Annotated in this window: 212 protein-coding genes, 2 pseudogenes and 1 other annotated feature (2 of these 215 only partly in view); of the genes and pseudogenes, 25 read left to right on the forward strand and 189 right to left on the reverse strand. The window is 44.5% G+C overall.

All coding sequences use genetic code 11. The annotated features are described in order from the left end of the window. Window positions 1–63, reverse strand: the 5' end (the start) of a protein-coding gene (glgD, locus tag ACFQ3J_RS09110; protein WP_251583424.1) for a glucose-1-phosphate adenylyltransferase subunit GlgD. Its footprint begins 1,038 nt before the window's first position; only the first 63 of its 1,101 coding nucleotides appear in the window; it begins with the start codon at window positions 61–63; its stop codon lies off the left edge, out of view. Between the two features lie 20 nt (window positions 64–83). Then, window positions 84–1,226, reverse strand: a complete 1,143-nt coding sequence (locus ACFQ3J_RS09115; RefSeq protein WP_251583423.1) for a glucose-1-phosphate adenylyltransferase — start codon at window positions 1,224–1,226, stop codon at window positions 84–86. Between the two features lie 472 nt (window positions 1,227–1,698). Here ACFQ3J_RS09115 and ACFQ3J_RS09120 point away from each other — a divergent pair, with 472 nt between their 5' ends. Beyond that, the gene (locus tag ACFQ3J_RS09120; protein WP_251583422.1) at window positions 1,699–1,917 is read left to right on the forward strand and encodes a hypothetical protein; all 219 of its coding nucleotides are present in this window, start codon (window positions 1,699–1,701) and stop codon (window positions 1,915–1,917) included. A gap of 84 nt (window positions 1,918–2,001) precedes the next feature. Here the strand turns inward: ACFQ3J_RS09120 and ACFQ3J_RS09125 are convergent, their stop codons facing one another. Continuing rightward, entirely contained in the window at window positions 2,002–2,736 is a 735-nt protein-coding gene (locus ACFQ3J_RS09125; RefSeq protein ID WP_251583420.1) for a DUF1836 domain-containing protein, read from the reverse strand. Between the two features lie 258 nt (window positions 2,737–2,994). Between ACFQ3J_RS09125 and ACFQ3J_RS09130 the strand changes: the two genes are divergently transcribed. Then, on the forward strand, window positions 2,995–4,323 hold the full coding sequence (locus ACFQ3J_RS09130) for a hemolysin family protein (protein WP_170862381.1): 1,329 nt from the start codon (window positions 2,995–2,997) through the stop codon (window positions 4,321–4,323). Between the two features lie 73 nt (window positions 4,324–4,396). Here the strand turns inward: ACFQ3J_RS09130 and ACFQ3J_RS09135 are convergent, their stop codons facing one another. Further along, the gene (locus ACFQ3J_RS09135; RefSeq protein WP_244533258.1) at window positions 4,397–5,245 is read right to left on the reverse strand and encodes a formylglycine-generating enzyme family protein; all 849 of its coding nucleotides are present in this window, start codon (window positions 5,243–5,245) and stop codon (window positions 4,397–4,399) included. Between the two features lie 319 nt (window positions 5,246–5,564). Here ACFQ3J_RS09135 and ACFQ3J_RS09140 point away from each other — a divergent pair, with 319 nt between their 5' ends. Further along, window positions 5,565–6,764, forward strand: coding sequence for an ROK family transcriptional regulator (locus tag ACFQ3J_RS09140; RefSeq protein WP_251583419.1), 1,200 nt, complete (start codon window positions 5,565–5,567; stop codon window positions 6,762–6,764). 95 nt (window positions 6,765–6,859) lie between these two features. On the opposite strand, the gene ACFQ3J_RS09145 is transcribed toward ACFQ3J_RS09140, so the two are convergent. From ACFQ3J_RS09145 to ACFQ3J_RS09235, 19 genes are all read right to left on the reverse strand, one after another. After that, entirely contained in the window at window positions 6,860–7,786 is a 927-nt protein-coding gene (locus ACFQ3J_RS09145) for a manganese-dependent inorganic pyrophosphatase (protein ID WP_251583418.1), read from the reverse strand. Between the two features lie 130 nt (window positions 7,787–7,916). Then, window positions 7,917–8,387, reverse strand: coding sequence for a translation initiation factor IF-3 (infC, locus tag ACFQ3J_RS09150; RefSeq protein WP_091155635.1), 471 nt, complete (start codon window positions 8,385–8,387; stop codon window positions 7,917–7,919). Between the two features lies 1 nt (window position 8,388). Continuing rightward, window positions 8,389–9,399, reverse strand: a complete 1,011-nt coding sequence (locus tag ACFQ3J_RS09155; protein ID WP_251583417.1) for an LLM class flavin-dependent oxidoreductase — start codon at window positions 9,397–9,399, stop codon at window positions 8,389–8,391. A gap of 90 nt (window positions 9,400–9,489) precedes the next feature. Continuing rightward, window positions 9,490–11,379 (reverse strand): LTA synthase family protein, encoded by a 1,890-nt coding sequence (locus ACFQ3J_RS09160; protein WP_311287080.1) that lies wholly within the window; start codon window positions 11,377–11,379, stop codon window positions 9,490–9,492. A gap of 261 nt (window positions 11,380–11,640) precedes the next feature. Beyond that, window positions 11,641–12,453 carry a DUF3891 family protein gene (locus ACFQ3J_RS09165; protein ID WP_251583415.1) on the reverse strand — a complete coding sequence of 271 codons (813 nt, stop codon included), beginning with the start codon at window positions 12,451–12,453 and terminating at the stop codon, window positions 11,641–11,643. Between the two features lie 151 nt (window positions 12,454–12,604). Continuing rightward, window positions 12,605–13,393 (reverse strand): pyruvate, water dikinase regulatory protein, encoded by a 789-nt coding sequence (locus ACFQ3J_RS09170; protein ID WP_091155624.1) that lies wholly within the window; start codon window positions 13,391–13,393, stop codon window positions 12,605–12,607. Window positions 13,394–13,656: 263 nt separating this feature from the next. Beyond that, window positions 13,657–14,292, reverse strand: coding sequence for a helix-turn-helix transcriptional regulator (locus ACFQ3J_RS09175; RefSeq protein WP_091155622.1), 636 nt, complete (start codon window positions 14,290–14,292; stop codon window positions 13,657–13,659). A 70-nt stretch (window positions 14,293–14,362) separates the two neighbouring features. Further along, on the reverse strand, window positions 14,363–17,056 hold the full coding sequence (gene ppdK / locus ACFQ3J_RS09180) for a pyruvate, phosphate dikinase (RefSeq protein WP_251583413.1): 2,694 nt from the start codon (window positions 17,054–17,056) through the stop codon (window positions 14,363–14,365). Between the two features lie 230 nt (window positions 17,057–17,286). Beyond that, the gene (locus ACFQ3J_RS09185) at window positions 17,287–17,736 is read right to left on the reverse strand and encodes a hypothetical protein (RefSeq protein WP_091155616.1); all 450 of its coding nucleotides are present in this window, start codon (window positions 17,734–17,736) and stop codon (window positions 17,287–17,289) included. Window positions 17,737–17,835: 99 nt separating this feature from the next. Next, window positions 17,836–18,813 (reverse strand): aldo/keto reductase, encoded by a 978-nt coding sequence (locus ACFQ3J_RS09190; protein WP_091155615.1) that lies wholly within the window; start codon window positions 18,811–18,813, stop codon window positions 17,836–17,838. An 81-nt stretch (window positions 18,814–18,894) separates the two neighbouring features. Further along, complete coding sequence (locus tag ACFQ3J_RS09195) at window positions 18,895–19,404, reverse strand: hypothetical protein (RefSeq protein WP_251583404.1); 510 nt, start codon at window positions 19,402–19,404, stop codon at window positions 18,895–18,897. Window positions 19,405–19,540: 136 nt separating this feature from the next. Next, complete coding sequence (locus ACFQ3J_RS09200) at window positions 19,541–22,756, reverse strand: bifunctional cytochrome P450/NADPH--P450 reductase (protein ID WP_285850181.1); 3,216 nt, start codon at window positions 22,754–22,756, stop codon at window positions 19,541–19,543. 464 nt (window positions 22,757–23,220) lie between these two features. Beyond that, window positions 23,221–23,946, reverse strand: a complete 726-nt coding sequence (locus ACFQ3J_RS09205; RefSeq protein WP_251583400.1) for a LutC/YkgG family protein — start codon at window positions 23,944–23,946, stop codon at window positions 23,221–23,223. Next, complete coding sequence (locus ACFQ3J_RS09210) at window positions 23,943–25,463, reverse strand: LutB/LldF family L-lactate oxidation iron-sulfur protein (protein WP_251583398.1); 1,521 nt, start codon at window positions 25,461–25,463, stop codon at window positions 23,943–23,945. Before ACFQ3J_RS09210 ends, ACFQ3J_RS09205 begins: the two co-directional genes overlap by 4 nt. After that, window positions 25,460–26,188: a (Fe-S)-binding protein gene (locus tag ACFQ3J_RS09215; RefSeq protein ID WP_251583395.1), complete on the reverse strand. Its 729-nt coding sequence runs from the start codon at window positions 26,186–26,188 to the stop codon at window positions 25,460–25,462. Before ACFQ3J_RS09215 ends, ACFQ3J_RS09210 begins: the two co-directional genes overlap by 4 nt. 27 nt (window positions 26,189–26,215) lie before the next feature. Beyond that, complete coding sequence (locus tag ACFQ3J_RS09220) at window positions 26,216–26,980, reverse strand: DeoR/GlpR family DNA-binding transcription regulator (protein ID WP_251583393.1); 765 nt, start codon at window positions 26,978–26,980, stop codon at window positions 26,216–26,218. A gap of 15 nt (window positions 26,981–26,995) precedes the next feature. Further along, window positions 26,996–28,474: a rhamnulokinase gene (locus ACFQ3J_RS09225; protein WP_251583391.1), complete on the reverse strand. Its 1,479-nt coding sequence runs from the start codon at window positions 28,472–28,474 to the stop codon at window positions 26,996–26,998. Beyond that, window positions 28,471–29,691, reverse strand: coding sequence for an L-rhamnose isomerase (rhaI, locus tag ACFQ3J_RS09230; RefSeq protein ID WP_251583389.1), 1,221 nt, complete (start codon window positions 29,689–29,691; stop codon window positions 28,471–28,473). Before rhaI ends, ACFQ3J_RS09225 begins: the two co-directional genes overlap by 4 nt. A gap of 130 nt (window positions 29,692–29,821) precedes the next feature. Further along, entirely contained in the window at window positions 29,822–31,891 is a 2,070-nt protein-coding gene (locus ACFQ3J_RS09235) for a bifunctional aldolase/short-chain dehydrogenase (RefSeq protein ID WP_091155593.1), read from the reverse strand. Window positions 31,892–32,223: 332 nt separating this feature from the next. On the opposite strand from ACFQ3J_RS09235, the gene ACFQ3J_RS09240 reads away from it, so the two are divergent. Both ACFQ3J_RS09240 and ACFQ3J_RS09245 read left to right on the forward strand, forming a co-directional pair. Further along, window positions 32,224–33,048 carry an alpha/beta fold hydrolase gene (locus ACFQ3J_RS09240; protein WP_091155591.1) on the forward strand — a complete coding sequence of 275 codons (825 nt, stop codon included), beginning with the start codon at window positions 32,224–32,226 and terminating at the stop codon, window positions 33,046–33,048. A gap of 86 nt (window positions 33,049–33,134) precedes the next feature. Then, a complete protein-coding gene (locus ACFQ3J_RS09245; protein WP_091155588.1) occupies window positions 33,135–33,995 on the forward strand; it encodes an alpha/beta hydrolase family protein in 861 nt (286 codons plus the stop codon). A 93-nt stretch (window positions 33,996–34,088) separates the two neighbouring features. Here the strand turns inward: ACFQ3J_RS09245 and ACFQ3J_RS09250 are convergent, their stop codons facing one another. From ACFQ3J_RS09250 to hxlA, 5 genes are all read right to left on the reverse strand, one after another. After that, complete coding sequence (locus ACFQ3J_RS09250; RefSeq protein WP_091155585.1) at window positions 34,089–34,487, reverse strand: DUF2500 domain-containing protein; 399 nt, start codon at window positions 34,485–34,487, stop codon at window positions 34,089–34,091. A 100-nt stretch (window positions 34,488–34,587) separates the two neighbouring features. Beyond that, entirely contained in the window at window positions 34,588–36,387 is a 1,800-nt protein-coding gene (gene pepF / locus ACFQ3J_RS09255; protein ID WP_251583659.1) for an oligoendopeptidase F, read from the reverse strand. A gap of 173 nt (window positions 36,388–36,560) precedes the next feature. After that, complete coding sequence (locus tag ACFQ3J_RS09260; RefSeq protein WP_091155579.1) at window positions 36,561–36,929, reverse strand: winged helix-turn-helix transcriptional regulator; 369 nt, start codon at window positions 36,927–36,929, stop codon at window positions 36,561–36,563. Window positions 36,930–36,997: 68 nt separating this feature from the next. After that, a complete protein-coding gene (hxlB, locus tag ACFQ3J_RS09265; protein ID WP_091155578.1) occupies window positions 36,998–37,552 on the reverse strand; it encodes a 6-phospho-3-hexuloisomerase in 555 nt (184 codons plus the stop codon). Window positions 37,553–37,556: 4 nt separating this feature from the next. Next, window positions 37,557–38,189 (reverse strand): 3-hexulose-6-phosphate synthase, encoded by a 633-nt coding sequence (hxlA, locus tag ACFQ3J_RS09270; protein ID WP_091155575.1) that lies wholly within the window; start codon window positions 38,187–38,189, stop codon window positions 37,557–37,559. Between the two features lie 461 nt (window positions 38,190–38,650). On the opposite strand from hxlA, the gene ACFQ3J_RS09275 reads away from it, so the two are divergent. Further along, on the forward strand, window positions 38,651–40,450 hold the full coding sequence (locus ACFQ3J_RS09275) for an LTA synthase family protein (RefSeq protein WP_251583658.1): 1,800 nt from the start codon (window positions 38,651–38,653) through the stop codon (window positions 40,448–40,450). Window positions 40,451–40,574: 124 nt separating this feature from the next. Here ACFQ3J_RS09275 and ACFQ3J_RS09280 read toward each other — a convergent pair whose 3' ends face one another. The 4 genes from ACFQ3J_RS09280 to ACFQ3J_RS09295 all read right to left on the reverse strand — a co-directional run bounded on the left by ACFQ3J_RS09280 (window position 40,575) and on the right by ACFQ3J_RS09295 (window position 44,413). Next, window positions 40,575–41,654, reverse strand: coding sequence for a lactonase family protein (locus tag ACFQ3J_RS09280; RefSeq protein ID WP_251583387.1), 1,080 nt, complete (start codon window positions 41,652–41,654; stop codon window positions 40,575–40,577). A 16-nt stretch (window positions 41,655–41,670) separates the two neighbouring features. Continuing rightward, window positions 41,671–42,120, reverse strand: coding sequence for an OsmC family protein (locus ACFQ3J_RS09285; RefSeq protein WP_091155568.1), 450 nt, complete (start codon window positions 42,118–42,120; stop codon window positions 41,671–41,673). 145 nt (window positions 42,121–42,265) lie between these two features. Then, entirely contained in the window at window positions 42,266–43,393 is a 1,128-nt protein-coding gene (locus ACFQ3J_RS09290; protein ID WP_091155566.1) for an NADH-dependent flavin oxidoreductase, read from the reverse strand. Between the two features lie 345 nt (window positions 43,394–43,738). After that, window positions 43,739–44,413 carry an SOS response-associated peptidase gene (locus ACFQ3J_RS09295; RefSeq protein WP_091155564.1) on the reverse strand — a complete coding sequence of 225 codons (675 nt, stop codon included), beginning with the start codon at window positions 44,411–44,413 and terminating at the stop codon, window positions 43,739–43,741. A gap of 228 nt (window positions 44,414–44,641) precedes the next feature. On the opposite strand from ACFQ3J_RS09295, the gene ACFQ3J_RS09300 reads away from it, so the two are divergent. Then, complete coding sequence (locus tag ACFQ3J_RS09300) at window positions 44,642–45,301, forward strand: hypothetical protein (RefSeq protein ID WP_251583385.1); 660 nt, start codon at window positions 44,642–44,644, stop codon at window positions 45,299–45,301. A 166-nt stretch (window positions 45,302–45,467) separates the two neighbouring features. Here the strand turns inward: ACFQ3J_RS09300 and ACFQ3J_RS09305 are convergent, their stop codons facing one another. The 6 genes from ACFQ3J_RS09305 to ACFQ3J_RS09330 all read right to left on the reverse strand — a co-directional run bounded on the left by ACFQ3J_RS09305 (window position 45,468) and on the right by ACFQ3J_RS09330 (window position 51,442). Beyond that, the gene (locus ACFQ3J_RS09305) at window positions 45,468–45,926 is read right to left on the reverse strand and encodes a hypothetical protein (RefSeq protein WP_251583383.1); all 459 of its coding nucleotides are present in this window, start codon (window positions 45,924–45,926) and stop codon (window positions 45,468–45,470) included. Between the two features lie 645 nt (window positions 45,927–46,571). Further along, window positions 46,572–47,009, reverse strand: coding sequence for a GNAT family N-acetyltransferase (locus ACFQ3J_RS09310; RefSeq protein WP_091155551.1), 438 nt, complete (start codon window positions 47,007–47,009; stop codon window positions 46,572–46,574). A 15-nt stretch (window positions 47,010–47,024) separates the two neighbouring features. After that, window positions 47,025–47,483 carry a GNAT family N-acetyltransferase gene (locus tag ACFQ3J_RS09315; protein WP_091155549.1) on the reverse strand — a complete coding sequence of 153 codons (459 nt, stop codon included), beginning with the start codon at window positions 47,481–47,483 and terminating at the stop codon, window positions 47,025–47,027. 237 nt (window positions 47,484–47,720) lie between these two features. Next, window positions 47,721–48,269, reverse strand: coding sequence for a GNAT family N-acetyltransferase (locus ACFQ3J_RS09320; protein WP_091155547.1), 549 nt, complete (start codon window positions 48,267–48,269; stop codon window positions 47,721–47,723). A gap of 136 nt (window positions 48,270–48,405) precedes the next feature. After that, window positions 48,406–49,974 carry an L-glutamate gamma-semialdehyde dehydrogenase gene (gene pruA, locus ACFQ3J_RS09325; RefSeq protein ID WP_251583381.1) on the reverse strand — a complete coding sequence of 523 codons (1,569 nt, stop codon included), beginning with the start codon at window positions 49,972–49,974 and terminating at the stop codon, window positions 48,406–48,408. A gap of 148 nt (window positions 49,975–50,122) precedes the next feature. Beyond that, window positions 50,123–51,442, reverse strand: a complete 1,320-nt coding sequence (locus tag ACFQ3J_RS09330) for an MFS transporter (protein ID WP_251583376.1) — start codon at window positions 51,440–51,442, stop codon at window positions 50,123–50,125. 153 nt (window positions 51,443–51,595) lie between these two features. On the opposite strand from ACFQ3J_RS09330, the gene ACFQ3J_RS09335 reads away from it, so the two are divergent. Next, window positions 51,596–53,338, forward strand: a complete 1,743-nt coding sequence (locus ACFQ3J_RS09335) for a sigma-54 interaction domain-containing protein (RefSeq protein WP_091155540.1) — start codon at window positions 51,596–51,598, stop codon at window positions 53,336–53,338. A gap of 77 nt (window positions 53,339–53,415) precedes the next feature. Here ACFQ3J_RS09335 and ACFQ3J_RS09340 read toward each other — a convergent pair whose 3' ends face one another. From ACFQ3J_RS09340 to ACFQ3J_RS09495, 32 genes are all read right to left on the reverse strand, one after another. Then, window positions 53,416–54,330, reverse strand: a complete 915-nt coding sequence (locus tag ACFQ3J_RS09340) for a proline dehydrogenase family protein (RefSeq protein WP_251583375.1) — start codon at window positions 54,328–54,330, stop codon at window positions 53,416–53,418. A 269-nt stretch (window positions 54,331–54,599) separates the two neighbouring features. Beyond that, on the reverse strand, window positions 54,600–56,525 hold the full coding sequence (locus ACFQ3J_RS09345) for a PTS fructose transporter subunit IIABC (RefSeq protein ID WP_251583370.1): 1,926 nt from the start codon (window positions 56,523–56,525) through the stop codon (window positions 54,600–54,602). Between the two features lie 66 nt (window positions 56,526–56,591). Further along, the gene (pfkB, locus tag ACFQ3J_RS09350) at window positions 56,592–57,503 is read right to left on the reverse strand and encodes a 1-phosphofructokinase (RefSeq protein ID WP_251583369.1); all 912 of its coding nucleotides are present in this window, start codon (window positions 57,501–57,503) and stop codon (window positions 56,592–56,594) included. After that, complete coding sequence (locus ACFQ3J_RS09355) at window positions 57,500–58,252, reverse strand: DeoR/GlpR family DNA-binding transcription regulator (RefSeq protein ID WP_251583368.1); 753 nt, start codon at window positions 58,250–58,252, stop codon at window positions 57,500–57,502. Before ACFQ3J_RS09355 ends, pfkB begins: the two co-directional genes overlap by 4 nt. A 222-nt stretch (window positions 58,253–58,474) precedes the next feature. Further along, the gene (locus ACFQ3J_RS09360) at window positions 58,475–58,840 is read right to left on the reverse strand and encodes an MmcQ/YjbR family DNA-binding protein (RefSeq protein ID WP_251583367.1); all 366 of its coding nucleotides are present in this window, start codon (window positions 58,838–58,840) and stop codon (window positions 58,475–58,477) included. A 79-nt stretch (window positions 58,841–58,919) separates the two neighbouring features. Then, complete coding sequence (locus ACFQ3J_RS09365) at window positions 58,920–59,528, reverse strand: histidine phosphatase family protein (protein ID WP_251583366.1); 609 nt, start codon at window positions 59,526–59,528, stop codon at window positions 58,920–58,922. Beyond that, window positions 59,529–59,771: a GNAT family N-acetyltransferase gene (locus ACFQ3J_RS09370; protein WP_251583364.1), complete on the reverse strand. Its 243-nt coding sequence runs from the start codon at window positions 59,769–59,771 to the stop codon at window positions 59,529–59,531. It lies immediately after the preceding gene. 10 nt (window positions 59,772–59,781) lie between these two features. Further along, window positions 59,782–60,537: a class I SAM-dependent methyltransferase gene (locus tag ACFQ3J_RS09375; RefSeq protein ID WP_251583362.1), complete on the reverse strand. Its 756-nt coding sequence runs from the start codon at window positions 60,535–60,537 to the stop codon at window positions 59,782–59,784. Between the two features lie 99 nt (window positions 60,538–60,636). After that, the gene (locus tag ACFQ3J_RS09380; protein WP_251583359.1) at window positions 60,637–61,137 is read right to left on the reverse strand and encodes a GNAT family N-acetyltransferase; all 501 of its coding nucleotides are present in this window, start codon (window positions 61,135–61,137) and stop codon (window positions 60,637–60,639) included. Window positions 61,138–61,238: 101 nt separating this feature from the next. Continuing rightward, window positions 61,239–61,769, reverse strand: a complete 531-nt coding sequence (locus ACFQ3J_RS09385) for a GNAT family N-acetyltransferase (RefSeq protein WP_091155516.1) — start codon at window positions 61,767–61,769, stop codon at window positions 61,239–61,241. Between the two features lie 142 nt (window positions 61,770–61,911). Further along, on the reverse strand, window positions 61,912–62,436 hold the full coding sequence (locus tag ACFQ3J_RS09390; protein WP_091155514.1) for an AAA family ATPase: 525 nt from the start codon (window positions 62,434–62,436) through the stop codon (window positions 61,912–61,914). A 194-nt stretch (window positions 62,437–62,630) separates the two neighbouring features. After that, window positions 62,631–64,058 (reverse strand): glycosyl hydrolase, encoded by a 1,428-nt coding sequence (locus ACFQ3J_RS09395; protein WP_251583357.1) that lies wholly within the window; start codon window positions 64,056–64,058, stop codon window positions 62,631–62,633. 146 nt (window positions 64,059–64,204) lie between these two features. Next, window positions 64,205–64,660, reverse strand: a complete 456-nt coding sequence (locus ACFQ3J_RS09400) for a hypothetical protein (protein ID WP_251583355.1) — start codon at window positions 64,658–64,660, stop codon at window positions 64,205–64,207. Between the two features lie 86 nt (window positions 64,661–64,746). Further along, the gene (locus ACFQ3J_RS09405) at window positions 64,747–66,375 is read right to left on the reverse strand and encodes a glycoside hydrolase family 9 protein (RefSeq protein ID WP_251583354.1); all 1,629 of its coding nucleotides are present in this window, start codon (window positions 66,373–66,375) and stop codon (window positions 64,747–64,749) included. A gap of 120 nt (window positions 66,376–66,495) precedes the next feature. Next, window positions 66,496–69,063: a beta-mannosidase gene (locus tag ACFQ3J_RS09410; RefSeq protein WP_251583353.1), complete on the reverse strand. Its 2,568-nt coding sequence runs from the start codon at window positions 69,061–69,063 to the stop codon at window positions 66,496–66,498. Window positions 69,064–69,382: 319 nt separating this feature from the next. Then, window positions 69,383–70,384 (reverse strand): carbohydrate ABC transporter permease, encoded by a 1,002-nt coding sequence (locus ACFQ3J_RS09415; RefSeq protein WP_251583352.1) that lies wholly within the window; start codon window positions 70,382–70,384, stop codon window positions 69,383–69,385. A 28-nt stretch (window positions 70,385–70,412) separates the two neighbouring features. After that, the gene (locus ACFQ3J_RS09420; RefSeq protein ID WP_091155499.1) at window positions 70,413–71,312 is read right to left on the reverse strand and encodes a carbohydrate ABC transporter permease; all 900 of its coding nucleotides are present in this window, start codon (window positions 71,310–71,312) and stop codon (window positions 70,413–70,415) included. Further along, the gene (locus tag ACFQ3J_RS09425; protein WP_251583351.1) at window positions 71,309–73,882 is read right to left on the reverse strand and encodes a DUF5696 domain-containing protein; all 2,574 of its coding nucleotides are present in this window, start codon (window positions 73,880–73,882) and stop codon (window positions 71,309–71,311) included. The genes ACFQ3J_RS09420 and ACFQ3J_RS09425 overlap by 4 nt, the downstream gene beginning before the upstream one ends. A 15-nt stretch (window positions 73,883–73,897) precedes the next feature. Next, entirely contained in the window at window positions 73,898–74,518 is a 621-nt protein-coding gene (locus tag ACFQ3J_RS09430; RefSeq protein ID WP_251583350.1) for a Yip1 family protein, read from the reverse strand. Beyond that, entirely contained in the window at window positions 74,499–75,980 is a 1,482-nt protein-coding gene (locus ACFQ3J_RS09435) for an NHL repeat-containing protein (RefSeq protein WP_251583349.1), read from the reverse strand. The genes ACFQ3J_RS09430 and ACFQ3J_RS09435 overlap by 20 nt, the downstream gene beginning before the upstream one ends. A gap of 13 nt (window positions 75,981–75,993) precedes the next feature. Then, the gene (locus tag ACFQ3J_RS09440) at window positions 75,994–76,872 is read right to left on the reverse strand and encodes a carbohydrate ABC transporter permease (protein WP_091159082.1); all 879 of its coding nucleotides are present in this window, start codon (window positions 76,870–76,872) and stop codon (window positions 75,994–75,996) included. A gap of 5 nt (window positions 76,873–76,877) precedes the next feature. Then, window positions 76,878–77,849, reverse strand: a complete 972-nt coding sequence (locus ACFQ3J_RS09445) for a carbohydrate ABC transporter permease (protein ID WP_251583348.1) — start codon at window positions 77,847–77,849, stop codon at window positions 76,878–76,880. Window positions 77,850–77,866: 17 nt separating this feature from the next. Next, entirely contained in the window at window positions 77,867–80,812 is a 2,946-nt protein-coding gene (locus ACFQ3J_RS09450; protein WP_311287047.1) for an extracellular solute-binding protein, read from the reverse strand. 227 nt (window positions 80,813–81,039) lie between these two features. After that, window positions 81,040–82,455: an ABC transporter substrate-binding protein gene (locus ACFQ3J_RS09455; RefSeq protein WP_251583347.1), complete on the reverse strand. Its 1,416-nt coding sequence runs from the start codon at window positions 82,453–82,455 to the stop codon at window positions 81,040–81,042. Between the two features lie 370 nt (window positions 82,456–82,825). Further along, window positions 82,826–83,890, reverse strand: a complete 1,065-nt coding sequence (locus ACFQ3J_RS09460; RefSeq protein WP_251583346.1) for a LacI family DNA-binding transcriptional regulator — start codon at window positions 83,888–83,890, stop codon at window positions 82,826–82,828. A gap of 183 nt (window positions 83,891–84,073) precedes the next feature. Beyond that, entirely contained in the window at window positions 84,074–85,114 is a 1,041-nt protein-coding gene (locus ACFQ3J_RS09465; protein ID WP_251583345.1) for a LacI family DNA-binding transcriptional regulator, read from the reverse strand. A gap of 67 nt (window positions 85,115–85,181) precedes the next feature. After that, the gene (locus ACFQ3J_RS09470; RefSeq protein ID WP_091155481.1) at window positions 85,182–85,898 is read right to left on the reverse strand and encodes a GntR family transcriptional regulator; all 717 of its coding nucleotides are present in this window, start codon (window positions 85,896–85,898) and stop codon (window positions 85,182–85,184) included. Window positions 85,899–85,906: 8 nt separating this feature from the next. Next, window positions 85,907–86,929, reverse strand: coding sequence for a sugar kinase (locus ACFQ3J_RS09475; protein WP_244533157.1), 1,023 nt, complete (start codon window positions 86,927–86,929; stop codon window positions 85,907–85,909). Continuing rightward, window positions 86,916–87,677, reverse strand: coding sequence for a 2-dehydro-3-deoxy-phosphogluconate aldolase (dagF, locus tag ACFQ3J_RS09480; RefSeq protein ID WP_251583344.1), 762 nt, complete (start codon window positions 87,675–87,677; stop codon window positions 86,916–86,918). The genes ACFQ3J_RS09475 and dagF overlap by 14 nt, the downstream gene beginning before the upstream one ends. A 2-nt stretch (window positions 87,678–87,679) precedes the next feature. Further along, window positions 87,680–88,789 carry a DgaE family pyridoxal phosphate-dependent ammonia lyase gene (locus ACFQ3J_RS09485; RefSeq protein ID WP_251583343.1) on the reverse strand — a complete coding sequence of 370 codons (1,110 nt, stop codon included), beginning with the start codon at window positions 88,787–88,789 and terminating at the stop codon, window positions 87,680–87,682. After that, entirely contained in the window at window positions 88,767–89,870 is a 1,104-nt protein-coding gene (locus ACFQ3J_RS09490; RefSeq protein WP_251583341.1) for an amidohydrolase/deacetylase family metallohydrolase, read from the reverse strand. Before ACFQ3J_RS09490 ends, ACFQ3J_RS09485 begins: the two co-directional genes overlap by 23 nt. Window positions 89,871–90,122: 252 nt before the next feature. After that, entirely contained in the window at window positions 90,123–90,809 is a 687-nt protein-coding gene (locus ACFQ3J_RS09495) for a hypothetical protein (RefSeq protein WP_251583340.1), read from the reverse strand. A gap of 355 nt (window positions 90,810–91,164) precedes the next feature. On the opposite strand from ACFQ3J_RS09495, the gene ACFQ3J_RS09500 reads away from it, so the two are divergent. Beyond that, a complete protein-coding gene (locus ACFQ3J_RS09500) occupies window positions 91,165–91,374 on the forward strand; it encodes a YvrJ family protein (protein WP_251583338.1) in 210 nt (69 codons plus the stop codon). Between the two features lie 297 nt (window positions 91,375–91,671). Continuing rightward, window positions 91,672–91,962 carry a hypothetical protein gene (locus ACFQ3J_RS09505; RefSeq protein WP_251583337.1) on the forward strand — a complete coding sequence of 97 codons (291 nt, stop codon included), beginning with the start codon at window positions 91,672–91,674 and terminating at the stop codon, window positions 91,960–91,962. Here ACFQ3J_RS09505 and ACFQ3J_RS09510 read toward each other — a convergent pair. The 4 genes from ACFQ3J_RS09510 to ACFQ3J_RS09525 all read right to left on the reverse strand — a co-directional run bounded on the left by ACFQ3J_RS09510 (window position 91,952) and on the right by ACFQ3J_RS09525 (window position 94,684). Then, the gene (locus ACFQ3J_RS09510) at window positions 91,952–92,116 is read right to left on the reverse strand and encodes a hypothetical protein (protein ID WP_170862377.1); all 165 of its coding nucleotides are present in this window, start codon (window positions 92,114–92,116) and stop codon (window positions 91,952–91,954) included. The two genes, ACFQ3J_RS09505 and ACFQ3J_RS09510, sit on opposite strands and share 11 nt — an antisense overlap. Further along, a complete protein-coding gene (locus ACFQ3J_RS09515; protein ID WP_091155463.1) occupies window positions 92,117–92,497 on the reverse strand; it encodes a hypothetical protein in 381 nt (126 codons plus the stop codon). It abuts the gene before it with no gap. Window positions 92,498–93,217: 720 nt separating this feature from the next. Continuing rightward, on the reverse strand, window positions 93,218–93,592 hold the full coding sequence (locus ACFQ3J_RS09520; RefSeq protein WP_251583336.1) for a hypothetical protein: 375 nt from the start codon (window positions 93,590–93,592) through the stop codon (window positions 93,218–93,220). A gap of 120 nt (window positions 93,593–93,712) precedes the next feature. Beyond that, window positions 93,713–94,684 (reverse strand): NACHT domain-containing protein, encoded by a 972-nt coding sequence (locus tag ACFQ3J_RS09525; protein WP_251583335.1) that lies wholly within the window; start codon window positions 94,682–94,684, stop codon window positions 93,713–93,715. Between the two features lie 51 nt (window positions 94,685–94,735). Between ACFQ3J_RS09525 and ACFQ3J_RS09530 the strand changes: the two are divergent. Both ACFQ3J_RS09530 and ACFQ3J_RS09535 read left to right on the forward strand, forming a co-directional pair. Continuing rightward, window positions 94,736–95,287: pseudogene (locus ACFQ3J_RS09530) on the forward strand (DNA methyltransferase); the annotation flags it as partial. A gap of 341 nt (window positions 95,288–95,628) precedes the next feature. Continuing rightward, a pseudogene (locus ACFQ3J_RS09535) lies at window positions 95,629–95,883 on the forward strand ((deoxy)nucleoside triphosphate pyrophosphohydrolase); the annotation flags it as partial. Between the two features lie 185 nt (window positions 95,884–96,068). Here the strand turns inward: ACFQ3J_RS09535 and ACFQ3J_RS09540 are convergent. Continuing rightward, on the reverse strand, window positions 96,069–96,278 hold the full coding sequence (locus ACFQ3J_RS09540) for a hypothetical protein (RefSeq protein ID WP_379292686.1): 210 nt from the start codon (window positions 96,276–96,278) through the stop codon (window positions 96,069–96,071). A gap of 633 nt (window positions 96,279–96,911) precedes the next feature. On the opposite strand from ACFQ3J_RS09540, the gene ACFQ3J_RS09545 reads away from it, so the two are divergent. Continuing rightward, window positions 96,912–97,652 (forward strand): phosphodiester glycosidase family protein, encoded by a 741-nt coding sequence (locus tag ACFQ3J_RS09545; RefSeq protein WP_251583333.1) that lies wholly within the window; start codon window positions 96,912–96,914, stop codon window positions 97,650–97,652. Between the two features lie 55 nt (window positions 97,653–97,707). Here the strand turns inward: ACFQ3J_RS09545 and ACFQ3J_RS09550 are convergent, their stop codons facing one another. Further along, on the reverse strand, window positions 97,708–98,133 hold the full coding sequence (locus tag ACFQ3J_RS09550; protein ID WP_251583332.1) for a hypothetical protein: 426 nt from the start codon (window positions 98,131–98,133) through the stop codon (window positions 97,708–97,710). A gap of 36 nt (window positions 98,134–98,169) precedes the next feature. Beyond that, window positions 98,170–98,775, reverse strand: a complete 606-nt coding sequence (locus ACFQ3J_RS09555) for a hypothetical protein (RefSeq protein ID WP_251583330.1) — start codon at window positions 98,773–98,775, stop codon at window positions 98,170–98,172. 172 nt (window positions 98,776–98,947) lie between these two features. Between ACFQ3J_RS09555 and ACFQ3J_RS09560 the strand changes: the two genes are divergently transcribed. The 3 genes from ACFQ3J_RS09560 (at window position 98,948) to ACFQ3J_RS09570 (ending at window position 102,142) form a co-directional block, all read left to right on the forward strand. Continuing rightward, entirely contained in the window at window positions 98,948–99,661 is a 714-nt protein-coding gene (locus ACFQ3J_RS09560) for a hypothetical protein (RefSeq protein ID WP_251583328.1), read from the forward strand. Between the two features lie 1,371 nt (window positions 99,662–101,032). Next, window positions 101,033–101,833, forward strand: a complete 801-nt coding sequence (locus tag ACFQ3J_RS09565; protein ID WP_311287037.1) for a LysR family transcriptional regulator — start codon at window positions 101,033–101,035, stop codon at window positions 101,831–101,833. Window positions 101,834–102,019: 186 nt separating this feature from the next. Continuing rightward, window positions 102,020–102,142 carry a hypothetical protein gene (locus ACFQ3J_RS09570; protein ID WP_280142847.1) on the forward strand — a complete coding sequence of 41 codons (123 nt, stop codon included), beginning with the start codon at window positions 102,020–102,022 and terminating at the stop codon, window positions 102,140–102,142. A gap of 108 nt (window positions 102,143–102,250) precedes the next feature. Here ACFQ3J_RS09570 and ACFQ3J_RS09575 read toward each other — a convergent pair whose 3' ends face one another. From ACFQ3J_RS09575 to ACFQ3J_RS09645, 15 genes are all read right to left on the reverse strand, one after another. Further along, complete coding sequence (locus ACFQ3J_RS09575; RefSeq protein WP_091155434.1) at window positions 102,251–103,147, reverse strand: NAD(P)/FAD-dependent oxidoreductase; 897 nt, start codon at window positions 103,145–103,147, stop codon at window positions 102,251–102,253. Window positions 103,148–103,319: 172 nt separating this feature from the next. After that, window positions 103,320–103,862, reverse strand: a complete 543-nt coding sequence (locus tag ACFQ3J_RS09580) for a hypothetical protein (RefSeq protein WP_251583326.1) — start codon at window positions 103,860–103,862, stop codon at window positions 103,320–103,322. Between the two features lie 198 nt (window positions 103,863–104,060). Beyond that, the gene (locus ACFQ3J_RS09585; protein WP_091155431.1) at window positions 104,061–104,399 is read right to left on the reverse strand and encodes a DUF3243 domain-containing protein; all 339 of its coding nucleotides are present in this window, start codon (window positions 104,397–104,399) and stop codon (window positions 104,061–104,063) included. Window positions 104,400–104,515: 116 nt separating this feature from the next. Further along, window positions 104,516–105,424, reverse strand: coding sequence for an NAD(P)/FAD-dependent oxidoreductase (locus tag ACFQ3J_RS09590; RefSeq protein ID WP_251583324.1), 909 nt, complete (start codon window positions 105,422–105,424; stop codon window positions 104,516–104,518). A gap of 128 nt (window positions 105,425–105,552) precedes the next feature. Then, on the reverse strand, window positions 105,553–107,193 hold the full coding sequence (locus ACFQ3J_RS09595) for an S-layer homology domain-containing protein (protein ID WP_251583322.1): 1,641 nt from the start codon (window positions 107,191–107,193) through the stop codon (window positions 105,553–105,555). A gap of 178 nt (window positions 107,194–107,371) precedes the next feature. Next, entirely contained in the window at window positions 107,372–107,974 is a 603-nt protein-coding gene (locus ACFQ3J_RS09600; protein WP_251583320.1) for a nitroreductase family protein, read from the reverse strand. 182 nt (window positions 107,975–108,156) lie between these two features. Continuing rightward, window positions 108,157–108,384, reverse strand: coding sequence for a hypothetical protein (locus tag ACFQ3J_RS09605; protein WP_091155423.1), 228 nt, complete (start codon window positions 108,382–108,384; stop codon window positions 108,157–108,159). A gap of 146 nt (window positions 108,385–108,530) precedes the next feature. Then, complete coding sequence (locus ACFQ3J_RS09610) at window positions 108,531–109,277, reverse strand: acyl-[acyl-carrier-protein] thioesterase (protein WP_251583318.1); 747 nt, start codon at window positions 109,275–109,277, stop codon at window positions 108,531–108,533. 93 nt (window positions 109,278–109,370) lie between these two features. Then, window positions 109,371–109,841, reverse strand: coding sequence for a DUF6376 family protein (locus tag ACFQ3J_RS09615; protein WP_091155416.1), 471 nt, complete (start codon window positions 109,839–109,841; stop codon window positions 109,371–109,373). Window positions 109,842–109,909: 68 nt separating this feature from the next. Continuing rightward, on the reverse strand, window positions 109,910–110,767 hold the full coding sequence (locus ACFQ3J_RS09620) for a helix-turn-helix transcriptional regulator (RefSeq protein ID WP_244533155.1): 858 nt from the start codon (window positions 110,765–110,767) through the stop codon (window positions 109,910–109,912). Between the two features lie 95 nt (window positions 110,768–110,862). Beyond that, a complete protein-coding gene (locus ACFQ3J_RS09625) occupies window positions 110,863–111,954 on the reverse strand; it encodes a Gfo/Idh/MocA family protein (RefSeq protein WP_091155414.1) in 1,092 nt (363 codons plus the stop codon). 42 nt (window positions 111,955–111,996) lie between these two features. Further along, entirely contained in the window at window positions 111,997–113,169 is a 1,173-nt protein-coding gene (locus tag ACFQ3J_RS09630; protein WP_091155412.1) for a Gfo/Idh/MocA family protein, read from the reverse strand. Further along, window positions 113,166–114,047 carry a sugar phosphate isomerase/epimerase family protein gene (locus tag ACFQ3J_RS09635; RefSeq protein WP_251583316.1) on the reverse strand — a complete coding sequence of 294 codons (882 nt, stop codon included), beginning with the start codon at window positions 114,045–114,047 and terminating at the stop codon, window positions 113,166–113,168. The genes ACFQ3J_RS09630 and ACFQ3J_RS09635 overlap by 4 nt, the downstream gene beginning before the upstream one ends. A gap of 217 nt (window positions 114,048–114,264) precedes the next feature. Beyond that, window positions 114,265–114,759, reverse strand: a complete 495-nt coding sequence (locus ACFQ3J_RS09640; RefSeq protein ID WP_251583656.1) for a metallophosphoesterase family protein — start codon at window positions 114,757–114,759, stop codon at window positions 114,265–114,267. Between the two features lie 35 nt (window positions 114,760–114,794). Beyond that, entirely contained in the window at window positions 114,795–115,172 is a 378-nt protein-coding gene (locus tag ACFQ3J_RS09645) for a DivIVA domain-containing protein (protein WP_091155408.1), read from the reverse strand. A 226-nt stretch (window positions 115,173–115,398) separates the two neighbouring features. Here ACFQ3J_RS09645 and ACFQ3J_RS09650 point away from each other — a divergent pair, with 226 nt between their 5' ends. After that, a complete protein-coding gene (locus ACFQ3J_RS09650) occupies window positions 115,399–115,980 on the forward strand; it encodes a TraR/DksA C4-type zinc finger protein (RefSeq protein ID WP_251583314.1) in 582 nt (193 codons plus the stop codon). A 36-nt stretch (window positions 115,981–116,016) separates the two neighbouring features. Here ACFQ3J_RS09650 and ACFQ3J_RS09655 read toward each other — a convergent pair whose 3' ends face one another. The 15 genes from ACFQ3J_RS09655 to ACFQ3J_RS09725 all read right to left on the reverse strand — a co-directional run bounded on the left by ACFQ3J_RS09655 (window position 116,017) and on the right by ACFQ3J_RS09725 (window position 133,510). Continuing rightward, window positions 116,017–116,583, reverse strand: coding sequence for an ArsR/SmtB family transcription factor (locus tag ACFQ3J_RS09655; RefSeq protein ID WP_251583312.1), 567 nt, complete (start codon window positions 116,581–116,583; stop codon window positions 116,017–116,019). 161 nt (window positions 116,584–116,744) lie between these two features. Continuing rightward, entirely contained in the window at window positions 116,745–117,749 is a 1,005-nt protein-coding gene (locus ACFQ3J_RS09660; protein ID WP_251583655.1) for a Gfo/Idh/MocA family protein, read from the reverse strand. Between the two features lie 87 nt (window positions 117,750–117,836). Further along, complete coding sequence (locus ACFQ3J_RS09665; protein ID WP_091155398.1) at window positions 117,837–118,196, reverse strand: helix-turn-helix transcriptional regulator; 360 nt, start codon at window positions 118,194–118,196, stop codon at window positions 117,837–117,839. Between the two features lie 463 nt (window positions 118,197–118,659). Next, window positions 118,660–119,253, reverse strand: a complete 594-nt coding sequence (locus ACFQ3J_RS09670) for a general stress protein (RefSeq protein ID WP_251583303.1) — start codon at window positions 119,251–119,253, stop codon at window positions 118,660–118,662. 74 nt (window positions 119,254–119,327) lie between these two features. Next, entirely contained in the window at window positions 119,328–121,838 is a 2,511-nt protein-coding gene (gene hrpB, locus ACFQ3J_RS09675) for an ATP-dependent helicase HrpB (protein WP_251583301.1), read from the reverse strand. Window positions 121,839–121,886: 48 nt separating this feature from the next. Continuing rightward, entirely contained in the window at window positions 121,887–122,264 is a 378-nt protein-coding gene (locus ACFQ3J_RS09680; RefSeq protein WP_251583300.1) for a DnaJ family domain-containing protein, read from the reverse strand. Window positions 122,265–122,422: 158 nt separating this feature from the next. Continuing rightward, entirely contained in the window at window positions 122,423–123,226 is an 804-nt protein-coding gene (locus ACFQ3J_RS09685) for an SDR family oxidoreductase (RefSeq protein WP_251583298.1), read from the reverse strand. Window positions 123,227–123,381: 155 nt separating this feature from the next. Continuing rightward, window positions 123,382–124,221 (reverse strand): hypothetical protein, encoded by an 840-nt coding sequence (locus ACFQ3J_RS09690; protein ID WP_251583296.1) that lies wholly within the window; start codon window positions 124,219–124,221, stop codon window positions 123,382–123,384. Between the two features lie 14 nt (window positions 124,222–124,235). Then, window positions 124,236–124,988: a vWA domain-containing protein gene (locus ACFQ3J_RS09695; RefSeq protein WP_251583294.1), complete on the reverse strand. Its 753-nt coding sequence runs from the start codon at window positions 124,986–124,988 to the stop codon at window positions 124,236–124,238. Between the two features lie 21 nt (window positions 124,989–125,009). Next, window positions 125,010–127,145, reverse strand: coding sequence for a hypothetical protein (locus ACFQ3J_RS09700; RefSeq protein WP_251583292.1), 2,136 nt, complete (start codon window positions 127,143–127,145; stop codon window positions 125,010–125,012). A gap of 185 nt (window positions 127,146–127,330) precedes the next feature. After that, entirely contained in the window at window positions 127,331–127,606 is a 276-nt protein-coding gene (locus tag ACFQ3J_RS09705; protein ID WP_047909612.1) for a WXG100 family type VII secretion target, read from the reverse strand. A 158-nt stretch (window positions 127,607–127,764) separates the two neighbouring features. Beyond that, complete coding sequence (locus tag ACFQ3J_RS09710) at window positions 127,765–128,283, reverse strand: WXG100 family type VII secretion target (RefSeq protein WP_251583291.1); 519 nt, start codon at window positions 128,281–128,283, stop codon at window positions 127,765–127,767. A 5-nt stretch (window positions 128,284–128,288) separates the two neighbouring features. Beyond that, a complete protein-coding gene (locus ACFQ3J_RS09715; protein ID WP_251583290.1) occupies window positions 128,289–129,122 on the reverse strand; it encodes a hypothetical protein in 834 nt (277 codons plus the stop codon). Between the two features lie 16 nt (window positions 129,123–129,138). After that, window positions 129,139–133,134, reverse strand: a complete 3,996-nt coding sequence (gene essC, locus ACFQ3J_RS09720) for a type VII secretion protein EssC (protein WP_251583289.1) — start codon at window positions 133,132–133,134, stop codon at window positions 129,139–129,141. 55 nt (window positions 133,135–133,189) lie between these two features. Further along, window positions 133,190–133,510: a hypothetical protein gene (locus tag ACFQ3J_RS09725; RefSeq protein WP_251583288.1), complete on the reverse strand. Its 321-nt coding sequence runs from the start codon at window positions 133,508–133,510 to the stop codon at window positions 133,190–133,192. A 425-nt stretch (window positions 133,511–133,935) separates the two neighbouring features. Here ACFQ3J_RS09725 and ACFQ3J_RS09730 point away from each other — a divergent pair, with 425 nt between their 5' ends. After that, entirely contained in the window at window positions 133,936–134,175 is a 240-nt protein-coding gene (locus ACFQ3J_RS09730) for a hypothetical protein (protein WP_091155370.1), read from the forward strand. 121 nt (window positions 134,176–134,296) lie between these two features. Here the strand turns inward: ACFQ3J_RS09730 and ACFQ3J_RS09735 are convergent, their stop codons facing one another. The 7 genes from ACFQ3J_RS09735 to ACFQ3J_RS09765 all read right to left on the reverse strand — a co-directional run bounded on the left by ACFQ3J_RS09735 (window position 134,297) and on the right by ACFQ3J_RS09765 (window position 142,285). After that, window positions 134,297–135,943, reverse strand: coding sequence for an extracellular solute-binding protein (locus tag ACFQ3J_RS09735; RefSeq protein WP_091155368.1), 1,647 nt, complete (start codon window positions 135,941–135,943; stop codon window positions 134,297–134,299). Window positions 135,944–136,057: 114 nt separating this feature from the next. Beyond that, window positions 136,058–137,713 (reverse strand): response regulator transcription factor, encoded by a 1,656-nt coding sequence (locus ACFQ3J_RS09740; RefSeq protein ID WP_251583287.1) that lies wholly within the window; start codon window positions 137,711–137,713, stop codon window positions 136,058–136,060. Continuing rightward, complete coding sequence (locus tag ACFQ3J_RS09745) at window positions 137,710–139,446, reverse strand: sensor histidine kinase (protein WP_251583286.1); 1,737 nt, start codon at window positions 139,444–139,446, stop codon at window positions 137,710–137,712. The genes ACFQ3J_RS09740 and ACFQ3J_RS09745 overlap by 4 nt, the downstream gene beginning before the upstream one ends. A 100-nt stretch (window positions 139,447–139,546) precedes the next feature. After that, a complete protein-coding gene (locus ACFQ3J_RS09750) occupies window positions 139,547–140,437 on the reverse strand; it encodes a carbohydrate ABC transporter permease (RefSeq protein WP_251583285.1) in 891 nt (296 codons plus the stop codon). Window positions 140,438–140,455: 18 nt separating this feature from the next. Beyond that, on the reverse strand, window positions 140,456–141,361 hold the full coding sequence (locus ACFQ3J_RS09755) for an ABC transporter permease (protein WP_251583283.1): 906 nt from the start codon (window positions 141,359–141,361) through the stop codon (window positions 140,456–140,458). 155 nt (window positions 141,362–141,516) lie between these two features. Then, window positions 141,517–141,675: a hypothetical protein gene (locus tag ACFQ3J_RS09760; RefSeq protein WP_251583281.1), complete on the reverse strand. Its 159-nt coding sequence runs from the start codon at window positions 141,673–141,675 to the stop codon at window positions 141,517–141,519. Window positions 141,676–141,796: 121 nt separating this feature from the next. Continuing rightward, window positions 141,797–142,285: a DinB family protein gene (locus ACFQ3J_RS09765; RefSeq protein WP_251583279.1), complete on the reverse strand. Its 489-nt coding sequence runs from the start codon at window positions 142,283–142,285 to the stop codon at window positions 141,797–141,799. A gap of 163 nt (window positions 142,286–142,448) precedes the next feature. Between ACFQ3J_RS09765 and ACFQ3J_RS09770 the strand changes: the two genes are divergently transcribed. Further along, window positions 142,449–143,006: a CGNR zinc finger domain-containing protein gene (locus tag ACFQ3J_RS09770; protein WP_170862374.1), complete on the forward strand. Its 558-nt coding sequence runs from the start codon at window positions 142,449–142,451 to the stop codon at window positions 143,004–143,006. 89 nt (window positions 143,007–143,095) lie between these two features. Here the strand turns inward: ACFQ3J_RS09770 and ACFQ3J_RS09775 are convergent, their stop codons facing one another. The 4 genes from ACFQ3J_RS09775 to ACFQ3J_RS09790 form a co-directional block, all read right to left on the reverse strand. Continuing rightward, window positions 143,096–143,629 (reverse strand): GNAT family N-acetyltransferase, encoded by a 534-nt coding sequence (locus ACFQ3J_RS09775; protein ID WP_251583278.1) that lies wholly within the window; start codon window positions 143,627–143,629, stop codon window positions 143,096–143,098. Between the two features lie 71 nt (window positions 143,630–143,700). Next, a complete protein-coding gene (locus ACFQ3J_RS09780; RefSeq protein ID WP_091155350.1) occupies window positions 143,701–144,039 on the reverse strand; it encodes a L,D-transpeptidase in 339 nt (112 codons plus the stop codon). A 51-nt stretch (window positions 144,040–144,090) separates the two neighbouring features. Beyond that, a complete protein-coding gene (gene rsgA, locus ACFQ3J_RS09785) occupies window positions 144,091–145,134 on the reverse strand; it encodes a ribosome small subunit-dependent GTPase A (protein WP_379293294.1) in 1,044 nt (347 codons plus the stop codon). 446 nt (window positions 145,135–145,580) lie between these two features. Then, window positions 145,581–146,174, reverse strand: coding sequence for a DUF2087 domain-containing protein (locus ACFQ3J_RS09790; RefSeq protein ID WP_091155345.1), 594 nt, complete (start codon window positions 146,172–146,174; stop codon window positions 145,581–145,583). 221 nt (window positions 146,175–146,395) lie between these two features. On the opposite strand from ACFQ3J_RS09790, the gene ACFQ3J_RS09795 reads away from it, so the two are divergent. From ACFQ3J_RS09795 to ACFQ3J_RS09805, 3 genes are all read left to right on the forward strand, one after another. Continuing rightward, window positions 146,396–147,379, forward strand: coding sequence for a YpdA family putative bacillithiol disulfide reductase (locus ACFQ3J_RS09795; RefSeq protein WP_251583654.1), 984 nt, complete (start codon window positions 146,396–146,398; stop codon window positions 147,377–147,379). A 21-nt stretch (window positions 147,380–147,400) separates the two neighbouring features. After that, entirely contained in the window at window positions 147,401–147,844 is a 444-nt protein-coding gene (locus ACFQ3J_RS09800) for a DUF441 domain-containing protein (protein WP_251583276.1), read from the forward strand. A gap of 144 nt (window positions 147,845–147,988) precedes the next feature. Next, window positions 147,989–148,507, forward strand: coding sequence for an ADP-heptose synthase (locus tag ACFQ3J_RS09805; protein ID WP_091155341.1), 519 nt, complete (start codon window positions 147,989–147,991; stop codon window positions 148,505–148,507). A 298-nt stretch (window positions 148,508–148,805) separates the two neighbouring features. On the opposite strand, the gene ACFQ3J_RS09810 is transcribed toward ACFQ3J_RS09805, so the two are convergent. After that, window positions 148,806–149,267, reverse strand: a complete 462-nt coding sequence (locus ACFQ3J_RS09810) for an NUDIX domain-containing protein (RefSeq protein WP_170862373.1) — start codon at window positions 149,265–149,267, stop codon at window positions 148,806–148,808. A gap of 65 nt (window positions 149,268–149,332) precedes the next feature. After that, window positions 149,333–149,626 carry a HesB/YadR/YfhF family protein gene (locus ACFQ3J_RS09815; protein WP_251583275.1) on the reverse strand — a complete coding sequence of 98 codons (294 nt, stop codon included), beginning with the start codon at window positions 149,624–149,626 and terminating at the stop codon, window positions 149,333–149,335. Between the two features lie 498 nt (window positions 149,627–150,124). Here ACFQ3J_RS09815 and ACFQ3J_RS09820 point away from each other — a divergent pair, with 498 nt between their 5' ends. Then, window positions 150,125–151,870 (forward strand): ABC transporter ATP-binding protein, encoded by a 1,746-nt coding sequence (locus ACFQ3J_RS09820; RefSeq protein ID WP_091155334.1) that lies wholly within the window; start codon window positions 150,125–150,127, stop codon window positions 151,868–151,870. 17 nt (window positions 151,871–151,887) lie between these two features. Continuing rightward, on the forward strand, window positions 151,888–153,954 hold the full coding sequence (locus ACFQ3J_RS09825) for an ABC transporter ATP-binding protein (protein ID WP_251583274.1): 2,067 nt from the start codon (window positions 151,888–151,890) through the stop codon (window positions 153,952–153,954). A 76-nt stretch (window positions 153,955–154,030) separates the two neighbouring features. On the opposite strand, the gene ACFQ3J_RS09830 is transcribed toward ACFQ3J_RS09825, so the two are convergent. From ACFQ3J_RS09830 to ACFQ3J_RS09885, 12 genes are all read right to left on the reverse strand, one after another. Beyond that, window positions 154,031–154,555, reverse strand: a complete 525-nt coding sequence (locus ACFQ3J_RS09830; protein WP_251583273.1) for a YdcF family protein — start codon at window positions 154,553–154,555, stop codon at window positions 154,031–154,033. 70 nt (window positions 154,556–154,625) lie between these two features. After that, complete coding sequence (locus ACFQ3J_RS09835; protein WP_091155328.1) at window positions 154,626–155,126, reverse strand: hypothetical protein; 501 nt, start codon at window positions 155,124–155,126, stop codon at window positions 154,626–154,628. 82 nt (window positions 155,127–155,208) lie between these two features. Beyond that, entirely contained in the window at window positions 155,209–156,966 is a 1,758-nt protein-coding gene (locus tag ACFQ3J_RS09840) for a sensor histidine kinase (RefSeq protein WP_251583272.1), read from the reverse strand. Window positions 156,967–156,985: 19 nt separating this feature from the next. Continuing rightward, window positions 156,986–158,149, reverse strand: a complete 1,164-nt coding sequence (locus ACFQ3J_RS09845; protein WP_244533152.1) for a response regulator transcription factor — start codon at window positions 158,147–158,149, stop codon at window positions 156,986–156,988. Window positions 158,150–158,267: 118 nt separating this feature from the next. Further along, window positions 158,268–159,941: an extracellular solute-binding protein gene (locus ACFQ3J_RS09850; protein WP_251583270.1), complete on the reverse strand. Its 1,674-nt coding sequence runs from the start codon at window positions 159,939–159,941 to the stop codon at window positions 158,268–158,270. A gap of 68 nt (window positions 159,942–160,009) precedes the next feature. Further along, window positions 160,010–160,906 (reverse strand): carbohydrate ABC transporter permease, encoded by an 897-nt coding sequence (locus ACFQ3J_RS09855; protein ID WP_047909634.1) that lies wholly within the window; start codon window positions 160,904–160,906, stop codon window positions 160,010–160,012. 54 nt (window positions 160,907–160,960) lie between these two features. Then, complete coding sequence (locus ACFQ3J_RS09860; RefSeq protein WP_379293297.1) at window positions 160,961–161,824, reverse strand: ABC transporter permease; 864 nt, start codon at window positions 161,822–161,824, stop codon at window positions 160,961–160,963. 283 nt (window positions 161,825–162,107) lie between these two features. After that, window positions 162,108–162,815, reverse strand: a complete 708-nt coding sequence (locus ACFQ3J_RS09865) for a hypothetical protein (protein WP_251583268.1) — start codon at window positions 162,813–162,815, stop codon at window positions 162,108–162,110. Window position 162,816: 1 nt separating this feature from the next. Further along, window positions 162,817–163,707 (reverse strand): ATP-binding cassette domain-containing protein, encoded by an 891-nt coding sequence (locus ACFQ3J_RS09870; RefSeq protein ID WP_251583266.1) that lies wholly within the window; start codon window positions 163,705–163,707, stop codon window positions 162,817–162,819. Between the two features lie 28 nt (window positions 163,708–163,735). Then, entirely contained in the window at window positions 163,736–165,448 is a 1,713-nt protein-coding gene (gene argS, locus ACFQ3J_RS09875) for an arginine--tRNA ligase (RefSeq protein ID WP_251583265.1), read from the reverse strand. A 52-nt stretch (window positions 165,449–165,500) separates the two neighbouring features. Further along, window positions 165,501–165,769 (reverse strand) — a binding site (T-box leader). A gap of 64 nt (window positions 165,770–165,833) precedes the next feature. After that, window positions 165,834–166,181 (reverse strand): four-helix bundle copper-binding protein, encoded by a 348-nt coding sequence (locus ACFQ3J_RS09880; protein ID WP_379292711.1) that lies wholly within the window; start codon window positions 166,179–166,181, stop codon window positions 165,834–165,836. A gap of 95 nt (window positions 166,182–166,276) precedes the next feature. Next, window positions 166,277–167,278, reverse strand: a complete 1,002-nt coding sequence (locus ACFQ3J_RS09885) for a CobW family GTP-binding protein (protein ID WP_251583261.1) — start codon at window positions 167,276–167,278, stop codon at window positions 166,277–166,279. Window positions 167,279–167,373: 95 nt separating this feature from the next. On the opposite strand from ACFQ3J_RS09885, the gene ACFQ3J_RS09890 reads away from it, so the two are divergent. After that, window positions 167,374–167,895, forward strand: coding sequence for a MogA/MoaB family molybdenum cofactor biosynthesis protein (locus tag ACFQ3J_RS09890; RefSeq protein WP_091159068.1), 522 nt, complete (start codon window positions 167,374–167,376; stop codon window positions 167,893–167,895). A 105-nt stretch (window positions 167,896–168,000) separates the two neighbouring features. On the opposite strand, the gene ACFQ3J_RS09895 is transcribed toward ACFQ3J_RS09890, so the two are convergent. The 57 genes from ACFQ3J_RS09895 to rpsB all read right to left on the reverse strand — a co-directional run. After that, window positions 168,001–169,020 carry an acrylyl-CoA reductase family protein gene (locus ACFQ3J_RS09895; RefSeq protein ID WP_251583259.1) on the reverse strand — a complete coding sequence of 340 codons (1,020 nt, stop codon included), beginning with the start codon at window positions 169,018–169,020 and terminating at the stop codon, window positions 168,001–168,003. 140 nt (window positions 169,021–169,160) lie between these two features. Beyond that, window positions 169,161–170,606, reverse strand: a complete 1,446-nt coding sequence (locus ACFQ3J_RS09900; RefSeq protein WP_091155306.1) for a nicotinate phosphoribosyltransferase — start codon at window positions 170,604–170,606, stop codon at window positions 169,161–169,163. A 51-nt stretch (window positions 170,607–170,657) separates the two neighbouring features. After that, entirely contained in the window at window positions 170,658–171,221 is a 564-nt protein-coding gene (locus ACFQ3J_RS09905; protein ID WP_091155304.1) for a cysteine hydrolase family protein, read from the reverse strand. A 19-nt stretch (window positions 171,222–171,240) separates the two neighbouring features. Beyond that, window positions 171,241–172,041, reverse strand: a complete 801-nt coding sequence (locus tag ACFQ3J_RS09910) for an NUDIX hydrolase (protein ID WP_244533150.1) — start codon at window positions 172,039–172,041, stop codon at window positions 171,241–171,243. A gap of 106 nt (window positions 172,042–172,147) precedes the next feature. After that, window positions 172,148–172,552, reverse strand: a complete 405-nt coding sequence (locus ACFQ3J_RS09915) for a PaaI family thioesterase (protein WP_251583257.1) — start codon at window positions 172,550–172,552, stop codon at window positions 172,148–172,150. Window positions 172,553–172,700: 148 nt separating this feature from the next. After that, window positions 172,701–173,150 (reverse strand): RicAFT regulatory complex protein RicA family protein, encoded by a 450-nt coding sequence (locus ACFQ3J_RS09920; RefSeq protein WP_091155299.1) that lies wholly within the window; start codon window positions 173,148–173,150, stop codon window positions 172,701–172,703. A gap of 68 nt (window positions 173,151–173,218) precedes the next feature. Then, entirely contained in the window at window positions 173,219–174,772 is a 1,554-nt protein-coding gene (gene miaB / locus ACFQ3J_RS09925) for a tRNA (N6-isopentenyl adenosine(37)-C2)-methylthiotransferase MiaB (protein WP_251583653.1), read from the reverse strand. Window positions 174,773–175,015: 243 nt separating this feature from the next. Continuing rightward, window positions 175,016–175,588 (reverse strand): phosphate propanoyltransferase, encoded by a 573-nt coding sequence (pduL, locus tag ACFQ3J_RS09930; protein WP_091155295.1) that lies wholly within the window; start codon window positions 175,586–175,588, stop codon window positions 175,016–175,018. 100 nt (window positions 175,589–175,688) lie between these two features. Further along, window positions 175,689–176,654 carry a dipeptidase gene (locus ACFQ3J_RS09935; protein ID WP_251583256.1) on the reverse strand — a complete coding sequence of 322 codons (966 nt, stop codon included), beginning with the start codon at window positions 176,652–176,654 and terminating at the stop codon, window positions 175,689–175,691. 164 nt (window positions 176,655–176,818) lie between these two features. Next, window positions 176,819–177,079 (reverse strand): stage V sporulation protein S, encoded by a 261-nt coding sequence (locus ACFQ3J_RS09940; protein WP_019005392.1) that lies wholly within the window; start codon window positions 177,077–177,079, stop codon window positions 176,819–176,821. A gap of 272 nt (window positions 177,080–177,351) precedes the next feature. Beyond that, window positions 177,352–178,149: a TIGR00282 family metallophosphoesterase gene (locus ACFQ3J_RS09945; RefSeq protein WP_091155290.1), complete on the reverse strand. Its 798-nt coding sequence runs from the start codon at window positions 178,147–178,149 to the stop codon at window positions 177,352–177,354. A gap of 124 nt (window positions 178,150–178,273) precedes the next feature. Further along, entirely contained in the window at window positions 178,274–179,824 is a 1,551-nt protein-coding gene (rny, locus tag ACFQ3J_RS09950) for a ribonuclease Y (RefSeq protein ID WP_091155288.1), read from the reverse strand. Between the two features lie 317 nt (window positions 179,825–180,141). Beyond that, the gene (locus tag ACFQ3J_RS09955) at window positions 180,142–180,879 is read right to left on the reverse strand and encodes a regulatory protein RecX (protein ID WP_251583254.1); all 738 of its coding nucleotides are present in this window, start codon (window positions 180,877–180,879) and stop codon (window positions 180,142–180,144) included. Between the two features lie 222 nt (window positions 180,880–181,101). Further along, on the reverse strand, window positions 181,102–182,163 hold the full coding sequence (gene recA, locus ACFQ3J_RS09960) for a recombinase RecA (RefSeq protein ID WP_091155284.1): 1,062 nt from the start codon (window positions 182,161–182,163) through the stop codon (window positions 181,102–181,104). 257 nt (window positions 182,164–182,420) lie between these two features. Then, a complete protein-coding gene (locus ACFQ3J_RS09965; RefSeq protein WP_091155281.1) occupies window positions 182,421–183,686 on the reverse strand; it encodes a competence/damage-inducible protein A in 1,266 nt (421 codons plus the stop codon). 128 nt (window positions 183,687–183,814) lie between these two features. Continuing rightward, window positions 183,815–184,402: a CDP-diacylglycerol--glycerol-3-phosphate 3-phosphatidyltransferase gene (pgsA, locus tag ACFQ3J_RS09970; protein ID WP_091155278.1), complete on the reverse strand. Its 588-nt coding sequence runs from the start codon at window positions 184,400–184,402 to the stop codon at window positions 183,815–183,817. Window positions 184,403–184,634: 232 nt separating this feature from the next. Continuing rightward, entirely contained in the window at window positions 184,635–185,126 is a 492-nt protein-coding gene (locus ACFQ3J_RS09975; RefSeq protein ID WP_091155276.1) for a YajQ family cyclic di-GMP-binding protein, read from the reverse strand. A 179-nt stretch (window positions 185,127–185,305) separates the two neighbouring features. Beyond that, complete coding sequence (locus ACFQ3J_RS09980) at window positions 185,306–186,286, reverse strand: helix-turn-helix domain-containing protein (RefSeq protein WP_251583252.1); 981 nt, start codon at window positions 186,284–186,286, stop codon at window positions 185,306–185,308. Between the two features lie 77 nt (window positions 186,287–186,363). Further along, window positions 186,364–187,131, reverse strand: a complete 768-nt coding sequence (locus ACFQ3J_RS09985; protein ID WP_091155272.1) for a DUF3388 domain-containing protein — start codon at window positions 187,129–187,131, stop codon at window positions 186,364–186,366. A gap of 187 nt (window positions 187,132–187,318) precedes the next feature. Then, complete coding sequence (locus ACFQ3J_RS09990; RefSeq protein ID WP_091155269.1) at window positions 187,319–187,573, reverse strand: DUF3243 domain-containing protein; 255 nt, start codon at window positions 187,571–187,573, stop codon at window positions 187,319–187,321. A gap of 104 nt (window positions 187,574–187,677) precedes the next feature. Continuing rightward, complete coding sequence (ymfI, locus tag ACFQ3J_RS09995) at window positions 187,678–188,448, reverse strand: elongation factor P 5-aminopentanone reductase (RefSeq protein WP_091155268.1); 771 nt, start codon at window positions 188,446–188,448, stop codon at window positions 187,678–187,680. Next, the gene (yfmH, locus tag ACFQ3J_RS10000; protein ID WP_251583250.1) at window positions 188,448–189,728 is read right to left on the reverse strand and encodes an EF-P 5-aminopentanol modification-associated protein YfmH; all 1,281 of its coding nucleotides are present in this window, start codon (window positions 189,726–189,728) and stop codon (window positions 188,448–188,450) included. Before yfmH ends, ymfI begins: the two co-directional genes overlap by 1 nt. A 3-nt stretch (window positions 189,729–189,731) precedes the next feature. After that, window positions 189,732–191,012, reverse strand: a complete 1,281-nt coding sequence (gene yfmF / locus ACFQ3J_RS10005; RefSeq protein ID WP_251583248.1) for an EF-P 5-aminopentanol modification-associated protein YfmF — start codon at window positions 191,010–191,012, stop codon at window positions 189,732–189,734. Window positions 191,013–191,188: 176 nt separating this feature from the next. Then, the gene (gene sleB, locus ACFQ3J_RS10010) at window positions 191,189–192,037 is read right to left on the reverse strand and encodes a spore cortex-lytic enzyme (RefSeq protein ID WP_091155261.1); all 849 of its coding nucleotides are present in this window, start codon (window positions 192,035–192,037) and stop codon (window positions 191,189–191,191) included. A gap of 268 nt (window positions 192,038–192,305) precedes the next feature. Beyond that, entirely contained in the window at window positions 192,306–194,951 is a 2,646-nt protein-coding gene (locus ACFQ3J_RS10015; RefSeq protein ID WP_251583246.1) for an FtsK/SpoIIIE family DNA translocase, read from the reverse strand. Window positions 194,952–195,040: 89 nt separating this feature from the next. Then, the gene (locus ACFQ3J_RS10020) at window positions 195,041–195,265 is read right to left on the reverse strand and encodes a YlzJ-like family protein (protein ID WP_091155255.1); all 225 of its coding nucleotides are present in this window, start codon (window positions 195,263–195,265) and stop codon (window positions 195,041–195,043) included. Beyond that, complete coding sequence (locus tag ACFQ3J_RS10025) at window positions 195,262–195,981, reverse strand: ClpP family protease (protein ID WP_091159065.1); 720 nt, start codon at window positions 195,979–195,981, stop codon at window positions 195,262–195,264. Before ACFQ3J_RS10025 ends, ACFQ3J_RS10020 begins: the two co-directional genes overlap by 4 nt. Before the next feature lie 238 nt (window positions 195,982–196,219). Continuing rightward, window positions 196,220–197,899 (reverse strand): ribonuclease J, encoded by a 1,680-nt coding sequence (locus tag ACFQ3J_RS10030; protein WP_091155254.1) that lies wholly within the window; start codon window positions 197,897–197,899, stop codon window positions 196,220–196,222. Between the two features lie 394 nt (window positions 197,900–198,293). Further along, window positions 198,294–199,175, reverse strand: coding sequence for a 4-hydroxy-tetrahydrodipicolinate synthase (gene dapA / locus ACFQ3J_RS10035; RefSeq protein WP_251583244.1), 882 nt, complete (start codon window positions 199,173–199,175; stop codon window positions 198,294–198,296). Between the two features lie 27 nt (window positions 199,176–199,202). Next, entirely contained in the window at window positions 199,203–200,420 is a 1,218-nt protein-coding gene (gene dapG, locus ACFQ3J_RS10040; RefSeq protein WP_251583242.1) for an aspartate kinase, read from the reverse strand. A gap of 74 nt (window positions 200,421–200,494) precedes the next feature. Further along, window positions 200,495–201,541, reverse strand: a complete 1,047-nt coding sequence (locus ACFQ3J_RS10045; RefSeq protein WP_091155246.1) for an aspartate-semialdehyde dehydrogenase — start codon at window positions 201,539–201,541, stop codon at window positions 200,495–200,497. A gap of 153 nt (window positions 201,542–201,694) precedes the next feature. Beyond that, window positions 201,695–202,273 (reverse strand): dipicolinate synthase subunit B, encoded by a 579-nt coding sequence (locus ACFQ3J_RS10050; RefSeq protein ID WP_091155244.1) that lies wholly within the window; start codon window positions 202,271–202,273, stop codon window positions 201,695–201,697. 19 nt (window positions 202,274–202,292) lie between these two features. After that, the gene (gene dpsA / locus ACFQ3J_RS10055; protein ID WP_091155241.1) at window positions 202,293–203,177 is read right to left on the reverse strand and encodes a dipicolinate synthase subunit DpsA; all 885 of its coding nucleotides are present in this window, start codon (window positions 203,175–203,177) and stop codon (window positions 202,293–202,295) included. A 148-nt stretch (window positions 203,178–203,325) separates the two neighbouring features. Then, window positions 203,326–203,745, reverse strand: a complete 420-nt coding sequence (gene dut / locus ACFQ3J_RS10060) for a dUTP diphosphatase (protein ID WP_379293301.1) — start codon at window positions 203,743–203,745, stop codon at window positions 203,326–203,328. A gap of 4 nt (window positions 203,746–203,749) precedes the next feature. Next, a complete protein-coding gene (locus tag ACFQ3J_RS10065; protein ID WP_285850195.1) occupies window positions 203,750–204,985 on the reverse strand; it encodes a M16 family metallopeptidase in 1,236 nt (411 codons plus the stop codon). A 115-nt stretch (window positions 204,986–205,100) separates the two neighbouring features. Continuing rightward, window positions 205,101–206,084: a polysaccharide deacetylase family protein gene (locus tag ACFQ3J_RS10070; protein ID WP_251583652.1), complete on the reverse strand. Its 984-nt coding sequence runs from the start codon at window positions 206,082–206,084 to the stop codon at window positions 205,101–205,103. A 180-nt stretch (window positions 206,085–206,264) separates the two neighbouring features. Then, window positions 206,265–208,361: a polyribonucleotide nucleotidyltransferase gene (gene pnp / locus ACFQ3J_RS10075; RefSeq protein WP_251583240.1), complete on the reverse strand. Its 2,097-nt coding sequence runs from the start codon at window positions 208,359–208,361 to the stop codon at window positions 206,265–206,267. Between the two features lie 205 nt (window positions 208,362–208,566). Then, window positions 208,567–208,836 carry a 30S ribosomal protein S15 gene (gene rpsO, locus ACFQ3J_RS10080; protein WP_091155233.1) on the reverse strand — a complete coding sequence of 90 codons (270 nt, stop codon included), beginning with the start codon at window positions 208,834–208,836 and terminating at the stop codon, window positions 208,567–208,569. Between the two features lie 152 nt (window positions 208,837–208,988). Next, the gene (locus tag ACFQ3J_RS10085) at window positions 208,989–209,942 is read right to left on the reverse strand and encodes a bifunctional riboflavin kinase/FAD synthetase (protein WP_251583239.1); all 954 of its coding nucleotides are present in this window, start codon (window positions 209,940–209,942) and stop codon (window positions 208,989–208,991) included. A 57-nt stretch (window positions 209,943–209,999) separates the two neighbouring features. Continuing rightward, a complete protein-coding gene (truB, locus tag ACFQ3J_RS10090) occupies window positions 210,000–210,923 on the reverse strand; it encodes a tRNA pseudouridine(55) synthase TruB (protein WP_091155227.1) in 924 nt (307 codons plus the stop codon). Then, the gene (locus ACFQ3J_RS10095; protein ID WP_251583238.1) at window positions 210,920–211,897 is read right to left on the reverse strand and encodes a DHH family phosphoesterase; all 978 of its coding nucleotides are present in this window, start codon (window positions 211,895–211,897) and stop codon (window positions 210,920–210,922) included. Before ACFQ3J_RS10095 ends, truB begins: the two co-directional genes overlap by 4 nt. Before the next feature lie 21 nt (window positions 211,898–211,918). Further along, window positions 211,919–212,272, reverse strand: a complete 354-nt coding sequence (gene rbfA / locus ACFQ3J_RS10100; RefSeq protein WP_091155223.1) for a 30S ribosome-binding factor RbfA — start codon at window positions 212,270–212,272, stop codon at window positions 211,919–211,921. A gap of 27 nt (window positions 212,273–212,299) precedes the next feature. Then, the gene (infB, locus tag ACFQ3J_RS10105; protein ID WP_251583236.1) at window positions 212,300–214,963 is read right to left on the reverse strand and encodes a translation initiation factor IF-2; all 2,664 of its coding nucleotides are present in this window, start codon (window positions 214,961–214,963) and stop codon (window positions 212,300–212,302) included. After that, complete coding sequence (locus tag ACFQ3J_RS10110) at window positions 214,956–215,279, reverse strand: L7Ae/L30e/S12e/Gadd45 family ribosomal protein (protein ID WP_091155217.1); 324 nt, start codon at window positions 215,277–215,279, stop codon at window positions 214,956–214,958. Before ACFQ3J_RS10110 ends, infB begins: the two co-directional genes overlap by 8 nt. Then, window positions 215,272–215,580 (reverse strand): RNase P modulator RnpM, encoded by a 309-nt coding sequence (gene rnpM, locus ACFQ3J_RS10115; RefSeq protein WP_091155215.1) that lies wholly within the window; start codon window positions 215,578–215,580, stop codon window positions 215,272–215,274. Before rnpM ends, ACFQ3J_RS10110 begins: the two co-directional genes overlap by 8 nt. 30 nt (window positions 215,581–215,610) lie before the next feature. Continuing rightward, on the reverse strand, window positions 215,611–216,708 hold the full coding sequence (gene nusA, locus ACFQ3J_RS10120) for a transcription termination factor NusA (RefSeq protein ID WP_047909682.1): 1,098 nt from the start codon (window positions 216,706–216,708) through the stop codon (window positions 215,611–215,613). Window positions 216,709–216,841: 133 nt separating this feature from the next. After that, a complete protein-coding gene (rimP, locus tag ACFQ3J_RS10125) occupies window positions 216,842–217,300 on the reverse strand; it encodes a ribosome maturation factor RimP (RefSeq protein WP_091155212.1) in 459 nt (152 codons plus the stop codon). A 202-nt stretch (window positions 217,301–217,502) separates the two neighbouring features. Continuing rightward, complete coding sequence (locus ACFQ3J_RS10130) at window positions 217,503–221,819, reverse strand: PolC-type DNA polymerase III (protein ID WP_379292731.1); 4,317 nt, start codon at window positions 221,817–221,819, stop codon at window positions 217,503–217,505. A 192-nt stretch (window positions 221,820–222,011) separates the two neighbouring features. Further along, on the reverse strand, window positions 222,012–223,460 hold the full coding sequence (gene proS / locus ACFQ3J_RS10135) for a proline--tRNA ligase (RefSeq protein WP_091155206.1): 1,449 nt from the start codon (window positions 223,458–223,460) through the stop codon (window positions 222,012–222,014). Between the two features lie 75 nt (window positions 223,461–223,535). Continuing rightward, the gene (rseP, locus tag ACFQ3J_RS10140) at window positions 223,536–224,807 is read right to left on the reverse strand and encodes an RIP metalloprotease RseP (protein ID WP_091155204.1); all 1,272 of its coding nucleotides are present in this window, start codon (window positions 224,805–224,807) and stop codon (window positions 223,536–223,538) included. Between the two features lie 141 nt (window positions 224,808–224,948). Beyond that, complete coding sequence (locus ACFQ3J_RS10145) at window positions 224,949–226,088, reverse strand: 1-deoxy-D-xylulose-5-phosphate reductoisomerase (protein ID WP_251583231.1); 1,140 nt, start codon at window positions 226,086–226,088, stop codon at window positions 224,949–224,951. Between the two features lie 56 nt (window positions 226,089–226,144). Next, a complete protein-coding gene (locus ACFQ3J_RS10150) occupies window positions 226,145–226,939 on the reverse strand; it encodes a phosphatidate cytidylyltransferase (protein ID WP_251583229.1) in 795 nt (264 codons plus the stop codon). 16 nt (window positions 226,940–226,955) lie between these two features. Further along, entirely contained in the window at window positions 226,956–227,723 is a 768-nt protein-coding gene (locus tag ACFQ3J_RS10155; RefSeq protein WP_091155197.1) for an isoprenyl transferase, read from the reverse strand. Window positions 227,724–227,816: 93 nt separating this feature from the next. After that, complete coding sequence (frr, locus tag ACFQ3J_RS10160; protein WP_091155195.1) at window positions 227,817–228,371, reverse strand: ribosome recycling factor; 555 nt, start codon at window positions 228,369–228,371, stop codon at window positions 227,817–227,819. Beyond that, window positions 228,371–229,099 (reverse strand): UMP kinase, encoded by a 729-nt coding sequence (gene pyrH / locus ACFQ3J_RS10165; protein WP_091155192.1) that lies wholly within the window; start codon window positions 229,097–229,099, stop codon window positions 228,371–228,373. The genes frr and pyrH overlap by 1 nt, the downstream gene beginning before the upstream one ends. Window positions 229,100–229,350: 251 nt before the next feature. After that, entirely contained in the window at window positions 229,351–230,001 is a 651-nt protein-coding gene (gene tsf / locus ACFQ3J_RS10170) for a translation elongation factor Ts (RefSeq protein WP_091155189.1), read from the reverse strand. 122 nt (window positions 230,002–230,123) lie between these two features. Next, window positions 230,124–230,686 carry the 3' portion of a 30S ribosomal protein S2 gene (gene rpsB / locus ACFQ3J_RS10175; RefSeq protein ID WP_091155186.1) on the reverse strand. The gene runs 136 nt beyond the window's last position, so 563 of the gene's 699 nt are visible here — the last part of the coding sequence; its start codon lies off the right edge, out of view — the gene reads right to left on this strand; it ends in the stop codon at window positions 230,124–230,126.

The raw sequence follows: 230,686 nt of genomic DNA on the forward strand, positions 1-230,686 counted from the left end.
AGTTAATTCGTTCATCAAATCGAGTTCATGATCCAAGTTCACTACACCCATGAGCTGTTGCATATATCGGCCACCGTCCCTGTTCATATTATTTCAAACGATCTGTAAGCTTCATCTACGAGCAATATTTCATCCTGATCCTCTCCACCGATCGTAGTACCATCTCCGATGATCATATTTTCACTTACGATGGCTTTATGGATCTTGACATTCTTCCCAATCTTCACCTTAGGCATGATTACCGAATCTGTAATTTCGCTTCCCTCTCCAACCTCAACGCCATAAAATAATACAGACCTGTTCACATCCCCGTGAACAACACAGCCTTCATTAACGATACTGCTGCGTACTCGTGCTTCCTTCGAAATGTAACATGCAGGTTCATTGGGATTACGGGAAAATATCCGCCACTTCGGATCATTCAAATTTAAAGGAGGATCGTCTACCAAGAGGTCCATATTGGCCTCCCATAGACTTTGAACGGTACCGACATCTTTCCAATAACCGTCAAAAGGATATGCAAACAGCCTTTTCTCATTGCGGAGCAGAAGAGGAATGATGTCTTTCCCAAAATCATACGTTGAATTCGGATCCTGCTCGCTTTCGAGCAAATGCTGACGGAGTACAGACCATTTGAACAGGTACACCCCCATGGAAGCAAGCGTACTTCGCGGCATCGCCGGCTTTTCTTCAAATTCAGATATTTCGTAATTATCATTCGTATTTAGTAATCCAAATCGACTTGCATCAGATAATGGGACGTCAATCACGGATATGGTACAATCCGAATCCCTCTCTTTATGGTACTGCAGCATCGCGTCGTAGTTCATCTTGTAGATATGATCGCCTGACAATATCAGAACATGCTCGGGATCAAACTGTTCGACAAAATGGATATTGCGATAAATCGCATCCGCCGTTCCCCGATACCAGCTGTTGCTCCCTTCACGTTCATGCGGAGGAAGGACAAAGACACCTCCTTTACGCCGGTTAAGGTCCCAATCACTGCCTATACCGACATAGGAATGGAGAATCAGCGGCTCATACTGAGTGAGTACACCGACAGTATCAATCCCGGAGTTGGCACAATTACTAAGCGGAAAATCAATAATACGATAGGTTCCTCCAAAATAAACCGCAGGCTTGGCTAAAGTTTTGGTCAGACCTTTCAAACGTTTACCTTGTCCTCCGGCCAGCAACATGGCCACCACTTCTTTTTTATTCATGGAAGAGCCTCCTCAAGATCAGTATGAGTAACTGTAGCTGCTTCTAATGAAGTGAATACGCAGGTATGAAGTTGTAATGTAATGTATGTTTGTTTGTAAAGAAGGTAAGGAACGATGTTAACTCAGAAGAAGTGGTAAATAGCGGTAAGCACTTGATGCATGAGGTTAAACTAAGAGAGTGAAGAATCTTAAGAATATTTACACATCTGATTTAATTTCATAACACATTAATAGGTATTATAAAATTAAATCATTTCTATTTTATTATAAACAATTGCAATAGCTCTTGACAAACAGAGGTTTATGACGTTTTACCCCTAATCTCCTCAGGATATGTCGACTATGGCCATTTTTGTATTTTCACAAAAAATATAATGCATTTGGCTTGCATTACATGTACACAGATAGTAAAATACGGCTTTGAGTGTATGAACTAGAATAAGAATTAAAGCTAAGAAAGGGGATTATTCCCATGGAACTTCTCAAATCTGAATTGCCTGGTGTAGGGATGAAGTATCAATTGGAGACGAAAGCAGGTTCCAATTTCATCATTGTTCATCATGAGGATGGACGACGTGAAATTTACTGTTCCGATCCAGAGGATCATGAGAGCCTCAACTTTATTGCCGAGCTGGAGGATGAGGAGTGTATGTTGCTCTCGAGTATTATTGGCGGATGGAATGAAAGGTAACTAACCAAAAATGAATTACCAAAAAATCAGACAGTCGTGTACAAAAACTAAACTTTTGTACGAGGACTGTCTTTTTTTGTATATTTATAAAAATAAGGTGGCATTCAAATAGCGTCTGGACAGAGAATACAGATAAGTGGTTTGGATCGATAATGTGGCGATGAATAAAATATTTCGCACAATTAGATGCTGCTTCTCAGACAAATGAGTAAACTGGCCCGCCATCTTATTGGCCGCTGAGCGTATTTCTTCCTCCACTGTCTTATCCGTATGGATCGTTTGATCATATTGGCCGTCAAGCTGTTCGAACAGTTCAGCATAGGTACTGTACAATTTCAGTGGACTAACCAGATCGTCATCATCGCGCTCCGGCTGGTTAAATACGCCTTCAAATAAATGACGTATAGACTCAAAATCAAGCACAGATTTAAGATCATCAATGATAAACAATAGTGAGGCTTGATTAATGGAATACTTTTTCCCGATCTTCGGAGATGACAGATATTCTTTAAAGTCCCGTTTCACCCAATTTTGCATGGATGTAATAGAAACGTTGGAATATTCAACAAGCTGACCGAGCGAAGCAATTTCCTGTAATGAGAATCCAGCTGCACGATTGCCCTTGATGAGCTTCTCTAATATAGGCGGTAAAGAAGTCGACAGAAATGCGGGGAGTGTATTGCCATTCTCCACTTCCGACGGATGATGCTTATTCCATGCTTTTTGAAGCATAGCCAGGGGTGTTTCTGTATGTTGTCCTTCGATGGACAGCAGCAATTGTGCCATTTCAGAGCGAGTAAGTGAGAATAACTCTGTCATCTAATGGACCTCCCTTGCGTGTGTTGTTAAATGATTCCGGTACGTTTAAAAATCACATGGAATTATATTACGCCGAACGTATAACCTTGTAAAGAGAGGTCTGGTTAAGGGAATTTGGCGTCTAACTTCCTTTTGGGGCCAAATTAACCTCATACGGTCTATTATAAACCCTACAGACCATTGATAATCACAGGATAAGTTCTGTATATTAGTTCATATGAACTCAAAATTTATAAAAAAGGATTGTGAAGAACTCTAATGGGTATAGGACTGAATTTATTCTTGTTTGCAATACTCATTGTACTAACCGCATTCTTCGTTGCAACCGAATTTGCGATCATTAAGCTCAGGCCGAGCCGTGTCGACCAGCTCGTGCTTGAAGGACGCAGAGGCGCCCTTGCCGTACAGAAGGTAACGACGAATCTGGATGGTTATCTATCCGCATGTCAGCTAGGCATTACCATTACAGCGTTAGGACTTGGATGGTTAGGTGAACCCACTGTCGCGATTATGATTGAACCGTTGTTTGCACGCCTGGGTGCTCCCGATGAATTAGTTCATCTCTTCTCTTTCATTATTGCATTTGCGATCGTTACATTCCTACATGTCGTTGTAGGTGAACTTGCTCCGAAGACGCTGGCTATTCAAAAAGCCGAAGCAATCACATTCCTAGTTGCAAGACCGATTATGTTGTTCTATAAAATTATGTATCCGTTTATTTGGCTGCTTAACGGCTCGGCTAACAAGCTTGTTCAAATGTTTGGCCTAAAGCCTGTGAAGGAGCACGAGGATGCACACTCGGAAGAAGAGATTCAGATTATATTATCCGAGAGCTACCAAAGCGGTAAAATCAACAATACGGAATATGGATATGTAAACCGTATATTTGCTTTTGACGAGAAGCTTGCCAAAGAGATCATGATTCCTCGTACCGATATGGTTTGCTTGTACACCAACAATACACTCGAAGAGAACATGAGCATCATCCACAGAGAACAATATACGCGCTTTCCTGTTGCTCACCAAGGCAAGGATCAGATCGTAGGGATGATTAATACGAAGCAGCTGTTCCTGAATTATAGAGAGAATGAAACGTTTGATTTGAAGCAGTTTATGCATCCTGTACTGTCTGTCTCAGAAGCAACTCCTGTGAATGAACTATTAAAAAGAATGCAAAAAGAACAGGTGCACCTGGCTGTCATTGTTGATGAATTCGGCGGTACAGCCGGGCTCATCACGATTGAGGACATTCTCGAAGAAATCGTCGGCGAAATTCGTGATGAATTTGACTCCGAGGAGCGTAAGGAAATCGAACAGATCGGAGAAATGCATTATATTGTAGATGGCAAGATTCAATTGGATCAAATTGCTGACCTCACAGGCCTGCACTTCGATCTAGAAACCGCCGATACGATTGGCGGCTGGCTGTTCACCATATTAATGAACCCCAAAGTCGGCCATACCCATTATCACGAAGGAATGGTCTTCACCGTCAAAGAAGTAGGACGCAACCGCGTCAAGAAGGTCGAATTTAAAAAAGCACCCGAGGAGATTGAGCTCGAATTGACCCCTCAGGCGGTAGGCTAGAGAACATTTAACAATATTATAATAATCGAGAATTTCGGCAGCCCTTAAGTATGCTTAGGGCCTGCCGTATTTTTTAGTTTAGGATGACGCGAAAACCCAAATTTCCTGTTGAGCTGTCTGGCGTGTTGCTGCTACGTGCTGCGACTCGGTAGCGGTTACAGTAAGACCGGTGACACAGATAGGAACCGCCGCGCATCGACCTTCTGCCTGTTTCCATTTGATACAGGGGATTGTCGGCTGACGTTTCACGATGATACTCCGGAGTGAACCAATCTGCACACCATTCCCACACATTTCCTGCGACGTTATATAACCCATATCCGTTTGGCTCATAAGAGTCCACAGGAGCAGTGCCAATATAGCCATCACTTGCATTATTTTTGACTGGGAACTTCCCCTGCCATATGTTGCACATATGCCTTCCACCCTGTTTCAGCAAATCACCCCAAGGATATGTCTTCCGCTTCAACCCGCCCCGAGCCGCATACTCCCATTCCGCCTCTGTCGGTAGTCTAGTTCCTGACCAGGCACAATAAGCCATGGCATCATTCCAAGTGATATGTACAACCGGATGATTAAGCCGGTCCACAATGTTTGAATCGGGCCCCTCTGGCCGTTTCCAGTCTGCCCCTTCTACGACATACCACCAAGGCACCTGTTGAGGCGTGCTTCGCACCTGCTGTCTGGTCTCCTCAGAGACAAACAGATGGAATACGTAAGACCAGCCATATCTCTCAGCCTCCGTTACATACCCTGTAGATTCAATAAATTGTCTGAATTGTTCATTCGTAACGGTAAAGGCTGACATACGAAAGGAATCGACGTACACCTCTCGAACAGGCCCTTCACCATCACTTGGAAAACCTTCTGACGTGTCCGATCCCATAACAAAAGAGCCTGCCGGAATATCAGTCCAATTCATATGAATTATGGCTGAAGAGGGCTTATCAGTCTTCTGTTTATATTGAACTTGAATATCTACCTCACTATGCACCGAGTGTGAAGAACTACTGGCTGAACAGCAGCCTTTATTCTGCATCGTCTCTAGTCACTTCCTTCTATTAATGTGTTAATAGCCTCATGCTTACCTCCATTTAATTATCCTATCACCTTTTTCCAATTTTGGAGTTTAATCCATTTAGACCGTATGTAAGTTACATGGTCATTGTCTCTTATCTGAGTTATAATCGTTATCATATCTAGAGTGAAAAATAACCTCATTCATTGGAGCAGCGACGTTCATGAACAAAAAAGAACCTGTATTACAATCAAATAAAAAATTGATCTATTCCTGGATTGCTGAGCATGGTCCTATTTCCAAAGCTGAACTATTAGATGCTTATTCACTAACGAGCAGTACACTTACCCGCATGCTTGAGGAGATGACAAGCGAAGGTCTTATTCAGGCGGCAAGCCTCGGCGCTTCCAGCGGCGGTCGTCGTCCCATTCTTTATCAGATCGAACCTGATTATAAATACATATTCGGACTGGAAATTTCCCGGTTCTCTTCCACACTCGGTCTGTTTGACATGGCTATGAATCCAAAATCCGTGATGCGCTGGCGGATGGATGAATCAATGACACCCGAGCGTTTTGTTGAATTTGCTGCTGGGCATATGAGGAGCTTTCTCAAGGATCATCAGCTTGAACCTTCACAAATATTAGGTATTGGTATCGGTGCCGTCGGACCGGTTGATCGGAATAAGGGGACCATTCTGGACCCATTATACTTTCCGGCATCAGGCTGGCGTAATATCCCCATATGTCAGCAACTCGAGAATGCCACAGGCTGGAAGGCTTATCTGGAGAACGGAGTTAACGCTGCACTTATCGGGGAAGCTTGGGCGATGCGTGATCAAGGTATTCAACATGCACTGTATGTTCATGCCGGAGTCAGCCTCAGATCCGCCATTATGTCTCAAGGCCAAATTGTCCATGGTACCGTTGATACTGAAGGCTCCATCGGTCAAATGATCGTGCACATGGATGGTCAGAGACTTGGTCCTATCGGCAATTATGGAGCACTAGAGGCATACGCCTCTATCCAAGCACTTGAGAGAACTGCACGATCGCAAGCCAAGGCAGGAAGAGCGCTCGGTCCCTTACTCAGCCCATTGTCTCCCGATCGAATTCAGTTCGAGCATCTTCTCAAAGCACTGGATGCAGAAGATCCATTCGCACGGGAAATATTTGAGCAGTCTGCTGTCTATTTTGGTATTGGACTCGCCAATTTAATAAATATGTTTCATCCGGAGATTGTTATATTAGGTGGAACCTTGGTGAATTACAACTCGCTCTACTTTGATACAGCAACTCATATCGCCAGGAAGAATACCTTCTATTATCCAAGGTATGAACCTGTATTCTCGAAAGGGAACCTGAAAGAAGACGCAGTCATTACAGGGTGCGCACTTAACGTGTGCCGTGCCTTCCAGCTGTAGAAATGATAGAAAGATGATCTCTCAAGAAAAATAAAGGGTTGTCCTAATGCAGTGTGACTGCGATTAGAACAACCCTATTATTTTGGAGCTTAATATTAAGACAATGCTTCTGTCAGTACAGGAACGATCTGAGATTTGCGTGATACGACGCCTTTCAGAAGTGCCTTGTTGTCCACAAGCTGAACATTGTACGCACGCTCAACTGCCTCAGACTTATGTCCAAGTGCAAGCGCAACAGAGTCATTGTTCAGGATATCTGTAATGACAAATACGAACAGATCGAGATTCTTCTCAGCAATTGTCTGATAGATAACCGCCTCGAGCTCAGCTTGCTTTACAAGCAAATCGTTGACATCCACTGTGTTGACTTGTGCTATTTCCACTTTGAAGCCGCCCATTGAGAATTCCTTCGCATCAAGCGTAAGGAGCTGAGGAACGGATTTTTTGCTAAGATCAGCACCTGCTTTGAGCATATCAAGACCGTATACGCTCGCATCGACACCTGCAATATCAGCTAATTCCTTGGCTGCAGCAATATCCTGCTCAGTGCATGTCGGTGATTTAAACAATAGAGAATCTGAAATAATAGCAGACAGCATCAGACCCGCAATCGGTTTCGTAATCTCAACATTGTTCTCTTTAAACAGCTTGTTAAGAATCGTTGCTGTGCAGCCCACTGGCTCGGCGCGATAGTAGAGGGGCTGGCTTGTCTCAAAATTAGCAATTCTGTGGTGATCAATAACTTCCGTAATTTGAACCTGATCAATATCGCTTACGCTTTGTTGACGCTCGTTATGGTCAACCAGAATAACACTGTTTGTTTCATTTGCTACAGTCTCTACAAAACGCGGTGCATCCACGTTGAAGAAATCAAGAGCATATTGTGTTTCACCATTTACTTCTCCAAGACGAACAGCTTCAACTTCAATACCCAGCTTACTCTTAAGATCAGCATAGGCAATTGCAGAACAGATGGTGTCCGTATCCGGATTTTTGTGTCCAAAAATCAATGTTTTCCCCATTTTATTGAGACCTCCGTTAATATGTTATTGTCATCATGTGTGAGCATCCGGTTAGGATGTATTTCCCTATACGATTATAGCGTTAAATGAATTGTATTCCAATGTTTATACCTTGTTTTAAAAAAATTTTTTATGGCATTAATTCAACGACTGCCTGTTTGCCGCTCAGCTGAATACCAGTCTTTGGCTCGCCGAATTCCTTCAAATCACGCACAAGGCTCTCGAGTAGTGATTTGGCCATCTCTCCTTCTTTCTTTTGAATCTTCACGACCAGCTTCACCATATCCCCGGATTTAAGTATACGTTCCATCTGTGTCTTCTTCGTATCATAATCATGCTCCTCAATATGCGGAGTCAGCCGGATTTCTTTCACTTTCGGTTCACGGTTCTTGCGCTTCTCGGCAGCCGCTTCCTGCTTGGCAACTCCCGCTCCAACAAGCCTGCATGGCGGAGGGCTGCTCAGGAGTGTTGTGCATACCAGATCTACCTTTAGCTTCTTGGCTAATGCAAGTGCTTCGCTTGTCTTCATTACACCGAGATCTTCGCCATCTATGCCGGTGACCACTACTTCTGCTGCTTTGATTTTTTCATTCTTGATCAATTTACGCTTCCCCTTCCCTCATCGCTTCCGCAATAAGCTGAAATGATCTCTTCCTTGCTTCAAAATCATGGATGGCAGATGCAATCATGATTTCGTCCACATTATAAAACTCGCTGATTCTGAGTATTCCTCTCTTCACCTGTTCAGGGTCGCCGACAATACTGAGGTGCCTTCTGCTGTTGATCTGCTCCTTCTCTATTGCTGTGTAAGGATAATTAAGCGACGTCTCCACCGATGGAAAACCGGACAGCTGTCCTCCTCTCATCAATGCAAGAAAATACAGCTGATTGCTTGAAGCAAGATTCCTCGCTTCCTCCTCCGTATCTGCACATACAACACTAATGGTAATCATAGTCCGCGGGGTTTCTCTCACGATCGAAGGCTTAAACCCGGTTTTGTAATGATGGATCGCTTCTTCTCCTCCAGGTACGCCAAAGAAATGAGCAAACGAGTAGGATACGCCATGCCTTGCCGCGATCTTTCCTCCTTCGCTGCTTGATCCGAGCACCCATAGCTCAGGGACACTGTCGATCAGCGGAATAGCCTTAAGATGGGCATATCGGTGATCTTCCGGAAGATCCTCATATAGATAACCGATCAGATCATCAATCTGTACCGGAAATTGCTGCGAATTCATCCTTTTCCCTTCGTTTAAGGCTGCTGTCGCCAGCGGCATGGCACCTGTAGCTCTACCGATTCCCAGATCGATTCTGCCCGGATACAAGGCTTCTAGCAGACGGAAATTTTCTGCCACCTTATAAGCACTATAGTGCGGCAGCATAATGCCTCCCGAACCGACACGTATGCGTGAGCTGTGAGATGCCAGATGCGAGATCATCACTTCCGGGCTGGAAAAAGAGAGCGCAGGCATGCCATGATGCTCTGAAACCCAAAACCGGTGATACCCCAGACCTTCCGTAAATTGAATCAGCTCTGTCGCTTCACTTAAAGCATCGAGGACTGTGAATCCTTCTTTTATGTAACCATGCTCTAATACACTTAGTTTGATCATTACCTTCACCTTCCTTATAGAAAAATGCCGTTCTACTGCAGCTTCAAAGTTAAAGGACACCGTTATTGTTAACGGTGCCCTTCTATAATATCAGAATCCTCGCTTAGGAAGCAGCTTCACATATTCATCCGAGAGCTTCATCAGCTTCATAATATAATCATAATCCGCGCGATACTTCTCAATATCGGCGACCGGTTCCAGCGTTGTAAGAGAAATCGCCTGTCCATCCTCAAAGCCGCTGCCCGGCACAAACATGACCTCATTATTGAAGAAAGTTCCTGTCGGCATGTAATATCTCATCCCAATTACATTCTGATCAATATTGAGCAGATCCTGACCTAATGCAGTGAATTTCGATTCCTTCAAAGAAATGCCGAGCAGATTGGAGACCGTAGGCAATATATCCATTTGTCCGCCGACCGTGTCAATCTGACGACCTTCCATTCCGGGCACATGAATGACGAGCGGCACATTAAAACGGCTGATCTGCTCATGATATGGAACGCCCAGCGCGGCCTCGACTTGCTCCGGAGAGGTACTTTGGTTCTGCAAGCCGAAATGATCACCGTAAACGACAAGAATGGTGTCCTCCCACAGCCCTTCTTCCTTCAGTCCATCAATTAATGTCCCCAGGGCGTAGTCAGCATAATTCAATGATGTGAGGTAATCCCCTAAAGCAGTTCCTGCAAGCTGTGCCGGAACCTCCATCTGCATACGATCCTGCGGTACTTTGAAAGGCGCATGACTTGAGGTTGCAATAAAATGTGCGTAAAAAGGCTTGTTCTGCGCATCAAGATCCACCAGTTTCTCAAGACCGACACGATACATTTCTTCATCAGAAGCACCAAAATCGTTAAAATGATCATTTGTAAAGTAAGGCTTATCAAAATATTGATCAAAATGAAGTGCTGGATACATCTTGTTTCGATCCCAAAAGCTCACACTATTAACATGGAAGGTCTGTGCCGTATAACCTTCATTCTGTACAAGGCGGGGCAGACTTGGCAGCACACGGTCACCAAATCCGGTAGCCATCGCCATCGTTCCAATCGGATAGATCGATGTATTCGTCATAAATTCGGCATCCGAGGTATTCCCTTGCCCTATTTGCTGGAATACATGTGGAAAGTACATACTCTCCTCTATGAGATCATTGAGCACTGGAGTGACCTCTTGTCCCTCTACCTGCTGACGAACCGGAAAATTCTGAAATGATTCAAGCTGAACGATAATCAGATTTTTCCCTTTTGCTGCACCGAATCCAACTGGCATCGTTTCCACACCATCTTCTTCAGGATGCTGCTGATATGGGTAGGTGGCTTGATGCTCATTAATTTCCTTAACGGTCTCCTCGATATCACCTGCAGCAATCATTTTATTCTGCTGATTCGCAAGAATCGCTTGAGCTACCTGATAATTCAGAAATCCGAGCTCATCAGCACGAACGGTTTCATTTTCTATCGAGCCATCTTTGGCAATGGTCATTCCAGACATTACAAGACCAATGACGGCAACCGATAAAATGCCGATCCGGGACAACTGTCTGGAATACACGCTTCGTTTACCTTGAACTCTGTATACGATCCACCATATTGACATCACCATAACATCCGCAAAAAACAAGAAATGCTCCGGCTCAATCAGCAGACCGATACTTGAGGCTACCTGTGGTACTTGATTCAGACTAAGCAATGTCGTATATGTCGGAATGGAACCGAACTGGACGTTATAAATCGTTGCCGCAAACAGAATTACCGAGAACAATGTGTTCAAGCTCCAATAAGCTGTACCCTTCCATCTCCCTGAAAAGAGAAGCTCCCATAAGCATAAAACGACCAGAACAGCAATCGCATCCACAGCAATGCGGTCCCATGATATGTCTTTAAATACAAAAAAGCGGAATAATGTCAACTTTGCCATCATGAGAACAAACACAATAACAAATAAAGACCTTCCCAGCCCTGTCTTTGTTTCTTTCAATTGAACTGACCCCATTCTAAATCAAAAATTTTATAATGTTTTTACGAAATATGTGATCCATTATAACATTTATATTGTATTTGTTCTAATACGCATTCATTTCATGATGCCCTGATTTGCTATAATCAAGAGGATGTATAGATTCATGTAGAACAAACAAAAAAAGGAACCTTTCCTAAAGGCAAGCGTTCCTGTTTCGTAACCATAAAGCGTTCCTATTAAGTTGTCGTTATGGTTGTCTGGAGCTGATGGTAACCACGCTCATTTAAAATGCAGGGTCTGCTTCGTCTCCGGCGTTTGTGTGTAGGCATCATTCAGTCCTTTTTCATCAATCCACTCTTTGGACACTTTCTTATACGATAGCTGGGCCTGAAACGGTGTGGCAAAAGGGGATGGCGTCACCTGTACTGTCTGGCTGTCCAGCCATTTTGCTTGAATGGAAGGCTCATCAGTATCTGCTGCGCTTACTTGAGATAATCCGTTCTTGAACCAAGGATGTTCATCCTGCTTGCTGACTCCTGGTTCATTCATACATACATAGAGGGAGAGATCGTCACAGAACTGAAGAAGTCGATAATGCTGGTCAACAACTTCGGCTTCCTGCGGCGCTGCTTGTTGACGCAAACGCTGCTGTCTATGCTCTTCCTCTTCGCAAAAAGATATGCTGAACTCGTCTGTCCCGTTCTGTATATCGGGAAAGTGTGTGAAATGACGACTAACCAGGTAGGCCGCATAAGAATTGTGTTCTTCTACTTCCTCAATTCCGGTCTGGTACATTCTAAGCTTCACTGGATAAGGATAATTGACAAAATAATAAGGCTTCTTCTCCTTGTCATTCCATATCGGCACCTCATCTACCCGAATCCAGGCCCGGTCATGCTCGTAAATGGCATACAAAACGTCCTTCTTATATGTATCCCTAATAAACAATTCCGGTAAGAGTCTGGAGGCAATCTCTCCCGACAGCCTGGCATGCTCATGCTGCTCAATCATAATGAAGTGCTGTGCTTGTTCTCTTATAATCATCTCGATCACATCTCCTTCTTCATCATCTGCTTCTGATATGTAACCCATGCAGGCATAATTCTAAACTATATAGCTTACAGAACAAAGAACAAAGAAGCCCGCTCAGGCTTCTTTGACTCTTATATACATCTACATCTATTCCTTTATTTACTTACACTAACTCTTAATTACGAAGACACGTATACCTTATTGGATTCTACTATAGATATCCCAAAATAATGCCTGCTGTTTCTTCAATTGCTTTATCTGTTACATCTATAACCGGACAACCTAGCCGATCAAACAGTTCATAAGCATATTCCAGCTCAGTAACGATCCGGGCGAGCGAAGCGTATTTTGATCCATTGGGAAGTCCCATGACCTTGAGCCGTTCAGAGCGTATTTTTAGGAGATGCTCTGCATCCATGGTCAGTCCGATAATTTGGCCTTTGATCGGCTCATTGAGTGGTTCGGGCGGCTTGATCTCAGGTACGATGGGATAATTGACCACTTTATAGCCTTTATGCGCGAGAAAAATACTCAGCGGTGTTTTTGAGGTCCGGGATACGCCGAGCAGAACCATATCCGCCTTTACAATTGCGCTTGTGTCCTTGCCATCATCACACTTTACTGCAAATTCGACCGCTTCAACTCGTCTGAAGTAGTCTTCATCCAAACGGTGCAGCACACCCGGACGCTGAGTAGGCGAGTCATGAAAGGTATCAATAAATGCCTGCATCATCGGTCCCATGATGTCGACGGTTCGAATGCCTAATCGAACCGATTCTTCTTTGATCGCTTCACGCAGCTCAGGTTGAACGAGTGTGTATGCGACAAAACCGGATTTGCGGTGAACCTCTTCCATCAATTCTCGAATCTCATCTTCACTGCGGATTTGGGGATACCGTCTCAGCTGAATGTTCAATGACTCAAACTGTCGCAAAGCGGCTCTTACAACTAGATCGGCTGTCTCCCCTAGAGAATCTGAACAAACGGCGACGAAATGCATCCTCTTCTCCCCCTGCTGCTTTATAAATGGAAATTAATGTACCGAAGGCTTTTTCATTCATACTCACACTTCGTGATGTATCGAATCAAACGCCCTGGCTTTTTCATTCATACTCACACTTCGTGATGTATCGAATCAAACGCCCTGGCTTTTTCATTCATACTCACACTTCGTGATGTACCGAATCAAACGCCCTGGCTTTTTCATTCATACTCACTCTTCGTGATGTACCGAATCAAACGCCCTGGCTTTTTCATTCATACTCACTCTTCGTGATGTACCGAATCAAACGCCGCATATAACACTCTAACTATCGTCGTCTTCGATATTCGGCCGACCAGCTCATTTGTCTCCCGCTTAATAACAGGCAAGCTGTCGATCTCATGAAATACCATTTTTCCAACGGCGTCAATAACGCTATCCTCCGGTGACACCGATATCATATGCGGCTCTCTTGTCATCATCAGGCTGACCGGGATCTCTCGAATATCCTGATCTCCTAAGGTCACCTTAAGCAAGTCCTTCCGTGAAATAATTCCGATCAGTGCTCCCTCTGTGCTAATAACCAGCAGTGTTCCCACATCTTCCAAGAACAAGGTCACCACTGCTTCATGGATGGTGGTATGTCCATACACCACGACCGGAACACTCTGTACATCCTTCACTTTAATATCGCTCATTTCAGTCATATACCGCTCTGATGCAGTCATCGCACGGCCCAGAAAATATCCTACCTTGGGCTTGGCAGACAAGTAACCCGTCATTACGAGTAAAGACAGATCCGCCCTGATCGTCGGTTTGGATAGTGACAAACGATCAGCAATCTGATCCCCCGTAATGGGGGCGCTCTCCTGAACAATATCCACTATACGTTGTTGTCTTCCTGTTAGTTCAATCACAATATGCCCCCATAAAAAGTTCCAGTAAAAATAGATGGTACGCTCACGCTCTTGCTATGAACATTCAAGATTATGCAGTGCTCGTTACCTCTGAGCCGACATTAGACGCCGACACATCTCGCTCCAGAATTTCTGCTTGCGCCGCAGCAATTCGGGCAAATGGCACCCGATACGGTGAACAGCTGACATAATCCAGTCCAATCTGATGACAGAAACGAATAGAGTCTCGATCACCGCCATGCTCACCACACAGCCCTGCCACAAGATGCGGCTTCCAGGTACGTCCTCTGCTGAGGGCCAGCTTCATCAGCTCACCTACACCTTCCTCATCCAACACTTCGAAAGGGTTGGCTTCAATAATCTTCTGTTCCATATATTGGCTGAGGAATCTGCGTTCCGCATCATCTCTGCTGTAGCCGAGCGTCATCTGCGTTAAATCATTTGTGCCAAAAGAGAAAAAATCAGCATGCTTCGCTATCTCTGCGGCGGTCAAGGCCGCACGTGGAACTTCTATCATCGTTCCAACCCGATACGGACAATGCCTCAGATTCTCTCTGAGCACTTGTTCCGCGACTTCATCCACAAGCTTTCTCAGCGTGGACAGCTCGTTTGCATGCCCAATCAGAGGTATCATAATCTCAGGTACAACCGATATCCCTCTGTCTATACAGTTCGCAGCTGCACGGAAGATCGCCTCTATTTGCATATCATAAATTTCGGGGAATACAATACCAAGTCTTGCCCCACGCCATCCAAGCATGGGATTCGTTTCTCTTAACTCCTGCACCTTCGAAATGACTCGTTCCACTTTGTCCAGCTCATCTGTGTCCCCATCCATCGTAATCATGCGAAGATGTTCTTTTCTGCCTTCTAGTACTTCGAGCTTCGGCAAAAACTCATGCAGAGGCGGGTCCAGCAAACGAATCGTAACAGGCAGTCCATCCATCTCCGTAAAGATCTGCTCAAAATCCGATTGCTGGATAGGCATTAGACGATACAGCGCCTCTTGACGCTCCTGGGCATTTCCGGCGACGATGACCCGCTGAATCAGCGGCAGTCTGGAAGGAGACAGAAACATATGCTCTGTGCGGCATAAGCCTATTCCTTCGGCTCCCCATTTACGTGCATATTTTACATCACCAGGCTGATCAATATTTGCATATACCTTCATATGCTTAACCTCATCCGCCCAGCTGAGAACAAGAGACAATTCCTCCGAAATTTCGGGATCCTTCAGCTTGATCTCTCCTGCATATACCTGACCCGTTGCCCCATCTAGCGAGATCAGATCTCCTTCCTGGAACGTGTATTTCCCGCAGATCAGCTCCTTCTTATCCTCACGAAGCTCCATCTCTTCACAGCCGCAAACGCAGGGTGTCCCCATCCCTCTAGCGACCACCGCTGCATGGCTCGTCATGCCTCCCCGCAGTGTTAGCAGACCTTCAGCCGCAATAACCCCATGAATATCCTGAGGCGTTGTTTCTCTGCGCACCAAAATAACTCTTTTGCCAACAGAAGTCCATGCTTCTGCCGTTTCGGAATCAAACACAAGCGCACCGCTCACGGCTCCGGGAGAAGCCGGAAGTCCCGTTGCAACGACTTTATCCACATCCTGAGCTTCAATCGATTGATGCAGCAGCTGATTCAGATGCTCAGGCTCAATTCGAAGCAAAGCCTCTTCTTTGGTAATAATGCCTTCTTTCGCATAATCGACAGCTGCTTTCATCGCCGCTTGGGCAGTCCGCCTCGCTCCGCGAGTCTGAAGTATGTACAGTTTACCTTGCTCAATTGTGAATTCTATGTCCTGAATATCTCCATACCATGCTTCCAGCTTGGATGCTGCTTCGTGAAGCTCTTCATAAACAGCCGGCATGGTTTGTGCTAGATACGATATCCCAAACGGAGTGCGGATGCCCATAACCACTTCTTCTCCTTGGGCCGAAGGCAGATACTCCCCAAGTATTTCATGAACTCCAGTGGATGGGTTTCGAGTAAAAAGCACACCTGTTCCGCTGTACTCATCCAGATTGCCAAATACCATTTCCTGAACACTGACAGCAGTACCCTGATCCTCTGAGATCTTGTGAACCTTACGATATACCTTCGCTCTCGGATTAGACCAGGAACGGAAGATGGCACGTACGGCATCTATCAGCTGCTCTCTTACATTTTGCGGCATCGGTTTCTTGGCCCGCTGCTGAATAAGTGATTTGTATTTATGGATCAGCTCCTCCAGTTCTGTTGGTTCGAGCTGTCCGATATGTTCTGTCCCTTGAGCTCCATTGATGTGACGCAATAATTTCGAGAATGCGTTGTTCTCGATTCCCATCACCACATGTCCATACATTTGTATAAAGCGGGCATAGCATTCCAGCGCATATTTGCGATTGCCAGAGATTGCCGCCAGCCCTTCTGTTGTCTCGTCATTCATGCCAAGGTTAAGGATCGTGTCCATCATTCCCGGCATAGAAGTCACTGCACCGGAACGCACGGCAACGAATAAAGGATTCTCTGTATCGCCGAATGTTTTGCCAGTCTTCTGTTCCAGACTCACAAGTGCTTGTTCAATTTCTTCAATAAGGGAGAGGGGAATATGTCCAAGATGAGTGTAATAATCCCGGCATGAAGCCGTCGTAATCGTAAAGCCGTAAGGTACGGGTAAGCCCGCTCTTGTCATTTCCGCCAAGTCCGCCCCTTTTCCACCCAGAAGCTCACGCATCGATGCATTGCCTTCACTGAACATGAATACACGTTTGTCCGTCATCCTATCTCTCCTCATCTCATCGTTTTTCAAGAACTTATTTTCCATTTTTTTCAAATCCAACTCAGCCAATATATTACGTCACAAATGGATAATGGTCAATATATAATACGTCATATAAGAATCTTTTATTTGTGTGGATTACGTATGATTCCTGATGTTATAAAAATGGTTTCAACACAAATAAGCTATCTCATAGAGACAGCTTATTTGTGTATTTTGCAGAGAAGACATCACCGTTGCTGCTCAGAAATCCCCTTCATTTCAAGCGCCGATTGAATCAAACTGCTGCGGTATTCGATTTTGGGTTTGAGATAGATCCCTTTGGATTTACCTTCAATATATAATGTCACGTCATTTGAACCGTCATATTGCCTGTATCCGGTCACCTTATGATAAGGAATAAAATAAATGCCAAACTTCACACCGTTCTCCCCGACATAAAACTGACTTACAAAATAATAGACAATAAACGAGAGCATGAAAATAACGTATTTGAGCCATCCTTCACTCGTTATCAGGTAAATACCGCCAAGTACATAGATCAGCACCATCAGCATCGTATTTTCTTTACCTAGTCCACTAAACCTTACTTTCCCCGTCTTGCGGCGCTGCTGAATGCTAATGAAAAAGACCGCTAATGAAAGGAAAAGAAAAAGAATAAGACTTATATTGGATACCAAGCCACACCACTCTCCCTTGCAGCGACAACATCTGCTTATGCCAATATGATAGCAGCGCTAAGTTAGAGTGTTCATCGCCGGCCCGATTAAGCATTAAGTTTACGGCAGTCTAGGTCCTCTTGCTGTAACATACAGCTTGTACCATTCATCCCGGGTCATGAGCTGGCCTTGGCGGACAGCGTCCCCTGTCGCCTTAATCCGCTCAGGATTGATCGTACCGATGACCGGTTGAATCATCGCAGGATGTCTCATAAGCCAGCCGAGTACGATCGCTTCACGAGTGGTTTCCTTCTCTTCGGCCATGTCCTGAACGAGCTTCGCTGCAGCCTGAATATGCTCCGGCTGATCCGAAACGTCCTTACCTGTGAAGATTCCTTGTGACAACGGACTCCAGGCTTGAAGCTGAATGTCCTGCATCTGGCTGAACTCAAGCAGTCCTGCGCCAAAGTTTACCTTCGTTCCAGCAGCTTGATTGACAAAGACCACCTCATCAACAAAATGCAAGTGAGACAAGCTCATCTGCAGCTGGTTTACAATAATCGGATACGGAAGCGAACGCTGCAAAAATTCAATTTGACCCACATTCATATTGGAAACGCCAAAATGACGAACCTTGCCTGCAGATTTCAACAAAGTTAGGGCTTCCGCAATTTCTTCCGGTTCCATAAGAGGGTCTGGACGATGCAATAGTAAAATATCGATGTATTCGGTACCCAAACGGCTTAATATCCCATCCACCGAATTCAAAATATGCTCTTTGGAGAAGTCATATCTTCCTGGAAGATCACCGTCTTGAAGTCTTATGCCGCATTTGGATTGTATAATGATTTCTTCCCTGAGGGACGGCTGTGCCTGCAGTATCTTCCCAAAGGTTTCTTCCGCTTTGCCGAAAGTGTAAATGTCCGCATGATCATACATATTAATCCCGATTTCACGTGCAGCATCTACCGCTCTCTCTGCTTCAAGCACATGTTCTTGCGTGACCGGATTGGTGTTCCATCCACCACCCAATGACATCGAACCGAACACCACTTGACTGGCATTAATGCCTTTATGACGCAATGGCATCATCTTCATATATAACTCCTCCTTCTGTGAATATGTACTTCTCAATTCTACCAACATCATATCAAAAATAAAAGGCTGCCTAAAGACGATCTAACATCTTAATTCGTATAATGTCCCTTTATAAAGCCATTGTTGATCAACCAACTCGAAATGCATATAAATTGCTACATGTCCTTCATCGTAATAATTCGCCAGGAACACTTCAACTTCATTTTCATTCGTTTGAGTATATCCTCTGTATTCCAGATTACCAATGCCAATGGAGGTCAAGAGCGAAACATTCTGTTTATCATCAATGCCTTGTAGTGTGTATGTTTCTGCCTGCTCGTCAAACTCAATGGTAGGAACAGAAAGTGATTGTAAGGTTTCATAATCTTTGTTGTTCATGGCATCAATAATTTTAAACGACGTATTCAGTGTACCTGTAATTACATTCATGTGTTCCTCTGAAGGAGAATTCTTAGAAGCCTCAAGTTCCTTCTTAAGTTGTTGATTCTCATCCTGCAGCACTTGAACTTGTTGATTAACAAGTGGTTCTTCACTATTACTACAAGCAGATAGAACTAACATAAAAAATAACATATGATATATTTTTTTCATTATATCCCTCCTTTTTCTAAGATGGTAACATATAACAAACAAAAAGGATGAAGAACTTGAAAGCTCTTCATCCCCATTTTGATTAATCGTATTAACGAGAACCGCGATACTGGAGATAAGTTCACGTCTCAGGAACCTATAGTACCTTGGCCGGGACGGTCTTCTCCTGTTCGATCTTAGATCCTGCCCATACATCCTTTACATACCTGCCGCTGGATTCCAGCGCTCGCAGCCACGATACGGCTTCCTCTTCACTGGACTGAGTATGACGCTGATAACTGGAGATGAGTGTCTTCTCCACATCAGGCGCCATCCACACACCATCACCACATATAAATGTTTTGGCGCCATTCTCGATCAACTGAAGCAGTTGATCGGCATCTTTTTGAATCAGATGCTGAACATAACATTTATCCTGTCCTTCAACGCGGGAAAAGGCCGTATGGATCGTAACAATTCCCTGCTCCTGTGCCGAAATGAGCTCTTCCTGATACAGAAAGTCATGTTCTGGAGTTCGGCAGCCAAAATATAAATGGGCCTCCCCAAGCTTCTTGCCCTGCTGCTTCATTACACTTCTTGCCTGAACAAAGCCGCGGAAAGGAGCTACCCCGGTTCCAGGTCCAATCATAATGATTGGAGTATCCGGAGCATCCGGCAGCTGAAACCCAGACTCAGGTGTCTGTACAAACATAAATATTTTCGCGCCTGGCTCAAGCTCCGCCAAATAGTTTGACGCAACCCCCCTGTATTCCCCGCTTCCGCTCCATGCCGGCCCGCGAACCACGTTGACCGTAATGCTTGCTGTATGCGGATGAAGCTTCGGAGAGCTGGAAATGGAATAATAGCGAGGTGTAAGCGCAGGCAGGAGCTCAAGGAATCTCTCAAACGGGAGCTCGCAGGCCTCGTACTTCTCTAGCAGGTCAAGCATCGTTATTCTTTTGTCTCTGATTTCACTCTTATATAGCTCTTCTTCTAGAAGTGCATGCAGCTCCTTGGCGTGAGGAGGACACACTGTATAGGAGGCAAGCTCTCTAAGCTGTGCTCTAGTTGCCGGAGCCTGAAGCTCCACACTATGTGTGAGCAGGTCATCCAGTCTTACCGTTGTTCCTACTGGAAGATGAGCGCTGCTACGCCCGTCGGCGCTCAGAACAAGATGACTTGAACCAGTTAAGCCAAATCGTTTCAGTACCCTGCTAACCAGCTTCTCCGAATTATGAGCGAGTACGCCCAGATGATCCCCTTCTTGGTAAGTCATCCCCTCCGGCAGCTCGATCTCGATATGCTGGGTTATTCTGCTGCTGTTTTGGTGCTGTAAATTTCGGCTTTCAGTGATCATTGCCGAATATGCCTTGTAAGTTTCGGCCAGCGGTACGGCAGCTACACCTTCAACGTATGAGATAGTTAAGCTGCTCCGTCGCTTCGGCACCGATTCATCGACTGTAATTTGAAGCTTCTGCATTAAATCTGGCCATAGTGACTCCGTAAAATCATCAACTTCCTGCTCAAAATCACCACTTGCATCACTCTCACCGCGTTCCAATAGGCGGATGGCTCCCTTCGTGTGCAGCGTTTCATCAATAAACCTGGGTACACGCTGATACGTACTTGCCCAGTTATGGTCTCCGCATCCGAACACAACATAACGGACTCCCTCTATTTCAGTGGCAGGAGCCTGCTCGAGCCAGTCTACAAAATTCTTTGCATTCGATGGAGGCTGACCATTATAGGATGCCGTTACAATGAACACAACACCTTCTTTAGGAAGATGGGAGGCGTAATTGTCGAGTGGAGCGACGCTTGCATCAAAGCCTTGGTATTTAGCCGTATCCGCTACCTCTCTTGCGATCCCTTCGGCTGTGCCGAGATTCGATCCGTATAATACAAGCATCGGAGTATTATGAGCCGGTACACTGCTAAGCTCTTCCGATTTGCTTGACACCTCTGTTTGATATGCCGAAGAAGAACCGGACAACATCATCATGTTATTCATGCCGCGGCTGCGTACTTTAACCCTGAAATCCTCCGGTTTCAGCGTCAACGTTTCTTTCACCTTCAATTCATAATTAGCGTAATCAATCAGATCAAAGTGCTGCAGCACCATTCCCAGCACCAATGTAGCTTCCTGCATGGCAAACTGCTGCCCTATACAAGCTCTTTGACCATTACCAAATGGCTTGTATGCATCATGCGGCACCTTGCTTGGATCCTCAAAGCGCTCTGGGATGAATTTATCAACATCCACCCCCCATACACGCTCGTCACGATGCAATTTTGGAATGAGTACCGTTACACTGTCGCCTTTTTTCATCGGATATTTCCCGCCAATTTCAGTATCTTCCTTGGCATATAATGAGAAGGCGGGAGCCGTCGGCCATAATCTTAGGGCTTCATTAAGCACCATACGAATATATTTTAAATCGCGAACCTGATTGTAGGTAGGAAGGGAACTCTTGAATATACGGTCCACTTCTTCCCTTGCCTTCGTAAGCTTATCAGGATGCTTAAGCAAATAATACATGGCGAAGGACAGCAAGCCGCTTGTTGTTTCATGTCCTGCGATCAAGAAAGTGATCATTTGATACCGGATATTTTCAAGATCCAGCGACTCACCTGTCTCCGGGTCGGTTCCCTCCAGCATATGGGACAACAAATCTCCCGGATTCCCCCCGTGCGCCTTACGTTCCCTGATCAAGTCGTCGACGAGCTCAAACATGCCCTGTATATCTTCATTAAATTGCTTCTTCTTCTGTACCATGAACAGATCCTGTATACCCAATCGGTGGAGCTGGCTCATTCCTTCATCCAGCGCTCTAACCATACGATCAATAAAGAGATGATAGTCCTCACGATAAAAGCTGTTGAATCGATAGTCAAAACCGCACAGACCGATGGTGTCCAAAGTTAACCTGGTCATGTCTCCCGGTATGTCGACCGTTTCATCGGGATTGAGTCGCGCCCATTTCTGAATCAGCTGAACGGCGATATCCAGCATTTTGGTATGGTAACCCTGCATCGCCCGCTGGCTGAAGCTGGATAGCAAAATATTGTGAGCCTTCTTCCAGTTCGGCTCATCTGTAGCACTCGTAAATAATCCATCACCGGCGAATGGACGCACATTTTGGAGCGGTGCCCAGATTCTCTTGTCAAACCGTTTCTCGTCACAAGCATCCTCTACATACTCATGTCCTGAGATATAAATTTCTTTGCGGCCCGGATATTGAATTTGAAAGATAGGACCTTGCTCATAAGCGATTTTGACGAGAGACTGCACTGGAGCATGCACATCAAGCAAAGGCAGATTCCCCAGCGGACCGTAGGTTTTGGGCTGAGGTATTTTTACAGACACAGACATCCACATTCCCTCCAATAATATGTTTTATCTTTAGACAGACTTGGCAAGATTACAGCGAATAATATGACATTCGAACTGATTGACCATTTTAGTAGAACAGTCATTTTGATGTAAAAAAAAGCGGAACCGATCCTCCTCACTTTTTCAAAAAATGATTCTAGGGTGATGATAAGCTCCAATCTATAAATACCGTATCACGCTATTATGGCAGCTTCAACAGGCACAAGGTCATATTTACCTACGACTAATTATCCATCTTATTCCAAATCTAAAAAGCTTAGTGTAAAGATAAGATGAGAACTTATGCTTTTACCACTCTACATAGCAAGCCTACTCTTACATTAAATACACCTTGGTCATTAACCAGACAAAGCGAAAAAACCTGTCAAAGACAAATGGAATCTGACAGGCTTTAAAAAGGCTTTAAAAAGGCTTTAAATTAGGCTCAAAGCTTCCTTCTGTTCTTATCCCAGCAGGAAGGCATATACGATTCCCGGTCCATGCACACCGATCGTCAGTTCATTCTCAATATCGGATGAGCGGCTCGGTCCGGATATGAAATGGACACCTGCGGGAAGCCGCTCCCGCCCCAGCTCATCCAACGGAGTTAGCAGCTCACCAAGTCTCGTCTTCAGCCTATCCACAGGGATAATAATGAACATCACTGTAGGCAGAAGAGTCACAGATCTGCCTTTTTCTCTCGCAGATTTCACGAGAATCGAGCCTGTGTAAGCTGCTGCACCATCTGCAATGACAATACCGAAATCCGCTTCTGCGGCTACGGCTTTCCAATTCACATCATCCTCTGAATTCCAGGTAGAGATATTTAAGGCAGGCTGCTTATCCTCAAGTCCCAAGCTGTTCAGCTCAGGCTGATCCTGCCTGATGATCCGCTTGGCGCCAAGCTTCTCAGCTTTGTCAGCAATGAATTGTCCGGCTTCGGTATAGCTTGTAACCTGGACCACATGACCGCCTACACTTTCAAAATGGTTTGTAAACTTCTCAATTCGTTCCCTCTCATCCCACTCCATTTCGTACCAGAAGCCCGGAGATCCCCGAAATGGCTGAGCAGGCGCGGATATCTGTCTGGGTCTCTTCAGACGGGAAGCAATGTGATTCATGAAACGCTCCTGCTTCTTCATAGACTGTTCTGTGAGCTCCTTAAGCCACGTTTCTTCCGTGCCACTCATATTTGCTTCCTCCCTCCTGCTGCCCTGGCTTCAACAATCGCTTGTAATCTTGCAACGAGATTCGGCTCCATCTCAGGCGCCTCATCCTTAATTTCAGACTTGAGCCGTTCCCAGGATTGCCTGAAGCTGGTCTTGGCTAATGATGGTGTCACACGATAGGAATTCCAGCCTTTTAAAGGCCCCGCTTTTAACGTAATTTCTCCATTCTTCACAACAAGCTTCTGCCCCAGTTGACCTGCCTTCAGAGCTGCGCCAAATCGGGAGGATTTGGATACAACAGCCGCATATGCCTTCATACCTGCCGTTTCGACCTTGTTGCCATGTCCACCTTCCACCTTGCGTCGACGTAGTGCTACAAGCATGTCATGCAGAGGAATCTTAACCGGACAAGCCTCATAACAAGCACCACATAGACTCGATGCATTGGCGATATCATCCCATTCAGCTACATTCTTGTTCAGTGCAGGGGTGAGCACAGCTCCGATCGGTCCACTGTATGTACTTCCATAAGCATGACCTCCGATGTGACGGTATACCGGACAGGCATTCAGACACGCCCCGCAGCGAATACAATTAAGCAGCTCCTGAAATTCGGGATCACCAAGCTGAAGCGAACGGCCGTTATCGACAATAATCATGTGCATTTGCTCAGGACCATCTGCATCCTCGTCACGTTTAGGTCCGGTGATACCGGACATGTACATTGTAATCCGCTGGCCCGTCGCTGATCTAGGAAGCAGCGTAGCCATAACCTCCAGATCTGTCCAGGAAGGAATAATTCTCTCCATTCCCATCAGCGTAATCTGCGTCTTCGGAAGGGTGCTGACCATCCGGGCATTGCCTTCATTCTCGAACAGCACCATGGAACCGGTCTCGGCAATGGCAAAATTACAGCCCGTCATGCCGATATCGGCATCAAGGAAGCGCTCCCGCAATATTTTTCGAACAAAGCCGGCAAGCACCGTCGTATCCGGAGGGAGTGTTTCTCCGGCAACCTCAGACAACAGCTCAGCAATTTGATATCGATTCTTATGAATGGCGGGGATAACGATATGTGAAGGCATTTCTCCGGCCAGCTGGATAATATATTCACCTAGATCCGTCTCAATCGCTTCAATTCCTGCTTCTTCCAGCGCATGATTAAGATGCAGCTCTTCGGATACCATGGACTTCGATTTGACGACAGACTTGGCTCCGCGGTGCTCTGCGATTTGGAGGGCAATACGGGCGGCTTCTTCCCCCGTATCGGCAAAATGAACATGAACCCCGTTTGCGCGGGCATTCTCCACAAAAAGATTCAAGTAATAATCCAAATGGGCAATCGTATGAAGCCGGATCTGTCTGCCCTGCTCACGCCACTCTTCCCAGCGTCCATGCTCCTCGGAGGCCAGCTTCTTCCCGCCTCTGAGACGCTCTGTCGTGAACTTAACTGCTTTTCGCAAAAATTCATCATTGAGCGCCAGGCCTGCACGCTCCTTCACCTGAACCTTTGGACCTGCTGAACCCAAACTGGTCATGAAGACTTCACCCCCTCATACAACAGCTCCGCCAGATGCATGACTCGTACCGGTTGATTTCGATACCGCAGCTGGCCCGCGATGTTCATCAGACACGCCATATCTAGACCTACAAGCACTTCAGCTTCAGTCTCAACAACATGCTCCGCCTTCTCCGTAACCATCGCTCCGGAAATGTCCGCCATCTTCACGGCAAAGGTGCCGCCAAAGCCGCAGCAGTCCTCTGCAAAAGGTAAGGGTACAAAATCTATGCCTTTTACCTCCTGAAGCAGAGCCATCGGTTCATTCTTGACGCCAAGGAGCCGGCTGCCATGACAAGAGGGGTGATAGGTCACCTTATGTGGAAACACAGCCCCAAGATCCTTAATTCCCATCACATGGACAAGGAACTGTGTGAACTCATAGGTCTTCGCTTCCAATCGTTTCGCTTTCTCCAGCATTTCCGGCTCTTCCTGGAATAAATTCGAATAATGGTGGACCATATACGTACATGAACCGGATGGAGATACGACAAAATCGCTGTCATCAAAAGCATCCAGTATCGTTCTCGCGGCCGCTCTGGCTTCATCGAAATACCCGCTGTTATAAGCTGGCTGACCACAGCAGGTCTGGACTTTGGGAAAGTCCACCTGTATGCCATATCTGGCCAGTATGCGCACCATCGCTTCTCCTACCCTCGGATAGATCGCATCACTGAGACATGTAATAAATATAGAGACCTTCATCTGAGTACACCTCTTATCTATTCAAGACTAAACAATGGTGACATGTATAGAACGTTCCTTAAGTGCTCTTACAGTTTCTTCCCTCACATCTTGACACGTAATAATGTGCTGTACCTTATCAAGCCCAGCGACATGAGTCAGCGCCTGTATGCCAAACTTGCTGGAATCTGCTAGTAAGAACACCTGATCGGACATTCCAATCATCCTCTGCTTCACTCTCGCTTGAAGCTCATTCATTTCACTGATGCCTCTATCCACATGAACACCTTGGCAGGACAAAAAGAGCTTATCCACGTGATAGGTGTCCAGAGAACGCTCGGCAAGTGGTCCAACAAAGGACATTGACTCAGGCAGGAGCTGACCCCCAGCAGCAATAACTTCGATGTGCTTCTTGCTGGATAGCTCTGTTACTACCCGAATGGAATTCGTTAGAACTGTAATCGGAATATCCGGTAAGCTTCGGGCTGTATACCAAGCGGTCGTGCTTGCATCTAGAAGGATGCGCTCATGAGGCTCTATAAACTTCACCGCTTCCAGAGCAATCCGCCGTTTCTCCTCTGTACGAGTGATTTCACGCTCACTATAAGGGGTTTCCATATGTTCATCAGAAAGCCTTATACGTACAGCACCGCCGTGTGAACGTCTCAGCTTCCCTTCTCTCTCAAGCCGATCCAAATCCCGGCGAATGGTCTCCTCGGTTACTTGGCACAAGCTGCTCAGCTCGGATACCCGAATACTTCCTCTGTCATTGACGAGCCGGGTGATCGCCGCATAACGTTCAGCAACTAGCATAGGCATCCTCCAGATTTAGGCATAGGCAGCTAGACCTGTATACTTGGTGAAACTGCCGTACGCCTCTCTCCAGGCTTCCGCCTGTTCCGGCTCATAGGTTAGAATAGGAAAAGAATCGCGTATGACGGCCCGAGCTTCCGCCGCACTCTTGAATATGCCTTGATTCATCCACTGTACGACCAGATTACCAATCGCACTTGCTTCTACGGGACCTGCATATACAGGTTTACCGATTGCACTTGCAGTCCAAGCGCATAGCAGCTTATTGTTAATGCCTCCGCCCACCATATGAAGACTGTCAAATTGCTGCCCGGATACCTGCTCTGTCATTTCCAGCACATGTCTATATTTCAGGGCAAGGCTCTCAAGTATACAGCGAACCATTTCCCCGTCGGATTGCGGCAATCCTTGACCCGTTCTGGTCAGGTAGGCCTCAATGCGTTCAGTCATACTGCCCGCCGGCAAGAAGGAAGAATCATCCGGATCTATGAAGTATTGGAAAGGCTTTGCATCTTGAGCAAGTCTTAATATTTCATCATAGCTGTACGTCTTGCCCGCACGCTCAAATTGTCGCAGCGTCTCCTGAAAGATCCAGAGTCCCATAATATTTTTGAGTAGACGATACGTATGATTAGCTCCGCCTTCATTTGTAAAATTCAGAGCCTGAGAAGTCTCATTAATAACAGGTGAATCCATCTCTGTCCCCATAAGTGACCATGTGCCACAGCTAAGATAAGCGAATGATCGTGTCGTCGCAGGTACCGCTGCCACAGCAGAACCGGTATCATGCTCAGCTACGGCAACGAAGCGAACGTTAGGAATTCCCAGCTCCTGCATCACAGAGGGTCTCAGCTCACCTGCATCCGATCCCGGAGTCAGTACCTTGCCGAACCATTCCTCCGGTATGCCAATCCGGTATAGCAGCTCCGAATCCCAGTCGCCCGTACATGGATTAAACAGCTGTGTTGTCGTTGCATTTGTAAATTCATTCAATTTCTCACCCGTCAGGAAGAACCGCAGCAAATCCGGTATCATTAGAAAATGAGCGGCTTCCTTCAGCATATAGGAGTTCTGCTGTTTGAGAACAGCAAGCTGATAAATGGTGTTAAAGGGCAGGAACTGAATTCCTGTCTTCCGAAAAATATGCTCTGCCGGAATATTGGCGGTCACTTTCTCCATCACACCATCGGTCCGTTTATCGCGGTAATGATATGGACTTCCGAGCAGCTCCCCCTTCTGATTGAGGAGCCCATAATCGACAGCCCATGAATCAATGCCTACGCTGGAAATCTTCTCCCCTTGCAGCTTCACCTTGAGCATCCCCTGCTTAAGCTCATGAAGCAGCCTAAGTATATCCCAATGCAAATGATCTCCTGCCATCACCGGATCGTTAGAGAAGCGGTGAATTTCCTTGATCTGGATGCGGGAGTCACTCAGCAGCCCAAGGACTGCCCTTCCGCTTGAAGCTCCTAAATCATAGGCGAGGATGTTCACCAGCTCGCCCCTCCCTTACCGCGTGCCTTGATCTCCTCTGGATAGCTGCTCTTCAGATAAGCCTCCATCGGATCAATCGGTAACCCTTCTTCTTCTCTAACTGCATGCAGCAGTGGAGTTACATCGAATTCAGATGCCTTGCGGATCGCATGCTCCGCTGCCAGTACGTCATTCTTTTCTTGGGCAGCCGCAACCTCTGCATGATCGATAAGAAGCGCTTTGGCATAAGCAGTCTGAACATTCAGCACCGAACGAATCATAGCCGGTATTTTCTGCTCAATGTTATGGGATTGGTCCAGCATATAAGCAATGGAGTCTACACCTTGCCGAATACCTTCATCTGTGTCCACAGCCCCGTTCAGAATCTGATAGAAGATAAGGAATAACTCATAGGGATTGACGGTACCCACAATCAGATCATCATCCGCATATTTACGGCTGTTAAAGTGAAATCCGCCCAGTCTCTTCTCATCAATAAGATAGGCCACAATGTGTTCAATATTCGCTCCTGGCAAATGATGGCCTGTATCGACAAGCACCTGTGCCTGTTCACCAAGCTTTAAAGCTGTATTGTATGCCATGCCCCAGTCCGCCAGATCCGTATGATAGAAGCCAGGCTCAAAGCACTTATATTCAATCAGCATCCGCATATCCTTCGTAAGCGCTTTATACATTTCGGATAAAGCTTCCTGCAACCAGTTCTTCCGCTGGCGGATGTCACCCTGTCCAGGATAATTGGTTCCATCTGCAAACCAGAGGCTAAGATCACGGGATCCTGTTTCCTTCGCAATGTCAACGCATTCAAGCAGATGTTCTGTTGCCTTCCGGCGCACAGCCGCATCACTGTTCGTTACACTGCCAAGCATATAGTCCTCTTCCTGAAAAAGATTCGGGTTAACTGCTCCGATCTTAAGTCCCAAGCTCTCGGCGTGGGAACGAAGCTTGCTGTAATCTCCCACCTTATCCCAAGGAATATGAATAGCTACTGTGGGGGCAAGGCCTGTCAGGCGATGAACAACAGCCGCATCCTCCATTTTCTCAAACGGATCTCTCGGCACACCTTCCTTCTGAAATACTTTGAAGCGCGTTCCTGAATCACCGTAACCCCACGATGGCGTTTCAATCTTGAACTGCTTAATCTTCCGCTTCACTTCCTCAACATTAATTCCCCTTGCCGTTTGCTGCTCTTCAAACCATGCATAAGCTTTATCCGTCATATAGACCTCTCCTTTGATCCTATGTGATAAAAGAAAATGGAACACGCCCTCGGAAGATGTACCGGATCATTCAAGCAGTCGAATATAAATCCTCCGAGATGCGCGGTGTATTGAACGTCAAATTCAATAATTAACGTGTGAATGCAGCCGTCACCCCTCCGTCAATGGTGAGCATGCAGCCTGTTGTTTTTTCGGCCTTAGATGAGGCAAAGAAAGCAACGCCTTCCGCTATGTCCCTAGGATAAATATTGACGAGCAGCGTTGTACGCTTGCGATAATGCTCCTCCAGTTGATCTGGCTCAATGCCATAGGCAGCCGCACGTTCATTGCGCCAGTTGGAATTCCAGATCGCTGACCCTTGCAGAATGGCATCCGGCAGAATGGTATTGACACGGATACCGTATTCTCCACCTTCTGCTGCGATGCAGCGGGCAAGATGTGCTTCAAGCGCCTTGGCGGAGCTATAGGCGGTGACATTCTTGCCGGCATAAATGGAGTTTTTCGAGCCGATAAACACCATGCTGCCCCCGATACCCTGCTCCTTCATTAGTTTGAAGGCTTCGCGTGCAACGAGGAAATAACCTGTTCCCAGAACATTGATATTGAGGTTCCATTCCTTGAGTGACGTTTCATCAAAAGGACTGGAAGTGGCGAGTCCAGCATTATTCACAATAATATCGACTCCACCGTAGGTAAGTGCGGTTTCCGCGTATGCTCTGTGAATCTGCTCTTCACTGGTTACATCCATCTGAACAGGAATAGCTCGATGTTCCCCATACTGACTGTTTATTTCGTCAGCTACCTTCTGAGCCCCTTCCAAATTTAGATCAGCAAGTATAACATGGGCTCCTTCGGATACGAGCAGTCTCGCTGTTTCGCTGCCGATTCCTCCTGCTCCGCCTGTAATAAGCGCAACCTTTCTTGAGAATTCCGTCTCTGCCGGTGCCAGCGACAATTTATACAGCTCAAGCGGCCAATACTCTACATTATAGGATTCGTTCTCGCTGAGTGATACGAATTGCCCAAGCGTGGTAGCACCCCTCATCACAGCAATAGCACGATGATACAGTGCACCGCTTACTTTGGAATTGGACCAGCTCTTGCCTGTATTAATCATACCGATACCTGGAATTAGAATAACTCGTGGAGCGGCTTCAAACATGACGTCACCTTCATGTTTATTGCGTTCAAAATATAGTTTGTAGTTCTCTTTATAATCCTTAATGGCTGAACCAACAAGCTCCCTCAGTCCTGTCACATCCTCCGCATCTGGAGTCCAGTTCACGAAGAGCGGAACAACCTTGGTATGTACTAGATGATCCGGGCATGCCGCTCCAACCTGAGACAGCTCGGCTGAATCCCTGCCATTTACGAACTGAAGAACATCCTCTGCATCGTCAAAGGTCAGGATCATCTTCTTCTCATCGCTGACAGCTCCCCGAATAAGCGGCATAATCTGCGCTGCAATATCCTTCCTGACCTGTTGAGGCAGCGCATCATATTGGGCTCCCCCAAACAGACTGGCCTCATCTACTTTAGATTCTATATAGCTCTCCGCTTCATTAATGATACGAATGGTCTTCGCATAAACTTCTTCCGAGGTGCTCCCCCATGTGACAAGACCATGTTTCTCCATAAGAACGAGCTCCGCCTGCGGGTTACTTATAACTCCTTCTGCAATCATCTTGGATAAAGTGAATCCAGGACGAACATAGGGAACCCATACGAACCGGTCTCCGAAGATTTCCTTCGCTATTTCACGGCCGTTATCCGCACAGCAGATACTGATAATGGAATCCGGGTGTGTATGATCAACATGAGGATATGGTATAAAGGCATGCAGCAGGGTTTCAATCGAGGCACGCGGATGCTTCGCTTCAATCATACAGTTGGCTAGATAAGCGACCATGTCCTCGTCCGTCATCTCATCTCTCTCCATCAGCGGCCGGATATCGTCCAGGCGGAGACCGGTAAAATGACCAGATTTCATCGTAGCAAGATCAGATCCGCTTCCCTTAACATACATGACTTCAACATCTCTTCCGCGAAAATCCTGGATAACCGTCTTGCTGGAAGTATTTCCACCACCCCAGTTACACACCCTCCGATCCGACCCAATCAAATTCGAACGATATACTAACCTTTCGAGTCCTTCGTTTAATTGTCCTGCATTAGATTCATCCCACAGATTCTGAACCATGATCGATCCTCCCGAAATGTTGTTTTTATACTGTTGTAAACGCTTAATGGGAGTATATCACTTTTATTTTGGTTTGAATATGATTATTTTTTTGATTTTTATAGTATAAAACAAATAAAAACAACATAACAAATGTTTGTTTCAAAGAAAACCTTCCTTGGACTTGCATGCTTCAAATTGATTTTCATTCATCTTGATTGCTTAGAGCATCAGGCGTAATCTAAAGCTTGCTATATCAAATACGGAACTGCAACTCTGCCGCATTGTCCTCATACGCTGCGCATAAATTAGGAATAGTTCTAAATTTCCATTAGAAGGAGTGAGCGAAGAGCATGTTCATTGAGGTGGAATCCGGTGTAAAACTGTATGTTGAAGACCTGCGTCCACAGGATGACGGAAATGGACATACCCTCATGTTCTTGCACGGGTGGCCGGGCAATCATCGGGTCTTTGATTATGCCTATCAAATCCTGCCTCATCACCGGTTTCGCTGTATCGGCCTTGATTTTAGAGGATTCGGCAAATCAGATAAGCCTTGGCATGGTTATCAATACGATCGAATGGCAGAAGACTTGTCCGTCATCATTGATACGCTGGACCTGAAGAATGTCATACTCGTCGGATATTCATTGGGAGGTTCGGTGGCGATCCGATATATGTCCAAATATCATCATGGTTCGAAAATTGATAAGCTTCTGCTGGTATCCGCAGCTGCCCCTGTCTTTGCTAAGAGAGATGAAGAGTCCCCCTTCGGGCTCCCGGTTCCTATGATTGACCAGCTGATTGAGCAGCTGCATCAAGACCTGCCGCAAGCGATAACCGATTTTTCGGGAACGTTATTTCACCGTTATGTAAGTCCAGAATATCGAAACTGGTTTCTGCACAATTGTATGGAGAGTGCCTCGTATGCGCTTATTCAAACAGCGGTTGCACTTCGTGATGAGGATTTGTCTGAAGATGTTACATATATAGATGTGCCCACTGGTATTTTTCACGGCATTCACGATCAAGTCGTTCCATTCGCAGCAGCCGTAGCCATGCAGCAGGAAATTCCCGGATCGCTCATTTACCGATTTGAGCAAAGTGGGCATCATCTCATTTATGATGAGAAGGAAAGATTTCTTTCCACCTTGCTGTCATTTTTGAAAAATCGCTGAAGAGATCATCGTTCTTTCGTTTAATCACTATGAGAACAAGGGTATAATATACAAGCTAAACAACTAGACCAAAGGTGATGAGAGCGATGATCTATCATGTTACGTATCTGTCCCAGGGACTTCAGGTCAAAGGATATCTCAGCCTGCCCTTGGGATTTCAGTTATCGGAATCGGCGGCAAGAGATATGCTGCATGGCAGGTTTAGTTCGGATGAGCAGCCTGCCATTCAACTGACGAGTACCTTACACCAAGAAAACAATAAGGAATTTACATCAAAGAAATGGCCTGTATTTATATATTGTCGCGGCGGAATTGGCAACTTCGGCAAGGTGAGAACCCATTGGGTTGAGGAATTCTCGAAACACGATCACATCGTATTTGCCCCTTCGTATCGTGGAACAGAAGGCGGTGAAGGCCGGGATTTGTTTGGCGGAGAGGATAAACATGATGTATACGCTGCAGTTCGGTTATTGTCAGAGCTTCCCTTCGTTGATCCCGAACAGATCAGTATTATGGGATTCTCCAGAGGGGCAATCAATGCGGCTTATACCGCTCTAGAAATGCCCAGTATACATAAGCTTGTCTTGTGGAGCGGTGTATCCGACATGACTCAGACTTATGAGGATCGAGTTGACCTTAGACGTATGTTTAAACGAGTGATTGGAGGTCCTCCTTGGAAGCTTCCGGATGCTTACCTGGAGCGCTCTCCCCTATCCATCGCAGAACAGATCCCTTGTCCGATTCTGATCGTGCATGGAACCGATGATGTACAAGTCTCATTTCGTCAAGGAGAGAAATTGTTCGATCTATTAAACCGTTCACGAGATGATGTAGATTTTCATCGTTATGAAGGTCTTGGTCATCATTTCCCGGGAGAGCTTCATCAGGCTGCCATATCACGGATGTTTGACTGGATCGGAGCAGAGCCACACGAGGCTGTACTTTAATCCGTAAATCGCTCTCTCTTATGATTCCTGGCAGCAATATAGACAAAATAAGAGGAGGACGTCCCGATAGTCGGGAATGTGCCTCCTCTTCCATTATATCTGGTCTGAGCTTACCGGACGCAATCTCTCGAATCCGAGAAACCTTGTTCCTTGGCAGCTCAACATACCGCGGTCGCCCTCAACAATCAATCCGTAGTCCTCAGCCTTCACCTGCAGCTCTGTACGCTGTCCATTGGCATGCTCAAACGTTATATAATAACTCGTTCTTGCACTCGAATCTCCTGATCCACCGCTCACATACGTTCTTCTCGTCAGCACTCGTGCTTCTTCTGTCATTTGCTCGGCTGCATTATTCTTACTCCAGACACTGATTCCGTTAATGATGGCATATAATATTGAACCTCCAATGACAAGTGAAATCACTGTAAAGACAATATTGAACAACGGCGGTGCTCCACCAAGGAAGCCTCCAAAAAATCCATCACCGTGCATATCTGGAACCTCATTAAAGAAAGTCCTCATATTAACGGGCTCTACATTCATAAACGGTCTAGAACTAAACACCTTTTCTCGACGACCTTTCTCTATTTAATTAATACAGGCTCTCTAATTCATCGATCAGTGAGCCGACATAGGCTGCCGCACTTCGAATCGGATCTGGCCGTGACATATCGACCCCTGCCAGCTTCATTAGCTCAAGCGGGCTCATGGAACCGCCAGCTTTGAGAACCTCTAACCAGCGGTCTACGGCCGGCTGGCCTTCTTCTCTGATCAACTGAGCTACAGCGGTTGAAGCTGTTAAGCCTGCAGCATACGTATAAGGGTACAAGCTCATGTAGTAATGCGGCTGGCGCATCCACGTCAATTGGGCATATTCATCAATGACAACATCTTCTCCCCAGAAGCTGGACAGAATATTCCCTTTGAGCTCGCATAATTTAACAGCCGTCAGCGGTACATTATCCATCGCGAGGTCATAAACCTGACGCTGGAGCTCTCCTTCAAGCAGATGAGTCACGAAATTATGGAAATAAGTCCCAAGCAATTGCGAAATAACCCAGCGGCGCATTCTTGGATCATGAGAACGCTGCAGCAAGTGATCTGCCAGGAGCAGCTCATTCATGGTCGAAGGCGCTTCGATGAAATAGAGTGAAGGTCTGGAATTGGTCGGACGCTGATACTTGTTCGCGAGCATAAGATGGCCGGCATGCCCTACTTCATGAGCAAGCGTAAATGCACCTCGCATATTATCCGCCCAGCTGATCAGGATATAGGAATGTACACCCGGGATAGACATACAGAAGGCACCCGTTCGTTTCCCTGCATTGTCTGCATAATCCACCCATCGGTTTGCAAATGCGTCCGCCACGATCTCTCCATATTCAGGCCCAAGAATAGACAAGGCTTCCTTGATGAGCTCTCCGGCTTCCTTATAAGTAATTCCAGGACTGAAGTCAGGGTCCAGCGGAGCTTTCAGATCAGCGAATGTCATTTCATCCAGGTTTAGCACCCTTTTCTTAAGCGCAGCGTATCTTCGCATATGAGGTGCAAGCTCTTCCTGCAAGATGTCAAGAATGTTGTGATACATCTCCGTTGTCACTTGCTGCGGCGTTAATAACATCTCGGTAACCGAATCATATCCACGCAGTCGGGACTCGATAACCTGACGCTTTACTTCTGTACCGTATGCTTCAGCGAAGGTGTTGCGGTATTTGTGGAGCGTTTCACTGAACGCTTTAAATGCATTCCGGCGCAAATCTGTGTCCGCGGATTCTACATATTTATTCTCATACAATGCAAATGATACCGGAACTTCTTCTCCCCGTCCGTCTTCTGCTGTACGGAAGGTCATATCCGCCAATTTGCTTCGTTCATATATACGATAAGGGGCTCCTATTACTTCTCCAAAGGAGGTTAGGACTTTCTCCGTTTCCGCACTAAGCCGATGCGGCTTGGTCTTGAGAAGCAATCCGAGACTGCGTTCAAAATCTTTGAGCGCGGGTTGTTTCTCTATGTAATCTTCAATGGTTCTGTCCGGAAGCGACAGAATTTCGGACTTCACAAAGGATAGCGCCGAACCAATGGCAGAAGCAGCATCTCTGGCTCTCGCGGCATTGATCTGATTCTCTGAATTAATGCTGTCTCCCGCCAAATCCAGCTGGGCGTATGCACCGATTCTGCCAATTCTCACTTGGATCTCCTCCTGAGCAATCAAGCAGGCCAGCAGCACATCAGCGCCTTCATTCAGTCTTCCTTCGTATTGAGTTACAGAGGAAATATCTTGTTGTACATCGTTTAGTTCCTTCTCCCAAGCTTCCTTCGTCTCAAATATATCTTTCAGATTCCATGTTGCTTCAAGCTCTACTTCTTGCCGGGTTAAAATTTTGGACATCACTCAAATACACCTCTCCTCAGCGATTTATTGACCATTGTATAGCACCAATAAATCCCATTGTATCATATAAAATCCTGTAATCTCTTAAATTTTGCTATAAAAAAGTGGATTCTCTCTAAATTCATAGAGAGAATCCACTGTATTCATAAACTGTTGTTCAATTATACTTTTTACTCCGGTTTGCCGTCCTTCCAGATCACAGTATCTCCATAATGCTTGCCCCAATCATACATCAATCGCAGGACAGGCATAAGACTCTGACCATGATCTGTGAGCGAATATTCTACACGAGGGGGAACCTCGGCATATACCTTACGGTGAATAAGGAGATCCTCTTCCAGTTCACGGAGCTGGTTGGTCAGCATTTTTTGAGTAATGTGCGGGATCAACTTCTTCAGTTCACTAAAGCGCTTTGTCCCTTCGAGACCAAGATGCCAGAGGATAATCAGCTTCCACTTGCCGCCGATGACCGCAAGCGTCAGCTCCTTCTCGCAGTTAATTTCCTTTAGATTAATTCTCTCTTTTACTTCGGATGCCACTTGCATACCCCCTTCCTAAGCATTGTACTACATCATGACATTACTCAGCAAAAGAGGTGCATGAGGCGCTATTCGAGATTCGCATGCCGATGGAACATCTGCTCAGCACTCATGCCCAGCTGATTCATAAGGGTAAGAATCAGCCCGTCCAGACTGATCAGTAAGGATTGCTCGAAGAGTGAGCCCATCGGCTGTAATGATTCGGTGTTTCCTTGTTCTTCCTTCGCCTTTGCTTGAATATGAATAACTCCATCTGCGAGCTGACCGCAGGTAGATTTCGGATTCGTTGTAAGCACAAGCAGCGATGCACCAAGCAGCTTCGCCTTCTCACCCATAGCTGCAAGACTTCTCGTTTCCCCTGAGCCTGAACATAATACCAGCAAATCATCCTTATCTATACTCGGAGTCGTTGTTTCCCCAACAACATACGCTGTAATACCAAGATGAGCTAACCGCATGGCGAAGGCTCTCCCCATCAGGCCAGAACGTCCTGCTCCGGCGACGAAGACCCGTTTCGACTGCTGAATCAGAGACACAGCCTGATCCATCTCAGCAGTATCCAGCAGAGAGATCACTTGCTTAAGCTCATTCAATATCAATTGTGCTTCGTTTCTATTTGTCATTCTCTTAGCCTTGCTTGATCAGCTGCTGCATTTCGGCTGCAACTGCTTTTTTATCTTCCTGGCCCGTAATGCCGCCGCCCACAATAACAAGGTCTGGACCTGCTGCAATCACTTCAGGCAAGCTATCTAGCTTGATTCCGCCAGCAACCGCTGTTTTGGCACGAGTCACTGCTTTTTTGATCGTTTGAAGATCTTCAAAGGAGTTCTTGCCTACAGCCTGGAGGTCATATCCTGTATGCACGCAGATGTAATCCACACCGAGCTCGTCAATTTCTTTCGCACGGGTTTCAATATCTTTGACGTTGATCATGTCAACCAGGATTTGTTTTCCTTGCTTCTTCGCTTCCTCTACTGCACCCTTAATCGTCATATCATCTGTTGCACCAAGAACAGTAATAATGTCAGCGCCTGCTTCTGATGCCTTCATAATCTCATATCCGCCGGCATCCATAATTTTGAGATCTGCAAGCACCTCCAGATTAGGATATGCTGCCTTCATTTCTTTTACGGCGCGCAGGCCTTCATTAATAACAACAGGTGTACCGATTTCCACAATATCGATATAAGGCTCCACTTCTCTAACGACTTCAATTGCCTGCGGAATATCTACCAGATCAAGTGCCAGCTGTAATTTCATATCTAACATCTCTCCTTATCATTGATTACAAACCATATCTTATAACTGTTGATTACCAATGAGGAAGTACGCACTTTGAAGTGGTGTAGTTACCTCGAAGTAACTAATGTGTCATGTCAGGCTTTTCTGTTTGGTCTGTGAATCCATTTCATACCTCATGAAATGAAATCGAATCAGTCAGATTTGATAAAAAAGAATCAGCTATACTATAATTGCTTTACTGTCTTGTTATAGCTCATTTGTAATAGTTTCATAGAATGTAATGGGGAGGGGAAACACTTGCCATCTGTTTAACGCGCGTTGGCAAGCTAATATTCATGAAACCACCTGTCGAAGAAGCGAAGGCTCTTAATGAGCCTTCTCCACACTATCAACCTGAGGAGAAATCCTCGATTTATCAGAGAAGCGTTGCCGCGATCCGATTGATCTGTTCACGATCGCTTCTGTTCTTCTCTCTTATTATGCTGCTCAAGAGCTATATTGCTTGGTTCGGAGTATTTGAGAATGGACCCTCCTGGACCACCATGCTGAAGGAGCTTCCCTTTGTACTTATCATTTTCTGTTTGATTGAATGGTTTGCCACGAAGAGGAAACTCATGGTTTATACGATTTTCAACCTGCTGCTTACCGCGATCTTTTTTGCTGTCATTATCTATTACAAATACTATGGTGTGATCGCTACGTATAAGGCACTTGAGCAGGTGAATCAGGTCACCGCTGTCAGCAATAGTGTATTCTCTCTTATTGATCCACAATACCTGCTGATCTTCACGGATATCATCGTATTCGGGATTCTGCTCATTCGCAGCAAGGCAGCTGCCGACTGGAAGCAGGCGATTCTCAGACCAGTGAACAAGAAGCTGATTGCCTCCTTATTCTGTGTATCGCTCATTGTTTCTTCGCTCCATATTTATATCAATCGGGGTGGATTTAATGAGGTTGTCAAGGCAGAGAACATGGGCATATTCAATTACGAAGCCTATACCCTGCTGGATCAAGAAGAGCCTGAACTGGTGCCTGTCTCAAGCATCACCCAAGAACGAATCAATGAATTAAAAGGAATCGACCCGACCTCTGCACCTTCTGGTTTAGAAGGCATTGCCAAGGACAAGAACGTCATTATCATTCAGCTGGAATCGTTTCAGAATTTCCTCATCAATCTCAATATCGGCGGTATGGAAATTACGCCCAACCTGAATGAATTGTTCAAAAATAACGCATACTTCCCGAATTTCTATCAGCAAGTAGGCCAAGGGAACACATCGGATGCCGAATTTGTTGTAAATACGTCTTATTACATCCCTCCTGACGGAGCGGCTGTACAAAGGTATGTTGAACAGGAATTGCCGAGTCTGCCCCGGCTGCTCAAGGAGCATGGATATACGACTACCACATTCCATACGAATGTCGTAGAGTTCTGGAACCGTGGCGAGCTGTACAGCTCTCTCGGATTTGACCGCTACTATGATAAATCCTTCTTCGGCGAAGAAGATACCGTATACTTCGGAGCATCCGACGATGTTCTATATCGCAAAACAGCGGAAGAACTCGAGAAAATGGATCAGGCGGATAACCCGTTTTATGCTCATGTCATCTCGATGACGGCTCATCACCCTTTTACTTTGCCTGAGGAAAAAGTCGGCATCACCCTGCCTGAACGATTCGACAATACTCTGGTTGGTGATTATATCCGTTCACAGAACTATGCAGATCGTGAGCTTGGTAAATTTATTGAGGATTTGAAGAATCGCGGAATCTGGGATAATAGTATTGTCCTGCTGTACGGAGATCACTTGGGACTCCCTACCACCTCACTAAATGAGGAAGATTTAGTATTGCTGGAGGAGGTGCTCGGTCATCCTTATGACTATCCCGACATGATTAATATTCCGTTCATCATTACTTCTTCAGATGATATGCCGGCTGGAGAACAGAAGCAGGTTGGCGGCCAGGCAGACATAATGCCGACACTAGCTGGTCTGCTCGGCATCTCATTAGATGAACATCTGCACTTTGGTCAGGATCTGTTCGTGAATAAAGAATACAACCTGCTTCCGCAGCGTTATTACCTGCCGACCGGTTCATTTGTCAACAGCAGTGAAGTCTTTATCTCTGGAAGTGGGTTTGAGGATGGTTGGCATCACAAGCTGAATGGAACGAACAGCAGTAAATCACAAGCATCCGAGGAAGAATTCTATAATGCATTAGAGCTGATGCATTTATCCAACAGCTACATTCTGCAGCTCCCTCTAAAGGAATAGAAAGTCAAAAAGGCATCTGTCCCCTCCATCTGTATGAGGAAGGATCAGATGCCTTTTTTGATCATGCTCTATAACATATACAACGTATACAGCAAGGTATTACATGTATTGCCAACAGAACATGTTACATATATACAGGCCATACACAAACAGGCTTCGGAGAAGTGATCTGTTTGCCTGTATAGCTCAATTGACCATTGTCCTGGTCTACTTGGAAGAGAACAATATTGTTGCTGTCACGATTCGCTGCAAGCAGCTGATCGCCGGCAGGGGTCAGTGCAAAGTGGCGTGGATGCCCGCCTTCAGTAGAAATATGCTGTACAGTGCTCAGAGTGCCGTCCTCAGAGATCGCATACACCACGATGGTGTCATGACCGCGATTGGATCCGTATAGGAACCGCCCATCCTTGGAAACGGTAATTTCCGCGCAAGTGTTCTCCCCATCAAACCCTTCTTCTGGTAGTGTGGACAGGGTTTGCTGTCCGGTCAATGAACCTTCTTCTGCATCATATGTAAAGAAAGTAACGGTAGAATCCACTTCATTAATCACATATGCAAATTTTGCATTCGGATGGAAGACGAAATGTCGTGGGCCCGCTCCCGCATGCGTGCTCACTTCACGGTGCAGAACCAGCTTGTGTTGTTCACGGTCAATTGTGTAGACGTATATTTTATCTAGTCCAAGATCCTGAACCATAATATACTTCCCATCCGGTGAGAAAAATGCGGAATGCACATGCGGTCGATCCTGACGCTCTGGATGAGCACCCTTGCCTGAATGCTGCTTGGAATCCACCATTTGTCCCACACTTCCATCAACATTTAGCGATACGAGACTTACTGCTCCGCCGTGGTAACTGGAAATGAGCAAATATTGATGTTGCGGGTCCATCTGCACATGACAGGTTGGAGCAATTGCCGATTGGGTCCGGTTCATTAACGTGAGCTCGCCTTGCTCGGGATGAATGGCATAAGCAAGCACTTCCCCAGCCTTGGCTCCCTCTGCCGTAGTCATTTCACCAATGGCATAAACACGCAGATGTTCGGTATCGACATGAAGAAATGTCGGATTCTTCACTCCGGATGTCTCAGATAACAGACGGAGCTCGCCCGCTTGTTCACTTAATGCATATACATGAATACCAGGATCACTTGCTTCTGAATAAGAGCCCGTAAATACGAGAAGTCTAGATTGTGCTGTCATTTTGTATATTTCCTCCTTAATTGCTTGCTATGAGCACCGTTGGCTCTGTTTGTATGGATACGTTCCCAGCTACAGCTCTTGAGATCATACAGGAGCTTTCGGCTTTGTGTGCAATACGAATTGCTTTATCCATATCGTCCTGTGTCGCTGTTGACGTTAAGGTTACGACAGGAGCATGCCTAATCGCTTCGTAGGTAAAGATATTATTGGTCACATCCACTGTCGCCTCAGAGGTCAAAGTAAGGCTCTCAGTTTCCAGAGATGAACGCTCCAGCATAGCCGCCAGGGTAATGAGGTAGCAGGTTGCCGCAGCTCCCAGCAGCATTTCATCCGGATTGGTTCCAACGCCAGGTCCCCCCATTTCCTTCGGGATGGATATCTGTGTCTTCAACTGACCCGCCTCAATGGTACCATCGCTGTTCCTGCCGCCATTCCAGACAGCATTAAGTATAAAGGGATGCTTCATATTGTTAACCTCCAATCCTTCCTATCATACCATAGCCTGTCTATGGAAGAGCAATAACTAGTCTTAACGCATGAACAGCCGGGAAGACTCGAGCGAGTGTCCTTCCCGGCAGATAATAAGCTAATTCCTTTGCAGTAATGTTGTATTACTCCGAATCCACGACAGGGAACCATCCAGGTACATTCATGATCATATTCCACAGTGGATCGGGAATGACCAGTCTTTCCTGGTCCAATTTCGTTAGGTTTACCGCGATGTGCTCTTCGTTGCCTGATTCAATCTTCTCCACCCAGTCCGGTTCAATAATCAGTTCACGTCCAAGCGCGAGCATAGGTACTCCCGTCTTAAGAGCTGCCAAGGCATCATCTGGCGTATGAATCTGCCCAATTCCAATAACCGGCGTTTTGCCGCCTACTCGTTCCAGAATCCACTCCATTCTTGATTTGGAGTCATCTGCCCCTCGTCTTGGCTTCGACCAGAAGTCATTCAAGGATACATGGATATAATCCAAATTCTTCTCTTTGATTGCATCAAGCAAAATAAAGGTTTCCTCCATTGTGAGCCCCGGAGTTTCCGGCTCTTCTGGTGAGAAACGGTATCCTACAATAAACGGAGCTTTGGCATGCTCTTGAACAGCAGCCTGAACGCGGTCTATTACTTCCAGTGGAAAAGTAAGCCGCTGATGTGCATCTCCTCCGAAGCGATCTTCTCTTCGATTGGAATGCGGTGACACAAATTGCTGAATGAGATATCCGTTAGCACCGTGAATTTCCACACCGTCAAATCCTGCAGCAATCGCACGGCGCGTCGCTTCACCAAAATCTTGAATGATGCTCTCGATCTCGGGTTCAGAGAGTTCTCGTGGCATAGGGGAGCCTGGTTGTTCACTCGCTACCGCACTTGGTGCTACAACATCTCCGCCAACAGCATCTGGAGGGCATAAACGACCCCCATGGAAAATTTGCAGCACTGCTTTGGCACCCTGCTCTTTAATGGCACTTGCCAGCTTGGTCAGACTCGGAATAAAGGAATCGTCTGTAGACGAGAATTGGTGGGCGAACCCTTTTCCATTCTCCGTCACATAAGTAACCGCTGTGACTACCATCCCAGCTCCTCCAGAACGGCGAGCATAGTAAGCAAGCTCTGCATCGGATACCGTACCATCTTCATTAGAGGATGAATGTGTCATCGGTGCCATGACGATTTTATTTTTTAGAATAATGCCATTCGGTAAAGTCACTTTCTCAAAAATTGGACTGTATTTTGAATTCATTCTCTCCCACTCCTTTAATCTATATCTTCATTTCGTATAAGTAAGATATTAAGTAAGATATTCACCCATTTAAGAACTTACAAATCCACTAATGAGCTTACCAACTACAAGTATCCTACTGAAACAAGTATAGTAACTTAATTTCACTCTATCAAGTTGCTTCGGTCCTGCGCTGAGATCACATGATCCAGTCTAATGGACTATACCTTCGACATTTTTGCTTAAATTCGGCTATTATTGTACTTTTTATCCCCTTATGAAATCAAAAAACATCAAAAGTCCGACCCGCATTACTATGCAGACCAGACTCCTCGTAATCGTATGTGTGAAATTGACGTTAACGTGTTAACTTTTGACCAACGCTCTTTGCATATCCACTTCCTTGACACATTCAAGTGAATCATGATTATCATTGAAGGCGAGCGGTGTTACAGGATATACATCCATTAAAGTATCTCGAAATGATCTGATCATTGGCAGCATCTGATGCATTTCCGTCATATTCGGATCAAGCCACGCATCGATCTGATCTGGCGTTAGAATGGCCGGCATCCGGGAATCAAACTCACGAATGGTCATGTTCGCATCTGCCATCAGCATCGTACAAGTACGGAGTGGCTGCTTCCTCGTATCCTTCCATACCTCGTACAATCCGGCAATGCCGAACATGGAGCGATCCGGCATAACCACCCGTACCGCATATCTGCGCTTGCCTTCCTGGCGCCAATAATAAAAACCATTGCAAGGGATAACACATCGTCTCTGTTCCACCATCTTGCGGTAAGTAACATTCTCACTAACGGACATTAAGTCGGCATTAACAGCATCCTTGCCCCAAAAAGGAATAAATCCCCAGCGATACTCATCCATGATACGTTCTCCATCCTCATAGAGAATAATCGGAGCATGCTGCGTCGGACTAATGTTGTAACGGTTTTTGTAATAGTACATAACTCGCTGTATCGCAAAGTGATCACGCACCTCATCTAAATCTGCAGCCAGTGAATAACGTTTACACATTCCTGTATTCCCTCCCTGTATTTTCCTATATCATTTGTGACCACAGGGAAATTTATACATGGAATTTGTAGAAAATGATCATTAATTGTACTATCATGTAGAGCTTGATCTACACTCATGAAATTACAGGGCGTGGAAGAATAGGGGTTTCAGGATGAATAGTTCCTAGTGAATAGGATTTGTGGGCAGATATATCAATACATACTGAATAGTAAGGGGCGAAGCGGATTGGATTTATGGATATATTCGATCATTAGCATCATTTATCTCATCCTTGTCTTCTGGATGGCGATCGATCTATCACGAATGAAGGGATGGTTTCAATATCCCGTATTCCTACTTCTTGTCGCACTGAGTCTAACTTACGATAACGGAATCATTGCAGCCGGGGAGACGATTGGGGAAGGCAAGCTGTTAGTGACGCTGAGCAGTCTTCGTTTTTGGCTGCATGCTTTTGTTACGCCTACACTTGTCCTTGTCGGATATGATATTCTGAAGTACTCGGGCGCAAGATGGGGGCAGCATAGAGCTGCACAAATCGCAGCGTGGCTGACCACCGCCGGTCTCATTGTTTATCAGATCGTAACCTCCACCTTATACGAGATGCAGCATCTTACTTCTACATACGAGTACGGAGTTCTGCGATACACCGCAGAGGGTCAGACCGGTCCGCCCATTATGGTTATCATTGTAGGCATCATACTGCTGGTCATAGGTATCATCGTCCTCATGAGACAAAAATGGGCTTGGCTTCTTGTTGGAACGGGCCTGTTGTTTATCGGGCAGCTGATCCCTATACCTATTGAAAGCTCGGGGGCAACCAACATTTTTGAGTTGATTCTGATTCTGTCCATTTGGCTAACCATTCGGCATCAGAATCAAAAATAGTTTATGTTATGAAATATTCAGCGAGTGAATCGTGATCTGTTGATGGCTAAAAACAAAAAATGCACACCAAAAAACTCTAAATCTGCATGAAGCAGACTTAGAGTTTGTTATCAGGGTTTTGCATAATTCGATTTTTACAAAATCCTCAGACACAAGCTCATAATGACTAGAGTGTCCATATTCGTTTCGTCAGAACAGGAACGTTGCACTTGTCTCCCCATTCATGAATCGTTTCAAACACGTCATCAGCATCCGCACTCTCCGTTACCCGGTAAACATTCATGACAGGTACAATCCAGCGTCCCTTTGGTTTAATTGCGATGGTTGGACCGTAGGCTTCCTCAATAATAATGGATTTGATATCCTCAGGGTTATAAGTACGATCACCGATCTGCAGAGAATTGTTAACGAGCTTAAATAATTTTGGCTTCTTGGACAGCTGTATAACCAAGATTATAATTTCAAAAGCAAAAACTGCACTATACAGAATGAACGGGATACTAACCAATTCTCGATACTGTGACAGATTAAGCAGGCCCATGAAGAGCGTTGCCGCTCCAAATATTACTAAAGTGCGGACTCTTTTTCTATGGCTAACCACGAACTCTGGTTTATAATTGAACAACTCCATACCCTCTCTTCACCGGAATCTGATGTTTCTCAGCCATAGCCTTGATCTCTTTCATCATCATATCCTCCTGCTTCTGATCTTGAAATTTGACACGCATATATAGGGGTGTTTTCTTCTTATTAAATAACTGCAATCCAACACATGGCTTAAAGTAACCCTTAATAATTATGAACTGAATCTCAGAAGCAGTGAACGTATGTGGGCCGACTCGATAGGAATCAGGAAGCACTTCTAACTCGACTGGCTTTCATAGCTTGTATTTAATGAGATACCATCCCAAAACGATGAGGTAGTACAAACCTAACAATATGTATACATAGTAGATCCAAAATATTTCTGATTCTCTACGGAAGCTAAAAACGAAGAGTCCGATTTAGAATGTTATAAATATATGAATGCCCGTAATAGCTGATGCTTCCTTAGACCGATTGACCATGTGGATCTTGCCTGATTCCATAAATTTCAGCCCTCCTTCATTTGTCAATTGAACCGTCTGAAGACATCATGAATGATAGATTCCATAATATTACATTCCCGCTCTATATCGTAACTGGGTCGCCACTATAGAGTTAATGTACATAAAAAAGAACACCTTGAACTGGTGTCCATCATCCTAATTTACAACCATATCTTCGGGCTTTATTTCAGAAATTTTCTGAACCCTTCCACGTGCTCCTCACGATAGCCCATTGACTCGTACATTCGGTGAGCTTCGACTCTTTGACCACCAGATACGAGAATAATATAAATGCAGCCCTGCTGTCTTGCAATGACTTCGATTTCACTCATCAGCTTTCGGCCGATGCCTTGTCTACGAATCCTGGAGGAAACAACGACATTTTCGATGACCATGAAAGGCTCGCATTCCCCGATCAGATCTTTACACAGGATTCCCATTACAGACCCCGCCAGCTCATTCTCATAAAAAGCACCCAGTACATAATAGCTCTTATCTTCTAACAGCGTTTGATAGGTCTCTTCCATTTTCGTCAGATTCGTGCTGACCCCGACTAGTTCTTCATACAACCCTGCCAGCTGCGGCAGATGCTTCATTTGGATTCGCTCAATATTGACCATGTTAATTCCCTCTCTCTAATCATATACCGTTTCGAATTTCTTTTTTAGAAAATACTGTTTGATTTCCCCGGGAAATAAATTGTTGATTGCATACACTTCATATCCATTCTTCTCATAGAACAAGGGAGCTTGATAAGAAAAAGTTGACGTATGTGCAAATAAGCAGCCAACTTCCCTTCCTCTGCGCTCTGCTTCGCATAGCATCTGATGTCCTAACCCTTTGCTCCGATAGGCTTCAGCAATCCAAAACACATCAATGTATAGACCGTATAGCCATGTCTCACAGAATATTCCCCCGACAACTTCTTTCGCTTCGTTCTTCAAATAGAGATGAATGCTGTCACCAGGCTCTTTCAGCAATCCATCAGTTGCCCGCATATTATATCCATGCAGCTTACGGCAAATGTCTTCATAGTCCGAAGCCGCTTCTCTGTCTGTAGATAAACACATATTATCCAAATAAATATCTGCCATCAGCACTGACCCTCTCTGATTGAATCAATTTCATAAACCGGAATTGATCAGATCTAAGTTTTTATTTCTCGGGTAATCGCAAAATTAGCATAAGTTTGACAAATACTTGTCTGTTTTTTGTCAAAAGCTATGGCTTACTGTAGATTGATTGGCATATTCGTCTGCTTACAAGTCTCTATTTCCCGCTCAATGATGCCAGTCTTTGAAATCGCATGCTTCAACTGTCGACTTCATATCCTACACTAATGTATCATATTCGCTCTTTAGGATACTCATGTAGATGATATCGCTGTATTTTCCATCCCGATAGATCTTTTGCCTCGCTCGTCCTTCTTCTACAAAGCCACACTTCTTATAGCAATGGATGGCCGTATGATTGAAATCATACACTTGGAGCTCTAACCGATTTAAATTCATGTCATTAAATACTAGATTTTGCAGTAAACGGATCGCCTCAGAACCGAACCCTCGTCCATGTTCTTTCTTCGAACCAATCACAATTGCAAGCGAGCCCGTCCGGTTCTTCCAACCGATATTCAGAACATCGATCTGACCGATATATTCGAGCGTATCCTTATGTGCAATGACAAAGCTCTTGTGAGTATCTGACTTCCCTTCCATCATCATATGTATGAAGTCTTCTGTCTTTTTTATACTTTGCGGATACATAAATATATCGCTTAAAGTAGAGGTAATATCTGAATCGTTAACCCAGTCCCGGATTGCAGGTAAATCCTCCATTCGATATTCCCTTAGTACAATTCGTTCGCCTATAATGTGTCCCATCGCTAACACCTCTTCTGTATTCTATTTAGATAGTTTATATGATGAAGGATGATCTCGTCGATGCGTATAACGGTTATTGTCCTAAAAAAAGATGACTTCGGAATATCCAAAGTCATCTTCGTTCATCCCCATACAGCTACAGCTTCCTGGATGTCAGCTTGGCTTGAGTAAACAAGAGTAAGTAATCGTATCCTCCAGCCTTGGAATCCGTTCCCGACATATTGAAACCGCCGAAAGGATGAGCTCCAACCAGAGCCCCAGTACACTTCCGGTTTATATACAGGTTCCCGCAGTGCATCGTCTCCAGCGCTTCCTCTATGCGTTTCTGATCTGAGGAAAAATAGGAACCCGTCAATCCAAACTCTGTATCATTATATATATGAATCGCTTCTTTATAATCCGCTGCCTTGCAAATGGCAAGAACAGGACCAAAAATTTCTTCCTTCATAATTCTCGCATCTGGATTCACATCCGCGAATACCGTAGGCTCAATATAGTAACCATTACCTACCGCTGGACTTCCGCCGGTTAATAATGTCCCTTCTGCCTTGCCAATTTCAATGTAGCCTAGAATCTTATCATAGGAGCCCTTATCAATGACCGGACCTGCTGGATAATTCAGCTCAGGTGATCCGACAACTAGTTTCTCAGTCAGCTCTTTAACCTTCTCCACAACTTCATCATATACAGCTTCGACAATGATTGCTCTCGATCCCGCTGAACACTTCTGTCCCTGGAAACCAAAGGCGGAAGCCACGATGGCCTGTGCCGCTGCATCGAGACCCGCTGTCTCATCTACTACGATTCCATCCTTGCCGCCCATTTCGGCAATAAGCCGTTTAATCCATATTTGGCCTTCCGACGTATTCGCTGCCAGCTTGCTAATATGAAGTCCAACTTCCTTGGAGCCGGTAAAGCTGATAAATCGGGTCTTCGGATGAGAGGTCAGGTAGTCTCCAACTTCCGCTCCGCTCCCAGGTATGAAATTGATAACACCCGCTGGAAGACCGACCTCTTCCATCAATGCAACAAATTTATGAGCTATTACAGGTGTCGTTGAGGCCGGCTTCAGTAACACCGTGTTCCCGGACACAACCGCTGCCGTTGTCATGCCTACACATATAGCCAGTGGGAAATTCCATGGAGGTATAACAACACCAACGCCAAGCGGGATATAAGTTAAACGATTGTCCTCACCCTGCACCTTGGTCAAGGGCTGTGTTTCATTAATTTGTTCCAAACGCAGCATTTCCCGAGCATAAAATTCAATAAAATCAATAGCTTCCGCCGTATCTGCATCGGCCTCGGCATAGTTTTTTCCGGATTCAAGAATCATGAGTGCGGAGAATTCATGCTTGCGTTCCCGCATGAGCGCAGCCGCTTTGAATAAATATTCCGCTCTTTCGCTTGCAGATACCTTCTTCCATGTCTCGAAGGTGTTTACCGCGATATGCATCGCTTCTTCTGCCAATGCTTGGTTCGCTTTGCTTACATATCCGATGACCTCATCAAGGTTACCCGGATTAACCGAGGTAATCACATCTTCGGTAAAGACCTTTCTCTCACCGATATGAAGGGGAATGTTCTGACCGAGTTCAGACTTCACTTTGCTAATCGCTTTCTCCATCGCTTGCTTGTTCTCTTCCAAACCGAAATTTACGAAAGGCTCATTGACAAAAGGACTGATATTCGCTGTCTTATTCACGTAACAATTCTCCTCTCAATTTAAAACATTTATGTTATTTATTAGAACTGTATATATTTGGATTATACAGTCAGTTCAATAATTTGTACACATTAAACACTAAATTTGTTTAATGTGTACAAATTTATACAAGCTAAATCATTAGCCGTTACGTTTCAAGCTCTGTATTTTTCTTCTCACGCGTTGCACTTACTGCGATTAGTGAGATTACACCTGTAAGAATAATGTAGAGAGCAACAGGTACCCATGAATTGTTAAACTCACTAAGGAGCCACGTGGCAATGAGCGGAGCTGTTCCGCCCGCTACAGCTGCACCAATCTGATACCCAAGACTTACACCTGTATAGCGCACTTTTGTGCTGAATATTTCGGAAAACATAGTGCCGAGCACTGCAGTAACCGGAACCCAAATGATTCCAAGACCTAGAACCGTCGCCAGAATCATCAAGAATATGGAGCCTTGGGACAACAGTAAGAAGTACGGGAATGCGTATAGAATAATGGCTACTGTACCGCCTATAAAAATTGGTTTTCTACCTACTTTGTCAGACAGCTTCCCTGCAAGCGGAATTAAGGCTGTTGCCACAAGTGCTGCAAGCAGTACAGCATTCAGTACTGGTGAACGTTCATAACCAAGATATGTCGTACAATAGGCAACGACGAAAGTCCCGAAGATATAGAAGGGGCCAGTTTCAACGACCTTTGCACCTACGGCGATCAGAACAGACTTCCAGTGATAACGCAGCGTATCAACGATAGGTACACGTGAAGTTTCACCTGTTTTTTGTGATTCTTTAAATGCCGGTGTCTCATCGAGACCATTCCGAATCCATAGACCGATAAATACAAGCACAGCACTCATAATAAACGGAACACGCCAGCCCCAGGACATAAATGCATCATCCGGAAGCAAACTCATCACAGACAGCGCCAAAGTCCCGAGCACCATTCCAATCGTTACGCCCATTTGAGGAATACTCCCATAGAACCCGCGATTGTTTTTACCAGAGTATTCAACTGCGAGCAAAAGGGCTCCGCCCCATTCACCACCGATACCAAGCCCTTGAATACATCGCATCAATATGAGTAGAATAGGTGCCCACACGCCAATTGCATTGTAGTCAGGCAAACAACCGATCAGGACAGTCGATCCTCCCATAAGGGAAAGTGTCATGACCAGTGTCTTTTTTCGTCCAACCTTGTCCCCAATATGACTGAATATGATACCGCCGAGTGGCCGAATAAAGAAGGGAAGAGCAAATGTAAGATACGACAGCAGCAAGCTGACGACAGCATCATCTGACGGGAAGAACAGCTTGCTAAATACAAGTGAAGCGGCTGTACCATACAAGAAATAATCAAACCATTCAATAGAACTGCCGATTAGACTTGCAATCAGTGCTTTGGTGGATGTTTTCTTTGCTATTCCTAGATTTGTTCCTGAAGGCTGCGTTTGTACATTCGCCATAGAGATATTCCCCCATTCATATAATTGAACAACCAATATGTCTAACTCTGGACATAATTTCATGTGAGACAGCTTTATTTTCTAGGATCAGGTTGAAATTATAGCTATTTCCATGTTAAATTTATACTAAATTACACAATGTGAGAGGTTATTATGTTCAATAATGAACAAATTAAGATTAACAGCCAATATATCGCACTAAATTCTGACCAAGCGGTTAGTTTAATGATCCAGCACCTCAGGGATTCCAGTACAGTTCATATAGCCTGGAACAACCAACATTACTTGTTTATTCCAAGCGACTTGAACAGTTGGTTAGACAAGGACGGCATCATTAGAGATGCACTCGCTCATTGGTCACCTTCTCCAACTGTCAATTACGAGGATCGACGTTTCTCCAGGGGAGATTGGGTCAGCGAGCTGCCTGAAGACCTATGTCGCCCTATTGTATTCGTCAACAATTCGGATCAAATCGCGGGATTCCTTTCCCCCTTTACTCTGTTAAAGCAAGTAGCTGCACAAAAGCGGATAGCCGAATCCTATCTGAGTACTTTGCTAGACACCGTGACCGATGCAGTTACGGCTGTTGACCGAAAGGGGACCGTAATTTGCTGGAATGAAGCAGCTGTGAATGTGTACGACATTCCCTTCGAGCGAATTATGGGCAGGACGATCGGTGAACACTTTGATCCCGAATCACTAATGCTGCTGCGGAGTATTGACGAAGGCCGCATTATACGCAATATGTACCATAAATCACGTGAAGGAACTCATGTGCTTATTAATGCCTCACCTGTTACGGATACGAATGGACATATTATCGGAGGTCTTGCTACCGAACAAGATATTACCCATCTGGTGAAGCTGAATGAAGAGCTCACATCCGTTCAGGCCAGCATACTGGATAACCTTCCCCGCAAGGATGATCCCTTCAGCCATATCGATGGTCAGAGTAACAGCATAAGCAAGGTCGTTCGAATAGGAAAAAAGGTAGCCGAATCCGATACACCTGTCATTCTGTATGGCGAGTCAGGCGTTGGAAAGGAACAGCTGGCAAAAGTCATTCATCTGGCCAGTTCACGCGCAGAGGAACCATTCCTGTCCATTAATTGCAGTGCAGTACCTGTCGGCCTGCTGGAGAGCGAACTGTTTGGCTTTGAGGGCGGTACCTTCTCGGGTAATAGTCATCATGAGCCTGGCAAGCTTGAGCTGGCCGCTGGAGGCACCCTGCTATTGAATGAGATCGACAAGCTCCCTATGGATGTCCAGGATAAACTGTATCATGCCTTGAAGAACCAATCTTTTCGGAGGTATGGCGGACATACCGAAATTCCGCTGAATACACGCATTATCGGAGCAACGAAGCATAATTTGGAGGAGCTTGCTTCGAGCCAGCATTTCAGTTCCGAGCTATATTACACGCTCAGTATTGTCTCGATCTCCGTTCCTCCACTTCGTGACAGAATAGAGGATATCTCAATCCTCAGTAAGATGTACTTACGTGAATTCGCGGTACAATATCAAAAACCGATTGCTGTTCTTACTCCTGAAGTGCTGCTTGCCTTCTCGAAATATGAGTGGCCGGGAAATATTGCAGAGCTCAGGGCCGTTCTTGAACGCAGTGTCATTCTGGGTGAAGGGGATCAAATTAAGCTGGAGCATCTCCCCGATTCATTTCAAGATCATTTTGCGACTATAAATGAAGGAGATCAAGGCCTGCCAGGCAATATTTATTACGAAAACCGCCTGAAAGCAAGAGTGACTGAAGCAGAAGAGAAAGCAGTTATTGAAGAGGCATTACAGAAAGCCTCAGGTAATAAGAGTATTACAGCTAAACTGCTTGGTATTTCACGAGGAACGTTATATAACAAAATGAAGAAACACAATCTAGAATAATAATCACATTAACTATGGGGCAGTCCGATATTTGTTGATCGGGGCTGTCCTATTATCATTCATTCATTTCAATGGATCTATTTAAAGAAATTTTTGAGAACAAACCACACATTTGCGGGCCGCTCCGCCAATCTTCTCATATTGTATCCAAACCAGTCACGTCCATAAGGAACATAAACACGAACCTTATATCCTTCCTTGACTAAACGCTTCTGCAAGTCCTCAGCAATCCCGTATAACATCTGGAACTCAAACTGGTCTCGGCCATAGCCCTTCTGTCTTGCTTCATCTTTCACATATTGAATAATGGCTTCATCATGTGTCGCGACAGCGGTATAATTCCCGTTCTCAAGATGCTGGGAAATCAGCTTCTTATAATTCTCGTCCACATCCTTCTTGTCAGGAAATGCCACCTTGGACGACTCCTTATAAGCGCCCTTCACCAGTCTCAGATTGGCATTGCATTGATTCAGCTCCGCTACATCTTGTTCCGTTCGATAGAGATAAGCCTGCAGCACAATCCCAACATTATCGAAGCTCTTGCGAAGCTCACGATAAATGTCAATAGACACTTCACAGTGGGCGTAATCCTCCATGTCGATCCGAACGAAATTGTTATAACGACGCGCACACTCCAGAATCTGCACCATGTTATCCACACACAGCTGCTTGTCAATATCCAGCCCAAGTGAAGTCATCTTCAATGACAGGTTAGACTTAATTCCGCTGTCTGCAATCGCCTCCAGTGTCTCAATGCACATCCTAGTCGATTCCAGCGCTTCTTCTCTCGTCGATATGAATTCCCCTAGATGATCCAGCGTAGCGACTCGTCCATCACGATTCAAGATATTAACGGACTTAACCGCTTCATCAATTGTAATCCCAGCGACAAATCGGCTCGCGCCAAATCTCAGACCATACTTCTTCGCCATCTGATTGGCAGTCGTATTCTTGGCCAAGGCCTGAAAGAAATTTCTAAGCACGACTTCCATCCCACCAACTCCTTTCTAACCATATAATGGATTAATCTTCTATCATTCTACATAATTGAATAAAAATTGTACATAGAAATGTTTATATTTAAACAAAAATTGTTTTAAATCTCACTGTATTGAAAATTGTGTTCAAAATTGGACATTTTCGAAAGAAAAAGCCGACTCTGAAATTTTTCAATTCAGAGTCGGCTTAACCTATAGTCAGATTACGATAAATTCGTTCTGTATTTTTGTCTGTTAACGTTAACTTCCGTAAGCTTGATTAATTATACTTTCAAAGGCTTCTTCCACAGTCCTAAGATCAATCCGGATATCACTGCACCAATGGCAACTGCAAGCAAGAACATGAGAGCATTGCTCGCAAGCGCAGCTACGAAGATTCCTCCATGGGGAGCTGGCAGGTTAATCGCCCACAATTGAGTAAGGCCTCCAGCGACAGCCGATCCAACAATGCATGAGGTCAGAACCCGGAGTGGATCAGCGGCTGCAAATGGAATGGCACCTTCTGTAATGAAGGATAATCCCAGCACATAATTCGTAATACCGGATTTGCGCTCCTCTTCCGTAAATTTGTTCTTGAAGAATGTCGTTGCTAACGCAATTGCCAGTGGAGGGACCATACCTCCTGCCATGACAGCTGCCATCATCAGCCCATTTTCATTTCCGCTCGACGTAAATACACCAATCGCAAAAGTGTATGCAGCCTTGTTAAAGGGTCCACCCATATCAATAGACATCATGCCGCCAAGAATAATTCCGAGCAGAACCATGTTCCCTGTACCCAGATTGTTAAGTACATCAATTAATCCCGTGTTAATCCAGCTGAAGATGGGGGACAAAATATAAAACATGAGTGATCCGGTAATTAGCAGTCCGAACACGGGATACAACAGAATAGCTTTTAATCCGTCAATCGCTTTTGGCAAATGCTTAAATACCCGCCGAAGTCCAATAACAGTGTAACCTGCTAGAAATCCGGCTGCAAGTCCGCCGAGGAATCCCGCATTGGCATTGACAGCCATCAAACCACCCACCATACCAGGCATAAGCGCTGGACGATCCGCAATACTCATCGCAATGAATCCCGCCAATATAGGAATCAGAAAATGAAACGCGCCTTCTCCGCCGCCTATCGTTTGTAGCAGCTGGAAGATCGGATGATCCTCTCCTGCCACCTGTTCAATGAGGAACGAAATGGCGAGGAGAATTCCGCCGCCGACAACAAACGGAAGCATATGAGATATACCGTTCATTAAGTTCTTATACAAGGTACTGCCGACACTTTTCTTCTCACTGGCAGCAGGTGAGACCGCTCCTCCTTCTGCTTGGTATATCGGAGCATCGCCTTTTACGGCTTTGGATATAAGCTCTTCCGACTTACGAATGCCATCACTGACAGGGCGCTGCAATACAGGCTTACCTGCAAACCGGGCCATCTCGACATTTTTATCTGCCGCAACGATAATCCCCTTTGCCCGGCGAATCTCATCCTCGGTCAAGACATTGTTCGCACCTTCCGATCCGTTCGTTTCCACCCGGATTTGAACGCCCATTTCCTGAGCCTTCTTCTTGAGGGCGTCTTCCGCCATGAAGGTATGTGCAATTCCCGTAGGACAAGCAGTTACCGCAACAACGAAAGGAATTTCATCAGACTTCTCGGCTGAATTATCGATGAGTGTTGTCGATGAGGTTGATGAGTCCGTCTTATGCTCCGACTTCTCTGACCCTTCCGCTTCCTCTGCTTGCTTCTCATCAAACAGGGCTGTCACCTCATTCGGAGTCTTCGTTTGCAGCAGCCGTTCAATGAAAACGTTGTCAATCAATAGCCGAGAAAGGGCAGCCAGTGTACGAAGATGCGTACTTCCCGCTCCTTCCGGTGCTGCAATCATAAAGAACACATGTGCAGGTTCACCGTCTAATGACTCAAAATCCACGCCGGCTTCGCTTTTCGCAAAAACGACCGTTGGCTCGTTCACTGCCGTTGTTTTCGCATGAGGCATCGCGATTCCTCCGCCGATTCCTGTGCTGGATTCAGCCTCGCGTTTATAGATCATCTCTTTGAATAAGACAGGATCATTGATACGCCCGCTGCGAGCGAGACGATCTATCAATTCATTGATCGCGCCATCCTTGGAAGTGGATTTCAAATTCATAATCATTGCTTCTTCAATCATCAAATCCGTAATTCTCATGTCTAACAACTCCCCTGAATAATAAGGCGTGCGTTAACACGCCTATTAGGTGTTACATTTTATTATTTATAATTTGGTGATTTGGACCTCAGGAATCAATTTGTCAATTTCTTTACGCTGAGCAAGATCGTCTGAAAATGCTGTTGCACTGCCTGAAGCTACACCTGCACGAAATGCTTCCAGCGGGTCTTTTGTTTGAGTAAGCGTTCCTACAAAGCCAGCAATCATTGAATCTCCAGCTCCGACTGAATTTCTTACGGTACCCGCAGGAACAGTGGCATGGTATACGGCCTCATTCGTAATTAACAAGGCTCCTTCACCAGCCATAGAGATGATCACGTGCTGTGCACCCTCATCCAGCAGTTTTCGTCCATAGGTTATGAGATCGTCTTGTGATTCAATGATGACTCCAAACATATCAGCCAATTCGTGATGATTCGGTTTCACCAGCAGCGGTTTATAGTGTAAGGCTTTGAGCAATGCCTCACCTGTCGTATCTATGACAAATTCTGCTCCTGCCTTCTGGCAAGCTTTGATCAGACGAAGATAGAAATCACCGCCAAGTGAAGGAGGAATACTGCCTGACAGCACCAGAATATCCCCTTCTGCAAGCTGATCAAGCTTCTGAAGCAGAGCAGCTGCTTCGTCCTCTGTCACGACAGGACCCATTCCGTTAATGTCGGTTTCCTGATCATGCTTCAATTTGACATTAATTCGAGTATCATCCTGAATATGAACAAAATCCGATTTGATTCCTTCCTGATCTAAAAATGCGTCAATAAAATTCCCTGTAAATCCGCCGATAAAACCGAGCGCTACGTGTTCTGCATTCAGCTGCTCAAGCACCCTGGATACATTGATCCCTTTGCCGCCAGGGAGCTTTAAATCCCGTTTCATTCGGTTCAAGCTGCCAAGCTCCAGTTGTTCGACTTCCACGATGTAATCGATGGATGGATTAAGTGTTACCGTATATATCATGTTAATCCCTCAATTGCTTTAAATTTCGGTCCAAGCCATTTCCTATATTCGCCAGGCACCCTGTCTGTTATTAACGTCGCTTCTTCCAGATTAAACAGCTTGGCAAAAGCAATTTCTCCAAACTTGCTGGAATCTGCTAAGACATAGGTCTGACCTGATAACTGATGAGCCCTGCGTTTAATCAGCGCCTCTTCCGGATCCGGTGTGGTATAGCCCATGGCCATATCCATTCCATTCGTTCCAAGGAAGCTCTTGTCGAATCGGAAATTATCCATATTTTGAAGCGCTATGCTGCCAATTACTGCTTTCGTATGCGGTTTCATCATTCCACCGAGCAAATAACTCCGTATCTTTTTGCTAACCAGCGCTTCTACGTGGGAGAGTCCATTGGTAACGACCGTTATATCCTGTGCTTCAATATAAGGAATCATGGCAAGCGTGGTCGTTCCCGCATCTAGATAAATGCATTCTCTATCATGGAGCTGTTTGGCTGCTAAGATGGCTAATTTTGTTTTCTCTTGAACGTTTTTGAACGTTTTCTCATCCATGCCAAGCTCGGTACTCTTATGACTTACGAGTGAAGCTCCCCCATGCACTCTTTTGAGAAGGTGCTTCGCCTCCAAATCCACCAAGTCTCTTCGAATTGTTGATTCGGAAGCATGGAGTAACTCCATCAGCTCCTGAAGTTTAACAACCCCACGCTGCTGTAAGCGTTCTAAAATAATTCGATATCGTTCTTCTGTCAGCATTCATCTTCCTCCTGACTGATTCTATAGTACCACATATCTAAATAAAAACAATCATTTTCTATCAAAAACATTCAAATATCGTCAATACAATGATTCCAAACATCAAAAAGGCTCCAAGCAGGCTTGCCTTCATGCAAGAACTCCCGCCAGAGCCAGGTCACTTGTTTAATCTATAATTGCCATTGTCATTACAGAGATTAGCATGTGTTCTGTCCATGACTATTATTCACCCAAACGACATTGAATAGATTCACGTTGTTTCTTCGTCAAGCTCTTGAATACCAAATCATAGGAATGATCGATCATCGGCCGAATATCCTCGGCGCCAAGGTCCTGATCCAGATATACCGTGTTCCAGTGCTTTTTGTTCAGATGATAGCCCGGGACGACCGCCCGATGCTGTTCACGCAAATTCACGGCAATCACCGGATCGCATTTAAGCGATATGCTCAGTGGTTCCTTATCTTTGTTCAAGGAAATCAGGGCAAACATTTTCCCCTCGATTTTAGCGACAAGTGTATCCGCCCCGAACGGATAATCTTCCTTCGCAGTCTTTTTGGCTAAGCAATAGGAAATGATCGAATTCACTTCTAAACTCTCTCCTTAGTACGTATTCAGATATAATATGTAATTCATCATTGTCGTTGCAAATCACCTGGCATTTTACTCATAAGGCCTTATTCTGCCTCACCCAGCTTATTCCCCACAAGCGCTCCACCTGAACAAGCCGATTGCCTTCAAACTCTAACAGATAGATGTCGGGCTTCGAGGTTCCTGCCCAGAATTCATACCCATACTGTGAATCATAATAATTCATGATTGCCACCATAATATTACCATGTGTACCTAGGACAATGCTCTTCTCGGAATATTCCTCTAGTATTTGTTCAATGATGGGAATGGCGCGCTGCTGTGTCTGACGCGTCGATTCTCCTCCTTCGAGCGCATAATCCAAATCTTCAAACGAAGTTTGAATGGCTCTCTCCAGTACTTCCCATTCTGCTCTGTAATCAAGCCCTTCAATCCGTCTTTCTTTAAGTTCCTCATGCAGCGCAACCTCTAGTCCTTTGGACTTCGCAGTAGGCTTAACTGTATCAACGGCGCGAGTATAAGGGCTGGATATAACCAGGTTCACAGGTATGGAAGCAAATATTTCTGCCAGCTCCTGTGCATGGGCAGCCCCTTTGTCAGACAAGCCTCTTGTGCGTTCTTCTCCATATATAAACGGAGATTCCGCATGTCTTACCATATATAATCTCGTTCTGCCTGCCGTCACTTATAGTAATCCCCCTTCATAAGATATACGCTCTGCAGATAGCTTGTCTGTCAAATACTGAACTGTCATCTTAATGATCTGAGTGCCGATCCCCCTGTTCCAATATTCAGGCTCTCCAATAAATTGATCTCTTCCCTCATAGTACTCCAGGACAACAGGATCAGACAGCCATTTCAGGAGCAAACCCTTGTCTTCCGGAGCAAGCCTCCTTAAGCTCACTCCATCACTTTCGCATAGGTGCATGTAAGACCTCCTATACTTCTCCCCAGAAGACTTGTGTCGTATATTCGAAGTACACACGTCCTTCCTGTTGATAGGAATCAAACAGCTCTAATAGCGCGTTCATCATTGGCTCATAATTGGGGTGGCCCGGCGGTGGACTGTATGAAGAAGACTTAAGTCTTCCGCTTAATCCTTCATAGTCAAAGATTTGGCGATTGGGAAATTCCTCCTCATGAAGCTGTCCATTCTTATAAAATGAACGCAGCATGTCCGAAGTAATATTGGTATGCTTGACCTCATTGTAGTCCGTTCCATAGGTGTGAAGCAGCTCATCATATTTGACCAGGAAAGGCGTACCCTCGGTAAGTCTCGAATTCCATATCAGGACCACTTTCCCTTCCGGCTTCAGAATACGCTTGAACTCCTCTTTTGCCAAGTTCTGATCAAACCAATGAAAGGACTGGGCGCAAACAATATAGTCAACCGACTGATCTTGCAGGCCCGTCTCTTCAGCAGGGCTTGACTGCACTCTGAATTGAGCATTGCCAGACAGCCTGGATTCAGCTGCCAGCCGCATTTCCATATTCGGTTCAACCGCAATCACTGTACTCCCTCTAGCCAGCAGCAGCTCCGACATAATCCCTGTCCCTGCACCGATATCCGCAATGGTGCTTGCCGGGTTCATGCCTATCGTTCCATACATGTAATCGATGGCTTCTACCGGATAACTTGGACGATATTTCACATAAGTATCGACCCGATCCGAGAAACGTTCTTTACTGTTCATTTGATCAGCCACTTCCCTTCCTATTATCAAACAACCTCTTATGCTGGAGTAAGCTCTATTATACCTTCCATAATTGGAAGATGATAGATTGCTGCAGCATCAGACCATTTTTGCCATAAACAATTCATCTACGTACTGTCCATCCACGAACAATGAATGGTGTTTCTTGCCCTCGATTTCAAATCCCATCTTCTGATACAAGCCTACCGCAGCTTCATTATGAGCCATTACAGTCAGCTCGATCCGGTGAATCCTGTGCAGCCTGCACCATTCCTCCATCGCCTGAAACAGCTTCGTGCCGACACCTTGGCCGGTATAATGCTGTAAGATGCCAATGACAATGTATACGACGTGCTTCTTGCGCTGCAGTTCAGAGCCAATGATGCCAAGCTGTCCAATCACACTGCCTTCTTCATTCACTGCCAGAAGCATTGTAGAGTGACCTGAATCCAGCATACCCTTTATACGCTTGGTCTGGGTTTCCAACGCAGCAAGTCTTTCACCCGGCTCATACAGCATGAACTTCGTCTCCCGGTCCAGCTCCTGATTCAGCTTGAGCAGCTGTTCTGCATCTTGTACCTGTACCTCTCTAATCTCCATATGTAGTCCTCCCACTATTCTTCCCTTATCTAGAGATAAAACAAAAAAGACCGTAACCTAAACTGCTAATACGGTCCTGACGAGTATGTAATTCAATTCTATCACTTAGGGGCAGTATATCCCAATTCTTTAACAAAATAGAGCAGCAAATCATCATTCACCTGCACCTGATCACCAACAGCAACTTCCCGATTATGATTCATCAGACCATTCCCATCAGGAATATAACCTCTCTTGCAATAAATACGCTGGGCAGCTCCAAAATCCTTATAGAGCCCCATGCCGATCCCAATGCTGTCATAGGAGTTATAGGCAGCAATACTTTCAAACTCTTCGATCAGCTGATTGCCGATCCCTCTTCTCCGGAATTCAGGAAAAATGTTCACATCATTAATTTCAGGTATACCTTGTGCTCTGAAATACAAATAATCCGATTCAAACTTCAAATGTGCACAGCCAGCAAGGATTTGCTCGTCCAGATACACAAGAAGTGTGACCCTAAGGCCAATTTTATTCTCATGCAGACATTGTTCATAGAATGAGTCAGTACGTACGATTTTGTGGCGCTCAAAAGCTTCTTTCCATTGTTCGAGTGTTTCCTCTGAATCCAGTCTCTCAAGAATCATCGACATAATCAACCTCACAATCAGAATTTAAAGCTTTACGATGTCATTATTATTGATTATATGCCTTTTTTAATAGGGTTACTATACTAAAAAAACAAACGATAGCGAATCGCTACCGTTTGCTTAATATGTTACGTAAACTCTAGCGTTAATTCGTGTATGCCCGTATTTCTAAAGGATAACGTGAACTCCAGTAATTTCTTACCCACTTGCGAATCAGCTTGCCTGCTTCTTCAGGGGAGTAGGCAGTCGTATCGATCGTCGATATTGGAGGGCTGAATGTGAAATTCTCGCTGTGGAGCAGCCGATGTGCCAGTCTTGTATTGCTCCATATCATTTCCTGAGTCGCTCCTCGATCCCTAAGTCTATGTTCTCTTATTTCATCATTGCAATGCAGATTCATAAAATACACCTGGCTAAATAGCTCTCTGCAGCCGCTCTCTATTACATCCTCCGGAGTCAAGGTACCCACAAGCACCGTGCCACGATTATTCATTGAAATTTGATAAGCCATATGCAGCACAGGTCCTAATGACAAAGAAGAATCCAGGCTCTCCTCTGGATGCATGTCAAGAATAACAAACTCAGGAAGTAAACTTCGCAGATAAGGAACAACCGATGATTTTCCAACACAGCTTGCGCCTGTTACGATAAATAAGGGTGTCTTAGGCATATATCGCATCTCCTCTACTTTGAAATGAAACCGTTTGCTAAAATAATGAGAGGGCTTTCAAAAAACCTATACCTAAGGTTAACATATTTAGAGCTAGGATTGAAACGGGAAAGTTCATCAATTTGTAATGAAAATACTCTTTTTATCCATGGTTTTGTGATTTTTCTCGCTGTTTATACCGTATAGAGATATTTTTAATACTCATTTTTCCAATCCGGCAGTTCATCCAGCGTAATGACATATGGACTGTTATATACCTTCGTCAAATGCTGTGTACTATTCTGCACACCATCTCTAATGAACTCCCCGGACCAAGTAACAAACCAGCTCCAGTCTGCATGATATGCCTGCAGCAGATCCGGATCGGGAATAGGCCCATTTTCAGTCAGAGCAATGATCTTCTGATCGTTCACCAACGTCTTCAGATTCTCGTAGCGGCTGCTTACCGGTCCATAATTACCAGCACCTGGATAGCTGTCAACGCTAATAATATCAACATATGGATCACCTGGGTACCATGCCGGATTCTCTGAATTCCATACCCATATCAGATTATCAAGTCCGTGGAAGTTCGTGAATCGATCATACATTAGCTGGTACAGCTCCTTGGCAGGTTCCGGACCTTTGGCGCCCCACCAGAACCATCCGCCTTCCGCCTCATGCAGCGGTCTCCACAGCACCGGGATATCCTCTTGCTGAAGTCTCTTGAGCTGTACAGCAATCGCATCCATGTCGCGAATGAGCAGCTGGTAATCCTGGGATTCGGGGTGTGACATGGCATATTCAATGTCAAAAGTGGTTGCTTCCGTATAGAACCCTCTCCACCATTCCTTGCCAGGTTGATCAATCAGATCTTTTGGAGCATTCCAATGCCATGCAAAGGTTACGATACCACCCCCAGCATCCCACTCGATCGCATGCTCAATATCCGTTGACACCGTTCCCCTCTCTATTCTTGAAGGTGAATAATCCATTAGATCAAGTCCTAGTACAGCCGGCTTTTTGCCAAGCGTACTATGAATCCAGTTGGCATCGGCCAGCGTTTGCTGTCCTGACAGAATGTGCTGTCCATACTCTGATCTCAAATAATTGTAGAGCGACTGAGCCACACTGCTGGCATCTGGATTGACTAGTGATGCATTGATTTGATGCGGAGGCGGATCAATCGCTCTCTCCAGCCGCACATAGTCAATGTAATACCAGCCCCAGTTACTGATGAAGCTGATCTGAGTTGAACCTGCTTGTAGCATAATTTTACCTGCACCCACTTCACTGAAATTGGTTGTTTCATGAAGCGTAATCTCACCTTGCGCAGTATCTCCCACGACAAGACTCGTATTCTTCGTTCCGTGCGGGGCCTGATATCCTATACTTAAATTGTAGAGGCCCGTATCTGGGACGGTCACTTGTACACTCAGCTTATCGTTCTGTGCATCAAATCCTCCTACATACCCGGTACCAGAGTAGCCTTGAAATTGCGTCATCACATCAACACCATTCAATAATCCATCTTCCGCTTCAAATATAATGGGAGCCGCCTCCATTTTCTTCATATTAGAAGGTATAAGCGTGCTAATTAGCAAGATAGAAAGAAATACAGCCCAGCTTTTCTTTATATGCATTGCTTGATCCTCCTTCCAAATGGTGATGCATTCAATCACATGAAAAACTACCCTGCCATCCAACTTAAGCGGTTACATCACGTTAGACTGATCACCTCCTTACAGAGATGTGACCACGAAGGAGTCCGCCCTTATGGACTCCTTGCTTATGTCATCATCTTATTCAATAAGGCCTGTTCAAGGCGTGGATTCACAGACAGGTTCATATAGGACTGAGGAGGATTAAACTCATAGCCTCCTTTGAGCAGCTCAAGCGACATCGGCGCAAATTCGATGCAGGACAGGATGGGAATGGCATACCCGTAGGATACTCCGCTGAAATACTCTCGAAGCTCTGCCCCTGATCCTTGCCCGTGCCCTTCTGCAATGGATACGAGTGTATCGATATCCTCTTGGATCGGCATTCCGAATTCGATAAAAGCTTTAATCTGTTTCACAGGAGAGGATACATATACAAATGCCGCTGCAGGTTCTTTTATAAATCTTCGGCGAAATTCGATGGTTTTCTTGCCTTCTTTAATAAGCTGGTAAGGCTCAGGCTGTAAACTCAAAATAATCTGACGCTTAGGCAGATCCAATAACAGCTGTAATTGTTCATTCATATCGTCAGCACGCTCCTTTATCTGTTTCCAAGTGAATATTTTCGCTGAAAACAGACGAAACCCTGCCTCATTCGACGACTTATGAATCAAGCAAATTCATTCCAGTGAGAGAAGACAAATACAGCTGGAGAGTTCCAATAAATCGTTATTTCGTTCCCTGCGTAGCTATCTTTATCGTCGATATAGCAAGCAGCAGCCGGCTTTCCTTGTAGATGAGTTCTCATGCATTCATCATTTAGGTACTTATTTGGTCCACCTGCCAGCATGCCCGGTACGGGTGCCTCTACTCCATCGCCTACGGATGGACGATGATGAGGATGCATAACGGAATACTCTCCAAACCCCGTCACATAAGACAGATCGAGCACATTAAGACCTAATATATAATGCACATGACCAAGTGCAGCCTGTTCATACTCCACATTTCCGCATAATTTATGAGCCAAGAGAAGAAGCATCGCTCTGTTCATGACAACCATATTACTTCCCCAGATATAATCCTCTTCCTTAAGGGAGATGCCATAGCCATCTTGCTTCACGATCTGCAGCAAGCGATCCGCTTCATTCAAGAGATGACTCTTCAGCTCAGCGTATAGGGCAGCATCTTTCTCTTGCTTATCAGCTAGCAAATAGCGAATGGTGCCATATCCGCCCATATCTGCCCAACCCAATTCACATTTGGGGAAATCCTTCTGCACGTACCTTTTGACCGCATCATGATACACCGAATCACCGGTGGAAAAATACAGCTCGGTCGCAGCCCAGTATCGTTCATCCAGATCGCATGCATCCCCGTATTCTCCGGTTAATATATCCGGCGGATTACGAAACCCCGGCTCATTCGGATGCTTCTCAAGCCATGTCCAGGAATACTTGGCCGATGTGAGACATTTATCTGCAAACTCAGCATCGTAGGTATTATATATTCTTGCAGCCACAGCCATTACAGCACAGCTGGCAGCTGTTGCAGTCGCAGAGATGGGCGCAAAGACAAGCTCAGCTTCATCCTCCTCTGGCATGACATCGAGCCCGGGAAATTGCTTGGTTGTCAGCTTGTGATAGGATCCGCCGGTGGCAGCATCTTGCATTTTGAGCAAGAACTCTAGCTCTACTTTGCATTCATGCAGCACATCTGGCATGATTCCGTCCGTTTCCGGCAAGGGAATGGAATGAACAAATGCATTTGGGTACAGCTCCCAGCTAAGCATCAGATCGACTAGCGCCTTTGCGCCGGCTACGACATATTTTCCATAATCGCCTGCATCATGCCAGCCTCCATTGCCGTCAAGCCGCTGACTCGAATTGGTATGAACAGATCCTTGCGACGTATGGCAAGCCTTATGACTCCATACACCTGCATACTCCTCGTCCAAGTCTTCGCCACAGCGCAAATAATAGAACGCCTTCATCAGTCCGCCATGAACTTCGACATAGGGTTGTTCCGATATGATAAATGGAGAAGATACATTCCCTTCCGAATCCTCAATTCTATATTGTCCGGGCACTTCAAATGCTGAAAAATCACCCTGATATACGTGGTCGCCGGAGCAGAGATCCTCCACTTTATCATGTGTCTGAGCAGAATAAACAACCTCTGAAGTTGCTGTATCCCTAATGTGAAAGGCAGAGCTGCTTCCTCTCAATATGACGAGCTTATTCCCCTTTGTTGGATATCCGATCTGATTGACAAGGACTTTACGATTCGAAATACGCATTTATTCTCCCTCCTAATTTTTCAGTGAGATAGAAGAGGCCATCCCTATGCATGATACTTACATGTCTATAGGAGCGGCCTTTTTGATAACAAAACGTATTGCAATAAAAATATCTGTTAATTATTTATTCAATAGATGGGTTGCTTTAATGAAATCTGACATGGATCGCACGTTCACTTTACCTGGTGATGCCGCTGCAAAAGCTTGATCCCCATAAGTACGGGTAGCAAACGATACTTCTTTCACTTCACCTGGAAGCAGATCAAAGAAATTGTCGCTGAATACACCTTCTGCTTCACTTTCGATCCATACCTGCTTCGCCAGCATGTTCGTCGTAAGCGTAAACCGAGTTCCATTTGTTCCTTCTACCTCAGTTATCATCACTTCCGCAGCACCCAGCTTCAAATCTTTAAACGGAACAAAATAGTGACGCTGTACATCAACGACTTGACCGTTAATCATAAGTTCTGCAACTGCCGTTGTACGTTCCGGGTCATGCCCTTGAAGCAGCTCGGCAAGGGAGAGTGACAGAACAAGATTCGTTGCATTCCCTGGATTACTTACAGCATGTGTCTCAGTATGACGAACCGTACCGTCAAAATCAGCTACACGGATTCGTAGTTCTCCCTCAATCGGCCTCAGCAGATCAGACAGCAGGTAGAAATCAACTTTGTTATCCTTTGTTCCATCAATGGAAATCATTTCGTCGGCAAAGCTGCGTTTGGCGTAGTATTGAAGCGCCTTCCAGTTACCGTAATAGTCCATTCCCGCCCATGAAGCGACAGGCCATGTATCATTCATTTGCCAGTATAAGGTCCCCATTACAAAAGGTCTGTTTCGGCGGTGGGCCTCAATTGCCATTTTCATCGCATCGGCCTGAAGCACCTGACTCATATAGAGGAACGAAGGGAAATCCTTCGGCTCTGTCATATACATATCCATATATTCTTTAATGAGGCGGTTTCCATCCCCATTCTTCTGATGAGCGCGCATGACTTCAGAAGTCAGCTCAAGATCCGACTCTGTTGCATAACGAAGAACGGATTTGTGCTCAGGAAAGGATTGGAATCCATATTCACTCATGAAACGGCCCAATTTGATGTTGTAATTCTCAAACGGCTCTGTGTTATGCCAAACTCCCCAGTAGTGAACATCCCCTTCGATGGAGCTGGTCGAAGCGTGCTGGTTAATATCATTCGTAACCGAAACAATCGGTGAAGAAGGCCAATAATCTGTGCCGGGAACAAGTTCTGTGAGCACTTCAGGCAGCAGTTTATGGAATACAGCTTCATAATCGGCCCAGATTTTCTCGCGCTGCTCATGCGTATAATCTTTCTTCCAGCCCCAGCCAGCCTCTTCATTATAATGAGCCCATGCCGAATCAATCTCGTTATTACCGCACCACAGGGCAATACTTGCATGATTGCGTAAACGCTTAACATTGTCGATCGCTTCCTGGCGAACGCTTTCAAGGAATGCATTATCACCAGGGTACATACTGCATGCAAACATAAAGTCCTGCCATACCAGAATTCCATATTCATCACACAACACATAGAAATCGTCCTGCTCATAAATGCCACCGCCCCATACACGAAGCATGTTCATATTGGAGGCTGCTGCAGATTCGATCTCGTGTCTGTATCTCTCACGGGTAACCTCTGTAACGAAGCTGTCGTTAGGTATATGGTTAGCCCCTTTAGCAAACACCGGAAACCCATTCAACTCAAAATAGAAGGATCTGCCGTATTCATCCTTGTCACGGACGAGACGAATGCTGCGTAGCCCGGTTTTCACAGAAGCTTCTGCAAGAGGTGTTTCTGCTTCATGATCCAGCACCTGAGCAGTGAACGTATACAAGTGAGCTTCCCCAAGACCTCTGGACCACCATAGTTTAGGATTGCTGATGTTCAGAGGTATTTCCACTTTCTGAAGCCCAGGTACAAGGGAAACCTTTGCGCTCCACTCCCCTTGATCCGTAGAAATACGAATGAGTTTGTCACCTGCTTGATCCGCTGTAATTTCTAAGATCGCTGTCAAATCCGCGGTTTCTTTCGTTACTTTCTGCTGGTGAATGTACAGGTCCGCTACGCGCACAATAGACCACGCTCTCAGCTCGATTTCACGCCAAATACCGCTCGTTACAAATCTTGGACCCCAGTCCCAGCCGTAATGATAAGGCGCTTTTCTAGCGAAGATACTTACTTTCTTGTTACCAAGCTCTCCGACTTCAGACTGGTCATTTGAAGCTGGCAAAGGATATCCAAGTGCTTCAAGCTTCGGAAGATCCTCATTAATTGGAGAACGAAATACAATTCTCAGCTTATTACCTTCAGATTTCACGTATGGCTTCACATCCACTTCCCAAGTGCGGAACATATTATCGGCTGACAATACATGCTGATCATTAATGAACACTTCCGCATATGTATCGAGTCCGTTGAATACAAGCTCGATATGGTCCTCCCCAAAAAGTTCACTCGGTATATCAAACAGGGTTTTATATTCCCAGTCTTTCTTATCAATCCATTGAACAAGCTTTTCATTCGTGCCATAGAACGGATCGGGAATTTGGCCATTCCGCAGCAGATCCGTATGTACACATCCCGGAACTACAGCTGGGAGCCATTCTTCTCCTTCACACGATTTAAATGTCCAGTCATTTAACAGCAGCTTCGATTCATGCATGGTTTAGGAACCCTCCATATATGTTATATTCGAATCAATTTCACAATACTCTGAAGCATGAGTTATAAAATGGATTCATTTCTAAAACCTATTGTCTCATGGAATCGACAACTCTTCAATCATTTTGTTATCCTAACATATTATTTTTTAGATAACAAAACAAAACATCAGATAAGCTCGTGCTTCCAATATACAGAGATTCTTATGACAGTACATACATAACTGCACGATTAGATTGAATATATCACACCCTATTCAATAGAATTGCGACTGAAATATTACATATGCGGCGCATGTGGTTGGTCTGCGTTTAACGATGTTAACCAACCACTCCAGTACGCTCCACACTTTCAACAAAGTAGCGCTGTACAAATAGATATAAAATAATGAGTGGTACAATCGCCAGCAGTATACCTGTATCCACAATCATGGCTACATGATTCGGGTCAGCTTTGATATCTGTACCGGACAAGCCCATCAGCTGTGGAATAATGAGATTGACCTGTGAGGGGAGTGACGCAACCTTCAGTGACATGAGATTGCTGTCACTCATGAACAACGATGGGTAGAACGTATCGTTATAAGTCCAAACAAATGAAAACAGCATGACAGTAATCATAGGAGGAATGGCGTTAGGCAGCATAATCCGCATAAACGTCTTGATTCCTCCCGCACCATCGATCAAGGCCGCTTCCTCAATCTCCTTCGGCAGGCCTTTAAAGAACTGTCGGAAAATATAGATGAATAGCCCTGCCTTTAGTCCGGTCGCGGTAGCAGCGGTAATCATAGACGGCCAGTACGTATTTAAGAGATTAACTCCTTCCTTGCCTGTTAGCAATGTAATCATGTTCAGGACGTCGAAATTCCTGAAATGAAGATACATCGGCACCATAAGTGTGCTCGAAGGAACCAGAATGGTCAGAATGACTGCCCCAAACAATATTTTACTCCCGGGAAATTCAAATCTCGCAAAACCATAACCTGCAAGAGCGGTCGATAGTGTAGTGAGCAGCATCATAATGACTACATACACCATCGTGCTTCCAAGCAGTGGAAAATAGTTTAACACTTCGGCAGCAAGCTTGATATTATCCAGCGTAAAGTTAACTGGTATCATGTAGATCGTTGGGTTATATATATCCACTTTATCCTTAAAAGCGGTGGATACCTTCATAAGGATCGGATAGAGTATGACAAAGGAAATACCGATAATGAGCATATAACGAAAGATGTCCCAGAGCACGTTCATCACTTTGTTTTTCGTACGCTGCATGCGGAATACGACGGCCTCGCTGCGCCCGAGTCTTTTGGTTTCCTGCATTGAATACCTCACCACCTAACAATGGGGATTAATTGTAATGAACGCGCTTCGATATAAAGAATCCAATCAAGAACAGCAATAGGCCGACCACAATGGTGTAAATCCATGACATGGACGCACTCAGCCCGAAATTCTGCGTTTGAAATGCGGTCGTGTAGATGGTTTGTGTAATCGGACTTGTCGTAAATGAATCAATGACCGTGTAGATGACATTTGTCAGGATCAAAGGGCTGACCATCGGGAACGTAATCTTCCAGAAGGATTCATAACCAGTTGCACCCTCAATTTTGGCTACTTCATACATTGAGCTTGGTACGGATTGCAAAGCCGCAAGGAAGATTAGAATTTGTACCCCCGAGCTGCGAATAATTTCGTAAATTCGCATAACCGCATCCACAATGTACTCCGTTATGACAAGAGGCAGACCCGCCTCGTTTAACAAGCGAATCATAGACAACGTATTAAACTGTGAAGAAGCTCCTGCAGTCTCTTCCGCTACCGTTGCATTCCCAATCAAATTGATTAAGCCCGATGCCTCTGCAGAAGCGACGGCTCCGGAGGCTAATATAACGGGCAGGAAGAAGATCGCTCTCGCAAGCCCTCTTCCTCTGAACTTTTGATTGAGGAGTACTGCAGAGAATAGACTGAAGAACAGAATCAGGGGTACATTAACGATCATTTGCAAGACGGATTCTGTCAGAATCCGGTTATAGTTCGCATCAATCAGCAGTGCTTCTTTGAAGTTGTTCCAGCCAACGTACGCAAGCGTATAGCCCTGGGAGACGACCGTCAGCTCGCTAAGACTAAACCGAATGGACTGAATCATTGGTGTAAGAAATAGAAAGATAAATCCAAGCAGCCACGGTGAAATGAAGAGCAGGCCAAGAAATGATCTTTTTTGAGATAAGGTTATACGGCTTGTTCTCATGATCGGTCACCGCCTATTACATAGTCCTGTGCCGGAACGCTTACTCCGTGAGCTACGACAGGTTGCTCATTATAATTAATTAATAGAGTAGTTCCATTGCTGTACATAACTTCTACCACTCCAGGCTCATGCACAACTCGATTCAGCATTTTCTCGGTCCGAAGCGGATTTAATACCTGATTCACTTCGTTATACAAGATGACAGCTTCATCTAACCAGCTGGAATACTGGGCTGAGTACATATAATCATACCGGGTGTACTTCAGCTCTGAAGAAGTGTTCGCCGTCCATAGAAAATGCGGGGCAGAACCAAGCTCCAGACTCCGCAGAGCCTGCTGCTTCATATCGGTTGTAGCCGATAGATTGACCGGTTCTCCTGCATAATCAATAAATCCGTGTATAACCATTTGATAAAATGGCACCGATTCATCTGTCAGGTTAAATTGGCTGGAGCCTTCAGGCGCATTGACAATATGCTGAGCATATTGCAGGGCATAGGCATTCCCTCCGCTAATCATCAGATTAGGATATTCTGCCGCCAATGCTCCGATTTGTTCCTCGACGATGGCTTTGGCTGTATCCCGGAATATCAAACTGTTGTTACGATAATCGGAATGCAGCGTGCTTCCTAAATCGCGAAGGGCAAGACCCGTCAAGTTCTTCTTGCGGAACTGCTCCATAAACTGTGCTGTGACATCCGGAAGCTTCGCTGGGGACAGCAGATAATATTCATCCTGCAGGAGCGACATTCGGTTAAGAGATCTGTCATAAGGAGAGAGCTCTGCTTCTTCTTTCGTGATGAAGCGGGAAGCATCTCTTGCCGAACGAAAACCGCTGCCTGTATCATATACCTGCTGAAAGGCCACATCAGGATACAGCTCCCCACCCGTACTGCCAACCTGCTCTTGAAGGGCAGTCAGCTCACGGCTTGTGCCTAACTCGGAGGTGTTCAGTTTGACTGGAAGTCCGTGCTCAAGCCCGGCTCCGAACCACCCCAGATACTGCATTTGGATATTAGAGATTCCCTGTGCCTGCATTTCTGTTACGATTCCTTGTGCTTCTTCGAAGGTGGTCATGGCTACGGTAGCATCATAAGGAACCCCCAAGAAAGACTGCTGTTTATCAATCGCTCCCACAATATCAACATAGAAAGGAATTTGTTCTTCCTCCGTTAACGGCTGAAGCACACCTTGCTCGACAAGCATCGTTTGATAGGCTTGAGCCATACCCGAATAACTCGCATCCTCGCCTGACAAGAAGTGGTATTTCACACGAATATCACCTTTATATTTCTCATCCGACAACAGCTGAATCTCTTGAATTTTACTCCCTGTGTAGAGCTCCAGCTCATCATCTCCACGAACAGCGTAACGGCTGAACACGTGATTGAAGGAATTTTGTTTACCGCTGATATCAGCTGCGACACTGGCATTTCCATCTCCTCCATCAATGACAGCGAAGAAGGCACGATCACCGGATTTCAAGCCGAACACCGGCAAGCGGGCCGATTCAGCAATTTGAGCTCTTGTTCTGCTGTTATCATTCGGGTCCGGTCCATAAACGGGCTGAACATACTGCGGCTCTTTTACTTTTCCATTATCAAAATGAATCAGACTCCCGGAACCATCCGGCACGAACATATAGCCTTCTTGTCCTGACTTCGCTGCCCCAAAGTAGCTTAACAAGTCCAGCGTTTGAATCTGATGCCCTTCGCTCTCCTCCAGCTGAGACAGGGGAACGGTTACCGAGAGGGCATTCCCTTCCAAACGGTATTCCACAGGAATGAGGAACTTCGGTTTATCCGCTGATCCGCCTGGCCCGCCGATCCCATTCTCTTCATTGTCATAAGCCAAATCTTCAGGCGTATATCCTGCTTGCTCGAAGGCTGCCAGCATCTTGCGGAGCACGAGAGGCCGTTCGACTTGCGTATCCGCTCTCTCCACGACCTCAGGATTTGCTTCCTGCTCGAGGTAACGTGTCTCGACATAGCTTGCTGTCACTTCATCCAGCTGGCTCAGTACTTTTTCCTGCAGCCTTTGTTTACTAATGAATTTCGGCAGCGCATCAATTCCAAGCTCTGCATCACCCAGCGTGTATTCAATGCGGACACCATCTGCGATGCTCTGTAATTCAAATTGTTCGTTTGAAATGCTGTACTTGTAGTTTGTATAAGTATCTAGTACACCAAGCGTATTGCGAAATGAAACGGTAACCTGAGAGGAGATGGATTCTTTTTCAAAGGCAGTGGCAATACTGTCTTCTTCCACATCCAGCGGATTACTGTACCAGACATCTCCAGAGCGTTGATCCTTCACCGCAATTACGGTCGTCTCTTCATTAATGTACAAGCTTAAGCTGTCATTCTTGGCGGCAAGAGCCATTCCCGGCACGCCTTCTGACGAATCCTGGAGGGGTACGAATGCCTCTGCGCCAGGATCAGCGGACGCTGTCACATAATTCTCTGGATCAATACCTGACAATCTTCCGCTAAGGATGATGAAGCAGATGATACTGACCAGCATAAGAACGCAAGCCAGCAAAGTTGTGTATTTCCATTTACGAGATGACACCAGACTTACGCCTCCTTAAGATCGGAATAAGAGCTCACGGTATATATTGATCACAAATTCAATAATTTGCTGAACGAGGCTCATCACCAGCGTGCCCAGGAATACGATAATCGCCATAACCACTATAGTCAGCAGAATCGTGACAATGGTCTTCGTTGCGGTATACTGGTGTACGGTCATAATGCCGACGAACAGCAAATATATGAACCAAATGGCCGCTGCAGTATTCAGCAAATAATAAAATGCGGTCTCCTCCTGTGTCATAAATCGGCTGATTAAGGTCATTGGCAAGTACACCAAAATCATCGGTATGAGCGCATAAGCGGTCGCATTAACGATTTCGCTAAACTTCCCTTCACCTTCCATGAGTGTCGTAATGGACCAGTTCGATACACACCACAGGATAAAAGGAAGCACTACATACTGGAGTTCAGCCAAGCTGTTTAACGTTCTGGGATCATTGAAATTGACCAGGAAGCCGGCAAACTGCCGCTGAATTACCATGGTTATAAATAGAAGAAACAATATAGTAATAGCAACTCTAAGTTTTCCTTTTCCCTCATACTTCAGATCCCAATACCCTTTAAACGGATGGATGATGAGATGGAGAGGAAACTTAATAAAATCCTGCTTCATGCTGCTCTTCCCTCCTTTTACGCCAGGCTTTAGACCATCTGTATCCGGCAAACACAATAACGACTGTAGTTCCAATCGTTAATATCGTACCGAAATGCTCCTGCAGCACTTCCTTTCGATATCGCTTGAAGGCAACCGAGTAGTTTTTCCGATCCATACCCAGCTTGAAATGCTCCATCGCTTCCTTATTCTGCTTGGCATAGAGGAGTGATTTGCCAATCCCGATGTAAGCGATATCATAGTTCGCATTCAGTCTCAGTACCTCTCGCCACTTGGCTACAGAAGACTCGTCATCCCCGTTGTAATGCGCGGTGACTGCCTCGTTAATGGCACTTCCATAGCTGGTCGGAGAGAAGAGTGTAATGGTTTCTTTACCTTGATCGAGGACGATATGCTGATTCCCGAGCTTCTCAATGGCTACCGGCGTACTGAAGGTTCCGACCTGTGTTCCTATTCCGCCGTAAATATACAGCAGATTGCCTTCATGATCATAGGTGAAGATACGCCCTCTGAGTGAATCCAGAACACTATACATCCCGCTCCCTTGATATTTGATATCAACTAATTTGGAGGGACCTCCATTTACTCCCATTGACCGATATCGGATATCCCCTTTCACATCAAAATATCCATACCTCTTCAACACATCCTCACCTGAAGGATTCAGACGCTTTACCGGTGTACTGGAGCCCGGGTCAATATTCGTTGCATAAACGAATCCTTTATCCCCCATATCAATATTGGAGAATTCCGTTGGAATGTATAATGCCATTTGATTCTTCTGTGCATCTGTAGCGATGAGCCGCCACAAATAGTCAACAAAATTGCGCCGTACCTGAATCGTTCCAACGTAGCCGATGAATTCACCGGACTCATCAAACTGCAATATCCCCTCATAGGCTCCCCGGGATGTGACAAATACCCGTTCGGCATCATCCACCGTCAGTTTCAACGGGACAAACGAGAAATTAGCTCCAAGTACCTCGGACTGCGGATTTTCGATCGATTTGATCCAATCTCCTTCTGAAGTCAATACGACGATTCGTTTATTCTCTGTATCAGCGATATATAAGTCTCCGGCTTCATTCACCGTGATACCACTGGGCATATTAAAAGTCTCTTCAGCTCCGTCTTTCATGAAACTTGAGAAGATTTGCTCTACGGTCCAATCGTCATCCAGTACAATGATCCGATGATTCCCCGTATCCGCAATATAGATTTTGCCAGCCCTGCTGACGAACATGTCCTGTGGAGATACGAAGCTTCCAATTCCGAGATCGTGTCCCGAAATACTTCTATCCGGCAGAAATGCATCTGGAGCAGGCACAGCCTCTTCATAGTAATTGTAGGTGTAGCTCTCATAAGGAGCCTTGGCAGCTACCGCCGAAGGAGCGGAACAGAGCAGCGCTGCTGCGGTAAAGCCAATCCAATATCGCTTCCACGTTTTTTTATAGGCATGCAAGTTCTTGTCCCCCCTATTCCTTCATCCCGGAAGTCGCCATGGTTTCAATAATACGGCTTTGCGAAAATACGAAAATGGTAATCGGAACACTCATCATAATGAGCGCGACTGCTGCACCAACACCCGCTCTCGCAATGCCCCCTTGAATAATGTTCGTTGTTGCAGAGGTCAGCGTCTTGAGATTCTCACTATAGATAAATCCATTCCCATCCGTTCCCCACAGGATCTGAAACAGCAGGATGATAAGTGTCAGCCATGCGGGCTTCACATTCGGCATGACAACAGACCAGAAGATTCGATACTCACTCGCCCCATCAATCTTCGCTGCTTCGATCAGAGCATCCGGAATCTGCTCCATGAACTGCTTCATTAGATACAGACCGAGCGGATAAGAGAAGGCTGGAATGATGACAGCCCAGTAAGTATCCACCCACCCCAGCCAGGACATGATCATATAGGTTGGAATGGCCGTTACAGCAGGTGTAAACATCAAGGACAGCACGATCATTTGGAACATGATCTTATTGCCGGGAAATTGATGCTTTGCAAGCGGATAGGCAGCAGCAGAAGCCAGCAGAACGTGGCCCACGATTCCCATTCCGGTAATAAATACTGTGTTAAAAATGTACCTTGTGAACGGTACCCATGAAGCGCCCAGCAAGTTGATCAGATCTGCAAAGTTATCCATCGTCGGGTTCTTGACAAATAACGTCGGCGGAAAAATAAAGATTTCATCTAACGGCTTGAAGGCCGCATTAATGGCATATACCAGCGGCAGTACCATGAAGGCACCTACAACGCCCAAGACGAGAAACAGCGACAAGCTTCCCAGAAACGAGCGATTTACTCTCTTTACTCGATTTCTCCGGAATAGGCGATAGGGTATGTTCATCATCTTTATTCACCTACTCTACGCAATAATTTTTGGACGATTATGTTGGAGCCGATCATGATTATGAACAATACCGTAGCAATTGCCGATGCAAATCCCATCTCAAAGCGGATCGTACCAAAATCCATCAAATGCGTTACGATGGTCTCCGCTGCATAATTGACACTTGGGAATCCGGCAAGCTGAATGGACACATCCGATACGGCAAGTGAAGTCGTAATCTGAATAACAGCTCCAAACATCAGCTGCGGCTTCATGGAAGGAAGAGTAATGTACCATAGTTCCTGCCAGCGGTTCTTGATGCCGTCAACAGCTCCTGCCTCATATAACGTCTTGTCAACAGTTTGAAGACCGGCAATAAAAGCAAGGAATCCTGTTCCAAGACTCAGCCACAGCTGAACCAATATGATGATTGGCAGCACATAGTCTTCGGTTTTGAGCCATTGAATAGGCTCGAGCAGTATTCCGATCTCAATGAGCAGACCGTTAATGATCCCGTAACGGTCACCGGAGAATATGAGCAGCCAAATGAAGAATACATTTCCTGAAATGGATGGGGCATAGAAGATCAGAGTCATGAAGGCTCTCCATTTTGGACTCAGTTCATTGATGATCCATGCGAAGATAAAACAAGCAAAATAACTGACTGGACCTGTAATGGCCGCGAACAGCAGTGTATTTTTCAACGCAATTAAGAAAATATCATCTTCTAGAAACAGCCTTGTGTAGTTCTGCCATCCCACAAACTTTGGCATTTCGAGCATGTTGAAATACGTAAAACTGATAATAATGGAGAGAACTACGGGCAATACAGTGAACATCAGAAACAAAATCATATAAGGAGCCATCAATATATACAGATGTTTCTTCACTTTGATTTCCTTGATCAATCTGCTGACCTTGTTGTTCTCCCGAAGCGCCCGTTCGCCCTGTTGAGGGACTGCGCGAGTCTTGTTTTCAATCTGGATATTGGACATACGCTTGTATCCCCCCTCTATTCGGTCAGACCAAATTCACTGCGCTTGGCACGAATCTCATCCTGAATATATTGAACGTAATCCATCAGCGCTTCGCGCGGTTCCGTCTGTCCGTCAACCGTACGATAGAAAGCATTAATGAGATGTCGTCCTGTAAAGTAACCACCCGGCACTTCCGGAATACCTTGAACCCAATCAAATCCGGCCTGAAGTTGATCGAAATCCTCGACTGGCCATGGCAGCTTCTCAAGTGCATTAATATTCGCGGTAGGGTATCTTGCGGCTGCACCCATTAAGCCTTCCATCTCACGCCCGAATTTGACCTGTGTTTCCTCGCTGGTCCACCACTTCATGTACTCCCAGGCGGCTTCTTTGTCGTCTGCTCCTTCGAGCATAAGTACACCACTTCCACCGCTGGCCACAGAGCGATTAATCCCCCCATCTTCACTTTCCGTACCTGGAATCACTGTAAAACCCCACATTCCACGGATCTCAGGTGCAAATACGGTCAATTGGTTATACGTCGTATAATCAGCAATCCCGATTGGCATTTCACCCGTTCGAAAACGGTTTGCAAAGTCATATTCCCGTTCCAGCTTGTAATCCGTATAGAACTCAGTCCATTGTTTAAAGGCATCAATACCAATCTGGGAATCAAGGTCCGACTCCTTGCCTCCCTCACGATAGAACTCTCCGTTCGTCTGGAAGAGCAGCATCGAATATACAGAGTTCGGAGGTACATTCTCTCCTGGATAGCTTGGCTGAACGACGAGCGGCAGTCCAAAATCCATATGGTTCTTATCAAGCACGGAGAGAAGATTCCATACTTCATCCCATGTCTGCGGCACTTCGAGACCCAATTCATTCAGAACATCCTTGCGATAGAACAGCATGTTGAACGTCTGTGTTTCAGGAAGTGCATACACTCCATCCTCATAGGAGTACGGCACTAAGGCGCTGTCACGAAATCTTGCGGCCACCTCATCGTAGTCCGAAAATACAGAAATATCAGCAGCTGCATTACGCATCGCGTAGTTGACAGGAATGTCATTTCCCATCTGCATGGCGACATCCGGACCCTGGCCTGATAAGGTGGCAGGCAGCAAGGAGCCCATTGGTACCAGCTTCAGATTAACCTGAATCCCTGTCTCCGGTGTAAATGTCTCATCAATCATCGATTTGATCGTATTCGCCTGATCTCGACCACTTCCGATCCATACGGTGACCGTTCGTCCCTCCTCTGATTCGCTCGCTACACTTCCGATGGAATCATAATCAATGAAGAAGGAGTAGAAGAAGGTTACGATTTCATGCCATATTTCCGCGAACCAGCTGCTTCCCTTATTAGAGATTGTTTGGTCTGATGAAGCTATGTAGATAGAATCGATCTCAAGCGGCTGTTCCCGTATTTGCTGGAGCCATGTACCCAGTCCGCCTGTATTGGTCTTGTAGGCCTGTAATCGTCTAGGTATGGTGTCCGGATCATCTACCATTTCATCAAGCTGCAATGACATTGTTTTCAACAGTGCATCCTGGTCACCGCTGCCTTGGGACAATGCTCTTAGCTGTGCTCCTACTTGCTTCAATCGTTCGCTCTCTTGGCTAAACACTTCAAGCAGGTCAGGAATCCGTTCATCAACTCGATAATCCCGCACCTCATCAGGGGCAGTACCTGTTATCATCAGAATTTTGCGATACATGGAATTCAGTTCGATAAGGCTATTCTCTACTTCGCGAATGAGCGGAGCAAACTCACCAAGCGTGACCTCCATGCGGATGGTGTTCGTGCCTGCCTTCAAATGATACAAATAAGGCTTGCTTGATTCATCTTCCATGATTCGCATTTCGTATCCATTCTCGTATCGAAAAGGAATTCTGCTCATTTCTTCGAAAGGAATTTCTCCGTTAATAGTCATCTTTCTAGTCGAATAGATCCCTCTTACAAAATTCTGCTTAGCGTTAAAAGCAAGTTTATAAAGTCCTTCCTTCGGAACCTCAACCTCCCATTCAATCCACTGACCTGGGATACGCCAGTTATAGCCGCCGATCGTGTTCACTTTAGACAGCTTCGGACTGTATGGATATGTTGCCGGGCTGGATCTATCCATCAGCGGATAGAGGGTTGGGGATGATTTCGCTGTAGCGTCCTCTGCCTGCAGCTCAATAAGAACTCCGGCGGGTGAATCCATTCCTTCAGATGTCTTCAGGCTTGCATATTCTTCATAAGCGGCCGGCTCCTCATATTTATGAAGCACAAGCTCCTTGATGATCACCGGCTCACGTTGTGCAATTAAAGATAAGGTATGTGTGCCATGGCTGAAATAAAATGCAAACGGCTCCTCATAATAGCCATTAGAATCCTTAAGCAATGTCGTTTGCCAAGCCGGGGTCTCATGCTGCTGAGGACGAAGATCATTGCCTCGATTATCCTGCTCAACCTCGGGCTTCAGATTGTCCCATACCCGGTCCATTTGAATGAATGCCGCTTCACGAAATGGAAGTTCTCCATCAATGAGCAGACTTCGTTCGATTGCTGAGCTCTTGCCCTCGGTCGGATAATAGGTGGATGAAATATAGTAAAGGCCTGCTGCTTCGACCTCAAAAGTCCATTCCAAGGTACTGTCTTCTCCAGTTTTTATAGATGGCCCTGAGGCTCCCTCAACGTCTGAAACGATTTCTGAACCTTCCCCCTCAAGAGAGCTTACCTTGGCTGCATCCAGTACGATCTCTTGGTCAGGGTAAGACTCCCCCTCGAACTTCTCAACATATTCACTATATGATTCATCATTAGTCAGAATCAGATCTTGTGACAACATGGGGGCTTGCTCCGAAGATTGAAGTATCGAAGTATTCTCATCGGCAGCGACAGTTCCTATGACTGAAGAAGAGAACAGCACAGAGGAGCCGACCGCAAATACCAGTATCACTTTTAACCATGTTTGCACACGCATCAGCGGATTCAAATCGCACGCCTCCCTACTACCATAGGCAGCATAGTTCATTTCCTTTGCAGATAGATTGAACATAAGAAATCATAGGTAAATACTCGATCTGTGTTGATCTTAAGCTATAGAACAATGAAATCTTTAGTTCATTCAATCTAGATCGAAGCTTAATAAAGAGAGGGGCAGGGCATTATGAATCTTAAATCCCTGCCCCTCTTTCTCCAAGCTGATAATTGCGGAACCCATTATTTATTTTGTGCTTCCAGCTTATCAATCGATGCCTGAGCCTGCTGTTTGTATTTTTCCGCTGCCGAAGCTACGGAAGCGTTCTCAACAAGAACGTCAGTAACAAAGCTGTAATACGGGTACTCAGGATAAGCCTCATCAAGAGATACCAAACCTGTTCCTGTGATGTTCTCTCTTATGATGCGGATGTCATCTTCATAAGAGTACAGACTTTCTAAGTAGTTCTGTGAAGGATACTCCTCCAGCTGTGGAACATCATACAATTCTTCGAAGATCTGATACACAAGTTCCGGGTCCTTCACACCCTTAGGAATGAAGTAAGCATTTAGGGCCGTGTCTCCATATGTGACTTCAGGATTTCCTTGAGGTCCAATTGGATAAGGAACAACACCGACCTCAAAGTTAATATCTCCAATTTGCCATTGTGCAGCGTGGAACATGGCAATATCGCCGTCCTTGAAAGTGTCTGTTTCTTCCCACAGTGACTTGTCTCCCGATTTCACTTTGACCACGTTATTGTTGTACAGAGATGCCAGATATTCGATGGCCTCAATCGTGCGAGGGTCAGTCAAGCCTTCCTTCGGCTTCGTCTCGTCGCCTTCTGGATCGAGTACGGTATTGCCGCCGTTTGCTACGATTAAATTCCGTCCAACTTGAGCGGACCAGCCGGAGAAGCCCCATGTGTCCATTTTTCCATCATTGTTTGTATCCTTTGTTGCCTGTTTGGCAATCTCTAGCATCTTATCCCAGGTCCATTCGCCTTTGTCGTATAATTCTTGCAGATCTGGCAGTCCCAGCTCTTCGAACAAATCTCTGTTGTAGTGGATTCCTACGCCGCCGTTACTTGGCATGCCGCCGTAGAACCCGTATTGCTCTCCAAGTAGTGCCGGACCGGCATTAGCTAAGCGCTGATCCGTGTTAATGCTGGATTCAGGTGTTGTAAATTCCGAAATTTTGTGTAGCTGGCCTTTCTGAATGGCAGGAAGTGCTGCTTTGTATTCGAGGTAAGTGATATCAGCGAGAGGCTCTCCCGCCAATACGGAGGCTGTGAATTTTTCCATGTATTCTTCATAAGGTATGTTAACGAATTCAAATTTCACGTTGTATTTCTCTTCTGTCTTCTTCAGCTGCTCTACCAATGCTTTGCCTTGTGCATCTGTATCTGTTGGCGTGAGATCCCACCAGGATGACAGCTTGATGACTCGCCCGCCTAAATCGGGCACGTCTTCGGCAACTGCCTCTTCAGTATTTTCGGTATCCGTTTCGGTGGTTGGTTCCGTATCATTATTGCCTGCAGCTTCCGTATTCGTCTCTGGAGTCGTCGCTGGTGCGTCAGCATCACCTCCAGAACACGCTGCCAAAAAGATGAACGTAAACACCATCAATAAACTTAAAAGCGCTTTCATTTTTCTCATTGAAAATTACCCTCCCCTTTGGATTCATCAATTTTGCTGTCTGCATGCGCTGTCTGACGTGTCTGCTGTTTCATGCTGTAAATGACCACCACCCGTTATGTTAATGCAATCAATTTACAAAACAACAATAACACCATCTGGTAATATCAGTCAAATATTTTTATTTATTTTTATTTTTGTTATTTTTAAGTTATTTTATTTTGGTTGTTTGTCTTTTTATTTTATGCTGAGTAATATGAATATATGATTTGCTTCACGTGCTATTACAGGGAACAGCGTCGTTCGAACAAAAACCAAAAAAGCCGTCCTAATGGTGAACTCCATCAGTACAGCTTATTATTATTTCGTTCAGGATTTGCATATTTCGGTATTAGTTAGTGCTGGCTGCCGCATCTTCGGCTCTTCTTATCGGAATACTCAGCTGATTCCGTATAATCAAATCCGCCGCCAGCTGTTTCTTCTCCATTGCCGCCTTCGGATTAGCAATTCGCCACAACATCTGATCGACTGCTCGCATGCCCAGCATCCTCTTATTCACATGCACTGTTACAGAAATACTATGAAGATCATTGATATGATCAAATCCAGTAACCAAACATTCATCTGGAGTCTTAATCCCATGTCTACCAAGCTGTTCGATTAAATCCAGCGCTGTTGCATCATTCATGCATACGAACACTTCAGGAAGCGTACCTCGCATTTCTGTTAAGGCCTGCCCAATATCCTCGAAAGTTCCCTTAAGCAGCAGATCATTCTGAGTACAGGCAATACCATATTGTTCAAGTACCAGCCTAAATACCGTCCAGCGTTCAAAGAAGCTGTAAGCCTCAGTCTTGTTGCCCACAAATTGAAAGTTTCTGAATCCTTTGGTTACAAGTAGATACATCAATTCTCTCATACTGGTCTGGTTATCCGTAAATATCCTATCGCAGCATAACGAAGCGTCCATATGATCAATCATTACAACCGGGATTTCAAGCCTGTGCAGATCAAACAAACTTGCGGATGAGACCGCCCCAACCGTTATTGTGCCCCTGATCGCCTCTGGATTAAGCAGAGAGAACAAATTATCATGTGACGGCTCAGTTACCGTCAGGATGTCAAGTCCATATTCATTGAGCTGGGTTGTTACTCCCTCCAGAATAGGCCCCCAGTAGGCTGAGTCATAATTCTGAAACCTAACATTGGGGAAAAGAACAAGAATTGTACCTCGGTTTCTCTTTTCTTTGTTGAAATTGTCTCCTGATCCAGCTATGTTACTCTCGGAAACAGAGTTTGGCATGTGATTGTAATAACCAAGCTGTTCTGCAACATGTACGATTAATTCACGTGTCCGCTCGCTAACACCTGGTTTGCCAGTCAGAGTACGTGAAACCGAGAATTTGGACACACCTGCCTGGTTGGCAATTTGCTGAATGGTAACCTTTTTGCGCATGCTATCACCTATGCTTCCATCTACAGAATCTACTTCTGCTCTATATTAGCATAATATCAACCTAAACCAAACAATAATTGTTATTCAATACTCATAACAAATCATAACAAAATGAACTTCTATGAAAAAAGCATATCTCTCTTGACCAAAAAAGGTTAGGAAAGAGATATGCTTAATATCATCTCATCTAGATACAGCAAAATTGTCTCTAATGATGAGATCGGCTTGAATTAACAGTCTCTCATAAGGGGAATCAGGATGAGCTAACCTCCATATCAATTGATCTACTGCTCTCTTGCCAAGAAGAGCTTTGTTTACATCAACGGTTGCCAGTATCGGCTGATCTGTTTCCACATTATCAAAGCCCGTCACCGAACAGCTATCCGGAACAGCTCGTCCTGCCTTATGTAATTCCTCAATAACAAAACGTGCAGTGATATCGTTCACACATACAAATACTTCCGGTATTTCTTCTGGCGGAATCTCACGGATGGAGTGTATCATATCCACATCCTCCTGATAGCCGAGCATAGACTCATTCTGCGGGCATTCAATCCCATGCTCGTCAAGTGCCATACGATAAGCAGTCCATCGTTCCATAAAACTCGGCGCTTCCTTAATATTCCCAACAAATTGGAATTTCTGATACCCCCTGCCGATCAGGCCATTCATAATTTCTCGCATTAGTGTAATATTATCGCTGAATACGGTATCACAGTGAAATACGGGCTCAATATGATCAACCATAACTACAGGAATTTGGAGTCTTTGAAATTCCAGCAGTAATGAGACAGATACGGTTCCAACCGTAATAATCCCTTGAATTGCATCAGGATTCAGCAAGGAAAAGATCTTCTCAGAAGAAGGCTCGGTCAGCGTTAAGATATCATGTCCAATCTCATTCAAACGAGCTGAGATCCCTTCAAATACGGGCCCCCAATAGAGAGAATCCATGTTCTGGTATCGGATGTTCGGAAAGAGAACAACGATGGTTCCGGTTCCTTTACGGTTATCAGTTATAGGTTGCTCTTTGAGTAATTCTCCGTTTACTGGTTTGCCAGGTCCGGCTGCATTCTTGAAATAACCAAGCTGACCGGCTGTTCGAATAATCATTTCCCGTGTCGTCTCGCTTACTCCGCTCTTTCCAGTCAAAGCTCTGGACACGGCAAACTTGGAAACGCCTGCTGCATCAGCGATTTGCTGCATCGTTACTTTGTTCCGCATTTTTTCACCTGTTTTCTAGTGTAAAGATATAGGTCATCTTATCATAATTCGGGTGAAAAATACCACGTTAGAGTTGATAATTGACGATATAGGGGCTTAATGATGTGTTGTAATATCCAGTGCTCCACTCTACAGCACGACCATCACTCGTATAAGCAAACCTCTGTCGTCTCAGCACAACATCTCCTTCAGACATGCCCAATTCACTGGCGATGCGGGCAGATAAAGGAGCCACCGTAAATTGATCACGGTACTGTTCGGCAACCAGATCATGATCTTCTAACCATTCGTATAAGGAAAACTCATCTCCTAGCGTCCACTCCTCTGCCTCGGTAAGACCTAACGCCAATCTATGCTCATAATAGATAAAGGGCAGGTCATTTAACAGGTATAAGCGTTCCAAGCACAAGCAACGATCACCAAACAGCGTATAAGCTTCGCTACCCGGCCCATTTTGCTCCATATACTTGCCAACCAGCCGTTTGTGTATCGTCGCTCCTTGTTCAACCAATATCTCCGTAAACTGCTTGCCCTTCGATAGTTGCGGTGCTACGCTATTTCGTTGAACTGTTGTCCCTACACCACTCTGCTTCATCACGTACCCTTCCTGCTGCAGCTCCTTAATCGCATTTCTAACGGTCATTTTGCTCACCGCAAATTCCTGCTCCAGCTGGGGCTCAGAAGGGATCAATGTGCCAACGGGGTATTGCCCATGCACAATTCGATCTCGAATGATCTTTTTAAGCTGTAAATAGAGCGGTCCTTTCTTTCTTGACAAGGACACAAATATCACTACCTTTCAATATCGGGTGCAAGCTCTTGCATGGTCTTTATAATATCCTGCTCGGATAAAGCCGCTGTATCGCCCGGCACGGTATGAGCCAGAATGGAAGCCGCTGTCGCAAATTGAACCGCATATTGAGCCTCATAGCCGCTAATATCTCCGTGTATAATGCCAGCCGTGTAGGCATCACCTGCACCGACCCGGTCCAGAACAGCTGCATTCATCGGTCTTCCAACCTTCATCATATCATTCTTGTACATAAATCCGGTAATCATATGCTGATCGTTTGGACCGATAGTACGCTGAGTGCCTGCAATAATTCTTATAGCGTATTTTGACGCAATCATAGGAATAAGCTCCTGAAGCTGCTCGGTACGCCCCTCATAACTGGACTGATATCCGAGCAGAGAAATTGCATCCCGCTCATTCATCATGACGATATCTGCAAGATGCAGCATCTCCTCATAATACGATTTTGCATGCTTGCGTTCTTCTTCATCCCATAGTGTGCTCCTGTAATTGCAATCAAAAACAACGCTCCCGCCAGCCGATCTGACCTTTTCTGCGAGTGATTTCATTTGGTATCGAACATTAGCATTCATAGCGAGACCAATACCGCATAAATGCAAACAATCTGTATTTTCAGCAATCGCTGCTGCGTTATAAACATCTTTAGCTGTGCTGTTGAAGCTGCTGTTCTTCCGGCTTCCGTAGGTTACTCTTGTTGGTCTGGCACCATATCCAGTTTCCAGGAAGTAGCTCCCAAGGATGCTGCCCTCTGCGCGTACAAAGCGTGTGTTCAGATTTAAAGCTCGAAGTGAAGCCATAGCCGCATCTCCAAGGGAATTGTCAGGGACGGTGGTAACTATTGATGCTTCATGCCCTAAGCGAGCCATCCCTGCAGAGATGTTAACCCCTGTTCCAGTAAAGGAATAAGTAAGTGATCTGGATTGGGACAGTGTCTCATAATTCGGGACAGATAGCCGCATCATCACTTCACCAAAAGCGGTAATTCGCTTATGTGTCTGCATGCGCATCCACCTCGTACTTCAGAATTTGTGTCAATTCAAGTACGTCCTGGATGTTAGTTAAGCCTGTCTCCTTATCAATAATGGAGGAGTACACATGCGGTATCACTTGCGGAACTCCTGCATCAAGAGCAAGCCGAAGGATATCTCTGAAATTGTCCTTGTCGATGCCTCCGGTTGGCTCAAGAGCAAAGTTCGCCTTGGCGCAAGCCTTAGCGACTGCTATGAATTCTTCTTTTGTTTCAAGTCCGTTCATCGGAAAATACTTCAGTGCGTTTCCTCCCATATCCGCCACGAGAGCAATCGCAGCTTCTATGGGCACAATCGCTTTTTCAGCCAGAACGGAGCTGGCAGGCCCGGTAGACAGATTCACGAATCCCGGCTTGCCGCATGGTGACACAAGGCTGTTGATCCAGCTGTCCTTGCCGCTTAGGTTCGCACGAGTAGCCCCAACCCCGGTAAACACCTGATTGATATGAGATCCTGCATAACGAACTGCAATTCTACTCACGACTTCCGACTGTCTCGGATCTCCTGCACCAAGTCCGATAGAGATGGCATCCGCACATACCTCACCATAGCCCTGCATCGCTTCTGCAGCAGAAATTGCCTCCGGATAGTTCTTGGATAATACACCGATCAGCACATATCCTTCCGCTGCTTCAAAAATTTCCTTCGCATTGTTCACACTTCCGGCAAGGACGTTCAGTGCGGCACGGCCATTATATAATCGCTCTGCGATTTTGTTCATCTCTAAATCAGGCCTCCCTTAGTGATCTCTATAATTCTATCGAAAATAACCTTCATATCGTCTCCCTTAAGGGACCTTGGATCAATATCGAAGTAACCTTGCTTGACACCGTAATCCCGAGTATATATGGCAATGTCTCCTGTACGGAGCTTCTCTGCCATTTGTACTGCATTTATGCCGGCTTCATCTGCATTCACCTTGATTCGTCCCCGATAAATAAGTCGTCCTGCCTCATCCTGTACGATGCTCATTTCGATTCCTGCGAGTTCAGATAATGCAGCAAGCTCCATTAGAGACTGCTTCTCTTCTTCGCTCCGATCCTGTTTGACCAAATATTCGTCCAGTGCCTGCAGCAGACCGAATGAGGACTCCTTGCCAACCTTCATGCTTCTGCCTATTCCGTACAGCTGTACTTTAAGCCATTCAATATATTTGCTTTTGCCGGCCACGATACCGGATGTAGGTCCTTCGATCGCTTTGGAGCCGCTATAAATAACAAGATCGGAAATGGATATATAGCTCTTCAAATCCTCCTCAGCTGCCGCGTCAATTATAAAAGGAACCTGATACTCTCTTGCCACCTCCCATGCTTCAGCAGCTGTGATCATGTTCTTCTGAACACTATGATGTGATTTTACATAAAGAATTGCAGCCGTTCGTTCCGTAATCGCATCCTCCAGATGCTCCTGCTTGCCTTCGTTCGCATATCCGGCCTCTACCAGCCTGCCTCCGCCCAAATAAATCATCGTCTCTACAGGTGCTCCATATTGGACGTTGTGACCTTTCAGCATCACAATCTCATTTTTGCTGATCGTCTCTTGATGCAGCTTGAGGCTTAGGGCTCGATTTCCTTGAGTAACCATAGCTGCCACTGACAAGGCGATGCCGCTAGAAGCTGAATTGACAATCGCGGCTGCCTCTGCACCGAGTAGGTTCGCAATATGCTCTCCTGCCTTGTTCGTTAAATCACTAATTTCGACGTACTGCTGTCCACCTTGCTTCATTGCCTCCATTACGGTGTCAGTCGGTGCAGATACGCCGAGAATGCTCATTCTGCCGCTTGCATTAATCACTCTTTTTAATCCGTATTTATGAAGAATAGAAGTTTCCACCTATGATTGCTCCTTTCGGTTGAATAACGGATTCGGCAAGACGTGTATCTCCATTCGAATCGATCATTGTTCTTGACTCAGGTACCACTTCAAACAAAGTGAGATTAGCTTCATCTCCGACTTGAATTCGTCCCAGCTCCGGCCGTCCAAGCCAGTCTGCTGCCCGGATGGTCACCCGATCTATAACTTCGGCAAGAGTATAGCCGATGACCATAAATTTAGTCATCACATCGGCAAGACTGTGCACAGGACCATTCAGGCGATTCCCTCTATATATGTCTGAACTGATGGTATCAGGATGGACTCCACAATCTTTGGCAATCTCAGCAACACGAAAGGAGAAGCTTGCCGTTCCATGTCCGACATCCAAATGTACTCCGCGACGGATAGCCGATTTCAAATCGGGTATAAGCTCATTCTTGTCATCCAAGATGTTATTGGCTTTCCCATGGAGATAATGAGTGACGATATCTCTTTCTCTCAGCCCGTTCAGCACTTCATTGATGCCCGGAGGGCCGGAACCTATGTGGACCATGAGTGGCAGATGGACTTGTTCCGATATGCGAAGGGCTGCATTCAATGGGATTATCCCTTCTTCTTTGACTACACTTCTACTGATTCTCGCCTTGAGTCCGACGATAAAACCGCTGTATCTGGCTGCTGTCTCGACGGCTAATTGCTGGTCGATCCACTCTGCTCTGCTCAGCTCATCTTGCCGTAAGCCCAGGCCAATCCGAGAGATATTTAATAAGGCAAGCAATCTTGTCTCTGCTGTCCTGCTCAGGCGATACAGCTCCTCCATATGATCCGCACCGCAGCTTCCTGCATCAAGAATTGTAGTAACGCCTTGGCTCACGCCGATCTTATCCGCGTCATCACCATAAGGCTGATAGGTATCCATCGCATGGACGTGCATATCAATCCACCCGCTCGATACATATTGACCTGAACAATTTATAATTTCATCCCCTGCAGCTGTTCCTGATTTCTCTATGGCAGCGATTTGCCCCTGCCTGAGCACCAGATCAAACCTCTGCTCCGAATGAACGGTCCTCACTGAACGAAGTACTCGCGTATGCATTACAGCCTCCTCCATCTCCATGTCCTTCCGCTTTTCACTAGTACCTTAACACAGATCAAGTTTAAGGTAAATATAACGTTATAATGTTTGAATGATTTACAGCCATACCAAAAAGACGTTTTCTCAATTGAAAACGCCTTGATTACTTTCATTACCTTGGTTACCATAGCTATATTTTATTCAATATACCTGTAATGCACCTATTATATCCCGAACCGTTGCGATGGGTTTCGTTTTTTGAACTTCGGTTCTTCAAACAGGATGCTGAAGAGTAGTGCGAGTAAGAATAATTTGTTTCATAGAATTTATGATCTCTAATATCGATACCCCGGGTTGGACAATAGAGATTTCAAATTCTGTTTCATAACCAGCTCTCACCATCTTTTTTAACATATTTAAAGTTTGTAAGTTACCTTTTTCAAATCGTGTTTCACCATAACTTCTCTGCCTCGAATTTTCCCTTTCAATCATTCTTTGTATTATTTCTAATACATTATCATTCCACATAATTGATTTTTCAGCTTGGCCGCATATTTCATATAGATCTGAGACACGAGCACCGGGATGCTCTCCGTGTGAATACTTACAATGATAAAGATGAAATACTATTTTTTTATGCTGCATATCAATTTTAACTGAAACAATATCAGCAATTTCCCCTGATCCATCATCGTCAAAAATAATGTCTGAACTTTGATCGACAATATTATGTATCGTAGCGTATTGTATAGAATCAATCTTTCTTCCTCTTCCTTGAGATTCCGATTTAATATTGACCCCAAGATCAGGCCAGTTAACAGCCTTAAGAACATCTGATGATAACTTAATACCACTTTTTGGTTTGATAACTGTTTTTAGATTTTCCTGAACCACAATTACAGTTCCATCACACTGTATGAACGAAATTTCTGGTGAAAATTCATACAAGAAATCAGTCATTTTAACAGTACTCTTGCCTAATTATGTTTGAACACAACGAGACGAACTATACCCTCTTTTTATTTGAGAATAACCCTTAGGATAAGCTTAAATTATTCCATATTTTCACAGGCGATTATATAGCGCCAGAGTATTCCTATAACTGTATTTCAGAGAATAATTTTAAAACTCTATCTCAATTTAGTAAGAAATTTAATTCGTAGCTCTTTAATAAGAGATTCCCTCTAGGAATGGTGGCAGTGGCCACCTTTTTTATATTATCCACTCAGTCATTTAATTTGTTCAAGATAATGCGTGACGTTACGTATTATAATGTAGCAATATATATTCACCATAAAAAAAGGAGGTGAAACTTATGGATTACCAAGTGATTGGTCAGCTAATTGGAAGTGTAGGATTTCCTATTGCAGTTTCTCTTATTCTATTACAAACAGTTCTTACTAAGTTCAATAAGCAAATGGAAGGTCTGGAACAACGCATTGATAAATTAAACACTTCAATTGACTCCTTAGTTGAAACTATTCATCATGATCCCTCAAGTATAAAGAAAGTAGGTTCAAAATAAGTTGTATTCCATAATAAAGCAAGAAGGATCAGATGATAATTATTCATCTGATCCTTCTTCTATAAATACCACCTATTGTTATAGAATTCATAATGTACTTTCTTTAGCATTAGTTTCAATCATTGAATCTCGTCATTAAAAAGCTCTAAGTTATGAAACATTACGTATCAAAAATTTGAAAATTAGAATATAAAATAAGACAAAAAGAGGGCTATATATTATAATAGTATTAGACAAAAAGAGAACGTAAGTTCGTATAATAAACAAAATTCACTACCTAGGAGGTACTAAATCTATATGGATATTACTAAAGAAAATTGCGAAGCATTAAAAACCCTTCCAGCAAGCGTTAAAAAGTTCATTAAAGATAGAACATTATACTCAGATGACCAATTTCTTACTTATAAGCATGTTAAGTCAGATAAAAACAACTATGTTTTACTAGTGATTGAAAAAAACCTTGAAGAACCCTTCGAAATATGCCACGTTTTTAGAGGAGATTACTTTAGCAAAGACTTTACATATTACTGGATACCTCTTGAAGAATTCAATTTAATTTCTAATAGCTTAAAAGAAATTACTCTTTAACTTCTTCCGATTTAATTCTATTATATTCCTCTTCTATGGCTCTACTTAAATACTCAGTAGCTGTCATTTTTGATTTCTTTGCAGCTTCTACTAATTGTTGTTTTATATAAACTGGTATATCATAATGAAATTTTACTTTATTACCGTATGCCATCTAGTTTTCTCCTCCCATTTCATTAATTTCACTATATTTTTTTTCAATGATACGTATTAATAGTTGGGTGGCAGATAAATCTTGTTTCTCTGCCGCCTCAATTAACATCTGCTTTATTTCAGGTTGAAATTCATACGGTAACTTAATTTTTGGTTCAGACAAATGCCCATCCATAGTTTTTTCAGCTTCAATTGCAAATTTTATAAGTTCTTCAAAAGATAGCTCGTTGTTTACCTCCGCACCATACCTAGGAAGTACTCGCAAAAGATAATTTTTAAGGAGCTTTTGATTTTCTTCTGTACACTCGATTTGTAACTCTTCGCCTTTAAAACTAAGATTACAATCTAAAGTGTAACCAAATAAATTAATGGAGTATTTCATATTAGTCTCCTTTTATTTTAATGTTATATAGCGCCATGTAACGCCACGCAATATTAATTACTAAAAATGTTTTATTAAATCAAGAAATTGTCGCAAGAAGTTAAAATCTAGCTGCTTAAAATTCGAATTTAACTAGCCTAAAACCAGTTTGAGGATTCAGAATATACCACCTCGAAATTCAAAATAAACTACTTTCCTATTCAAGTTTAAGTTACTTCTATGGTCTAGATGATCTATCTAAAATCAAAATCACCTACCCTTCAAGATTACTAACAATCTATCCAAAAACTTTAGATATTCCACCTCAAACTTAGGAGACTAAACATATTCTAACACACTTCATATTAAATAAATTTAGATCCTCTCCTTATCTATTTTATTTATTTAGCTATTATTTAATACACTGGAACTTTCATCTTAAACTACCTCAAATTATACTCAAAAGTTTCATTTAGCACATCTTTTTTTACAATAAATGTAAGTATATTACTTGCGATCAAACAAAACAAAGACTTATCCAAGAAGCTTACAACAATGGAATGTCTCTACAATTATATATAGAGGATCACTTCAATAAATTTTTTGAGATTGATAAATAATATGTGAAGAAAGCGACTCAATTTGAGTCGCTTTCAGGATATTTTTTTGTCTTCAGACTACTTATATTGAGGAGTTAAAATATATTAAAAATTTCTGTTTCTGCTAGCGAAATATGTCCCATTATTTTTTTCTACAATTAATTGCTTCTCTAAAATCAATATAATAATTAAAACCTTGGAAGTATGATTTCAGTAATTCCACCAAAACCTCAAGTTCCTCATATTTTAATAAAGAAACATCATCTAAGTATGACATTACTATATCTTTATCTACAGGATGATCTTCAACTGAAAGTATGGTAGTTACCTCTATATACTTTAGTAAACTTGAGTTCTTACTAAGTAACAACCCAATAACTTGATATTCATTGTACCTTGTTGTACATAAGATGTTTCTAACATAATTATCTTTTCTACTACTTGATTCCTCTAAAATACTATAACCTTCAGAAATTAATACTATGTTTCCATCATATAGATTTGAACCTTCTAGCACCGATTCGTAAGAATTGTCAATTTGTATTTCTTCATACGTTTTTGTTCTTCCAACATGTATTATTTTTAAATAGGTATATTGTTTATACTGTAGTTCTAAATCTTGAACTACACTTATATCTCATAAAAAGTCTAAATAATCATTTAGTATTGGTAAAACAAAAACTTTATCAAACGACTCTACATCAATATCATAGTAAATATCAAGCATGTTTTTATATAAATCAAACTGTGAACTTTTGAATATGTTATTTAAAATATTCTCTCTTTGAGTACTATGATGGTAAATAAAACAAGCCGAAAAATAATCTATAAAAGACTTATGCGCCCATTTATAAGTAAGTCCATCTTTTACTATCAATGGTACTGTATTAATAATATCTTCAAATATAAGACTTGTATCAAATTCTTTTGAATACGATATTTCTTTAGCTTCATCAATCAACTTGATAAGCTTATCCTTACTAAAATCATTTTTGTTTTCTCTTAAGCATAAAAATCCAAATGATCTTAAAAACTTATGAAGTCCTTCTTTCGTCAAGCCTGATTCTTTTCCTCTCTTCCAACCACCTTTTGAATAATCATGGTCTTCAAATAGAGCATCATACACTTTTCTATAAAAGTCTCCTTTATTGATAGGAATATCTCTTTTGTATTTATAAGTAATATAGATAAACGAAATTAGTAATGGATTTCCTAAAAATTGTCCTAGGTCAATGAATTCCTTAGATTTTAGAGATTTACGCAATTTTTCAATTAGAGGTTGAGCAATCTTTACTTTTGATTTATAATCATATTTCCTTAATAAGCTGTACGATTCTTGTGGTTTAAGCTGTTTTATTACCATTGTCTGAAAGTCACCAAAACTACTTAATGCAACATCTGGTCGAGATGATAGAAAATAGATATTATTCGATGCTGCTGAAATAAACTCTATAAGCTGAGTTGTAACTTTATCCTTGATTTGAAGAGGTATTTCATCATAACCATCAAATAGGAATACAAAACCTCCTTCCTTTATTAAGTTAAGTAATACCTCACCATCATTTATTTTTCTAACTTTGTTTATGCTGTTTATAATGCTCTCTATCAAATCACATTCTCCTGTTACCTTTCTTAGCTCCAGAACGGATTACTCTATTACACAAAAGGGGAAAAAGGTAATACATTTAATCAACAAAGACTTCCATTAGAAATTTGTAGACATTGTGGTGGGGATATACGAGATTACGGCGGGTATAAAGATCAACTTAATACAGCCGGTATCAATCTGACAGATGTATGGTTTGATATCCCACCAGTAAGACATAGTAAATATAAAACAAGAAATAGTAATGAGTTGTCTATGAAGCTACTTGAAAGAGTCATAAGTCTTTCTACAAATGAAAACGATATTGTTTTTGACCCTTTTGGTGGTAGTGGCACAACCTGTATGGTTTCTGAAGTCTTGAAGAGAAAGTGGATCGGGGTGGAAATTGGGAGTGTAGATGGTATTAAATCACGCTTCGAATCAATTGATACTCAAAGAAACTACATCAAAGAAATTCAGTCTAACAGTAATAAGTTGTTCACAGAAGATATGAGAAAAATTCGATTGAAAAATGGACACTGGCTTCCAGAAACCTTAGAGAAGAACAAAAAACAAAAAAAGGTTGATGAGCAACCTAAGCCTTTAGAAAGTGATACTCGATATTGAGTAACGATATAACTTTTCAAGAACAAAAAGTAAAAGTGTCTACTTCTTAGACACTTTTACTTTTTCATAACAAGTTATCATCTGAATATAAGCTTGCTGGATTAGATCCTTCCTTGTACTAAATAATCAATTGTGGGGATGTCAGCAGGAGCCCACTTCAGGGATTGTATCTCCTTTAGAGAAACCCATTTAATTGTCTCATGCTCCGTTACAGAAGGAATCCCCTTTATGATTTGAGCATGTAGCCCTTTGTCCAAACTGCCATAGAAAGATGCATATCCTAGATTTACATACTGATGTAGATAAACTTACTCAAATAGCGTTAGAGGAAGGAATCGATAATGAAGCAAGTTGATGTGGTTGGGGCAATCATTACTAATGAGAATAATGAGATCCTTTGTGCTCTTAGATCCAAACATATGTCCCAGCCTGGGTATTGGGAATTTCCTGGTGGTAAGATTGAAAATGGTGAGGATCATAAAGAAGCTTTAGTTAGGGAGATTAAAGAGGAGTTACTATGTATCATTGAAGTGGGTGAGTATATTACTGAAACTATATATGAATACCCAAATGTTAAGGTTAGATTGTTTACTTATTATATGATGCGTTTCTAAGTAAGGCTCTCCGAGCTTATTGTGAAATGGAGCGGGGTTCTCGCATAATTGACAACTACCTTGTGCACATCGCTTCGCATATTCAGCAACATAGGGATCTCTACTGTAAGTGGTGTTGGATCCTCTTCTTTCTATAGAAGTTTTGCGAGCATGTTTAGCCCGTTTTTCTAAATCTTCAACTCATTTTTCCTAGCCTTTTTTTCGTGCTGTTGTTTAGCTGCCCTTACTAATGTATCAGGAGGTTGATAATCCCGTTCTTCACCTGTGAGTCTGATTGGAAAAATCCATACTTTTCTTATCATTCCTTCATCATCAGGTTGTTCTTCCTGATACACTTCTCCTGCCAATTCCACTTTTCCTCGATAGGTATACTCCATTCTCTTATAAACCTCAAAAAGAAAACATCGATCCCATTACTTTTGGATTCGTAAAGGGACCTATTTTGCAAAAAAGTTTTGCTCTGATCTCCATTTCTACCCATACCTGTATAGTGTAAAATATCGCTAATCCACCGATCATCATATAAAGATTCTACATGATTCGAAACAATAACCAGTGAATTCGTCTTTATTGATCTTCGCATCCCTCCTCTTTGAGCGCATTTAAATAATCTGAATAATTGATCATTACTTATTGTGTCTCCTGCTCTCAACTCGTGCCAATGTGACATAAAAGCCCCCTATATTTCTAGTTCTACTACTAAGTATACATGCATCTGATTTTATTAAAAAAAACACATGTTGCTTGATAGACTACGACCAAACAAAATATTAATTTCTCTGAAGAAGATCATACTCTACCATTTTAGAATAGTTGACAGAATAGGGCACTTAAAAATAACAAATAAATTTTACTAAATTATATTGCGTAACGATACGCTATATAATGTAATATCACTACAAGAAGTTATCTTATTTTCGTTGAGGGGCGAAAAACAAGATAACACCCTCTTCTTGATAGGCCACCAGACTAGTTAAATCAAAATTTTAACTTTCGAGGAGGAATTTTATATGGCAGTTCATTACTCTTATTCACAAAAGTTAGGTTCACCCCCACCATTTGCGGCATATGGTCCCCGTATGCAGATTATAAAGACACATTTAAGCAATATTAAATCAGAAACAATACCGAGACCTATTTCTACGACGTCCTACATGGGTATAAACGGTGGATTTTTCCGTCCTGTCTCTGATGATGCATATAATGTACCACCTGCTCAAGGAAGTTCAATTGCATATTGTCCTGAAGATGAAAACAAAACCGTAAGCTACCAGGGAAGAACACTTGCTAGAAACTACAATTACAACGGAAACAGCAGCACTAACCCCATTGCACGTAAGACTATGGTAGTCTATACAAACAGTAGTGGTAGTACTAAAGCTGCTTATGTTTACGCAGCAACTCTTGGTGAAATCACTTCAAGATTTAGTAATATCAAAACCGTTATCGGTGGAAATAGCTTTGCTTCAGCTGACTGGTTTCCTACAGTTTATAATCTCCCTGCACCTAGAACAGCCATCGCATGGGATAGCAGTGATAATGCACATCTAATTGTAGTTCCAGATGCTATAAATATTCCACTCTTGAAAAGTTCTATTGAATATATTGGTCTAAATCCAGAAAATGCAGTAGTGTTAGATGGATCTGGTTCCAGTTCCTTAAGAGTTCAAGTGGATGGGTCATATTCTAAGAGTTTCTATGGAGAGAATAGACATATTTTCAATATGATTCGTCTACGCAATGCCATTTAAGTTGGTCATTCACAAAAAGAAACGGTAGCCCTATATTAGGGCTACCGTTATTTGTTTAATGCGCTTTTTCTTTTAGTAGAAACTTTTTCTCTAAAATAAACGCAAAAATAAGTGGTGGTATGATGGAACAAAGATAGTATGGAAGCCAGTCTGGTCTAAAGAGCAGATATAAAACTAAACTTGTTACTGCTATTACAATTAAATAATAAGTCAATTTTACATAAACGGCTTTTTCACTGAAACGCTCATATGAAACTAACATGACAAAATTAACGACAAATAATATTAGAGATATAGGGATCAAATAACCTAAGAAGTATACTATAAATCCACTAAAAGAATTAAAGTACCCTTCAAATGTATTGTTAGGATTGATTCGATCAAATATATACAATAATAAAACAGTTAATACAGAGATAAAAATCGTCGCTATGATAAACTTATTAAAACTTTCTCCTTTATTCGAAGCTCTGCTATCCATATATAAACTCCTTTGAAATTTGATGAATTAACTATTTTAGTTTCCATCCATTGTTGCAATTAACCACTCTCCACTTTCTTTATTCTTTAATAATGAATACGTCATCATGCCCTGCTCAATCTCTTTATCTTGATTATTTCTATAAAATGTAACGACTAACTGAATTCGTTCAGCATCTTCATCATAATTGATTTCGTTAACTTCTTTGAATTCGAATTTAACGCCGTCTTCATATTTGTAATTAAACCAATCCATATTAAACTTAATTGATTCATCATCGTACATATTCTCTTTGTATTTATCTTCATTGTGCTCCACAATTGACTCCATATTATTCTGAAGTTTATCTGCAATGTCCTGAGTAAAAAAATCCTTAACATGTTCGGTTAAGTCAAAAGAGATTCCTTCCTTAAATTCTGAAAGGTCGGGATCTTTTTCACTAAATTCCTTTTGATACAAAATTGTTGTACTACCAATCTTATCTGTGGTTGTATTGGTTTTTTCACTTGAATTTTCTACACTTTGCCCATTACTAACCTCTTCATTACTGACATTCGTACTATCTAACGCTTGACCGCATCCTGAAACAACTACGAATGACAGTACTGCAACTATGCTAATAATACCTTTTTTAAATTTCACTAAAATCATCTCCAAACTAATTTTATTTAATTTAACTCAATAAATATATTTCGTAACGTTACGCTATATATTATAATATCAATACAAGAAGTTATCTTTTATTCGTTGAGGGGCGAAGAACAAGATAACACCCTCTTCTTGTATTATCACAAACAGAAAAGGGGAATTCGATATGGGACAAGCATTATATCGCGGAAATACAACGGTTAATGGTGTTAGTGGTGTACACTATATTAGTGCTGACCTTGCTGACGTTTCGGTTCGTTCTATCTCTGGTTCCGTTTATAGTTCCGCTTATCCAGGTATTAATGGTACATTCTTCTCAGGCACTACCCTTGTCGGTATTGCTACAAAAGAAGATGGAGTAGCTGTTAGGGCCAATGGCGCTTCTAATGCAAATGGTGCATACACCCGAAGTACAATGGTAAGTTACAACAGCGGCAGTTCTCCCACATGTGCTGTAGCCCTTCTCAGTCGAATTAGCGATTTTCCATACGGAACTTCTATTATTAACTGGGCAATTGGCGGTATTGGTCTATATTTAAACGATTCCTTTGCCAATGAACAAGCATATATCGATAAATGTGTCGATGTGGAACATGCTAACTCTGTTAACTCCTTTACGAATAGTGGCAAAATTAATCGTACTGCTATCGGTTATAAGAGTTCCAACAACAAAATCGTAATGTTATATCTACAAAGTGGTTCCGCATGGGATTGTAGAAACGTCCTAAAAGCACTCGGTTGTGGTTTTGGTGTTCTTCTTGATTCTGGTACATCGTCTCAAATGAAGGCTAAAGACTCCAGTTTCAATGCAATCCATGTAAATAGTAAAACAAACTCTGTATATAGCATGGTTGCACTTGCGCCTTCGTCTTGGGGCTAATATACTCACTTCTTTCTTTTCTATATGATAAACGTTTCATTAAAATGAAAAGTTGCAAATCAGTTGACAATTACTAACAATTAATCTAATAGTTTACCATTAAGCTAGACCGTTCCTTCGGTCCAGCTTATTTTTGTCCAAAGAAAGCCTCTTAAATGAGTTCCTCATTGTATTCCGAGATGACCGGTATTTTACTGCATCTCTTTTTTGATATTCCGTCCTGCTACTTTACCCTTTTGGGGATGGGAACTCCCTTCAGGAGTAAGGACATCTACATGCTCGTACCTTGAATTGTATTTTTCAATCTCCCCATCAATCAATCTTTATGGTAGTAAAATTTTTTCTTTTTATCGTAAAAATCATTTCCTTATTTCTTTTCCGACCCGTAGGTATTTTATCTTTCAAAAATGGATACTGCTTTGCTATCGATACGAGCTCACCCAGACCTTCAAACCAATTTCCCTACCAGTCAAATCCTCATTAAACTAAGGTTAGTCCTCCTTAGATCAGCCCATTTAATTGGATACTTGTCCCATGAATATCCAGTGTTTTTTCCTCTACGATGTAAGCTTGGATTCAAAAAGACCTTGTTAAAGGAAAAAAAAGCGCCGGAGGAATCTCCCCAGCGCTTTATCGTTTTAGTTATTTTGGACACAAAAAAAGCCCAATGCGGCTTCTTTGAGCTCGCTTTATATGATCTTATCCTGAAGGTTTGATAGACCTCCTCACCGTTCAATTCCACTCTGAATGTCAGCGTTCCCTTGATGGCCTCGCCTGTATGGTTTTCAACATGTGCCTCCACGGACACTTTTCTGCCTGATACATCTGGATAAATCTATACTCCTTTTACATGTACGGCATTGTTGACACGCAGCTCGATTTTTCCAATTTGGAGCGACAATTGGATCACTATTAACAGGGGCAACAGCTTTTGCAGCAAGTGGAAAGTTGATTGAAGTGTTTTACAATGTGAGTGATATAAAAATTGATACTGTATCTAACATGCCAAGCGGAAACCAAAAATTAGATTTTAAACTTAATCTCGGAAGATCAATGACCCGATCAACTACCACTAGCATAGTATCATCTGTTACTTATACTTTGTCCGGAGTACTAGGGATTAAAGTTCGCTTTCCTCCCTTGGATAAGAGGAACCCCATAATAGGGTTACAAGCAGCATCTGCAGATCTGCTATACGTTCTACTTTCACTATCGTTCTTCCCTTCAAATTCTCGCTTGTATGTACTTGGATGAATATGAATTCCGTAACTCAAACAGCATGATTCAGTATATATTAAGTCTTTTCACAAGAAAAATAAATGTTTATAATTAAATACATGAATTTATTTCATGTAAAAAGGAAGATGAGCGATGTCTCTGGCAAAATACGAAATTTTAACGACAGTTGTAGAGCTCCAAAGCTTGACCAAAGCGGCAGAAAGCTTGAATCTAACCCAATCCGCAGTAAGTCATGCCATTGCAAGTCTTGAAGCAGGCTGCGGTTTTTCATTACTTATTCGCTCCAAAGCCGGTATTCAGTTGACCGCGAGCGGGGAGCGAATTCTGCCCTACATGAGAGAAATATTGAAATGGAACGAAATGATGCATCAAGAGATCCAATTACTCAGTGGCATTCAAACAGGTACGGTCCGAATTGGAACGTTCACAAGTGTCTCCTCGCAGTGGCTACCCGGAGTGATCAAATCATTCCAACATGAATATCCCGCTATTCATATCAAGCTTAAAGAAGGGGATTACGGTGAAATCAAGGGCTGGATTGCCTCTGGAGCAGTTGATTTTGGATTCTTGTCGCTGCAAGGCAGATCTACCTTTGATACCATCCCTTTGAAGAAGGATCGCTTAGTATGTATCTTGCCTGAAGGACACGCTCTGGCGTCGGAACCCTCCATTCATCTGGATCAGCTGCGAAAAGAGCCGTTCATTATGCCGAAATGGGGGGGAGATGATGAGATTGAATCCATGATCCGGACGCACAAGGTGAAGCTTAGCATCCGGTTTGAGGTTGCTGAAGAGCAAGCCATTATAGGTATGGTTCAGCATGGGCTCGGCATCAGCATACTGCCGGAAATGGTGCTTGGTAATCTGCCCGATACTATATGCATTGTTCCATTGGCAGAGGAGCCCTATCGCATGATCGGAATGGCTGCATAGTCCTTGTCCGAATTGTCGCCCGCATCTCATAAATTTATCAATTCTGTTCAGGACTGGTTAACGCTTCAGCATCTGATGGATGATCTGGGTCACATCGCTACCTCGCCATAAATGATGATATCGCCCAATCAGCATCAGCCTTCATCTCATATATTACTGTAGTTAAATGATGAGGAGGTAAATGTCATGGGAGAAGCAAAACGTGGCTGTAAATGTGGTGAAGGTGGATATGGTGGTTATTCTTCAATAGGTGCTATCTTGGTACTGTTCATTCTGCTCGTGATCATCGTTAGTACGTTTCAATATTAACCGAATTGATCTCATATTCAATAAATGATGAAATTGATTCTTCTTAAAAACACCGGCACAGCACATGGCGATCTCGGGTACGAGATCGCCTTTTTTAGCTCAACTCATTTAGAAATCTTCATAAACGAGATCCATATTGATCCCTATTGCTGCCTTGCTCCCTTCCGCTGCAGCGATAATTAACTGTGTAGGTGACGTCACCGTACTATCCCCGGCCGCATAGATACCTCTAATATTCGTCCGTCCATAATGATCTGTAATCAAGGCGCCTCTGTCATTCATATGACATCCCATTCTTGGTCCAATCATACTCGCTTGGCTTAGCTGCGGAGTCACAAAACCACCTTCTCGCTCGATGGTTTGACCATTCCTGAACCAGATGGCCTCAAGCCTTCCGTTACTGCCGGATAATTTGCTAATGGGCTGCTCTACGACGCGTATCCCTCTGCTCACAAGTCTTTTGTGTTGTTCTACATTAAGTATCCTCTTCCCATTTGTACAAATAACAAGATCCTTACTCCAGTGATGGATCATCTGCGCGGTACTGAAAACATTCATCGTCTCCGCAAGAAGGACAAGTCGCTTCCCTCTTAGCTCGTACCCATCACAGTAAGGACAGCTAAAGAGACTCTGTCCGTAATACTCCTCAAGTCCTGGCAGCGAGGGAAGAATCTCACGCAGCCCTGTACTTAGCAGCACTTTTCTACCCGCTGTCTCTCTACCGCTGGACATACGGGCAATAAACCCGCCATATACAGGCTGAACCTCAACGACTTCCTCCTGCATCATGCTTATGGATGGATACTCGGATAGCTCCTGATGAGCGATCTGTCTGAATTCAGCAGGACTTGCTCCATCCCTCGTCAAAAAACCATGAGAATGTCTGGTTCGCGCATGCCGTGGTCTGCCATGATCTAAGATGACCGCTCTGCGGAGAGAACGACCCAGCACCAGTCCGGCACTCAGCCCTGCAGGACCGCCGCCAATAATGATGCAATCAAGCATGCCAATCCCCCTTCGTTAAGCAATGAATTTTAGATATACGATACTATATTCAATTCAGATGAATGCATGATAAGCAAGTTATGCGTTCTCATCATGTTATCTTGCAACTACATGTTATAACGAACATATAAACAGCCCTCTTACTATAGCAAGAGGGCTGAATGTCATATTATTAAGGAATATATTGTTGTACTATCTGTGTAACTTCACCATTCTCAATCGTTAGGTGATAGGGAAATACGCTCATGTCCATATTCGTTGTGTCTCCGTAGAGCTCAGCGAATTTGTCCAAGCTGATCTCCTCATCCCATTGGATGTCAATATCCTTGATATCTCCAGTACGATCATAAATTTGAACTGTAACGGTTGCATCATCGGCGATTTTGAGTGTTTCGTTTGTCTCCTGCTCATTCACGATATAGTATCCATCTGGAGCATAGTCAATTCCAGCGTTAGGCTCTTGCTCCACGAAGACCGTGTTTGCTTCTTCACCTTCATACCATTCAATCTCATCCGCTTTAATCTGGAGCTCTCCATTAAGATCACTAAGATCATTGATATATACAGTTTCATGCTGTACTTGTACCGTCATATCCTGAACATCCTGTGACTTCGCGAGTACCGTTGTACTATTTCCAATATTAAAATTCCCATATATTAATGTTCCCGAAAGAATAACACCCAACGCTACAAATGTAAATAGCCGATTCTTCATCTTGCATCTCTCCTTCTGGTGCGGCTCTATAACGCAAGCCTTGTGCTATGTATTAAGCTTCTTAGCTGTTCTTGTTACCTAGTATAAACGTTTATTATTAACGAAGAGTTTCAATCTTGTTAATAAAAATATAAAATTTATTCATTTCATAGGATAAGGGTCCCGAAGAGGGGACCCATTCTGTCTTCATTTCTAACTTTAATTTTTAACGAATTTGACCAGCACGTGTGCTAATGCATGCTGTTGTTCGTTATTAGCTGCATTCCAGAGTTCTTGGAGCAGCTTCTCTTCTCTGTTTCTCGGCTCTTCATTCTTGGATAACATCCCTGCAACCTTTTCTGCTACCATCGATAATTGTTCTTCATTAAGCCCTAGTGATTCTCCCAAGGCTACACGTTTCTTCAAGTATTGCTTGAAGGTTTCGAATTGTTCCAAAATATCGTCCTTTTGTTCAGGAGCCATTCGATTCATCACATCGTCCACCTGATTCAGCTCTACTTTTCCATCCTTATTGATCATATGTGTTTGTTCAGACATCGTTTTCTCCTCCAGTTATATAGATATTTTCGAACGCTTGCACACTTCCTATTAACCTTCCCGTTTAGAATGAAACAAGATTAATCATCTCATTAGAAAAAATATGTCCCAATCTGTTACTTCTTCATCTGATGTAATGCTTTATTGATCCAGATCGCTGATAGGAGGCCATCCCCCATCGCCACTGCCGCTTGCTCGGAATGCAATCCGATGTCACCGGCAATCCATAGGTTCGGTACTGAGGACATTCTCGAACGTCCGTCCGCTTCAACATGCTTGTTATCCTGTATCTGAGCACCGAGCTGCTGCGCCAACTCCGAATGAACCTGGTTGCCTCCAAAAGCGATAAAGCCTCGTTCAGCTTCGACAGCAGCACCATTTACCAGCTTAACAGCTGTAATCATGCCCCTATCATCACTCTCTACTTCGGTAATGGCTTCCTCCATATAGTGAACTCCCTTTTGGCTTAATTTATCTCTAAGTTCTGAGGTAACTTCAGCTTGATCGTGATTAATGTAGATCATCTCAGAAGCCCGTTTAGCTAATATATTCGCCATGCCGGCGCCGGTAACGCCAGAACCCATAATGACGGTCCGCTTATTCTCAATCTCGTATCCATCACAATCAGGGCATATATAGATTGACATTCCCAGCGCATCTCTTAAACCTGGAATATTCGGGTATCGATCTGTAATACCGGTAGCAAGCAGAAGTGTTCTCGATTGGTACAACTTATTTTTATTACCGCTTAGCGTGAAGAGCACACCTTCTTTTTTGGCAGAAACAATTCGATCTGTACAAAATTCGATTCCGGTCGCTTCCGCATGTGCCCTTCCTCGTCTGCGTATCTCCTCACCCGATATACCATCCGGAAACCCCAGTATATTATGATAGTTACGGCATATGGTCGAACGACCTTCCCCCGCATCAATGACAAGCACCTTGTGTATAGAATACCTTCCCAGCTGAATGGCTGCCTGTAGCCCGGCAATACCTCCACCGACAATTATGCAATCATATATCATCCTATCCCTGCCTTCTTCTATATATCTTCTTTATATCTTCTTTCTTTTATCCTTAAACAATATGTATCTTTTTAAACGAAAGCCTGGAATTGAAAAAAGAACCATGCTAAGCATGATCCTCTTCATCGTTATAACCCAAACGAATATGATGCATATTGTCTGGCATTATTCATCGCTGTCCACACATCGACAGTCTCGGACCCCATATACCAGAACGCATAACCTGCAACATCATATCCTTCAAACAAGGTCGTCTTGGCTGACAAAGACCGGCTCTCTTCTGCCCATATCCCGCGAGATTTCCCTTGAGCCGAATAAGTTAAAGTATATTGTGCAATTTCCGAATTCCATTTCAGAGAGGCTGAGTAATTACGAAAAATATCCCCTTGTCTCTTCAGGGTAATATCATATGAACCAACCCCAGGAGATGACATGGACCAATCCCGAGTATAGGTAGGCAGAGCTGCAATGATCTTGTCCTTAGGCACGGCCTGCTGCAATGTCTGAACAGCATATTCCAGCCATGGGAGCGACGCAACCGAGCCTGCAGTAGCCGAACCGTTCCAATGCTCCTCATATCCCATCAACACGACATAATCAGCCAGCCCTCCGAGTGCCTTGTAGTCAAAAGCAGCCGTCCAGCTAGAACCTAGATCGGGTGATACATCAATAGATAAAGTTACACCTATACTGCTCAGCTTGGACTGCAGCGAAGCCATGAACAATGTCAGATATTCCCGATCCTCAGGTGACACATTTTCAAAATCAATATTCAAGCCGGCTAACCCATACTTCTTAGCATAATCCACTAATTTCATGACGGTAGTATCTCGTAATGCAGCATTTGATAACATACGGTGTGTCAGCTCTGCATTCGCCCGGTTGCCTACCATTCCCCATATATTCAGCTTATTTCGCTCAGCAAAAGTTAATAGCCTCTGATCGGTATGATCCTGTACAACTTCGGTCTCATCGAGAAAATACCAGCGGGGCGAAAGTGTATTTATTCCCGCATCCAGCACCTGCTTCTCGTACTCGGCAGTCGTAGAATCGTATTGCCAGCCGAGCAGAATCGGATCTGGTGTACGGTTATTGAGCTCAGATTTAATGCGTGGTGTTTCGAGTATGCGGTCCAGCAGAACCGCTGCTTCCGCACGCGTCAAAGAATATGACGGTCTAAATGCTCCGCTGGCACCCTGCATGAATCCGAGCTCTGTCACTCGGCATATATAGCCCCATGCCCACGTAGAGGCTTGGTTATGATCTATGTAAGGCAGCTCTGATGACGCTTCAATCGTTTCTGGAACGGTCTTCAGCATGCGGACCATCAGTGCTGCAGCTTCCTCACGAGTTACGTTTGATTTGGGTGCAAAATAATTCTCTGATCTTCCCTGAACAATTCCCAGGTTCACAAGAGCACTAATGTCCCCGTAATACCAGTCGGCCTTTTTCAGATCCTTGGAAGGGGGCAGATCATTCACCACTTGTTCGAGCTTCATAGCAGCCACCATCATTTTGGCAAGTTCTGCTCTCGTAACCTTCTTACTAGGCTCAAATGTCGTTAAGGTAGTTCCACGAATGATGCCCTTATTATATAAACGGCTAATAGCCTCTTTAGCATAACTGTTCGAAATATCTCTAAAGGGGAGTTCAGTTGAGGATGCATTTGCATGATTCGGTGCAAAATGAAAAGGCAACAATAAAAGAATAACGCCAAGGATCAGACCTTTTTTTATAATCAAATTCAATTTATTTCTTTGTAATTTCAACACTAGCGCCTCACTTGCATAACAGGATAAATCTATCCTATCAAAGAGCTGTGAGAGCTGTATGTACTTAATTTATGGTTATATTTCAAAAATTTATCTATTCAAAACCTGGTCATGAACGAAAAAAAAAGAGTAACGCTTCTTGGGAAGCGATACTCTTGTATTCGTAAATTTGCTCTTATTTCAACACTTTAAGACGGGTATCCAGCGGTGCGAAATCTTTGTCGCCAGGCTCTGCCGCAGGTGTTCCAAAAGGCATTTGTGCAATCAGTTTCCATGTCCCAGGAACATCAAATACTTCCTTCACTTCGTCGTCAATCAGCGGATTGTAGTGCTGAAGGGATGCTCCAAGACCTTCTTGCTTCAGAGCTGTCCATACGACCAATTGCAGCATGCCGTTTGATTGATTAGACCAAACTGGGAAGTTGTCCGCGTAGAAGGCAAACTGCTTCTGCAAGTTCTCTATTACTTCCTGATCCTCGAAGAACAAGACGGTTCCGTATCCCGCACGGAAGCTTGCCATTTTATCTGCTGTTGATTTGAATTTCTCTTCATCATTTACCGTTTTGCGAAGTGTTTCCTCAGTAATATTCCAGAGCTTATCGTGCTTCTCTCCGAGCAGCACCACAACGCGAGCCGATTGAGAGTTGAAAGAAGACGGAGTATACTTGACTGCTTCACCAATGATTTCCTCAATTCTTGCATCCGAAACATTAGATTCTTTAGAAATCGCGTAGTAAGATCTTCTATCCTTCAGAGCTTGCATAAATTCTTTAGCCATTAGAAAAAAACCTCCTGGTATATTTTGTAGGTCGACAAAACTAAAGATAGTATACTCGCTTACATTAGTCAAGTAAATTTATAAAAGTTTGAAAAGTGTCGTCCATAAGTCGTCCATAACTAACCGACTTTTATTATTCATGATCTGCGTTGTTTTCATTCACGAAGCTTTGAATCCATTATTCAATCCCGATAATCGGCCCGGTATTTTTCTTCTGTGGAGGAATTTTGCTTGGTCGCCTCTTTATCCTTCTCTTCTTCCTTCTCCATATTCAAATCCTGAACCGGAATAGGATCTACATGCAGCTCTTCCTGATATAGATCAAACAAGCTTTCCTTCTCTGTTGGGTACTGCTCGGGATGATCCATTTGAGTTTGATCTTTTTTATCGGTATTCTTCATATCCGCCATTGTATTATACCTCCTTGTTCTGTGATATTTATCATTACCATGCTCAACCTATGACTAAACATGCACAACAAACACATAGATGGATAGGAACATAAAAAACACCGTCAACTTCGACTTTATCGAAATTAACAGTGTTATTTCACAATCTATTGGGCCTGCTTCTGCTCATATACAATCTGAGCCTCAAAGATGCTAAAGCCTTCTGAGTTCATTCCACGAAACCAGATGCTTGCTCCATCCCCGTCCGATCTTTGAAGGGTAAAGGTTTCATTTAATCGAACCTCTCGGTGATAAGTAACTCTAAATCTTCTCCAAACGAACTGATTTATTTCCTCAGCTGTCATAGCATCAAAACACAAGTCAGCATATCTTGCATTATTTAGATGACCATTGCTATCTGTCGTACTATAACCGGCTTGGAATTCATAAGCGCCCTTAAGCTCAATATCTTCTGGAATGGACACTTTGTCCGGGATATCGCCGGATGTCTGGCTGGTTACCGTCGGAATATCGTAAGGCAATGCTGATGGACGCAATATTTTACGCTTGTGAATATCAACCAAGGTCCAGGTAGACCGTGCATATCCTGTTGCTCCCTCAGAACCCTCAAACCGATAATCTCTCAGCCACACAACACCTTTATAGCCTCTGGACCATGTCGATATATTCCATTCTTCCTCAAGCACCGGAATCTGCTCACAATCGATCTCCATCGTCATGAGCATCCAGCCATATTGATTCTTCAGCATCTCGCTTATCGTAATTCCAAGCTCCTGCAAATGACGGTCAGCAGCATCCTGAAGCCGTTCAAGAAGGGACGAAAGCTTAATGCGCGAATGCAGATCGGACTGGCTGGAGCTAACGATGAATGTTTCTTTACCTATCTCTGTCACATTTACACTTCCTTTGCCTGCTTCTACTCTTGCTGCCATTCATTTTAGTAGATAAGACCAGGCAAGGCAAACGGAGCGTTTGCAGCAAATCGGTTAACCGCCTAAATTATTTAGCTGCTCGCTCAGATTATTGATGTTCGTTATCAGATCCGGAATACCAGTCTGTTCCCAGTTCTCAAGTGTGAAGCCCTGCTCTTGTATTCGCTGGCTGAATTGATCGACCATGACCGTGAGCTGCTCATTGTATTCTACGAGTCTTGCATGGATTGATTCTCCGATCGCTGGTGGCGTAAGCTGAGCAAACTCACTTGCTTCGGTACGGATATGCTCTAGCTGCTCCTGAAACTGTGCAGCTGCATCAGGATTATTAACTGCTTCCTGGGCCAGATTCTGAAGCTCAGAGCCCGCATTGGATACTTGATTGATATATTCAGTAGCTTCATTTACATAGGTTAAAGATTGATTCACACTATCTACGGCTGAACATGCGGACAACATCACAGCTGAAGCAAGCATCGTCGCCATCAAAACAGCCTGCTGTTTTCTTTTTCTCTGTCTTCTCATTTTGCTGGTCTCCCTTCACAAAAAAGCGTTCACATAAACGTTTATACGAACTGCTTGATGCTCAGGTTTCATATAAGATGATGTTGTGTTCGAAAAACCTCCGGTGAACTACCCACCGTCTGTTTAAACATGCGGCTGAAATGGGAAACTCGCTTGAACCCCGACTTCTTGCTTACTTCCGTGACAGAAATATCCGGATGAAACCGAAACAGCAGCTTGGCATGATTAATACGACGCATATACAGGTATTTGAATATCGTTGTACCTGTCATCTCTTTGAAGAGTGCTGCCATATAAGGCTTGGATAAATGGAGCTCACGGGCGATCTCGTCCAAACCAATTTCATTCATATAATTCGTTTCCAAATAAGTAATGATGCCTTGAATATGGTCTTCTTTATCCGTAAGTGTTCTTTGCTCAAGCATCTTATTGTCGGTGAATTGTTGTGCCATGATCAAAAAATCGCACAGTTTTAAAACGAAGCGATCGCTCATCTGCTCCCGCCCCTTCATCTCATAAAGTTGGTTCAATTGTGACAGACTAGCCTCGGTTTCCTGCTGCTGCAAAGCGGTGAGATGAAACACATGATTTTTCAGTTTCTCGAATGGAGCAAGCAGGGCATGAGCACGTTCAGGTACAAGATACTCCTCAAGCATCGTAGGATAGAAGTGCAATGTCGTTCGTACATAAGGAACACTTGGATCTGGATGTGGTCTGTGCAAGGTCATGCCATGCATTAAGATTAAATCACCGGGGACAAGTGTATAGATCTTGTCGCCAATAACATAAGTGCATTTGCCCTCGTGGAAATAGTACAGTTCATAAAAAGGATGGGAATGAAACCCATCATCCTGACCGGGCGTCACCGGGTTGTTATTTCGATAATTAAAGGCGAGCGGATCAATCATGTTGAACGTATTTGCCACAATGGAAGTCACTCCTTTGCATAGATCAATAGCTTTACAAAGATCTCATCGTGACTTCATTGTATCATGCTATGGGCTGCTGACGTTAACAAGGTTTAGCGCGCGCTTTGGATCACTCCAGCCGTTGCCAGCTCCTGAGCTGCCAGACACAATTCTGCCGCCTTAAAAGCATGAGCCTGTGACATGGCTTCCTCTGTTCCATTTATACAGTCCTTGATCAATTGACTGAAAAAAGGATAGCCCACCTTGCCCTTTACGTTAAACCGGTACTCACCCTCATGATTGACCAGGTATACTTGATCTCCTATCGATTCTCGTGCAATGTCCGTATATTTTCTGAGTTCAATGTAGCCGTCAGTACCCAGTATAGTTGTACGCCCGTCCCCCCATGTGGAGAGACCGTTCGGCGTAAACCAATCCACCCGAAAATATCCCGACGCCCCATTATCGCCAACAAGCGCAGCTTCCCCGAAATCTTCCAGCTCCGGATACTTGGGATGTGCCATGTTAACAGCACGACTATACTTTACTTCCGCACTCTTGCAGGAAGCAAAGTATAGAAATTGTTCAATTTGATGACTGCCAATATCGCAAATAATTCCACCGTATTTGGCTTTCTCAAAAAACCAATCCGGACGGCTGCTGGCATTTAAACGATGGGGTCCCGTTCCCATGACTTGGAGCACTTTGCCAATCGCCCCTTGAGATATTAGCTGACCTGCATAAACAGCACTCTCGACATGGAGGCGTTCACTGTAGTAAACCATATACTTTCGGCCTGTTTCCTTTACCTTCTGACGAGCAGCCTCCAGCTGAACGAGGGAAGTAAAGGGGGCTTTATCGGTAAAATAATCCTTGCCTGCATCCATAACAGTAAGACCTAGCGGTCCGCGTTCCGAAGGAATAGCAGCTCCAGCCACAAGTCGAACCTCAGCATCATTTAATATTTCATCTAAGGATCTAGCTGCCCTAGCTTCGGGAAAACGCTCCTGAAACGCCTTCACTTTATCGGGGTCAGGATCGTATACCCATTTCAGCGTAGCTCCTGCGCGTACCAGCTCACCACACATCCCATAGATATGACCATGATCCAGAGCTGCCGCGGCGATTACAAATTCTCCTGGTCCAGCAACGACTTCATTCACTGCGCTCTCAGGCGCATAGAACATTCCATCTGAATTACTCATTGTAAGCCCCCTCTTTCCAGCATATTTTATACATCCATCGTCTTATTGAAAGGTACCGCTAAGATCTGCAGGTGTCTGATCCTGCCCTACTGGATCCGTATTCACTTTGGAACTCCGAATTCGTTCCTGAAGATGCTTGTTAAACAGCTCCTCATCAATGGGCAGTTCCACCCAATGATCCGTCCATGTGGATAGATACATGGCGTTTGATAAAGTCAGCCCATGAATCCCTTCTTCCCCAGGAGCGATAAGCGGAGTGCCATTCAAGATAGCATCTACAAAGTTCTGCATAATGCCAGGATGGCCAGTCTCTCTGCCCTCAATAGGAATATCAATCTTCCAGCATTCTGGCTGGCCAAATCCGCCGGTATAGCGCTGATTGAACTCACTTTCGGGTTCACGCAGCCGCCAAAATGTCATCTTCCCATCCTCAACCACGATCTTTCCGCGATCACCGTTCACTTCAAATCGATTCGTTCCCGGAGCTTCTCCGGTCGTTGTAATAAAGACGCCGGTGGCTCCGTTCTCATATTCTACGTAAGCAGTCACATCATCCTCGACTTCAATGCTGCGATATTTGCCGAAGGCACAGAAGGCACGAACACGCTTCGGCATCAAGCCTACCGTCCACTGCCATAGATCCAGCTGATGCGGAGACTGATTTAGCAGTACGCCACCGCCTTCACCTGCCCATGTCGCTCGCCAGCTGCCAGAATCATAATAGCTCTGGGAGCGGTACCAGCTTGTAATGATCCAGTTGGTACGCCGAATCTCACCAAGTTCCCCTGAAGCAATCAAATCCTTTAATTTGATGTACAGTGGATTGGTTCGCTGGTTGTACATGATCGAGAACACCTTCCCGCTCTGACTCGCGGCTTCGTTCATTTCTCTCACTTGACTCGTAAATACACCAGCTGGTTTTTCGATAAGAACATGAAGTCCGTGATGAAATGCCAGAATAGCAAGCTCTGCATGCTGAAAATGAGGTGTTGCTATAAGCACTGCATCCACTGCCCCCGAGAGCATCATTGTCTCCGGATCCTGGAAGTACTGAATATCTCCCTGCAGGTTATCAGCTGCCCACGCTTTGATGCTCTCTCTCATATCACTGATCGCCGTAAGCACTGCACCTTTAATCTTGCCTTCATTAATGGTTTTGGCATGAGCGGAGCCCATATTACCAATGCCTATAATTCCTACTCTCACAGCGTTCATAGTGCAGCACCTCCGATATGTAACTGATTGCTCAGCGAATGCATGCTCTGCGTGAAGTTCTTGAGCATTTCCGCCGAGGAACAGCTCTGGCTGAAGTCTTCTATTCCCAGATACCCCTTATATCCAACAGAATCAAGGTCTTCAAGAACGGTGCTCCAGCGCACGACTCCGTTAAGTAAAGGTGACCATTTTGCCTGATAACAGGTTTCTATCTCGCTATCTTGCTGCTCCAGCTGTACCCAGTTGGCATTCTTTACATGAACATGGGCTAGATAAGGGCCAAGCAGCTCCAAGCCCATACGGTAATTTTCATAGCCCTCATGGACCATATTCCCCGGGTCATACAACACACCGATATGATTTGGATCAAACGAGGACACGAGTCGATAAGCAAGTCCCGCACTAGGAGCAATGGTACCATGATGTGTTTCGACCAGTGCCTTTACTCCATACTGACGCGACATTTCCTGAACCTCGCTTAAGTAATCAATTGCGCCCTTGTATAGCTCATGATAATCCGCTGAGCGGTTATATCCGGGAACACCTACACGCATCATAGCTGCGCCCAGCTTATGCGCTGATTGGAAGGCCAGCTCCGTAGCGGTCAGATCTCCGGAAGTGAGATAAGGAACAAGGGCAATTGATTTCTGTCCGAATTGTTCAGTCAGTGCTGCCGCCTTCGCTATCTCCTCATCTGCATTCTCAGGATCAATAGAAGCCAGGTTTCTTCTCCAAAAAGAAGGCTCTTCCTGGCCTGCGTCCATCGGGACACCTTTATATCGCCACTCTATGCCTTGAATCCCAGCATCCGAGGCAGCCTTGAGCATTTGTTCAGGCAGTAAATCCGGGGTCGCAACCGTAAATATAGATAACAACATTCCTCATCACTCCTTTAGAATAAAGCATATTCACAAGTTCATCCTATCACTGTATTCCAGTGACAGATACCGCTATTCCGCAAGAAATGAACCACAGATAACAAATTGGGCGAGGAAGACACTCAGGGGCAAATCATCATCTGTAACCGCAAAAAAAACACCTGCTGAATTCGTTATTAAAACGATCAACAGGTGTTTATCACCATACAGTATAGATTCACTTGCAGTCATAATAAACATGCTGTACATCGATCTCATGATCTACCATAATCACGCCGTGTGAATATTGCGACTGTCTTCTCTTGTCCGTAGGTGATCCCGGATTAAATAAAATGATTCCATCAACTTGTTTAAGTACAGGGATATGTGAATGTCCAAATATGATACAGTCCACTTGCTCTGCCTTGAAGGCTTGAAGTGCATTGTCTTCCGTGCTTCCTCTGCCAATGTGTCCGTGTACAATACCAAAACGCTTGCCCCCCGCTTCGACAACGGTTTGTTCAGGCAATATGCCTCGAATGATTGCAAGGTCTGTGTTTCCGAATACACCATGCAGCTTCCCCATAGACTGGAGTGCCTCGTACAATGAAATATCCGTCCAGTCACCCGCATGAAATATAAAGTCCGCATCTTGAAGGTCCTGAAGCAGAGGTGCAGGCAGCTGCTTGGACATGCGAGGCATGTGGGTGTCAGACAATACAGTTATTTTGATCATAAGACGTAACCTCCTTGGTATTCCCTATTCGGTTATTCCATGTATGTGTCCTTATCCGGACGGGCCTTGGCTTTCAGCTGCCGAACACTATACTCCAGCTGTTTGATTACATCTTCAATTTGTTTGCGATCAATCAGGTTCGGATCGGCTTGCGGTTTAGGTACATTTTTCAGATTCCGAATCATATATTGCTGTTCCTGCCATTTATCCATCAGATCTGCTATATGCGCATAAAATCGCTCATAATCTTTGATGATGATATCAAGAAATTCATCCACCTCATCTGGATCATAACCCCGAAGCTTATAATTGAATTGTTTCTCATGAATGGATAGTGCATCCATCTGAATGCCGAGCTGTTTAAAGAGCTGTTTCTGCTTATCCAGCCGGCGTTTCATATGTTCATCCATATATAACTGACCTCCATTAATCGAATTCCCTTATTTTTTTATATCATAAACTGACCCCTGATGAAAACGAATCAACATAAACTTTCCCTTACATTAACCAATAACTAACTTATTCTCCAGCTTCATTCCTATTATTTCCGAATATATGCTATTCCCTTCGAGACTGGTTGTGATGTTCTTCAACAGGGTAATAAGATACAAGAATGAGATAAAGGAGCTGCTAGACATGAACGCAATTGAACTTACAAATGAAGAACTTAATACGTTAAAGAACCGTTTGTTGGAAGAAAAAGAAACCATTCAAGCTCATTTTCAAATAAATCAAGACGGAACAAATTCAGAAGACAATTCGTTACTTGATTCTACGGGAGAATTATCCTCAGCAGATAATCATCCTGCAGATATTGGAACCGAAACCTATGAGAGGGCTAGAGACCAAGCTATTGATGATCAGCAATCTGAGAAGCTGGAACAGATCAATCAAGCCCTCAACAAGATGCAAGAGGAGAGCTATGGGCTGTGCGAGGAATGCGGCAAACCGATTCCATACGAAAGACTGGAGATCATTCCTTACACTTCATATTGCATCGAGCATGCTCAACAAGAGCAGCAGGGTGAAATCAGTGAATATCGTCCTGTAGAAGAGCAGGTCATGACCAAACCTCCGAGAGGAGCTGGTGAGATCAGCCAACGAAACGCTAGTAAATTTGATGATGCAGAAGCCTGGAAAGCTGTGAAAGAATATGGAACAGCAGACTCTCCTGCCACGTCCACTAAGCGGGATGTAGAGGATTATGAGGAGCTATAAATATATAATAGATCGGGCCGGATAACGGCCCTTTATTTATGATTTCATGTTTTTCATATGTTCTACGACGGTTGCAAATACTTCATAACTGTTAACGCCTTTCTCTTTGCGCTTCACAAAATACGGCTCGCACAGCTTCACAATTTGGGTGTACAGCTCTTTGGCTTCTTCTTCGGACACATAAATCGCACGGTTCAGCAAATGCACAGAGGAGTGATCTCCTGCGTCCAGGCGCTGAACAAAGCTCTGCTTATTCTGTTCAAACAAAGCCGTAATATGCGATGCATTCTCGGCAGCGACAACCTGCCTCATCGGCTCATCTTCCTCCGTCCCTCGGCTGACAATAATCTCGCCGGGGAAAACCTCATAATATTTCGCTATGATCCCGTTGATTTCTCTTGTCTCCACGAGCGAGAGCAAACCTACCTTTTCAAGCTTCTTAACATGATAATAAACTTTCGCTGGCAGTTCACCCAGCTCGTCTGCTACTTCTTTTACCGTGGCAGGTTTGCCCAATCTATGAAATACGTTTAATATTTGAAGTCGGTAAGGATCGGAATACGTCTTGACTTCCTCCATCGTAGTTAGCACTTTATTATTCATTTAAGATCCCACCTTTGATAAGTGTTGCATTCTATTATATGGTGATGTTCCAGGCAGGTCAAAAATCAAAAAATAACGCCTCCAATGGATCGTTGTTACCAACCAAACAGAGACGTTAAATTTTCTATGCTGTTGTTGTTCTGCGTTAAAGATAGGATCATTTACAGCAGCGCGATGCGTTCGCGGTTCTGTGCAGAAGTAATACAGGCTTCCACTACACGAATATTAAGAAGTGCATCCTCTGTCGTAAAGGGAAGCGGTGTTCCATCCAATATCGCATCGGCGAACGCCTCAGCTTGGAGAACAAATGAGTTGGAAACTGAGATTCGCTCTTCTCTGGACACATCATCTGTATGTATGATGATTTGCGGAGGAATATCGCTGTTCTCCCATCCAAACACTTTTGGAAGCTCGATTCTCCCCTCTGTACCAAGTATTTCAAGCTCAGCTCGGGAGCATGCCCACATTCCGCAATCAAAAGTAAGCGCAACCTTGTCAGGAAATTCCACCAGCCCTGAGGCCATCATATCCACATTGTCATGTTCAGATGAGAACAACGCATGTACCGTAACGGCTTCTGGTTCTTGTCCGAGATACATTCTTGCCGCTGAGATCGGGTATACGCCGACATCATACAAAGAGCCCCCGCCCATTTCCTTCTTGAAGCGCACATTGTCTGTATCATAGCAATTGTTATAAGTGAAATTCGCATGAATCGCTCTTACCTGTCCGATTTCACCGCTCTCAATAATTTCTTGTACCCTTCTATGCTTAGGATGATATCTATACATAAAAGCTTCAGCAAAGACGACCTGTTCCTGATTGCAAATATCAATCATCTGTCTGACCTGCTCTTCATTGAGTGCTGCCGGTTTCTCACACAATACATGCTTGCCGGCTCTCGCGGCTTTAATCGTCCACTCCATATGCATATGGTTAGGAACAGCAATGTAGACAGCGTCGATCTCCTCATCAGCAAGTAGAGCGTCATAGCTTCCGTAAGCCTTGGAAATATCCAGCTCGGCTGCGACCTCTGCTGCTCTGCTCTCATTACGGCTGGCAATGGCTACAACTTCACCCCGGTTAGAGTTCTGTATTGCAGGAATAACCGCTGTTCTGGCTATCTTTGCGGTGCTCATAATTCCCCATCGGATTCTTTCGCTCATCATTGATCTCTCCTTCCCTACTTACTTTTGTGATATATACAAATTCCTCACTTTAGATATAATCAGTTGAATCAATTTCTCAAAATATTAATAATTGTCCTGTTCCGCCTTCTTCAACATGCCTAAGCAACGGTCCAGATCTGTCTTGACTTGCTTCTTGTATAATCTTGCCTTCTCTTCCCCGTCATCCGTAAAATGATACAAAACGATTTCCTGAAAATCGATTCTAGGATCATTCCCCTTTAGTCTTTTGGTTCGGTAAAAAACCCCTTCTTGCACAAGCTCATGTAACGCTCGGTATACTTCACTCTGAGGCGGGACATAACCAAATCCTTTGAATTCTTCCTTCATGGCCTCAAGCATTTCATAACCATATCCTCTATGCTGCTCTACCATAGTAATTAGGTAGAGTTTAATGAACGCCCGCTGGGATATCATAAAAGCCATGCAAGTGTCCTCCTCCCACTTATTTCAAATAACCAACTTTCTCTCATTATAAACGTCTTTTTTCATCTTGACATCCTTCTATTTTTTCACATACCTATTTTAAGACAGAATATCTGACATAAACACGTGATGAATTAGCTCATTAAGAGCAAAAGAAACTAAGTTCAGCTAAATATATTCCACTAATAAGAATTTTTCATATATTGAATTATTAATTATAAAGGGATCTTATCATCGCTTTCATTGTAATGAGATTACATTGGAATGGAGCTCATCCCGCTAAACCATTCATTTCAATTTCCGTTTCTTTACTAATGTGAATTTTTCAGGTTTTGACTAAAGATAATTAATGAGATCGCTGTCCCTGGAAAAGAATCTGAGCACAAAAAAACCGCTTTGTTTAAAAAGCGGTTTTTAAGCATCTAAAATTTTGTAATTTCGATAAAACCCTCAAGTAATCACTTTAGCGCAAGGTTCGATCAATTCTTGTTCCCATCGCTTCCTGCTCCACCCGATCCTCAGGCACTCTGTCTGGACCCGGCATATTATCTGCACGATCATCGTAGCGATCCGCGTTTAACGAACGGTTGTCTCTAAACACACCGTAAACATCAGTATCTGCATGTTTTTGATCGACAAGCACAAGAATTTTGCCTTCATCGATATTCTTCTCATATTCCCTAGCTTCATCTTCAGGAATACCGAGACCAACCAAACCGCCGACCAGACCGCCTGCACCAGCTCCGACCGCTGCTCCAGTTAATGTCGCAGCAATAGGTCCTGCGGCAAGAATGGGCCCAATACCTGGAATGGCAAGCGCACCGACGCCTGCAAACAATCCGGCAAGTCCACCGAGAACACCGCCCGTAGCTGCACCTGTTGCAATCCCTTCAGGCGCTTTTGTCCCTGTCTCGCTCTCAATCGCCCTCTGATCTTCCTTGCTTCTTGTGATCACAGATATCTCTTCGTTTGTATAGCCTTTACTTATCAACTGCTCTATCGCACGAGATGCTGCCTCATCTGTCTCAAATACACCAACTACTTTTTGCTTTGACATTGTTCATTCCTCCTTGAGATAAGTACTTGTTTCTTATTTACCCTTCTCTCGGAGAGCTAAACAGGCCTACGCTTTTACTTGGGCCTGACTCTGCTGGTAGGCACTGCTTCCAGCGGGTTATCCGGCCAGTAGTGCTTCGGATAGCGGCCTTTCAGATCCTTTTTCACTTCAAAATATCCCTCACGCCAAAAGCTTTCCAGATCCTTGGTCACTTGGACTGGACGCTGTGCCGGAGACAACAGGTGAACCGTCAATGGAATCCTTCCATTACCAATTGCCGGCGTACGCTCGAGGCCAAACATTTCCTGGAGTCTTATGGCAATGTAAGGAGCTCCTTGTCCACTATATTCAATTTTAACGCGCGATCCGCTCGGTGCGGTATAGTGAGTTGGCGCTTCTCGATCTAGCAGCTGCCGCTCCTCCCAGGTCAGATTGTCCATGAGGACAGAAGTGATGGATACCTTCTGAAGCTGAGCTGCTGTTCTAATTCCGATCAGATAAGGAGCAAGCCGCTCTGCAATATAATCTACAAGTTCTATATCATTCGCAAGTTCTGGCCATTCCGGATAAGCCCGATGCATGAATTTAATCCGTTCTATCAGTTGCAGCTCAGCTTTGCTCAAGGTCAGCAGGCGAAGTCCCTCCGACTTTATGCCCTCAAGCAGTGCGAGTATGACTCTCTCCTCCGGAGGATCAGGATAGGCCATTTCCTTTAATATAATGGCATCTATGCGCTGTAGTTTTTTAGCACGCACACTTTGCGTTTTAGAATCCCACTTTACTTCGTGCTCGAGCTGAATCCATTCGGGCTTATATTTCATAAGTTCGCTGATTGAGAGAGGCGCCGCAAGCCGGATCAATCCATCCGCACCTTGATCATCGGCCTCAGCAACGACGATGTAATCCCCTTCGTTTCCCAAGGCAGCAGCACCTGCTCCTTGGTAACGTGCACCGCGGCCGCTCGACAATAAGTAGCGGCCGTCCTCTCTTCTTTGCCCAATCCGATCCGGATAGGCAAAGGCAAGCAGTAAGCCGCAGCTGTATTCGTCCATACCGAGCCCATTCTCCGGCTTCTGCCGGTGATGAGCTAGGGATGACAGCAGCTGGCGGCTCTCCTGCAAGATGCGGTGCCTAGCCGCATCTTGAGCCCCTGGTGCCCGCATATGCGCGAGCTGCGGGCGAATGTCCCATCCCGCGGCACCTGCCATGCGGGATGAGCCCTCTGCAAGCAGTGCAGCGAGCAGGCTGGCCTCCTCGGCCAGCCCAAGCTCTGCCGCTTGCAGCAGCATGCTGCCGAGTCGCGGGTGAGTTCCCAGACCCGCGATCTCACGACCTCGGCTCGTAATGGTGCCGAGGTCATCCAGACAGCCGAGCGTGCGCAGCAGCAGCTTGGCTTCTTCGTAGGAAGCTGGCGGCGGTGCATCCAGCCAGCTCAGCTCTCCTGGGTCAGACACGCCCCAGGCTGAGAGCTCCAGCGTCAGCTGAGTCATATCCGCTGACAACATCTCCGGCCGTGTGGACTCCGGCCGGGCGTCCTGCTCCATCGGACTCCACAGACGATAACAGACTCCCGGCTTTACTCGTCCTGCACGACCTCTACGCTGATCGCTCGATGCTTTTGATATGGGCCGTGTAACGAGTCTGTTCATTCCTGTGCGGGAAGAGTACAGCGACTCTTTACGCAGTCCGCTATCTACAACGACAGTAATCCCTTCAATGGTAAGACTTGATTCAGCAATCGTCGTCGCCAGAACAACTTTGCGCTCCCCGGGCTTTGATGGCCGAATGGCAGCATCCTGCTCTATAGCATTCATAGAACCATACAGAGGACAGATATGTACAGAGCTCCCTAGATTCATATGCAGCAGCAATCGTTCTGTCTTGTGAATCTCACGTGCCCCCGGCAAAAAAGCGAGGATATCGCCCTCATGCTTACCCAAGCCCTGCTGGATCACATGCGCCATATGATTCTCCAGCTCCGTATTCATGGGCACAGGTACATAGCTTGTCTCCACTGGAAATGTCCTGCCTTCGCAGGTGAGCACAGGAGCTCCACCGAGCAAATGTGATACCGGTTCAGCTTCTAAAGTTGCACTCATGACAAGAATGCGCAAATCTTCTCGAAGGAGCAGCTTGCTCTCGAGCGCAAGGGCAAGCGACAGGTCTCCGTGTATATTGCGTTCATGAAATTCATCAAATATAAGCAGGGCTGTATCTTCGAGCCCTTGATCTTGCTGCAGCAGCCGGGTCAGCACACCTTCTGTCACGACTTCGATCCGCGTATGGCGACTCACCTTCGTGTCGTGGCGAACACGATACCCCACGGTTTGACCGATAGGTTCACCTAGTGCCTTCGCCATTCTTGCTGCCGCATTTCTTGCAGCAAGCCGCCGAGGCTCGAGCATAATGATCTTCTTCTTGCCCAGCCAAGGTTCTCTATATAATTCTAGTGGAACCACCGTTGTTTTACCCGCTCCTGGCTCAGCTATTAATACTGCAGCCGTATGCTCTGACATCGTCCGCTTTAATTCAGGTATGATCTGTACAATCGGTAAAGGACTTCCTTGTTGTTGCTCATTATGCATGATATATTCAACTCTCCAATGATATTAATTTCTAATTTCTAATCTAAATTATTCATCCCCTAATTTACTGCTTATTTTCTCTTCGTAGCCTCGAAGGGGGGGGCTGTGGCTAATCCCCCTTTCTTCCAGCATGATTCTAAGCTTGATTTGTTTTTCGGTCAGCTTTTTGATCATTTGTTCCTTATCTTCTGCTACCTGACATAATCGAATCATCTGCTCTAGGCTAAGGCATTCCTGCTGCAGTTCAAGTTCTGGCGGAAGATATCCTGAATTCTTCAGTATTTTATACGAAGCCCGAAGGTCCTCTGGAACATGAGATAAATCTTCAATCACAAGCGGCTTACCTGCTCCTGGCAGATGATCCAGCTCCCCTCTTTTCATCGCCTCAGCAATCTTCTGTTCAGCAATTCTTGAAAATATACTCACTTATATACCTCCCTTAGTCAGAACTTAGAATCTAATGACGGCACATTAATGCATTTTAGTAATACTGCCCGTGTTCAATCGTTCCTCTAAAAATAACGAAAAAAACCGTTTCCTGCAAGGGAAACGGTCATCTGCTTCAATTCATATAGTTAACATAATCAGCTTAAGAGGGACTCTGCTCCATCGATAACAATCTGTGCACCTGTAATATGCTTCGATTCAGAAGATGCCAGAAAAGTGACCAAGTCCGCAACCTCCTCCGGTTTACCTGGACCATGAGCCAGCGGCTGACGACCATCCGGAAACTCCATCTTAATTGATATTTCATTCAGCTCTTCTGATTTTTCTGTGCTCTGATCAATATTTGTCGAGATTGCACCCGGGCAAATTACATTGACTCGAATGTTAAATTTGGCCAGCTCCAGTGCTGCCATCTTGGCAAAGGCAACCTGACCCGCTTTGGAAGTACTGTATGCACTCATCCCTATATTCGAGAAAGTGTAGTTTCCGTTGATCGAGCTTGTTATAATAATGCTTCCTCCATCATCTTTCTTCATATGGGGAATGGCATATTTTACTGTAAAAAAAGTGCCTCCGAGATTTGTCGTTATGGTGTTCTGCCAATCCTCCACATCAATATCCTCAATGGGCGCCACAACACCGTTAATTCCCGCATTGGCAAAAATAATATCGATGCCGCCAAGCTCTCTTACCGTCTTCTCTATCGCATCGGCAACACGTGCTGCATCGGAAATATCAACATCATAGGCACGAACTTTTCCCATGCCCATTGCTAGAATCTCTTGTTCTGTTTCATGGGTACGTTTATCTATAAGATCAAATAAAGCGACATTCGCACCTTCCTGTGCCAGCTTAATGGCAACTGCCTTCCCGATTCCGGAACCGGCTCCGGTTACTAAAGCCGTTTTCCCTTGAAAACGTATACGTTGACTTGAAGACATCCTTCTTGGTCACTCCTTAGGCTATAGTATGTACAAAGAGCACATGTGGCTCATACATAAGAATGCCCACAACAGGAGCGTTTTAATAATTCAATCGTTGTATATTTTGAGATAGAATCTAACTTATGTTCCATTCTAACGATGAATACGGTCACTTACGAGGTAAAGCTGATCTCGATAAATGCGGCGTCATCCTCAAGACCACCTGTATGATGCGCATCCAGGAGCACTTGGATCTGCTCGTCTGGCAAATGCAGTCCAATAGGGTCAAGCTCACCCATACCATCCGTATATAGCCTCAGTACAATTTCTTCACCTGATTTGAAGCTTCTCTCATAGATATGTGGCGTTCCACCAATCGGTCCTTGTAATGTAGACCAACGCTCGGATGTAGCCCTTGTCATTTCAAAGAATTGTTCAAGTTCCGTTCCGCTCTGAAACAAACGGATTCTTGAGTCTCCCTGCCAGGCAAGCTGAAGACGGGTGCCTTTTTTTCCGGAGCCAAGCTGAATTCTGCCGCAAATATACATGGACTGGCTGCCATGCCTCTTCTTCGTCTCCAGCACTTCTCGCAGCATAATTGGAACCTTTTCGTGGTGAGCAGCTTGGTATGTACTCAGTTCTCTGGAAGCAGGGATCGTAATATTGGTCAAATATTGATGTAGCCTTGCGACTGACCACTCCTTCGTCTCCAGCATCCACCCATGCAGTGCCTTTCCTAAATATCTTGCGGCAAAATCACCATAATAACTCATAGAGACCCCATCGCACAGAACAAATGTACAGATATCACCTTCTACATGAATTGCTGCAAAGTCTTGACCATTATCCCCATAGGTTGCCGATTCTGCGGCCAGCCCATAACCATAGCGACACATAAGCCGACCTTTATAGGAGGTTAGGGGATGATCTGCTTGCTGTGAACTGACAAAGTGAAAATTCCCTTCCGGATGTGCTTTTTCATGACCAGGCATAGACATTCGCAAAGATTTCACTTCTTAACTCCCCCTTACCTGACCGGCGTTGCCGCTGACATTTGAAATCCGATGGATACAAGTTCTGCACAAGTCCCTGGGAGCATCATCAACGAGCCCCGGGCAAGCAAATAATCCGCCTCTACGAGCATTTCCCTATAGCTCTCCGGAAGAGGCGAAGACATCTTCTTCAATTTTTCTCCATGCTCATCTTTCAGTTCTGTATCCTGTGAAATTCCAGTCCATCTTCTCGGTTCTGGTATCGGTGCACTTAGCAGATGATCCGAAATGAAGATGTTTTCGATAAGGACATTCCCGTCAGGAACACTCATATTCATAATTCGTCTGGCAATCGGCTCCGGGTCTTCTCCCGTTGCGACTCCGTCCGTCATGTGACATATCAAAGGGGCAGGACAATCCTGCATAAAGGGAAGCTCAGCCTGCAAGATTTTCTCTGCCTGAAGAAATGCTTTGGCCGAATCTGAGAACCGCATCGGAGTTAAATCGGGAATAGAGCCAATCGCCGCAATTTCATCTATTCCCTTAACGCCTCCAAGCAGATCATACACATCATCACTGTACGCAAGAATTGCAATTCGATACCTTGGTGTCAGTCTACTTCCTTTGGTAGAACGAAACACCATTTGACGTATGGCAAGTGACAATGCTTCGTACACGATGTCCATTCTTCTGCGATTATCCATCATCATATTCATGGATGCACTTATGTCAATCAAATAAATGATGAGGGCCGGCGTTCTCTGAGATGCTTGTATCGTATAGTTCATTACCGTTCATTCACCCCTAGTTTAGATATCAGGCAATTTATAGCTTCTATTTCTAATAAATTTATAGATGTGCGACTTACGCTGTCCCACTTTCCCAACTCCGGCAAAGTATTCCGCATCCTGATTGTACAGCTCCATAAAGGCGCTTGCGTGATTTCTGGCAGATTCAACCTTGCGTCCTTGCTGTGCATTATAAGCTAGATTGTAATAGGCAATAAGCTGCTTCACATTCTGGGCACGTTTCTGCTTGAGTGCCGCCTTCTCCTTCGCCGCTTTTTCTGCCGCTGCTTTTTGGGCTTCTTTTTCTGCGGCCGCTGCAGCGGCCGCCTTAGCCTGAGCCTGTTTCGCTTCTTCCGCCTTTGCTGCAGCCTCTTTCGCAGCTGCTGTTTCAGCTTCAGCCTGGCGGGCTTTCTTCTCTTCTAGCTGAGCTAAATATTGTTCATATTTGGCTTGCTTATCATATTTCGCCTGCAGAACTGCCTTTTCCTTAGCCTTCTGCTTCGCTTCAACTTGAGCTAAATATGCCTCATATTTCGCCTGCTTTTCATATTTCGCCTGCAGGGCGGCTCGCTCTTTCTCAGCGGCCAGACGAGCCTTTTCTTCCTCAGCTTGCTTCAAGGCGAGCTCAGCTTCTCGCTTTTTCTTATTCTCTTCAGCAAGCTTTGCCGCTTCCTCTGCTTTCTTCGCCTTCTCCTGCTTCTCAAGCTCTGCCTGACGCTGCGCCTCAAGCTGCTTCGTTTCCGCCTGCTCTGCCAGTGTATGCATTCCTGGAATTGCAATGATGCCGATTAACAGCACCGCTGCTCCAACAATAACGGCTTTTCGACTACGGAATTTAGAGAAGCGAGAACTCTTGGGCTCATCTGATTCTGTAGGCAAGGCATCTTCAATTTGACTGATCGCTGCTGCAATTTCAACATACAAGGCCGTTCCAGGCTTCTCCAAATGCAATGCTGATTTATATAAGTCAAGGGCAGCATTCAGCTCTCCCTTACTTTCTTTAATGGAAGCTTCCTGGAGCAATCGATCCAGCTGCTTCTTGTCGGTTCCTGAATTCGCTGAATAAGTGAGACCTGCGAGTGCTGCCTCCTCCTCCTCATGAGATGAGACCGAGCTGTTACCATCTTCAGCTACCGTCGTTGCCGCTGTTTTCCCAACAGGGCTGTCATCTTCTGTTCCAGCGGAAACACCTTCTGTACTGGTATTCTGTACGGGAACATCATTCAGATCAATAGTCGATATGGCTACTAGCCATTCTCCAAATGTAGGGCAGCTGCTTAGATCCTGACTATGCCATGCTCTGCCGAACAGTTCTGCAATTTTGGATCCGAACCTGGATTCAAGTGATTGCTGGAGCTTGCGATATCGCTCACAGCTCGTTTGAAGCTCTCTCTGATCGAAGAAGCTTTCTCCATAAGTTCGGTTTACTATCTCGGGGTCACTGAAGCCAAGCATTTCTGCTAATATGACCGCTCCGGCAAACCGGTCAGCGTAACTGCTCCACAGACCGCTATTTACGATCCGGTGAGCAGCATAGCCAGCTGAACCCGCAAGAAGTGCATCAGGCCGATCCATCTTTGGACTATATAGCTGCTCTACGTCGACTAATTCAACGGCTGCAGCTCCTTCAGGCCGTTCTACTTCGGAAAAAAACGGAACTAGGACGTTAGGCGCTGAGAGATCACAGTGTGCGATGCCCCTCTGTTCCATCGCTGAACCTATGCTCGCAAGCGACGAAGCTAGAATAAGGCTCTCTTCCGCCGTCAGCTGCTTCTTGTCACAGATGATATCAAACCAGCTGATGCCATCGACCCAAGGCATGAGCACTGAATATAGAAGATCTCCGTGCTCACTTATTAATTTTCCGTTTCTTTCAGGAGTGAGCACGTCTCGTTTACATACTTGCAAACCTGATATTTCACTGTATTTCTCCATTTGCTCCGATTGATATACCATAGCCGGAACACGGAATTTAGGAAAGAACACCTTCAGGGCTTTTGACTCATATTCCTGCCCATTCAGTGGCACTAGTTTATATACAGTGCCTTGCCTTCCTGTTTGTGCGTAAGCAATTCCTGGAGCTGCCGGATGCTGTCCTACCAGATATTTCTCACCATGAATAAGGATCTCATCACCGGGTTTAGGTTGAAAAGACATGAACATCCCTCTCTTTTAACGTTGTGATGCAAGAAAACCGGAAGTTTATGAAAACTCCCGGTTTCCTAAGTGATTCAATTTCATAACTCATTAAAAAGGTGAATTCAAAACTATATCCTCTTGATAAAAGCAGCTAAAGGTATTATGAAATGGATTCAAATAATATACATTCAAATAATTCCGTATTAGCGGGATTGGTCAACTTGACGGAATTTCGCAGCAATTGCGGTTAGTTCTTGGCTGATACTATTCAATGTTTGAACAAAGCTCTGCATTTGCTTGCTCGCTTCTTGGAACTCTTGGAAGAAACGTTGTTTCGTCATACCTTCCCATTGTCCTTCCATTCCATTGATGGATTGAGTCAAGCTGGAAACGATCTGTTGACTTTGTTCACCGCTTTGTTTGAATTGATTTGCCACTTGGTCTACCTGTTCTGGGGATATTAAAATACGTCCTGACATAGTAGGGACTTCCTCCTTTTTCATCTGCAAATATTTAGGTGAAGCACATGAAAATTGTACCAAATGACACGAAGCGTGTCTAAAGTCATTGGTCCTAATTGTATATCACCCAGAATCGAGCCTATGAAACTGCTTTTAACATAGAGTTGACAAAATTCTCAACCGACCTTAGCTCCTAGAGAAGGGTCCGTAAACTTCCACCCTGCAGGGTTCAGTTCGGTTGCTAACCGCAGGGTCCCCATATCGCTTAACTGATCATCAGGGCCCCAGGATTGCTGAATGGCCATGACAGCAGACCTAGGATTGGAAACCGAAAATACTAAGGGCTTATCGCTCTTGATAGATTCCAGGTACTGAGATTGCAGCATACGCATCGGTGAAACGTTTGTGAAATCAACATGAGTTAAAAATGAATGGTAATCTTCGTCAGCGAGCTTGAAATTTTCTGCCTTGCGTAGCAGTTCAGAGCCGAATCTCTCAAGTTCCAATTCAATATGGCCGGCGAGCTGCTTCGACCTCATCCATTCATATACAATTCCCTCATGAACGGCGGTATCGCCTTCTATTCTACCAAGGGCTTGTTCTAAACCAACAACAATTTGCTGAATTTGCTCCGCCGCATGCTGTAGCTGCCCACTAAGCGTCCGAAGCACATCCGGTTCCACACGAATGCGCATATACATCACCTTTCTTCATGATCTGCTGGCTGTATCAGCCACTCTAGAAGCATATCCTTAAAGTCTCCTTGACCCATAGGTGTAGCGATGAGCCAATCACCTTTACCTACTGTACTCATACGAAAAAGCCAGTTCATAGAGTTGCTGGAGATAAAAGCAGCGGACTGTGAATCCCATTTCTGTCCAGTCCACACAAGCAGCTGAAGCTCCCCTTCAGTCTCTTGATGGATTAATGTATGGGCCAAAGCTGCTGCTCCCTGGGAATCGTAGCAAGCCTCCGACAACTGGCCGGTCAATGACTCTTCATCAAGAATTGAGTCATTAACGATCTCAAAAAAGCGCTTCTTTGAGAACATCAAAGCCGGAATATCGTTCTTTGTGTGCTCAGTTCCCCATTTAATCTTGCTCATAACCGATTTACAGGCCTGTTCAACATTGCCCAGGTCTGATAACTGGCAGGTATAGGGCTCCTCTTGTGTCCGGATCAATTCCACTACGCGTTCATTCGTGCAGTGCAGGTATCCTTTATACTTCGCTCCTCGCTTCTTCTTTATTTCGAAACGGCAAGCTCTGGAGGACAAACCTGCAATGGCTACTCTTGAGAACACGGTTGGTGTCATGATGAGTTCACTGGAGTCTTGATCTTGGGTCAAATACCCTTTAGTTAATAACTCTTCTTTGGTATTCTCCCATTCCATTACGATATCCTCTGTCAGATATCCTACAAACGGGTCCTCAATACCAAGCAATCGATCAGAACCTATGATCCCTGCCAGAAAGAACAGTTCCTTCTGTTCCAGTGTTACTACTTTCTGTTTGGAATGATTAACCGTCAACATTATGAGCCACCTCCCTTCAAACTACAACATGCCATCGGTTGCGAATTTTTTCGATCCAATCGGCACGTTCCATATTGTTATTCCATGGCAGTGCTGCTTTAATCCTGGAAAATCTCCTTTTTACATAGTACCCTTGTCCTGCAGGCAGGACTTTCAAACCACTCGAGGCCGTATTCGATTCCGAAAAAGGAATGCGGAAGAACGACAAATCGTTAGGGTCTAACGTCCCGAACAACAGTCCGCTTTGTGTTGCTTTAATATCCGTCACCCAGTCGGCACCGAATGTTGGGAAATCTGCGGCAACCCCCGCGATAATAACATGTACTCCACGATCTCTGCCTTGACGTACAATAGCAGCAAGTTGATCTTTCATCGTAAAATCATTCATCTGCTTCGCCAGTGTATCAGCATCATCTATAAACAATACAATCTCTGGGCCACAGCGATCCGCTCTAAGTCTCATGACCATATCATATACTTCCTGTATTAGCGGGCCCAGCTCTTCATCCCTAGAGGCATTCTTGCGAATATGAGGCAGATTGGAAAGCCGGCTTAAACCTTCTTCCCCATACCTCGTATCAATGGAATATATGTGCAGTTCATCAGGACAATAGTGGTAAGCCAAGGACAGCATCCATGTCAGCATAAAGCTGGTCTTACCGCTCTCGAGTGGGCTTGCAACCATAAAGTGCGGTCCTTCACGAAGACTGATATTAAACACTTCAAGGTCATCTGTCATGAGTCCAACGGGCACATTAAATATATCTTTTTGTTCTTGACTCCGAGTAAGTTGTGTATTCTGCAGCACTTCTGCTAGCGTAACGACTTCCGGAAGCGGTTCTATCTTCTGCGGTGTGGCGCCTGTGTAAGTATGATTTACGGTTCCAATCATTGTTCTTAGTTGATCCGCTCGCTCTGCCTCATCTAGACCCGACACAGGCAGAACCGTTTGGAACTCAAGTGGAGGTACATTCCCTTTAACAAGTCCTCGACCAGGAGGATAACCGTTAGGGACACGTGCCGGTCTTCCAACCGCATAATAATAATCGCTCGGATCAGCCATTTCAAAAGAAACCGCATTAGTTATATTGCTTCTGATCTTCTCGAAAATGTCTGTTATACGATTGGCTGTGACTACAAATGTAACTCCCAGACTTAGACCTTCTCGCATGAATATCTCCAGCTGTTCATTCTCATCCGGGTAAGAATTTCTAAAGGATAAGTAGCCGTCTATACATACGATAATCTGAGGCATGGTTTGTCCCGTGCTTCTGCGATAGGCTGTAACGGTCTTGACACCTGCTTCTGCTATTAATTCTCTCCTATGTGTGAAGACTTTGGCTAAATAACGAAACAGCCGTTTAATTCTGTCATCATCCTCAGCAGACATTACTCCTCCAATTTGCGGAAGCTGTCTAAAATCACGCATCATTCTGCCCATATCAATAACATATCCATGCCAATTGCTGCAGCTTCTGGCAAGCGACATGATCATCGTCTGTACAAAAGTTGTTTTGCCAAGGCCAGGCATTCCGTATACCGCAAGATGACCTTGACCTAAGTTAATGGTCATTGGTACCTGCTTCTGATTCGTCAGATCATCTACAATACCGACAACCGGTTCAAGTTGGTCCGCAGGGGCAGAGTCTGAACTCTCTGAGACTGAGCCATCCATAACCAGCTCTTCCCATCCGATGACTTCTGGTAATGGAGGAAGCCACGGGCCTTGTAATCTCTCAATCCCAGCTTGCTCGGCTACCTCTGAAATATGATCAATAAAGACTTGAAGCTGCTTGGAGGAGCCTTCCGACTGCATCATGGATACTCTCTCCCCCGTTAACAGAGGCTCTCGCTTACCATTTAATCTAACTTCCATAAGTGGAAGAGAAGAAGCACTATCATCGGTATGTGAGGTATAAGGTGCCCCACTCCATGCAAATTGCATTTCTTCAAATAATTCGTCACTGCCGACCTGAAAATAACCGCGGCCCGGCTTCGTGATCCAGGCGGCATTCGGAATTTTGATCATATCCCGGCTGTCTCCCTCGCTTTGAACCCGTAAGCAGATTCTGAATCTAGAGTTACTCCAGATCTTGTCATCAACGACACCGGCTGGTTTTTGTGTGGCCAGAATCAAGTGAACGCCTAATGTTCTGCCTATGGCAGCAATACTAATCAGCTCATCCATGAATTCCGGCTGCTCCCGTTTCAGCTGGGCGAACTCATCAATTATGATAACTAGATGCGGCAGTGGGTCGGCATGGTTTGAGCCCAGCCATTTATAATACTCATCAATATGCTGCAAATTCCCAGCATCATTCAGTATTTTCTGCCTACGCATCAGTTCTGCACGAAGTGATATTTTTGCTCTTTCCATTAATGATTGGTCAAGATTCGTAATCGTCCCGACAACATGAGGCAGCTTCTCAAATGTGTTGGACATTCCACCGCCTTTATAGTCGATCAGCATAAACGCCAAGTCATGCGGGTGAAATTCGGAGGCTAGAGATGCAACGATAGATTGGATTACTTCACTCTTTCCCGATCCTGTTGTTCCGGCAATTAATCCGTGAGGACCGTGCCCCTGTCGTTCTATCTTGTCATGAAGGTTAAGATATACTCTCTTGCCGCCAGCCCTTACTCCCATTGGCACAGGCAATGTGTTGGGAAGTCTGTTCCGGGTCCATCTGTCAGCGACATCAAGCTGTTCCACCCTGGATACTTCCATCATATCGAATAAAGGAAGCAAGGGAGGTATTTCAGAAGCAGAGGAGCGCTTCAATCGAAGCGGCGCCATATTTCGAGCACAAATCTCCGCCTCGGATCGTGTCATTCGATCGGGTACAAAAGCCTGATGTATGACATCTGCCTGTTCGGTCTTCTTGGAGTAGCTTCCTTCGTTCTTACCCGCCTCAACAACGAGCTGACAATGCATAGGCAAATGCTCTTTGCGGGAAGCCAGTATAATCGTACAAGTTGTAATAGCTTCAGGATCTTCCAGAATCAGAGGCAGCAAAGGTTCTTCTTCAATAATGTCTCGCTCGGACATAAGAACAACATACACTGGTATGTCTGGTCCTCTCTTACCTCTCTCTTTTCTTGAATTCTTACGGCGGTTCAGCGTCGTGTATAGACTATCTGCCAGCTGATGGGCACCGCTGTGTCTATCAGCCATAAACCGCTGTCCGCGTTCATCATCCCAAATGTGAGGGAACCAGCGCATCCATTCAAATTCCTCAGCTTCTTTTTCTTCATAAAAAGCAGCCAGCTTGACCTCATCCGGCGAATGTCTTGTCGTAATCTGTGTAATAATCACACGGAGCATAGATAGGACATCCTCACGATCTCCTACAATACCTACAATTTTTGACTCGTAGATTGGCAGTGCAATGGATGCACCTTCGACTGACACAAAATCTTCAGCCAATTCATGAGCAGCCTCGATCAGCGGTTCCCGCTCATAACCATCAAATCTTGGAGGAGCAATTGTAATTCGAAAAGGTTCAGCACCTATACCGGCGCGCACGGCCAGAAAATCATCATCATCGGGTGAACGCTCCCATAAAGAGCTGTGTCTGTTCTTTACTATCTGACTACACACTTCAGGATCCCCATGAATTTCATGGGTAATCTGAACCTGCCTCGCGGCTTCTCTCTCAAGCTCTTCACGATGCTTTGCAAGCTGCGATTTGTACATTTCTTCTCTCTCTACGAGCCTCTTATGATATTCTTTTTTATTGCTGAGGTATACAAAGAAAGGAATCGTATACGTTGCCAGCATCATTGTCATCATCACCATTTGAATGGTCATGTAACTACTGTTACCAAATCGACCAGTACGGCTCAAATAAAAATAAAGTCCCACCGTAGCCAATGTCATAACTAGCGGTATAATTAATGAAATCATCGAGAAAGAAGGTTTGCTGGGCTCAATCGGAGGACGCAGAATCTCCAATGTTTCCTTCTTGAGCACTTCCTTCATCCTCGGAGAACGCTGATACAACACGTTCAAGAAATTTTCCTCCCTTCGACAAGCAAAGCATGCTTCACGTTTGAACCTGGAGTTACTACCCTAAATTTTGATTTTGAAACAGCAATCTTCTTCCATATACGGGAGCTTCACTTTCTGTTGTCGAAAAAGCTTTTTGCAATCGAACAAAATTCCCTTCCCTAAGTCTTGTTTCGGTTAATTGTTTTGCATCAGGGAGCGTAAACCAGTTACCTTCTGGAAATTTAGCTTCCAATATATATTGAACGTTCTCTTGAGGCGGCTCGTTGAACATGCGAACAGACAGTACAGATTTGAAATACTGGACGGTGCTCTCATCTGGAACTTCAATATCAATCCATTCTCCCTCTCGTCTTGACTGAACGACTGTTAGAATCATCCCATCACGCCCTTTTCAGCTATGTCCATCGTCCTAAATCCATGTATACACATTTTGGCGAATTGTTTTACTAGTAATCTATCATATTTTCTTACAGAAGGCCCTTTATTGCAATCTCAACAGTGTATTTTTAAAGCAAAATACCTATGTAATCCAATTGATTCTATTACCATAGACTCAGCATTTCACTACATTTAATTTCAAATATATGAAAATTCGACAAACTTGCCGTTATCCCTCCATAATTTAATATTTTCTTGTTTTTTATCTAATTTATGAATTATGCAAAACCTTTAATTGTGAACAATTTTCAAACACTAATCATCTTTATGTTTCCATAAGCTAATTTTAAGGTAATTTTAAGCAACGATATTTAAAATTAGCAACATGAAACAACTCTAGTAATCTAGTTGAGGTGATTTCTGATGAGAACATTGATCTTTTTCCAAAACAAAAAAATTCCGGTTTATTTTAATGCTGAGAACAAGCAACCTGTACAAAAAACATTAAAGCTGCTAAGCAGTGCATTAGAACATAAGATTAATAACGGTAAACGCGCTTTACAAAAATGTTTGCATACATTAATCAGTATTGAAATCATCGGAAGCGAGGCGATTCTCCACAGTATTAGAGAGGACGACACGCTGGCACTATCCCTTTACTAAAGGGATAGTGTTTTTTTATATCCAGCAATGCCAAAGCCACAATACGTAAAATTCGTATTGTGGCTTGCTGACACCAATCTCATTGTTATTTTCAGAATTCCATTTCAGAATTTTACATCAATCATTTACTTGCGTTAATCAGTTCATTTACTTCTTTGGTAATTTCATCACCGCCGAGCTTTTTCCAGTTGGCGACAAAGTTATCAAATTCTTCGATTGGCAGGTTGCCATATATAATTTTCAGGAAGGTTTCTGCTCTGAGCTTATCAAGCGTTGCTGATTTCGTATTCATCGTTTTGGTTGGTGCATATATGAACTCATTCATGACAATCAGGTCGTTATCACGGTAGTGCTTGATCACAGCTTGCGAGCTTTCAGGTCCGAAGATTCGTTCCATATGCCATTTATCCAGGTTACCTGAACGATAATCCAAGATATCATCATAGAACAGCTTCGCCTCAAGTCCAAGTCCTGATATGTCCCCTGACTCCAGTGCCTTTTCAACTTCGTCCTGAGCCTGTACGTTCTTGTTGGCAGGAAGATTTGATACAGTTGCATTTTGGAAGCCGAGCCCTGTCATACCGTTCAGGTAGTCCGCGCGCTCTGTCTCCGCAGCTTCTCCAAACATTTTTTCGGCTTGGAAGTTCAGCAGCTTAATCAGTGCTTCCGGATGCTCATAGCCCTTACGTACAGCGAATATACCGCCGAGCGTCAGATGGTTTTGAGTCTTAGCCGGCTCATCATCAATGGATTGAACCGGGTATGGAAGCCAATCGACATTAGGATCATTCTTAATCATGCCGCTGACTTGGAACGGCGCCCATTGAGGCAGGAAGAACATGCCTGACTTCCCAGCATTAACGTCCTCCATCATTTTGGCGAAATCTTTCACACCGAATTCGGGATCAATTACGCCTTCCTTATACAATCTTTGGAGCTCTTGCAGACCTTCCTTGACTTCAGGCTGAATAGTTCCATTCACGACCTGTCCGGATTCATCCTTAATCCATGTTTCAAGATAGCCATGGTATCCAAGCAAGAATCCATTAATCGGCAGATCTTTGTTTAATGCGATTCCGAAAGTATCCTGCTTGCCGTTTCCATCCGGATCGTTAAATGTAAAGGCCTCTGCAATTTCAATAACGTCCTGCATGGATTGTGGTGCATCAAGTCCTACACTCTTCAGCCAATCTTGACGAATCCAGATCATATCGGATGAATCAAGGGAGCCTGGAAAGCTGACCATCGCATAGATTTTTCCATCCTTGGTTACAGGCTTCAGACCTGCGCCGTCCTCGGCTGACAGAAATTCTTTAACAAGATCGGAAGCATATTTATCATAGACCTCGGTTAAGTCCTCAAGCATACCCGCCTCATGCAATTGCTCGAATTGAACGGCGCTCACTTTCAGAACATCGGGCAAATCACCGCTGGCAAGTGTAACATTCATTTTGTCATTATAATTGGCATCCGCTACAACCCAGTCATAGGTAACCTCAATACCCAGCTCATCCTTATATCCTCTAAGCCAAATATTATCCGTATGGCTGTCACCTTCAGCGAGTGTTTCTTTGCCGGTCTCGTTCATCGTGGATCTCAGCTTGATTGGCGGATCATATTTGGTAAGCGGGCCCCCTGCATCCTGCTGTGGTGTCGCAGGTGTTGATTCAGCCTCAGTTCTCCCTGAACCGGATGAACAAGCAGCTAGTGTTGCTGTAAGTACTACTGACATTGATAACATCGTTATTTTCCTAAATGACATTCCCATGCTAATCCCCCTTTATTTCCTCCCCTGAGTTATATACTCATCGTACTAAGAAAGCGCTGACATCAGCGAGTGGTACGTCTTTACATCCGGTATCTTTTATTTACCATTTGTATATCAATTTTTTTGATCCCGATATTCTTGTGGAGTGCAGCCGATCGCCTTCTTGAAAAATCGATAAAAATAATGCTGATCGCTAAAGCCCACCTTAGCCGAAATCTCGTGCATTTTATACGTCGACCCTAGTAGCAGCTCCTTGCTGCGCTCCACTCTTTTCTCATAGATATAGTCAGAAATACCTTTACCCGTAATTCGTTTATACCACCTTGATAAGTAAGAAGGATTTAATGATACCAATTGTGCAATCCGAGTAAGCGAGAGATCATCCTCCAGATGATTTTTAATATAAGCATGGATGGCAATCAGAATATGAGATTGGTCTGTAATACGGCTGTCGCTCCTCTTGGAAGCAATCCACTCAAATGCAGACTGGTAAAATCTCACGAGATCCGGCCAGCGGGTCTGTATATTAAAATGGAGCATTTGGGATAGATCAATCTCTTTAAGAGCCGCTTCATACAAGCCGAGCTCATGCAGTACTTCCAGTAAGCAGGTTCCCGCCGCTGCGTATATTCTCATTCGTACAAATGGATCTTCGAGTCCTTCGGAAGCTGTATCCGTCCATTTGCGAAAGGACTCACTCCAATCCTTATCTCTCGTCGTTACTCTCTGTTTAATCTGCTCTAAGTGAAGCGAGGCAACAGCCAGCTTGTTCATCAGCATTGGAGTGTGACTGACTTCATTATGAACGTCAACGCGAAGCAGCTTCTCCATTCCTTGTCCCGGCCCTTCCAAAGCGGATAGACGGAGCTGGGCGATCACCTGACTAAGCTTCGCCCAGTCTACAGGCTGCTCGCTCACCATTATGGATACAGAAATATGGAGACAATTAGCGATGGATTGCTGCACGGTTTCGAGTGTTCCATGCACAAATCGCAGGATTCGCACCCACTTATCTTCCAGCGAATGATTCGGCGCGTTCTCCTTCATCTGTACAAAGCAGGCGATCACCTGATGATCCAGGTCAATTGCTCTTACACGGGTCTTATCTTGTAAATACTCCTCAGCGATATTCGCCGCTGCATAGCGTATCAGACTCCGGTCTGAGCTTGTTTCATAGTTGTTCCATTCCTCCACACGAATAACAATGGGCAGCACTAATTCGCTAGATGTAAATGGAAGCTGAATTGCATCAAACTCTTCCTGTAAACTGCTTGAATCCAGGTTCTCGTCTCTCTGAAGGAGGTCAATTAATAATTGCCTATGGAGCTGGGGCAAAGCACGCGGAAGCTTGCTATGAAACCAGCTGGTCTGATACCGAAAGTCGTTTTCCTCCTCAATTTGCCGTATTGCCAGGTCTACCGTCTTATGAATCTGACTCATTCCTTCTGTCTTCAGCAGGTAATCGACAACGCAAGGATTGCGAATCGCTTGGTGAGCATATTCAAACTCATTGTGACCTGTCAGCAATATGATCTTACAGCGAGGCCAGCGCTCCATAATCTCTTGGATTAGAGCCATTCCATCCATTTCAGGCATACAAATATCGTTGAGTACAATATCAATTTTCACTGTATTCAGCCAATCCATGGCTTCAATCGCGGAATAAGCTTTGATAATCTCTAGTTCGCTAATCTCCGCCTTCTGAAAGTAAGTATATAAACCGTCCAGAATAAGAGGTTCATCATCAACAATAAGCATTCGATACATCATCTATCTTCTCCCTTGAATGGTAAGATAAAAGTAACACACAAACCTCCCAGATGACTGCGGCTCACACAGAGCCCATAATCATTGCCGAAATGAATACGTAGTCTCTCGTGAACATTAATGAGTCCCGTAATTTCTTCGCCATCATGCCTATGTGCTGCATGCGATAATTTCTTAGACAATGTGCTCAAGGTTTCATCCGTCAGAGCTTCCCCATTATCTTCGATGCAGATCTGAAGCTGATTCTCATCATTCACATAAGATATTTTCAGTACCCCGCCTTGGATTCGCTTAGACAAGGCATGTTCGTACGCATTCTCAATCACAGGCTGGATCATGACTCTCGGAACCGTTACACCTCTGAACTGATGTTCCATATCGGAGACAATCGCCGTAACTCTCGAACCGAAGCGGATATTTTGGATCGCCAAGTACACAAGTGCATGATCAATCTCTTCCCCAAGTGATACCTCTGACTTGGAATCTCTTGTCATATAGCGGAAATACTGACCCAAATAATCCGTAAACTCCTGAATCAGCTCAACGTTCTCGACCTCTGCCATTTGTTTGATATTAAAGAAGCTGTTATACATAAAATGCGGCTTAATCTGGGACTGAAGATGCTTAAGTTCGGCTTCACTAGTCCGAATTCGGGCAACATAGTTTTCTTCAATCAAGACATGTAAGCGTTTTAGCATTTCGTTAAACCGGGAATACAAATAACCGAATTCGTCTCTCCTAGAATGATGAATGTGAATCCCCGTCTGTCCCTGTTCTGCCGTCTTGAATCCCCCGATGAGTACTGATAGAGGCTTGTGAATAGATTTATATACAGAGAAGGAAAAGATAAATATGATGACAATGGACAGTATGGTTAATCCCCACAGCCAAAGCGTAAATTTCTCCATAGGTGCTCTAAGAACCTGATGCGGAATACGGGCTGTTAATGTAAAGTAATGTTCGCGGTCAAAAAGAGAGTAATGGAATGATTTTTCTGTAACATAGCGTGTAATGTTCTGGGCCGGCTGTGATGCATCTAGAGTCTGTACGTTTTGTTTAAGATCATCCGGCTGATTTGAAGATGGGATAATCACCTGGTTGCGCTGTCCGAAGGACAGTGTAATCTCGCTCCCTCCTGTTTCAGAAAACTCTTGAAGCCGGCGCTTCAGCTCGGTGCTGGAGAGCCGAATACCGAGTAAGAAATTCGGGGTTTCCTCACGATTCATGTTATATGGATTGCTGCGAAGCAAGTATAGTTCGTCACCAATATGAGATAAAGCGCCATGCAGATTCCCCATTGAATCAATGAGATTCTTCCACTCTTCATCCTCTACATTTCGAATCCCGTCGACCGCACTGACTCTCTTATGTATAGCTGGCACATAATAGATAACATCACTGATATAAGGACTTGTTTCTTTGATTTGACTAAGTTTGCTATGGATATTGTTCAAAATCGAGGTAACTTCATAAGTATTCATTATAGGTATGCGTGTGCTCAAGGTGGACATCGTGTCATCAAAGGTATATTCATTGACCAGCCCGGTCATCCGTTGAAGCTCAAACTCTAGATGACTATGGTAGAAATGGAGCTTGGACTCATGGGCCCTCTCCACTTCAGCTTGCATTTGTGCAGAACTAGACATTGTAATCATGATGCTGATGACATATAACGGTAAAATAACGAGTACAAAAGCACCCATCAGCTTCACCACAATGGATTTTGATTTCCACATAGCCAGGAACCTTCTCAAGGTAATATCTGCTCCTCTCCTAACGCAAAAAGGAGCCGGAAAATGGCCCCTTAACTGCCAACTGCTGCTCCCTTGTGGAATCTTACCCTTTTACACTTCCTACAACAAGACCATGCACAAAATAACGCTGCAGGAACGGATAAATCAGCAGTATGGGAATGACGGACAAGAAGATTTGAGATGCTTGTGTTGTACGATCCGATATTTGATTCAATAGTGCTGCATCTTCAAATGTCATGCTGTCCGTGGAGATCGTCTGTACTTGCTGCAGCATGGACTGAAGGTACGTTGCAAGCGGATAATTATCCGGACTCTTCATATAGATCATACCGTCAAACCATGCGTTCCAGTGACCAACCAGCGCAAACAGAGTAACTGTGGCGATACTTGGCAAGGAGATCGGCAGGTAAACACTCCATAGTGTCCGCAGATGACCTGCACCGTCCATCCATGAAGCTTCCTCCAATTCTTTGGGCAGACCACGGAAGAAATTCAGCATCAGCAATACGTTAAAGATCGGCACCGCGCCGGGAAGAATTAAAGCCCATATGGAATCAAGCAGACCCGCTTCTTTTACAATGAGGTACCCAGGAATCAACCCGCCACTAAACAGCATAGTAAAAACGAAAATCCAGGCGTATGCCGTTCTTGAGCGAAACTTGTCCGCTTCCTTGGACAATGGATAAGCCACAAGGATCGTGAAGACGAGATTGACCAGAACCCCCAGCAAGACTCTCAGCAGGCTTGTGCCAAAAGAGTTAAGGAACTGCCTGTGCTCCAATATATATTGATAGGAGGATAGGGTGAAATCAACCGGCCAAAAGGTCACGCTTCCCGCTTTTACCGCTTCGCTTGAGCTGAAGGATATCGCCAAAATGTTCACAATTGGAAATAAGCAGAGCAGGGCAAGGATAGTTAAGATGACGTAGTTGAATACAATGAAACAGCGATAGGCATTGGTCGTATGATGCATGATGCAATAGCCTCCTTATTAAAAAATCCGATAGTTCGCAAAGCGATATGCTAAATAATAACCAAGCCCGATAAAGACGAACGAAACGACAGATTTGATAAGACCCAGTGCAGTAGATACCGAGTACTGTGCGTCTTGAAGTCCGATCCGGTAGATCATCGTATCGAGAATGTCCCCTGATTCATATACAAGCGGATTATACAAGTTAAAGACCTGATCAAAGCCTCCATTAAGCACATTGCCAAGGCTGAGTGTTACCATGAGAATGACAATGGGCCGAATTCCCGGAAGGGTAATATGCCATGTCTGCTTCCATCGCCCGGCTCCGTCAATAACAGATGCTTCGTACAAGGAGTGATCAATACTTGTTAATGCGGCGAGATATATGATGGTTCCAAACCCGAATTCCTTCCATTGATCTGTAATGACTAATATGTAGGGAAACCATTCATTACTTGCTAGAAATTGAATCGGGTCAATACCGACGGCTTTTAATGCCATGTTGACGATTCCGCTGCTGGGTGACAATACATCGACAATAATACTGGCCAGTATTACCCATGAGAAGAAATGCGGCATATAGATGATAGTTTGAATTGTTCGTTTAAATCCTGTTCTTCTAACCTCATTTAAGAGCAATGCCACAAGAACAGGAACAACAAGCCCCGTAACAATTTTCATCACCGAGATAAACACCGTATTCCATACTACTTGACCGAAGCCCGGCAAATCTAATAAGTACCTGAAATTATCGAGACCCACCCAATTCATATTTCTGAAGCCTGCGATCGGGGAAAAATTCTGAAATGCAATAACAAGACCCGCCATGGGGATATAACTAAAAACAAATACGAGAATAAGCCCCGGCAGGATCATTAGATGAAGCGGGATGTTTCGAATAAATTGCTTGATGTTAATTCGCATATGCCATCTCCTCCTTCAAATTGATTATAGGAGTAAGCTGCGTCGCTTTTATAGTGGAGGGTGTTGACATCAGGTATCTTTTGTTGACTTCTATCCTCTTAAGCGCAAAAAAAGAACCTCCTATGACGAAGGTTCCTTCGAGTAGATTTATCCGGCTAATTGATAAAAACAGACTTCCTTCGCTTCATCACTTCCTCAGTTCTGGCCGCCATTTCAATGCGTATCATAAATAGCTCAAGTAAATGCTCTCTCGTATTCTCTTCCTTACAGCTGTTTAATTTGTGCAGGATAAATCGATCAATGGACGTTGACATAGGTAACAGCCTCCTATTATTTATTCCTCAGTCCGGCGTGACTGTATTTCCCGCTTTTGATCCGGTACCCCAGAATTAACCATAAATTGTCATTTCAAAACAGCTGTACTCGAATTTGTTACTAATTATTTATCCAATCTCCGCGCAGCTTACGAATGAGCACGATTTGTCCGATGTGATAAGCATCATGCTGTACCCATTGAGGCAGCTGCTCCGTCAAATAAGCCACTTCGAGGTCCCTTGAAGACAAACCATTTTTCTCAATCTGCTGAAGCTCTTCCCTAATAAGCGAGTAGAGCTTCTCTGCCTCCTGACAAGTTGCAGCAAAAGCTTTCTCATCGACCGGATCCCCTGGAGAACCAAACGTTTCAATATTCGTTAATTTATCCTTTCCATTTTCCTCACCCGTTAACTTGTTCAAGACCTGTCGATTGTAATGGTTCATATGGTTTAGCGTTTGCCAGATGGTGTTCACTGAACCACCCGGTTTCCAGGCACCGATCTCAGCGGTTAATCCACTTAATGCTTTGGACAAAGGAACATACCAATGGTCGAGGTTTTCATTTTGAGCAACTTGCAGCAGAAGAGATTTCAAACCATAAGAGTTCATTATTGATTCATCCTCCTTCAATTGTGTAACTAGTTAAATATAATTTCTCGGGTTACAATGTAAATATACACGAAAAGAGAATTTTTGAAACCTTTTATTTTCGATTTATAAGTTACAACGATGTTATTTGATAATAGCCGTATTCAGCTGGAGGATGAACAAAATGGAAAGAATTTGGACCGATTTTGCAAACAGTCTATGGCATGACTGGAAGGGTCACGGGCAGAGCGAGGATCGACTGATGCAGACAAAATGGCAGCAATTTTTTTTGGAACGATATCAATATATCGATATACAGCAGCCTAGTACCGCAGAAGGACAAAGAATGATTGCACTTAGAGACAGACTGATCGAATCTTCCGGTTCTCTTGCACGCGGAGAGTCGCTGAAGGATGAGGATATTAATTTCTATAACAAAATAATGCATAAAAAATCTCTATTTCCTGAGATCGTCAAGCAAGATGAAGGATTAGTTCTGATGTATGCTGGCAGCATTCTTAACTGGGATGATATATTAGCGGATATTGTCATCGATTTTGCCAAAACAGTGATCAAAGGTGATCCGTCTCGAATTCGAATTTGTGATAATGAGAACTGTCGATGGATTTTTTATGATGAAACACGAAATCGGCGCCAGCGTTATTGTGATGACAAGCTATGCGGAAATTTGATGAAGGTCAGAAGATTCCGTGCAAAGAAAAAGGAAGAGCTGAAAGATTAATCACAGTGCTCGGTGTAAACTAATAATCATTTGATTACTATAGTAATGACCTCCATATATCTGTGCAAATAAGGCGGCCTCTTGCCGCCCTATATTTGTTTGAACTGTATGAACTCATCCAGGTGATCCCAGCCGTATGCAATTTCGGTATAATCTTCGCCCCCGATTTGAACGAGTTTATCCCCGGCAGGAACCCCGTGCCATTTTTCATAAAATGCTCGATACCTGTTATCCTTAAGCGCCCATAGAAACATAGAATCATGCCCTTGTTCCCGCAAAAATACCGCAATCGACTGCATCAATAGCAATCCGATTCCTTGCCTTCGATAGCTATCCAATATGTATATCGCGTATAACTCTCCTTTATATGGGAGACTATGAGTTCGGCTTGGCCCCCCGCTCGCAAAGCCAACGATCGCTCCTTCCTCTGTCTCAGCTACATACACCGCCATCTGATTATTACCCGGCTGCAGCTGACTCTCCCAGCTCATCATCCTCTGTTCCACCGATAACCCGGCAAGAACCTCATCCTTGATGACTCCTTTATATGCTGTTCGCCAGCTGTCTACGTGTACTCTAGCGATAGATTTTGCGTCTTCAAATACAGCTTGTCTAATGATCATTCGAATCCCTCCTGAATGAATATTAAGATTAGGGCACTCGCCATGAAGCGAATACCCTCTGTCACTTGAACTTAGGGTCTTATAGTCACTCTTGTTCCAACAGGAACTTTGCTCTCCAGATCAAGCACATCCTGATTGTACATCCTAATACAGCCATGGGACACATCATGTCCAATTGAAGATGGATTATTGGTCCCATGAATTCCATAATGTGGTTTGGATAACCCCATCCAAAAAGCCCCGAATGGCCCTCCCGGATTGGGCTGCTTGTTGACAATCGTTAAGTCTCCGACTGGTGTCTGCGTAACCATTGCACCAACCGCAACGGGATATGCTCGAACGACAACATCATTATCAAGCAAGTACAGCTGATGATCGGACAGATCGATTATAATTCGATAAACCGGCATGTGCATCCCTCCTATTCCATTCTATGCACTGCCGCATCGATAAGCGCAGTCTTAATCTTCTATTTCTTTACGCCAACCAGACTTTTTGTCGCGATTAATGCTATGCTTGGCATTTCGAGTACTTTTTTTGGCAGCAGCAGCCTCTTTATTCACTTGAAATTTAATCTCACGCAGCATCTTGTGATAATTCCCAAGCCGCTTGGCCTCCAGCTCGCCCATTTGTACTGCATTCCTGACTGCACACCCAATCTCCTTAACATGCTGACAATCGGCAAATCGACATTGCTGAGCGAGTTGTTCAATATCCCCGAAGGTACGGGACACTCCCTCTCCATCTTCCCAAATGGACAAAGCACGCATACCCGGGGTATCAATCAAGATTCCTCCCCCTGGAAGCCTGAACAATTCCCTGTGTGTCGTTGTGTGTCTTCCTCGACTATCTTCCTCCCGAACTTCCTGAGTCAGCTGTTGTCTCTCACCTGTAAGCCAGTTAATCATGGTTGATTTGCCACTGCCTGAGGAGCCGACCAGCGCAACGGTCTTTCCGGAGCCCGTGTAAACCTCCAAAGCTTCTTTTCCCAAGTAATGATGAGCGGATATCGGTATCACAGGAACGCCGGGAGCAATGGCTTCCGTTTCTGCCAGATAGGAAGTGAGGTCGTCACATAGATCACTTTTGCTCAGTACAATGACAGGATTAACCCCACTATTCCAAGCCATGATCAGATAACGCTCCAGCCTTCTCGAATTGTAATCTCCGTTCAGCGCGCACACGATGAATAAGGTATCGACGTTCGCAGCTATAATTTGTTCTTTAGTTTCAAAACCGGCAGCCTGTCTGGATATGACGCTGTTCCGTTCAAGCACTCCATGAATTAGAGCATCGTCATATTCACCATATGATTTTACGATAACCCAATCACCAACACCCGGCATACTCCCTTCGCCGAATAGAGCTCTTGCCTTTCCAGATAAGCTCCCGAACTTGTTCCCATCGGCAGTTAAGATGCCATACTTCTGTCCATAGTCTGCTGTAATCCGGGCAGGCTCAAAATGAGGGCGCGTTTCCTTCTCTGCATGGGTGTATGTGCTCATCGTAACTTCCCACTTCTGATCCCATGCTGCGGACCAGCCAAATTGGATTAATTCTGTTCTCTCTATCTTATTCTCCAAATGTTCTACCTCCATAAATTTGGGTACTCTCTTCTTAAAACAAGTCTCCCGAAGCAAACAAAAAACCGCAGGTATATATCCCTGCGGCATTGTCCTCCTCCAGCCCAAGACGAGCATCCCTCAACATGGGAAAAGGAGAAATCATAAAAAATCCGCATAGGATATACTCCCATACGGATATTAATCATCCCTTGATTGTTAGCTCTTCCATAGAGGACAGCTTAAACAATTAACCAATGACTATTGTCCGATCGGGAGACGATTGTTACAAGCAACATTTACGTTCGTCATTAGGTTACTCATAGATATCGCCTCCTTCATCATTTTTCCATATATTACAGGATGCCGCATTATAATGTCAATTTAAATTATTTGACATTCTCCCATTTCGTCCACATCTCTGTCGGATTCAGCTCGTATACTTCTTCTTCCCTGTACATAAAATCATGCATAATAAATTCTCTTCGGATCGTGGCATAATCTTCATGGTACTGTTTAATAAACTCGTTGATTTCTTTCTCCTGATACTTCCTTCCCTTCTCAAGCTGTTCTACTAGATGCTGAAGTACAATTAGTTTCTTTTTGTATTGAGCCGGAATCGATCTGAGCCTGCCTTCCTTCGTAAAGAAATTTTTCATAACGGAATCTTTCAATTTCTGTTTACTGTCCGTTTCAACCATCGTACTCTCTCCCTTAAATATGAAATTCAGTGATGCTTCGGCATGTTCCTTGATGAGATAAGGATACAGCGTAAAATATATCGTATTCTTGTCTCTCCGCTCTTTAATAAGTCCTGCTTCTCTCAGCTTTGCAGCATGATGCGTTACTGTTGGCTGAGATAGATTTAATTTGTCTGCGAGCATTTGTCCATTCATTTCTCCTTGAGATAATAACAGCATCATCCGCATCCGATTTGGATCGGCGAGTGCCTTATGATAATTCACAATCTTATCGAGCTGCATTACTATACCTCCACATCATATATTGAGCTAAGCTTATGTCATTTAATTAGATATTCATGATATTTGATAATTGTCTAATTAGATAGTATTCTTTTGCTTCACGATTGTCAACCTGAACCATGAATGATTTCGGATTACTGGTATTCATCAGCAGAATACGGTAGGATAATAAATACTTGAGAAAAAGATTGGAGCAGAAAAGGGAGATGAAATGCAGCATGATGAAAGACATTATCATCATCGGAGGAGGACCTTGTGGTTTATCTGCAGCCATCGAGTGCGGCAAACAGGGACTATCCTCTGTCATTATTGAAAAATACAATGTGGTGCAGTCTATCTACTCGTATCCAACAAACATGCAGTTTTTCAGTACGGCTGCATTGCTGGAAATAGGAGATATTCCGTTCAGTACACCAAACGACAAACCCTATCGTTATGAAGCTCTGGCTTATTATCGCAAAGTAGCCGCACATTATAACCTGGAGATTTCACTGTATGAAGAAGCTTATGAGATCAGTCCTCTCGAAGAGGGCGGGTTCCGAGTAAGCTCCCATAAAAGAACTGGTGAAACCATCTATTACGAAGGACGAAATGTGGTTGTAGCCACAGGATATTTTGACCACCCTAATTATTTAGGCATTCCTGGAGAACAGTTAGATAAAGTAACCCACTATTTTCGTGAAGCCCATCCTTATACCAGGACAAAAGTAACCATTATTGGAGGAAGTAATTCTGCAGTAGATGCGGCTATGGAGCTGGCTCGTGTAGATGCCGAAATCGATATGGTATACCGCGGACATAGTATCTCAGAGCACATCAAGCCATGGGTGCGTCCTCTATTTGAAGGATTAGTATCCAAAGGCAGAATTAAATTACATCTCGGATCACGGGTCACTGAGATTCTTGAAGATCGTGTAATTGTCACTCCTAATGATGGGGCGGATTTTGAGCTGCCTAACGATTTTGTACTGGCGATGACTGGTTTTAGACCGGATCGAAAGCTGCTCACCTCTGTAGGCGTATCGATGTCCGATGATTTGGATAAACCATTGTATAATTCGGAAACAATGGAAAGTAGTGTTCCTGGAATTTATGTAGCCGGCGTCATTGCTTCTGGCCGGAATGCGAATGAAGTGTTTATTGAATCAGGCAGATGGCACGGGAGATTAATTGCCGAGCATATTAAAGGGAAAAATGGATTATAACGGTGTAGGGAGATGAACAAAATGGATATGACTTCCCTGTTATTACTCGGATTTGCGGCTCTTGGAATCTTTAGTAATAATACGCCGATTACGATTGCCGTTGTCGTGCTGCTGTTGATCCGGATTACGGGAGCTCAGCAGGCTTTTCCATGGCTTGAGAAATACGGGTTGACCGTCGGGATTATTATTTTGACAATCGGAGTCATGGCTCCACTGGCTAGTGGTAAGATCAGCATCGATATACTCCTATCCTCTTTTATGCATTGGAAATCGCTTGCCGCCATTGCTGTCGGGATGCTCGTTGCTTATCTGGGAGGTCGAGGCACCTTCTTAATGAGCGGTCAACCAACCGTCGTAGCTGGACTACTGATCGGCACCGTTCTAGGTGTAGCTTTATTTAAAGGCGTGCCTGTTGGCCCCTTGATTGCAGCAGGTATCCTCTCTCTACTCATTGGAAAGTCATAAATAAGCGAGGGCAATCATACTTCTCTATGCAGTTGACGGCCCTTGCGTATTTTGCGTGGAATGTTTATGGACACCGGTAAACTGTGATATACTCATATCAATTGTCAAAAAGCAAAATACATAGTTGCAGCAGGAGGATAAGCTATGCCAAGACAACTGGTTACTGAAGCCGTGATGGTCGCAATTTATGGTCAGTTGCTGGAGCCTTCAGCGCCTGTAGAATACCTCATACCTTATACCACGGTCTTGGAATTGTATGAATTGCAATCCAGCACGGAGCCTTTAATGGGATCTCCCCAAGAAGATCAGCACGTTAAACAGAAGATCGGAGAACTTATTTCTTATTTTGAGGAACCTTTTAATAGAAAGAAAATTAGCAGAGCGCTCCAAGTACCCTGGGCAAAAAGCGCTTCAATTCCGCTTGATGATCACGTATCAATTATTATTGTTGGTGCAATGGACACGGCCCAATACGGGGAATTTTTTGATCCGATTGAGACAGAGCTACTACTCACCGCCCAACGTTATCAGCAGCCGCTTCTTACAGATCAAGTCGAATGGATTGGCCGTATCATAGAAGCCGGTGTACCAGTACAAGTGTATGATATCGAGGATTTTGATTTTGCCTTAGAGAATAATGATTTCACAACAGGACCTGCCTAATTAATCAATGATAATTTGTTTGTTCGTTACTTAAGAAGCCGCGATATGCGGCTTTTTTTCCATGCTAACTTATTCTAACTACATTAAATACGGGGCCAACATAACTACCCGAGCTATTACTTCCAGAAGTATTCATAATCATTCTTAAGACGTCACCAGCTGTATCACCCCCTGCCCGATCACTCACTTGTGGCAGTATATGTATACGATCCGCTTACCGATATTGAAAAATAGATTTTTCTTCTTAAAAACAAAAAAACAGCCCCTCCCCGTAATTCAATTACAGGAGAAGCTGTTCTTAGTTCAATTCAGTTAGTTCTAAATAGTCGGACAGTACACGGGCGGTAACAGGTGAAAGCTTAGGAATCTCATTTAATGCAAAAAAACGCATGGGCCCTTCTTGCATTGAGCTATAGTTTAGTTCCGAATACAGTATTCCCTGGGCTCTAAAGACGCCTATCACATAATATTCCTCATCTCCTGAGGGAAATTCCCGCTTGAATTCGGGTCCAGAGAGAAGTCTTTCAAACTTCATTTCTTCGGCAGTAAGTCCTGTCTCCTCCCATAGCTCACGATAAGCCGTATCCTCAAGCATTTCACCTGGCTTCATTACACCTAAGGGCATATACCATAGGCCATCGTCTGCGCGTTCTTGGAGCAAAATATGACCTTGATCATTTACTACGGCTATTGCCGCCTTCACAGTAATCATTGCTTTGTTTGCAACATATTGGGCCATATCTTTTTTGGCAGAAGTCACTTCTTCGTCCCCTCCCTCAAAGGCATAATCGCTGTAAATGCAATCCGATTCACTAACTTTACGCATTATTCAGTTTCGTAATGGTATATAATATCGTCCTCTGCTTCAATATATCCCACATCCAGACGATGTCCTTTCAAATACCAATGATCATGCTCTTCCATAAAAAATAATACACCGGATACTTCTGTACTCTCCACCGGATACTCTGGCTGTTCGACTGAAATACCGAGTGAGAAGCCCGGATGAAGCCCGCCGCCCGAACTATAACGGGCATAGAAACGAATGGCTTCGCCATCTTTGACACCTAGTTCTTTTTTGTACCAGTTTGCGGCTGATTCCGTCACATGAATACTCATTTAAAAGGTCAACTCCCCATCGTTTTGTGTCTATATTATCATATCGTCCTTGCGCTCGGATTACAAATGACAGATCTGTATCTATAAGCTTGTCAACACCTTATTTGAAACACCCAAATTGTGAAAAATGTTTGACAGATATTTATTCCAGTGGTAATATCCTTTCATACGATTCCATGTAAAAAAAAATTCCAAATGAAAGGGTGACTCTAATGATTAATCTGAATGATAACGCACTACAGCTCAGACAACTTCATATAGAGCAGCCTGTTAGATGGAAGCTAATTCACATGCTTTAATTTATTTTACGAATACACTTCTACATGAATTCACCCGCAGTTCTGCTCACGCACGTGACCATTGCTGCGTATGAACCTGATCAATAATAAGGCATACCGTTTGCGAAAGCGGTGTGCTTTTTTTGTTGCTTCAATAGGTTGTTTCACTGCTAGAAGAAGAATCGTGTCGTATTTTTAAATAAGAAAGGAAGGGATTTACTTGTTTGCTGTATTAAAAAATTTAGGCTGGTATTTCAAGCAGGAACGAAGGCGATATGCAGTCGGTATGCTTCTGCTCATTCTCGTTGGTGTCTTGGAACTCGTTCCTCCAAGAATACTCGGCATCGCAGTGGACGACATCGTTACCGGCTCCATTACTTGGTCTTCTCTCCTCACTTATATTTTCTTTATTCTCGGCATGCTGTTGATCATCTACCTCATTACATATGTATGGATGCATAAGTTGTTTGGCGGAGCCAATCTTGTAGAGAAGCTCCTGCGTTCCAAATATATGGGGCATCTGCTCCGGATGACGCCGCCATTTTTCGAGCGGAACCGTACCGGCGACTTGATGGCGAAGGCGACGAATGATCTTCGTTCTGTAGCCATGACCGCAGGTTTCGGGATGCTGACCTTAACAGACTCGACTGCGTATCTGGCCACTGTACTGTTAGCAATGGGATTCCTTGTGAGCTGGAAGCTGACATTAGCCGCAGTTCTGCCTCTTCCTTTTATAGCCATTGCCATGATGATATACGGTAAGAAGGTACATGAACGATATACGCTGGCGCAGGATGCATTTGGAGATATGAATGACCAGGTGCTTGAATCCGTAGCTGGAGTTCGTGTCATTCGTGCCTACGTACAGGAGCGTCATGATGAAGAACGCTTTAACGAAATTACAGATGATGTATACCGCAAGAATCTAGCGGTTGCCAAGCTCGACGCTTTCTTTGAGCCTACCATTCGCTTGTTTGTAGGTCTTAGCTATATTATCGGTCTGGGTTATGGTACTTATCTTGTATTTCAAAATGAGATTACACTAGGAGATCTTGTTTCATTCAATATGTACTTAGGGATGATGATCTGGCCGATGTTTGCCATTGGCGAACTCATCAATATTATGCAGCGCGGTAACGCCTCTCTGGATCGGGTAAACGAGACGCTATATGTTAAGCCTGACGTTGAGGATGCAGCACAGCCAATTCACGTGAATAAGCCCGATATGATTGAAATGAAGCAGTTAACTTTCCGCTATCCTACTTCAACGGTAGACAACCTGAACAATATCAACATTCGAATCAAGCAAGGGCAGACCCTCGGTGTCGTCGGACGCACAGGGAGCGGCAAATCGACCCTGCTTAAACAGATTCTGCATGAATATCCTTCTGGATCAGGGGAACTGCTCATTGGCGGGGCATCGATCGATGACATCACCAAAGACCAGCTGCACAGCTGGATCGGCTATGTTCCTCAAGAACAAATTCTGTTCTCCAAAACCGTAAGGGAGAATATACAATTCGGTAAACCGGACGCTGCAGATGATGTTATTATGGAAGCCATTCGAACAGCCGCATTTGATGGAGATCTTGGCACATTATCGGATGGGCTTGATACACTGGTCGGTGAAAAAGGCATCGCCCTGTCCGGCGGTCAGAAGCAGCGTGTGTCATTGGCCAGAGCTTTTATATCTGATCCGGATATTTTAATACTGGATGATGCCCTGTCTGCGGTCGATGCCAGAACAGAAGCACGGATTATTGAGAACATCCGCAATAAACGTGATAGCAAAACGACACTGATCTCAACCCACCGCCTATCCGCGGTAGAACATGCGGACTATATCGTCGTGCTAGACCAAGGCATCATTACTGAACAAGGTACTCATGATGAGTTAATTCAGCACAATGGCTGGTACCGCGAACAATATGAACGACAGCAAGTTGAATCCAATCTAGAAGGTTAAGGAGGTGCACCGATCCTATGAAAAAAAGCACCGCTAAACGACTATATGAATATGCGCTAAAGTCAAAAGGAACATTTATTGCGGCTCTAATCATGCTCGCTATTGGTGTAGCAGCTGATCTGGCCGGCCCGTTCATCGCCAAAAACATAATCGACAATCATGTGCTCGCCATTGAAAAGCCCTATTATGAAGCTGCACCCGGAGATGAGTCGGTCTTATATAATGATCAGTATTTTAAACGAGGCGATCGATTTGAAGAGGGTGAAGCCCGTGGGGACGAAATTCGCGTGCTCCAAAGCGGACGCACCTTCTACCTTGTCGACGAACCAGTTACCATTGAAGGAGGGGATCGATCATACTCGAGCGGTGAGCTGACCATCACAAGAGGCGAGCAGACAGCAACATACCAAGCTACCCCGCTTAGCGCGAGTGAGCTGTTCGCTTTTTACAAACCGGAGCTGCCGGGAATTTACAAGCTAATTGGACTCTACTTCATATTCCTGATCATAGCCATCGTAATGGAGTTTGGGAAGACATACTGGCTGCAATCCTCAGCTAACAAGGTCATTCAAGGACTGCGCAGGGATGTTTACGCTCATATGCAAAGGCTTCCGGTTCATTTCTTTGATAACCTGCCGGCAGGTAAAGTCGTTTCTCGAATTACGAACGATACCGAGGCTGTCAAAGAATTATTTGTTGCTGTTCTCTCCAACTTCTTCTCAGGTATCATCAACATGATTGGAGTATACATTGCACTATTTATCCTGGATGTAAGGCTTGGACTTATCTCGTTATTTGTCGTTCCACTCCTTATTACCTGGATTGTGCTCTACCGGAAATTGGCGACGAAATACAATACGGTGATTCGCTCCAGATTGAGTGAAATCAATGCGATGATTAACGAATCCATTCAGGGCATGTCCATTATCCGTGTGTTCCGTCGACAGAAGCAAACATATGAGGAATTTGAAGCATTAAACGAAGATTATATGAAGCATCAGAACAAAATGCTGAATCTAAACGCATTTACATCCCATAACCTGGTTAATGTGCTACGGAATCTGGCCTTTGCCATCATCCTGCTCTATTTCGGCGCAGGCTCCATTGACGGCACAAGCATTGTTTCACTAGGTGTGCTGTATGCATTTGTCGATGTTCTGGGACGTCTATTTCAGCCGATAACAGGTATGGTCAACCAATTGGCAAACCTCGATTCCTCCATGGTATCGGCAGGCCGAGTGTTTGAGCTCATGGATGAAAAGGGCGAGAATGTAACCGATGGATCTATGCCCAGATATCTTGGAAATGTACAATTCAAAGACGTATCCTTTGCTTACAAGAGAGACTATGTGCTTAAAAATATTACCTTCGAAGCAAAGCAGGGCCAAACGGTAGCCCTCGTTGGTCACACGGGCTCTGGTAAGAGCTCGATCATTAACCTGCTATTCCGGTTCTACGATCCGCAGAAAGGCACGATTACCATTGACGGCAAGAACGTACAAGAGCTTCCAAAACAATGGCTCCGAGAGCATATGGGAATTGTACTTCAGGACCCTTATCTCTTCACAGGAACGATTGCTTCCAATGTCAGTCTTGGGGATAAAAAAATAGCAAGAGAAACGGTCGTCAAAGCCCTCCGAGATGTAGGCGCAGAGCAGCTGCTCGCACACTTGCCTCAAGGTTTTGATGAGCCGGTGGTCGAGAAAGGAAGTACACTATCCGCGGGGCAGCGTCAGTTGATCTCTTTTGCAAGGGCGCTTGCCTATGATCCTGCGATCCTTATCCTCGATGAGGCGACAGCGAATATTGATACCGAAACCGAAGCCATTATTCAAAATGCACTTGAAGTATTGAAAAAGGGCCGAACGACCTTCATTATTGCGCACCGTCTATCCACGATCCGCAGTGCAGATCAGATTCTGGTTCTGCATAAAGGAGAAATTGTGGAAAGTGGTACCCATGACGAGCTCATGGAGAAGCGCGGCCGGTATTATCAAATGTATCAGCTGCAGCATGGCTCGGGAGCATCTGAAAGCCCAGCTGCAGATACACACAGTATAGCGGGCGTATTGGGTAATGTTTAACAAAGCCGGGAGTCTCGCTCCATCACTAATAGGTTAGTAACACAAAATAACTCTCTTGCGAAGACACGCAAGAGAGTTATTTTATCCACTGAACGACACGATACCCCATAAGCAAGAACGTTTCTCTCATTAAGAAAGGCACCTTCGTACGAAAGCTCTGATATCCTGAGCTCTGGGTCGGAGAGGATACTACATCCATCCCCAGCTGATGAGCAATAGCCATCGCCCGCTTCATATGAAGCGGATCACTTACCAGCGTATAGGTACTTCTGAGCTGAGTATCACCAAGCTTCTTTGCTTGAATCAGATTGGATTCTGTAATGCGTGAGACGTCCTCTATGTATATATCCTCTGGAAACACTCCATTTTGAATAGCATACGTTCTGGAAACCTCAGATTCTGCAGGCGCATTACTCTCGCTCCGACCACCTGTAAATATGATCGTATCCGCATCGCCGTTTTGATATAAGTGAATGGCATGATCTATTCGGGCTTGAAGCACAGGTGAAGGCGTATTCCCATAAACAGCTGCACCTAGGACAACCGCTGCATCACCGTGACGCCGATGGTCCTCATGACTGTAGGAGACGATCTCCCACATGGTTATACACATCCATATAAATATGATTCCCGTCAATAGAACACAAGCATAAACTAGGGTTCTCCATTTACTACTCCTGCGCGCTCCATTCTTCATCACTCGAATCTTGACCGATCTCCTCTTCCTCCAGCTCGAGAGAATTTAACAATTCCTTCGTGTAGTACAACAGCTTCTGCTCTAAATTCTGAGCCTGATCCTTAAATTCAATCAGCTCTTCAATCATCTGGCTCCGACCTTCACTACTGAATGTCTCCAGAATGCGTTCCTTGAAATAATCATGCACAATGTAATTCCGTTTCTTCCAAATATTATTAAGAAGGGTGCTTTCCTCTTCAGTAAAAGCGAAATTGTGCTGTATTTCATTAACCAGTTGTCCGAGAGAATTCCCTAATTTCTTGTAGTACAACGAAGTTAATTCTTCCTCGGGGCTGACCTTTCCTTGCGTGAGCTTCATAAGCACCAGCAAATTGACGAGTTGTTGTTCTAAAGCTTGTGAGTAATATACCGCCAAACCGTAATAAGAGAACAATTCTTTAGAATGCTCACTATCCAGCAGCCGATGCTCCTGCATACCTTGTCTCTCCTTTTTGCTTTCTTACATTTATGTTACTCGGAAAGCTGTGGAAAGATCAACCATAATCTATCATATATGATCAAATATCGTTCTTTGCTTGGATTGGAATAGTTATAGATATGTTCGTTCCAATTCCGGGCCGGCTGTAGATGGATACGCCATACTCATCTCCGAAGGACAATTGGATTCGTCTATGCACATTAAGAATTCCATAGCCCTTCTGTCGTTCATCCCGCGATTGCAGCAGCTCGGCAGCATAGGCCGCCTTCATACCGACGCCGTCATCAATAATCTGAAACAGGATATGTTCGTCCTTCAGTTCACCGATGACTCGAATATAGATCCGATCTCCAACCCATGCATGCTCTAGGGCATTTTCAATAAACGGCTGAAATATCAGCTTAATTGTATTCAACTTTAATATTTCTGGATCTATAGAATAATCTACATCCAGTCGATCTCCATACTTCACTTTTTGAATATCCAGGTATGCTCTCACCTGATCAAGTTCATCATGAATGGATATGATTGTCCTTCCATCATTTAAGGTCAGTCTGTAGAATTTGGCTAAATTCATAATCATTTGATGCTGCTGCTCGACACGACCAAACTTAGCTAATCGGCTAATCGACGACAGTGTATTATATAGAAAATGAGGATTAATCTGAGCCTGTAACGATTCCAATTCAGCTTGCTTTTTCTTCAGGTTGGTCTCGTACACTTCTTCGATTAAACGCTCGGTCTGCTCCCCCATTCGGTTCAGGGCATCTGCAATGATCGCAAACTCGTCATTACCTTTATATGCTATCCTTTTGTGAAAATCGCCCTGCTGAAACATCGTGAGCACGGATATGACTTTAGCAAACCTTCTGGAGAAAAAGCGAGAAATATATCCTGCTACGGCACTGATGAGAATAACGAATAACAAGCTTATGAACAGAGTCATTTGATTCACCTTTTGAACACCGATCTCAAGCAGATCCTGTGGAACATAAGCATTAATCGTCCATCCCAGCTCGGGCAGCTGTTCCGAAATGAGCAAATGATTGGACCTGCTCTCAAGCGGTTGTCTGCTGTGCTTCTCGGTCTGTAACTCCCCGGAGGAATACATTATAATATCTCCTTGGTCAACGACTTGAAGCAGACTTCCAGATCCAATTTTGTTATAGTCGAGACTTGCAAATAAATCGGAGAGATAGACACTGCCTCGCACAAAACCGATCTCCTTCAGATCCAGAGGATTCATAGTGTTCACAAGTCGCCTAAGCAGTGAAATCCTTCCGAATTTACTATCATCGTCTACCTGGGACCAGGACTGCGTCTTGCCATATTGTTCTTTCGGGAAGTTCTTGTACCAATCTTCATTCTGTATACGGCTAATGTGATAAACATCAAAATACTGCTGTTTAACCCGCAGCAGATCAATATCACCTGAGTCATAATATATTTCTGGTAAATTATCATCTTTTAAATAAACAGATAACCATAAATTTTGATTGGTTGATTCGACCGCTTGTCTGAACTTGGGGAGAAGAATGGTTGAGGTTGTCTCATAACTGATCCACCCTTCTTCGTAACGCATTAAATTGAGCGCAAGTGTTTCATCATAATAGAGCATATCTGCAATTCTTTCCGTATCCTCCAGCTTATATCTTACGTTATCTCTCATTTGGGACAAGGTTCCCTGCAAGTTATTTCTCGTTTGAGTCAGCATGGATTCTACTAATATAGCATTTGCGGTGAAGCCGAGGATCGCAACAGGAAGGATAATAAGAACTAAATACGAGATGAGAAGCTTCCAACCGAACGGAAGAAATTTTGTATTATATTTGTACATATTTTAAAGCCCCTCTATATTATGCTTTTCTACGATACTCTATTGGGGTCATTCCATATGTTTCTTTGAACTGCTTGCTGAAATAAGGCATATACCTGTAGCCAACCCGGTCTGCTACTTCATACACCTTAATCTTGGGATCTTTTAGAAGATGACATGCTTTTTCCATCCTTAAATTCACAATGTATTCGTTATAGCTTTTTCCGGTCTCTTCCTTAAATATGGCTCCAAGGTAATTAGGCGAGAAGCAAAGCTCGTCTGCAACCTCGCGCAAGGTAACATTCAAATGAAGATGTGCTTCGATATATTCGATGATTTGCCCGACAATCTTCGTGTGCTTTTTTTGTTTAAGTCTCGGATGATTGCTCATATCAAACAGATCCATGAGATGCTTCGACAACCAGTTTACTAATTCAGCTAGTGAACCCTTACTTTTAATTGTCTCCACGTCATGTTCTCCCAGCGGAATAAAACCCTCCGGATAACTAAGCTTCGTCCTGACGTAGTGATCGATTTTAATCAGTAAGGATATCACAATAAAATGAAGCTGTGACAACAAGTTAAGTCTGTGTACCGGCTCCATAAGAATTGTAATTTGCGCTTGAACCATGTCTTTATCCTGAGCAAGCAGATATGTAACCAGCAGGTCTAGGGGCTTATCAAAAAACAGCTCCTCGCTGTCCAAGTTTATATGAGATATGGCAGGATGCTGCTCCGCTATATTAGCGCGTCCGCCCATGATATGATATTCAATCGTTTGTATCGCAGCTTCGCTGAACTTATGATCAAGTTCAGTCCGGAGATACTGTTCATCCAGCTCACTCGTAATTTGCTCAAGCACAGATATGAGCTCTGTATCATCCATCGGTTTCAGGACATAACTGTATGCATGAAGTGTTAGTGCTTCCTTCACATACCGAAAGTCTTGGTAACCGCTAACAAAAATAAGCTTCAAATCTTTGTTCATCGTTAACGCCGTTCGTGCAAGTTCAATTCCTGACATGCCAGGCATATGTACGTCTGTTACCAAAATGTCTATTGCCTGATTTTTGATGACTTCCAGCGCATCAAAGCCATTATTCACGGCATCTACAATCTGAATCCCTAGATTATCCCATGGGATAAACCTTAACATCCCCTCAAGATCTAAAATTTCATCGTCAGCTATAAGCACTTGATACATAAGATCACTCCCTGACTAAGAAAATAGAGAAAAATGATAAACGTGAACACCGCTCACTTTAGGAACGGTGTACGTTTATCATTATTATACTAGGATGAGCCGGCTTATCGTGAAGAAATTATTGACCACTGATTTGTGCTTTATTTTCCTGCCACTTTTGCGTCTTGAAGGCCAGCAGCTTATCATAGCCAACCGCCACGGCATCTTCCTGAGCTTTATCCAGAATGCTTAACACTTCCTCATCATTCTGTGCGTACAAGGCTTTGGCTCTTGCTTCATTGAATATTTCATTTACTTGCTGCTGAATGATGCCTTCTTCAGATTCTGGAAGTGGAGCTAGATTAATAAATTCAGTTGCATTGTACTGCGTCTTCCAGGTAATCTCGGATTGATATCTAGTTTCCCAGTTTTGATCTTCTGGGGCAAGAGTTTGCTCAAACTTCATTTTAGAATTATCTACAAAGACCGTATTTCCGTTCCACTGAAGATTAACCGTAGCATCCATCATCTTTGAACGACCTTCGACATCCGTTACGAATGCATCTGTGAACAATGGAGATCCTTCCTCGTCAGTTCCATCCCAGTAGATGCCTTCTGGTCCCCACATAATGACCCGTTGGCCTTCAGGACCTGTGTACCAATCCAGGAAAGCAAAGATTTTCTCAGGATCCTCCGCGCTTTTGGTAATTACGCTAACGTTCCAGCCAAGACTGTTATACGTACCTGTCCAGATCTTGTTCTTATCAAGTCCTTCTTTGTGCACCGGCCAGATCATAAAGTAGCCATCATTCGGATCCTTCTTCTTCAGCTCTGTGTCACCTACAGAACCGTATTCGGTTGGACTTGCCCCTGCGGCAACGGCAACACGTCCTGTATATACTTTTTCCTTAACTTGATCTTTTGTTTGAGTAAGGGCATCCTGTGCCATCAGTTTCTCGCGGAATAGCTTGCTCGCATATTGAGTAGCTTCTCTGAATACAGGATCCGTGAAGATCGATGTCAATTGATCTCCATTTGGAACTGCTCTCTGGCTTACATACGCTGGTGGGTGATCCTCACCGAATGCACCGTACAAGACATCCAGACCTTGACCATCTACTGCAAGATCCGGCTCAAAAGGAATCACATTCGGATACTTTTCTTTTACTTGTGCCAGATAATTGTAGAGATCGTCTGTGGTCTCGAGCTTAGGCTCACCCAGCTCGGTGTATATTTTCTTGTTAACGATGTAACCTGCATTGCCGTTAGGCTGGGATGTATACCAGTTCGGGAATTGGTATAGCTTACCATCGCTTGAACGAAGCATATTAAGTGTTTCTTCGCCTGCCCATTCTTTCAGATTAGGGTATTTATCGAGATAGTCATCAAAAGGAACGAGTGCGCCAGCTGCCCGAAGACGTTCTACATCTGCACCACGATCTGTCCATATGACATCTGGAAGTTCAGAAGAAGCAATCATCGTGTTCAGCTTCTGAGCCGCATTTCCGCCTGAGTTGATGGCGGTGATATCCACTTGTTTGTTCTCCTTAATCCATTTGCTGGCCTCGTCACCGCCCCACTGAGGCATCGTATACCAGTCATAGTTACCGTAGAAGGAGAAGTTCAGCGGTTCTGCGCCAAGTTCAAAATTGGTTGAGGCGGTTTCCTCATTCGTCGTTTCAGGAGCCGGTTCTGCTTCCGGTGTATTCGTCGTTCCCCCGTTTCCTCCACTTGAACAGCCCGCAATCCCAATGACTGAAGCCAGAAGCAAAGTCAGTGCACTACTCATTCGATTTTTTTTGCTTTTCCACATCTTCCATAACCCTCCCTTATTTATACGGCAAATCAATCTATGGTCCAAAGTCCAGGGACTTTAAACACCTATTCTTTAAGTGAACCGACCAATACACCTTTAACAAAATACTTTTGCACAAATGGATAAACCATAATAATCGGTAGTGTGGCGACCATCATGGTAGCCATTGATAAGGATTTTGAGGTTACTTCTCTCATTTGAGACATTCTGGATTGAGCTGCCGAGTCCAGCTGTGACATCTGCTCTGTCATAATGTTTGAATTTAATATTTGCTGAAGCATAGATTGTATCGGCAACAAATTCTCATTATTGATGTAGATGCTCGGCAGGAACCATTCGTTCCAGTGTCCGATTGCTGTAAAGAGCGACAATGTCGCGATCACAGGCCCTGATAGAGGAAGGACGATCTGAAAGAACGTTCTGAACTGACCACAGCCATCAATTTGTGCGGATTCCATCAGTCCATCCGGAAGTCCTTTGAAAAAGGTTCGAAAGATAATCATATTCCACACACTAATCAATGATGGAATGATAAATACCCAGAAGTTATCCATGAGTCCAAGTGAGCGTACAACCATAAAGGTTGGAATCAGACCGCCGCTGAAATACATCGTAACAATGAAGAACACCATATAAAATTTTCTGCCGATCAGTTCACTCTTCGACATGGCAAACGCCAGCAAGGCAGTAAGCAGTACAGACAATATTGTCCCAATCACGGTTCTCATGATCGATATGTAAAAACCATTAAGGATACGGCTGTCCTGAAATACGATGGCATAATTCTCAAGCGTCCACACCCGTGGCCAGAATGTAACACCGCCTAGAGCTGTATCCAATCCCTGATTAAAGGAAATGACAAGTGCATTCCAGAATGGATAGAAGGTTGTGAATCCCAGGAGGATAAGAAACGTGTATATAAAGAGCATCAACATTCGATCTCCAAAGCTCCTATATTTCATCTAAATACCTCCTCATTGCGGCATCTATGCGTAATCCAGTCCTATGCATGATTCCTACCATAAGCTATTCCCCGACTTTCTTGCTGCGTAATTCGCCAGTGTTAACAGCAACACGCTGACGACGGCTTTGAACAGACCGGCTGCTGTAGCGTAGGAGAACCGCTGATTCTCAATTCCTGTCCTGTATACGTAGGTATCCAGTACATCGGATACATCGCGCAATACCGGGTTACCGCCAAGCAGCAATATGTCTTCAAATCCTGCATTCAGCAGATTTCCGATCGCCAGGATAAAGAAGATGATCACAACAGGCATGATGGATGGAATCGTAATATATCGGATCTGCTTCAGTCTGCTTGCACCATCCATTTGTGCCGCCTCGTACAGGTTAGGATTAATTCCGGCAATCGCTGCCAGATATACGATCGAGTTAAACCCAATCTCCTTCCAAACATTGACACTGACGAGAATTCCCCAGAAATATTCTGCGATCCCCAAGAATCCGATCGGTTCATCAATCAAGTGCAGCTTCTCAAGCAGAATGTTCAAGCTTCCGTTATCTGTGGACAAGATGGACATCGCAAATCCAGCAACGATAACCCAGGACAAGAAATGAGGCAGGTAACTAACCGTTTGTATGACTCGTTTAAAAGCCATCTGCCGCACTTCATTGAGCATTAGGGCTAGAATAATGGGTGCTGGAAACCCGATGAACAGCTTAAGCGCACTAATAATAAGCGTGTTTCTCATGATGGTCCAGAAATCAGGCGAAGAAAAGAACATTTCAAAATGTTTGAATCCAACCCATGGACTCGCCCAGAACCCGTCAAAAATGCTATAGTCCTGAAAAGCCATCAGCACTCCGTACATCGGAATATAGCTAAATATGAATACGAGTATGAGCGCAGGGATGACCATAATCTGTAGTTCCCATTGCTTCTTCAATCGAACAGCAAGACCTCTGGATCTTTTGTGCTGCGCCAATTTTGTATTTGTAGAGATCTCCGACATTGTTCCCCCTCCTCTTGAAGTCCATTGTAAAATTTAATGGATGCAGATACTATATCTGTAATTAACGAAAATTGATAAAAATCAATGATAGTGTCAGAAATAATAACACAATTCTATCTTGAAATAATAAAAAAAGATCTATATAGGCGATATTCATCGATATATATAGATCTACGCAATAATGTAAGCGTTACAACATAACATCTTTTCTTTTGACAGAAACATAAACATAACATGACAATAAAATGAGAACGTATACAATGACATGTATTGTAGAAGCTGACATGGATACAATATCATCTGGGTTTAACATAGCTTTAATAAATGGGAGCGCTGGAGGCAATAAGTAGGCTAAAAAGTTTAATCCATCAGGAAGCCATCTTTCCATCTGGGTATGCATCATCCCGGCCATTAACCAAATAAACAATATAGCAAGCGCGTTACTTTGTACCTTAATCCAGCTGCGTTGAGTAAATAAGGAAATGGAGATACCCAACACACCAAGCATATAGTGACCAACTATAGCTGTGAACAGCTCTGAAGTGGTTGGCAGCCGTTCAAACATCCAAGCCGCAATGGGAAATAGTATTGAAATACAGGTCATAGCAGCAATAATTATAGAGCAGGCGATCCACATCCCTATAAAGTATATCCACTTTTTTCGGCTGTGCATTATCGTAAGCGCCCGTTGATCCGGATGCTCGGCATGATAGAAGCCTCGCCCAATCCAGGCAGAAGCAAAAAAGAGCAGTGTAGCCGTAACACTATAGCTGTCAGCGATCGGATTCGGACGGTACGAATACTGAATTGCCATTATGAAAAGATAGGTGACAATCGGTGCAAAAGAATAGGGTGAACGTATAAACGTTCTTAAAAAATAGATCAAGAGAGGTTTCAACTCAGTCCCTCCCGCTCATATTAAAATGATATTGATCATGTAAAACAGATATTATTGTGCCGCCTTGGCTTATAATGTTCAGAAGGAGCTTATCGCTAGCTTCAGCAGCAACCTTCATCAGACAATACATCTCATGTTTGGTTGTCTCCTTGCTTATTTCAATAACTCCTTCGAAAGCTGCAAGCTGGTCAATATCGTCATCCGATAAGTTCCCCGCCTTGATTACCATAACCGCCTTAAATGCTAGCTTTTCCTGCTGAATCACTCTATTCAACCGTCCATCCTCTAATTCAACGACAGAATCGGCTATTCTATGTATAAGCATGCTTTCATGACTAGCGCAAATAATCGTCGTGCCTGCAGTCTTTAACTCATATAGCTGTTCAGTAAGATTTAGCTGGGAATCATAGTCAAGACCCGATAACGGCTCGTCGAGCAGCAGTAATTCAGGCTTTCCCATAAGAGCCTGAATTAGATTCACCTTCTGCCTCATTCCTTTGGAATAAGAAGAAATTTGTTGTTTCGTTTCCGGCTTAAGATGCAATGCCTGCATTAAGGCAATTATTTGTCTCTCCCTTTCTTTTTTCTCTATCCCCTGAACACCGCCCATAGACATTAAGTACTCCTCAGCAGTAAATGGGAGGGGTGGGAGCCGGTCTATCGCATAACCCTTATGCACATCCGCGATATTTCCTGTGGTACTCCAGGCCCTAACTTCCCCGCTTGAAGGAAAAAGCAGCGCTGCTAATATTCTTAGCAGCGTACTTTTGCCAGAACCGTTATGACCTGTAAGGACAACACATTCACCTTTATGAATATTTAAAGAAATATCTTTCAGTACTACTCTCTGTTTATAGGCTTTATTCACCTGATGCAGACAGATGCTTGGCATGATTCTCCTCCATTGAACAATGAATTTATTACATCCGTTCCGGTGTTTGAACGCCAAGCAGACCGAGTATTCCTTTTATTCGAGATCCAACGATCTCGGAGAGCTTCAGCTTGTAGGTCCGTTCACTCTTGCTGCTCCCCAGAATTTTTTCCTGATGATAGAACCGATTATACAGCTGTGCTAAATCGATGACGTATCTTGCCAGTACTGAAGGCTCTTTCAAACGAACTCCCCGTTCAAGCTGTTCAGGGTATCGGGATAAATGCTTCATCACTGCCCAGGCAGCATCACTGATCAGTACCTGTTCCGAATGCTCGGCAGCTGCAGATTTCGAAGCTTCTTGTATTTCCTCATCCATGTTGGCCGTTGCTTTGAACAGCAGACTTTGAATTCTCGCGTAAGTGTATTGTACATAAGGTCCGGTCTCTCCTTCAAAGCTGAGTGCTTCCTCTAGTGAGAAATCCACTTCATTTAATCGGTGATTCTTCAAATCACCAAATACGATCGCCCCGAGTCCGACCTGTTCAGCTACCTCAGCTGCGTTATGGAGATTCGGATTTTTCTCGTTAATGATCTGTGCTGCCCGCTCAACAGCTTCATCAAGCACTTCTTCAAGAAATACAACCTTGCCACGTCTTGTAGACATTTTGCGCCCTTCAAACTTCATCAGACCAAAAGGAACATGGATGAAATTCTCGGACCAAATCTCTCCCATTTTGGCAAGTACGGCAAACACCTGCTGAAAATGAAGCTTCTGTTCTGCACCCACAACATAGAGCACTTCATCCGCCTTCATGACTTCATGACGATAGTAGGCGGTTGTTAGATCCCGAGTTGGATAGATGGTCGTTCCATCCTTCTTGATAATTAGACATGGCGGCATTCCCTCCTCATCCAATCTGACGACCATGGCTTCGTCACTTTCCGTCAGTAGACCGGCCTGTTTTAGCTTGGTCACTGTCTTGTCGGTTTGATCAATATAGTAACTCTCTCCAAGTATATGGTCGAATTTAACACCAAGACGGTCGTACATCCGGTTAAATTCCTGCATACTGATATCGACAAAATACTTCCACAAGGATACGGCTTCCTCATCCCCCTGCTCGAGCTTCTTAAACCATTCTCTAGCTTCCGGTCCCAAGCTTGGGTCGTTCTCTTCTTCATCGTGGAATTTCACATATAAACGCAGCGATTCCTTTATCGGCTCTTTCGCTAGTCGATCATCTTCACCCCATCTTTTGTATGCAGCGATCTGTTTGCCGAACTGAGTACCCCAGTCCCCCAAGTGATTCACACTCTCTGCAGTATAACCTGCCTCTTCGTACATTCGATACAGTGCTGCACCGATAACCGTGGAACGTAGATGACCGATACCAAAGGGCTTAGCAATATTAGGTGATGACATGTCAATCACCATTTTTTTGCCTGCACCTAACTGTAATTTTCCAAACTGCGGATCAGTCAGGCTGTTGAGCATAGCCGAAGCCATATTCGTGCGCTCAAAATAAAAATTGATATACGGACCTGAAGCCTCAGCCCGAAGCTCGGGACTTGTCATGTCGGCTGCCAGTTCAGCTGAAATAACGTCCGGAGCCTTTCTCATTCTCTTGGCAAGCGTGTAGCAAGGAAAAGCCAGATCCCCCATCACTGGACGAGGGGGTACCTCCAACATAGCTTCAACCTCCTCTCTCGACAGGTCCAACAACGGTTCTAACAAGCTAACAACCTTATCCATCAACATACGTACACACTCCTATTCCCATATATACAAAAAAGCTCTCGTCTCTGTATATTACAGAGACGAGAGCTATTGATAACATAGTCCCGCGGTACCACTCTACGTGAATCCGAAAGGCTAACTCGCATATTCTTCACGCGGCTGGCAACCTGTTCGATTCCTCTCAAAGCGGATAACGCCCGCTGAAGACGAGTACACCTACTAATATTCAATGTACCTTCTCACGGGTGCGCTTCCTGCCAGATCCTTCATACCGGCTCACACCATCCCGGCTCGCTGAAACATGAGGTGTTCTGATATTACTCTCCCGATCATTGAATTTATAATTTGTATCATTATATCTTGGTCTACCATCATTTGCAACTTCAATTCATTCGGAAATTTGTCGTTATACAGCAAGACCAGCAGGACTGCAGACTTCTGCACATTTGCGGCAGCTGTCCACACATTCTTTGCAGTGCAGATGCTCATGCTTCTCACATTCCGCTACACATGCTCTGCACGCCTTAACGACAAGGGACAGAATCTCTTCCTTGTATTCTGTACCCCGGCTGAGCGCAGAAGCCGCAAAGCTGCAAATTTCGGCAGCTTCTCTGTTCAGCCTGATACTTTCTCTTAAGATGCCAAGATCGTATTCCTTTAAACTTGAGACATAACATTTATTACATGCATTCATCGCTTCCAAACAAGCTGCAATCTGTGTCTGTGTCTCCATCTCTATGTTTGTCATAGCCATTGTTACATCCCTCCGCGTAATCTCATTTTCATTCTATTACCCGTAAGATCGGTATGATAATCAATATGCAATAACTTTCCTCTGAATTCGACTTTTTATGATTTAATCTTTGAACTTTCTTCTTCAAGCTGCTGCAGCAGCTGAATCAGCTCTGTTTTCGAAAAATGCTCACCTATAAATACACCGACATCCTTTAGCTCTTCTTCTGGACCCAGCTTGGTAAAGTCCGGTTCACGGTAAGCATACTGAAACAAGAAGCGGCTGCCTGTATCGGAAAAATGAACAATGCCCTTAGCTCTGTAGATGTCACGCGGCAGCTCCCTCAGCCATTGCTCAAACAATACGCTATTAATCTTGCAGTTAAAATAATGAGTGTAAACCATAACATGATTATGTGAGTGGTGAAGCTGATGCTCTTTCTGAGCTTGGGAGGCGGAAACTTCTCTCTCAGGATTTACCGGGCAGCTGGCGTCCTCTGCTAGAAGTACCGGATCGATATTGCAATGTTCTGTAAAATGTACAGATGCATGCTCATTCCATTCCTTTACCAGGCTGAGTAATTCAGGCTGATCCTTTTCTTCAATCCGATCTATTTTGTTCAGAAGAAGGATGGAGGCAGCACGGATCTGCTCTTGCATGAGCCGGAATGTTTTGCCTTTCTGCAGGCGGTACGTTTCCAATAAATGAATACTGTCAACCACTGAGATGATGCCTTTCACATCTAGCGTCACGTAGAGGGATGTATCAGCAAGTCCGTCCAATATTTCGATAGGATTTGCGACGCCTGTCGCTTCAATGACAACGACATCAGGCGATGTATTCTGTACCAGCTGGACCAGCTCAATACCGAGATTGTCTCGGACAGAGCAACAGATACATCCGCCGAGCAGCTCAGCCATAGGTACACGCTGATCAATTAATTTGCCGTCTAGATTAACCTCCCCCAGCTCGTTCATGACAACAGCGGTAGTGAGGTTTTGACTTTTCCAATATTCAATCAGCTTCACTAGCAGTGTTGTTTTGCCGCTTCCTAAAAATCCAGACAGAATATATACGGGGATCGGAGCTGATAGCGTCTGTTCTTGTTTCATCATCATAATAAATCCTTTCTAGATATATGTTGATCTTGAATCTAGCGTTGCTTACTTCTCTTATATCGTCTATTGTTAGGATAGAATATACTGGAGGGCTGATCGAAATGAATTCTGTCCAAGAGCACCGCAATGAGGCACCTGAGACAGTCCAGTGCATGGTAATTACGGTATCGGATACCCGCACTAAGGATACGGATACCGGCGGACAACTCATGCAGCAGCTTCTGCGTGATGCCGGTTACACTGTCGTCGATGATATCATTATCCCTGACGATACACCCACTATACAATCCGTGATCCATCAAGCGGTTATTCGAGATGATATTGAAGCCATTCTACTGACTGGTGGCACAGGGATCTCACCTCGAGATAATACATATGAAGCTGTACATTCTTTGCTTGACAAAGAGCTTCCCGGCTTTGGAGAAATCTTCAGATACCTTAGCTTTGCAGAGGATATTGGTACTGCAGCTATATTAAGCCGTGCTGTGGCAGGTGTCATTGGCTCCAAAGCGATATTCTCTATGCCAGGTTCAACCGGAGCCGTCAAGCTCGCCATAACACGCATTATTGCACCCGAGCTTGGTCATGTCATGCGCGAAATATACAAGATCAAGTGATCTGAAAGTAATTGTAACTCTATTTAGACATAAAGAAAACAGGATGCTAATTATATGCCATGAGCGATCCTGTTTTTTTATCATTCTAATCAATAATCAGCCTACTTAGGCTTCATTCAGCCTAACAACCGATCTGCCTACAGCTCTTCCTTCTAGGATCCGTGACAAAGTATGTGGCAGCTCTTCAAGGGTAATTTCGTTAACTCCTTGGGAAAGTGCGGTCTCCGGCTTCCATTCCTTCCCCAGCAGTTTCCATAGCTTCAATCTCCTATTCTGAGGACAATATACAGAATCAATCCCAACCAGCGAAACACCTCTCAAAATAAACGGAAATACCGTTGATTCAAACGTATTCCCTCCGGTCATGCCCGATAAGGCCACAGCCCCTCCATATTGAACTGAAGCAAGCACTGAATTCAGAGCAGATCCGCCAACCGGATCAATGACACCGGCAAATCGCTCAGGCGACAATGCGCCTTTATCTTTTTGATAAGCATCCTCTCGTGAAATCACTTCATTTGCTCCTAGTTGTCTGAGGAGCTGTTCTTCATTATTCTTCTTCCCTGTACTAGCGATAACATCAAATCCAAGCTGGGCCAAGATGGAGATCGCCATCGAACCTACACCACCGCTTGCACCCGAAACGAGGATCGGTCCCATTTCTGGCGTAACACCCGCTTGAAGCAGGGCCTCTACAGACATGGCCGATGTAAATCCGGCGGTTCCAATAGCCATCGCTTCCTTTGTTGTCAGCCCTTCCGGTAGTGGAACTAACCAGTCTGCCGGAAGCTTCGCATAAGGACTATATCCTCCATCATGCTGAACACCAAGCCCATAGCCTGTAGCTAGTACTTTGTCGCCTTGCTTGAAGCGATCATCAGTAGAAGAAACGACGGTGCCCGCAAGATCAATCCCTGGTATGATAGGATAAGCTCTTACCACTTTACCATTTTCTGTGCTTGCCAAACCATCCTTATAGTTCACACTGGAATACTCCACCTGTATGGTTACTGCTTCTTCCGGAAGGTCCGAAAGAGTCAGCTCCTCTATACCCGCTCTGAAGCCTTCTTCGTCTTTGCAAACGACATAAGCTTTAAACGGAGTTTTGATATCTGGGCTGTTCATTGTCATGTCCCCTTCCTAAATAGTGGTCAGAAAAAATAGATTATCCATTACCCTTTATCCGCGGAACGAATCAAAACACCTTCCCTCTACCTAATATAATTCAGTTTGGGAAGGTGTTCTATTAAAATAGTTATAGCGCCTTATGACTGTATATATTCCGCCAGCATTTTTTGTTTCAAATTCCACGCTGCAGGGCTAATATGAACCCGATAAATTTCAGGATTTAATTTTCTAAGGTATTCCGGCCAGAACATTTCCTGCTGCTCACGATGATACGCTCTAATCTGCTCCAGGGTTGGAAGCTCATATACTCTCCGCCCATTCACGAATATAGGTTCAAGCATATTAACCGCATTATACTTTTTAACTTTTTTCTTAATGTATGGGTGAACCGGATTAAACAGCTCCAGTGCTTGCTGCTCTTTGGGCTGTTCATCATTGGGATAGGAGATATAATCCGCAATCGCTTTATTCGTCTCGGGATCAATTAAACGGTATACTTCTTTTTTTCCTGGCGTCGTCACCTTTTCCGGATTGGCCGAGATTTTAATGGTTGGCTCCATCTTTCCGTTCATTTCCCGCTCCACAAGCTTGTAAACTCCACCTAGTGAAGGCTGGTCCGCAGCAGTAATTAATTGTGTTCCCACACCCCAAGTGTCAATTCTGGCACCTTGCGCTTTCAAGTTGAAGATCGTATGCTCATCCAGATCATTGGAAGCGACGATCCTGACATAATGCAGACCTGCATCATCCAACATCTTGCGTGCTTGAATGGACAAGTACGCAAGATCCCCGCTGTCGAGTCTGATCGCATTCATTTTCTTGCCCTGGGCTTCCAGCATCTTGGCCGTAGCAATGGCATGCGGAACACCGCTTCCCAAGGTATCGAATGTATCCACCAGCAGTGTGACCTGATCGGGCATGACTTTGGCATATGCGTCAAAAGCCTCCTGCTCTGTCTCAAAGCTCTGTACCCAGGAATGTGCATGCGTGCCTGCTGTCGGAATACCGAACTGTTCCCCTGCGAGCATATTGGAAGTCGCATCAAACCCAGCAACATAGGCTGCACGTGCTCCCCATATCGCTGCATCGGCCTCCTGTGCCCGCCTAGTCCCAAATTCAAGCAGAGCATCATTACCAGATACTTGCTTAATTCTGGACGCTTTGGTTGCAATCAGGGTTTGATAATTCATAAAATTCAAGATTGCCGTCTCTACCAGCTGTGTTTCCATAATGTTTCCTTCGACGCGAATCAGCGGCTCATCCGGAAACACCATGGCTCCTTCTTTCATGGAATAGATGGTACCCTGAAAAGAAAATTGGAGCAGCTCCTCCAAAAAAGCAGGGTCATAATTCTCTTCCTGGCTGGACAAATATTTAATATCCTCCATTGTAAAGCGAAGATTGCTAATATAACGTACAATTCGCTCCAGGCCGGCAAACACTGCATACCCGTTCTTGAACGGGAGCTTGCGGAAATAGGCTTCAAATACCGCTTTGCGCTTGTGTGTTCCATTTACCCAATGAGCATACATCATATTAATTTGATATTTATCCGTATGTAAAGCCAGGCTAATCGTTTGCATCTAACTCATCCTCTCAAGGCCGTTAAAAAAAGCCAAAACAAATTCATATGGTTAGAGGTCCGTATCCTCTTTATTGTTAAACGTTAATACCTCAGCCCCGAGGCTGCTTTTAAAATGACCGAGTGCCCAAACATGCCCCGCCTCATTAAAGCTGGCTACGGCATCCTCGTACACAGTAATCGAAAAGCCTTTATTGTAGGCGTCCACAGCCGTATGAAGCACACAAATATCGGTACATACCCCAATCAAGTAAACCTCTGTAATTCCACGCTCGCGCAGCTTCAGCTCAAGATTGGTGCCCGCAAAAGAGCTGTACCTTGTCTTGTCCATCCAATAGATCGAGCTCTTGTTCGATTCATAAACGGCCGCAAGCTCTCCATAGAGCTGTCTTCCTTCCGTGTCCCGCAGATTATGAGGAGGAAACAGCTTCGTCTCGGGATGGTAAGGATCATTCTCTTCATGCAGATCAACAGCCATTACAACCAGCTCATGATTCTCGATAAATTGCTTCGTTATTTGCACTACGGCTTGTTCAATTGCCATCCCGGGTTCTCCAACTGGAAGTTTGCCATTCACAAAATCGTTCGTATAATCAATAACAATCAGAGCTCTCATATTCTTCACTCCTTAGATATCAAGTATAAATAGATAATCTCGGCACAAGCTCTGTGAAGCGATACAGCTGTGCTGGCCGCTGAGAATATTGATTAGAACTGACTGGATTTCCTTCTTCATCCCTGACGTCTTCAATTATCCCCTGACGGCTTCGAGTTGATGTAATTTTACGAATGAAATTAGGTTCTTCAAAATCCGGCACTACACTTTGTATAACCTGATATAGCTCGCTTAAAGTGAAATGCTGAGGCAGGAACTGTCTGGCGATCGTCGTTTGCAGCATTTGCTGCTGAATTCTTTTGTAAGCATCTTCAATAATGGTTCTATGATCGAATCCGAGCTCCAATTTATTTAATGCTTCCTGAATCGTAAACAAGCCGACATCCTCTGCATCATCCGCAGCTTGTCTATGTTCCAGCATCCATTCCTCAACAAGCGCAAAAAAAGCATGGGAGATGATCCACCCCCGCGGATCCCGGCCCGGCTGGCTGTAAACACCCAAATATTCGAGATGACCGCCATCGACCCCGGTTTCTTCCATCAGCTCTCGCTTTGCAGCATCATAAATAGATTCGTTCTCCTGGCAAAAACCACCCGGCAAAGCCCATTTACCTGCGAAAGGCCAAGATTTACGCTTAATCAGCATCACTTTCAATTCACGGATTGGGAGTGTCTTGGTTACGGTCTTGCGTTCACGCTTCGTGAGTGTAAACATGACAATATCTGCCGGTACACCATCCGGTGTTCGGTATTTCTTCTTCTGACCAGCGGGTACGGATCGATCTTCTTCCTGTTCTTTCAGGTATAGTTCTTCATTCATGGATTATCACCGCTATGATTTCATTTTGATATTTTCATTATGACATCATGATACTGTTTGTCAACCTTACCCAAAAGCTATCGATATCATTTACATGCTGACCCTTCTATTTCTTAGGTATAACCAAACGGAAGGATGCAGTTGCCATACATCCAATTACCCCTTCCGCATTTCTTACTTCTGCAGTAGTGGTCAGACTCCTTCCCGCTTCGTGGATGACTTTAGCTGTTACAATTAATTCTCCTTCTCGCATCGGTGCGAGATAATGAATATTTAGATTGGTTGTGACACAGTTATCCAGCTGCTTGGCCTGAACGGCAACCATTCCCATCGCTTGATCCATTAATGAAGACAGTACTCCGCCGTGAATGATACCCATTGAATTCGTATGCTTCTTCTCAGCCGTTATTGCTATTGTAATTCCGTCTTCTGTTGCACTGACAAGCCTGCATCCGAGTAATCCCCAGAAGCGTTCATCAGCATCCTTAATCATGTCTTCTACGATATTCATGAATGTTCCCCCTTAGATGGTAAAATTAGAATTCCCTGAATCATTTTCATGATACCTTCTATATCCTATTTGATGATAAGTGTTCGGTGCAGCTTGTTGCAATACGTAAAAAGAGCGCGGGAATTTTGAAAATTCCGCACTCTTGTCTTTAGTTACAACTTGACGGAGGAGCTTCCGTACCCGTCTCGACATTTACTTTTTCCGACACGGTATCATGTATTACTGAAATGACAAGCTGCAGTAAATAATTGATATCACTCTGACTTTGCTGAAATTCCGTGACCAGCGGAATGTTGTCAATTTCATCCTGAAGCTCCTCAATCTCACGTTCAATTTTTTCAACCATTTCTTTATTTTGAAACGATTCGAACGCGACTATTTCTTTTTGCTTTTTCTTCATCTTCTGTATCAGGCCTTGAACTCGCTCATGCTCTCGTATCTTAAGCTCCGCCTGTTTAAAATGCTGCACTTCTTCACTAGTGCCGATAAGATCGGCCAGTTCTTTTGCCTTATGCATTATATCATCGCGTATAATGAGATCTCGCGTATTAAATGAAGGCATACCATATTGATTGACTTTAACTCTATCCTCTGCCATGAATGATCGCTCCATTCCTGATTTGATTTTCTCATAGTGCAATATCAAGTTGTTATGTTAAGGGTTGGTTACTGGTTCGCTGCTTGAGACAGAGTCACAAGTTCACCTTTAATATACCATGATTTAGCGTCTGTAATTTGTATTTGTACAAAAGTCCCGATCAAATCTTTGGACCCTTCAAAGTGAACAAGCTTGTTGCCGCGTGTCCGTCCTGAGAGCACGGCTTCATTATTCTTACTTTCGCCCTCTACAAGAACCTCCACGACTTGTCCCTTCATCCGCTCATGAGCCTCATAGCTGTACTCCTGAACTGCTCTGTTCAGGCGCTGCAGCCGTTCCTTCTTAACCTCCATCGGTATGTTGTCTTCCATGACCGCCGCTGGTGTTCCCTCGCGTGGAGAATAAATGAAAGTGTAGGCAAAATCATATCCCACTTCCCGCACGAGCGACAATGTTTCTTCAAATTGCTCATCTGTCTCACCCGGAAAGCCAACAATAATATCCGTTGTGAGTACGGCATTCGGAATCGATTGTTTAATTTTGCTTGCGAGCTCCAAATAACGCTCTCGTGTATACTTGCGGCTCATTTTCTTCAGAACCGCAGTACTGCCGGATTGAACAGGCAAGTGAATATGCTCTACTAAGTTACCGCCCTTAGCAAGAACTTCAATCAGATGATCATCGAAATCACGTGGATGTGAAGTCGTGAATCTGACCCGTGGAATATCAATCTTGCGAATCTCATCCATGAGATCACCGAAGCCGTATTTAATATCCGTGAAGTCTTTTCCGTAAGCGTTCACGTTTTGCCCGAGCAATGTGATCTCTTTGAAGCCTTGACGAGCAAGATCCCGAACTTCAGCTATAACATCCTCTGGACGGCGGCTCCGCTCCTTACCACGCGTAAATGGTACGATGCAGTATGTACAGAATTTGTCACAGCCGTACATAATGTTGACCCATGCCCGCATTCCTTGACGCTTCTTGGGCATATTCTCAATAATATCGCCTTCTTTGGACCAAACTTCAACTACCATTTCTTTACTGAAGAACGCATCATTAATGAGGTGCGGCAGTCTGTGAATATTATGAGTACCAAAGATCATATCTACAAAACCATGCTTTTGGAGAATTCGATTTACTACAGTTTCTTCCTGAGACATACAACCGCATACGCCGAGCAGAAGATCTGGCTTCTCTGTCTTCAGATGCTTCAAATGGCCAAGCTCTCCAAACACTTTATCTTCCGCATTCTCACGAATGGCACAGGTATTGAGCAGAATAATATCCGCCTCTTTGCGATCCTCTGTAGGCTGGTAACCCATTTCCTCCAGAATACCCTTGATCGTTTCTGAGTCGTGCTCATTCATTTGACAGCCATAGGTATATACAAGATAATGCTTCCCTTTGCCGATGGTTCTCATCTCTTCGGGAACTGCGCTATCATAAATAACCTGGATGTCTTCTTTACCCCGTTGCTTCTCACGTCTATGGTCAGGCTCCGAAATGATATTGATTTCCCGTCCCCGAATTCGTATTTTCTTACCAAATTCATCTTCTGAAATGACTTTCGCATCCGAAAAATCAAAATATTTGGAGTAATCTTTCTTCTCTTTCGCCATGGTCACACGGTCACTCCTTACGCTGAATCTATTTCACAATGATAAACATTAATGATTGACACACACGCGCCTTCACTTTCAAAAAAGGCATTACACCAAATTATAACATGCTTTAATAAGCATATCCACATTCCGTCTCTCGGGGTATTAGGAATTTGATTCGCGTAAAAAGAAAATGAGGGTTGTCCCTCTGAAAAAAAATCCAGAGTGAACAACCCTCTTATCACAATCTTCTATTTACTATTAATCAATAATTTCAGCTACGTCGCCAGTTTTAGCTCCAGCGGCATTCGCTTCATCTGTATCAATGTGCATATCCAGTGCAAAGGAATCAGATACACGGGCGATCACATTTTCAAGAACCAAACCGCGCTCGCCTCCGAGACGAACCTTCAGCATATCCTTGTCCTTAATGTTCCATTTCTCAGCATCAGAAGTATGGAAATGAATGTGGCGTGCTGCAACAATTACGCCTTCTTCAAGTGTAACCTCACCCGCTGGACCTTTCAATGTGACGCCTGGTGTTCCATCAATCGAGCCGGATTCGCGAACAGGTGCTTTGATACCAATTGCAAAGGAATCTGTACGGGAAATCTCAAGCTGGCTCGCAGGACGAGCAGGTCCGAGAATACGTACTTTATCGAATTGACCTTTCGTACCGATAACAGCAACAGTCTCATTTGCTGCAAATTGTCCAGGCTGAGACAATGGTTTAAATTCAGTCAATTGGTATCCAGCGCCAAACAGCACCTCAATGTGCTCTTGGGTCAAATGGATGTGGCGTGCTGATACGCCTACAGTTACAGTTTTACTCATGTTTACAAACACTCCTTGTCTCTCTATCTGTAATACTCCATCCATTATTATACCCATATTAAGCGCAAAATGAAAAGTCATCCTGACATTTCGGATGACTTTAATCGCTACACAGTTCCTTAGAATTCAAATTTTCCTCCATAAATGACAAAATATTGTCATACATGAAACCCCGTACGACCGATTCCGGATAATGCTTTAGCAGCAAGTTGACGAGTTCCGGATATGTGCCGGAATGCTCCAGACCCTGTATCCACTCATGTATTCCATCAAAATCAGACCCGAACATCAAATGCTTCTCTCCCCCAAGCTCACAGACTCGTTCAATATGCTTCAATAGATCTGAGGCATTCACAGGTCCCTTCTCCTTGATAAACCATGGAACGAAGGTCATTCCAATTCTTCCATCCAGGGCGATGACAGCCCGAATCTGATCATTCGTCAAATTTCTAGGATGCGGGCAAATACTTCTTGCATTAGAGTGTGACGCGATAAAAGGCCGAGATGAAGCATCAGCAAGCTCCCAAAATCCCGTTTCTGACAAATGTGAAACATCCATCAGCATTCCGATTTCATTACATCTCTGAATGAGAGTCCTGCCTTTGTTCGTGAAGCCTCCATTTCTCACTTCCAGAATTCCATCTGCTGCCCAATTGGCATAGTTCCATGTGATCCCTATAAAACGCACACCAAGCCGGTAGCACAGCTCCAAATAATAGAGGTTCCCCTCCAGTCCGTCAACACCTTCGAGTGATAGAAGTCCCCATTGTCCGCCCCTCAGATTGTTGAGCTGCTTCCGAAGATAAGACACATCTTCTCTGGATTGCACTAACCTCAAACCGAGCTGATTGTAAATCTCGATTTGCTTCATAATATGTTCAAATCTTAGAATTCCTAGTTTCTCAGATAAATATATTGCAAAGGTTTGGAGAATGACATTACCTTCTTCGAGTCGCTTCTGCGTTACATCGAGGCCAGGGCCGTTTAAAAATTGAAGCTCAGAATTCATTTGGATTTTGCTGAGCACATCACAATGCATGTCAACCACAGGTATATGATTCGGCATGAGGGTCTCTCCTTGATCAGGATTAAACACTTCCTATCTATATATGCAGTGTTGAAGTGTAACCAACCTATTTATTTCTGGCTGCTGATATAAATTTGCTTATGCAAAAAAGCCTGTTTGCACAACGGCAAACAGGCTTCAAGACTAGTAAGGAATCAGCATTGCTATCTCGGCTCAACAATTAGTTTAATGGCTGTTCGATCCTCCCCGTCAATGACGATGTCCGTGAAGGCAGGAATACAGATCAGATCAACTCCGCTCGGTGCCACGAATCCCCGGGCAATGGCAACTGCTTTTATCGCTTGATTAAGAGCTCCCGCTCCAATCGCCTGCAACTCAGCATTTCCTCTTTCTCTGAGAACACCGGCTAATGCACCTGCGACTGAATTCGGATTGGACTTGGCTGAAACTTTTAATACTTCCATGATAAGTACCTCCCCTGGGAATAGGATGATGGAATGTTTTCAAATGCATGGTCCAACAAACATGTGACAAATGCAGCAACTTGAACAGCTTGATCCACGTTCCTTTTTGTTAGCACGGAAGTCCGTTTCAATACATCGGCGCGATCTTTTTTCTTGAACAGACTCTAATAAATGTTATTCGCGAGATACGAAAAAATTCCTTCTTTTTTACAGCCCATCACATGATGCACTGTATGGTGAAGACGAAGGCTCCACTTTGTTAGGAGCAGCCTTTATTCCATGCGCCACTCGTCTTCCATTAGTCTGATCTTCTCGATCTTCACTGCTCTACCGGTCGACTCCTCGATCTCAACGACCACCGCATGGAAATGCCACTTACCTTCATCCACATTGAATCGAACCGGCAGGCCCGTCAGGAATTTCTGTAGTACAGCATCCCGCTGCATGCCGAGTATGCCGTCTCTAGGCCCTACCATCCCAACGTCCGTTATGATGGCAGTTCCTTCTGGCAAGATCCGTTCATCATTGCTCTGGACATGTGTGTGCGTCCCCACAACGATTGATGCTCTTCCGTCAAGATACCAGCCCATCGCAATCTTCTCTGAAGTGGCTTCGGCATGGAAGTCGACAAGAATGCACTGGTGTTTCTTCCTGAGTTCATCCACCAGTTCATCTGCTTTGCGGAAGGGACAATCCAGTGGCGGCAAAAAGGTACGGCCTTGGAGATTAACGATCGCTAGTTCTTTGCCGTTTGCCTTAATTACCGCGTGACCGTTGCCTGGAGTCGTGTTATCCGGGAAATTAGCCGGCCGAATCAAACGTGGCTCATTCTCAATGAACTCGAAGATATCCCGATTATCCCATGTGTGATTTCCCATGGTAATGCCGTGAATTCCCCAATCGAAAAATTGTCTGGCAATCGCTTGTGTAATACCGCGGCCAGACGCTGCATTCTCACCATTGGCAATAATGATGTGAGGATTATATTTCGATTTCAAATAAGGTAAATTCTCTTTCACTGCTGTACGACCAACGCTGCCTACAATGTCACCTATGAATAAAACCTTAATGTGCGTTGCCTCCTTATTAACCCAATTAATGAATCAAGAATCATCTATGAATTAGAAAAGTGGCCGTTATCCGGCCACTTTCTTACGTTCATTCTTATTTCAGGATTATGCATATGCAAAATCCTTATTTAGCATATTCCACTGCACGCGTTTCTCTAAGTACCGTAACCTTGATGTGTCCAGGGTAATCCAGCTCATTCTCGATCATTTTGGAAATATCTCGAGCTAAGCGGAACGACTCTGCATCATCAATTTTGTCTGGTTGTACCATAACACGAATCTCACGCCCCGCTTGAATCGCATACGATTTCTCAACACCTTCAAACGATTCCGAGATCGCTTCGAGCTTCTCCAGTCGCTTGATGTAGGTTTCGAGCGTTTCACGACGTGCACCTGGTCTTGCTGCAGATAGAGCGTCCGCTGCACCCACCAGCATCGCAATCACTGAAGTTGCTTCCGCATCTCCATGGTGAGAGGCAATACTGTTGATCACAACCGGATGTTCTTTGTATTTCTTCGCCAGCTCCACACCAATTTCCACGTGTGAGCCTTCCACCTCGTGATCCAGTGCTTTACCAATATCATGAAGGAGCCCGGCACGTTTGGCAAGCACGATGTCTTCGCCAAGCTCTCCAGCCATAAGCCCTGTTAAATATGCGACTTCCATCGAATGCTTCAGTACGTTCTGTCCATAACTTGTACGGAATTTCAAACGGCCCAAAATTTTGATCAGATCCGGATGAAGACCATGCACTCCAACTTCGAATGTAGCTTGTTCTCCATACTCACGAATACGTTCATCCACCTCTTTGCGAGACTTCTCAACCATCTCTTCAATTCGAGCTGGATGAATACGGCCATCAGCCACCAATTTCTCCAAGGCAGTGCGGGCAATCTCACGGCGAATCGGATCGAATCCGGACAGTATAACAGCTTCCGGTGTATCATCGATAATGAGGTCAATTCCAGTAAGGGTTTCAAGAGCACGGATATTACGGCCTTCACGACCAATAATACGGCCCTTCATTTCTTCGTTAGGCAGAGTTACAACAGAAACCGTTGTTTCCGCAACATGGTCCGCTGCACAACGCTGAATCGCCAAGGTAATAATTTCACGAGATTTCTTGTCAGCTTCTTCCTTCGCCTGCTGTTCAATCTCTTTAATCATCTGAGCTGTTTCCAGTCGAACCTCTTGCTCTACGTTAGACAAGATGATGCTTCTCGCATCCTCCATCGTCAGATTGGAAATTCGTTCAAGCTCAGCAACCTGACTCTTGTAGATCATTTCAATTTGTTGCTGTGTTTCATCAATACGTTTCTCTTTGTTGGCCACTTGTTCTTCTTTGCGTTCCAAGGACTCCAATTTTTTATCCAGCGACTCTTCCTTTTGCAACAATCGTCTTTCTTGTCGTTGAACTTCATTTCGACGCTCACGAATGTCTTTTTCAGCTTCGGTACGTACACGATGGACTTCGTCCTTTGCTTCAAGTACCGTTTCTTTCTTCAGCGCCTCTGCGTCCTTTCTCGCGTTCTCTACGATTTGGACAGCAGCTTCTTCAGCGCTAGAAATTTTAGCCTCAGCTAAAGATTTGCGAATAAAATATCCGGCAAGGAACCCAATAACCCCAGTAGCTAAAGCGGCAACAACGAGAATCAAGATGTCTACACCACCCATTATGTTCACCTCCTCGTTGATTCCTCCAAGGGATTTATCCTTGGGATATTTGCAATTGTTGTGTTCGAATCTTACACATTTTACAAAAAAAATGGAAACGGTCGCAATCACCGTCTTCTTGTTGTACACACAGTGCATGTACATATTACCATCGACAAAGGATGGTCTTACATCATTAAACATGAGGACCATACGAAGGTCGAACAAGAAATTTTTTTGGAAGGAAAAAATACTTATTCGTGTATGGACTCATGTACATTTTAGTATTCGTGTTAAGAAATTGTCAAGAGAATGCGCTTTTTATGGTATGGACTGTCCTAGTCCATCATTTCTTCTTCATCCACTTCACCGGCATGCTCATCCGCATACTGGGTTTGAAGCTGTCCGATAACCTTCCTCGTCACCTCTCCAGAATATCCACGACGCATTAAGAATGGATAGGTTTTACGCTTCTTCTCGAGCATGTCACCTTTAACCTGGTCCCACTTTTTGCGTCCAGCAGTCATCGCGCTGTCCCATTCTTCTTCTACACTGACTTCACCAAGAGCAAGCTGAATATGATCTTTAGCGATTCCTTTTTGCCGGAGCTCCTGTCCTACCCACAGTTTCCCCTTTCGATGATTGGAAATACGCTGTCTAGCCCATTCTTTTGCATAGAATTCGTCATCGATCAGCCTTTCTCGCTCTAGTCTTAATAGTACATCTTCAATAATTGAATCCATATATTCCTTTTGCTTTAGCTTCTGTGTCATCTCGTGCCTTGTTCGCGGTTTCCGCTCGAGGAATTTTAGACTTTGCACATAAGCTCGCTGCTTCTCATCAGCTATAACAATTTCTTCAAGCTCCGTTTTATGAAATGAATTCCCTTTAATCATCCGGTATTTAATCATCACGTCTTCCAGTACAGACAGCTCATACTTTCCAAATGATATCATATACCTCGCTTCACGCCCTCGCAGCTTCTCTACACGAGTTATTTCCAGTGATTCATTAGGAAAATGGGAGACACCCCGCTCTATGTCCTGGTTCATATCCTGCTCGTAATTGTCGTTCATCCTGTGTCTCTCACTTCCTCATAACTAAATTTGTAGTGCAGCTGTAAAACTAGACAAAAAACCGCAGATCAAGTGAGCTGCGGTTTACAGAAAATCTAAATCAAAAGAACACTATATAACCGACATCAGCGGTTGATTGCATTGCAGATTCAATTCAATACTTGACTCGTCATTGCACGACCTAAGCCTCACAATATCGAGAACAATAATCAAATCAAACATTTATTCTATTTCAAACAATTCCTGTTCTTCTTCAGCTTCCTTCGCTTTATCAACGTCAGACTGAGCTGGAACGGTGGTTGTCAAATTACTTGCTTCACGCACTTTCAACTCAATCGTTTGTGTAAGCTCAGGATTCTCCTTCAAGAACTGCTTCGAATTCTCACGGCCTTGACCTAAGCGATCACCGTTATAGGAATACCAAGCACCGCTCTTGTCCACGATGTTGTATTCTGTAGCGATGTCGAGCAGACTTCCTTCTCTGGAAATCCCTTCACCATACATAATATCAACTTCTGCTTGCTTAAATGGAGGAGCAACCTTATTCTTCACAACCTTAATCCGAGTTCGGTTCCCGACAACATCGTTCCCCATCTTGATGCTCTCTACACGGCGTACGTCAAGACGTACAGTTGAATAGAATTTAAGCGCACGGCCACCAGGAGTTGTCTCTGGGTTACCAAACATGATGCCGACCTTCTCGCGAAGCTGGTTAATAAAGATCGCAATTGTCTTCGATTTGCTAATCGCACCAGACAGCTTACGAAGAGCTTGGGACATCAGACGCGCTTGAAGACCAACGTGGGAATCACCCATATCGCCTTCGATCTCTGCCTTCGGCACGAGTGCAGCTACAGAGTCGATAATAACGATATCAACCGCACCACTGCGTACGAGCGCCTCTGCAATCTCTAGTCCTTGCTCACCTGTATCCGGCTGGGACAATAGCAATTCATCAATATTAACGCCTAACTTTCTAGCATATTGTGGATCAAGAGCATGCTCTGCATCGATAAATGCTGCTTGTCCACCTTGCTTCTGTACTTCAGCAATAGCGTGAAGTGCTACGGTTGTTTTACCAGAAGATTCAGGTCCATATATTTCGATAATCCGGCCTCTAGGGAAACCACCGGTTCCTAATGCAATGTCCAAAGCAATTGATCCACTGGGTACAATTTCGACTTGCATGTGAGTTGATTCACCCAGTTTCATAATTGAACCTTTACCAAATTGCTTCTCTATTTGACGGAGCGCCATATCCAGCGCAGCACGACGATCTGACAATAAACTCACATCCTTCTTTATTTATAACTCTATGATACTCTCTTTGTGTTCGTTTGCCAAGCATTTTTTGAGAACATACATTCGTTTTTTTGAGGAGCGGGGCGCCCGCCGGTCTCTCTCTAACTTTCAAATTCAAAATAAAAGAATAAAAAAGGAAGAACCAGCGCAAATCAAGTTCGCTTCGGTTCTTCCGATATATACAGTATACTGATTCCAGCGCTGGTCGTCAAACCGTTATATCACAGTCCGGATAAGCGTCAGGCCAGCTTCTCGTTCTCGACAAGCTTGCGCCATAAGCGATACAGCAGGGTTTTGGCTGAACGAATACGGATCGTCTCCCGGTTGCCGCTTAAGTTAAGTTCGTAAATCTCTGTTTCCCCTTCACGCTCCGCAATGCCGATATATACAAGGCCGACCTTCTTGCGCTCTGAATAGCCAGGTCCAGCTACCCCCGTAACAGCCAGGCCATAATCAGCATCCGTAATCATCCGGACCTGTTCTGCCAGCACTTTGGCTACTTCAGGACTGACCGCTCCAGGAGCATCTTCCCCTTCGAGATAAGCATGGGGAACGTTCAACAGTTTCTCCTTCATTTCATTTGTATAGCACACGATCCCGCCACGAAGCATCGTTCCGCTTCCCGGTATGGATGTCAGAAGTTCCATGAGCAGGCCTCCTGTACAGCTCTCTGCAGCCCCCAAGGTCAACTCACGGTCCGCCATCATCTCTACGATGACATGCTCAATAGGAATGTCATGGCTTGCATACAAATGTTCCGGTAACCGCTGTTGAATTTGCAATTCAAGCTCATTCAGTTTGACCATGGCCTCACTTTCGCTCCCGGCTTTGGTAGAGATTCGAACCGTCACTTCGCCTTCTCCAGCATAAGGAGCAATCGTCGGATCTGTCTGTGCCGAAATAAGATCCTTCAGCTTATCCTCCAGCATAGATTCACCGATACCCGCAAACTTCAGCATTTTAGAGTAGATCGGCATCTCACCGGTAAGCGCATGCTGCTGAAGCCATGGTACAGCTTGGTTTATAAACATAGGCTTTAACTCTTTAGGAGGTCCGGGCAAAATAATATAATATTTGTCATCTTGGAAAATCGCGTTACCAAGAGCAAGCCCTGTCTCGTTCGTAAGCGGAGTTGCTCCTTCTATTAATGTCGCTTGACGTTTGTTGTTCTCGGTCATAATGGTTCCACGGCTCGTAAACATTTGCTCAATCTTATCCAGAGACCGCTGTTCGATATGAAGCTCTCTGCCCAGCAATTCAGCTACAACATCCTTTGTAATATCATCCTGGGTCGGTCCAATTCCACCCGAAAAAATAATGATATCAGCCCGGCTTCGTGCGGTCTCTATCGATTGCTTCATCCGCAGTGCATTATCACCAACAACCGTTTGAAAATAAACATCAATACCGATCGCGGCAAGCTCTTTTGATAAAAATTGTGCGTTCGTATTTACAATTTGTCCAAGCAACAGCTCTGTGCCTACTGCAATAATTTCTGCTTTCATGACGATGCCTCCATTTCCTCTGTGTCAAATAGCTTCTATATTAGAAGAAGTTTCTTGGATTCATAAATATAACTTTTAAAAAAAGCAATAGGATCACCTATTGCTTTTACTTAGAGTCCTTCATTTTTTCACGCTTTGGATTGTGTCAACAAATGCTTGTTCTTCACGAAATAATCAATACCTGAGTAGATCGTAACCAAAGTAGCCAGCCATATTAATATGGTATCCATCGGTATTCCGATAAAAGCAAACGGAAAATTGTTCAGAAGCAGCAGTGATATGGCAACGATTTGAATGATGGTTTTGATTTTTCCCCAAGCGCTCGCAGCAACGACAGAACCGTCAAGCAGGGCAATCTGGCGAAGGCCGGTAACCGCAAACTCTCTGCTCACAATAACGACGGCAATCCATGAAGGAATGCTTCCCATCTCAACCAAAGATACGAGCACGGCAGTAATAAGAAGCTTGTCTGCCAATGGATCTAGAAGCTTGCCCAGGTTCGTGACTAGATTATGCTTTCTGGCGATATATCCATCAATACCGTCTGTACTGGCCGCTATAATGAATATAATCACTCCAATGAGCTGATTGTACGGTAATGTATACTCACCCATTTGAATCGGCGACGGATACATTTCAAAATCAACAAGCAAGAACACCATCATGACCGGAATCATAAAAATTCTTGCCAGTGTAATCCGGTTAGGTAAATTCAAAAAAAAGCGCCTCCCCTTTACATCGTACTATTAGGAACAACCATCCTTCTTGCTCCAAGTCTTTTTTGCCTAAGATATGTAATGTTAATAACAAACATTCGTGTCTGTATAAGTCCCCACCGAGTATATTATACACCAATATACATGTCAAAAAAGACATACGTTAAGAGGAACGAAATGAACCGTTTCATTTCGCATCATTTATAGGCGATAAATTAACAGAAACAGCGGTTTACTTCATATTCGTAAATTGCAGATCCAACGGAAGATCACTTGATCGCAGCAATTGAATAATCGCTTGAAGATCATTTTTGCTTTTTCCAGTAACGCGGATTTGATCTCCTTGAATCTGGCTCTTCACCTTCAGTTTGGAATCACGAATAAGAATGTTGATCTTCTTCGCATTGTCCTGGTCAATTCCTTGCTTGAAGCCAAGACGTTGTCTTACCGTTCCCATAGAAGCCGGCTCTACCTTACCGTAATCCAAATTTTTGAGAGGCAGACCTCTCTTCACCATCTTGGATTGAAGGACATCAATAACTGCATTCAGTTTATATTCATCATCGGACACAATAATTAGCGCGTCCTTCTCGATCTTCAGGCTGCTCTTGCTCCCCTTAAAATCATAACGACTCGCTATTTCTTTCTCTGCCTGTGTCACCGCATTCGTTAATTCTGCCAAATCGAGTTTGGATACAATATCAAATGAACTTTCTGAACTCATGTAAAAAACACTTCCCTTCATGTAATCTGACCTTGTGTAAATCATATGAAATTGTTTCGTGTACCATTATATTGAAACAATAAATGCGAAGTCTAATCATGTTCCTCACAGCTTGTGCAACGATATCTCGTAAAAACATGTACAGCGAATGCGCTGTACATGTTGGAATGAGTCCTATTTTACTGACCGTCTTCAGATCCAGCTGCGCTATCGCTGTTCGCGTCATCTTGGGCATCCTCACTGCCTTCGCCTTCAGCAAGCTGAAGCAGAATCCGATTCGTCGTCTTGCCATCAGTCACCACTTGACCATTCACGGTAATTTCCGTCGCAGGGGCATAGCCTGACTTAATGTACATCCCCTCTGAAGTCAATTCAAAGCTATGCTGATCTCCAGCAACTGTATTGCCATACACCAGTTGTTCTCCGCTCGAATTCTCACCTTTATAAACTTCGAGCCAGCTTCCGCCAGAAGCGTTGATCTCAACCGTAATTGGCTCTTCCGCACTTCCGCCCGTCACATCAAAAATCGTAATGTTGCCTGAAGTGCCGCTTTCTGTAACGGTAACAGGAACATCTTCTACAGACTCTTCTTCCTGGCCTGCCCCCTCTTCAGGAGCTGTTGCATCCGGATTCTCTTCACCGTTCGGATCGCCGCCACCTACTTCAGAACTTGTTTCTTCAGCATCCTCACCAGTCCCAGGCTCAGGTGTATTCGGCGCAGGCTGATTATCCGTTTGTCCTGTAGATGGCTCGTTTGGATCTTCTGCCTGGTTTAAGGTAGGCACCCAATAGAAATAAATAAGAACCAAAATTAAAGCTAAAAAAGTCCATGGCAGAACAATAGACAGCCATTTATTGTTCCGTTCTGCTTGTGGACGGCTGGAACGCTTCTGCATGACAGGCTCCATGGTAGCTTCCTGCTCAGGGACCGGAACATCCTTCTTGTGACCTTCCAGCAGCTCCTCAGGATTTAAGCCCACCGTCTCTGCATAGGTCTTAATAAACGCCCGTACATAAAAGCTGCCTGGCAGCACTTTGTAGTCACCTGATTCAATCGCTTCGAGATACCTCTTTCTAATCTTTGTCATCTCTTGAACGTCATCAAGACTCAATCCTTTTTGCAGCCGGGCCTCCTTCAACTGCTGACCCAGTTCAGACATGCCAATTCCTCCTCATTCTTTCGTATTCACTAAGATGCTTATATATAAACACATTCCTTTAAATTGTCATATTAATCCTAAAGATCGTCTGTATAATTCGCAGTAAATGTATCATATAAAATCTCTTCATCCGGATTATTGCGAAGCTCAATAATAATATCAAAATCATTGTAGTCATACTCAGATTCCTGAACAAAAATGTCAGGGTGCTCAATAACCTTAGTACTAGGCATATTCATAATCTCTTGCAGCAAATTGTAGTGTTTTTCGTTGGATCTTATTGTGCTCACAATACCATCAATTATAAATACGTTGTTCGGGTTCATCTCGTCCTCAGACATCTGACTTCTAATCGTTTGACGAAGGAGTGTAGAAGAAACAAAGGTCCATCGCTTCATTGCGCAAACACTGCCAGCAATAATGGATTCTGTCTTACCCACTCGCGGCATTCCGCGAAGTCCAATGACATGATTACCTTCTCTCTTGAATACTTCACCCAAAAAGTCCACGAGGAGCCCAAGCTCATCACGGGTAAAACGGAACGTTTTCCGGTCATCAGAATCGCGATCAATATATCTGCCATGTCGCACGGCCAAAATATCGACAAGCCGCGGCGCACGGAGCGCAGTCACCGTAATATTGTTAACCTTCTTGAGCATTTCTCCAAGAAGCTTTATTTTCTCATCGTCGTCCGACTCAAGAAGCATACCTCTTGTTTTGCCCTCGACTCCGTTTATCGTCAAAATGTTCACTTCGAGCATACCCAGCATTGAAGCAATGTCTCCCAACAAACCAGGTCTGTTCTTATGTATTTTATATTCCATATACCACTGTTTGTACTCCATTTAAACACCTCTGAAGCCTTATTCCTCATCATTCGACATAATCAGCACATTTTATAAGAAAAATGTTGCATCTGACATCCATCAAACACGGGTCTATCTAATGATATATAAAATGAAAATGAATTACAAGAACACGAATGTAACAATTAGAGAAAAGCCCCCTTACGGGAGCTCTCCTATGCATTAGTTATGCATTTTTCTTGGCCAATTTGACCATAAGTTTTGCGATAGTGCGACGTTCTTCATCATCGCCAACATCCCACAGTTCTTTTAATGCGCGGTTGGAATGGTTAGCAGGATCGACTTTCTCATCAAGGAAATCACCAATCTCATAGGCCAATTTGTTAATGACATCTTGGCTCATCCCCAATTTTTCGGCTTGCACGACACGCTCACCTAGAAACTTCTTCCATGCATCATAGTTACTCACTACTGTTGACATTATTAAATCCTCCTTTGCACAAAGCATGAGATTTAAAAAGTGGGCAGTAGTTAATATGAGCAGATAAAGTTTCTAATATACTGGTGAGTTTATACAACAGATCGTTATGTCAGCCAGCCGCCGTTCGGCGATATAATCTGACCATTAATGTAACCCGACTCGGGCAGTGCCAGGAAGTAAACCAGCGAAGAGATTTCATCCGGCTTTGCCAATCTGCCTGCCGGAATCTCCTCTTCAATCGACTTGATCTCATCCGCATCAAATGACTGCATCATTTCTGTCTCCACAGCACCTGGGGCAACAGCATTAACTGTTACTCCTGAAGGAGCCAGCTCCTTGGCGAGCGCTTTAGTGAAGGCATTGATACCGCCCTTCGTTGTTGAATAGAGCACCTCACAGGAGGCACCTGATATTCCCCAAATTGAAGAAACATTTATAATACGCCCATAACGCTGTGATATCATGTGTGGCATAAACATCTGGGTGCACATGAACACACCCTTTAAATTGAGTGCCATAACCGCGTCCCATTCTTCCTCAGACACATCACTCAGCAGTCCATAATGACTCACTCCCGCATTGTTCACAAGAATATCGGGCAGCATGTTATGGTGCTCCAGCTTCTCATACATTCTTTCAATTTGTTCCTTGCTCCGCAAATCAGCAGATACGGTCATGATTCTGCCGCCGTGATCCATGCAGCGTCTCGCCACTTCATTCGCAGCCTCGTGAGAGTTCATGTAGTGAATAACCACATTCATGCCAATGCTTGCGAATCGTTCTGCTATGGAAGCTCCAATTCCCCTGCTTGCTCCTGTAACCAGAACCGTTGTTTCCAGAATAGGCTTCATGAAGGATCCGGTTTCTCTCTCCATTAAGGACTCACCACCAATGATATGGCTAACTGCTCCCAATTCACATGTTCTTTGAGACGTCTGTTGACATCCTTCAGTGTAATGGACTCATATATCGGCAGCACATTAAATAAATCCCCGCCTCTAAATTGATAACGGGTAAATTCATGTGCAATACTCTCGGGTGAATTCAGCATTCGAAGGTAACCACCCATTTTCTTTTTGCGTGTACGTTCAAAATGAGCTGCATCAAAGCCCCTCTTCTGGATCTCCTCCACTTCCGCACGAACCCGGGAGAGCAGCAGATCAGGATCCTTGGTGTCCCCTCCGATGGCAGAGAATCGATACTGAGGTGAGCTGTTATATTCATGACCAAAGCCGTCAGATATTAAATCTTCATCATACAGCTTCTGATAAAGCTCTGTACTTGATCCAAATAGCAAATCCATCATCAATCTTGTTGTCAAATCTTCACGCAGAAGCTCTTCCCCGCGCAGACCCTTTGTATCTTCTTTGAAACCAAATAAGCATTTAGGTAGTGAAACCGCAAGTTTTGCTTCGCGCCGCTTCTCTCCAACTTCAGTCGGCTCTTGATCAAACAGGCGCTCTATTCTTCCTTGCTTATCATAATTTTTGCTCGCTTGATTCTCCCTGACAAGGTCCATGACTTCTTCTGCATCTACACCGCCTACAACAAATAGCAGCATGTTGCTCGGATGATAAAATGCATTGTAGCAATCGTACAACGTTTCCTTCGTAATGGTGCTGATGGAATCAACCGTTCCCGCAATATCGATCCGAACCGGGTGTTTCTGGAACATGGCCTCAATTAATCCAAAATAAACTCGCCAATCTGGATTATCCTTATACATGTTGATTTCCTGACCGATAATCCCTTTTTCTTTGTTGACATTTTCATCTGTGAAATATGGATTTTGCACAAAATTAATCAAAGTTTCGATATTCTTGTTGACATTCTCTGTAGCCGAAAACAGGTATACTGTTTGATCAAAGCTCGTAAAAGCGTTGGCGGAAGCCCCATTGGAAGCGAAGGCAGCAAAAATATCACCTTCCGGCTCTTCAAACATTTTATGCTCCAAAAAATGGGCAATCCCATCTGGGACACGCTGCTCCTCATTGCCCTCCACTTTAAAGTGATTGTCCACAGACCCAAACCTTGTCGCAAATGTAGCGTAGGTCTTCTCAAAGCCCGGCTTCGGCAGTACATATACGGAGAGTCCGTTGTCCATCACTTCATAATATAAAGTTTCCTGCAGGTGTTCATACCGTATGCTCTCCACCGGTCATTCCCCCTTCTGATCTCTCAAGAAATAAATCGTATCCAGCTCAAATGTATCCGCTGCCTTCTGGATATCTGACTTTGATAATGCTTCGATCTGTTCCAGCAGCTCCTGCGTCGTGCGTTCCTTGCCGGATAACACCCGATTGAAATCATACGAGATCATCTCAAACGCAGAATCCTGAATTTCTTTCAGCAAATTACGGATCATCGCCTTGGTCTGATTCAGCTCCAAATCGCTGATGACCCCTGCCTTCAGATCAGCAAGCTGCTGATGAATAATCTCAACTGCTTTTTCATAATTAGGAATTTCAATGCCTGATTGAATCGTTGCGATACCTTTGTGACCGTCATATCTAGAGGATGCGTAGTAAGCCAAACTGTGCTTCTCACGAACATTAACGAAGAGTTTGGAATGTGGATATCCTCCGAGTATTCCGTTATATGTCAGTGCTGAAGCGTACTGGTCATCTCCGTATGTAATCGAAGTTCGCAGGCCCATATTAAGCTTACCCTGGCTTACATTCAATTTTTCTACTACGGTCTGAACATCACGGCGATCATGATGACCTGTTTCCGTCTTGTATTCAAAAGAATGATCACGATTCAAATGGAAGTATTTCTGAACGAGGCCCTCTACCTCTTCGAACGTCGTATCCCCAACAACATACAAGTCCATTCCGGCATTATTAATCCACTCTTCATATGAAGAATATAGAGCCGCCGCATTAATGTGATCCAGTTCTTTGCGTTCACCCAGCGGATGCAGACGGTAAGGTTCATTCTTGCACATCTCTTCAATACATCGCTCAGCTGCATATCTCATCTTGTCATTTACGATGGATTCGAGGCGCTTGCGTACGGTTTCGCGTTCGGCTTGAACATAAGAAGAGCGGAACTGGCCATTTTCTTTGGCTGGATTTGTTACGACTTCACCCAAGAAAGAGAACGAACGATCCAGCAAACTTTCGCTGCTCTGCACAAAGGAGTCATTGATGGTATCCATACGGAATTGGATAATTTGATGATCCCCTCGTTTATATACGTCAAAACCAAATCCCGCCCCATACAGCTCCTCAAGCTGCTCACGGAATTGAATCGTCTCTGGATAGGACTCGGTTCCTCTGCGAAGCACAAAGGGAATAAGCGCTGTGCTGGTAACGGTATCTTCTTTAAGAGGTGACCCTACATAGAGGGATATGGCAAACGTCTTAAAACGCTTGGTGGGCAGCACGTGTATGCGAATATGCTGATTGCTGCCACGTTCAAATCCTGTTTTAGTCAAGTTCCAAAACCCCTTTATTGTTTGTCATAATTTTCTTATATCTCATCATTCTAACCGATCTAAAAGCACAGAAGCAACCGGAGGACATGCCGCCGATTGCCAAAGTGAGCATATAAGTTAAACGGCATGAAGGTAGGCTTATATGCTGTTCGCCCCAGTCATCCCCATTCTATAACTTACATACAGAATATATGCTGACCAATTGTCTTTACTTGCTCGCGTGTCCAGATCCAAGGCGAGGTCGCTGTTCTAGGGTTGAAGTAATACAAGCAGCCTCCTGTTGGATCCCAACCGTCAATTGCTTGCATCACTGCTTTTCTAGCTTGTTCATTTGGCTCGAGCCAAATTTGTCCGTCAGCAACTGCTGTAAAAGCTCTAGGCTCGAATATTACGCCTGAAGGTGTATCCGGAAATTGCGGAGCCTTTACTCGGTTCAAAATAACCGCAGCCACCGCGACCTGTCCTTCAAAAGGCTCGCCACGCGCCTCTCCGTATACTGCATTGGCCATCAGCTTAATCTCATTCTCCGTTAGACCGAGCGAGTTGTTGCTGCCCATGCTGTTATCAGTGCCACCTGTGTTGTTACCCTGTCCTGTGTTTCCGCCTTTACCTCCACCGCCAGAGTAGACAAGCCCTGGTCCTGGTTCAGTTGGACGCCAATCCTTCGTTGCATTATACAGCTTCAGCTTTGTGCTTGCTCCGACGATTCCATCAGCCTTCATTCCGAATTCGGATTGGAACCATTTAACCGATCCCAAGGTTTTTTCACCAAAATCGCTGTCTACTTTACCATAGTAATAACCCAAATATTTGAGACGGCCCTGTAGCTCATATACATCCTTTCCGGACGAGCCGTATCTGACTTCATTCTGACTAAAAGTAGGGATAGCCTCGGCTTCCTGCGGTTGATGCTGGATACTGGATTCAGCTCGTGAAACCTCATGATCTGTCTTCAGCAGAACACGATATGAAGTCGCTGAGATCAAGATGATGCCGGCAAGAATCCATAGATTGATTTTTCGCATGAGTAGAATCTACCTTTCTTTAATGTTCTCTTGAGAATCAATTTCATATTACCTGTTTATGATTTATGAAATTGATTCGATGGCTACAATTATTATGTTTAGCATTTATTGTTCCTATGCACTAACCATGGATATCGAGAGCATGTAAAAGGATGGTAATCAAGATCACTCATTTTTCGATCTGTATAAAAAAGGCCTCTATCCCTATTTAAAGGGTTAGAGGCCTTCATTCTTTCAATCAATACTTTAGCACCGCATGAGCGGATTATTAGCTTATTTTATTAGCTTGGTATTGCTCTAGTGATACAAGGACTTCTCTCGGTTTGCTGCCTTCGTAAGGTCCAATAATACCTCTGGCCTCCATCGAGTCGATTAGTCTGGCAGCACGAGTGTATCCTACCCGCATACGACGCTGCAGTAAGGAAACGGAGGCTTGCTTCGCTTCAAGAATAATCTGGACTGCCTGCTCGTACAATTCGTCCTGTACTTCATCTGCCTGCTGAACCGAATCATCGATCTCTGGCACAAGCGATTCGTCATATTCTGCGTCAGCCTGATTGCTAACAAAGCTTACAATGTTCTCAACCTCATGATCGCTCATAAATGCACCCTGAACTCGAACAGGCTTAGAAGAGCCCATAGGCATAAACAGCATATCTCCTCGTCCAAGCAGCTTCTCGGCACCGCCCATATCGAGTATTGTTCTGGAGTCCACTTGAGAGGACACTCCGAAAGCGATCCGAGAAGGAATATTCGCCTTGATCACACCGGTGATGACATCTACTGATGGCCTTTGGGTGGCAATAATCAGGTGAATACCTGCCGCACGAGCCATCTGTGCAAGTCTTGCAATGGCATCCTCGACATCATTAGCGGCAACCATCATAAGATCTGCAAGCTCATCGACGATAACGACGATGTAGGGCAGTACCGCATCAGGGTTGTCCTTCATGAGATTGTTGTACCCTTCGACATTACGTGTACCCGACTTAGAGAATAGCTCATAACGTTTCTCCATCTCGACTACGATCTTCTTAAGTGCAAGAGAAGCGCGTTTCGGATCGGTGACGACAGGTGCAAGCAAATGAGGAATGCCATTGTACACATTTAACTCGACCATCTTCGGATCGACCATCAGAAACTTAACCTCCGTAGGCTTAGCCTTATACAAAATACTCGTGATGATTCCGTTAATACATACCGATTTACCTGAACCAGTTGCCCCAGCGACTAACAAGTGGGGCATTCGCGCCAGGTTTCCAACAATCGTCTGTCCCGAGATGTCCCGGCCAAAAGCAATCGACAATTTCGATTCAGCTTCTTGGAATGTAGCTGTCTCCATCACTTCCCGCATCGTTACTACCGATACTTCGCTGTTAGGCACTTCAATACCTATTGCCGATTTCCCGGGGATAGGTGCCTCCATACGAATGTCCTTGGCTGCGAGCGCGAGTGCGATATCATCTGTTAAACTGACAATCCGACTAACTTTAACCCCGATATCTGGCTGAATCTCATATCTCGTTACGGCAGGACCTCGGACAACCTCAAGCACTTTGGCTCTGACACCAAAGCTTTCAAGCGTCGCTTCCAGCTTCCTCGCCGTTTGCTTGTAATCGTTCTGATCTCCTCCCTTTCCACTGCCGTTTGGTTTAGCAAGCAGGCGAAAAGGAGGCAGCTTGTAAGGCTTCGGCGGCTTAGCAGGTGGTTTCTGTTCACCCGCTTCTGCTGACGGAGCAGAGTTCAACTGCTCATTTGCACTATCGCTTATAGATTCTGCATTACCTTCAGCTGTGTCATTCACAAATTCGTCAGGGAACGGCATCTCCTCATGTACAGTGTCCTTGGCCTCGTAAGCGTCATCCAGGTCTTCCTCCAATACCGATCCTTCACTGCGCACATTCTCGAAGAAATCTCGAATGATCGGCGATGGAGGGTTTCCACGATCTTTCTGAGGAATTAGATCCTGATCATTGTCTGACGCGTCCTCATGCCATACTTGCTGAGAGCGGCTGACAGGAGCTGAAGATTCACCATATATAACAGCTCCTTGTCCATCATGCTCCTCTTCATCATCGTGAACTGACAACTCACCATTGGAAGCATTACTCTTCTTGCTGGTTCCTTGTCCAAACAATTGAAATAACAAAGGAATCTTTTTCCGGGAAGGAGATACTAATTCTTCCTCTTCTTCATCCTCAACTTCCTCATGGACCGGAACAGCCTTCGTCTTCTGTTTAGTTTGCTTCTTCTTGTGACGCACCGCTGTTGTCTTGGAAGTGCTCCAGTTCTGGATAAGTGATTTCCCTGCGCGAAGAACCCGCGTTCTGAAGATACGAATCAGATCTACATAGGATAAGTTCGTAATCAGCATGAAGCTGATGATGAACATGACAATCATCATGAGATTGGCCCCCATGCTTCCGAACAGCCATAATAATGCCGAATATTCCACTGCACCTGTATATCCGCCGCTGATGTCCTTACCAAGCATCGAAGCGTTGCCCGTTTCAGCAGGCCTTAACAGCTCTGTCTGCAAATCGATATGTATTTGAGACATAACACCGCCAGGATTCAATTCACCTATAGGACTCAGCTTCTGCTCCATGGCTGATATTGTGCTCATTAACGTCAATGCAAGAACTAACAAAAGAACTCCACTTTTACGATGATTCCACCCTGATGGCCATTTACGATGAATCATCACCATTAATCCATAGTAGATACCAATTAACGGGATGATGAAGTAAAACTTGCCGAGCAGAAGTCCAAACATTTTGGACAATGATCGTCCTACAGTGGCTTCACCCGATAGAGCTATAACCGACAGGGTAATCAATATGATCCCATAAATCTCATATTTAAGAACCCCGCCAAGGGCTGCTCTCTTTTTCTTTTTCTTTCTTCTGGCCAAAAAGGTCACCTCCAGAAGAATATTATACCATAAGTCCACATCCGCACATATGTTCTTTTTCGTCGAATCTTGACCACGAGTCCATATGCCTAATTTTGAGCAGAGTTAAGCGAAATTTCACGCCCGGGAGCATATGCAGAATCCAGATAATCATACAGACTGCCATTAATCAGCCTTACGATAACCCCTGAGCGTTCGTTAACAGGCATGATCTGCAATAATCGGCCTTCTACTTCCATCTCTAATAGTGCAGGCTGTTCTTTCCACATTCCTTCAAAGATCTGCTCACCTGACATTATCGTATATAGGGTCATTGTGTCATCCCTCCAGGAGAAGCGGCAGCCCTCATACCCTTTCTCGACAAAATCAACTTATTCAGTTCTGCAATGGCATCACCAATTCCACCCACCGCATCCATTAAGCCATATTGAACTGCATCATTTCCGCCTACTGCTGTACCAATATCCCGGTTTAATTCCCCCTGCTTAAACATCAGCTCTTTGAAATGATCCTCCGTAATACGAGAGTGGGAAGTTACAAAACGCACAACCCGCTCCTGCATTTTCTCAATGTACTCAAAGGTCTGGGGAACCCCGATAAATAACCCGTTCATGCGTATCGGATGAATGGTCATTGTAGCACTCTCCGCAATAATGGAATACGTACTGCTGACGGCTATAGGCACCCCGATACTATGACCTCCGCCGATGACAACAGTAACCGTGGGCTTGGACATCGAAGCAATCATTTCTGCGATGGCAAGGCCTGCTTCCACATCACCGCCAACGGTATTCAATATGATTAGAATGCCTTCGATCCGTGGATTTTGCTCTGCCGCAACCAGCTGTGGGATGAGATGCTCGTATTTCGTTGTTTTATTTTGTGGAGGCAAAATAAGATGCCCTTCGATTTGACCAATAATTGTCATGCAGAAGATATTGGATTCCCCGGAAGGGACTGTAGTTTGACCAAGCTCTTGTATTGTATTTACAACAGGATTAGTCTTGGGCTGCTGCTCAGGAGGCAGCATAGGCGTCTCGTTCTTTGGACTTTCGCCTTTATCTTTGCCGAATAACGGATTTGTCACATCAACACTTCCTTTGAAAGTTTTGTCTTCAATATCTGGGTTAGTATGACAATTCCATAACGGATCTTATACACACGAATACACACGAAAAAGCCTCTTCCGCGCTAACAGGGAACCGTCCAATATTACCTGTTAGCTTAGAAGAGGCGACTGTGTGCCTTCGTTTGAAGTTATTGGTTTACTATACTTCCATAATGATTGGCAAAATCATAGGGCGACGGCGCGTTTGCTCATACAAGAAACGTCCGAGCGCGTCTTTGACATTTGTTTTGAGTGATGCCCATTCATTGACATTCTCACTCATAAGCTTCTGAAGCGTACTTGTTACAATACGATTAGCTTCATCCAACAGACCTTCGGATTCACGAACATACACGAATCCTCTGGAGATGATGTCAGGACCGGAAACAATCTTACCGTCCTGCTTGCTAAGCGTAACAACGACGACAAGAATTCCATCTTGCGACAGCAGCTTGCGATCACGCAGTACGATATTTCCTACATCGCCTACACCCAGACCATCGATTAATACATTTCCGGAAGAAACCTTGCCCGCTCTGCGAGCAGCTCCACCTTGAATCTCAACAACTTCACCAACATCCGTGATAAAGATGTTATCTGAATCAATACCCACAGACTCAGCCAGCAGTGCATGACGACGCTGCATTCTGAATTCACCGTGAATTGGAATGAAATATTTAGGCTTCATAAGATTCAGCATGAGTTTCAATTCCTCTTGGCTGCCGTGACCGGAGACGTGTACGCCAGAGTTAGCTCCGCTGTAATGAACCTCAGCGCCAAGTCTAAACAATTCATCTATCGTACGCCCAACATATTTCTCGTTACCTGGAACTGGTGTTGCTGCAATAATGACTGTGTCACCAGGCAAGATATCGACTTTACGATGTGTGGAGCGAGCCATGCGAGTAAGCGCAGACATCGGTTCCCCTTGGGAGCCTGTGCACAATATAACAACTCGATCTGCGGCAATCTTCCCTACTTCCTCCGGCTCAATAATCATGCCATCAGGAATATCCAGATAACCAAGATCGGAAGCAATACTCACTACATTAACCATGCTTCTGCCGATCACGGTTACTTTGCGTCCCGTTGTTTCAGCAGCGTTAATTACTTGCTGGATCCGGTGCACGTTCGATGCGAAGGTCGCAACAACCACTCGCTGACTTGCCTTACGGAAAATATCCTCCATAACGACTCCAACATTTTTCTCTGAAGGAGTAAACCCTGGCTTCTCTGCGTTCGTACTATCTGATAACAGTGCCAGCACGCCTTTGGAACCGATTTCTGCCATACGCTGAAGATCTGCATACTGACCATTGACTGGAGTATGGTCAAATTTGAAGTCTCCCGTATGAACAACGGCACCTTCTGGAGTCTCGACGCACACACCTACAGAATCAGGAATACTGTGGTTTGTCTTGAAGAAATTAACCTTAAGGCTATTGCCAAGCTGTATTTCGGAATCCTCGTTGATGAGAATCCGCTTGGTCTCGCCAAGCAAATTAGCTTCCTTCAGCTTATTTTCTACAAGTCCGAGTGTAAGCTTGGTTCCGTATACTGGTACATTAAGATGTTTGAGTACATAAGGCAATCCGCCAATGTGATCTTCATGTCCGTGTGTCAGTACAATCCCTTTTACTTTATCTCGATTTTCAGTTAGATAGGAAATATCTGGAATGACGATATCAATGCCAAGCATATCCTCTTCTGGAAATTTTAAACCTGCATCTACGACTACAATGTCATTACCGTACTGAACAACATACATGTTCTTACCGATTTCACCGACGCCGCCCAATGCGAAAATCATCAATTTATCGTTGTTATTTTTTTTTGACAAAAGAATCTGAACCTCCTATGGTAGTTGGACGTCGTACCTTAATGATATTATTACTATTTTATTAAAGAAACCTATAGCTTCTCAGCCGAAGTTCCCACACACTTTGCTGTTAAACAATCTATTTCAAAAATATACCGCACCCAGTCACTTGACATCATTATACATGATTAAAAACTGAAAAAACAAGTCAGTCACGTTTTGTAAGGTTTAGTTTCTCCATTTCATATGAAAACAAACAAGTTCCCCTTCTTTAAACAGCGCTTCTGAAGTACATTTAAGCCTTAGCTACCGCTTCATAGAACTTCCCTATCCCTTACAAAAAACCCCCGTACTCAAACTTCTTGAGTACGAGGGTTTGACAATTGACACTTCTATAACCACCAATATTACATGATCATACGTTACTGATCAAATGACGGATAAATTCCTGCTCCTGCTCCGTAGGAGGTACAAGAGGCAGTCTAACGGTGCCTACCGCATAACCTCTCAGTGCAAGTGCATATTTGACTGCAACCGGATTAGGGACCGGATGCGGCGCTTCAAACAAGCCCTTGAAAACAGGTAATAATCGATGATTAATCGAAGCTGCCTTCGACACATCACCGCTAACATAGGCATCAATCATTTCTCTCATTGATGCACCAACAATATGGCCGGCTACACTGACAATACCGTATCCACCCACAGCCAGAGCTGGAAGCACTGAAGAATCATCGCCTGAATAGACTTTAAATCCTTCAGGAGCAGCACCTGAAATCCGTGCCACCTGTTCAATGGATGCACACTCTTTAGTGGCAACAATATTATCAATAGCTGCAAGCTGAAGCGTCGTCTCCACAGACAGGCTGGCTCCTGTTCGTCCAGGTACGTTATACAGCATTACAGGAAGGGAGGTCGCCTTGGCTATCGCAGAAAAATGTTGGTACATTCCTTCCTGGTTCGGTTTGTTGTAATAAGGAACAACCAGAAGCACACCATCCACACCGGCCTTCTCCGCCTCACGGGTAAGCTCGATCGAATGATGCGTGCTGTTGCTGCCTGTACCGGCAATAATTTTGACACGGCCTGCAGCGTGCTTAACTACAAATTCAAACAGCTGAACTTTTTCATGTTCGGATAATGTCGGTGATTCGCCTGTTGTGCCAGCAACGACCAATGTATCTGTTTTTTGCACATCAATTAAGTAATTGATTAGTCTGGAGGTTTCTTCCCAATGGATACCGCCTTCATCGTTAAACGGGGTAACCATTGCTGTTATTAGTCTTCCGAATTCCACGATTGTATCCTCCTTGCACTCTCGTCTCTAGCGATGAAGTTCAAATTTGGAATGAAGTGCACGAAGCGCTCCCACCATATCTTCCTTCTTGACAAGTACCCAAATCGTTGTATTGGAGTCCGCAGACTGCAATATCTCGATATCCGCCTCTGCGAGTGATTCTACAATTCTAGCCATAATTCCGGGAACACCATTAATGCCTCCACCAATGACACTGACCTTAGCACAACCTGACAAGCTTCTAGGCTTAAGATCCATTTCCTGAAGAATACGAATTGCCTTCTCCGAGTCATAATCAAATACAGTATAAACAGCTCCGGAAGGTGATACATTAATAAAATCAACACTGATTCCATTCTCAGCCATCGCTTTGAACACTTGTAGCTGAAGTTTACCAACTTCCTTGTCTGCCTCAACCATAATTTGCGTGACATTATTCACATAGGCAATACCCGTTACGAATCGGTCCACAATTCCAGTCTGTATGTCCTTGATCCCTTCAGGATGCGTAATTAAGGTTCCTTCCCCATCACCGAAGGTTGATCTGACACGCACAGGAATCTGTGCCTGCATCGCGATTTCCACTGCACGAGGATGGATTACCTTCGCACCTTGGTGAGCCATATTGCTGATCTCCGCATATCCAACATACAAGAGCGGCTTTGCATCCTCAACAATTCTCGGGTCTGCGGTAAGAATTCCGTCCACATCTGTATAGATATCGACCATATCCGCATGCAGAGCAGCACCGAGCGCTGTAGCTGAAGTATCACTGCCTCCGCGTCCCAGTGTCGTTATGTCACCTGTTTCATTGGCGCCCTGGAACCCCGCCACAATAACAACCTGGTGTGTCTTCAGTTCTTCAAGAATTCGTTCAGGCTTAACGGCGAGAATCCGGGCATTGCCAAATTGATCGTCAGTTAGTATGCCAGCCTGACCACCTGTCAGTACGGTTGCTGAAATTCCTTCATGCTCAACCAGGCTTGTAAGTGTAGCTGCTGAAATCAGTTCTCCGCAGGATAACAGAATATCCTTCTCACGCGCAGGCAGCGCATTTCCATTCTGAACAATCCAGTCCAGAAGTGTATCCGTAGCATAAGGCTCGCCTCTGCGACCCATCGCAGAGACGACAACCACTAATGAATGTCCGGCAGCAATTTCGCGTTTCATATGTCCGATAACACGTTCTCTTGCGGCGTGTGTTGAAAGGGATGTTCCCCCAAATTTTTGCACTAAAATACCCATGCATGTATTCCTCCATTTGTATATCAAGAAGACTTAAGCTGAAAGAAAGTACGTAAAACAAATGGAATGAAAACTTAGGCTTTGCTTAAGCGTTCAGATGCGATAATTTCGGCGATTTGCACAGCGTTCCATGCAGCGCCTTTTTGAAGATTATCCGATACAATCCACATATTCAGTCCATTTTCATTCCCCAAGTCGCGACGAAGGCGGCCTACAAACACATCAGGTTTGCCAGCTGCATCTGTCGCAAGGGGATACTGCTGATTTGCCGGGTCATCTACAAGAGTGACTCCAGGAGCTTCTGCCAGCAGTGCTTTTACTTCTTCTAGATCATAATTTTCTTTAAGTTCTACATATACCGATTCGGAGTGACCATAAATAACCGGGATACGTACACATGTCGCTGTAACCCCGAGTGCATCATCCGACATGATTTTTTTGGTTTCACGAACCATTTTCATTTCCTCTAATGTATAGCCGTTATCTTGGAACTTATCAATTTGTGGAATTGCGTTAAAAGCAATTTGATGCTTCACTGGGAGCGATCCTACTGGAAGGATATCCGGATTAACCTCATCACCAGACAGTACAGCCTTCGATTGGCGAAGCATCTCATCAATGGCACGGCTGCCGGCACCCGAGACAGCTTGGTATGTGGATACAATAATTTTAGAAATACCATAGCGGTCATACAGCGGCTTAAGCGCGGCTACCATTTGAATTGTGGAACAGTTAGGATTAGCAATAATGCCGTTGTGCTCGCTGATCTTCTCTTTGTTAACTTCAGGTACAACAAGCGGTGTATTCTCATCCATACGGAAAGCATTGGTGTTATCGATACAAACTGCACCATGACGAACAGCATGAGGAGCTAGCTCCTTACTTACATCACCGCCCGCACTAAAGAGTGCAATTTCGATTCCTTCAAAACTTTCAGGGGTTGCTTCTTCTACTGTAATGTCTTGGCCTCTAAAGTTAATCGTGGAGCCGGCAGAGCGCTTGGAAGACAACAGCTTAAGCTTATTAATCGGAAAATCTCTCTTCTCGAGTAGACCGATAATTTGTTCTCCTACTGCTCCCGTCGCACCCACGACAGCCACATTAAACTTTTGATTGCTCATTATAGTGTATCTCCCCTTTGATTACTGACTAACGAAAGTGCTTTGTTATGACTCTTTCTTCATCAGCCGGATTTCCCGGTATATTTACACCCCGAAAAAGGCATCTTGCGATACCTCTCGTTCGTGAAGTGAATTAACATAACGCTTGTCGCTTCACATAAGGATCGGCTGCATTTGTCTTCCTTCAAGAGCTGCATAAGCTGCTTCAGGGGTCAAATGCATCTTAGCGACGAGCGAATTTGGTTTCGCTTGTGGATTATCCTGCCCAAATGGCACAAAGTAAATATGTTTGGCTACAAGTAATTTGGCAATATTCGCTGCATTCAAACCAAGTCCATCATTCGTTGAAATTGCGAGAACGACCGGGCGCTGATTCCGCATTTGGGATTTGGCAGCCATAAGCACTGGACTGTCCGTCATCGCATTAGCGAGCTTGCTAGTGGTATTTCCTGTACAAGGAGCAATGACCAATACATCAAGCCTTTTGGACGGTCCCAGAGGCTCAGCTTCAACAATTGAAGAAATGATATCATTACCTGTTATATCTTTCAACTGTTTTTGCCAACTTTCGGACGTACCGAACCTGGTATCCGTTGTCAGCACCGTATTTGAAATAATAGGCACAACATCCGCACCTTCATCTTTAAACCGCTTAACGACCGGCATAACCTCTTCAAAAGTACAATGTGAACCTGTAATCGCATAACCAACCGTTTTTCCCTGCCAATTCATAACCTAATTCCTCCGTTCATTATTGATCACAAAGCAGCAAACTGACGATCGAGTTTGCGATAATCTCACCAGCTGTTTTGGGAGCAACAATGCCAGGGAGCCCAGGAGCGAGCATCGCTTTGATTCCGCGCTTTTCCGCATAGCGGAAATCGGTCCCTCCAGGCGCTGAGGCCAGATCAATAATTAACGATTTAGGTTTCATTTTGGACAGGATTTGTGCTGTGATAATCATAGACGGTATCGTATTAAAAATCAAGTCGGCCTCCCCGGCATAATTCGCTAAATCCCTTGTCAGGAAAGGCTTTAGGCCCATCACCGACGCTTTGGCTGCATCTTCCTCACGTCTTACACTCACCCTTACATCGGCACCGAGTCCCTGCAATGTTTTAGCCATGGTAAATCCCGTACGTCCCATACCCAGCACTAGTGCTGCCGAATTGTGAATCGTGAAATCTGTATTCTGAATCGCAATCATGATCGCGCCTTCTGCAGTTGGGATTGAATTATGAATGGCGACATCATCCCGTTCAAGCAGTTCCACTAGACGCAAATTATGGTTGCTGCACAGCTCCTTCAAATACGGCTTCGCTATTCCTGTAAAGACCGAACTATGTACAGGAAGTGCTCCTGCTAGTTCAGGTGTTAATTGAAGAACGGTTCCTTCTGCGGCATATTTGGCTTGAATATTTCCTTCATCATCACACCCTACAACGGGCAATATTACTACATCTGCAGAAGTGAGGAGATGTTCATTCAATTCCTCCTTTACCGCTCCCTCCGGGATGTGCAGTAGCGTATCAAAACCAACAATACTAACCGACGCATCAAGCTCAGCGCAGCGACGAATGACCTCTAGCTGACGTGCATCTCCGCCTAGAACGACGATCCGTAATCCGGTCAACATCAGGATGTCACTCCTTTCTACGACTTTACGTTGTCATCTTATGCCGTGAAGTTCGCCCTGGTGATTCAAAACCCAGGATTTTGCATATTTCGCTTAAAGCACAAAAAAAGCCGCTCTCAGTTAGAGCGGCTTCACAATTCACTTTCTTCTATTTACCTGTATGGCCAAATCCGCCTGCACCGCGCACCGTTTCAGACAGCTCGGAAACCTCTGCAATAATGACTTGAGGTACAGCCTGAATGACCATTTGAGCTACTCTTTCTCCACGTGCAATCGTGAATGGCTCGTTACCAAGATTAATAAGGAGAACCTTAACCTCTCCCCGATAATCAGCATCAATCGTGCCGGGTGTATTAAGACAAGTTATGCCATGTTTGAAGGCTAGACCGCTTCTAGGCCGAATCTGTGCTTCGTAGCCTGCAGGAATTGCCATCGCAAATCCCGTAGGAATTAAGGCTCTTTCTCCCGGCTTCAGCACCGTCTCCTCATCAACAGCGGCATATAAATCAAACCCGGCGGCCAGCTCAGACATTTGCATCGGAAGCGGAATATCTTCGGTTCCAGGCATTTTTTTAATTTGTACGTGTATTGACAAAATCGTCCCTCCTAAGTGATGCAAACGCACGATCCGAAGCTCCTACCATAGCAAGAGCATAAGGGTGTGCAAACATTCGATCCAGAACAGCATTCACATCATCCATCGAAACCTGCTCAATTTTGGCGATAATTTCATCAAGCGTTTGATGCTTGCCTATCATCAGTTCATTCTTACCGTTTCGATTCATACGACTTCCGGTACCTTCCAGACTTAAAATGAGACTGCCTTTCAGCTGTTCCTTCCCTTTGCGCAGCTCATCCTCAGTCAGCCCATTCTCAGCTAGATCCTGCAAAATCTCTCTTGTCAGGTCCATGACTTCCTTTGTTTGCTTAGGCGCTGTACCCGCATAGATCGTAAATAGTCCACTATCTGCATGCGCACTATGATACGAATAGACAGAATAAGCGAGTCCGCGCTTCTCACGGATCTCTTGAAACAGACGTGAACTCATTCCGCCGCCGATTGCATTATTAATGAGTACCATGGCATACTGCTTGTCATCATGGATTGAACATCCGGGAAATGCCAGGCAAATATGATTCTGTTCTGTTTTCTTTTTGTGAAACAGCAGATTACCTTTAAAATCAGGAACCTCAATCCCAGACTGATCAGACGGGCTATGTACATTAAAAGAGCCAAAAAACTTCTCAAGCAGCTCGAGCGTGCTCTCCTCGTCAATGTTTCCAGCTAAACTAATGACGGTGTTCTCGATAGTGTACTGCTCTTTCATATAGGAACGCAGGCTGAACTCGTTCATCGCACTGAGCTTCTCTTCCGTACCTAATATCGGATAAGCTAATGAATGCTCTCCATAAGCAGCCAGGGAGATAAGATCATGCACCATATCATCCGGCGTATCTTCGTACATGGAGATCTCTTCGAGAATAACGTTCTTCTCCTTCACTAGCTCTTCACTGTCAAATTTGGAGTGGAAGAACATATCTGACAACACATCAACAGCGATAGGCAAGTGCTCATCCAATACTTTTGCATAATAGCAAGTATACTCCTTGGAAGTGAACGCATTGACATTACCGCCGATGGCATCGAACTGCTCAGCTATGTCCTTAGCATTAAAACGGTCTGTTCCTTTAAACAGCATATGCTCGATAAAGTGTGACACTCCATTTATTGAATCATCCTCATTACGAGAACCCGTCTTCACCCAAATACCGAAGGATACCGATCGGCTGGTCGGAATCTGCTCCATGACCACTCTTAGGCCATTACTAAGTACTATTTTTTTCACGATTGGCCCTCCATTGCTTTTCCTAAAAATTAATAACGATCGACAGCATTAATCCTACCAAAAAAAACGGCTTCACTCAACTTTCCGGTACATCCAGTCTCTCAGAAGACAAGGTTTCGCTAACCGTACCCAGCTTGATCCCTTTTTGCGTAATCCCTTCAATCATCCCTCGCATAGCCGCGGCTGAGGATGCTGTCGGATGCATCAGAATAAGTGAGCCTGGCTCAACCCCTTTAGTAATCTTGGCCACCACACTATCTGGACTCGGCTTCTTCCAATCAACGGTATCTATAGTCCACAAGACGGTCTTCAAGCCCTGCTGCCTTGCGAGCTCCACCGTCTCCTGATCATAATCTCCGGAAGGGGGAGCAAACCATTTGTTCTCCACACCAAGCATTTCATGAAGGAGTGACTTGGTCTTCGATATTTCAAGTTCAGCTCTCTCACTCGTCAGCTGGCTCATATTCGGATGTGAATAGGCGTGATTCTCCAGTTCATGTCCTCTCTTCTGTATCTCCTTGGCCATTTGTTCGTTCTTCTTCAGCCAGCTCCCATCGAGAAAAAACGTAGCCTTTACCTTATACTCATCAAGGATATCCAGCATGGGAACGATATACTCGTTTCCCCATGCAACGTTTATCATGAAGGAAGCCATCTTCTTCTCCGGATTTCCACGATAAATCGGCTGAGCCCCCAAGTCATCGAGCGACACCTTTGGAGGGATTTGCTTATACACTAAAGGTATGGAGACTGCATTCGGATTCGAACGTGCCTGAAGGTAAGTAGCCTGAACATCCACTTCAATTCCGTTATATCCAGGAATGGCCTTCCAGACCCGATCAACCTTGGCGTCAATAGGTGGTACCTTATACTCTGCTGCCTTTTCTTCAATTTGCTTCTTCAGCTCGTCCTCAGGGACCGCATTCACGTACATATCGAAAGCATCCTCAGTATTTACACTCCGATAAAGTGGAAAATGATTCGTAATGCCCGTGGCTTGTCCAATGGTAACCACAACTAACGTACTAGCGATGACGACAGCCCATTTTTTATGTTGCATCTTCACACGTCTAACCCCCCGCCCCTCATTTGTCCCATTTTATGACGGCAGCGGTTCCAATATGTACAAAAAAAACGCCGGAATGGCGTTCGTATAATATCTGCTTTAAAATTTGGACTCCAATGCTTCAAAAAAAGAGCCAGAATTCGAGTTCTGTCTCTCTTTAAGAGCAATTAGATGTTAGGCTTTCGTTTCAGCTGTCAATACCGCTTTGCGCGAAAGGTTAATACGTCCCTGCTGATCGATCTCCGTTACCTTAACGGTGATAGAATCACCGACTGCAACGACATCTTCCACCTTGGCAACACGCTCAGTCGATAGTTGGGAAATGTGAACCAATCCCTCTTTGTTAGGGAGCACTTCCACAAATGCACCAAACTTCTCAACGCGTTTTACTTTACCGACATAGATCTCGCCTACAACGACTTCACGTACAATGCCCTCAATGATGGCACGGGCTTTATCATTCATCTCTTGATCGGCAGAAGAAATAAAGACACGACCATCTTGCTCGATGTCAATCTTAACACCTGTCTCTTCAATGATCTTATTGATTACTTTACCGCCTGCACCGATGACATCACGGATCTTATCCGGATTAATGTACATCGTGAGAATTTTAGGAGCATATGGAGAAAGTGTTTCTCTAGGCGTTTGGATCGCCTCCATCATTTTACCCAGGATATGCATCCGTCCTTCTCTTGCTTGCGTAAGCGCGTCAGACAAAATTCCGCGGTCGATACCATCAATCTTGATATCCATCTGAATCGCAGTTACACCTTCAGCTGTACCCGCAACCTTAAAGTCCATATCACCAAGGTGATCTTCCATACCTTGAATGTCTGTCAGGATGGATACATGCTCCCCATCTTTGATCAGACCCATAGCTACACCAGCAACTGGCGCTTTGATCGGCACCCCTGCATCCATCATGGCAAGCGTTGACGCACAAATACTTGCTTGGGAAGTAGAACCGTTAGATTCAATTACTTCGGATACAAGACGGATCGTGTATGGGAATTCCGACTCTGGAGGAATAACTTTGGAGAGAGCTCTCTCACCAAGCGCACCATGACCAATCTCGCGACGACCCGGAGGACGAAGCGGTCTTGCTTCTCCGACGCTGAACGGAGGGAAGTTGTAGTGATGCATAAAGCGTTTAGTCTCTTCCGGATCGATACCGTCCAGGATTTGAACATCTCCAAGTGCTCCAAGCGTACATACACTGAGTGCTTGAGTTTGCCCACGAGTAAACAAACCAGATCCATGCGTACGAGGCAGCAGACTTGTATCGCAGTCGATTGGACGAATCTCAGCCAGTGCTCGTCCATCTGGGCGAACCTTATCGTGTGTAATTAGACGACGAACTTCTTCTTTAACGATGTCGTGAAGAATTTCTTTCACGTCTTTGAGCAGTTCCGGAGTTTCTATGTACTTCTCTTCAAAGAAAGCAACCGTTTCATCGTTAATGGCATCAATCGCATCCTGTCTTGCATGCTTCTCTTCTATACGGACTGCTTCAACCAGACGGCTTGCCGCATAATCACGCACTTCTTTATCTGCCGTTTCATCAACAGTATGCAGTTTAACCTGCATTTTTTCTTTGCCAGCCATCGCAGCAAGCTGCTCAATAACAGCAACAATATTTTTGATCTCTTCATGACCAAACATGATCGCTTCGAGCATAACCTCTTCAGGCACTTCGTTCGCTTCGGCTTCAACCATCATAATAGCATCCTTCGTTCCGGAAACGACTACATAGATGTCGCTGGCTTCCTGCTGCTGAATGTTAGGGTTAATAACGAACTCGCCGTTTACACGACCTACAGCTACGCCTCCAATTGGACCATTAAACGGAACATCGGAAATACTAAGCGCTGCAGAAGTACCGATCATCGCTGTAATTTCAGGTTCACAATCCTGATCCACGCTCATTACGAGGTTCAGAACCTGAACATCATTACGGAATCCTTCGGGAAATAGTGGACGAATTGGACGGTCAGTCAGACGGCTTGCAAGAATTGCTTTCTCACTAGGTCTTCCTTCTCTCTTGATAAATCCACCTGGGATTTTACCTACAGCATACAATCTTTCTTCATAGTTGACTGTTAGCGGGAAAAAATCCAAATCCTTTGGTTCACTAGAAGCAGTGACAGTACATAAAATGACAGTGTCTCCATAGCGTGCAGTCACAGCAGCATTTGCCTGCTTGGCAAGTCTTCCGGTCTCCAAAACGAGCTTTCGGCCACCAAGCATCATTTCAACACGTTGTTCCATGAGATCCCTCCTTATCTTCTCCATTAATATCGTTATATCCAGTATTACCTGCTTGAAGCTGATTCATAAACACCGCATTAGACAATCTCTACATTGTCTACTATGAATAAAAAGAAGCCCAATCTACAAAACAACCCGGCTGCGAGCCCGTACTCTTCATAGAGGACGGGGACAACCAGGCTGTCGTTGTTAGGATATACGATGATTAACGGCGCAATCCAAGCTTCTCGATCAAAGCGCTGTAACGTTTAACGTCTTTATTCTTCACGTAAGCAAGAAGCTTACGGCGTTGACCTACCATTTTCAAAAGCCCGCGACGGGAATGGTGGTCTTTCTTGTGCGTACGCAAGTGATCAGTCAAGTTCTTGATGTTTTCCGAAAGGATAGCAACTTGCACCTCTGGAGATCCAGTATCGGACTCGTGAGTTTTGTGCTCGTCGATCAATTGTTGTTTACGTTCTTGAGTCAATGCCATCCTGTTCACCTCCTTCAGTATAATCGCCTTTAGCCTCGTTGCGGCCGGTGAGAGCCCTTCAACCAAAGCTAAGGTTATGTTGTTTAATTAACAACGTCTTTTAGTATAACATACTTGCCTATTTCATGTAAATCTAAACTTCACATTTATTACTAGTTTTGAGATTCGCCAGACAGAAGCTGACTTGCCGTTTCCGAATCCTGCTTAATCTGAGCGATCAGCGCATCAATTGAAGAAAATTTCTGCTCTGTTCTAAGAAAATGAATAAGCTCAACCTTCAGCTCTTCTCCATACAAGTCCCCGCTGTAATCGAGCAAATGTACTTCAAAGGAAGGCTTGGTACGGTTGTCGTGAAACGTTGGCTTAACCCCAATATTCATAACACCCGGAAGTCTCCTATTATCATGTGTAACCCACACCGCATAAACACCTTTAAGAGGGACAACATAATTCCCAGAAGGCTCAACATTGGCTGTTGGGAAGCCGATCGTATGGCCGCGCTTCTCTCCATCCATAACAATTCCCGTAAAGGAGTAAGGTCTGCCCAGCATACGAGTAACTTCATCTATGTCGCCTTCATGAAGTGCTTTTCGAATAAAGGAACTACTGATCTTATCACCATTCAGCTTGAGCGGCGGAACAGTAACAACGTTCATGGAAGGCGCCCCTAATTCCCTGAGTGTGTTCTCATCACCCGCGCCCTTGTGGCCAAATCGAAAATCAAATCCGACAACAGCTGTTTGGACATCCAGTTTGATTAGAAATTGATTCACGAATTGTTCAGGAGATAGATTCGACAGAGATTCATTGAATTCCAGAACATACATGACATCGATGTCCATCTCTTCAAGAATGGCCTCTTTCTCCTTCAGCGGAGTTAAATATCCTTGGTAATCCCCTTTCCGTATGACTTCTTTCGGATGAGGATGGAATGTCAGAACAGCAGCCTGTATTCCCTGCTCCCGGGAAAGATTCACTGCGGTTTGTATGACGCTGGCGTGGCCGGGATGGAGTCCGTCAAATTGTCCAATAGCAAGCACTTGCGGCTTCGACAGTTCATCCAGCACACCTTCTGCCAGCGGAAAAGATAACATCTTTCTGATCACGATTATTCACCTGCAATTCCCACGATTTTACGATAAAACCTATATTAAGATAAAATATTAAGAAGGCTCTGGCAAAAACACTTTAACAGGTGTAATTATACCTGATTCTGCTGTCCAATCAAAAATTCCTAGAAATTGTTCATTGGCAGAATATAGCCTTATTAATCCTTCCTCATTAATTTTTTGATTCACGAGTGTATCAGACAGCTTTTTTCCCTGAAACACGGATTTTTCATAACCTTCTTCCAGAATGTAAGCAGGCATGTTCCAAATGGATTGGTCGGTTGGAATGAGATAACTGGACAGAGTCCCTTCATTAACACATTCCTGAATCTCCTCGATCTTAAGACAACGCCCCAAGGGAATTCCCGCCGACATCGTTCTCGTGAGCTCTACCATAGTTGACGGATAACCCAGCTCCTTGCCAATATCCACACATAATGTACGAATATAAGTACCTTTGGAGCACAGCACACGGAATGAAATTTCGGGATAGCCGTCTTTGCTTGTAAGCTTCTTCAGCTCCAGCTCATGGATGGTCACCTCGCGGCTTTTGCGCTCAACCGTCTTTCCTTGACGAGCCAGCTCATACAGCCTCTTTCCATCCACCTTAACTGCTGAATACATGGGCGGAACCTGAGCAATCTTCCCTACAAATTGTCCCAGGACTTGTTCGACCTCTTCTGGAGTAACCTCAACCAGGTCAGCTCGATCAATAATCTCACCTGTTATATCTTCTGTATCTGTTGCAATACCCAATCGAAGTGTTGCCTCATATTCCTTCGGAAGCTCTTGCAAGTATTCAACTACTCTTGTTGCTCTTCCGAGACACAATGGAAGCACTCCTGTGACCTGAGGGTCTAGTGTACCCGTATGTCCAATCCTCTTCATCTTCAGAATGCCCCGCATCTTCGCTACGACATCGTGTGATGTAAAGCCTGCTGGCTTGTATACAGGAAGCACTCCTTCATATCCGTTCATAATTGCGATTTCACCCGTTCTACTACTTGATTCACCGTTTCTTGCCATGGACCTTCAACTCTAGCTCCTGCTGCGCGAACATGTCCGCCGCCGCCAAAACCTTTGGCCAGAGCAGCCACATCCACCTTACCAGCCGATCTGAAGCTGACTTTAGCAACCTCATCATTGATGACTTTAAAAAGGATGCCGACCTCGACGCCTTGAATATTCCGCGGATAGTTAACGATTCCTTCGAGATCATCATTTAGAGCACCACACTCAGCCATATCTTCAGGAGTGACAACGACCCAGGCAATTTGTCCATCTTCAGAAATAGACAATGTATTAAGAGCTCTTGTCAATACTTTCAGCTGTGGCAATGTAATCTCTTCGAGAAGTCGTTCAGCAAGCATGGGGCCATTTACACCAAGTGCAAGCAGATCAGAAGCCATCTTCATCACCTTTGGACTCGTGCTTGAATATCGGAATCCTCCGGTATCGGTCAATAGACCGGTATATGCCGCTGTCGCCGCTTCCTTATCCCAAGCCACGCCACAAGCTTCCACAAGATCATATAAAATTTCTGCAGTTGCTGCTGCATCATCCTTAATAATGTTCACTTTGCCATAAGCGTTGTTCGTTGGATGATGATCAATATTCAGAATATCGGCTTCATCTGCAAACCAGTGTGTAACTTTACCTACACGCTCATAATCCGCACAGTCAACACATATGACATGTTGAAACTGCTTCGGCGGGGACTGAGTTGAAGCATTAAGTATTTGGTCCGCATTCCACATATACTGCATGCGCTGTGGTATCGGTCCTTCATTAATCATTGTGAATTTCTTCCCCAGACATGAGAGAAGCCAGCCCACCATAACGGTGGAGCTGACTGCATCTCCGTCCGGCTGTACATGCGACACGACCAGGTAGTCATCATGCAAGAGAAGAAATTCTTTTCCTTGCTCAAGCGCCTGTTCATAAGTCTGCATTGCCGTCGCCTCTATTCATTTTCATTTAGAATCCGGTTTATCGATCTCGGTGAGCAGCTTCTCGATGCGGCTTCCGTATGCGATGGATTCATCAATCTTGAATATTAACTCGGGAACATGACGAAGTCTAACCCGTTTGCCCAATTCGCTGCGAAGAAAACCGCTCGCTTTATCCAGAGCCTTCAGGGAATTATTCTTCTGTTCCTCATCACCGAGAACACTCAAATATACTTTGGCTTGGGACAAGTCATTCGTTACTTCGACACCCGTAATCGTTACAAAACCGATACGCGGATCTTTCAGCTCGGATTGAATCAGCAAGCTCAGTTCTTTCTTTACCTGCTCATTAACACGTCCTGTTCTAATTTTAGCCATAGGTGTTCACCTCTCTAGCAAAGGACATTATTTGCGTTCAACTGTTTCCATTACGAACGCTTCAATAACGTCGCCCTCTTTAATATCGTTGAAATTCTCAATGGTAATACCGCACTCATAACCTTGCGCCACTTCTTTAGCATCATCTTTGTAACGTTTCAATGAGTCTAGTTTGCCCTCAAAAATAACGATTCCATCCCGAATGACGCGAGTTTGTGCTGCACGGGAAATTTTACCGGAAGTAACCATACATCCCGCAATGGTTCCCACTTTACTGATCTTAAAGGTATTACGTACTTCGGCATGACCGATGACACTCTCTTTAAATTCAGGGTCCAGCATCCCTTTCATGGCCTGCTCGATCTCTTCAATTACGTTATAAATAACGTTGTACATACGTACATCGACTTTTTCCGATTCAGCCGTAGATTTCGCCTGAACGTCAGGACGAACATTAAATCCGATCACAATGGCATTGGATGCAGCTGCCAGAATGATATCTGACTCGGTGATCGCACCAGCGCCGCTGTGGATAATCTTCACGCGTACACCTTCAACTTCAATCTTCGCTAGAGACCCCTTAAGTGCCTCAACCGAACCTTGAACGTCTCCCTTGATAATCACGTTAAGATCTTTGATCTCTCCGTCCTTGATATGTTTGAACAAGTCGTCCAGTGTTACACGCGTATGAGTACCCAGATCGGATTCACGTTGTGTAATTGCACGCTTGTCAGCAATGGAGCGAGCCTTACGCTCATCCTCAAATACCATAAACGGATCACCCGCAAGAGGTACTTCCTGCAGACCTGTAATTTCAACCGGAGTTGAAGGACCTGCTTCTTTGAGCTTACGGCCTTTATCATTTACCATAGCACGAACACGTCCGAAGCAATTACCTGCTACAAACGCATCTCCGACTTTGAGTGTACCGTGTTGAACAAGCAGACGCATCACTGGTCCGCGGCCTTTATCCAGCTCAGCCTCAATAACTGTACCACGTGCACGCTTGTTCGGGTTCGCCTTATATTCGTTCACTTCTGCCACGAGCAGGATCATTTCGAGCAAGTCTTCAATACCCATTTTTTGCTTCGCCGAAACGTTAACAAAGATGGTATCTCCGCCCCACTCCTCCGGAACGAGCTCATAGTTGGTAAGCTCCTGCTTAACACGATCCGGATCTGCTCCCGGCTTGTCAATCTTGTTGACAGCAACGATAATCGGCAGATTTGCTGCCTTAGCATGGTTAATTGCTTCTACTGTCTGAGGCATGACACCGTCATCAGCTGCAACCACGATAATCGTCATATCCGTTACTTCCGCACCGCGGGCACGCATCGCTGTAAACGCTTCGTGACCCGGAGTATCGAGGAAGGTAATCTTTTTGTTGTTAATCTCTACTTGGTATGCACCAATATGCTGGGTGATGCCGCCTGCCTCGCCAGAAGTTACACTTGTGGAACGAATGGTATCCAGAAGTGTTGTTTTACCATGGTCAACGTGACCCATAATCGTAACAACTGGAGGACGAGCTTTCAAATCGGCTGGATCATCGTTTTCTTCAACCGTCTCGAAGCGATCGTCTTCAACTGGGATCTTCACTTCAACTTCAACACCGAACTCACCTGCAAGAAGCAGAATCGTGTCGATATCCAGCTCCTGATTAATGGTTGCCATTACACCCATCGATATGAGTTTCTTGATGACTTCAGAAGCATCCTTGTGAAGCAGTTTCGCCGATTCACCTACCGTCATGTTACCGCGAACGATAATTTTCTTTGGTGTATTGTCGATCTTCTCACGAGGTGGCTGATTGGATTGGTTTCTTCCACGGTTGTTTTTTCCACCGCGGTTGTTGCCACGGTAGTTGCCTCTGCCGTTGCCATCTTCAAAACGACGTCCGCCGCCACTGCGATTATTATTGTTACTGCTGTTACTGTTGTTACTGTTGTTACGGTTTTGGCCACCGCGGTTGTTGCCGCCCGCTGTGCTGTTGTTGCTTCTGGCTTGGTTACTTCCTTGGCCACTGCCTTGCTGGGAAGAAGGCCTGTTCGCATTTCCGCCTTGTGAAGGACGTCCTGCGTTTCCTCCTTGAGAAGGGCGGCTTGCATTTCCTCCTTGTGAAGGACGGCTTGCATTTCCTCCTTGTGAAGGACGGCTTGCATTTCCTCCTTGTGAAGGACGGTTTCCTTGACCTCCAGCTGATTGGCCTACACTGCCGTTTGATCTGCGGTTATCTTGACCGCTTTGCCGTTGGGATCCACTGTTATTGTTTTGATTTGGTCTATTATTCATACCTACCTGCTTTTCCTGTTGTTTTTTTGGTATTGAGTTACTGTTCTCAGAAGCATTCCGTGTATTCTTAGACTCATTGTTCTTCACTTCGTTTTGCAAATTCTGTGTGGCACCTCCTTGAAAAGACGAATTAGGACGCTCGGTCGCTCCTTGATCTTCATGAACCGCCGATGTCGCAACCGTCTGAGCGGATGAGCTCTGCTCACGTTTAATTGCGGCTCCCGCTTTTATATTGTTAAAAAATTGTTCTACCTTCGCAACGGATCCATTCTCCATTACGCTCATATGATTGTTAACGGGGATATCCAGCTTCTTAAGAATGGTAATAATTTCTTTGCTGCTCATGTTGAGTGATTTTGCATATTCATAAACTCGCAGTTTGCTATCTTGTTTACTCAATATACTCCACCTCCGACATTGTCAAGGCCTGCTTCGCGATCATTTTGACAAATCCCGGATCCGTTACAGCGAGTACAACACGTTCTGGTTTACCCATGGCACTGCCAAGTGTTTCCCGATTGAAGCCGATAAGAAGAGGAACGTTGTACGAATTGCACTTGTCACGGAATTTTTTGAGTGTATTAGCTGATGCATCGGCCGCAACAATAACCATTTTCGCTTCGGAAGACCGGATAGCTTTTAGTACAATTTCATCACCAGAAACTAGTTTGCCTGCTCGCGTCGCAAGACCTACATAGGACAGCGCCTTATTCATCTTCAGCCCTATCCCTTGCGGCCAAAAATTCATCTTCGGCACTGATAAAGTCTTGTGCAAGCTGCTCATAGATCTCAGGCTTCACTTGCGACTTGAGCGCCCGATCGAGTGATCTGTTCTTCTGAGCCAGACGGAAGCAAGCTTCCTTACCGCAAAGATAAGCACCACGACCAGATTTCTTGCCCGTAAGGTCAATCAGCACTTCATCTTCCGGTGTTTTAACAACCCTGATTAACTGTTTCTTCGGCATCATTTCTTGACAAGCCACGCATTTGCGAAGCGGTACTTTGCGTTGTTTCATTCTGTAGACCCCCAATCACTTCAGTACAGCTTAATCGACGGTGATGGAATCCTGATGCATTTCACCAGAAGAGTCTTTTTCTCTGCCAAATTCCTGCTCTGCCTGGCTTTCGCTCTTGATATCAATCTTCCAGCCCGTTAGCTTGGCAGCAAGACGCGCATTCTGACCTTTGATACCAATGGCTAGAGACAGCTGATAGTCCGGAACAATAACTCGAGCCATCTTCTCGTTCTCAAACACCTGAACTTCCAGAACCTTAGATGGGCTCAGTGCGTTAGCAACATATTCCTCAACCGATTCAGAGAATTTCACGATATCAATTTTTTCTCCGCGAAGCTCGTTAACGATCGTCTGAACACGAGTCCCTCTCGGACCTACGCAAGAACCAACCGGATCCACCTCTTCATTACGAGAATGAACGGCGATCTTCGAACGGAAGCCTGCTTCGCGCGCAACGGAACGAATCTCGACTACACCGTCGAAGATTTCAGGCACTTCAAGCTCAAACAGACGCTTCAGCAGCCCAGGGTGTGTGCGAGAAAGCACAATTTGCGGACCTTTTGTCGTGTTCTCAACCTTAGTGATATATGCCTTGATCCGATCCCCGTGAACAAATTTCTCATTCGGCATAAGCTCCGTAAGAGGAAGAACCGCCTCAACCTTGCCGAGGTCAATATAAATGCTGCGCAGATCCTGGCGCTGTACAACACCTGTTACAATGTCCTCTTCTTTATCAACGAAAGCATTATAGATAAGCCCGCGTTCCGCTTCACGAATACGCTGTGTTACAACCTGCTTTGCCGTTTGAGCTGCAATACGGCCGAAATCTCTTGGTGTAACTTCGATCTCAGCTACATCCTCCAGCTGAAAATGCGGGTTAATCTCTCTTGCTGCAGGCAAAGAAATTTCGGTCCGAGGATCCAGCACCTCTTCTACAACCATCTTACGAGCATATACACGGATAACCCCTGAATTCCGGTTCATGTCAACACGAACATTCTGCGCTGTATTAAAATTACGCTTATAGCTCGAAATCAGCGCAGCTTCAATCGCTTCGAACAAAATGTCCTTGCTGATTCCCTTATCCCTTTCTAGTTCATTCATCGCTTCAATAAAATCCATACTCATGAATGTAAATCCCCCTTTCAAACATGTCATCCATAGCGTAAAACGGCGAAGTTCTCTTTATACAGAAACATTAAAGAGAACCTTGCCGTTGTACGCGGGACGAATCTGATCATATAGTGTGTAAATTTAACACTTATAAAACAATGGCCAAACGTGCACTCGCCACTTTTGAATAAGGAACGGCATGCTCTTTTTTTCCTGAGGCAATAACCAATTCGTCGTTTTCAAAAGATAACAATTCGCCTTCAAATTCCTTCAGACCGTCTATCGGCTCATATGTAGTGACGTACACATTCTTTCCTACCGCCTTGGCCACGTCGGCAGACTTCTTCAGGGGGCGTTCAGCACCGGGAGAAGAGACTTCTAGAAAATATGCATCAGGGATCGGATCCTTCTTATCCAGCTCTGCGCTTAAAAATTCACTGATCAATCCGCAATCATCCAGATCGATGCCACCCTCTTTATCCACGTAAACACGCAGGAAGTAATTGCTTCCTTCTTTCACGTATTCTACATCTATGAGCTCAAATTCATGCTCATCCAGAAAAGGCTTGATCATTTCTTCCACGGTAGTTTTAATCTTTGTGCTCAAATAAGGTAACCTCCAAGTCAGGTTCGTTCCGGTTAACCGGCAAATTAAAGTGTATACCAAAGAGTAAAGAGTGGGTTTCCCCACTCTTTAAGCAACGGTTTTATCCTCATGATTACCATAAAAATTATAACATAGTCAGACATTAGTGACAAGTATAGTCACTTGACTCGCTGTCTCTGTATCGGTTAGTCATGATTTCTGACTAGAAGAGTGACAGCTGATTGCTCTCTGGCAGACCACGGAAGCAGCCCATTTGCGTCAGCAGCTCCACCGCTGTCTTACTCGCCTTCGATTTCTGCTGGAAATCTTCAATGGACAAGAACTCCCCGTGTTCACGTGCTGCTGCAATATTGCGAGCTGCATTGTCACCAATACCTGCAAGGGCAGAGAAAGGAGGAATCAGGGAATCCCCCTCAATCGTGAAGCGTGTCGCATCCGATCGATACAGATCAATCGTTTTGAAGCTATATCCTCGTGCTGTCATTTCAAGCGCCATCTCTAGCACCGATAACATCGATTTCTCCTTCGTCGAAGCCTGGAAGCCAAGCTGCTCAATCTCAACGATCTTCCGAGATATTGCTTCATAGCCCTGACATGCCAGCTCAATATCAAAATCCTCAGCACGTACTGAGAAATAGGTTGCGTAATATTCAATAGGATAATACAGCTTGTAGTATGCAGTACGAACTGCTGATATAACATAAGCAGAAGCATGGGCTTTCGGGAACATGTACTGGATTTTCAGACAGGAATCGATGTACCACTGCGGAACCTTACAGTTCTTCATTTCATCAATCCATTCCTGACTGAGTCCTTTACCCTTACGTACACTCTCGGTAATTTTGAAGGCAAGTGCAGCATCCATGCCGTGCTTATAAATCAAGAACAGCATGATATCGTCCCGACAGCCAATTACGGTCTTAATGTTGCAGGTTCCGTTCTTGATCAGCTCCTGTGCATTGCCGAGCCATACGCCAGTCCCGTGGGACAACCCTGATATTTGCAAGAGGTCAGCAAAGGTGCTTGGCTGGGATTCCTGCAGCATCTGTCTAACGAATTTGGTACCCATCTCCGGCACGCCATAAGTGGCAACTGGCGTACGGATCTGCTCGGGGGTTACACCAAGCGCATCCGTTGAGTTGAACATGCTCATGACCTTGGGATCATTCATTGGAATTATAGTTGGATCAACGCCTGTCAAATCCTGAAGCATCCGCATCATCGTCGGATCATCATGTCCCAGAATATCCAGCTTGAGCAAATTATCCTCGAAGGCGTGATAGTCAAAGTGCGTCGTTTTCCATTCCGCACTGGTGTCATCTGCCGGATACTGTACAGGTGTGACATCCTCAACTTCAATATAGTCCGGTACAACGACAATTCCGCCCGGATGCTGTCCGGTGCTCCGCTTCACGCCGGTACATCCTGATGCAAGCCGATTTAGCTCCGCACCTCTCCAGGATTTGTGATGAGCTTCCTCGTATTTCTTCGCAAATCCGAAGGCCGTCTTCTCCGCTACCGTACCAATCGTCCCTGCACGGAATACGTTCTTCTCACCAAACATTACCTTTGTAAAATGGTGAGCCTTGGGCTGGTATTCACCAGAGAAGTTAAGATCAATATCGGGAACCTTGTCACCCTTAAAGCCAAGGAACGTTTCGAAAGGGATACCCTGACCTTCACCCTTGTAAGGTTTACCGCACTCAGGACAATCCTTCAGAGGGAGGTCAAATCCACTCTTCACACTGCCATCAAGGAACCATTCGCTGTGCTTGCATTCCGGATTAACACAAATATAATGCGGAGGCAGTGGATTAACCTCGGATATACCAAGGAATGTAGCTACGACAGAGGAACCTACGGAACCCCGGGAGCCTACCAGATATCCATCCTGGTTCGACTTCTTAACCAGCTTCTCTGAAATAAGATAGTTGGCAGAGAATCCGAATTTGATAATGGGCTCCAGCTCTTTTTCCAGTCGTTTAACGACAACATCCGGTACTTCTTCACCGTAAATAGATTTAGCTGTCTCGTAGCACTTGCTGCGAATCTCTTCTTCAGCTCCCTCAATAATTGGGGTAAAGAGCTCTTTGGGAAAGAGCTGTATCTCTTCAAAGCGGTCGGCCAGCTCACTCGTATTCGTGACGACCACTTCATAAGCTTTGTCCTTGCCAAGGAACTCGAATTCCTCCAGCATTTCGTCTGTTGTACGGAAGTGAGCATCCGGCTTACGCATATCCTTAAGTGGACTAAACCCGGTTATCCCGTGAATCGTAATATCTCTATAAATTTTGTCTCTCGGATCAAGGTAATGCACATTCCCTGTAGCAACGACCGGTTTGCCCAGCTTGTCACCAATCTCAACCACTTTGCGAATCGCAATTTTAATCTCGTCCGGCGTTGCCACCAGTCCCTTGTCAACAAGATGCATATACATCGTAATCGGTTGAATCTCCAAAATGTCATAGAATTGGGCAATCTCCTCAGCTTCTTCAACCGATTTATTGAGTACAGCTTCAAAAAACTCACCCTTCTCGCAGCCGGACATGATTAGCAGTCCATCTCGATGGTCCACCAGCTTCGACTTCGGGATCGTCGCAACCCGCTTGAAATGCTGTGTATGGGACAGACTAACCAGCTTGTACAAATTCTTCTTGCCTGTACCATTAAGTGCATATATCCCACTGTGGAACGGCCTTGCATTGGACAGGTCCATGCCTACGTAATCATTCAGCCGGTCCAGCATTGTGATACCCTTCAGCTGTGAAGCATCATTCAGCAGCCCTGTCAGTATGCCGGCAAGCGCAATCGTATCATCAATCGCCCGGTGATGATTCTCAAGCGAAACCTTATATTTATCCGCCAGTGTATTCAAGCGGTGATTTTTCATCGTTGGATGCAGCAATCTGGCGAGCTCCAGTGTATCCAGTACGGGATTCTCCAATGGTTCCATCCCGATTGTTTTGAGATTGGCTTGAATAAAGCCAATGTCAAATCTCGCGTTGTGCGCCACTAATATCCCGTTTCCCACAAACTTGACGAAGTCCTGCAGCACAGGCTCAAGCTCTGGCGCATCCTTGACCATATCATCGTTAATGTTGGTCAGCTGCTGGATGTTATACGGAATTCGTTCATGAGGATTCACAAAGGTCGCAAATCGATCCACTTCCTTGTCATCCTGCATTTTTACTGCTGCAATTTCAATGATTTTGTTCTGTGTTACCGATAAACCTGTCGTCTCTATATCAAACACAATATATTCGGCTGTTTTTAACTCCAAGGGCTGCGGCTTCATAACAACCTCTACAGCATCATTGACGATATTCGCCTCGAGTCCGTAAATCATTTTGACGCCGTGCTTTTTAGCAGCCTTGGCTGCTTCCGGATATACTTGAACGCCTCCATGATCTGTTACAGCAATCGCTTTGTGTCCCCATTTGGCTGCCGTTTTGACATAAGTATCGATGGAAGTTACCGCGTCCATCGTACTCATCTTCGTATGAAGGTGAAATTCGACTCGCTTCTCTGCTGCGTTATCCTTACGTGTTGGCGGTGCCTGCACCTCGACGAGATCTGAAGGGATCATGGCGAGCTCAGGTACTTGCATAAATCGATCGTATTCAACTCGCCCGCGAACCTTCAGCCATTTTCCATTCGCCAGCAGATTCATAATTTTGACATCTTCTTTGGACTTCGCAAATACTTTCATCTGCATGGAATCCGTAAAGTCGGTCAAGTAGAACATGTAAAGCGTATTACCGTTGCGGAGCTCTTTTTTGTCCAAACCAAATACGGTACCTTGAAGAGTAATCTTCTTCTCTTCATCCTGAACTTCCTGAATAGGCACTGCCGGCTCCTTAATCTCATATCCCATTTGAAGCCTAACATCGCCTTCTTCTTCCTCTATTGGGGCCATCTCGGCTTCAATCATGCTCATCATGTTCTCAATGACAACACGTTCTTCTTCCCGTTTCTTCTGTTCAAACTTCTCCAGCTCTTCTCGGTTACTCTCGCCAACCAGCATCTTCACCTTAAGCGGGAGCTTGAAGTAACGATCATAATACGTGGTTATTGCCTGATCAATCTGCTTCTTGCGGGCAAGCTCCAGCGCCATGCCATCACTCATTGTTAGCGTGAGTAGACCAGACTCAACTTCCTGAGTCGCCCGGTTCATCCATCCATTAACAGAAGGAATTTGCTGATGCACCCATTCCAGGAACAAATTCCAATACTCTCCGACAATATCTGCTTCGGATACAGCAGTACCGTAGTTGAAAGTAAACGAAATCTTGGCTATATGACTCATTTTATCTCGAATATGCAGACAGAATGCTTTAAAGACAGGAGCGGGAACCAGTGTATCCTTCGTAATGGTTATGTGCCATTCACGGTTCATGCGGCTAATTTCCACCTGGTCGATAAAGCCGTCAATAAAATGAGGCTCCACGATGCCCGCCGGCAAATCAACCTGTTTCATCAGCAGCTCAAACCGTTTTCTCTTCTCATCCGTTCCGTTCAATCTTTCTCCCCCCGTTTCAAACCATAGAACATGAAAAGCTCCTGCACGCAAAAATGGGAACCGATCCGCTAAAAGGCACCGTCTCATTTCGGACAGAAGCTTGTCATTCTCTTACACATGTGAATCAATTAATAGTCTTGATTGAAGCAGCCGAAGGTATTATGAAATTGATTCATGTATACTCAAAAAAAATTAATATGCTCTAGCAAATACTACCGTATGTTCTGCTTTCTGTCCACATACCAGACAAGTATGTTTTTCCTCAGCGGGTTCAAACGGAATGTTACGGCTAGTCGCCCCTGTCACTTCTTTGACCTTGTCTTCACAAGCATCCGAACCGCACCAGCCGGCAAGTGAGAAGCCGCGTTTCTCTTCCATCAGTTCCTTCATCTCGTCAAGTGTATCCACGGAGTAGAAGTTGTCCTTCATGAAGTTCTGCGCACGCTCGAACATTTCGTTCTGTACTTGCTCCAGCATAGCCTTGATCTCTTCTACCAAGTCTGCCTGCTGAACTACCTTCTTCTCACCGGAGATTCTGGATACAAGAACACATACTCCGTTCTCCATGTCACGAGGACCGATCTCAAGGCGTACAGGAACACCGCGCATTTCATATTCGTTAAACTTCCACCCAGGACGCACATCACTGCGATCGTCCATTTTAACACGAATACCAGCCTTCTTCAGTTCTGCATACAACTCATCAGCCCGGCCAACGACTTGATCACGTGTCTTTGGAGGTCCAATTGGAATCATGATCACTTGTGTAGGCGCAACCTTTGGAGGCAGTGCCAGTCCACGATCATCACCGTGCACCATAATCATGGCACCAATCAGACGTGTGCTTGTCCCCCATGAAGTGGTATGTGCATACTCTAGTGTATTTTCCCGGTTCAAGTACTGTATTTCAAAAGCTTTGGCAAAATTGGTGCCCATGTAATGGGAAGTTCCCGCTTGAACCGCTCGTCCATCCTTCATCATGGCCTCAATGGAGAATGTGTCCACTGCACCGGCGAATTTTTCGGATCTGGTCTTTTGCCCCTTGATGACCGGAATCGCCAGTACGTTCTCCACGACCTCACGGTACACTTCCAGCATTTGCATCGTTTCCTGACGAGCTTCCTCTTCTGTTTCATGAGCAGTATGACCTTCTTGCCACAAGAACTCACTTGTACGCAAGAAAGGCATCGTACGTTTTTCCCAACGAACCACATTTGCCCACTGATTGATCATAACCGGCAGATCACGATAGGACTGAATCCATTTGGAATACATATGTCCAAAGATCGTTTCAGAGGTAGGACGAATCGCAAGTCTCTCCTCAAGCTTCTCCCCTCCTGCCTCAGTTACCCATGGCAGTTCAGGATTAAAGCCTTCAACATGCTCCTTCTCCTTCTGGAAGAAGCTCTCCGGGATAAACATCGGGAAGTATGCATTACGATGACCTGTTTCTTTGAAACGACGGTCCATTTCTTCCTGAATATGCTCCCAGATTTCATAGCCATCCGGTTTGAATACGATACATCCCCGAACTGGAGAGTAATCCATCAGATCCGCTTTCTTAATGGTGTCTATATACCAGCGAGAGAAATCCTCAGACTGGGGTGTAATTTCAGTGACAAACTGTTTATCGTTCGACATAAGACTCGTTTCCGTCCTCCCATAGTTCTCACATCATTAATGATCCATTCGGTCATTATGATATGCGAACAACAATTATCCATTAATCAATCTTAAAATATCGTTATAGGTTACAGCAATCATCAACAAGAACAGCATCGCAAACCCAATGAAGTGCACCATGCCTTCACGATTCGGATCAATCGGTTTGCCGCGAAGCCCTTCAATCCCCAAGAAGATAAGTCGGCTTCCATCCAATGCTGGAATCGGCAATAGATTGAATATCCCTAAATACAGGCTAAGGATTGCCGTCCATTGTGTCAACTGTAAAATGCCCTGCTTCGCAATTTGACCCGTCACTTCAAATGTGCGAACCGGTCCTCCCAGATCATCGATATTGAACTGAGCAATCAGCATCCGGAAGCCTTCAAATATGCTTTTTGTAGTTGTAACCATATGATCACCGGCCACAGCAAAGGACTGGAAGAATCCGACATCCTCTGTTTGCAATTCAGGTGTGATTCCGACTTTCCCACCTTCCTGGCCTTCCATTGGTCTAGGCGTAATACTTAGATTGAATACCTCTTCTCCCCTACGCACAGTCCAATCCATGGGTTTATCCATTGATTCAGCAATCATGGCCACCATTTTATTGTAATCTCCACCAATGGCTTCGCCATTAATAGTTTCAATAATATCGCCTTTGCGAAGGTCTGCTTCTGCAGCAGGCATTCCTTCACTGATATTGCCGATCTTCACATAGGTTGGGTTCTCAGCAGGGACGCCGGCTATCATGGCATGAATCGCAAACAGGACGAAGGCCAGCAGGAAATTCATAAACGGTCCGGCAAAAATGGCCAGTGCTCTTTGACCGACCGTCTTGCTGTTAAACTGGCGATCCTTAGGAGCAATCTGTGTCTCCTGTCCTCTTGCAATGAGCATTGCCTGTGGATGGACAGGGAATTGCTGCTTCTCTCCATCAACGTCCATCTCAATCATAAGTCTGCGCTCCAGATCAATCGTGAGGATCTCTCCACGCACCACATTTTTGCGGTTATCCAGCTGATCAAGGTATATCGATTTCACCAGTCCGTCTGCTGCTTTAATCGCAATCGTCTGACCTGGCTGAATCTCAATGAGTTCCGGATCTTCACCCGCCATCCGTGCATATCCTCCAAACGGAAGCAAACGCAGAGTGAACACCGTCTCCTGGTGCTTATAAGAAAACAGCTTTGGACCAAAACCGATCGCAAATTCTCTGACGAGAATTCCTGCACGCTTGGCAAAATAGTAATGGCCCCATTCATGCACCGTCACAATGACGAAAAACATGAGTACTGTTAGTACTACGATTTGCAAGGTTTCCAAATTACTTCCATCCTCCTTTTACTTAAGAAGAGCTAGTCATGTCCTACTTACATTATCATTATTCAGACAGGGGATACAAGAGAATCAAATCTTTTGAGCAGCATCTCCTTATTGAACCTAGTAAGCAGGATGAAACCTTGTTTACATTTGTCCTGCTAGCGTCCTTACATATTGATCCACTCTGTCAATTTCAGAAAGATCAGGATTTAGTTCATTGCTGTGAGCTTCAATTACCCGTTCAATGATCTCCTCGATCTTGAGGAAGGAAATTTCACCTTTCAAGAACCGCGCAACAGCTACTTCGTTAGCTGCATTAAACGCCGTTGTTGCGGTACCTCCCATTTTGCCGCATTCAAATGCAAGCCGCAGGCAAGGGAATCGTTCCATATCCATCTCTTTAAAATGCAAAGATCCAATCTCAGTGAGCGACAAAGATTTTGCAGGTGAAGGCAGCCTTTTCGGATAAGTTAATGCATATTGAATCGGCACCCGCATATCAGGATTTCCCATCTGCGCAATCATGCTCGTATCCTGAAACTCGACAAAGGAATGAATAATACTCTCTGGATGCAGCAAAACGTTGATTTGCTCGTAAGGCAGACCGAACAGCCATCTGGCTTCAATGACTTCAAGTCCTTTATTCACCATTGTCGCTGAATCAATCGTAATCTTGGAACCCATGGACCAGTTTGGATGCTTCAGTGCATCCTCCACCGTCACATGCTGAAGCTGATCTCGGCTTAAATTTCTAAACGATCCGCCTGAGGCAGTTAACGTTATATTCTTCACTTCACGAATCTCTTCGCCGTTCAGGCATTGAAATATGGCAGAATGTTCGCTGTCCACAGGTATAATTTGAACGTCTTTGTCTTTGGCTAGTGATGTAACCAAATGTCCTGCTGTCACAAGGGTCTCCTTGTTCGCAAGTCCGATTTGCTTCTGTTCCTTGATAGCCGCCAAGGTAGATTTGAGACCCACACTACCCATGACCGCTGTAATTACCATCTCTGCATCCGTTCCGGCAGCCACTTCAATTAATCCTTCTTCGCCGAAATACACTTCTGTACCCGCAGGAACATTTGATTTGACGATATCGACATCATCCATACGACCTACAGATACTTTCTTAGGGCGATAAACGTTCGCCTGCTCTATCAGCAGCTCCACATTCGATCCAGCAGATAAGCCTTCCACTTGAAATTTATCCGGATGCATTGATATGACATCCAATGTCTGAGTTCCAATGGAGCCTGTCGAACCAAGAACTGATATTTTCTTCATATGGTACACCTCATGTCATTCTTTGATCGCACAATTGTGGTTATACATTATCTCTGCTAGTAAGGTATCAGTGCGAGCATATGTACAAACGGAAATACAAATATCCAGCTGTCACAGCGATCAAGGATACCGCCATGCCCAGGCAGCAGACTGCCTGAATCCTTAATTCCATACACACGTTTGTATGCAGACTGAACCAAATCACCCATTTGTCCAATGATCGCAGATGACAGTCCGATCAGCACTGCGTTTCCAACACCAACGATTCCATCTGACAATAGAGCAAAAGCTATCGAAACGATAACTGCGATTACGATGCCGCCGATGGCCCCTTCAACCGTTTTGTTCGGGCTGATCACAGGCCAGAGCTTATGTTTACCGATACTCTTGCCTACGAAATAAGCACCGGCATCACTGCCCCATATGCTGACTAAAATCATAAAAGTCCAGAACAAACCGTCCTGTAACTGACGAGTTGCTGCAATATAATAAAAACCGATCCCAACATATACGACACCAATAAACATCAGTGCCGCTGTTTGAACGGTCAGTTTGTTCTTGGTCGTTACTGTAGCAGAGAGGAACAGCAGCATTAAGAGCCATACGATCTGAATAAGCGACATTGATATATCTAAGCTTGCAAGTATTGATGGAAATACGAGTATCAGAACACCTATATAGCCTATAAATGCAGTTCCCCCAAATGTCGAGACCCCAATCATACGAATAAATTCGTATAAACCGATCAGAGACATCATGAGGATCAGAACGTTATACCAAGTTCCTCCCAATATTGCAAATCCCAGAAAAAATACTCCGGCAACAATTCCCGTTATGACTCGCTCTTTCAACTTGGTCCATCCTCCATTACTTCAAACCGCCATATCTTCTCGTTCTTTGCTGATATTCAGCTACAGCCTCATACAAATGCTGCTTCTCGAATTCAGGCCAATAAATGTCAGTAAACCACATTTCACTATAAGCAAGCTGCCACAGCATGAAATTACTCAAACGAAGCTCACCACTTGTGCGTATAAGCAAATCAGGATCAGGCATGCTGCTTGATAACAAATGTTCCCCGATGAGCTCAGACGTAATCTCACTTGCTTGAAGTTCCCCGGCTTCAATTTTATGACCGAGTGATCTCACCGCTTCCGTGATTTCCTTGCGGCTACCATAATTCAGAGCAAAATTCAGTACCATTCCGGTATTGTGTTTGGTCTTCTCGATCGCCTCTTTAACCGCCTTGATTGTATGTTCCGGAAGCTGCTCTTCATGCCCCATCATTTCGACGCGCACATTTTTTTCAATGAGTTCATCCAGTTCCTGTGATAAAAAATCAACGGGCAGTCTCATCAAAAAATCAACTTCGTCTCTTGGTCTGGTCCAATTTTCGGTGGAAAAGGCATACATGGTCAAATATTCCACACCTAAATCATTTGCAGCTATCGTAGCACGTTTAACAGCCTTCATGCCACTCTGATGACCCATAATACGGGGCAAGCCCTGCCGTTTAGCCCATCTTCCGTTACCATCCATAATAATCGCAACATGCTTCGGGATGTTATCCTTGGACAACTGTGGCAGCTCTTTCTTGTCATCACCGTTTAACCATGACCGAAAGCGTTTCATCATTCGACTTCCTCCAAAATTCCCATGAAGTTTCTTTTCACTCTTGTGAAAAGAGCAAACCCCACCGAAGGCGGAGGGGCCGTATGCTATGCTTAATTATACTTCCATAATTTCTTTTTCTTTTGCAGCAAGAACTTTATCCACTTCTGCAACGAACTTGTCTGTTGCTTTTTGAATATCCTCTTGATGTCTGCGAGACTCGTCTTCCGAAATATCGGTTTTTTCGAGTTTCTTAATATCATCATTCGCATCGCGGCGAATATTACGAATCGCAACCTTGGCTTCTTCACCGAATTTCTTCGTGAATTTAACCAGCTCTGTTCTGCGCTCTTCTGTAAGCGGAGGAATTGACAAACGAATCATCGCTCCGTCATTCGCTGGTGTCAGTCCCAAGTCAGATTTCATGATCGCACGCTCGATATCAGCGAGAGAGGACTTATCCCAAGGCTGAATCATCAGCGTACGGGAATCCGGTGTATTAATATTCGCAAGCTGGTTCAAAGGCGTCATAGCACCGTAGTATTCAACTTGAATACGATCAAGTAGAGCAGGTGTTGCACGACCTGCACGAAGTGTTGAAAGATCCCGTTTCAGTGCTTGAATCGCTTTGTCCATGCGTTCTTCAGCATTCTTCTTAATTGATTGTGGCATTAGTCTACACTCCCTTTAACGATGGTTCCAATTTTTTCGCCCAGCAGAACACGTTTGATATTCCCTTGTTCAGTAATAGCGAATACAATGAGTGGAATGTTGTTATCCATACAGAGTGAGGAAGCAGTGGAGTCCATAACTCCCAGGTTCTTGTTCAATACATCAAGATATGTTAATTGCTCATATTTCACAGCTGTGCTGTCTTTAAATGGATCTGCGGAATAAACTCCATCCACTTTATTTTTGGCCATCAGGATCACTTCAGCTTCAATCTCTGCCGCGCGAAGCGCTGCTGTCGTATCTGTGGAGAAGAATGGGTTACCTGTTCCTGCCGCAAAGATGACGACGCGTCCTTTTTCAAGATGACGAATCGCTCTACGGCGAATATAAGGCTCTGCAATTTGCTGCATCGCAATTGAAGTTTGCACACGAGTCGGCACTTCAATCTGCTCAAGTGCATCTTGCAGCGCCAAGGAGTTCATCACCGTGGCGAGCATACCCATGTAATCTGCAGTAGCCCGATCGATTCCGTTCTCGCTGCCTGCGATGCCGCGCCAGATGTTACCTCCACCGCATACGATTGCAACTTCCACACCCAGTTCCACAACTTCTTTGACCTGCGTAGCAATTGATGAGATTGTTTCCGCATCGATGCCATATCCATTTTGTCCTGCCAGCGATTCGCCGCTGACCTTAAGTACTACCCTTTTAAATACAGGCTGTTTCAAATGTTCACCCTCCACTTCAAAATGACGCTTCCCCACGTCAAATAAGCACTTGTAAACCTCATATTAGTTAAAAAGAAAGGAACACGGATTGTGTTCCACTCTTAGTTAAAGAAAACTTTCTGAGCCGAATCTCGGACTATCCAGTTCTTCTTTCAATATAAAGGTGTCTTGTAAAATCTCTTGAAGCTAATCTAATTATATCTTCAGAAGACATGGGCAAGTACGATTTCTGTTCATAAATGTTTCAATAATTAGTTTTTCACTTGTGCCATAACTTCTTCTACGAAGTTATCTTGTTTTTTCTCAAGACCTTCACCCAGTTCGTAACGAACAAAGCGACGGATGGAAATATTTTCACCGATTGTGCTGATTTTTTCGTTCAGCAATTGTTGAATTGTCAGATCAGGATTCTTAACGAAGGATTGCTCAAGCAAGCAGAACTCTTCATAGTATTTGCCGATACGGCCTTCAACCATTTTTTCAACGATTTTTTCTGGCTTACCTTCGTTCAGAGCTTGAGCTTTCAAAATTTCTTTTTCTTTCTCAAGTTCTTCCTGAGGAACTTCTTCACGAGTTACATAACGCGGGCTGGAAGCAGCGATGTGCATAGCGATGTCGCGTGCAAACTCTTTGAATTGATCAGTCATAGCTACGAAGTCTGTTTCGCAGTTAACTTCAACCAATACGCCGATACGTCCGCCAGCGTGGATGTAAGATTGAACCACACCTTCTGTTGCTACACGGCCAGCTTTGTTTGCTGCTGCAGCCAGACCTTTTTCACGAAGAATTTCAGTTGCTTTTGTTACATCATTGTTCGCTTCTTCCAGTGCTTTTTTGCAATCCAGCATACCAGCGCCAGTTTTTTCGCGAAGTTCTTTAACCAATTTCGCATCTACTGCCATTTGTTTTCCCTCCAGAGGATAATTTTGCGTATGACCCTAAAAAAAGGGCAGTGAAAGGTTATCCACCTACCAACCACCCTTTTCATTTAATTCATATACATGAGACCCTTACAAAGTCATGCTTAAGCGGATGTTTCTTCGCCTTGATGAGCTTCGATAACAGCATCAGCCATTTTACCAGTAAGCAATTTAACCGCGCGAATCGCGTCATCGTTACCAGGAATGACATAATCGATTTCGTCCGGATCGCAGTTTGTATCAACGATACCTACGATTGGGATACCCAATTTGCGAGCTTCCGCAACAGCGATACGCTCTTTACGTGGGTCGATTACGAACAGGGCGCTAGGAAGACCCTTCATGTTCTTGATACCGCCGAGGAATTTCTCGAGACGGTCTTTCTCTTTGCGGAGAATGATAACTTCTTTCTTAGGCAGCACTTGGAATGTGCCATCCTCTTCCCAAGTTTCCAGCTGCTTCAAACGATCGATACGTTTTTGAATAGTTTGGAAGTTAGTCAGAGTACCACCAAGCCAGCGTTGGTTAATGTAGAATTGACCCGCGCGCTCTGCTTCTTCTTTTACGGAATCTTGAGCTTGTTTCTTAGTACCTACGAAAAGAATTGTTCCATTCTCTCCTGCGATACTCTTAACAAAGTTGTAAGCTTCCTCAACCTTTTTCACTG

The sequence above is a fragment of the Paenibacillus provencensis genome (assembly GCF_042678545.1).
Taxonomy (GTDB): Bacteria; Bacillota; Bacilli; order Paenibacillales; family Paenibacillaceae; genus Paenibacillus; species Paenibacillus provencensis.

What these genes read in the sequence shown, in the direction of transcription:
- sleB (WP_091155261.1), bottom strand. Translation starts at nt 192,037, where the DNA reads ATGCGAAAAATCAATCTATGGATTCTTGCCGGCATCATCTTGATCTCA.
- ACFQ3J_RS09585 (WP_091155431.1), bottom strand. Translation starts at nt 104,399, where the DNA reads ATGTCTGAACAAACACATATGATCAATAAGGATGGAAAAGTAGAGCTG.
- rsgA (WP_379293294.1), bottom strand. Translation starts at nt 145,134, where the DNA reads ATGAGCACATACACCCATGCAGAGAAGGAAACGCGCCCTCATTTTGAG.
- ACFQ3J_RS09415 (WP_251583352.1), bottom strand. Translation starts at nt 70,384, where the DNA reads ATGCAGGAAACCAAAAGACTCGGGCGCAGCGAGGCCGTCGTATTCCGC.
- ACFQ3J_RS09830 (WP_251583273.1), bottom strand. Translation starts at nt 154,555, where the DNA reads ATGTGGGAGATCGTCTCCTACAGTCATGAGGACCATCGGCGTCACGGT.
- ACFQ3J_RS10050 (WP_091155244.1), bottom strand. Translation starts at nt 202,273, where the DNA reads ATGAATTGGCAGGGAAAAACGGTTGGTTATGCGATTACAGGTTCACAT.
- ACFQ3J_RS09985 (WP_091155272.1), bottom strand. Translation starts at nt 187,131, where the DNA reads ATGGAGTACAAACAGTGGTATATGGAATATAAAATACATAAGAACAGA.
- ACFQ3J_RS09975 (WP_091155276.1), bottom strand. Translation starts at nt 185,126, where the DNA reads ATGAGTTCAGAAAGTTCATTTGATATTGTATCCAAACTCGATTTGGCA.
- ACFQ3J_RS09515 (WP_091155463.1), bottom strand. Translation starts at nt 92,497, where the DNA reads ATGAAATACTCCATTAATTTATTTGGTTACACTTTAGATTGTAATCTT.
- ACFQ3J_RS09545 (WP_251583333.1), top strand. Translation starts at nt 96,912, where the DNA reads ATGGCAGTTCATTACTCTTATTCACAAAAGTTAGGTTCACCCCCACCA.
- ACFQ3J_RS09210 (WP_251583398.1), bottom strand. Translation starts at nt 25,463, where the DNA reads ATGACCAGTTTGGGTTCAGCAGGTCCAAAGGTTCAGGTGAAGGAGCGT.
- ACFQ3J_RS09615 (WP_091155416.1), bottom strand. Translation starts at nt 109,841, where the DNA reads ATGAGAAGACAGAGAAAAAGAAAACAGCAGGCTGTTTTGATGGCGACG.
- ACFQ3J_RS09250 (WP_091155585.1), bottom strand. Translation starts at nt 34,487, where the DNA reads ATGCACGGTGATGGATTTTTTGGAGGCTTCCTTGGTGGAGCACCGCCG.
- dagF (WP_251583344.1), bottom strand. Translation starts at nt 87,677, where the DNA reads ATGAACAAAATCGCAGAGCGATTATATAATGGCCGTGCCGCACTGAAC.
- ACFQ3J_RS09375 (WP_251583362.1), bottom strand. Translation starts at nt 60,537, where the DNA reads ATGAACAGTAAAGAACGTTTCTCGGATCGGGTCGATACTTATGTGAAA.
- ACFQ3J_RS09755 (WP_251583283.1), bottom strand. Translation starts at nt 141,361, where the DNA reads ATGCGAATTAACATCAAGCAATTTATTCGAAACATCCCGCTTCATCTA.
- rpsO (WP_091155233.1), bottom strand. Translation starts at nt 208,836, where the DNA reads ATGGCATTGACTCAAGAACGTAAACAACAATTGATCGACGAGCACAAA.
- ACFQ3J_RS09195 (WP_251583404.1), bottom strand. Translation starts at nt 19,404, where the DNA reads ATGAAAAAAATATATCATATGTTATTTTTTATGTTAGTTCTATCTGCT.
- ACFQ3J_RS09780 (WP_091155350.1), bottom strand. Translation starts at nt 144,039, where the DNA reads ATGCCGGTTTATCGAATTATAATCGATCTGTCCGATCATCAGCTGTAC.
- tsf (WP_091155189.1), bottom strand. Translation starts at nt 230,001, where the DNA reads ATGGCAGTAGATGCGAAATTGGTTAAAGAACTTCGCGAAAAAACTGGC.
- ACFQ3J_RS09135 (WP_244533258.1), bottom strand. Translation starts at nt 5,245, where the DNA reads ATGAATTGGACTGATATTCCGGCAGGCTCTTTTGTTATGGGATCGGAC.
- ACFQ3J_RS09655 (WP_251583312.1), bottom strand. Translation starts at nt 116,583, where the DNA reads ATGAATAATAAAGTGCTAACTACGATGGAGGAAGTCAAGACGTATTCC.
- ACFQ3J_RS09570 (WP_280142847.1), top strand. Translation starts at nt 102,020, where the DNA reads ATGGGAGAAGCAAAACGTGGCTGTAAATGTGGTGAAGGTGGATATGGT.
- ACFQ3J_RS09685 (WP_251583298.1), bottom strand. Translation starts at nt 123,226, where the DNA reads ATGTCTTCAAGTCAACGTATACGTTTTCAAGGGAAAACGGCTTTAGTA.
- ACFQ3J_RS09880 (WP_379292711.1), bottom strand. Translation starts at nt 166,181, where the DNA reads ATGGCTATGACAAACATAGAGATGGAGACACAGACACAGATTGCAGCT.
- ACFQ3J_RS10155 (WP_091155197.1), bottom strand. Translation starts at nt 227,723, where the DNA reads ATGATGAAACGCTTTCGGTCATGGTTAAACGGTGATGACAAGAAAGAG.
- ACFQ3J_RS09855 (WP_047909634.1), bottom strand. Translation starts at nt 160,906, where the DNA reads ATGAAATATAGGAGCTTTGGAGATCGAATGTTGATGCTCTTTATATAC.
- pnp (WP_251583240.1), bottom strand. Translation starts at nt 208,361, where the DNA reads ATGGAACAACGTGTTGAAATGATGCTTGGTGGCCGAAAGCTCGTTTTG.
- ACFQ3J_RS09735 (WP_091155368.1), bottom strand. Translation starts at nt 135,943, where the DNA reads ATGGGAATGTCATTTAGGAAAATAACGATGTTATCAATGTCAGTAGTA.
- ACFQ3J_RS09410 (WP_251583353.1), bottom strand. Translation starts at nt 69,063, where the DNA reads ATGCATGAATCGAAGCTGCTGTTAAATGACTGGACATTTAAATCGTGT.
- ACFQ3J_RS09760 (WP_251583281.1), bottom strand. Translation starts at nt 141,675, where the DNA reads ATGTCAACGTCCATTGATCGATTTATCCTGCACAAATTAAACAGCTGT.
- frr (WP_091155195.1), bottom strand. Translation starts at nt 228,371, where the DNA reads ATGCCACAATCAATTAAGAAGAATGCTGAAGAACGCATGGACAAAGCG.
- ACFQ3J_RS09990 (WP_091155269.1), bottom strand. Translation starts at nt 187,573, where the DNA reads ATGTCAACAGTAGTGAGTAACTATGATGCATGGAAGAAGTTTCTAGGT.
- ACFQ3J_RS09120 (WP_251583422.1), top strand. Translation starts at nt 1,699, where the DNA reads ATGGAACTTCTCAAATCTGAATTGCCTGGTGTAGGGATGAAGTATCAA.
- ppdK (WP_251583413.1), bottom strand. Translation starts at nt 17,056, where the DNA reads ATGACGGACAAACGTGTATTCATGTTCAGTGAAGGCAATGCATCGATG.
- ACFQ3J_RS09770 (WP_170862374.1), top strand. Translation starts at nt 142,449, where the DNA reads ATGGAAAGAATTTGGACCGATTTTGCAAACAGTCTATGGCATGACTGG.
- ACFQ3J_RS09430 (WP_251583350.1), bottom strand. Translation starts at nt 74,518, where the DNA reads ATGAAGCAGGATTTTATTAAGTTTCCTCTCCATCTCATCATCCATCCG.
- ACFQ3J_RS09200 (WP_285850181.1), bottom strand. Translation starts at nt 22,756, where the DNA reads ATGTCTGTGTCTGTAAAAATACCTCAGCCCAAAACCTACGGTCCGCTG.
- ACFQ3J_RS09205 (WP_251583400.1), bottom strand. Translation starts at nt 23,946, where the DNA reads ATGAGTGGCACGGAAGAAACGTGGCTTAAGGAGCTCACAGAACAGTCT.
- ACFQ3J_RS09795 (WP_251583654.1), top strand. Translation starts at nt 146,396, where the DNA reads ATGAAAGACATTATCATCATCGGAGGAGGACCTTGTGGTTTATCTGCA.
- ACFQ3J_RS09665 (WP_091155398.1), bottom strand. Translation starts at nt 118,196, where the DNA reads ATGGCTTTTATGATATCCCAGCGGGCGTTCATTAAACTCTACCTAATT.
- ACFQ3J_RS09805 (WP_091155341.1), top strand. Translation starts at nt 147,989, where the DNA reads ATGCCAAGACAACTGGTTACTGAAGCCGTGATGGTCGCAATTTATGGT.
- ACFQ3J_RS09660 (WP_251583655.1), bottom strand. Translation starts at nt 117,749, where the DNA reads ATGAGCGAAAGAATCCGATGGGGAATTATGAGCACCGCAAAGATAGCC.
- ACFQ3J_RS09465 (WP_251583345.1), bottom strand. Translation starts at nt 85,114, where the DNA reads ATGCGGAACAAAGTAACGATGCAGCAAATCGCTGATGCAGCAGGCGTT.
- ACFQ3J_RS09605 (WP_091155423.1), bottom strand. Translation starts at nt 108,384, where the DNA reads ATGGCGGATATGAAGAATACCGATAAAAAAGATCAAACTCAAATGGAT.
- pepF (WP_251583659.1), bottom strand. Translation starts at nt 36,387, where the DNA reads ATGTCCAAAATTTTAACCCGGCAAGAAGTAGAGCTTGAAGCAACATGG.
- ymfI (WP_091155268.1), bottom strand. Translation starts at nt 188,448, where the DNA reads ATGGAGAGAGAAACCGGATCCTTCATGAAGCCTATTCTGGAAACAACG.
- ACFQ3J_RS09130 (WP_170862381.1), top strand. Translation starts at nt 2,995, where the DNA reads ATGGGTATAGGACTGAATTTATTCTTGTTTGCAATACTCATTGTACTA.
- ACFQ3J_RS09885 (WP_251583261.1), bottom strand. Translation starts at nt 167,278, where the DNA reads ATGATGATGAAACAAGAACAGACGCTATCAGCTCCGATCCCCGTATAT.
- ACFQ3J_RS09405 (WP_251583354.1), bottom strand. Translation starts at nt 66,375, where the DNA reads ATGCGTATTTCGAATCGTAAAGTCCTTGTCAATCAGATCGGATATCCA.
- ACFQ3J_RS09560 (WP_251583328.1), top strand. Translation starts at nt 98,948, where the DNA reads ATGGGACAAGCATTATATCGCGGAAATACAACGGTTAATGGTGTTAGT.
- ACFQ3J_RS09980 (WP_251583252.1), bottom strand. Translation starts at nt 186,286, where the DNA reads ATGTCTGAACTGGGTCAGCAGTTGAAGGAGGCCCGGCTGCAAAAAGGA.
- ACFQ3J_RS09370 (WP_251583364.1), bottom strand. Translation starts at nt 59,771, where the DNA reads ATGCACCTATGCGAAAGTGATGGAGTGAGCTTAAGGAGGCTTGCTCCG.
- ACFQ3J_RS10110 (WP_091155217.1), bottom strand. Translation starts at nt 215,279, where the DNA reads ATGAATAAGGCGCTGTCCTATGTAGGTCTTGCGACGCGAGCAGGCAAA.
- hxlB (WP_091155578.1), bottom strand. Translation starts at nt 37,552, where the DNA reads ATGACAAATAGAAACGAAGCACAATTGATATTGAATGAGCTTAAGCAA.
- ACFQ3J_RS09625 (WP_091155414.1), bottom strand. Translation starts at nt 111,954, where the DNA reads ATGAGTAATTCAGATGGAATGTTCTATGCGCCTGAGAGCGCAGTGAAT.
- ACFQ3J_RS09145 (WP_251583418.1), bottom strand. Translation starts at nt 7,786, where the DNA reads ATGGGGAAAACATTGATTTTTGGACACAAAAATCCGGATACGGACACC.
- ACFQ3J_RS09635 (WP_251583316.1), bottom strand. Translation starts at nt 114,047, where the DNA reads ATGTTGTTATCTATATTTACGGTTGCGACCCCGGATTTACTGCCTGAA.
- hrpB (WP_251583301.1), bottom strand. Translation starts at nt 121,838, where the DNA reads ATGCATAATGAGCAACAACAAGGAAGTCCTTTACCGATTGTACAGATC.
- ACFQ3J_RS09825 (WP_251583274.1), top strand. Translation starts at nt 151,888, where the DNA reads ATGAAAAAAAGCACCGCTAAACGACTATATGAATATGCGCTAAAGTCA.
- ACFQ3J_RS09220 (WP_251583393.1), bottom strand. Translation starts at nt 26,980, where the DNA reads ATGCTAGTTGCTGAACGTTATGCGGCGATCACCCGGCTCGTCAATGAC.
- ACFQ3J_RS09955 (WP_251583254.1), bottom strand. Translation starts at nt 180,879, where the DNA reads ATGAACGACAATTACGAGCAGGATATGAACCAGGACATAGAGCGGGGT.
- ACFQ3J_RS09440 (WP_091159082.1), bottom strand. Translation starts at nt 76,872, where the DNA reads ATGAACATACCCTATCGCCTATTCCGGAGAAATCGAGTAAAGAGAGTA.
- ACFQ3J_RS09475 (WP_244533157.1), bottom strand. Translation starts at nt 86,929, where the DNA reads ATGCAGACACATAAGCGAATTACCGCTTTTGGTGAAGTGATGATGCGG.
- ACFQ3J_RS09850 (WP_251583270.1), bottom strand. Translation starts at nt 159,941, where the DNA reads ATGTGGAAAAGCAAAAAAAATCGAATGAGTAGTGCACTGACTTTGCTT.
- ACFQ3J_RS09745 (WP_251583286.1), bottom strand. Translation starts at nt 139,446, where the DNA reads ATGTGGAAATCAAAATCCATTGTGGTGAAGCTGATGGGTGCTTTTGTA.
- ACFQ3J_RS09835 (WP_091155328.1), bottom strand. Translation starts at nt 155,126, where the DNA reads ATGCAGGAGCATCGGCTGCTGGATAGTGAGCATTCTAAAGAATTGTTC.
- ACFQ3J_RS09580 (WP_251583326.1), bottom strand. Translation starts at nt 103,862, where the DNA reads ATGAAGAATCGGCTATTTACATTTGTAGCGTTGGGTGTTATTCTTTCG.
- ACFQ3J_RS09920 (WP_091155299.1), bottom strand. Translation starts at nt 173,150, where the DNA reads ATGGCAGAGGATAGAGTTAAAGTCAATCAATATGGTATGCCTTCATTT.
- ACFQ3J_RS09630 (WP_091155412.1), bottom strand. Translation starts at nt 113,169, where the DNA reads ATGAACGCTGTGAGAGTAGGAATTATAGGCATTGGTAATATGGGCTCC.
- ACFQ3J_RS09845 (WP_244533152.1), bottom strand. Translation starts at nt 158,149, where the DNA reads ATGTATCAAGTGCTTATAGCTGACGATGAAATTTTAGATCTTGAGGGG.
- ACFQ3J_RS09505 (WP_251583337.1), top strand. Translation starts at nt 91,672, where the DNA reads ATGGATATTACTAAAGAAAATTGCGAAGCATTAAAAACCCTTCCAGCA.
- ACFQ3J_RS10095 (WP_251583238.1), bottom strand. Translation starts at nt 211,897, where the DNA reads ATGCAGACTTATGAACAGGCGCTTGAGCAAGGAAAAGAATTTCTTCTC.
- ACFQ3J_RS09740 (WP_251583287.1), bottom strand. Translation starts at nt 137,713, where the DNA reads ATGATGTATCGAATGCTTATTGTTGATGATGAACCTCTTATTCTGGAC.
- ACFQ3J_RS09140 (WP_251583419.1), top strand. Translation starts at nt 5,565, where the DNA reads ATGAACAAAAAAGAACCTGTATTACAATCAAATAAAAAATTGATCTAT.
- ACFQ3J_RS09840 (WP_251583272.1), bottom strand. Translation starts at nt 156,966, where the DNA reads ATGTACAAATATAATACAAAATTTCTTCCGTTCGGTTGGAAGCTTCTC.
- ACFQ3J_RS09420 (WP_091155499.1), bottom strand. Translation starts at nt 71,312, where the DNA reads ATGAGAACAAGCCGTATAACCTTATCTCAAAAAAGATCATTTCTTGGC.
- ACFQ3J_RS09380 (WP_251583359.1), bottom strand. Translation starts at nt 61,137, where the DNA reads ATGGAGATTAGAGAGGTACAGGTACAAGATGCAGAACAGCTGCTCAAG.
- ACFQ3J_RS09565 (WP_311287037.1), top strand. Translation starts at nt 101,033, where the DNA reads ATGTCTCTGGCAAAATACGAAATTTTAACGACAGTTGTAGAGCTCCAA.
- ACFQ3J_RS09455 (WP_251583347.1), bottom strand. Translation starts at nt 82,455, where the DNA reads ATGAGAAAAATGAAAGCGCTTTTAAGTTTATTGATGGTGTTTACGTTC.
- rbfA (WP_091155223.1), bottom strand. Translation starts at nt 212,272, where the DNA reads ATGGCTAAAATTAGAACAGGACGTGTTAATGAGCAGGTAAAGAAAGAA.
- ACFQ3J_RS09750 (WP_251583285.1), bottom strand. Translation starts at nt 140,437, where the DNA reads ATGCATCATACGACCAATGCCTATCGCTGTTTCATTGTATTCAACTAC.
- rny (WP_091155288.1), bottom strand. Translation starts at nt 179,824, where the DNA reads ATGGGTGGTGTAGACATCTTGATTCTCGTTGTTGCCGCTTTAGCTACT.
- ACFQ3J_RS09715 (WP_251583290.1), bottom strand. Translation starts at nt 129,122, where the DNA reads ATGTTGACGGTTAATCATTCCAAACAGAAAGTAGTAACACTGGAACAG.
- ACFQ3J_RS09340 (WP_251583375.1), bottom strand. Translation starts at nt 54,330, where the DNA reads ATGGAAGTCGTGCTTAGAAATTTCTTTCAGGCCTTGGCCAAGAATACG.
- ACFQ3J_RS09390 (WP_091155514.1), bottom strand. Translation starts at nt 62,436, where the DNA reads ATGCCTAAGACACCCTTATTTATCGTAACAGGCGCAAGCTGTGTTGGA.
- ACFQ3J_RS09170 (WP_091155624.1), bottom strand. Translation starts at nt 13,393, where the DNA reads ATGCATTTCGTCGCCGTTTGTTCAGATTCTCTAGGGGAGACAGCCGAT.
- ACFQ3J_RS09705 (WP_047909612.1), bottom strand. Translation starts at nt 127,606, where the DNA reads ATGTCAGGACGTATTTTAATATCCCCAGAACAGGTAGACCAAGTGGCA.
- pfkB (WP_251583369.1), bottom strand. Translation starts at nt 57,503, where the DNA reads ATGATATATACGGTAACACTTAATCCATCCATCGATTACATCGTGGAA.
- ACFQ3J_RS09550 (WP_251583332.1), bottom strand. Translation starts at nt 98,133, where the DNA reads ATGGATAGCAGAGCTTCGAATAAAGGAGAAAGTTTTAATAAGTTTATC.
- ACFQ3J_RS09590 (WP_251583324.1), bottom strand. Translation starts at nt 105,424, where the DNA reads ATGATATATGATTGCATAATTGTCGGTGGAGGTATTGCCGGGCTACAG.
- ACFQ3J_RS09905 (WP_091155304.1), bottom strand. Translation starts at nt 171,221, where the DNA reads ATGAGAGCTCTGATTGTTATTGATTATACGAACGATTTTGTGAATGGC.
- ACFQ3J_RS10065 (WP_285850195.1), bottom strand. Translation starts at nt 204,985, where the DNA reads ATGGAGCAGATTCCGACCAGCCGATCGGTATCCTTCGGTATTTGGGTG.
- ACFQ3J_RS09495 (WP_251583340.1), bottom strand. Translation starts at nt 90,809, where the DNA reads ATGACTGATTTCTTGTATGAATTTTCACCAGAAATTTCGTTCATACAG.
- ACFQ3J_RS09500 (WP_251583338.1), top strand. Translation starts at nt 91,165, where the DNA reads ATGGATTACCAAGTGATTGGTCAGCTAATTGGAAGTGTAGGATTTCCT.
- ACFQ3J_RS09790 (WP_091155345.1), bottom strand. Translation starts at nt 146,174, where the DNA reads ATGCAGCTCGATAAGATTGTGAATTATCATAAGGCACTCGCCGATCCA.
- ACFQ3J_RS09915 (WP_251583257.1), bottom strand. Translation starts at nt 172,552, where the DNA reads ATGAATATCGTAGAAGACATGATTAAGGATGCTGATGAACGCTTCTGG.
- ACFQ3J_RS09190 (WP_091155615.1), bottom strand. Translation starts at nt 18,813, where the DNA reads ATGAAGATGATGCCATTGCGTCATAAAGGCATTAATGCCAGTCAAGTG.
- ACFQ3J_RS09235 (WP_091155593.1), bottom strand. Translation starts at nt 31,891, where the DNA reads ATGGTTCAGAATCTGTGGGATGAATCTAATGCAGGACAATTAAACGAA.
- ACFQ3J_RS09940 (WP_019005392.1), bottom strand. Translation starts at nt 177,079, where the DNA reads ATGGAAGTATTAAAAGTTTCAGCCAAGTCCAATCCGAATTCAGTCGCA.
- hxlA (WP_091155575.1), bottom strand. Translation starts at nt 38,189, where the DNA reads ATGAAATTACAGCTGGCACTTGATCTGGTAGATATTCCGCAGGCAATT.
- ACFQ3J_RS09310 (WP_091155551.1), bottom strand. Translation starts at nt 47,009, where the DNA reads ATGGTCAATATTGAGCGAATCCAAATGAAGCATCTGCCGCAGCTGGCA.
- ACFQ3J_RS09330 (WP_251583376.1), bottom strand. Translation starts at nt 51,442, where the DNA reads ATGGCGAATGTACAAACGCAGCCTTCAGGAACAAATCTAGGAATAGCA.
- ACFQ3J_RS09765 (WP_251583279.1), bottom strand. Translation starts at nt 142,285, where the DNA reads ATGAACTCTTATGGTTTGAAATCTCTTCTGCTGCAAGTTGCTCAAAAT.
- ACFQ3J_RS09125 (WP_251583420.1), bottom strand. Translation starts at nt 2,736, where the DNA reads ATGACAGAGTTATTCTCACTTACTCGCTCTGAAATGGCACAATTGCTG.
- ACFQ3J_RS09730 (WP_091155370.1), top strand. Translation starts at nt 133,936, where the DNA reads ATGAGAACATTGATCTTTTTCCAAAACAAAAAAATTCCGGTTTATTTT.
- ACFQ3J_RS09815 (WP_251583275.1), bottom strand. Translation starts at nt 149,626, where the DNA reads ATGAGTATTCATGTGACGGAATCAGCCGCAAACTGGTACAAAAAAGAA.
- ACFQ3J_RS09860 (WP_379293297.1), bottom strand. Translation starts at nt 161,824, where the DNA reads ATGGTCATCCCTGCGCTCATACTCGTATTCATATTTAGCTATATTCCG.
- ACFQ3J_RS09335 (WP_091155540.1), top strand. Translation starts at nt 51,596, where the DNA reads ATGTTCAATAATGAACAAATTAAGATTAACAGCCAATATATCGCACTA.
- rhaI (WP_251583389.1), bottom strand. Translation starts at nt 29,691, where the DNA reads ATGACGGATAAAGCTTATGCATGGTTTGAAGAGCAGCAAACGGCAAGG.
- nusA (WP_047909682.1), bottom strand. Translation starts at nt 216,708, where the DNA reads ATGAGTATGGATTTTATTGAAGCGATGAATGAACTAGAAAGGGATAAG.
- ACFQ3J_RS09575 (WP_091155434.1), bottom strand. Translation starts at nt 103,147, where the DNA reads ATGCTTGATTGCATCATTATTGGCGGCGGTCCTGCAGGGCTGAGTGCC.
- ACFQ3J_RS10145 (WP_251583231.1), bottom strand. Translation starts at nt 226,088, where the DNA reads ATGAAGAAAATATCAGTTCTTGGTTCGACAGGCTCCATTGGAACTCAG.
- ACFQ3J_RS09895 (WP_251583259.1), bottom strand. Translation starts at nt 169,020, where the DNA reads ATGAACAGCCCAGATATCAAAACTCCGTTTAAAGCTTATGTCGTTTGC.
- ACFQ3J_RS09700 (WP_251583292.1), bottom strand. Translation starts at nt 127,145, where the DNA reads ATGTCTTTTCAACCTAAACCCGGTGATGAGATCCTTATTCATGGTGAG.
- ACFQ3J_RS09650 (WP_251583314.1), top strand. Translation starts at nt 115,399, where the DNA reads ATGAACGCAATTGAACTTACAAATGAAGAACTTAATACGTTAAAGAAC.
- ACFQ3J_RS09710 (WP_251583291.1), bottom strand. Translation starts at nt 128,283, where the DNA reads ATGCGCATTCGTGTGGAACCGGATGTGCTTCGGACGCTTAGTGGGCAG.
- ACFQ3J_RS09285 (WP_091155568.1), bottom strand. Translation starts at nt 42,120, where the DNA reads ATGAAGCATCCCTTTATACTTAATGCTGTCTGGAATGGCGGCAGGAAC.
- ACFQ3J_RS09900 (WP_091155306.1), bottom strand. Translation starts at nt 170,606, where the DNA reads ATGCAAACGATTAGCCTGGCTTTACATACGGATAAATATCAAATTAAT.
- dapG (WP_251583242.1), bottom strand. Translation starts at nt 200,420, where the DNA reads ATGGGTATTTTAGTGCAAAAATTTGGGGGAACATCCCTTTCAACACAC.
- pduL (WP_091155295.1), bottom strand. Translation starts at nt 175,588, where the DNA reads ATGAGTAAAACTGTAACTGTAGGCGTATCAGCACGCCACATCCATTTG.
- ACFQ3J_RS09445 (WP_251583348.1), bottom strand. Translation starts at nt 77,849, where the DNA reads ATGTCCAATATCCAGATTGAAAACAAGACTCGCGCAGTCCCTCAACAG.
- ACFQ3J_RS09400 (WP_251583355.1), bottom strand. Translation starts at nt 64,660, where the DNA reads ATGAATGAACAATTACAGCTGTTATTGGATCTGCCTAAGCGTCAGATT.
- rnpM (WP_091155215.1), bottom strand. Translation starts at nt 215,580, where the DNA reads ATGAAACAACGCAAAGTACCGCTTCGCAAATGCGTGGCTTGTCAAGAA.
- ACFQ3J_RS10020 (WP_091155255.1), bottom strand. Translation starts at nt 195,265, where the DNA reads ATGACCCTATATACGATAATGTCAGGTGAGCAGATCTTTGAAGGAATG.
- ACFQ3J_RS09600 (WP_251583320.1), bottom strand. Translation starts at nt 107,974, where the DNA reads ATGGCTAAAGAATTTATGCAAGCTCTGAAGGATAGAAGATCTTACTAC.
- ACFQ3J_RS09245 (WP_091155588.1), top strand. Translation starts at nt 33,135, where the DNA reads ATGATCTATCATGTTACGTATCTGTCCCAGGGACTTCAGGTCAAAGGA.
- miaB (WP_251583653.1), bottom strand. Translation starts at nt 174,772, where the DNA reads ATGGCGAAAGAGAAGAAAGATTACTCCAAATATTTTGATTTTTCGGAT.
- ACFQ3J_RS09280 (WP_251583387.1), bottom strand. Translation starts at nt 41,654, where the DNA reads ATGACAGCACAATCTAGACTTCTCGTATTTACGGGCTCTTATTCAGAA.
- ACFQ3J_RS09240 (WP_091155591.1), top strand. Translation starts at nt 32,224, where the DNA reads ATGTTCATTGAGGTGGAATCCGGTGTAAAACTGTATGTTGAAGACCTG.
- ACFQ3J_RS09910 (WP_244533150.1), bottom strand. Translation starts at nt 172,041, where the DNA reads ATGAATGAAGAACTATACCTGAAAGAACAGGAAGAAGATCGATCCGTA.
- ACFQ3J_RS09215 (WP_251583395.1), bottom strand. Translation starts at nt 26,188, where the DNA reads ATGAAGGTCTCTATATTTATTACATGTCTCAGTGATGCGATCTATCCG.
- ACFQ3J_RS09775 (WP_251583278.1), bottom strand. Translation starts at nt 143,629, where the DNA reads ATGATCATTAGACAAGCTGTATTTGAAGACGCAAAATCTATCGCTAGA.
- ACFQ3J_RS09165 (WP_251583415.1), bottom strand. Translation starts at nt 12,453, where the DNA reads ATGGGTTACATATCAGAAGCAGATGATGAAGAAGGAGATGTGATCGAG.
- ACFQ3J_RS09645 (WP_091155408.1), bottom strand. Translation starts at nt 115,172, where the DNA reads ATGGATGAACATATGAAACGCCGGCTGGATAAGCAGAAACAGCTCTTT.
- ACFQ3J_RS09355 (WP_251583368.1), bottom strand. Translation starts at nt 58,252, where the DNA reads ATGCTGACAGAAGAACGATATCGAATTATTTTAGAACGCTTACAGCAG.
- ACFQ3J_RS09295 (WP_091155564.1), bottom strand. Translation starts at nt 44,413, where the DNA reads ATGTGTAAACGTTATTCACTGGCTGCAGATTTAGATGAGGTGCGTGAT.
- dpsA (WP_091155241.1), bottom strand. Translation starts at nt 203,177, where the DNA reads ATGTTGACCGGATTACGGATCGTCGTTCTAGGCGGAGATGCACGTCAG.
- ACFQ3J_RS09385 (WP_091155516.1), bottom strand. Translation starts at nt 61,769, where the DNA reads ATGTCGATGATTCTTGAGAGACTGGATTCAGAGGAAACACTCGAACAA.
- ACFQ3J_RS09320 (WP_091155547.1), bottom strand. Translation starts at nt 48,269, where the DNA reads ATGGGACACATTATAGGCGAACGAATTGTACTAAGGGAATATCGAATG.
- ACFQ3J_RS09670 (WP_251583303.1), bottom strand. Translation starts at nt 119,253, where the DNA reads ATGTCAAAGCAAAAAGTAGTTGGTGTATTTGAGACAGATGAGGCAGCA.
- ACFQ3J_RS09870 (WP_251583266.1), bottom strand. Translation starts at nt 163,707, where the DNA reads ATGCCAAGCATCTGTCTGCATCAGGTGAATAAAGCCTATAAACAGAGA.
- argS (WP_251583265.1), bottom strand. Translation starts at nt 165,448, where the DNA reads ATGTTGATGGATAAGGTTGTTAGCTTGTTAGAACCGTTGTTGGACCTG.
- proS (WP_091155206.1), bottom strand. Translation starts at nt 223,460, where the DNA reads ATGTCGAACGATAAACAGTTTGTCACTGAAATTACACCCCAGTCTGAG.
- ACFQ3J_RS09935 (WP_251583256.1), bottom strand. Translation starts at nt 176,654, where the DNA reads ATGCCGAATCATATACCTGTGGTTGACATGCATTGTGATGTGCTCAGC.
- ACFQ3J_RS09395 (WP_251583357.1), bottom strand. Translation starts at nt 64,058, where the DNA reads ATGCATATAAAGAAAAGCTGGGCTGTATTTCTTTCTATCTTGCTAATT.
- ACFQ3J_RS09695 (WP_251583294.1), bottom strand. Translation starts at nt 124,988, where the DNA reads ATGAACTATACGATACAAGCATCTCAGAGAACGCCGGCCCTCATCATT.
- ACFQ3J_RS09510 (WP_170862377.1), bottom strand. Translation starts at nt 92,116, where the DNA reads ATGGCATACGGTAATAAAGTAAAATTTCATTATGATATACCAGTTTAT.
- ACFQ3J_RS09460 (WP_251583346.1), bottom strand. Translation starts at nt 83,890, where the DNA reads ATGCGCAAAAAGGTTACCATTCAGCAAATTGCCAACCAGGCAGGTGTG.
- truB (WP_091155227.1), bottom strand. Translation starts at nt 210,923, where the DNA reads ATGAACGGATATGAAGGAGTGCTTCCTGTATACAAGCCAGCAGGCTTT.
- ACFQ3J_RS09155 (WP_251583417.1), bottom strand. Translation starts at nt 9,399, where the DNA reads ATGATCAAACTAAGTGTATTAGAGCATGGTTACATAAAAGAAGGATTC.
- ACFQ3J_RS09800 (WP_251583276.1), top strand. Translation starts at nt 147,401, where the DNA reads ATGGATATGACTTCCCTGTTATTACTCGGATTTGCGGCTCTTGGAATC.
- dut (WP_379293301.1), bottom strand. Translation starts at nt 203,745, where the DNA reads ATGCCTGGAACCGAAGATATTCCGCTTCCGATGCAAATGTCTGAGCTG.
- ACFQ3J_RS09725 (WP_251583288.1), bottom strand. Translation starts at nt 133,510, where the DNA reads ATGATTCTAACAGTCGTTCAGTCAAGACGAGAGGGAGAATGGATTGAT.
- ACFQ3J_RS10025 (WP_091159065.1), bottom strand. Translation starts at nt 195,981, where the DNA reads ATGCTGCCTCCTGAGCAGCAGCCCAAGACTAATCCTGTTGTAAATACA.
- ACFQ3J_RS09965 (WP_091155281.1), bottom strand. Translation starts at nt 183,686, where the DNA reads ATGAAAGCAGAAATTATTGCAGTAGGCACAGAGCTGTTGCTTGGACAA.
- ACFQ3J_RS09540 (WP_379292686.1), bottom strand. Translation starts at nt 96,278, where the DNA reads ATGGAGTATACCTATCGAGGAAAAGTGGAATTGGCAGGAGAAGTGTAT.
- ACFQ3J_RS10045 (WP_091155246.1), bottom strand. Translation starts at nt 201,541, where the DNA reads ATGAGCAATCAAAAGTTTAATGTGGCTGTCGTGGGTGCGACGGGAGCA.
- ACFQ3J_RS09275 (WP_251583658.1), top strand. Translation starts at nt 38,651, where the DNA reads ATGCTGCTCAAGAGCTATATTGCTTGGTTCGGAGTATTTGAGAATGGA.
- ACFQ3J_RS09345 (WP_251583370.1), bottom strand. Translation starts at nt 56,525, where the DNA reads ATGAGAATTACGGATTTGATGATTGAAGAAGCAATGATTATGAATTTG.
- ACFQ3J_RS10070 (WP_251583652.1), bottom strand. Translation starts at nt 206,084, where the DNA reads ATGCAACATAAAAAATGGGCTGTCGTCATCGCTAGTACGTTAGTTGTG.
- ACFQ3J_RS09490 (WP_251583341.1), bottom strand. Translation starts at nt 89,870, where the DNA reads ATGCATACGCGAGTACTTCGTTCAGTGAGGACCGTTCATTCGGAGCAG.
- ACFQ3J_RS09115 (WP_251583423.1), bottom strand. Translation starts at nt 1,226, where the DNA reads ATGAATAAAAAAGAAGTGGTGGCCATGTTGCTGGCCGGAGGACAAGGT.
- ACFQ3J_RS09290 (WP_091155566.1), bottom strand. Translation starts at nt 43,393, where the DNA reads ATGAATTCAAAATACAGTCCAATTTTTGAGAAAGTGACTTTACCGAAT.
- ACFQ3J_RS09315 (WP_091155549.1), bottom strand. Translation starts at nt 47,483, where the DNA reads ATGGCAGATATTTATTTGGATAATATGTGTTTATCTACAGACAGAGAA.